This window comes from Oceanicoccus sp. KOV_DT_Chl (assembly GCF_900120175.1).
Taxonomy (GTDB): domain Bacteria; phylum Pseudomonadota; class Gammaproteobacteria; order Pseudomonadales; family Dasaniaceae; genus Oceanicoccus.
Window position 1 is genome coordinate 1 of record NZ_FQLF01000007.1, and the last position, 230,686, is coordinate 230,686.

Sequence of the window (230,686 nt, forward strand, 5' to 3'; positions counted from 1 at the left end):
ATTCATGCCGCCGATGCTACGGGCGAGCGGTTCTGAAACCCTCAGCCAACAAGCCTTGGCGGCTGCCAACATTCACATCTATACCAGCGTGTCGCTATTGATTTAGTCATGCAACAGCAACGCTGTCATGGTGCTTATGTGCTGGATAGGAACTCGGATCATGTCGACCTTTTCCAGGCCAAATTTGTGGTGCTTGCCACTGGCGGCGCCAGTAAAGCTTACCTTTATACAAGCAATCCCGATGGCGCCAGCGGTGACGGCATAGCGATGGCCTGGCGGGCCGGTTGTCGGGTCGCCAATATGGAATTCAATCAATTCCACCCTACTTGCCTGTATCACCCACAGGCAAAAATCATTTTTGATTACTGAAGCCATCCGCGGTGAAGGCGGCAAGCTATTACTGCCAAACGGCGAGCGATTTATGCACCGTTTTGATAAACGGGGCGAGTTAGCCCCGCGCGATATCGTAGCCCGCGCCATCGATCATGAGATGAAACGACTAGGTAGCGATTGTGTTTATCTCGATATTAGCCATAAATCGCCTGACTTTTTGCTACACCATTTCCCCACCGTTAAAGCTCGTTGTCTGGAGCTAGGTATCGATATTACTCGCGACCCCATCCCAGTGGTACCCGCTGCGCACTATACCTGCGGCGGGGTTATGGTAGACATTCATGGCCGCACCGATATCGACAATCTCTACGCTATTGGCGAAACCTCCTTCACCGGGCTGCATGGTGCCAACCGCATGGCCAGTAACTCACTCCTTGAATGTATGGTTTACGGCCGCTCAGCAGCCAACCATATCGTTGCGAACTTCGAGCAAGCCCCCGCGCCTCGCAGCGCTGCAGACTGGGATGAATCACAAGTCACCGACTCTGACGAAGATGTAGTCATCTCACACAACTGGGATGAGCTGCGTCGATTTATGTGGGATTACGTGGGAATTGTTCGCACGGACAAACGCCTGGAACGTGCTCTACGCCGCGCCGAGTTACTGCAGCAGGAAATTAACGAATACTATCGCAATTACAAAGTTTCTAACGATTTAATTGAGTTGCGAAACCTGGCAAAGGTAGCTGAATTGATCATCCGCTCCGCCATATCCAGAAAAGAAAGCCGCGCCTGCATTACACATTGGACTACCCGGAAACCCTAGCGACCTCCAGCGATACCATCCTGATCCCCACCACCTCTATTAAATAATAGTATCCCTATACACCGGGTAATGTCTGAGCATAACACGCAACTGCCGGAGTTGTTGTTTAGCTGCACTCTCAGGCCACAGTATCAAGCTGCATTTTGAGCCATCACCGATTGCACAAAAGTTCATCACCACCAAGCTGCGCCACACCGTTGCCTGATAAAGGTCAGCCAGTACCGTCTTGTCACCAGTAATAAGCTGCCAGCATTGATCACGATAAACCAACTGTCCTACTTTCTTTGTGCTAAAAAAGCTGCGCAGGCAAATACCTATAACTAAAAGTGAGACAGATAAAAACTGCAGCGAATCTAACGGCAAATAATAAAGCGACAGCAACACACTAAAACACAGCAGAAACAAATACATCAACAGATAGCGAGAGGGGTAAAAATGGAGAGTAAATGGAGCTACTTTCATCGGGCCATCCATAGCCTTAAACATTCTACTCAGGAGTTACCTGAGAGATTTAGATTTTATTAGCACTGCGAGCATATTCAATAATCAATTTGATAATCGCTGCATCATCCGGATCAGTGGGGACTTGCCGGCCCAGGCACCAGACAAATAAATCGTTATCTTCACCTTCAAGCAAATTAATATACCGACGTTTATCCTGATCATTTAAACCCCGAAATTGGTTTTCGACAAAAGGCACCAATATCAAATCCAACTCTAGCATTCCCCGGCGGCTAGCCCAGCGAATCCGTTTATAGTCATTCTCGTCAATCATTAAATTGCTCAATTCATTTATCCAAGCTGCGAATTATAACGACAAAGAACCCATGCGCCTATGGTCAATCTTGCTATCGCCCGGATAAAACTACTGACAGGTGTCCACTCAAGCCCTACTATTAGCGGTAAATATCAACGCATTTTTTGCCACAATAGATAATCGACATGAGCTCAAACCAACAACTTCTCTCTTTGTTAGATTCACTGGGGATGTCATTAGACCAACACCACCACTGTCACAGCAACAGTACTGACAGCGTATTGGCTGAGAATTTTATCAGCCCACTCACCCACTATGGGCTACTGGCAATAGCAGGCCCTGAAAGTAGTAAGTTTTTGCAGGGCCAAACCACCTGCGATGTCTCCAACGTTACTGACACTAGCAGCTGTAGCGGTGCCTTCTGCTCACCCAAAGGCCGCCTGCTTAGTAGCTTCCACTTAGCCAGAACCAGCCGGAGCGGCACTTGCTTCGAATGCATTATTCCATCGTGGAGAGTAGCAAAACCGTGCTCGGCAAATACATCGTTTTTTCCAAGGCCGAGCAGCAGATTGTCAGTGAAGAACACTTAATCATTGGTCTTTACGGGCCTGGCGCACGCAAAAATATTGCGCAATGTTTTGGCCAATCATTTAGCGATAAAAATCAGTGCCTGCAAACTGAACACGGGCTGGCGGTCCAGCTTGATGACGACGGCCTGATGTTTGAATGCTGGTTATCACTGGCGTCAGCTTTAGTGCTCTGGCCACAACTGAGCCAGGGTTTAGCCACTAAAGGCTCTCATCACTGGCAGAGGCTAACCATCCAACAAGGCATAGCCGACATCAGCAGCGAAACTGTCGACCTGTTTATTCCGCAAATGCTGAATTACCAAACCACAGGTGCAATCAGTTTTACCAAGGGCTGCTATACCGGCCAAGAGGTCGTCGCCCGCATGCAATACAAAGGTAAGCTCAAGCGACGCCTTTATCGCATTGGTTTTGACTATCCCAGCGACCAGACGCTACCAGCAGCGGCATCTGAACTCTATAGCGACGGTGAGCAAAGCATCGGTAATTTAGTGAATACGGTGGCAATAGGGCCAGGACAGTGCGAGGCTCTAGCCATCATCACCAATGATGCGGTCGAAAAAAATCAGGTGTTTGTCGGCGCTTCACGCCATCCCGTACAGATTCTTTCGCTACCTTATGCTATAACTTAATTCGATATTATTTTAGTAAGCAGCATCCGCTACCGATTGACTTAGGACTCTTCATGAACGAACAAATACTGCAAATCAAAAACGAGATTATTCAGGCCATAGAAAATGATCAGTTGACCCTGCCCACGCTGCCCGAAGTGGCGTTACAAGTTCGCGAAGCTGCCTCCGATGAAAACATCGACATCCAAAAATTATCCAATGTCATTACCAATGATGCGGCCCTGACGGCACGTATTATCAAAGTAGCCAATAGCCCGCTATTACGTGCGGCCCGTGAGATTGAAGACTTAAAAATGGCAGTCAGCCGTCTGGGCATCGATTACACCGCAAACTTAGCTACCGGCTTGGCCATGGAGCAAATGTTTCAAGCGACCTCGGACATCATTGATGAAAAAATGCGCGAAGTGTGGACCCGCAGCACCGAAGTTGCCGGTATCAGCCATGTACTCGCCCGTCACTACACCAAATTAAAGCCAGATCAAGCGACCTTGGGAGGACTAGTCCATAAAATAGGCGTACTGCCAGTACTGACCTATGCCGAAGACAATCGTAAATTATTAAAAGATGTCGCCCTACTGGATCAGCTGATTGAAGCGGCTTATCCAGAGATTGGCAGTAAAATATTAGCGGCTTGGGATTTTCCCGATGTATTGCGCTTGGTCCCCGAAGAGCACATTCACTTTGATCGCGTCGTCCCCACTGTGGATTATGCGGATGTCATTATGGTGGCCAACCTACAAAGCTACATTGGTACAGATCACCCGCTGACACAGATGGACTGGAGCAACATCTCAGCCTTTGAGCGCCTAGGCCTATCGCACGAAGTGAACGCCCATGAGGCGGAGGATTTGTCTGAAGACATGGAAGCGGCAATGGCATTTTTGCAATAACACCATTGGCACACAGTGCAACTACAATAAAAAGGGTCGAATCTTCGGCCCTTTTTATTGTTCGATAGATCGCCAGCTCAACCGCTTATACCTGCCAACTAATCGCACTACGGCCACTCTTCAGCAAAAAAACATTGGCCTGGGAAAAGTGCCTGCATCCTAAAAAACCACGATGGGCAGATAATGGTGATGGATGCGGTGCGGTTAATACCAGATGCTTTTCCTGATCTATAAAGCGCCCTTTACTTTGTGCGTGACTGCCCCAAAGCAGAAAAACCAAACCTTCGCGTCGCTCATTTAGCTGCGAAATGACCTGGTCAGTAAATTGCTCCCAGCCCCGCTTCTGGTGAGAGCCCGCTTGACCCGCCGCCACTGTCAATGTTGCATTTAGCAGCAGTACGCCCTGATCGGCCCACGTCTGTAAACAGCCATGGGAGGGCATGGGTAACTGCAAGTCTGCGGCTAACTCCTTAACGATATTACGCAGCGATGGCGGAATGCGTACACCCGCGGGTACTGAAAAGCTCAAACCGTGCGCCTGCTCAGGGCCATGGTAAGGATCCTGCCCCAGAATCACTAATTTAACATCGGTAAAACCGGTGCTGTTAAACGCGTTAAACCAATCCTTTTCAGCAGGGTAAATCGTTCTCCCTGCTGCTTTTTCCGCCAATAAGAACGCTTGCAACTGCTGCATGTAAGGTTGATTAAATTCTTGTTCCAGCACTGCTGCCCAAGATTCATCCAGCTGACATGAAGGTATTTTTTTAAAAGGCTTAATCATAAGCGTTGATCTGAATCATTAACTTTTCATCTGCTTTACGGGAGGATAAACTTACTCACATTGCGTCATAAATACCACTGGAAACCTTTAATGTCAGCACAAACGCCTTACCAAATCCTTGGCGAAGACGGTATCCGTCAATTAGCCGATGCCTTTTACGATGTCATGGACGAACAACCGCAAGCAGAGACCATCCGCCATATGCATGCGGCCAATCTGGACCTCATTAAACAAAAATTATGTGAATACCTTACCGGCTGGATGGGCGGCCCCCCGTATACTCGGAAAAATATGGCACTGTTTGCCTGACTGACCCACACAAACCTTATCCGATTGGCCCTGACGAAAGAGATCAGTGGCTACTGTGTATGGATAAAGCGCTGGAGCGCATCAATGCCAGCGAAGAACTCATTAACATGCTCAAAGATCCCATGTATCGAATCGCTGATACCATCCGCAACCGCGACACATCTGAACCCATTGAACAGGCTCCAAATCAAATCCCGCTAACTAACTTGTAATCTACAACGCTGCAGAGGTGGTCTGCCCCACCTCTTACAGTAAAATCTAATCAAGTAACTCTGCAAGCACAGCCAACACATCTTCATGGTGAGTTTTGGTTTTAAATTTATCCATTACTTTTAACAGCTTGCCGTTTTTGCCAATAATAAATGTGGTACGAATCAAGCCCATGAACTCTCTACCCATAAATTTCTTCATCCCCCAGCAACCATACTTTTCAGCGATGGCATGATCTTCATCAGACAATAAGGTGAAATTAAGATTTTGTTTATCAATGAATCTTGGCAAGCGCTCCACTGCATCAGGACTCACACCTAGCACGACAGTATCAAGTTTATCAAAAGCCTTTTTATTATCACGAATACCGCAGGCTTGAACCGTACAACCGGGTGTCATTGCTTTTGGGTAGAAATACAGCACAACATTTTTTTTACCTTTAAACTCTTTCAAACTAACTTTATTGCCGCCCTGATCCAATAAGGTAAATGCGGGGGCCAGATTGCCTACTTTAGGGTGCGCCACGGATGGACTCCTTCTCTTAATGATTAATCGTGTTAAAAATCAAATCACCAGCTACTTAGCTGGCATCATCGTCTTCGTCAGCATTTTCTACTATCTCATCACTGCCTAGTAAACCGGATGTCATAGTGTTAGGCAGTGATTTTTTTACTTTTGCGCCGAGGCTTTTCAATTTTTCAGCGCTGGTAACCAAGTTACCTCGACCACTACTGAGTTTTGACACGGCATCTTGCTGTGCCTTACCGGCTTTTTGAATATAGTCAGCGACCTTATCCAAATCACCTACAAACCCGACAAACTTGTCATACATCGCGCCGGCCTGCCGTGCAATTTCTTCGGCATTTTTGTTTTGCCGCTCATAACGCCAAATACTCTGGATAGTCCTAAGTGTCGCCAATAACGTGGTGGGGCCAACCACAATGATATTTTTTTCGTAAGCTTCGCGAAACATCGCCTGATCGTGTTCGAATGCTGCCATAAAAGCCGATTCGATCGGGATAAAAATCAGCACAAAGTCCAATGTGCGCAAGCCCTCAAGCCCTTCATAATTTTTAATGCTAAGGCCTTTGATATGCGCACGCACGGAGGCCACATGGTCTTTTAAGGCCTGCTGCCGATTGGACTCATCAGGGTCATTGCAATATCGCTCATAGTGAACAAGCGATACTTTGGAATCGATGATCAGGTCTTTGTTTTCTGGCAAGCGGATAATGACATCGGGCTGACTTCTACCCTGATCAGCCTTGAAACTGACTTGTGTGTCGTACTCCCGCCCTTTATGCAAACCCGACTCTTCCAGCACGCGCTCGAGAATGACCTCCCCCCAATTACCCTGCGCCTTGTTATCCCCTTTAAGGGCATTGGTCAGATTTAAGGCATCAGCGCTCATTTGCTGGTTCAGTTCTTTTAATTGATCCAGTTTGGCAGCTAGCGTTACCCGTTCTTTGCTGTCCTTATCATAGACATCTTCAACTTTGCTTTTAAAATCTTTGAGCTGCTCCCGCAGCGGGGTTAGTGCGGTATCCAATGTGGTCTTGCTGTGATGATTAAAGCGTTCGGTTTTCTCTTCAAAAATGCGATTGGCCAGCAATTCAAAGTCACGATTTAGTTGCTGACGCGTTTCCTCCAACGTTTTAAGGCTTTCAGCTGCTCGTACGCGTTGCTGTTCCAGCTCGGTTTGCAAAGATGCTTTGGTCGCCGCTTCCTGCCGTAGTTGTTGTTGTAAATCCGCAATCACCTGCTCACGTTGCTGCAGGTAACTTTCCGCTTTAGCAAGCTGTTCGCCCATCCCTTGCTGCTGCGTTTCCAGCACTAGTTTATGATTCTGGACTGCAACTAATTGCTGCTTAAGCTCAGCCAGCTCCCCCTCCAGCGCCTGCTGTTGCGGGGATTGCATATCGGCCTTGCTACGAAACAAAAAAGCACCCACAGCAAAGGCTATGATGGCGGTTAATGCAGCAATGATGATAAAAGAAGTTTCCACGCAAACAGCCTGTCTGTTATTTTTCGCCTATTGTATGCGTCCTTGGCAGAGACACCAAATACAAGATAAAATTTCTTTTCTCTACCGTAAGCAGCCGTTAGACTAGCGCCAAAGTAAATCTAATAGTGAACAATAATCCGGCTATATAATTGCTCAAAATGAATTAGATACCCATGCTCGAAAATTCATCAACCCTACTCGATCCCGAGATCGACAAAAATATTCGCCAGCTTTGTGAGCAGGGTTACCTGCATTTTGATCAAGGTGACACCAAAGCGGCTATCCGTACTTTTTATTCTGCCTGGACCCTGCTGCCCAAGCCTCAAACTGAGTGGGAGCAAGCTGGCTGGATATTGACCGCTTTAGGTGATGCCTATTTTGCCAAAGGGGATTTCAATAGCGGACGTGAAGCCCTTAGTTCAGCGCTACATTGCCCAAAAGCTGCAGGAAACCCGGTCATTCATTTGCGTCTTGGACAATGTGAATTTGAACTAGGCGCGCTCGATAACGCGCAGCAACAATTCGAACTGGTCAAACAAAATGGCGGTAATCAGTTATTTGCCCAAGTAGACCCAAAATATCTGCTAAAATAATGGCCAGCACTTTTTCAGTTACGCTTTTTATACTCTCGGAGTTGCTTGATGTTTATTGAAGTTAAAAAGAATCCACAGGTGTATGTCCAACATAAAGATATGGACAACCAGTATCTCGCCCCGGTAACCAGTAACTTTCGGATAAATTTGGGGTTTATTGCCGAGGTATCGACTTATACGATCAAAGAGGTAAAAGCCAAGAAAACCCTGGATGGTCTGGATTTCGAACTCCCCATCAATACCCGGGTTATTCACCTTGAAATGAGCTACACCCACTCCACCCACAAGGCTGGTATTGGTACTGCACATGAACATACGGTCAACGAGCGTTATTTTTATAAGCTGGTATTTTTGCCCGAAGCTGAAGATGAGTTTTTAAGAATTCGTAATATCATCGATCGCCAAACCCTGTCATAACTATCATCACTATTTAACAATCACTATAAAAAAACCGCATTCATAACGCGGTTTTTTATAGCAATGAATAGTTAAATCACTGCGATCTATTTATGGTGCCAAATAGGTTCTACTTCTGACATTCGCACAGGGAATATGTCTTTTCGTCTATCATCAAACCATTCTTTCAGAGCATCTGTTACCACCGGAAAAGCAATTTCATCCCACGGAATATCCTGCTCAGCAAACAACTGTACTTCAAGACTCTCCTGACCAGCAGCAAACGCTCCGCCGGCCAGATCAGCGCGAAAAAAGATATACACCTGATTGATATAGGGCAGGTCAAACAAACGATACAACACGGCGTTGACCGGCTTCGCACTCGCTTCTTCCCATGTTTCCCTCAACGCACCAGCTAATGTGGTTTCACCATTTTCCATAAAACCCGCTGGCACAGTCCAAAAACCTTTACGCGGCTCTATCGCCCGGCGACATAATAATACCTTGTCACCTTCCACCGGAATAGTTCCAACAATGATACGAGGATTTTGATAATGAATAGCTTCGCAGTTATCGCAGACATAACGTAAACGATCATCTCCTTCCGGAATTTTTTTGCTGACCGCATGTCCACAATCGCTGCAAAATTTCATTTCAATCCTTTTTAAAGTAATACGTTTTAACGCAACTCGCGATAAGCACCAGCATTAAATAATAGCGGCTGCTTATTAGTATTCACTTCCATGTCTGTCACTTCACCGACTATGATCACATGATCACCGCCAGGGTAACGTGCCCAGATATTACACTCAAAACTGGTCACTACACCGCGAACGATCGGGCTACCCGATTTGCCTATACGAAAATGCTCCGGGGCTAATACATGGTCGCCCTTTTTCGCATAGAGATTAGACAAACCCTGCTGATCGCTGGCTAAAATATTAACCGCAAATTTATCCGCCTTCTCAAACGCAGGAATACATTCCGAATTATTTTGCAGGCTCCAAAGTACCAATGCGGGATCCAGTGACACTGAAGCAAAAGAATTTACTGTCATACCAAATGGGGCATAGCCTTCAGGGTTAGTAGTGATAACACAGACACCGGTAGCAAAATTACCCAGCGCATTGCGGAACTCGCGACTATCAAGACTCATAAAGCGTCCTTAATGTTTAGTTTATATTCGGGGGTCAATACAGCCGGGCATTATACACCGACATCGACTAATTAAAATAAACCCACAGCTAATTCAACGCAGTGTAGTGCAGCACCTTGGGAAGATCATACCCTATATAGGCTAGACTAAAAGCTTGACTACTTCCAACGCTCAGCCGCCGCCGCATCAGAAATACGCGCATCAACCCAGTGTTCACCATTAGGGCCTAATTCTTTTTTCCAAAAGGGCGCCCGAGTCTTCAAATAATCCATAATAAACTCACAGGCGGCAAAAGCATCACCACGATGCATACTGCTCACCGCAACCAGCACAATTTGATCACCGGCTGCGAGCTTGCCCACCCGATGAATAACCCTTGCGCCGATAATTTTCCAACGGACTGCGGCTTGCTGAATAGTTTCATCAATACTACGCTCGGTCATACCGGCGTAATGCTCCAACTCCATCGTGGCTACTTGCTGGCCCTCATTGACATCACGAACCACGCCGACAAAACTGGCAACAGCACCGACCTGGCCATTTTGTTGTTGCAACAAATTTACCTCATGGCTTAAATCAAAGTCTTGCGGTTGCACACTGATATAACTATCCATACTTTTTAGCCGCCCGTCACTGGAGGGAAAAACGCAACTTCATCGTCATCACTTAGCACATGCCCCGTTTTTACTACTTGTTGATTGACCGCTTTAACGACATTATCAGCTAATAATACCTCTGCCCAATACGGTTCATTTGTTGTCACCAACTGTTGCAGTAAATCATCTATCGTCATTGTGGCAGAGCTAAGTGGCAAACTTAATTGATCAACCCCTAACTGCTCACGAATTCTGGCAAAAAATAAAATAGTTAACATGGCCATTTACCCCTGCGACAGAACTGATGACGCTTGCCACAAGCCCGACTTGCCACCAGACTTTTCTAACAAACTAATATTGCCGATAGTCATGCCCTTATCCACCGCCTTGCACATATCATAAATGGTTAATGCCGCCACTGAAGCCGCGGTTAATGCTTCCATCTCGACTCCTGTTTGACCTGCCAGTTTACAGCTAGCCTGAATGACCACCCGATTATTAGCCTCATCGGCTTGCAGCTCGACTTTAATGGACGACAACATCAAGGGGTGACACAAAGGAATTAGCTCTGAACATTTCTTGGCTGCCTGCACACCGGCAATTCTGGCAACGGCAAAGACATCCCCTTTTTTATGGCCGCCTTCAATAATCAGCCGCAACGTAGACGGTAGCATGGTAATGGTGGCTTCCGCCGTTGCTTGTCGCTGAGTCACGGCTTTATCAGTAACATCCACCATTTGTGCCTGACCGGCTTCATTCAGATGGGTTAGTTGGCTCATAGTCGTTTTCCTGAAAGTGATATTCGGCACGCCGTATTAAGCGATATTGTATAAAAGTCCAGCTCATCGTGCCCGCGGTTTTTGCAACACTTCCGTTGGCGCACAATAAGCTAAAATTAAAGCGACCAGACAGACCATCGCAGCGGCATAAAAAGTTAATTCGGCACTGATATCCCACACCCAGCCACTCAGAACGGCGCCCACAGCACCGCCAGCACCAAAACTCAGCCCGCTATACAAAGCCATGCCCTGCCCCTCCAAGCCGCCCTTAAAGGTTCTACGGACCATCTCTACAGCGAAAGCATGAAAACTCCCAAAGGTGGCAGCATGTAAACACTGGGAAACAATCAACACCGGCCAGCTATCGACAAACGCAGCAATTAATAACCAGCGAATCACCGAGAGCAATAAGCTAGCCAGCATAATGAGACGTAAACTAAAACGATTCAGCAAGCGATGCATAAAGATAAACACGACGACTTCTGCCAGGACACCCAATGACCACAGTAGTCCGGTAATACTGCGGCTGTATCCATGATCTTCCAAATACACGCTGAAAAACGTGTAATAAGGCCCATGCGATACCTGCAATAAAAAGCAGCTAACCAGGAAAGCAATAACCGCGGGCTGTTTCAGCACAGATGTTAACAATGGTGTGGACTGATGGTTGCTAGTCAGAGGCTTTTTTTCGTCTACCAATAAGCTACTTAGCCAAATCCCCAGTAGTAACAGCACAATAACCCAGGGCAAAACGGTGACGGCATACCAATCAAAGTAAAACCCCAGCAACGCCACCGCCACAATAAACCCAACAGAACCCCATAAGCGAATTTGGCTGTAGCGTTGATAGCGGCCATTTAAATGTGACAATGTTGCGACTTCGAATTGCGCCAGTACTGCATTCCAAAAAAAACTATAGCCCGCAATCACTAAGGCAAGCCACCAAAAACTTTGGTTAATAAAAATACCCAGAAAAATAATTAATGCGGCCAGCGAACCGCCGCGAATAATTGCCATACGACGGCCGGTCACATCAGCCAACCAGCCCCATAAATTAGGCGCAATAATTTTGGTGGCCATCATAATACCGGCTAGATAACCAATATCAGTAGCATTAAAACCCAGGTCCTGAAGATACAGCGGCCAGAACGGCAGCCACGCACCCAGCAAAGCAAAATAGAAAAAATAGAAACTGGACAGCCGCCAGTAAGGTACTGACGAGGAACTGCTAAACATTGTCAGTTAAAACCTAATCGATGCTCGCGGGAATAACCGGTGTTGCACATTGCACATCCGCATTTTGGCCGCGATGACGCAGAAAGTGATCCATCAAGATAATCGCCAACATGGCTTCGGCAATCGGTGTCGCTCTAATACCGACACAAGGGTCATGGCGACCCGTAGTGATCACGTCAGTTGAATTACCATCAACATCGATAGTCTCGCCGGGAATTAACATGCTCGAAGTCGGCTTCAAAGCCAAATGCACTACAATATCCTGACCACTGGAAATCCCTCCCAGGACACCACCAGCGTTATTAGATTTGAAACCCTGTGGCGTCAACTCATCGCGGTGCTCGCTACCAATCGCATCCACACAATCAAAGCCGGCACCTATTTCAACCCCTTTAACCGCATTAATCCCCATCATGGCATGGGCTATCTCCGCATCCAGGCGATCAAAGACAGGCTCGCCTAAGCCGGGTTTAACCCCTGTTGCCACCACAGTAATTTTAGCGCCCACAGAATCACCACTTTTGCGTAGCGCATTCATATACTCTTCCATCGCTGGGACTTTATCCTGATCGGGGCAGAAAAAAGGGTTGGTTTCAACCACACTCCAATCAACCGTCTCGGCCTTGATTGGCCCTAACTGTGAGAGATAACCGCGAATTTCAATTCCCTGCTGCGCTAAATATTTTTTCGCTATGGCTCCGGCCGCTACCCGCATTGCGGTTTCACGCGCGGAAGATCGGCCGCCGCCACGATAATCGCGAATTCCGTATTTATGCGCATAGGTGTAATCGGCATGCATAGGCCGAAAACGGTCCATAATTTTTGAGTAATCTTTGGAACGCTGGTCAGTGTTTTCTATCAATAAGCCAATCGAGGTGCCGGTGGTTTTACCTTCAAACACACCGGATAAAATTTGTACTTCATCAGCCTCGCGGCGTTGGGTAGTAAACCGGGAGGTACCTGGTTTTCTGCGATCAAGATCGCGCTGCAAATCCAGTTCCGAAATATCTAAACCCGGAGGGCAACCATCAACTATACAGCCTAATGCTTTGCCATGACTTTCGCCAAAGCTGGTGACAGTGAATAATTTGCCTATGGTATTGCCGGACATGTAAATACTCTCAAAATATAAATAAATTTTCAGGATTGGCGGCGATTATACGGCATATCAGCCCAAGGGTCAGAGCTTTAATACCGGCCTATCGCTATTGCCTGGCCTATTCGCTAAAAAACGATTGATACTGCAGCAGTTCATCTCTGGTCATCACGAAAACCCCATGACCACCACGTTCAAATTCTAACCAGGTAAACGCTACATCAGGGAAAGCCTGTTCTAACGCAATACAGCTATTACCCACCTCAACCACTAACAGCCCATCAGCACTTAAATACGCTGCGGCCTCTCGCAATATCTGGCGGCATAAATCCAGACCATCTTCACCTGATCCCAGCGCCATCGCAGGTTCGTGCTGATATTCTGCCGGCATTGCGGCCAAATCCTCTACATCCACATAGGGTGGATTGCTGACAATCAAATCGTAAACCTGACCACCCAACTGAGCAAAAACGTCAGACTGGATCGCCGTTACCCGATGATTAAGTTCGTAGCGACTAATATTACTCTCCGCAACTACAAGCGCATCCGCAGATAAATCAGCCAAATCAATGCTCGCTTCTTCAAAATAATGCGCGCAGGCAATACCTATACAACCGCTTCCGGTGCATAAATCCAAAATGCGATTAAGCGGCCTTCCCGACACCCAGGGCTCAAAACCCTGCTCCGTTAACTCTGCTATCGGCGAACGCGGAATCAACACTCGCTCATCAACGTTAAATGCCAGCCCGGCATACCATGCCACGCCGGTGATATATGGCACCGGAATACGCTCCTCTACACGCCGCTTAATCAACCCCAGCACCTGCTGACGTTCGATGAGCGTAAGCTGCGCATCCAGTAGATTCGCCTCGCTGCCCATGGGTACTGCTACGCTGTACAACACCAATTGCAGCGCCTCATCCAGGGCATTATCAGTACCGTGGCCATAATAGATTCCAGCTCGGGTAAATTCCGACACTGCCCAGCGAATATAATCGCGCAGCGTGGTTAATTGTTCAGTGAGTTCATTGGGTGAAGCCATAATGATTTTTTAGCCATATGAATACTGTGGCTAATATCCTCTGTAAATAGACTAAGTATATGATTAATAATATTTTAACCTGCCTATGATCCAATTAAATACCGTCCACGTACTTTATTTTAAATAGACTGATCTGGTACTATCGCTGCCTCACAGCCTGTCCTTCCAAGCTCAGCCTACTCAAAAGCGATTAAATTAACAGGAACTGCCGTGGCCCAACCTATCAAGCAAGACTCAATAGAAACCCCTGCGTCCACCATCGAGAAAATGGAACAATCCTTTGCCACTATTATTGATGGCGTAGGTGAAGACCTAACACGCGATGGTCTTTTAGACACGCCTAAGCGCGCAGCAAAGGCGATGCAGTTTTTAACGCGTGGCTATCAGCAAAGTGTAGAAGAAGTCGTCAACGGTGCGTTATTTGAATCAGACGCCAATGAAATGGTATTGGTTTCCAATATTGAGCTTTATTCGATGTGTGAACATCACATGCTGCCTTTCATCGGCAAATGTCATGTCGGCTATATCCCCAATGGCAAGGTGTTAGGCCTATCTAAAATTGCTCGCATTGTTGATGTATTTGCCCGGCGTCTACAGATACAGGAAAATCTCACTTCCCAAATAGCACAATCAATTATGGATATTACTGGCGCGGAAGGGGTGGGTGTCATTATTGAAGCGAAACATATGTGCATGATGATGCGCGGCGTGGAAAAACAGAATTCGCAAATGCGGACGTCATCACTCCTTGGTTCTTTTCGTAGTGATGAAAAAACGCGCCATGAGTTTTTAGCGCTGGTCAGACCGCGTTAGCTATGCCGGGTTATTTAACTGATTTCAGCTCAGCGCACTACTGTCATACAGCAAGTGCGCGGATAAATCCCCCAGCAAATCCACATACATTTCTCGACGACTAAACCGCCACTCCCCTGCAACCTTCTTAAACTCATCGCGATAGCGACCGCTAATAATTACCTGTAGCGGTAAATTTTCGGTAGCTTGTAGCACCGAATAATAGGCTCGTGATGTTGCCGTCAGACCATCCGCTGCAACTTCAATAATAACATTGGTGGTAACATGCTTGGTTTTTGGGTTAGCAGTATCAGCATAAAGCCGCGTTGATTGCTGATACATTTTTAATACTTCATCATAGCCTGCACGACGGCTGTTCATTGCCGGGGCTACAATTTCTGCATCACGAAATAATTCAGCAACCGTTTCCAACTCACCGGCATCAATCGCTTCTGCATAACGATAAATCAGATTTTCAATATGACGGCTATCATCCATAGCAGTATTCCTTCTTACATTATTATTCGGCGGGAAAATCCACTGCCAGTGTGGTCGCTTCCCAAGTAGCTAATTGTTCAAGCTGCGCCTCCAGTTTTTCACGATAACTCGCCAACACGCCGCCCCCAATAACAACTGTGGCGGCGGCGTCACCATCGTTGCCAACATCAAAAAAGTTTGCGCCGCGCGCACCGGGTCACCCGGTTGCTTGCCATCATAAGCGGCAATCATGTCAATCCGACTGGCTACCTGCTGCTGGTAATCAGCAATCGTGTTTTGTGTACGCTGCATCGATCGCCCGGACCAATCTGTACGAAACGCACCAGCCTGCACTGAACTGACAAAGATGTTAAAGGGCGCCACCTCTTTCCCTAGCGCTTCCATCATTCCTTCCATCGCGTATTTGGACGCGCTGTAATAACCGGTACCCGGATTCGCCATAATCCCGGCCTGTGAAGAATTATTAATAATACGACCACTGCGTTGCTTGCGCATATACGGCAACACTGCTTTAGTCAGCACAAGTGCACCGAAAAAATTGGCTTCGAACATTGCCCGCACTTGATCGTCCTCGCCCTCTTCAATCGCTCCTACATAACCATAACCCGCATTATTCACCAGCACATCGATTCGACCGAAATGTTCCAAAGTTGCTGCCACTGCCGCATGAATTTGTTGGCTATCCGTAACGTCTAACGCCACGGCAATGCTGCGCTGAGGATAACGTTGACAAATATCTTCTATCGCCGTGGTGTTTCTGGCCGTCACTACCACGCGAGCACCGGCCGCCAATGCCGCCAACACAATCTCACGACCAAAACCACTAGAGCACCCTGTCACCAACCATACCTGTTCACTAAGCTCCATATAGTCCCCCTTCAATTAAGCCAAACGCCATTGGTAGCTTGCAGCCCGCGCGACCAACTGCTGCTGCCGTTGTTCAAGAGTAAAAACAGGCTGACCAGCCCTTTCATTATTAAATTCGGTGATAGTCAACAAGCGCGACTTAACCCCTAAACTCTCACCGGCCTGATCATTGACAAACTCCGCCCAGCGAAGCGTTAAAATACCTTCAGTCATATCACTGGGATCTAACCAATTGGCTACACCTGGATCATGCAAAGCCAGCACGAACTGATAACTACCATCAGCATTTGCTATCGATTGCGCCTGATTTAAACAGCCATTGCGCTCAACAATTTCATTGCTGGTGCCCCACAAATTGGTAATTGGCGCAATAAAATACTCTGCTCCCCCCATGTCAATATCCAGCACAATAACGTGATCATGACTTGGCAATACAAAATGCCCCATTATATAAACCTGATTTCGCAACGCACCGTCAGTATCACGATCAATTGTAAAACTGAAATCATTAGGCGCTCTATTCATTGCCTGGTTATTCCAGCGGGTAGTATTGGTTGCCCACTTCTGCATATACTCGGATGCTAACTGGATATCCTGTTGACGGCTGCGAGGTTCACGCTCCGCTGCGCCTACACGCTCCACCCGGAGTTCGTTCGGGCGGTCCAGTTGCCAATCGGCAATGACATCGCGAATATAAAATTCATGGGCAGTGTGATCGGTCTGGATATGGTTAGGGCGACTACCCGCTTCATCAGCATCAACGGTAATAGTAAAAAAACCGTCAGCATCTACTACCAGATCTTTACCTGATAACAAACCGACGGTGCGCATATCTTTATCCCAAAGGGTAAAATAATTTTCCAGCAATCGCCGCTTGGCAACGCGGCCATGAATTTGATAACGATGATCACCACTGATCGGAATCACTCGATAAACGCTATCAGGATTATCAATACCCCAACGTGAACCGGGAATTTGTATCTCATCCAAAGCATGCGCTAATCGGGTGATAGTGATCACTTTAGGATAGAGCGGATCCTGATTAAGCGCCCATATCACTGCGGCAAACATCACTTCCTCAAACGCAGCGTCAAAACAGGAAGCTGCCACCGCCGATGGTTTGGCTAAATCCAGCCAATAGTCATGTACTTGCTGGCGTACCTTAATCAGCTCAGGTGTATTAAATAATTCCACCGCATAGCGCTCATGCTGGCGTTGCTGCTCTGTATTAATTGGATTATTAGCTACCGACATAGATAAACCTTTTATTATTTTTGCTGTTACCATATGCAGCCAATATTAAAACAGTTAACCGCGATTTCAATTGATAATAACAAGGTGACAAATTGTTAATGCCACAGTCTAATTCTGAATACCCTCAACCGAGCCAGTCCTGGTACTTACTGGCAATTTTATTTCTGGCATATACTTTATCCTTTATTGACCGACAGATTATTACGCTGTTAGTCGCGCCGATAAGAGCTGACCTTGGCATTAGTGATTTTGAATTTAGCCTACTGCACGGTTTTGCCTTCGCCATCTTTTTTGCTCTGCTAGGCCTGCCAATAGGGCGCATGGCAGATAAACATAACCGCCGCAATATTATCGCCGCAGGTATATTGGTATGGAGTGTTATGACAGCGCTATGCGGTCTGGCGAAAAATTTCAGCCATTTATTTATTGCCCGGATGGGCGTCGGCGTTGGTGAAGCAACCTTAATGCCATCTGCTTATTCCATGCTGAGTGACGCCTTTCCACCAGACAAGCTTACTAAAGCCATCGCTATTTTTAGTCTCGGCGGACCATTGGGAACCGGCATAGCGTTAATTTTAGGAGGCGCCATCATTAACCTGATTGCCGATGCGGGCGAACTATCATTATTTGGCTGGCTCACCCTTAAACCATGGCAAAGTGCTTTTTTGATTGTCGGCATTCCAGGTATTCTCGTTGCAGCTATCATGCTCTCAGTTATCGAACCCAAACGACAAGGATTACTCATCCAACAACAAGAAACTTCGCTTGAAATCCCCATTAAACAAGTACTACACTTTTTTTTACAACACAAAGCTACCTATGGCGTGTTATTTATAGTTACCGCTTTTATGACGGCATTAAATGCCGGCTACCTGATGTGGTATCCCACTTTTTTAGTTCGCAACTTTCAGCAGCCTATTGCTGAAGCGGGTCAAAGTTTTGGTTTGTTGTTTATGGTTTTTGGCACGGCAGGAATATTTGCGGGCAGCAATCTGGCGACGTTTTTCAATAACAAAGGCTATGAAGATGCCAACATGCGGGTGATGGCAATTGCTACCAGCCTGGCATTGATACCATTTGTACTAAGTCCGTTAATGCCAACCATTGCAGGCGCCATGATAATGATGGCAATGGCAATCACCGCGACTCAAATGCTGGCCGCAGTGTGCGTTGCCTCCATTCAATTAATAACCCCAACCAAATGCGAGGACAAGCATCAGCCATCTTTATTTTAGGTGTTAATTTAATTGGTTTTGGCTTGGGGCCCAGCATCATCGCTTTTTTTACTGACTTTATCTTTAGCGATGACTTTGCACTACCCTACTCAATGGCAATGACGGCATTATTAATCGTACCGCCGAGCATGATCGCTTTCTGGCGCTGTTTAGGTGCCTATCGATTACACTTGTCCGAGTCCAACCAATGGCGCTAGACAAGCGCTTTACTGAATACAATGCAAGTTATGATCACTGATCATGTTTAACAAAAAATTCAGCGGCAATGCCGGCAATTTCAACGGCCTGCTGTTCCATGTGAAAATGATGACTACCATCCAGCATTTGAATATTTAATTGTTTATAGCTGTGTGCATAATCAATAAAACCCTGGCTAGCCCCCAAGCCGGCACGTGCAATTAATAATAAATTGGGTATAACCAATGCATCAACTATCGCCTGATTATGTGCAGCAGTCATTTTAACAACCGAGGCGGTAGTTAACCGGGGATCCGTGGTCCAGCCATATCCACCATCAACGGTCTGGATACCTCGTTCGACTATAGGTCTTGCAGTAGACTCTGGCATCATCGCCGCTTTGGCGCGAGCACTCACAGCCTGATCAACAGACTCATACAACGGCATTTTTTTTGTTCGCGCTCGACGTTGCTCGCGTAAGAAACTGCCCATTTGCCTGGCCGTATCAACGGCTTTTACTGGCTCAGGTAAAACTGCATCTAACATCATTAATGAGTGAACACGCTCAGGCATTGCAGCAGTCAGTAACATCGACATAATAGCGCCGCGGGAGTGACCTAGCAGATGAAATTTTTGCCAGCCCATGGCATCAGCAATAGCCAAAATATCCAATAAATCATCCCATATATTGTAAGTGGCCTGTAGGGATTTATGATCGCTGCGGCCATGACCGGCCATATCCATCGCAATAATATGACATTGATCAAGCAACGGCGCCAGTCGATCAAAACTTGCCGCATTATCCAACCAGCCATGACAGGCAATCACTTTTATGGGTGCCGCTGGCTGCCACTCTTTAGCGGTCAGCTGGTAACCATTAACATGAAATTTTCGTTCGATTGCAGACATCAGTAACTGACATCAAAAGTGGGCGCATGACGCAACCATAGCAAATCACAACAACCTGGCAGTGGCGACTCACACCGCAATAACGCCATTGATGCCGGAGCCATTGCCGAACCTGCGTGGGGCGTGCTATCCACCAGCGTGCCAATCAATGCACTAACCAAGGGCTGATGACTTACCAGTAATAAATTTTTCACCGATGCCTTTTGTAAATGATCAATAACTGTAACAGGATGATTATCGGGCGTAATAAAATCCTGAACTATTTGCGGCACCTGATTAAAAGCTTGCATCACTCGCTCTGTCGTTTGCCGAGTGCGAAGATAGGGGCTAAGCCAAACCAAATCAGGGCAAAAATTCTCAGTCAAAAGACATTGTCCCGCTTGCCCTGCCTGCCAGAGACCATTCTCGGTTAATGGCCTCTGGGTATCACTGGGCGCGTTCATACTCGCTTCGCCGTGACGCATAATTAAAATATTCATAGTATCGTCAAACCTTTATTAGCCAACACGTATTAGCCAACACGGAGCCGCGAATTATTTGACTGCAAACTCTACATCGCGGCTTTGCTCCGCAAACATTAATCCACCAATAACTTCTTCAATCGATTTGGCGTTATAAATAATATCGTAAAGTCCATTCACCAACGGCATATAGATACTCAAGTCCTCAGCCTGCTGCTTAAGTAATTTGAGGGTATTAACGCCTTCTGCAACCTGACCCAGCTCAGCTACAATTTGTTCCAGATTTTTTCCCTGACCCAGCTCATAACCAACACGGTAATTACGACTCAAGGGGGACATACAGGTTGCGATTAAGTCCCCTACCCCGGACAAACCCAAAAACGTCATCGGATCAGCCCCTTTTTGCACAGCGAAGCGACTCATCTCTGCCAGGCTTCGGGTCATCAGCATACTGATCGTGTTCTGCCCCGTTCCCATCGCCGCGGCAAGGCCTGCGATAATGGCATAGACATTTTTTAATGCACCGCCTAACTCAACACCAAAAACATCGGTACTGGCATAAACACGAAAGGTACCGCTATGCAGTAATGATTGTACGGTTTCTTTTAACGCTTCATTTTTACTGGCAATGACTGTGGCAGTAATTTGATTAGCGGCAATCTCTTTAGCCAAGTTTGGCCCACTTAGAACGCCAATTCGGGCCTGTGAAATTTCTTCCGCTAACACCTGACTCATCAATTTAAAACCATCAGGCTCAATACCTTTGGTGGTACTCACCACAATAATATCGTTAGCCAGATGCGAACTCAGTTCGCGAGCAACCTGACGGGAAGAGTGGCTGGGTACCGCCATAAAAATAATATCGCAGCCAGCAACCGCAGCAATTAAATCATCGGTTGCATGCAATAAAGGATTCAAGGCATAGCCGGGTAAGTAATCAGAATTCACATGATCGCGATTGATTTCATCCGCACGCTTGGCATTACGCAACCACAGGTTAACCCGATGATTGTTATTGGCCATGATATTGGCAATGACAGTGCCGAAACTTCCGCCGCCTAAGACGGCTATCTGGTGGCGCTGGCTCATAAATATAGCCCTGATATTATTAATGGATTAAGGACTGAACTAGTGTAAAGGAGACTAGCACGATGAGCCACCACAAAACCACCTGCCCTACGGAGTAACCTAATACACCGCAGAACAGATAGTGGAGTACTCGCTTGTTAGTGACTTAATTCAAGCAATAACTTATTCAAGCGATGTACATAGGCTGCTGGGTCTTCAAGTTGACCACCTTCAGCAAGGGTTGATTGATCAAACAGGATTTCAACCAAATCGGCAAAACGATCTTCATCACTTTCATGATCCAACTTCTGCACCAGTGAATGCTCAGGGTTAAGCTCAAAAATCGGCTTACTCTCGGGTATTGATTGACCGGCTTGTTCCAGGATACGACGCATTTGTGCACCCATATCAGCTTCGCCAACCACCAGACACGCTGGCGAGTCAGTTAAACGATTGGTGACGCGCACCTCTTCAACTTTTGCTTCCAGGATTTTTTTAACCCGCTCAACCAAATCCTTGTTATCGGTTTCCAGTTTTTCCTTTTCTTTTTTATCCGCTTCGTCTTCCAGTGCGCCCAGATCCAAAGCTCCTTTACCTACATCCTGAAACTGCTTGCCGTCAAAGTCCATCAAGTGACCCATTAACCACTCATCAACACGATCAAACAAGACTAAAACTTCGATGCCTTTCTTACGGAATACCTCAAGGTGTGGGCTCTTATTACCCGTAGTAAAGTTTTCAGCAGCCACATAAAAGATTTTCTCCTGCCCTTCTTTCATGCGACTTACATAATCTTCCAACGACTGATCCTGCACCTCACTATTTGTGTGGGTAGAAGCAAAACGGAATAGCTTGGCAATCTTTTCTTTGTTGGAGAAGTCTTCCGAGGGGCCTTCTTTTAATACCTGACCAAACTCATTCCAGAACGATTGATACTGCTCTGGCTCATTTTTTGCCATTTTAGCCAGCATATCCAATACCCGCTTGGTCAGTGCTGATTTCATTGACTCAACAGCAGGGTCTTGTTGTAAAATTTCGCGAGAAACATTCAACGACAAGTCATTGGAATCGACGACACCTTTAATAAACCGCAGATATAAAGGCAAGAACTGCTCAGCGTCATCCATAATAAAAGTGCGCTGCACATACAATTTTAAACCGCGCGAAGCATCGCGATTCCACATATCAAAAGGCGCTTTTTTAGGCACGTATAGCAAGCTGTTATATTCCAACTTACCTTCAACTTTATTGTGGCTCCAGGTTAACGGCGCCTCAAAATCATGGGAAACATGCTTATAAAATTCGTTGTATTCATCATCAGACACCTCACTGCGCGAACGAGTCCACAATGCAGTGGCATCATTAATCGTTTCAAATTCTGGCTCTGTAGGTTTTTCAACAGCTTTTGGTTTACCTTCTTCGTCATACTCTGGCGTAATTTCTTTTTCCATCATTACCGGCAGTGAAATATGATCGGAATATTTTTTCACGACAGAGCGAATACGCCAACTGTCAGCGAAATCCAGGCTATCGTCACGCAGATGCAAAACGATAGTGGTACCACGGGTTTCTTTCTCAATAGGCTCTACACTAAAGTCTGCTTCACCGGTGGATTCCCAGTGCACACCTTCAGTTTTATCCAGGCCCGCACGGCGAGTCAGCACTTCAACGCGATCTGCAACAATAAAAGCTGAATAAAAACCTACACCAAACTGGCCAATTAATTGTGAATCTTTCTTCTGGTCGCCGCTCAGCTTGCTCATAAATTCGGCGGTACCCGACTTGGCGATGGTGCCTAAATGAGAGATCACATCATCTTTGGACATACCTACACCATTATCGGCAATGGTGATGGTCTTGGCGTCCTTATCAAAAGTGATGGTAATTTTTAACTCGGAGTCATTTTCATACAAACTACCGTCAGAAAGTGCTTCAAAACGTAATTTGTCAGCTGCGTCTGACGCATTGGAAATCAACTCCCGCAGGAATATCTCTTTGTTGCTGTATAGCGAATGGATCATTAACTGAAGCAGTTGCTTGGCTTCAGTTTGAAAGCCCATAGTTTCTTTCGCAGTGGCTGTGGTCATTAGTCTAGCTCCTACCATCGTACTTTTTAGTTCTGGGTTTGATGTTCATTAACACTCAGGCGCATTATGGCCAGAAGATTAACTGCATATGGGGGTTAACAACGAGAATTCAAGGGCATTTAGCCTAACAACTGCGTACAATACGCGGTCTTAGTGAATAACTGATAATCGCCGCAAAACTACTAGCCAATGCAATTCCAGCCACCTGAACAAAATTTCATCAAAGGCATTAGCCTTGGCATCATGACGGTGGCAATAGGCAGCTGCGTGGGCGCCATCGGTAAGCACCTCACCACCCTTGTTGATATTTCGGCCATTGTATTATTTCAGTATCTCATTTGTTTTCTGTTCACCTTGCCATGGATCATCAAGCACGGCCCTACAGCATTAACAACAGCCCACCCATGGCAGCATATTATTCGCGGCGTCAGTGGCTGCCTGTGCTTTTATACCTATTACGTCGCACTTAAATATATTCCGCTGGTTGACGCGTCATTACTTCGCAATACCGCACCATTAGTGGTGCCCTTAATTTTGTTTATAGGCTTTCATGCAGCTATCCCTAAAGTTCGCTGGCTACCCTTAATAATCGGATTTATTGGTATTGCCGTTATTTTACGCCCCGCTCAACAGGGTTTGAGCTTATGGCATTTAGTTGGATTCTCGTCTGGCGTTGGTTTGGCAATATCCATGGTATTTACCCGTGTACTGGCGCAGCATGAACCTGAGAGCCGTATTCTGTTTTATTATTTTTTCATCTCACTGTTATTTGTCGTACCTTTTTTTGCTTTTAACTACGCGCCGATACCAATGGCAGCTCTACCCTGGTTAATTCTGGTAGGAGTCGCCATGTATTTTACTTTTATTTTATATACCCGTGCCTACGCCTATGTAAACGCGTCGGTAGTGGCGCCAACCAGTTATTTCGCGGTGGTTTTTGCCGGTATTCTCGACTGGATTTTTTGGGATCACTTCCCCGATATCTGGACGTTAGTCGGCATCACGCTGGTAATACTAGGCGGTCTACTGCTACTCCGGCTAGGCGATAAATAAACGAGAGGACCCAATGAGCATCGAACACTTTCTAAAACAATTACAGCAACACCCGGATAGCATAGAATTTGATCAAACGATGAATGTTATTGGCCAGCATTTCGACTATTCACCCAGTCGCTTTACTAATGGCCCAACAGTAATCAATGAGGCCGGGACCAACGAAGGCTCCTGCAAAATATTCGCCTTTGCCCAACTGATGAATCTGGATCAGAGCAGCACTCTGGCCTGCTTTGGTAAATTCTATCGGGAAGAAGTATTACAACAACCAAACGCTGATAATCACGGTAATATCCGCGCATTTATGCAATATGGATGGGAAGGTATACATTTTCATACGACAGTACTCACGCCAGTCCAGGCTGCGTTTTAAACAAATTGTATACCCGACCTTACGACGACTACACTTTAGATCCATCTAAAGCTTTTTGACTGTACAAGAATCCAGCATGAGTACATATATTTATGCCACTCACAGAGGCTGTAATACCCAACAATCTAACGCCAAAGAAAACACTATACCCCCCTATATTTCATAGGGTATATTGAGCGACACGACTAGCAACAATAAAACTCTAGTCAAAGGCAGCTCATTCGGTGAATCACTCGCGCCTCCGCCACCTTATTTCTTAATCATGACATCAATGCTGAAGCCATATTAAATCAGCAAACAAAGGACCCGGTTAGCTCAGGCTGACCCTTAAAATATACGATAGGACAAATCATGTCGTTAATATTATCACTGCTGATAGCCGTAATGATCGGAGTCTACTCATCTGCGGCTATCGCCAATGAACTGCCACCCGAAACATGCCATTCCGCGCCCTTAAATTACCAAGTCGCTGCAGTAAACGCTGCCAAGCCCAACTTACACAAAAAATCCAAGCGGCTTTAGGTCGAGCTAAATTTTTAAAATAGTGTCAATCAGCTCTAACAAGATAGCTTAATCGAGATCACCACTTCACAAAGGATGTTTATCATGAAAGTACTTGGCAAGTTAACGATCAACACGACAATATTGATTGCGACGCTCTGCATAATCGCCTCCGCTCAGGCCGCACCTAAATTGGAAGAAGTCGCGGAACGCTCTTATCTCTATGGGCTGCAGCAGGCTATTTTCTATGGGCAACGCTGGATCTACACCCAGAACAACGTCAAAGACAACGAAATTTATTCCGGTATAAACCGGATTTTCTGGGTACGCAAGCAAATCACTCCCGACTTTCCGGTAGTGACACCGAATGCGACTACGCTGTATGGCTCAGGTTTTCTAGATTTAGAGGCAGGACCAGTCGTTATTGAAGTACCCGAAATTACTGATCGCTACTTTAGTGTCCAAGTGATGGACCAATATGGCATTTTTCGCATGATCGTGGGCTCACCTTTCAATGGCACCAGTGCGAGAAAATATATTCTGGTACCGCCCGGTTATGACAAGAACCTTCCTGCGAGTTTCCCTACTACCGATATCGTCCAATGGCAATCCAAGACCGCCTATATCGTAGTCCGCATGGCCGTTGAAACCGGCACGGATAAAGAAATTAAAACCATTAACCACCTTCAGGATCAAGTTACTACCACACCGTTAGCCCAATGGATCGCCAACGATTACAAGGGTTGGCACAGGCAGATACCAAAATACAACCTGGCAAATACATTATCCCCAAAGACTTGCCCGCCTATGCCATGGGGCAAGTGGACAAACAAACCGCTCAGCAATACTTCACACTGCTAAACATCATCCTCAACGACCCGACCATGACGCTATTACCCGACTCCGCACTGGAAGCTGAAATGTTAACGCAGCTTAAGGCCGTTAATATTGGCAAAGGTCTTAACTTTGATTGGTCAAAACTCTCCTCCAAACAACAAGCAGCGCTGGAAAACGGTTTCAAGGCTGGCTTTAACAGTGTACGCACCACCCTCAAAACCAATCTGATCAATATGAATGGCTGGGGCTCAGTTCGTAACGCCGGTGGCTTTGAAACACGCTGGATGGATCGCGCCGTTATTGCAGATGCCGCGTGGGCAGCACCAGATAAAAATATCTCCCATGCTGGTGCATTTCTATTCACTGATGCCGATGGCAATCCACTGAATGGCAAAAACAAGTACACAATGACTTTTGATATGAATGACCTGCCGCCGGTCACCCAATTCTGGTCAATCCCCCTGTACGACGCCAACGGTTACTTTGTCGCTAATGAAATCAATCGTTACACCATTAACAGCTTTATGCTGAAAGCCGGTGATTTGGTGGTCAAGGATGACAAGCTGGTTGTTTACATCCAGAAGGACAAGCCAACGGATCCCGATCAAGCCAAAAACTGGCTGCCAGCACCAGCTGATGGCATGCGTTTTACCGCTCGTTTTTACGGACCCTATACACCGTTAACCAACGGCAGCTACAACATGCCTAAAGCCATCAAAGTAAAGTAACCATAATCTGATAACAACTTATAGGTTTAACAATGAATCAAACACTCAGAGGATTACAATGAATATAGCAAATTCGTTCACCGCTATCCTGACAACAGCTGGTATAGCTTTATCGAGTTTCTCGATTGCCAATGCAGAGGTTAGCCAAAAAACACTTGACTCGATTTCTATTGCCGACAAACTCGAAACGCCCATCGGAAACCTTGAATTTTTTGATGGTGTCCCGACTGACGCCACTATAAATAAACTCTATGACAACCTCGATCGCTCACGGGGACTGGGCGTCTATCTTGATAATATGGGCGGTGTATCTATCAACGCCGTACTTGACGGTCTTAGCGCAGCGGGGGCCAATGCAAGTAATAAGGTTGCTTTGTTCGAGCAATTAATGGATTCGCAAACGCTGGTAGTGACCGCCAATACCTCGACGTTATACGCCTACGCAGGCACTGACCTCGGCAATGACGGGCCAACAGTTATTGAAGTCCCCCCTGGCATGCTGGGTTTCCTCGATGACGGTTGGCAGCGATTCGTCGGCAATATTGGCGTTACCGGCCCGGATAAAGGCAAAGGCGGAAAGTATTTGGTGCTCCCCCCGGCTATGACGGCAAAGTACCCAGTGGCTATTTTTTACTTAAACCTAAAACCCATCGTAACTTTCTGTTTCTGCGCGGCTCCATCAAAAAGGGGCTTGAACCTGCAGTGGCTAACATCAAGTCCGGGCTTAAAATTTATCCGCTGAAAGACGCAGCTAAACCCAAAGCCACTGAATTTATCAATGTCTCTGGGAAAGCTTTCAATACCGTTTTTCCCAATGACCTGGCTTATTTTGAAATTCTCAATGAAATGATTCAACGCGAACCACTGGATGCAATTGAGCCAGAAATGCGGGGGGCGATTGCCGCCATTGGTATCGTCAAAGGGCAGGCTTTTAAACCCGATGCGAGAATGAAACAACTGCTAATAGAGGCAGGCACACTAGGCAACGCCACCTCGCGCGCAATCACCGTGCAACCGCGCTTTGACGGTGTCGCCATCTACCCGATACTGACAGCGGTTGGACTATGGCCTACGCCAACAAAAACACCTCCTTCGAAGCAGACGGCGCGATGAATCTAAACGCAAGAACGCTGTTCTACTTTAACGCCGGTGGCGTGACGCCTGCAATGGCTGTGACTACGGCAGGAGCAGGCTCTGATTATGCATTGGCTTATCTTGATGCAAACAAAAAACCTTTCGATGGTGGCAAGACTTACAAACTCCATCTGCCGCCAAATGTTCCCGTTAACAATTTTTGGGCTGTAACTTTGTACGACACACAAACACGGTCACAGCTTCAAACCAGCCAACAGTTCCCAACCGTAGGCAGCCTCACGGAAGGCATGAAAAAAAACCAGGACGGCTCCTACGATGTATTTTTCGGACCCAAAGCGCCTGATGGAAAAACAGGTAATTGGCTAGCAACAATGCCCGGTAAGAGCTGGTTTATGATTCTAAGAATGTACGGCCCATTAGAACCATGGATCAATAAAAGCTGGCGGCCTAGTGAAATCGAACAGGTTAAATAGCCCAAGTGTTTAACGCATAACTTGTATAAACAAAAAAGGATGCCGAGGCATCCTTTTTTGTGCTATTTCAACAGTACTTACCAACCAGTGATCTCACTTAAGGCTTCACCGATATCTGCCAGACTGCGAACGGTCTTAACACCCGCATCTTGCAGCGCAGCGAACTTCTCATCAGCAGTACCTTTACCACCCGAGATAATCGCCCCGCGTGCCCCATACGCTTACCAGCAGGTGCAGTAACACCAGCAATGTAAGACACAACAGGCTTGGTTACGTTGGCTTTGATGTAAGCCGCTGCTTCTTCTTCAGCAGTACCACCGATTTCACCGATCATCACAATCGCTTCAGTCGCTGGATCGTTCTGGAACATTTCCAAAATATCGATAAAGTTAGAACCAGGAATTGGGTCGCCACCAATACCAACACAAGTAGACTGACCAAAACCGGCATCAGTCGTTTGCTTAACGGCTTCATAAGTCAAAGTACCAGAACGAGATACGATACCGACTTTGCCAGGCAAGTGAATGTGACCAGGCATAATACCGATTTTACATTCTCCAGGAGTGATAACACCTGGGCAGTTAGGTCCGATCAAACGCACACCTAGCTGATCGCACTTCACTTTACACTCCAGCATATCCAACGTTGGAATACCTTCAGTGATACATACGATCAATTTAATGCCGCCATTGGCCGCTTCTAAAATAGAATCTTTACAGAAAGGCGCAGGTACATAGATAACTGAGGCTTCAGCACCAGTCGCTGCAACAGCGTCAGCAACGGTGTTAAATACCGGCAGGCCTAAATGCTCTTGTCCACCTTTGCCTGGCGTAACACCACCAACCATTTTAGTACCATAAGCAATGGCTTGTTCTGAATGAAAAGTACCCTGAGAACCAGTAAAACCCTGACAGATGACTTTAGTATCTTTGTTAATTAGGATGCTCATTATTTGCCCTCCGCTGCTTTAACCACTGCATCGGCAGCTTCTTTCAAGCTGTTGGCAGCAATAATGTTCAAACCACTTTCAGCCAACAATTTTGAGCCCAGCTCAGCGTTGTTACCTTCCAGACGAACAACCACAGGGACTTCAACGCCCACTTCACCAACAGCACCGATGATACCCTCAGCGATTAGATCACAGCGGACAATACCACCGAAGATATTAACCAAAACGGCTTGTACAGTATCGTCAGACAGGATAATTTTAAACGCTTCTGATACGCGCTCTTTAGTGGCACCGCCACCCACATCCAGGAAGTTAGCAGGCTGGCCACCGTGTAACTTAACGATATCCATAGTACCCATCGCCAAGCCTGCACCGTTAACCATGCAGCCAATGTTGCCGTCTAGCGCAACATAGTTGAGCTCCCACTTAGCCGCTTGTGCTTCACGTGCATCTTCCTGCGAAGGATCGTGCATTTCTTTTAGCTTGGGCTGACGGTACATCGCATTGCTGTCAACGCCTAATTTAGCGTCCAGACAGTGCAAATTACCTTCGTCAGTAATGACCAGCGGGTTGATTTCAATCAACGCCAGATCCAGGTCCTGAAACAATTTGGCCAAGCCCATAAAGATAGTCACAAACTGTTTGATCTGAACGCCTTGCAGACCCAGTTTAAAAGCCAACTCGCGACCTTGATATGGCTGGGCGCCCGTCAATGGGTCGATTTCAGCTTTAAGAATTTTTTCAGGGGTCTCTTCCGCTACTTTTTCAATTTCCACACCACCTTCGGTAGATGCCATGAAAACAATACGGCGAGAAGAACGATCAACCACAGCACCCAGATACAATTCCTGATCGATGTCAGTACAAGACTCAACAAGAATTTTAGAAACTGGTTGGCCATTTTCGTCAGTCTGGTAGGTCACCAGATTTTTACCCAACCATTGTTGCGCAAAGGCTTTGATTTCGTCTTTGCTCGATACCAGCTTAACACCGCCCGCTTTACCGCGGCCGCCAGCGTGGACCTGAGCTTTAACTACCCACTTATCGCCGCCAATTTGATCAGCAGCTTGGGCTGCTTCCTCGGGTGTATCACAGGCATAGCCCTTTGACACAGGTAACCCATACTCAGCAAACAATTGTTTACCCTGATACTCGTGAAGGTTCATGTTGATTTACCATCTTGGTCTGTGAATTCAAGTTGGCTGCCGCACTAATAACAAGCGGCTAACCACTGTTTCGAATTAGGGCAAAAACCTGAAATTGCTTGAGAAGCTTAGCGCCCTAAATTCGGTGGCGTATTCTCCCGAATTTCACGCTCAACCGCAAATAAAAATGTAGAAGTTTCAGTAAATTAAGATTATAAGCCACAAAAGACAGCTGACATGGCCGCAAATGCAATACGGGGCGAACCATAATGACCCACCCCGCACTATTTCGATGCTCAAATGAAAAATGAACTGATTAAATTATAAGCACACTAGCGTTTTTTCTTATTAGGGATGTGAATGGCATGCCCCTCAACGGCCAGCGCAGCTTCATGTACAGCTTCGGACAATGTTGGATGACCAAACACAGTCAAGCCAATATCTTCAGCACTGGAGCCAAATTCCATAGCAATCACTACCTGCTGAACCAGATCTGCAGCGCTAGGGCCAATGATATGGCAACCGAGTATACGATCTGTCTCCGCATGCGCAATCATCTTCACAAAGCCATCACTATCGTTCGCTGCCAATGCACGACCACTGGCCACAAAAGGGAATACCCCGACTTTGTATTCAATGCCATCAGCTTTCAGCTGCTCTTCAGTTTGCCCTACCGCAGCAATTTCTGGATGGGTGTAAATAACACTGGGGATACAGTCATAATTCATTGCCGCTTTTTTACCGGCGATGCGCTCTGCAACCATCACCCCCTCTTCGGAACCTTTATGCGCTAACATCGGCCCTCGAACAATATCACCCACCGCAAAAACACCAGGCACTTCCGTTTCACAATGATCATTAACATAAATAAAACCGCGCTCAACCAAACGCACACCGCTATCCGCGGCCAGCAGGTTTTCACTCTGCGGACGTCGTCCGACCGCGACTACCAACTTATCAAACACTTCCTGCTTTTCACCATCCGCATCCTGATAGGTGACCGTGACCTTGCCGCCTTTTACTTCAGAAGCTGTGACTCTAGCCCCCAGACGAATATCCAATTTTTGTTTTTTGGTGAAAATACGCTGCGCTTCTTTTGCAACTTGTTGATCAACCGCTGGCAAAAATACGTCAAGCGCCTCAAGTACTACCACCTCCGCGCCTAAACGCGCCCATACACTGCCAAGCTCCAAACCAATCACGCCTGCACCAATAACACCCAGACGCTTAGGCACTTTTAAAAATTCCAATGCGCCCGTTGAATCTACAATCACATCCTGATCAATGGGAGCAGGCGGAATATCAATGGGCGCAGAACCTGCAGCAATAATAATATTCTCAGCGTCCAGTGTTGAAACGGAACCATCATCAGCAGTCACTTCTACTTTCTTACCTGCCAATACTTTACCAAAACCTTTGATTTCTTTAACACCATTAACCTTAAATAACTGGCCAATACCACCGGTCAACTGACCCACAATTTTATCCTTGCGGTCAATCATTTTCGCCACGTCCATGGATACACCTTTAGCAGCAATGCCATGAAATTTAAAATCATCTCTTGCTTCGGCAAATTTATGTGAGCTATCAAGTAAGGCTTTAGAAGGGATACAACCTACGTTTAAGCACGTACCACCCAAACCAGTCTTACCCAATTTATTAGTGCTCTTTTCAATACAGGCGACACTTAAACCAAGTTGAGCAGCGCGAATAGCCGCCACATAACCAGCGGGGCCAGAACCAATAACGACTACATCAAATTTTGACATGATAATTTCCTAATAAAATTTTGAAACAGCGCCTTGCGAAATTCACCCGGCGTAATATTTGCGATTGCAGGACTTACCCGAAGACCATTAAATTTCTAACAAAATTCGCGCGGGATCTTCCAGCAAATCTTTAATGGTTACCAAAAACTGCACCGCTTCTTTACCGTCAATAAGACGGTGATCATACGACAATGCCAAATACATCATCGGCAATATTTTCACTTCGCCATTCACCGCCATTGGCCGATCCTGGATTTTATGCATGCCCAGAATTGCTGTTTGTGGTGGATTAATAATTGGCGTAGACATCAGTGAACCAAACACGCCGCCATTGGTAATAGTAAACGTTCCGCCTTGCATATCATCAAGCGATAATTTGCCATCACGCGCACGCAGACCAAAATCGCGAATAGTATTCTCGACGGTTGCCAAGCCCATATTATCAACATCGCGTAATACAGGAACAACTAACCCCTTGTCAGATGAGACTGCCACACCCACATCCTGATAACCATGATAAACCACATCATCACCATCAATTGATGCATTCACTGCAGGGTAACGCTTTAACGCCTCACAGGCTGCTTTTACAAAAAACCCCATAAAGCCAAGACGGACACCATTATGGGTTTTTTCAAATAAATCTTTATATTGACTACGCAATGTCATTACCGGCTCCATATTGACCTCATTAAATGTGGTCAACATAGCGGTATTTTGGGTGGCATCTAACAACCGTTCAGCAATACGCTTACGCAAACGCGTCATAGGTACACGTTTTTCAATTTTTTCGCCGGCATCGAGCACAACCACCGGCGCAGCTACCACAGCTTTTGACACTGGCGCGACGACTGGGGCACTGGCCAAATGAGCCATCACATCTTCTTTGGTAACCAAGCCACCTTTACCGGTACCAACAACTGCCGCAGGCTCAACTTTATTTTCTTCGATCATCTTTCTTGCAGCTGGGCTAAGTTTTAAATCACTGGTAATTGGCTGAGGTTGAGCCGCAGTAACGGGCTGCTCAACAACAGCTGCCACAGTACCTGCCTCACCAGCGGCAAAAAGGCCTATCAACTCATTACTTAAAACCGTTTCGCCTTCGGCTTTAATAATTTCACTAATCACACCATCGGCTGGCGCGACAATCTCCAGCACAACTTTATCCGTTTCAATGTCAACAATCAGCTCATCGCGAGACACCGCCTCACCAGGCTTTTTGTGCCATGTCGCTACAGTGCCATCGGCAATGGACTCAGGAAATGCTGGCGCTTTAATATCAATGGTCATGTTCTTTCCTTTTATAAAATCTATCGCTAAAAATGTTATTGGACGCTAAAGCCTAGGGCATCGGCAATGACTTTTTCCTGTTGGGCGACATGCAATGCCATATAACCCGCTGCCGGCGAAGCTGATGCATCGCGGCCCGCATACTCCAAATATAAACTGGAATTATGGACATTAATGACTCGACGCATATGGTGCTGACTGGAGTACCAAGCGCCCTGATTCATCGGCTCTTCCTGACACCAGACAATCTCGGTTAAATTCGCATAAGGCGCTAACACGGCTTGCAACTCTTGTTCTGGAAATGGGTACAGCTGCTCCAGTCGAATAATTGCCACATGATTCATTTCCCGTTCACGACGTACTTCGCGTAAATCGTAATAAACTTTACCGCTGCACATGACGACTCGGGTTATTTGCTCTGCAGGTAACTCATCTGATTCAGGCAACACATTATAGAATTGACCATCAGCCAGATCCTCCAATGTGGAAACAGCATCTTTATGACGCAACAAACTTTTTGGTGACATCACGATTAATGGTTTGCGCAATGGCCGTAACGCTTGACGCCGCAACATATGAAACACCTGGGCCGGCGTTGTTGGCACGCAAACCTGAATATTATGCTCAGCACACAATTGTAAATAACGCTCTAACCGCGCCGACGAGTGCTCTGGACCCTGCCCTTCATATCCATGCGGCAACAACATAGTTAAACCACATAAACGCTGCCACTTATGCTCACCGCTGGCAATAAACTGATCGATAACCACTTGTGCACCATTAGCAAAATCACCAAACTGCGCCTCCCAAATCACTAACACATTCGGCATAGTGGTTGCGTAACCATATTCAAAAGCCAACACGGCTTCTTCTGACAGCAACGAGTCGTGAATAGTAAATCTGGGCTGACCTTCAGCAATATGTTGCAGCGGCACATAGATGCTTGCATCTTTTTGGTTGTGCAATACGGCGTGCCGGTGCGAGAACGTACCACGACCCACATCCTGCCCTGTTAAGCGGACCGGGTTGCCCGCATCAAGTATCGTGGCGTACGCTAATGTTTCAGCGTAACCCCAGTTGATCGGTGTTGCACCGGCGGTCATTTTATTGCGGTCTTCGTAAATTTTGGAAACCTGACGCTGAATAGGAAACCCTTCAGGAATGGTATTAATATTGGTGGCGATTTCCTGTAATTTCTTTAAATCAATGCGGGTATCAACGGTACAACTATTGTCATGACCAAGATACGGTGCCCAATCCACAAACAGTTTTTCATTCGGCTCATGGACTAAACACTTGGCAACATGAGCGCCGCTTTCTACTGCCTTGCGATAATTATCGATCAACTCACTATCAAACTCTTGCGTTACCACACCACCGGCAATCAAATGGTCGGCGTAAAGATCGCGAGTGGTACGCTGCACTTTAATTTGTTCATACATTAACGGCTGTGTACCGGATGGCTCATCCGCTTCATTGTGACCACGACGGCGGTAGCAAACCAGATCGATAACCACGTCTTTATTGAATTCCTGACGATAATCCACCGCCAACTGACTGACAAACAATACCGCTTCAGGATCATCTCCATTCACATGAAAGATCGGTGCCTGTACCATTTTTGCAATATCAGTACAGTATTCAGTAGAACGGGAATCTTCTCGTTTACTGGTAGTGAAGCCCACCTGATTATTGATCACCACATGAATAGTGCCACCGGTTTTGTAGGCACGAGTTTGTGACATTTGGAAAGTTTCCATGACCACACCTTGGCCAGCAAAAGCAGCATCACCGTGCAAAATAATTGGCACTACTTTTTTGCCAACAGGATCTTCGCGACGATCTTGCCTGGCCCGCACCGAGCCCTCAACTACTGGCGCGCCGATCTCCAAATGCGACGGGTTAAATGCCAATGCCAAATGCACTTCACCGCCCGGAGTGGAAACTGTTGATGAAAATCCTTGGTGGTATTTCACATCCGCCGAACCGGTATAGGCCGCTCGACCTTCAAACTCATCAAATAATTCAGAAGGGTTTTTACCCAACACATTGATCAACACATTGAGTCGGCCGCGGTGCGCCATGCTAATAACAATTTCTTTAGCCTTATAGGAACCGGTGCGCTGAATTAACTCATCCATCATTGGAATCAGACTTTCGCCACCTTCCAAACCAAAGCGCTTCACGCCTGGGTACTTTGAGCCTAACAATTTACCTAAGCCTTCTGCCGCAGTAAGACGCTCAAGCAAATGGATCCGAACATCTTTGCCATAGTTTGGTTTGGAGCGAACACTCTCCATGCGCTGCTGAATCCACTGCCGCTCTTCGGTTGCGACAATGTGCATAAACTCTGCGCCTACCGAGCCACAGTAAGTTTGATTGAGCGATTCGACAATTTCACTTAAGCTGGCCTGATCTTTACCAATGAATAAACTACCCGTCTGAAAATGGGTGTCCAGATCAGCCGCAGACAGCTGATGGTAATGCAAATCCAAATCCGGAACTGGCGGACGAACATGCAAATCCAATGGATCAAGGTCGGCTTGTTGGTGACCGCGCTGCCGATAAGCACTACACAATTGAATAACGCTAACCTGTTTACGCTCATGTTCAGTAACACTGCTGTCGCCGCCGAGTGACTGGTGTTTGATACGCGCTTTAGCGAGCTGGGCGAATTGATCACGCACAGTAGAATGCGGAATATCCTGACGGACATTACCATTGACCTGAGGTAGTTTTTCGAAGTAGGTGCGCCACTCTTCTGGCACATCATTAGGATTGAGCAAATAGGTTTCGTAGAGCTCTTCTACATAGGCGGCATTGCCACCGGAAATATGGGAGCTACCCCATAACACTTCCATTGAGCTTTCTTGCATTTTGTCAGCCTCGATAACACGTGCCACTGACAACGGGTTAATTCCCTGTCAGCAGACCTTTCGCGGGTAACGTAAAGGCCCATTAACGTGTTGGATATAGCAGTTAAATAAAAAGCACCGGTAAGGGCCAGTGCCATATCCGTATTTGAACTTTGTAATCATCTAAACAAAGTGTTATTCAAATAGACGGAAATCAGCATAAGTGTAGTTGAATCCTACACTTACGCTGCATTCCTAAATAAAAAACCAGGCTTTTGGCCGTTTTTTATTGCTTCTCGCCATCAGGGCAGATAGCGGGAAGTTGGGGGTTTAGCCTACGTGGCAGTGCTTAATAGCATATTGCGAATATGCCCGATTGCCTTGGTAGGGTTCAAGCCCTTAGGGCATACACTCACGCAGTTTTGAATGCCATGACAGCGAAAGACACTAAAGGGGTCATCCAGTTCGGCTAAGCGCTGCTCAGTGGCTGTATCACGACTGTCCGCCAAAAAGCGGTAAGCCTGCAATAAACCAGAGGGACCAATAAACCGATCGGGATTCCACCAGAACGACGGGCAAGCAGTAGAGCAACAGGCGCAGAGAATACACTCGTAAAGACCATCCAGCTTTTCGCGCTCTGCTGGAGACTGTAACCGCTCAATGGCGGGTGCTGGAGTATCATTGATCAGATAAGGCTTAACCTTTTCATATTGCTTGTAGAACAAGCTCATATCAACAACCAGGTCGCGGATCACTGGCAAGCCGGGCAATGGGCGCAGTACCAGTTGATTACCGCCCTTCATCGCTTCAGATAGCGGCATAATACAAGCCAAACCATTTTTGCCGTTGATGTTCATGCCATCTGAGCCACAAACACCTTCGCGACAAGAACGACGGTAAACTACAGTGGTATCCTGAGCCTTAATCAGCTCCAGCACATCCAATACCATCAGATCCTTACCACCGGTATCAACCTCGACGTCTTGCATGTAAGGCTCGGCATCGGTTTCCGGGTTATAACGATAAATACTTACTTTCAACATTATTTTCTATCCCCTTAACCTTAATAGGTACGCACTTTAGGCTGAAATGTGTCGACCGTTTTAGGCTTAAAGTTAACCGCACGCTTGCCTACGCTTTTATCGACCGGAAAGTAAATCGAATGGCATAACCAATTCTCGTCATCACGATCTTCAAAATCTTCACGGGCATGCGCACCACGACTTTCTTTGCGCTCTTCAGCAGCAATGGCCGTTGCTTCAGCAACCTCAAACAGGTTGTGCAATTCCAACGCTTCGATGCGTGCAGTATTGTATGCATTACTTTTATCTTCAAGGTAAGCATTTTCAATACGTGGGCGCAACTCAGCAAGCTTCTTAATACCTTCTTGCATAAAGTCACCTCGACGGAATACGCCAAAGTGATTCTGCATAATGTTTTGCAACTCTGCGCGCAACGCGGCAACACTTTCGCCACCCGTGGTATTATTCAACGCGGTTAAACGGGATGCGGCTGCTTCAATTTCTGCATCGGTAGCATCTTTCATTTCAATACCGGCACGTAATGACTTCTCAATATGCAATCCGGAAGCACGACCAAAGACCACCAAATCCAACAGTGAGTTACCACCCAAACGGTTGGCACCATGAACAGAAACACATGCCACTTCGCCGCAAGCATAAAGTCCGTTAATGACTTTATCGTTGCCTTCCGCATCGACCGTTAGCGCCTGACCATTAATATTAGTGGGAATACCACCCATCATATAATGACAAGTAGGAACTACTGGCACTGGCTCTTTAACAGGATCAGCGTGAGCAAAGGTACGTGACAGCTCACAAATGCCCGGCAAACGGCTTTCCAACACCTCTTCACCCAAATGATCGAGCTTCAAGTAAACGTGATCACCATTGGGCCCACAGCCACGACCTTCAATAATTTCCAGCGTCATCGAACGCGCTACCACATCGCGACCCGCCAAATCTTTTGCGTTTGGTGCATAACGCTCCATAAAACGCTCGCCATCTTTATTCACCAGATAGCCACCTTCACCACGACAACCTTCGGTTACCAGTACACCTGCACCCGCAATACCAGTGGGGTGAAACTGCCACATTTCTATATCCTGAACTGGCACACCGGCACGCAAGGCCATACCGATGCCGTCACCGGTGTTGATGTGAGCATTGGTGGTAGACGCATAAATACGCCCAGCGCCGCCAGTCGCTAAAACAGTCGCTTTCGATTTGATATGAACGACTTCACCGGTCTCAATACAAATAGCAATAACACCAGTGACATCACCGTCCTCGTTTTTAACCAGGTCTGTTGCATACCACTCGTTAAAGAAAACCGTTTCGTTCTTCAAATTGCCCTGATACAGGGTGTGCAATAAGGCATGGCCAGTACGGTCTGCTGCTGCACAAGTACGGGCCGCTTGACCGCCCTCACCAAAATTTTTCGACTGGCCACCAAAGGGGCGCTGATAAATACGACCCTCTTCAGTACGTGAAAACGGCAGACCCATGTGATCCAATTCAAACACCGCTTCAGGACCGACATTACACATATACTCAATCGCATCCTGGTCACCGATATAATCAGAACCTTTCACCGTGTCATACATATGCCAACGCCAATCGTCATTGGGGTCATCACTAGCGATTGCACAAGTAATACCACCTTGCGCAGATACCGTATGAGAACGTGTTGGGAATACTTTCGAGATAACTGCTGTTTTATAACCCGACTGGGACAATTGCAATGCCGCGCGCATACCTGCACCGCCACCGCCGACGATTACACCGTCAAAAGAAATAGTTCTAATAGTCATTCTTACTTAACCCCACAGAATCTGGATGCCCCAGACAACATATGTGAAAAGGACAATCGCGCTGGCGGCTTGAAAAGCCCAACGCAGCACATTAGCTTTAGCACCTACAGCAGGCCCTAATTTAATTGTCAAAACATGCTTAACCAGATAATCGGTAGAAACACACCACAAACCAATCCATGCATGGGCTGCTACAGACAGAATTGCCGCCACACTAAATACCTTCATCCAGGTTTGGTCAAACAAACCCTTCCAAGCTGCATAGTCTGGAGAACACCACAATAAAACCACAGCAATAACAATGGTGTATGCCAGCAAAATTACACCGGAAACTCGCTGTACCACCCAATCAGATAAACCACTACGGCCAAAATTTGTTACTTGCGTTACCATATCAGCGCCCCCACCATAATAATTAAGACAGCCGAAATGCCGAATACCATCTTGGCCATGGAAATGCCGCCTTCAAGTGTCTCACCAAACCCCATGTCCATGATCAAGTGTTTCACGCCAGCCACACTGTGATAGATCAACGCAGCGAGTACACCCCACACAATTAATTTGAAGAAAACCGAATCTCCCAGCGACATAACGGCATTAAAGCCCTCTTCGCTAGCCAGGGATTCGTCCAGGAGCCAAAGCAGAATGGCAGCACCAGCAACTAAAATCACACCGGAAATACGGTGAGTAATAGAAGCAAGCGCAGGTAATGGCAGATCAATAGTGCCAAGATCTAGATTTACAGGTCGTTTATCAGTCACGGTTTTATCACACTTGTCGGGCTGTCACTTTTATACTTTCAATAACAAGAAAAAAGCCACAGCAGTTAAGGTCAGAGAAACAGTTTGATTGCAGTCGCATAGCTGCCAAATCAATTGAGAAAGAGCAAAAACCCTATATCTACGAAAGACTTAGCAACGACTTTAAATTCGCGGCGAATTATAGGCACATAGATTAGGAAATACAAACGATACAACTAATACACCGATGCTAAATCCGATAAATCCGGCGACTCACTTTAAACTCCTAAGCGCGCCCCAAAACGAAGCCCTGTGCACCAAATTCAAGCCGCATAACAGGGACACACAATCACTTTACCGGCCCCCAATCCAAACTATTTCAAACGGGCCCAAATCCAATAGTCATTTACCCGGATTAGCTCTTAATTTACTGATCCCAAAGGGAAACTCACCATTGACAAATTGCGGCAAAACTCTATAGTTGGTGCCCTTCGGCTAGCAATTAACATAGAAAACGCTACAAAAAGCCCACTATGTACAACGCCAATATGCAGAACAAGTAGCAACCGCATAATCGCTACCCTCTCGATTTAAAAACTACGTTTAGGAGCACTACATGTCCGACAAGAAAGCGACTCTGACCATACCCGGCAAAGACGCCATAGACCTCCCGATTTACTCCGGCACTATCGGCCCCGATGTGGTTGATGTAGGCGCACTCACCGGACAGGGCATGTTTACGTATGACCCAGGCTTTGTATCCACAGCGGCCTGCGAATCCAAAATTACTTATATTGATGGCGGCAAAGGCGTGCTACTTCACGCTGGCTACCCCATCAAGCAACTCGCTGAAGAATCCGACTTCCTGGAAACCTGCTGGCTACTCTGGCACGGCGAATTACCCACCGCTGCCGAAAAAGAAGAATTCGTTAATCGCATCACCATCCATACCATGGTGCATGATCAAATGAACTCTTTCTTCAAAGGCTTCCGTCGTGATGCCCACCCAATGGCCATTCTCTGTGGCGTGGTTGGCGCACTATCTGCCTTCTACCACGACTCACTGGATATCAATAACGAAAAACATCGCAACATTTCCGCGATTAGACTGATCGCAAAAATGCCGACACTAGCAGCCATGGCTTTCAAGTATTCGACTGGCCAGCCTTTTGTTTACCCCCGCAATGACCTTAACTACGCTGAAAACTTTCTCAACATGATGTTTTCTACCCCTTGCGAAGAATACAAAATTAGCCCAACCCTATCTAAAGCCATGGATAAAATCTTTATCCTGCACGCTGACCACGAGCAAAACGCCTCAACGTCGACAGTACGCTTGGCAGGTTCAACCGGCACTAATCCCTTCGCCGCTATTGCTGCCGGTATTTCTGCTCTATGGGGCCCTTCTCATGGCGGCGCCAACGAAGCGGTATTAACCATGCTGGAAGAAATTGGGGACGTTTCACGTATTGATGAATTCGTTGCCAAAGCCAAAGACAAAAATGACCCATTCCGCTTAATGGGTTTTGGCCACCGCGTTTACAAAAACTTTGACCCACGCGCCAAAGTAATGAAAGAAACCGCCGATGAAGTGTTGGCTGAACTCGGCCTGGAAAATGATCCACTATTAGCGATCGCCAAGCGCCTGGAACAAATTGCACTTGAAGATGAATACTTCATCGAGAAAAAACTCTACCCCAACGTAGACTTCTACTCCGGCATCATCCTCAAAGCCATGGGTATTCCAACCAGTATGTTTACAGTTATTTTCGTACTGGGTCGCACCCCTGGCTGGATTGCGCACTGGAATGAAATGATTAGTAACCCGTATAAGATTGGCCGTCCGCGTCAGCTGTATACTGGACCTACTGAGCGGAATTTTGTAGAAATTAGCAAGCGATAGAAGACAACGCCTTTTATCTAAAAATCACTTACGCTTTGTTAATTACACCATGCAAACACATAAAACGGGCTTTATTTAAAGCCCGTTTTTTATATCTTTAAAATTTCTCATCAGCAAAAATAGCACCCCATAAAAACCCAGCCCCCACTCGACTACTCTAGACCCGCCTGGGCAAACCCTCAAAAAGAATCATCTACTTCCCAGTGAAAAATATCCCCCCCCAGCTAGAGAATCATTAGATATAACACCAAGCCAACACGATCAACCCAAGTACAAGTCATTTTACTCAATATACAGCCACAAAAAAGGCCCCGCATAGTTAATGCAGAGCCTTCTGGATTAAATCATCAATAACTCGATATCGATGATTTAAACATCCAACAACATTAGAAGTTATATTTTATTGTTGTACCAAAAGTTGCCGGAGCGCCATAGCTAACAATATATTTATTAAATAACGCCAGAGTAAAAGTTCCTGAGACATACTCTTTATCAAATATATTCTTACCCCAAACAGTCACTTCCCAAGGACCTGAAAATACATTCAGATTCGCATTCCAAATAGTACGAGATGGAATGTAGGCTTGATTTAACAAGTCAACCCACTGACGAGACTGATAATTACCATCCAAGCGAAAACTAACATCCCAATCGCCAACCATCGTATTGTAGTTTACACCCCAGTTATATTGCTGTTTAGACACCTTGGAAAGATCATTGCCACCAATGTCATCATTACCACAAAGCTCACCAGGATCTATATAGGAGTTAAAGTTACCACCAATAGATGACCCATCCGCATTTCTATCATCCTTAAGATGTTGCTCAGTACACTCAAAATGATAATACCGTTTTGCGGCATCATACTTCACACCATCTTTATATCTAGGATTGGTATACGCGGCACCAAAATCAATTTCCCAGCTATCATTAATAATAAACCGGCCGTCAATCTCCATACCATAGTTTTCAACATCACCAATATTTGCTTGAGCAGTATTGGCATTTGGGCTCTGGAAACCACCATCTGTAATTGGCGCCTGACCACCAACAAGATCCGTCCAATCAATAAGATAAACCGCGGCATTCAACTGTAAAAAACCATCTAATAGCGTATTTTTACTTCCAATTTCATAGGTCCAGTTTTCTTCAGCATTAAAAGTAGATTGCCGGCGAACAGAGGTATTATTAAAACCACCGGCTTTCAAGCCGTTAGCCGCATAAGCATAAATAAAATTATCTTCTGTGATACGCCAATCGATATTTACCTTGGGGGTAAAATAATAGAAATTACGCTGATCCTCTGAAGGAATACAGTTAGGGTTATCATTATCACTAGGCGCACAAACCGATGAATCAATCTCAATCAAGCCAGTAACTGAGCCAAAACCTGAAGCAGTTTCACCTGCGCGAATAGCCAGATCATCGCTAAAACGCTCAACCGACTTATCTTCTTTGGTATAACGCCCTTCCACCAAAATAGTGACATCCGAAGTAATATCATATTGAATTGAAGCAAAAGCTGACGTTATTTTATCATCGTAATGCGTCCAATTTCCTTTGTTACCACTCCAAACATTAGCAAAGATGTCATAAATACCCACCTTCTCAACCTGATTTAACGGAGATAAATAGTTCAACTCATTGATGGGCACATAACAAGCCTCAGTCGGATCCTGATCCTGATCTAGCAAGCGATCCGGAGTAGTACAAATAGGCGCATAGTTGGTGCGATCATATTGCTCATCATCAACTCGTGAATAAAAACCACCAAAATTAACTTGTAAAGCTTCACTAGCCGCCCACTCAAAACGCACTTCATGGGACTCAGTAAATAACTCGATAATTGGTCGTGAACTCACGCCATTAGTTTGCATATAAGCATCAGCTCGATCCGAACCATCATTATTCAAGTCAACAAGGTTCGAACCAAATAAAACATCCCTATCAGCTGGCCCCTGCTGAATACCATCGTGATTGATATAGCCATAGTTATATTTTGCAGACCATACATCATTAATATCCCAGGCAAAGCCCAAGGAATAGATTTCAGTTTGAGCCTTAAAACCAAAGCCCCTTGGATCACTCTGACCCAAAACACGCGGATCTTCAGCCGTTTGACCGGCCCCGTAACCCCAATCTAACACTGGATCGCCATTAGCATCGATGGAGCCCACCCACGCCCCCTGACCAGGATCCAGAGGAATACGCCCCCTCCACAAAGTATTACCCTTACTCAAAGAAAACGGTCCACCCTGATCATAAGAGAGTGTCGAAAGAGTCACTTCATTAAAGTTCATATCACTAAAGGGAGTCGCCTGGAATTTTGCCACTTCGCGAACACCATTAATAATATATACCGGCTGGCTCTCCCGCTTAAGGTCAGTATTGTAATAACCCAAGTCAACTTGCATGCCATCTGATGGCAACCAGGTTAGACCGAAGTTGTAGGTTAGATCCTCACGCCCACCAAGCATCCCATCTTTACCACCATCACTGAATCCAGCAGGGTCTATTGTCGCATTGGGGTGTGCATTTTTAGTATGACCATCATATTCACTACTACCGATGGTGAATCGCCCCAGTAAAACCCCTCAGCCAATGGGCCGGTTACTGAGTACTTAAAATCTTCCCTGCCGTCCTCACCCAGTGTTGTCGAAAAATACGCCTCAAGCTCTTCTTGCGGTTTTTTAGTGACATAGTTAATCGCGCCAGCAAATGCATTTCGGCCATAAAGAGAGTTTTGCGGCCCCTTTACAACCTCGATACGCTCCATATCAACCATGCCCATGTTCGCCATGCTTTGACGTGATAAATAAATACCATCAAGAAACACCGCGACGTTTTGAACCCGATCCTGCAAAAAACCCTGACGTAAGCCACGAATAGTTGGACTCTCCTGATAACCAGAACTAGATCCACCACTGTAGGTTAAGCCAACGGTGCCACCAGCAACATCTTCGAGATTGACAAAATCACGACGCTCCATCTGCTCCGCACTAAAAGGGGTGATTGCTAAAGGAACTTCTTGCAGTGATTCTGCCGATTTTCGGGCAGTAACGACAACCTCTTCAATTTGCGCATAGGTTGGCATAGCTATGAATCCTGATAAAACCAAACCCATAGATAAAATTTTATTGTTAGACATTAATCCACCCCAAATGGTACTAATTTTGTATTCAATATGAATGCACTTTATCCAGAATATAAACCAGGTATCGCGCACAAAAATTATTATTGTAAAAACCAAATGATTGGGACAGCCATTGCTAGCCGTCCCCTAATGATTACTGCGGCTCAAAAGTTAAATAATATTTGCCACTAACTGAATTATTTGAAATATAGGTAATTAACAAATCACCCCCAATTAGCTCAACAGAAACCCGGTAGGTTTGCGGGCCTGTTGCAGTAAGGGTACCCGCAGGAATCAAATCATTACTTGCACCAGATGACAAACAACTCTGGAACACACCACCAGAAGTGGATCCAAGACCTAAAGGATCTGTAAAGTTCTCGGTACAAACAACATTACTAATGACCAACGTATCGGCGGACACATTAGCAACCCAATCTGCCAGATAGTCCGCATTAACAGCATAATTACTTGCAGTAACCGCTGCAGCAACATGTATATCGATAGCACCGGTAAATACATTGCCATTAGTTGTTACAAGGCCACCAACCACATCCACTGCACCATCAGCTCTTGGGGCAAGAGTGTTCTCACTCTCAAAGGAGGTTAATACATAACAGGTACCTGCTGTACTTTCATAGCCACCACAATTTAACGATATACTCGCATCAAACGGGTAATCATCATCACCACCATTTGGAAAGTTTTGATCCACAGGGATTCCATTCGTTACAACGCCATTAGTCGCACCGTCACCGTCAATATCAGGATCACAAACATCCCCTAAATCATCGCCATCAAGATCGTCATTTTGGCCGTTAAAATTTGCAACAGCGATACAGTTATCTGAGATATCCGCTATGCCATCTTCATCCAGGTCAGCCAAGCAACCAAATACAACTTTATCCTGTTCTGAAACTGAATCATCAAAACATACACTGTTAATACCAGCGTCTCCATCGTCATAATCTATGCCGAGGTTAATGGCGTAGCTATCAGCAGCCAACAAGGCACAAAAGCCATCACCATCACTATCAACCGACCCATAAGTAAAATTGGTGCCTGAATCCAAATCACACATGTCACCGTTATTGCCAACACCGTCGCTATCAGAATCCGCCCACTCTGAGCTATCAAAAATAAATAGATCTTCGCCATCACAAAACGCATCGGCATCAGAATTAATTTGTTCGTTAATATTACTCGGGCAAGCATCTTCGCTATCAATTACCCCATCACCATCTGAGTCCAAGCCGGGTATAACAACCCTAAGTGATGAAATTGTTAAACTATTATCAACGACAGTATTCGGTGAAAGAGAACCAGCCTCCAGGATTAGAAGTTGCTTGATGTCGCCTATGCTGGTGCTAGCGCCAGGCACCAGTAAGTTATTAGGGTTTTGAGTTACCACCGCCCTTATATCAGCAATACCCTGTAGCGCAGTCAATGTCCTGCCAGGCGTTGAGCCATTAATATCGCCATCGGATAGATCGGCCGCCAAATCAATGAGCAATTGCCTGGAGTTAGTGCTGCCACCCTGATCACCAAGATCAACGATTATGGCGGAAAAGGCCTCTAATGCGACTCGGTAGTTAAATGTATCAATCTGACCGGCACTACCATCAAAAATTGGCGATGTAGTGAAAATATCCAAATCGTCGCCAAGCAAGCCAAAGCCGAAACTGGCCTTAAGAGAAGTAACTGCGCGATCGATAGCACTACTAGCGCCCTCACCGTCTCCAAGCAGCTCTTCAATTGTCACATCGCCATCGTTATTGGCATCAGCAATCTCAACAGCGATATCCAAAGCAAAGGTCGTTAACGGCGTTGCAAAAACCTGACTACCTGAAACAAATACATCAGCGGGTACAATGGTTCTGAGAGGAGATATCAGCGGCGCACTACCTGATGTTAAGTCAGTACCACCACTCACCTCCATAAGGAAAGCACTATCCAATCTGCGTGAATTGATAGTGATACCTGAAAGCCGGGCCTGATCAGTGGTTGTACCGGAAGCAATCAAGTCACCCTTCAACTCTGGATGGGAAGTATCTATTAGGTATATGTCAACCAATGCATCTGCTAAAGGCCCCTTAACAGCCGCCCATTAATAACTACCTCATCAGGATCCTCTTGAATAGGGTCAGCACTATCGCTTGACCCCCCACTACAGGCCGACAAAATGGAAACCATCATCGACACAATTAGGCCAAGAAGCACTCTACGGAGATTGAACATGACTACCCACCATATTACTTATAATTTGAATTATTCGACCAAGTTAACATAATGTTATAACAATTAACATAAGGAGCCGATATTTTATTTAATACTACCCACAGGCACTATTTTGCCCTCTATTACCACAAAATTGCGACAAGCCAACAAGGCAAAAATAAACACAAAATAGAGACACGCGTCACATAAAATGAGCGCTAAAAGAACCTGCAAGAACGCAAACAAATCGCAAATGAACGAGTGAGCAAACACGTCGGAAGGCCTGACGATCCTGGCAGCGGGCGCTGCCCCAAATATCACTTAAGCATGCGAGTAAATGCCCCAACCTCAGCTTAGGGAATGCCAACGCCTATAGAGGCATAATCGCTACAGGGACACGAGCTGCATACAAGCAGCGTGATCGGAACGTTTTAACTTACGATGGATGGACTGCTTTTTTAACTGCCTTCCTATATTCCGAAGGCGTAACAGAGGAATATCTCTTAAACATCAAATTAAACGACGACTTTGAATTAAAACCCGAATCAAGAGCAATATCTAATAGCGACTGGTTACTAAACTCGGCAAGCGACATCAAACGTTTAGCTTCTTTAACTCTTGCACGATTAATATATTCTGAAAAACTAATACCATAATGATCGTTAATAATTTCTGACAAGTATCTTGGTGAGGTACCCAAATCAAGAGCCAGCTGCTTTACTGTTATTGCAGGGTTAAGAAATGGCTTGAACTCGAGCACATAAGCTTCGAGCTTCGCCGCCCTCCCCTATCAGCATTAATACCACTTAAAACATCCTTATCTTTAATATCAATTAAAAGCTTAGCCTCATCGTCATCAAAGTCAGGAATGTTTCCAGACGACTTCAAGCCAATAAATACAAAAAAACCAAACAACACACTTGTCACAAATGCAAATATAAAATCAAATATGTAGGTGACATCCGCATCTACATAGGTTGCAACAACAATTCGGATAGTCTGAAATAAAACAATAGCTGAAATGATGTGGACCGCCCTATACAACCCTACAACCACCTGCGGCAAGGCAGTAGCACGATTGACTTCGGTCAACTTACGGTAATTATTCAGCCTACTATAGCAGGCGAACACATAGGCAATCAGGACAATACAGCTGGCCAAACCAATTTCAGCAATACCGATATAGCCTAAATACTTAAGTGTAAATATTAAAACAAAAGGTAATAAATGCGCGAGATGCCTAAGCCTGTATTTAAACCCCTGCTGCAGTAATTCCTGAATAGTAAAAAAAAACAAAAAACCATAAAGAAAGTTAAATGTGACACTATAATCGACTAACTCAGGCGCTATAACATCCCTCATACCTCTCATACCAGCATGTATGGCATTACAGAAAAAGAAGGCAGCCAAAGCATAACTACGCTTTAAAGAAAGTACGAACAACCCCAGTAAAAGACTGAAGCCAGACAAAAGAAATAGAAATAAGTAAACGGGTATAAACGACATTTATAATTATTTGGACATTAGTTGAATGAAGATTCTTACATGAATTCCATCAATTAGCAGTAAGTACTATTACCGGCCATACAATCAAGAACACTATTAAGACAGCCGTCACACTGCCATCACGGCAATATTGTGACGGAAAAACACCAAGCAAAACGCCTATAAATTGACACCAAGCCAGCCCAAATAAATTAATTATCATAAAAGCGTCCAGCATCGCGATCTTGGTCGATTCATATCTATCAAATGATAATAATGTGTCGCTACAAAGACCCATAAATAACAGAAACAGAATGGGGCCCAATAATAAATTTGGAGATTCAAGCAATGAAAAAGTTTTCCATATCACCGTGGATCGCTGCTGCGGCCACCATCATCTTCAGTACAAACAGCCATGCATTATGGCCGGACACGACTGGCGTCGGCGTTTGTAATTTTTCAAACCCGTATGCAGGCACGAGCGACTGTATCGTTTACTCAGGGGACAACTGGGACGCTACGACAGCGGCAAATGATTGCGCCACTTTATTTTCAGCTAGCTATACCTACTCTTTCTCCCTTGGAGGCACTTGCAACCTGCCCAATGAGGCCGCCGTATGTGTTGAAGATAGCGCAACAGCTGACGAAAAAATAAACATCAACTCTGAAGATCTTAATAAAGACGAATCCCAATGTAATACATTGTCTGGCGTATGCGCCGCCATCATTAAGGGCGACTACTATCCAACACCCGGAGGAATATGTGATACGGAACCAGAACCTACTCCCTGCGAAGAATTGGGCCTTGAAACTGAAGCCTGCGTAGCTCTGGAAGACACAAGCGAGGTGGACGTTACCGAGGACACTGACTACATAAGCTTTATGCCGCTAGGCAACAGAGGCGACTCAAACTTTATTTTTATTCCTGGCGCTTCGATATTACCGGAAGCCTATGCACCTTTAGCTCAGGAGCTCGCAAAGAATGGTATTCATACCACCATCCTTGTAAACCAAGACCCCGCCCCCATCCAGGCTATTATGAATTTACCTGAAAATGGCGCAGTACAAAACTGGCTTATTGGCGGACATAGCCTTGGCGGTGTTGCAGCTTCAAAATACATCCTTGATAATCCTGGTACCATTTCCGGCCTTGCACTACTGGCCAGCTTTCCTGATGTGGTAGACGACCTTAGCTCAGAAGCCATCCAGGTTGTGTCTGTTTATGCAGAAAATGACTTATTGGCAACCCCAGCAGAAGTAACCGGTGCAGCCGCTCAACTTCCTGCCGGTAAAACAATTTTTGCCGAAGTTCGCGGCGGTAACCATGCTAACTTTGGGCACTATGGGGACCAAGGAGGAGACGGTGTCGCAGATATTCCGAAATACAAGCAACTTGAACTTACCTCCGCTTCAATTAGACACCTTGCAGCACGTGTAGCAGCCAACTCAACAAACACATTGCATCCATACGCATTCCTGATGGATAAGATGACCAATATAACAGGCTGTAAATGGACTCAGCATAACGCTGCAAGCTACACCATGGGCCAAATATTGAATGATACCGCTGTTGAGTATACCGACTCTTTAAGTAGCTTTGTGTCTTCTCAGCCAACTCTAACCCCAGGCGGCTCAACACAGTTTCAGGTGAAAAGCTATATTGGACAAAGCGGAAACGCAACTGACTTAGATCTTCCACCAATTGTTGACGGCAGCATTCAATGCAAAGGGATCACTCAGGATCGAGTTATTGATGAACTTCAAATACAACCTTTCAAAGAGCAAGGCCAATGTAAAGACATGCACATGTTTACCGCCTATTATGCAACGTTTTTACTAGGTGACGATGCAAACTTCCTGTCATGGACGTTCAACTTTACAGACGACCTTCAGTTTTCAACAGGCCCTGACTTCATCATTGATCCCACGGCAGTCCCAACAGTTGACATAGACGATGCCACCCGAACGGTAACAATCACAGCACCCGCATTCTTTGCGGAGAACAACCCTGAACTTTACGGCGCTGCAGCAGGACGACAGTACTGCAAGACGCTAAGTTTTGAAAAAATGTTCATGCTATTAAGATACCTGTCTAATAACTAGCATCTATAAAAAACCACAACAAACCGCCAGAATGGATCAGCAACTGGCGGTTTTTTTATCCCATATTTTTAGCCATTTTATCAAGCTAGAACTAACAATCATTCAACAGCTTGCAGCAGGATATTTTCCAGAAACAAAAAAGAAGGAGGGGTACTGGATAAGAAATAAATACTGATAATATTTAGCCCTGCAAGGAAGGAGGATGGACAGCCCCTATTTGATGAGAAAATCACTTTCCGGATATTACATACACTCTATTCTTAGCCACTTAGAAAAGAACACTGCATAGCATAACAACCCCACTCTATCGCATTAGTTGCAACAATATCTCTTCAACTAACTATACTAATTTTCGCACCCAAAATTTATAGCATGCACCAAACATGCCTGGGTTTCTTTGTTCGAAATGATGCCAATTTTCCAGCGAAGTAGCATTGGGATCTGAAGGAAAAGCGCGCAAATATTCAGCCTTTTTAGCAGGAGGCACATCAAGCAGCCCAAGAAATTCTAATTGATACTTTTCAAGCAGTGCTTTGACTTCTAATAGATCATATTGAAATTCATTTTCATGAAAAATCAAATCCCTTACATCAGACGTACTCCAAAAAGCAGAACCCGGTGATGATATTTTTTTTACCGGGTGCTGATCATCAAGACTAAAAACAGCCTCCCGGCACGCCCTCATGCCCTCAAGAGTAGATGAAAAACCTTCTGACTTTATGAACTGCCAACTATCCCTGACTGCTTCTCGCGCAAACTTACTATAGAGACCTAGCATAAGAAAACCGTTAGGTTTAACAACCGAAAGTAAATTTTGAAGCCCAAGGTCAGGATCGCTGACATGATGCAAAACACCGAAGCACTCCACGTAATCAAACTGCCTATTAAATTTTGAAAGCTCAAGGATATTGTAATTGATAAATTCAATCGCCCTGTTTCCTTCCTCACCAGCCTTACGGACAGCGTAAGCCAGGCTCGATGCCGACAAATCAATAGCCGTAATCGAGCTATGATTAAATCTTTTTTCGCACAAATCAGCCTGCAAACCTGTTCCACAACCAGCGATTAATATTGACGGTTTTGATACATTGACATCCCCTACTATCTCAACATGAGGGAAATGAACTTTTAAAAACTTTTTAACTGACACCTGGTTATATTCGGTAACTGTCTTCCACCGTGGAAAAGGTAACTCTTCGTACTGCTCTTTTACCGCCTTGGTGACCTCATCATCAATATCGTCAAGCGCGCCAATCTCTTGCTTAATTCGAATTTCCTCTAATGGATCCAAGACCTGATCCTTAACAAGAGAAACCCAATGAACCTCTTCGTCCGCCCCGAGCAATTTGACTAGCTCCATAGAAAAATCATACTTAAATAAAGGCTGGTAAGAAGCCAACAATGCAACCACCACCCAATCAACAGTTCCTTCCGACAACCCTCCCTTAATTTTTTGCTCCAGCCGAACTAATGCCTCACGCTCTCTTATTGATTCTCCATAGATATACTCATTAATAAAATTCTGCTCTGTTAACGCAGAAATAAATAACGTCATATCAGCAAGATCAGCCGAGCCTTTATCATCAACATACAGCAACAAGGATCGCCGCAATGATGTCAACACTGTTTCAAGCAAACGATTCGGCACAGCGGTGCTCTTAATCAATGAAAGAAATAATGGATCAGATAAAACCACACCAAATTTCTTGCTTTCAAAAATCTGCCTTACTAACTCTTCCTCTTTTGAAGCAGAGGCCATAGCATCGAAAACAGGCCTAAAGCCAGGCTTCTGGATTATTTGTGCTACTGCACCTACAGCTAACGGGCGATGATTTATATACTTTGTCTTAAAGCACTGCAGGTACATTTCTTCTAACTGAGGTATATAACGATCAAACTGAATACTTTCAATAACCGTTGAAAACAGGCTATAACTTTGGGCATGATCCGGCATGAAATGCATAGCCTTATGCAAGCATGCAAGCGTTTCTGATACCTTACCATTAGCAAAATATATGTTTGCCATACCAAAATACGGCAAGCCATTCTCAGGGTCTATCTTTTGCGCCAGTGTAAATGCATTCATTGCACCGTTGATATCCCCTGAACGAGCAAGGGAATTACCTATCTCATATTGCTTGGTGGATTTTGCTGACTTCTTCTTTTTCTGGATGCTTTTTCTTTTATTCATTGTTTAATCACAGCTCAATTTTTATCAAAAAAATACTCACAGGACTGCTTCTACTGCGAAAAAGCCTGCAATAAAGGCTGAATGTGATTAGCAAAAGGCTTCCACCCCTCAACTGCACCCTTATAGATAGGAGACCTTACTTGCAAAGAGCTATTTGTTCTGACATCACGCAACGACAAATGCGGTGTCAAACAAGCACTTTCAAACTTAAGGCCACAGAAGTTTAATAGCGCCCTAACCTCCTCCTCAGTATTTTCTATTAGCGCTTCATACTCGACATCATAAATTTTATAGGGTAATACGTTATGCCAATGTTTCATCAAGTTATTATACAAGGCATAGAAAGCTGCTAATTCCTCGAGATTATTGCTATAGGGGTAATGACCTGCAAAGCTTGTTTTATAAATAGAAAAACAAGTATCTACAGGGTTACGAGCCACATGGATAAATTTTGAATTAGGTAGAATGATTTTGATTAAACCAAGCCACATAAAATTATTCGGCATTTTGTCAACAATATATATTTCTGCTGGATTTTTGTTATACGCCCTGGACTTATCAATATAAAGATTCCCCAAGGCCTTAATAGTCTCTGCATCAAGCTCCCGAACCCCCTCACATATAGGCTTTCCTGAGAGCTTTTCAATACCGCTTACAACACTTCCCATTACACCCATTTCACCGCCAGAACACACATCAGAATGACACGACAATATTTGCTCTACCAACGTTGAACCTGACCGGGGTAAACCGACAATAAAAATGGGGCCAATGCCCGCCTCCCCCGCCCCTTGTCTCTGTGAAATAAAGTCAGTAGTAAAAGTCTGCGCTATCCGCCCAAACAGCGCTTCATGCGCAGCAACACTATAATCAGGCGACATACTGCGAAGCATATTGTTAGCATCACTAAAATACGAAAAGGCTTTATCGTACTCTTTTACATCGCTAAAAACTTTGCCGAGCGCAAACCCTAACAAATAGCGATCAGGCGCTTTAAACGCATCACTGTTATACAACTGTTCCATTACCGAAACCTGCTCGCCAATTTCTTCATGACGGCGAATATTGGCTAACAAATAATAACAAGCAGCAAATTGCGGATTTATGTCCAGGGCACGTTCTGCATATTCTTTCGCCTCTACAAACTGACCTAACGATTGCAAATTTACCGCAATCATATAGCACGCTTGCGCACTTCCAGGGTCGATCAAATAAGCTTTCTGGAAACAACGCAGCGAATCTTCAGTAAATTGGTAGGCAAAAAACTTTTGTCCTAATGCTTCCAGTGCCTCCTTATTACCTTCTTCCAATGCTTCGACTTGCTCAAGATAAAAAAACATCTCGTCGACATTCGCTAACTCGTAGGCAATTTCTGCAACTTTTAGTCGACTATTAATATGCTTCGTATCTAGCTCAGCTGTTTTCTTCATATACACCAAAGCATTAGCCAAATCACCCAGCATGATACAACAATGGCCCGCCTGATAATGAACCTGGGCATTCTCAGGCTTCTCGTGTAGAACTTGCTTGATCAGACGGAGAGCCTCATCGTACCGCTTCGCAGACATCATTGACCCAATCATCTGTTCTTTCATTCTAAATCCTCACGTCTTTCCCAACGAATAATATCTTTAAAAAAATAACCACCAACCAACCTAAAAGTAAATCCAGAGAAGAAGCACAGATGCGCCACCCACCCCATTGCTGTTGTATATAGGCAAAACTATAACTGAATTGCTCTAACGGTACTCACAAACCTCACCAATACGTATTCTAAATATTCCTCCTGACACTTCAACGTGTAAAGATCTAGAATATTTCTCAGTATTTGTCCCGACTCATTGTCGGTGGGGGGTATTTTTCATCGCTATCACTTGCCTCGCTACCAAACTTCCCAAAAGTGCATTCACAGCTGATAAATAACTAAGTTATCAGCAAAATACCGCCAGCCTATAAACATAATGGTTAAAGCGAAAAAACATCTCCGGATAACACCATGTAATTGTTAGCAGCCTCATGACAGCCAACCATGATAGCTCAAAAATTTGCGACAACTTTATCGTCCTGGTTTGAAATTTTGATATAACTCAACGGAAGCACCAACCTGGAATAAAGAAAATATTTCCTGGAAAACACTTCGGCACTATTACGGCAAACCAAGCGCATAGAAAAAGGAAAAACCGATTTAACTATTGAAGCAGCTGACAAACCCTCACTCAGCGTAGCGGGAAGGAATAAATCGAGACCATGATAATAGCCAGCACATTATTATTCTTGAGTACCTTCTCTTTAATATCATGACTCATAACAAACCACTTATAGGCACAAAACCCAGACAAAAAAAACGCGAGCCCAAGGCTCGCGTTTCTCGATTAACAACCCGAAGGTCGCAATCAATTAAGCACGCTTACGACCGATACCAGCCAAACCAACAAGAGCTGAACCGAACAACCATGCAGCTGCAGGTACTGGTACTTCAGATACTGGACCACCAACAGCCTGGAAGTTGAAGGAGTATACATTTGCTACTGCGCTACCTGGCTCAGGAGAAGTAACAGTGAAGTTAGTTGAACCTGGGCCTGCATCGTTAGTAGTTGCATAAACTTGCTCAAGCATGAAAGTAGTACATGCGCCAAACACGTCACCTGGGTTATTAGTACAGCTACGGTTAGAAACAGTCAAAGCACCAGTGATCATGCTTAATGACCAGTCTGCAGTGTAATCAAAGTTTGTTACGTTAGTAACTGAACTGATTGCAACAGAACCAGACAATACGAAAGTATCCAAGTCAAGCTGTAGTGAACCTGAATCAGGAGAGCCGCCCAAGCTACCAGGAACTGGCTGGAACTGGTTCGCTACAAATGAATCAGTCAGGATGAATGGAACGTAGTCCGCTTGAGCGGCAACAGATGCACCTACTAATGCTGTGGCTAATGCTAATTTTTTCATAATACTATCCTCGAGGGTTTACTCGAAGGGTGACCGGCTATCTTGATCGCTTCCTTGTAAACTAACTTCCATTATTACTGGATTAAGACCCTTGGCTTTCCGTCCCCACCTCACGATGAGTTTGGCTTTTTCCGTCTTGTTTTATTGTTTAAGGTTTTATTATTAAGCGACATAACTTTCGTCGCACCGTCTTTCTAAGACATGAATTAATAGTCAATATTGGTGCCAATAAATAATTTATTTTTAAATATCAATAGGTTACAGGCAAACCTATCAATAATCGGACTGCTAAAGAACGACATGTAATGACTTATGTCAAAAATATCGTCGTCCATAAACATAATGACCTATCAATAGGACATAACCACTGCAAATTAGTACCCACCAAATGTTACACCCGTATCAAAAAAAGTACCGACACCCCCTCACAAGGAACATTACACTTAGGAAGCAAAATTTATTGATAACAATGCAATATACTGATTATCCAAATAATTATCAGCATATAATATGAAATATTTTTTCACCCCTGCCTGCTAAATTTACCCTGCCTACCGGTTTAAATTACTGCCCCAAAAAATACACTAAACTATTGATTTATATAACTTAAAAATAAAAATAACCCGCCTTATAGCGCCGAATTCAGTTCAAGTAATTACACCAGTCATTCAAAAACCGATATTAACTTCCTATGCCCAAGCGTCAACCTGTATATATGATACTAACTCTGGACAGTAATCAGTCAATATTCCCGTAAATCATAAGCAAACCCAGCAGTGTTAAATAATCCGACACATTCGACAGGTCGGCATTAATTTTCGCACTATCTTGGCGCAAAAATTACGAGACGACAATGCGAACTACCACGGAAATCTATATGCCGCTGATTTATATAGGTTTTTTTAAATTAGAAAGGAAATCTATTCCAGCAATAATTTACACCCTGACTACAGTAGCACCAGCTCAACGTTTACTACTCGCACCCGATCCCATAGATTTGCCATTTTCGCTCGTGTTTAGCCTCTTTCTGGTCTATACAAAAAGACACAATAAATTTTCAACACGCCCTGCCCCCCCACCATATAGGAGAAAGCAATGAAAGCATCTGACCTTTTCGTAAAGGCTCTAGAAGCAGAAGGAGTTGAATACATCTTTGGTATTCCTGGCGAAGAAAACCTGGACATGCTTGAGTCGTTACGCCATTCATCAATCAAGCTAATCCTGACTCGTCATGAACAAGCCGCCGGCTTTATGGCGGCAACTTATGGCCGTTTGACAGGAAAAGCCGGTGTCTGCATGTCTACACTGGGACCAGGGCGACAAATTTCGTTACCGCTGCAGCGTATGCACAACTAGGTGCTATGCCGATGCTAATGATTACCGGACAAAAACCGGTCAAATCAAGCAAGCAAGGCCAGTTCCAAATTGTCGATGTGGTCGACATGATGGGACCACTGACCAAATTTACCCACCAGATCGTCAGTAGCGACAATATTCCCTCCAAAGTACGTGAAGCGTTTCGGCTTGCTGAAGAAGAGCGCCCTGGCGCTACACATCTGGAATTACCCGAAGACATTGCTGATGAAGACAGCAATACCGCGCTGGTTAATATCAGCACACATCGCCGCCCAATTGCCGAAGAAAAAGGTGTGCGCCACGCCGTAGAAATGATTGAAAAATCTATTCAGCCGTTAATTCTGGTTGGCGCTGGCGCCAACAGAAAATTACCAAGCAAGATGCTCACGGAATTTGTTGCTAAAACCGGCATCCCCTTTGTCACTACTCAAATGGGTAAAGGTGTTATCGATGAAACCAGTGAACTGTTTTTAGGTAACACGACCTTGTCAGACGGTGACTTCGTCCATCGCGCGATTAATGCAGCAGATTTGATTATCAATGTGGGGCACGATGTGGTTGAAAAACCGCCGTTCTTTATGCATGAACTCAGCAAAGTGATTCATGTGAATTTTAATTCCGCCCAAGTCGACCCCGTCTATTTCCCGCAAGTCGAAGTGTTAGGTGATATTGCTAATAGCATCTGGCAGATGAAAGAGCGCATCACCGCGCAACAGCACTGGAACTTTAATTACTTCATGGAAGTAAAATCACATATGGATGCCCACATCCTGGAAGGCGCTGATGACGACCGCTGGCCCGTTTACCCACAACGTCTGGTGGCTGATGTTCGAGCAGCCATGCCCGATGACGGCATCATCGCTTTGGATAATGGTGTCTATAAAATATGGTTTGCCCGTAACTATCGCGCCAAAAAACCCAATACCGTGCTACTGGATAACGCGCTGGCGACTATGGGGGCCGGCTTGCCTTCAGCCATGGCCGCGCATCTAGTCTCTCCAAATAAAGCGGTTACCGCTATCTGTGGTGATGGCGGCTTTATGATGAATTCTCAGGAAATGGAAACTGCGGTGCGTTTAAACATGCACCTCACCATCATCATTCTGCGTGATGATGCTTACGGTATGATCAAGTGGAAACAGGCCAATATGAACTTTGATAACTACGGTCTGGACTACGGCAACCCCGATTTTGTTAAGTATGCAGAAAGCTATGGCGCAAAAGGCTACCGCATAGAAAAAACAGAAGATTTATTGCCATTGCTTAAGGCCTGCCAAGCTGAACATGGCGTGCATTTAATTGATGTCCCTGTTGATTATTCTGAGAATGATCGCATTCTCAATGACGAGATCAGAGAACTTAGTAAGCGCATTTAAGCGACCACTCATTTAAAAACGGGACATCATTATGTTACAAACGCAATACCCCTACTACTTAGCCAACAAGGCAGTACAGGCCAATAATGATCTTGATGTGACTGATAAATATACGGGTGAAGTGGCGACTCAGGTAGCAATGGCTGATGCCGCCACCATTGATCAAGCAATTGCTGCCGCAGTAGATGCCACCGAAGCGATGGCCAAATTTCCTCCTTACGAACGTCAAAATGTGCTTAACCATTGCGTTAAACGTTTTGAAGAACGCTTTGAAGAAATGGCAATGGCACTGTGTATAGAGGCCGGCAAGCCGATCAAGGACGCCAGGGGTGAAGTATCGCGCCTGATTGATACCTTCAAAATTGCCGCCGAAGAAGCCGTTCGTATTGGCGGTGAAGTACTCAACCTTGAAATCGCCCCCAGAGCCAAAGGCTATCAAGGTATGTACAAGCGCGTACCTATTGGTCCCTGTTCTTTTATTTCTCCTTTTAACTTTCCGCTAAACCTGGCCGCTCATAAGGTCGCCCCTGCAATTGCTGCCGGCTGCCCCTTCGTGCTGAAACCAGCAAGTCGTACGCCGATTGGCGCTTTAATGATCGGCGAAATACTGGCAGAAACCAATTTACCGATTGGTGCATTTTCAATTTTACCCTGTCATCGCGATGGCGCCGATTTGTTCACCGTTGATGATCGCTTTAAATTATTAAGCTTTACGGGTTCACCGGATGTAGGCTGGGATTTAAAAGCCAGAGCTGGCAAAAAACCGGTGGTATTAGAGCTGGGAGGCAATGCCGCCTGTATTGTCGACCACGATACGGACCTGGATGACGCCGTGGAGCGAATTATTTTTGGTTCATTTTATCAATCGGGGCAAAGCTGTATCGGTGTGCAACGGATCATGATTCACAGCTCACTGTACGATGAATTCAAGCAACGCTTTGTCAAAGCCACCAAAGCATTGGTAATGGGCGACCCCAAAGATGAAACCACCTTTATCGGGCCAATGATTTCAGAAAGCGAGGCGAGACGACTCGATAGCTGGGTGCAGGAAGCAAGCGCCCAGGGAGCCACTATTCTTTGCGGCGGCCAGCGAGACGGCGCCATGCTGGAAGCGACGGTATTGGAAAACGTGCCATCAGATTGCAACATCAATACCAAAGAAGCGTTTGGCCCAGTCGTTGTACTATCGGTATTTGATGAATTTGATCAGGCACTTGCTGCCGTGAATGATAGTGATTTTGGTCTTCAAGCTGGAATTTTCACCCGTGACATCTACAAAGCCTATAAAGCCTGGGACACACTTGATGTAGGTGGTGTTGTCATCGGCGACGTTCCCTCCTGGCGGGTCGATAATATGCCCTACGGCGGCGTTAAAGACAGCGGCGTTGGCCGCGAAGGCATCCGCTATGCCATTGAAGATATGACGGAGATTCGTCTGATGGTGCTGCGCACACCACAATGAAAAAATGTCATCTTTAAACAAAAAAAGAGAAGCCAATGGCTTCTCTTTTTTTATCTGTACAGTAAACGATGTAACTCGAATAAAGCCATCAGCCCTGATGCGTTTTCAACGCTGTTACATTTTCGGGTAGAACTGGATCCGTATTTCCCCTGACAACATCAGCTGAAGGCTTGGCGATGAAAAAACCTTGTGCATAATCAATACCGTAGCTTTTAAGCAAATCATAGGTTTCCTGATCACCAACATATTCTGCCACCACTTTTTTACCACAGGCCTTGGCAATGTCCACCATCGATTTAACCAGAGCGCGATCAATTTTATCTTCCAATATCCGCTCAACAAACTCACCTTCAATTTTCACATATTCTACCGGCATATTTTTCAAATACGAAAACGAACTAAAGCCGGAACCAAAATCATCCACTGCAAACTGGAAGCCATAAGACTGCAAGCGAACCATTTTCTGCGAAGCATTATAGATATTACCCACTGCGGCCCGCTCGGTTAGTTCAAACACTACTTGAGAGGCATCTATATCATATTCATTAAATGTTCTAACGACACGATTTACAAAATCAGGGTCTACCAACAGCTGCCCCGAAAGGTTGACATAAAACCGAACTCGGCGACCTTCATTATTCAACGCTTCCAACGCCTTCATACTGTGCCTGATTACCCAGTAGTCGATTTCGGTAGCTAATCCAAAGCGTTCGGCTACTGGAATAAATAAGTTAGGCGGTACCAATTCACCCTCTTCGCCTATCATCCGCAGCAGCGCCTCATAACTAGGGATACCGCCTTCTTCTACTCCGACAATAGGCTGGTAATGCAGCACAAATTTATCATTAGCCAACGCTTCAGCAATACGATGTGACCAACCAATATCCAATTTATTTTCATCATTGGCTTGCGCCTCATACAAATGAAAACGATTTCGGCCTTGCGATTTGGCGTTATAACAAGCCATATCTGCGTTAGAGAAAGCCTCTTCAGCACTTTGCTTATCTGCTTCTATCAAGGCCGCACCCACTGAGCAATAAATATTAAACGTCTTACCTTGCTCGATAAACAAAAAATCATACATAGATTTAACGATAGAGTTAGCAATTTCAATTGCGCCCGACTTATCAACTGATTTAGCCAATACCGCAAATTCATCACCACCTAATCGACAAACCACATCATCCGTCCGCATACGCTTTTTTAACAGCTCAGCAATTTGTACCAGCAAGCGATCGCCAGATGCATGACCTAACGTGTCATTAACATATTTAAATTGATCCAAATCGATAAAGAATAACGCGCTTTTATCCTTTTCTTTAACAACTCGCTGCTTCTCTTGCTCTAATAAATTATTAAAACTACGCTTATTTATTAAACCGGTTAAGGCATCGTAATCTGCCAATCGGCGTAACTCTGCATCGCGGCCTTTAATCGCATTAATCGTGGCATTTAACGCATTGCTAATTGCGACGATTTCTTCATCGCCATTTTTACTGACCCAAACATCAGTATCACCTTGAGCCAGACGATTTAATGGTTCACGTAAATCAAGTAGTGGTTTTAGCGCATTGGTAGTTAACTGACGACCAATCACAGCTGCTATACAAAACAATATTGCGAAGAAAAAACTGCCCTTGATAATATTGTCCACCAAATGACTTTGGTGTGAACTAAAATCAAGACCCATATCAATATAGCCGATGACTTCCACGCTCTCAGCAGCAGAGTCATCCATATCAAAATCCAGCATTTCATCCGCGCGCATTGACACAATCGAGACCGGCGCAATCATTCGCATCAACGAATGCTGCACAGTAATCACATTGCTTATAGCGCGGCCATTTTTTAGCTCGGTACGGGTAAAATCATCAAAGACACTCTTATTAAAGACAGGCACATCAAGGTCAGCTGAAGAGGATGCAATATATTCAGCCAGCACACCAACGCCATCAGCTTTATAAAACTTTAAATAGGATACTTCCGAATAATTATTAATGTAATTTTCTATTGCAGTAAATTCATTGATATCTTGTGACACATAAAGCGGAGTACTGAGTTCGTCCAGTTTATTCATCCATTGCCCAGCTTGCTGTTCAAAAGTATTTTGAATGGCATTGCTGGAAATGATCCAGAATCCGGTTACCGCCATGATATACACCAGCACCCCCAACTTAACAACAACAATTGGAAGCGGCGCACCAAACTACCTGATTTCTTTCGTCCATGCCTACGTGTCAACAGCTCTGACTGTCGTAATCGGCTGCCAAATTGCGCCCACTTCATTTCAATACAGCCAACTAAATCCTGTAGGCTTTCTTTAACTTGAAGTCGCAATTTTTCTGACATTATTTGTAATTTCTTATACGTCACTTTCATTCAATCCGTTTAATTGCCCCGGCATCTACAGGGCTAAATTTAGCTGTTCCACAGCTCGTTGATTTATTTCGATTACTGCTTTTTCTAATAATCTAAATGAAGGCCCGGTTGTCGATAGCTGTACAATAGCCTGCTGAGCAATATCGTCTGGATCTGCACCCACGTACATTAAACCGCCATACTTCAGTAACTGCTGATTAAAGAGTGCGACCTGCTTGCCCTGCTTGACACTGATACTCATGAAGTCCTTCATCGTGCGACGACTTAAAATGCGATGATCCGGCAATAGCCAATAGCCCTGCACCTCTTCATTTAACTGCTTTAATTCATACAGCATTTCTTTATCATTGGCGGCCTCTCGGTGTAAAACCTCAATATCAAAACGCTGCCCAGCCAATTTAATCTGTGCAATAGTCTGTTCATTTTGCGGGCCGGTAATAATGCCGACATGAGTCAAGTTTGGCGCTAACGTTTTCCATGTCGAAAACAATTGATCCGCATCAGGCACCATACTCACACCTGAAAACCCTGCCTCCAACAAGCCTTCCTGCTGATGATTAAAGACTTGCGCAAATACTCGATGTCTATCCTCAAGGTCTACTGCCCAACGGGCGGCTGCAGCACCAATTAGCAACACTTGCTGATGCTTTGAGTTTTTCAAGCGATTAATTTCTGACGCTTGGGGCGCTGGGGAAGACAGCTCAAAGACTTCACTTTCGCCTGCAAACCTCTGGGCGACCGCATTGGCAATTTGCTGGTAATTTTCATTGCCCTTAATCAACACTATGGCCAACGATTGTGGCTTTGGCTGCTGAGTCGGCACCACGCTTTGCGGCAGCGGCTCCGAAGTTGGCGAGACTTTAACCGGCGGCTTTACCATTACCACCACCTCATTCGTACTAACGGAATCAGTAGCGGTCTTCATGGGCTCATCACGCACCTCAATCGCACTACAACCCTGCAACAATACCAGCAGCAACGCACCTAATTGCAACGATCGTTTAGACCATACCCCTGCATTATACCCAGCTTGTACAAGCAACTCTCAGCACCCCGAAACAACAATTAATTGACTAATCAGGCCGGAATTATAGCCAATAAACTGTCGGAACTGTGATGCGAATCACGGTAATAATAAGGGTCCGATATACGAATAATTTATAAATAAATCAATAAATTAAATAAAAAGTCATTAGCGTATTTAGATACACCGCGATGCGACAAGGAGTTGTCAAACTCAAATAAATGACGACCAATTCAAAGTTTTTGCCAGTAAAATGGCGTATCTTCCAAAGACTAACAACATCAGCATATTGACCTATACTCAACTCTCATTGATCAGCCAAGGACACACCAGTGAAACTGCTAGCCACACTGCCGCTCCCACTAATACGCACAACACTCCTGCTGAGCAGCCTGCTTTTAGCGCTCACTACTCATGCTCTGGAACTCGGTGAGATATCCATCAAATCCAATCTAGGGGAACCCCTGAATGCTCAACTGCCTATTCGCAAGCATGAGGATTTTGGTCCAGCTGAATTATTGATCAACCAGGCACCGGCTGATATTTACAATCAAATGGGCGTTGACCGCAGCGCGCTGTATCAGGAACTGCGGTTTGATGTGAACGAGCTAGGGCTGCTAACGATATCCTCACCCCAGCCCATTAAAGAACCCTATTTAAATTTCATCCTGCAGTTTCGTTGGGCCGACGGTGAATTGTACCGGGAATTCAATTTGTTACTGGATCCACCGGCGCCATAAGCCAGCAGTATCAGGCCTTCTCCACGGCTTTCGCCAGATGATCTATCTGGCCGTCCTCACTCCCTAACAACACATCATTGTAATGACGCTGACCGCGGTGATGCTGGAAATCACGATCAAAATTCAGCAACACACTGATCCGGTATTCATGACTCCCTAGTGCAGGTGGTGGCGCGCAATGCATAACATCACTGTAGTGCAAGCTCACATCTCCCGCCTTCGCCGCAACCGTCACACCAGTTGGCGCTGCATTATCGTTGGCATCCATAAAACCAAAGCTAGCCTTATGCGAGCCCGGTAAAAACTTTAATGCCCCGGCTGCTGGTGTTGCGTCATATAAATAAATACTGCAGATAATCTTCGGGCACATCACCGCATGACCTCCCAATCCGCAATCGCGATGCCAGGGTAAATCCGATAAGCCCGCCACCATAGCGGGATTTTTGTAGACAACCGTAACCCCGTCCACTTCATCAGGGCTCATCGCTTTTAACTCCGGCAACATCGCTTCGATTTTTTTGACTTGGGGATGTTGATACAAACGGTTAAACTCAGCCAACACCGCAGCGTGAATCACCCGGGTCAAGACAGCATCGCCCCTTTGATTTTTCCCCCACCAGGAAGTGTTATCCCCCTCTTTCGCCATCGATTTCAATTTTTCTGCACCCGACCGAAACAGAGTTAACTCCTGCTCTGAAAACACATTTTTCAACAGCACATAACCTGTTGCGTCCAGAAAATCTCTTATCGGTACCGTATCATCCGTTAAAGGAAATACCGCCGCAGGATCTATCACCACTCCCCTGCTAGACGTAATCGGCAGACTCGCGTCATATAAAGGCCTACCGTGAAACATCGCACGTATTGCCGGCTCCCACCGGATGAAATTCATCGGGTCACCTCGCACTACCGTAATACTATTGCCATACACCAAACCGGGGCCGACTCTAAATCATGTACCAAGCCCTGCCAGCTACTGGCCTCGATCTCAATAATGGTTTCCGCCTCTGTGCCTGCAACAATAGCAATACTCTCGCTGCCAGGCATATAACTATAAGCGTGATCAGAATCCTTTAAGATAAAACCAATACTGGGTAATTCTCGTGCTGCCATCGCAGCGAGTACACCGTTACCTGAAGCTAATCGACCGGGTAAATCCCGCAAATGGAATTCATGGAAGTCAATTTCAGGAAAATCATTCATGGTTTCTTACCTATCAAATAGTTTTGTTTGGCAAACAACATATGCGGATAACAATTAACTACAGCCAATTGAAAACGGATTCGTTACTATAGCGTCCTTACTTGTATTGCTGCAATTTGTCTGCGGACACCATAACCATCAAAACACTATAAAGCGATTATGAAAATACAATTATTACTCACCGGTAATGAACTTATGTCGGGACATACCGTGGACTCCAACTCGGCTATGATCGCAGAATTATTGGCCAACAAAACCTATAACATTCACCGTAAAGTCACGATCAGCGATGATATCAATGGCTTGGTAACAGAGATGGATCTTATCAGCCAACAAGCCGACGTGCTTATAGTCAATGGCGGTTTGGGACCAACTGTTGACGACCTGACGGCTCAAGCACTGTCGCTGCTAGTCAAGCAGCCCATCGAAGTAAATCGCACCGCAGCAAACCATCTGCAACAGTGGTGTGATCGACGCAAACTGCCGATGAATGATGCCAACCTGAAACAAGCACAACTCCCCAAGGGCGTCGAAATCATTCCCAACCCCACCGGCAGTGCCGTCGGTTTTTGCATCAATCACAACGACTGCTTGATCATTTGCACGCCGGGTGTACCCAGTGAATTACGCTTAATGATGGAACAAACCATCGTCGAACTCATTTGCCAGCGCTTTCCCAATGACGAATATATTTCAACGATCCGCCTCCAGACTTTTGGGCTAGGTGAATCCAGCTTGCAGCAATTAGTGAATAAAGAACTGACTGACTGGCCCGCCGAAGTGGAACTGGGATTTAGAGCGGGCCTACCCTTATTGGAAGTAAAACTCAGCATTCATAATACCGCGCACCAAGCCTTGCAAAAAAAGTGCTACCAGCAATTACAAGAAAAAATTGGTGACTATATTATTGGTGAAAACAACTGCACACTAGCGTCAGCAGTGATTGATTTACTCAACAGAAGACAACAAAAAATTACCACCGCCGAATCCTGTACTGGTGGTTTAATTGCCGCATCAATCACTGAAATAGCCGGGGCATCTGCGGTGTTTGAAGCCGGCTTTGTCACCTATTCCAACAGTATGAAGCAGCAACTAATCGGAGTTGACCCCGCAATATTGTTAGCGCATGGCGCGGTCAGCGAACCCGTAGTACTGGCAATGGCTGCCGGCGCTATTAGCCGCAGCGGCGCTGATTATGCCATCGCAGTTTCTGGTATTGCCGGACCAGACGGCGGTAGCGATGACAAACCCGTCGGAACTGTTTGGATGGCTTGGGGGGCTAAGGGCAACCTGCAAAGTCGGCGTTTACAATTTAACGCTTCACGACAATGGTTCCAGCAAATAGTCACCGCTACTACGCTGGACTTAATCCGCCGGGAATTATCAGGCATAGAAACCACCCCGCGGTATTTTCAAAAAAAGAAGTAATAGCCTTGAAGGCTAGATTGGCAGGAATACTGACAAGGTACTTTTCAAAACGGTATTTATAGTGCGATTATCACGATCGGCAATAATTTTCGCCATTAAATCCTGCGTTTGAATGAGTTTACCGTACAAGCGATCAAAACTCGTGTTATCCAATACACCGTTGCGTCGGTTACTAATAATAAACGCCCTGCCAGCGGTGTTCTTTTTATGCTTCAGTTTCCAGGCCATAACCTCGATATTTCTGGCACTGTTATAAAGCACCTGCGCATCCAACTCGTCCGTCAGAAAAAAGTCATCGTTGTAATTATACGAATGCCGCAACATGCCTGTTAAACCCACCATCAGTGCAAATACCCGATCGCCCTCAAAACGGGAATCAAACGCTAAACTCATCGCCGATATCTCTTCTGCAAACTGCAACTCGGCAAAACGTAAATGGCCAGATTGCTGAAACAACATCTGCTCTCGCTGCTTTACCGTCATAGCCACATTTTTCGCCAGCTCGGATGGGTTTCGCTTATACAGTTTTTGTAGCAGTCTAATTAAAACCTGCTGATTTTCTTGCCACACCATGTCCGTCACCATATCAATATCGGACTTGGCTAATTGCTTGATATGAAAACCCTGGGTACTACAACCCTGCAAGAATACAACTAACAACACGGATAACAAATAACGGTAGTTACGACACAACAACTTCATGTATTAACCCGCATCAGCCTCTGGATCTTTTAGTTTGATAGCATAGAAAAATAAGGGGACTAACACCAAACCGGCGAACCAGTAAGTATAACTGGGCTCTATAGAATAAATAAAACCGCCTAGCAACGGACCAATCACATACCCCATGCCTGGTGCCGAGGCTGACAAACCTGCCAACGCGCCTTGCTCGTCATGATTCACCGTCATAGTGGCCGTGACGTTATAGCCGGGTGATGCCATCCCCATGCCCATTCCAAATAGACCCATACCCACCATCAACCAGAATAATGCTGCGGTATTTGCAAGTAATAAATAACCAGCAATCACCAGGGGTAAACCTACCCGAAACAACCTCATAGGGTGAACATTCCAGCGCTGTACAATCACTAACTGTGAAAATAACATCGCCGATGAACACACCACCATTGCCAAGGCAAACTGCTGTACCGCCTGTTTGGATTCCAACTGCAATACATCCTGAAAATAAAACCCCAGAGTTTGCTGCACCATACCCATCATCGTATACAGCACTAAGCCGATACCTAAATAAACACGGTAACGTTTATCGAAATAGCGCAGCCTGGGCAGCTCCCGCCTCTTCGAAATATCCAAACCACTATCGGGCAATAAACGCCACACCAAAATAGCCGCCACAAAGGTAAGAAAAGCTTGTAAATACAGTGGCGCTAAATAACTAATTGCCACCAGTGTACCCAACGCGGGCCCAACCATAGTGCCTATTTGGCTCGCCGCAGACATCTTCCCCATGCCTTTGGTACGCTTCTGCAAGCTAGTCACATCGATCATATAAGCCGACGCCGCCGGATGCGTTGCGGACATTACCAGCACCAATAAAATCCGCGTCACCATTAACATGAGATAAAGCCCAAAGCCCGCCAGCACCCCATTCAAACCCAATTGCGCACTGCCATTAAATGCCAGTGTCCCCAGTGTATAGCCCAGCAACCCAATGATAATGATCGGCTTACGGCCAACCCGGTCACTGCGCCGCCCCCAATAAGGCGCAGCTATAAAAAAAGTAAGCGACGCTATGGAGGTCAATGAAGTAATGGCTAGCTCTTTCAGCGCAAAAGCACCAAAAAATGGAAGATTGACGACCAACTGGTCCAATGCCAGTTCCCGTCCCAGCATCGGAATAACCGCAAACACCACTGTCTGGCCCATACCAGTAGCCATAATGGCAAAATACAGAGCAAATAATTGTTTTTGAGAAACTTTAACAGGCGTTTGCATTAGGACGGCAGTTCAATAAGACTATGTGGGAATGTTAGCAACAACAGTAACGAGCAAGCAGTGATTTAGCAAGGCGCGTTACTTGTCAGCGGCTCAGCTTACTAAACTGATTAGATAATAATTTTGTGGCCACCAAATGAACTATCGGCTATCACTACTCAAAGAGAACACACCATGAACCACACCTCGCTCAGTGAGCGACTTCTGATAAAAATTGAACAGGCGGGAAATAAACTGCCTCACCCCACTCTATTATTTATTTATCTGTGTGGTTTTATTATTGCCCTCTCCGCAATAACTGCGGCAATGGATATACACGCCATACATCCGGTTAGTGGCGACACCATCACCGTAAGCAGCCTACTCAGCCGTGATGGTCTACATCTCATATTAACTAAAAGCGTTAGCAACTTTACCCAATTTGCACCCGTAGGCTCGGTGTTAGTCGCTATTATGGGCATCGGTGTCGCTGAGCGTTCGGGATTAATCGCTGCAGTGCTGACCGCCACAGTATTAAAGGCACCCAGACAATTATTGAGTTTCTTTATTGTATTTAGCGGTGTGCTATCAAGCCTGGCAATGGATACTGGCTATGTGGTGCTCATACCTTTAGCCGCGCTGGTTTTTCAAGCTGCTGGACGTCACCCAATTGCCGGTATTGCCGCAGCATTTGCTGGCGTATCCGGAGGCTTTAGCGCCAATCTTTTAATCGGCCCGGTGGATGCAATTCTGGGCGGAATCTCAGCAGAAGCTGCATCATTGGTCAAACCCGGTTACGAAGTTAGTGCCGCCGCCAATTATTATTTTATTATTGTGTCAACATTACTCATCAGCGTAGTAGGTACATGGATCACAGAAAAAATTGTGATCCCCCGCTTGGGTGAAACGACTGCAAACATTACCGAAGCCGTAAGAACCACTCTGAATCCTGCAGAAAAAAAGGCGTTGCAAAGCGTAGGTCTATTTTCAGTTGTTTGCATTGCCCTATTATTAGCCACTCTTATACCGGAACAAGGGTTACTGCGTGCGGATAACGGCAGCATTTTAAACTCGCCTTTTATCAAAGGCATTGTGGTTCTCATTGCTATTTATGCTGCCATCGCTGGCTTACTGTACGGCAAAGTCAGTGGTAATTTTACTCGACAAGATGATTTTATTGACGGTATGGAAACCAGTATCAGCATGATGGCAAGCTACATTGTGCTGATGTTTTTTGCGGCGCAATTTGTTAGTTATTTTAACTGGAGTCAACTGGGTGCTATTAGTGCAATTAATGGCGCGCAATTTTTGCAGTCGATGAATTTGAGTGCGCCCACCCTAATGGTGAGCTTCGTTATTATGTCGGCGTTAATCAACTGCTTAATTGGCAGCTCATCCGCCAAGTGGGCATTGTTTGCCCCCATCTTTGTCCCGATGTTTTTATTATTGGGCATTAGCCCTGAAGCCACTCAAGTCGCTTACCGGATCGGTGATAGCTCGACCAATATCATTACGCCACTGATGCCGTATTTTGGGGTGGTCGTCGCTTTTGTACAGCGTTACGACAAAGAAGCTGGGATAGGCACTATCATTGCAACCATGCTGCCTTACTCGATAGCCTTCCTGGTCAGCTGGTCAGCCCTATTGGTATTGTGGATTTTGCTGGATTGGCCACTGGGACCGGGGCGGGAATATTTTTATAACTGCTTACTTAATAACCAACAAAAAATAACTATGTCAGTCGAGTATTGCACTCGCTTCTGTCCGGGATAAATCTAAAACACACCAGATAAGTTGAAGTCATCCCCGACGCCGATCTGGAATGACGAATAAAAAATTGAGTCTCCGTCTTATCTCGACACGTTTCGTGCTATTAGTGAAGGCTGAAACTCTAAAACTGCTAATTTATCCCGGACAGAAGTGAGCCCAATATTCGACAGATAGCCAACAAGCTCTCTATTTTTTGTCTTCAACTTCAGCCGTCATTGCAGTAATACCAATATGACGAACATCTTTTCCTTTCACTAAATAAATAACATGCTCGGCAATGTTCCGGGCATGGTCACCTACTCGTTCCAAAGCACGCAAGGTCCACAACACATTAATCATCTGACTAATCGAGCGCGGATCTTCCATCATAAAAGTAATAATACTGCGTACAGCACTCCCATACTCTTCATCAACTAACTTATCTTCTTTCGCTACTGCCAGTGCCATATCGGGGTCAAATCGGGCAAAAGCATCAAGGGCATCACGCACCATGTAACCGACATGATTACCGATATGACGAATTTCTTTATAACCGCGCGGCGATTCTCCAGTTTCAATTAGCTGTAACGCCTGGGTAGCAATTTTTCCAGCCTCATCACCAATCCGCTCCAAATCAATTACGGCTTTACTGATAGCGATCACTAATCTCAAATCACTTGCAGCGGGTTGACGGCGCGCTAGAATGCGTGTGCACTCCTCATCAATGGATCGCTCCATATAGTTAATTTTTTTATCGTCTAATTTAACCAACTCAGCTTTCGGCGCATCGGCATCTATTAAAGATGAAATAGCTTCGCGTACCTGTTTTTCAACCATACCACCCATTTCCAATAAATGGGTTTTAATTTCATCCAGCTCATTATTAAACTGCTGGGAGATATGATGTCCGTGGGTATCTTTATCAATCATAATAAAATCCTGTGGGGTTCCAGAATTAACACACTAAGCCGCTTAACCATATCGACCAGTAATATAATCTTCTGTTTGCTTTTTATTTGGGTTAGTGAATAGTTTATCCGTCGTATCAAACTCAATCAGCTTGCCCATATACAAAAACGCTGTGTAATCTGAAACTCGCGCCGCCTGCTGCATATTGTGAGTAACGATCACAATGGTGTATTTGGATTTTAGCTCATTTATCAGCTCTTCGATTTTTAATGTTGAAATCGGGTCCAGTGCTGACGCAGGCTCATCCAATAACAGTACTTCTGGCTCAATCGCAATAGTGCGAGCAATTACCAAGCGCTGCTGCTGACCGCCCGACATACCTAGAGCGCTATCGTGTAAACGGTCTTTGACTTCGTCCCATAACGCTGCCTGGCGCAAGGATTTTTCAACCACCTCATCCAGTACGCGCTTTTTATTCACACCCTGAATTCGCAAACCATAAGCCACGTTTTCATAAATCGACTTGGGAAAAGGGTTTGGTTTCTGGAATACCATGCCGATACGACGGCGTAATGAGGCCACATCGATACCACGCTGATAGATATCATCCTGATCCAACAAAATTTTCCCGGTGATTTCGCAGCCATCAACCAAGTCATTCATTCGGTTAAAGCAGCGTAGCAAGGTAGACTTACCGCATCCACTAGGCCCAATAAATGCAGTTACACGCTGCTGGGGTATCGATAAATTAATATCGTAGAGCGCCTGCTTTTTCCCTTCATAAAACAGGTTTAGATCATGCACAGACAAGCTAACTTCTTCATCAGCCATAGTATATTGCTGCGCAGAGCGACCGATACCGTCCATATTTATTGCATGTGATTTCACGTTTAAACTCTCACTATTCATTAATATTTTTTCAACACTATGTATTGAAAATACTTGGGCACTTTACATTTCCAGCGATTTATATTTCTCACGCAGATGATTACGTAAAGCAACCGCGCTAAAGTTCAGCAGGGCAATAATCACGACCAGTAATAAAGCCGTGGCATAAACTAATGGTCTGGCTGCTTCAACATTAGGACTTTGAAAGCCCACATCATAGATATGAAACCCCAGGTGCATAAACTTTTGATCCAAATGCATATAAGGATAATTACCATCAACCGGTAGTGACGGTGCCAGTTTGACCACACCCACCAACATCAATGGCGCTACCTCACCGGCTGCACGAGCAACCGCCAAAATCAAACCCGTCATCATGGCAGGGCTAGCCATTGGCAACACTACACGCCACAATGTTTCCGCTTTAGTTGCACCTAGCGCCAAACTGCCTTCTCGCAAGGCTTTAGGAATCCGTGACAAACCTTCTTCTGTTGCCACAATAACTACTGGCAATGTCAACAACGCCAAGGTTAATGAAGCCCATAATAAACCTGGAGTACCAAAAGTCGGTGCTGGCAACGCCGCAGGGAAAAGCGCCTTATCAATTTCAGCGCCGAGAAAATAAATGAAGAAACCCAAGCCGAATACCCCATAAACAATCGATGGCACCCCTGCCAAATTGTTTACGGCAATTCTAATAATACGGGTCATCAAACCTTGTCTGGCATACTCTCGCAAATATACGGCTGCAACCACACCAAACGGGGTCACCATCACCGACATTAACAACACCATCATTACGGTACCAAAAATGGCGGGGAAAATACCACCTTCAGTATTAGCCTCTCGGGGTTCATCACTTAGAAACTCCCAAAACTTTTCGAGATAGGCAACAGACTTCTGTAGCACATTCATGCCATTGGGTTGATAAGCATGCACGACTACCGCTAACGGAATTTCTACCTCCGCACCACTCATGGTCTCAGCAATAAAACTGTCGCGATTAATTTGCTGATAGAGTGTCACCAACTGCTCTTGTAATACCGCATAGCGCTGATCCAACTCCGCTCGGGTGGTAGCAATATCTGCCTGCGCTAATGCCTTATCTGCAGCACTGATATTGTTTTTTAACTCCAGACTACGACCAGCTAAACGCAAACGTTCAATCTGATAGTTAATGGCGCCAATATCACCTTTTTCTATAGTTTCAATGTCATTATGAATCTGTAGTGCGCGTTGAATACGGGTTTGAAATTCAGCCCAGGTATTTTCAGTGACAACAATATTTCCAGATTCTTTTACCGTTTTAAGGTAACCGTAAAAATTACCCCATTCACGGCGCTCTATGGCCATAATATCTTCAGGGTAGGTTTTATCGCTGACAAAATCCTCTATAATCCAGGCAAAATCCATACCTGAAACATCGCGATTACCCTGCTTGATTAAGCTGCGGGTAATAAACAGACTATCGCTATCAAGATTAACTCCCGCTGATTTCAGCTGTTCAAGCGAGACCTGTTCACTTTCAACCACTTCGCCAATAATCGTTTTTACTGGCTGACCTGGTAATGCGTATTGTGCCTGCAGTACATCACTAGGCCAAAAATGGCCAAAACCCCGTACCGCCAGCAGCAACAGCAAGCCCACAACAGCGACTACACTAATACTAACCGCAGCAGCATTTAACCAAATGAACGGATCGCCATTGCGCAACCATTGTTTAGCTGATTGCGGCTTCACTGATAACCTTGTTTGTTCAACTATTGTCATAAAATTACACTATTTAATAACTTAACCTGAATTCAATCAGGCTATGTTTAATATGAGCTATCACTTGCAGCTCATGCTAATAAATCAACGCGCAACGGTGGTTACAGGGAACCGTACTTCTTACGCAAGCGCTGGCGTACAACTTCTGCCACGGTATTGACTGCAAAAGTAAATAAAAACAGTACGAAAGCCGCCAGGAATAACACCCGAAAATGTGAGCTATCGACTTCTGTTTCACCAATTTCAACAGCGATATTAGCTGCCAGAGTTCGCATGCCTTCAAAAATATTGGCGTCCATCACCGGTGTATTGCCTGTAGCCATTAATACAATCATAGTTTCGCCTACCGCACGCCCCATCCCAATCATTAAAGCAGAAAATATGCCTGGACTGGCCGTAGGTATAATTACTCCAATTAAGGTCTGCCATGGTGTTGCGCCTAACGCGAGTGAACCATAACTCAAAGACTTTGGTACTGAGAAAATCGCATCTTCTGCGATAGAAAAAATAGTTGGCACCACCGCAAACCCCATTGCAACTCCAACCACCATCGCATTACGCTGATCATAAGAAATACCGAGGTCATGAGTTAGCCAGGCGCGCATATCGCCATGAAAAAACCATACTTCCAATATTCCGCTGGCAGCGACACAGCCCCAGCAGATAAAAATGACAACAGGGATTAATAAAATAGGATGCCAGCCATCAGGCACGCTGAGTCGAATTTTATTAGGCAATCGACTCCAGGCAAATCCAAACATCAGCACGCCGATGGGCATCATTAAGAAAATACTAAAAACACCGGGTAAATTTCTTTCCATAAAAGGAGCCAGCCATAAGCCTGCTAAAAACCCTAAAATTACAGTAGGCAGCGCCTCCATTAACTCCACTAACGGCTTAACTTTTCTGCGTACAGTCGGCGCCATGAAATATGCAGTGTAGATTGCACCACACAAGGCTAATGGGGTAGCAATTAGCATGGCATAAAATGCCGCCTTTAACGTACCAAATGCTAGCGGGGTAAAACTGTATTTCGCCTCAAAATCAGTATTGGACGCCGAAGACTGCCAGATGTAATCAGGTTCAGGGTAACTCTCGTACCAGACTTTTTCCCACAGTGCTTGCCAGGAAACCTCCGGGTGCTCATTATATAAATCCCAATAGGTAAACTCACCACTCTGAGTTCGGCTTAGCAGTGCATCAGCTCTTGGTGCCAATGCTAGTTGCTGAATGTTAGTGGTATTCGCAGCAACACTTTTGGCTAATAAATGACGACCAGAGGTCGTATGGTAGATACTCACTTCATTGTTTTGGTCTAACGTGACAAATCCTTTGCGACGATGCTCCACCACTAATTGTTTAATAGCAGTATCACTTTGCTGGAATTGTCTAATGTTTCTCAACCGTGGTGTTTTACCCGGCTGACGCACCATAAAAGTTTGTACTACTTCTCCTTGATCACTAGCTACAAGCAGTGAAATATCGCCCAATAAAAACCGGACATCGGTAACTCTGTCACCATCAAAAAAGCGGCCGGCATCAATCACTTCTTCATCAGCTAAACTGATGACCCGATAATCACCAGACTTGCTAATCAAATATAACCAACGCTGATCAGGTCCCACTAGCAGCCAATCAATATTAATATCCACTTCCGGTAAATTCAGGCGTTCTTCCCTCAGCACCACTTCCTCAGTCAAAAAGTCTTCCTCTTTGATCTGCCGAACGCCTTGTAGCTGACGATTAATTTTTGCAATTAGCAACATTTCATCGTCGGTATCACGAACGACCAGCTGGGTTATAGTGCCCTCTCCCAGAGATATGGGTACCTCGCCATACGGGTATTCCAAAATGGGTGAAATCAAGCGCTGATCATTCGGGTAACTAATCTTGTATTTTGGCGCAGCCAACACCACTTGGTTATTTGCAGCGACAGCAAACAGTGGCTGCTGTTCCGAGTTCAGCGCAAAGCTGGTAATAGCCCCCTCTACAGGTAGCTGGAACTGTTTAATCGTAGCGCCATCCTCAGCAAAGAAAAACTGCACCTGGCCGCCACGATCCAGCTGCATGGCAACCTCGGCCTGTTCTTCCATCGCCAAATAGAGGACATCACCATTAGCTGCTACAGAATAGGTTTGCAGGGGCTCTAAACTGGCCGACTTAAACAGCGGCACAATTTCGTAAAGCAAATAGAAGAAAATCAGCAGGATTGCGACTAATACCCCCATACCACCGGCGGTAATAGTGAAATTAGTTAGGCTATCTTTAGCTTGGCGCCAGCCACCCAGGCGCTCCTGAGTCAAGCTAGTTCGTTGTTTTGTGCTCATAGATGGGGAAACCGTATCAATCATCGCTGGGATTATATGAATCAATTATGACACTTATGTTACAGCGAAAAACTAAATCCCATTCAATTCAGTTGGCCGGACTTTAGTGATAAATGCCCGTACATAAAAAAGCCACGGTCAGGGACCGTGGCGATAATCAGAGCGCAACAAAAGACCCTGAAATGACCTGAATTTGGGTCAGCTAACGTTATAGACCCAATTTTTTCAATTGAATCTCAACGACTTTAGCGGGTAATGGAATATAGCCATCCTTTACAACAACTTCCTGCCCGGCTTTGGACATCACTAACTTGATAAATTCACGCTCTAAAGGGCTTAAAGGTTTGTTAGGTGCTTTATTGACGTAAACATATAAGTAACGTGACAAAGGGTATTCACCTTTTACCGCGTTTTCAGGGGTTGCATCAATTAAGTTACCACCCGCCTTTTCACTTAAAGCTACTGCTCTCACACTGGATGTTTTATAGCCGATACCTGAGTAACCGATACCATTAATCGAAGTAGCTACCGACTGCACCACTGATGCTGAGCCTGGCTGCTCATTCACAGTGTTTTTGAAATCACCTTTACAGAGCGCATTTTCCTTAAAGTATCCATAGGTTCCTGACACAGAATTGCGACCAAACAACTGAATATCGCGATTAGCCCATGCGTCAGTCAATCCCGCTTTACCCCAGGTATTGATATTGCTAGATCCGCCACACTTTAAGGTAGAAGAGAAAATCGCATCGACCTCAGCCATCGCCAACCCCTTAATAGGGTTATCTTTATGCACATACACCGCCAGCGCATCGATCGCTACTGGAACCGCTGTTGGCTTATAGCCATACTTTTCTTCAAAGGCCGCCAATTCTTTATCTTTCATCTTGCGGCTCATTGGGCCCAGATTAGAAGTACCTTCGGTCAACGCTGGTGGTGCAGTAGAAGAACCCGCCGCCTGAATCTGAATATTCACATTGGGGTAGAAACGCTTGTAGCTTTCAGCCCACAAGGTCATCAAGTTAGCCAACGTATCAGAACCAACACTTGATAGGTTGCCAGAGACGCCACTGGCTTTAGTATAATCCGGTAGATCTGCGTCTACCGTAGCATGGGCACCCATGACACTGACTGAACTCAGCGCTAATGCAAAGGCTAGTTTTTTTATAGGGTTATACAGTTTCATCCGACTCTCCAAAGAGTTATTTATAAGCGAGTACACAAAATGTTTGTGACACTTTTAAGTTACAGGGGCTACTTTAAGAATCTTTTGTTACAGTAATATGACGATAAAGAAAATTTTCTGACTTCAGTAAAATAACATCAAGCGCAGAGAGAGACGAAAAGACAATTAGCAGATGGGCCCGTATTTACCGACAGCGAAATCAGGCGGATTCAGAGCAATCAAGCACTCGCAGCTCAGGGAACAGGCAGCAAAAAGTACTACCCTCGCCCACCGTACTCGATATTTTTAGTTCCGCCTGATGACGCAACAAGATATGTTTCACAATCGCTAAACCAAGGCCGGTCCCGCCAGTCTCAATCGAACGGCTATTGTCTACCCGATAAAAGCGTTCGGTTAAGCGGTGTAAATGATGCGCCTCAATACCACCACCATCATCAACAACCTCCAAACAAGCACCTTGAAGACTTCGATACCAGCGTACGTTAATATGGCCTCCATCGTGAGTGTACTTGGCCGCATTCATAATTAAATTAGCAAATGCACTATGAATTTCATCACTGCTGCCCTGTAACTGAAGACTATCATCACACTCGATTGTAATATGGCGCTCAGTTGTGACTGCCGCCAATACCTCTTCTCTAATTGCCTCGATTATCGGGCGGATAAAAATTGGCGGCTGTTCCTGCGCCTCAGGTACAGACTCCAATCGGGACAATGTAATCAAATCATGGATTAAGGTTTCCATTCGCTGAGACTGGCTAAGCATTTGCTGAATCACCCGTCGCCAACGTAGATCATCTGATAACAACTGCTCAGCGTCAGCATCGGCCAGAGTCTGCAAATAACCATTAATAACCGTTAGCGGGGTACGTAATTCATGAGAGACATTAGCGACAAAATCTTTACGCATTTGCTGTAAGCGATCTGTTTCAGTGACATCCCGGGCAAAAAGCAAGCGACTACCCTGACCAAAGTAAGTGATATTGATTAACAGCTTAAAATGATTGTTATACGGCGAGGTTAACAATAACGGCTGCACATAATCGTTGCCGTCAAAATAACGAATAAAATCAGGGGTACGAATTAAATTTACTAACTGCTGCTTGGTATCTTCAGGAAAACGCAAGCCCAGAAACTTTTCTGCCGCAGCATTACTCCATTCAATATTGCCACGTGTATCAATTAACACCGCACCGTCTTCTAACGATGCAAAAGAGTCCTGTAAGTAACTTACCGCAGCTTTTAAGCGTTCATGCTCTTCTTTAGCTCGTCGCTGTAATTGATAAATACCATCAAAAACCTCGCCCCATAGCCCTGTACTTTCGGGCGGCGCCAGATCAATACTTTGATCAAGCCACTTCTGAATTCGTCTTAATTGATAAAAAGTCCACGCTATATAAACCAGAGTGGTCAGCAATACAGCGGGGAGCAGCAGGGAGAAAGGCCAGCCAATCAAAGCAGCTAATACAAGCAGCAATAGTAAATTGCGACATTCGATTTTCCAATCGACAGTATGCATGGTTCAGTTCACCAATAAACAGCCACTAATTAGCAGGCGCGGCTTTGTGTGCGGGTGACAATATTGTAGGCGGTTTTGCCATGGCAAAACACAGTAATGAAGAACAATTTTAGCTAGCTGTAGAAAAACGGTAGCCGGTGCCTCTAACCGTTTGTACCAAGTCGCCGTAATCGGCCTTATCTGTCATCAACGCTTTGCGTAAGCGGCGAATATGTACATCAACGGTACGCTCTTCAACGTATACATTACCACCCCACACCTGATCGAGTAACTGGCCACGACTATAGGCCCGTTCCTGATGCGTCATAAAGAACTTTAATAATTTAAACTCGGTGGGACCAATACTTATCGGCGCTTGATCAATAAATACGCGGTGACTCGAAGGGTCCAATTTTAAACCTGAAACTTCAATGGCATCCTCCTCCTCGATAGCACCCGCTCGACGCAATACTGCCTTAATCCGCGATAACATCTCTCTTGGCGCAAAGGGCTTGGTGATATAATCATCAGCGCCGACATCCAAACCTTGAATCTTATTATCTTCTTCGGTTTTTGCTGTCAGCATAATGACAGGCAGGCGGCTGGTCATTTCATCTTTACGCAAACGCCGCAGCAACTCTACCCCGGACCCTCCCGGCAGCATCCAATCCAGTAACACCAGGTCTGGTGGATTATCAATAATTTGTACGTGAGCCTGCTGAATATCACCGGCCTCCGAACAATCAAAGCCCGCCATCTCCAGCGACATACGTATCATTTCCCTGATGGCGGCTTCATCATCTACGATCAGAATTGTCTTACCTTCCATTTAAATACCTGTAGCTGTTCTCTCAATAGCTGATGATTAAAGCCAAAGTTTATGACAGCAATATGACAAAGCTAAGCAAAAATCGCAATTCTGTGGCTATTTAATGACTTATTTATGACGAATAGACCAGTAAAACTGCTGGCTTTAATACTTTACCCGCTACATTCAAGTATAATGACGGCCGTTCAATCCTGCTGATATCTCCAAACCACACACATGAAATCGTCAACATCCACTAGCCAAGAATTATTCTCCTACCGCAAATACTGGGCGGAGTGCTTTGGCCCTGCACCTTTTCTGCCCATGAGTCGGGCAGAGATGGATACACTGGGCTGGGATAGTTGCGACATTATCATCGTCACCGGCGACGCCTATGTGGATCACCCCAGCTTTGGCATGGCCGTTATAGGTCGCGTATTGGAAGCGCAGGGCTTTCGCGTAGGAATTATTGCGCAACCGGACTGGCGCTCGAAAGATGCCTTTATGACGCTGGGCAAACCCAATCTTTTTTACGGTGTCGCCGCTGGCAACATGGATTCCATGATCAACCGCTACACCGCTGATCGCAAATTGCGTCACGACGATGCTTACTCCCCCAATGATGAAGGCGGCAAGCGACCTGACCGCGCCGTGGTTGCCTACTCCCAGCGCTGTAAAGAAGCTTACAAAGGCGTACCCATCATTATCGGATCCATCGAAGCCAGTTTGCGTCGAATTGCCCACTACGATTACTGGAGCGATAAAGTAAAACGCTCCGTGTTGATGGACTCCAAAGCCGATTTACTGGTTTACGGCAACGCCGAACGCGCTATTGTCGAAGCAGCTCATCGCTTGGCTGCCGGTGAGCCGATTGGGCAAATACGCGATATTCGGGGCAGCGCCTTCGTCCGCAAGGGTATTCCTGCTGGCTGGACGGTGATTGATTCAACCCAAATTGATAGTCCGGGGAAGGTAGAAAAACATCTCAACCCTTACGAAGTTAGTGACTCCGGCGGCAGTAAAGATTGCGCCATTGAAGATAAAGCAAGCGATAAGAATAGCGATATTCAAACCGTGACCATCATCGACCCGCTCAGCGCGCGAAAAAATAAACTCGACCGCAGCAAAACGGTGATTCGACTGCCTTCCTACGAAACCGTAAAGAATGATCCTGTTTACTACGCCCACGCCTCCCGCGTTTTACACCTGGAAACTAATCCGGGTAATGCCAGAGCACTGGTGCAACGACACGGTGAACGCGAAGTGTGGTTAAACCCACCACCGATTCCGCTCGAAACTGACGAACTGGATAATGTGTTTGACCTGCCCTATCAGCGCGTCCCTCACCCCAGTTACGGTGATGCACGTATTCCTGCTTATGAGATGATTCGCACCTCGGTGAATATCATGCGCGGCTGTTTTGGTGGCTGTACGTTCTGTTCCATTACCGAGCATGAAGGCCGCATTATTCAAAGCCGCTCCAAAGAATCTATTCTGCGGGAAGTTGAAAACATTCGCGATAAAACCCCCGGCTTTACCGGCATAGTGTCAGATCTCGGCGGCCCTACTGCCAATATGTGGCGGTTGAATTGTAAAAGTAAAACGATAGAGGAGAGCTGTCGTCGCCTGTCCTGTGTTTACCCTGGTATCTGTAGCAACCTTGATACCGACCAAATGCCATTGGTGGACTTATATCGTGAAACCCGCGCCCTACCGGGCATTAAAAAAGTATTAATTGCTTCCGGCTTGCGCTATGACCTTGCGGTAGAAACCCCGGAGTACGTGCAAGAACTCGTCACCCACCACGTCGGCGGCTATTTAAAAATAGCCCCCGAACATACCGAGGGTGGGCCGCTATCAAAAATGATGAAACCCGGCATCGGTACTTACGAGCGCTTTAAGAATATGTTTGAAAAATATTCCAAGCTGGCGGGCAAAAAACAATATTTAATTCCCTACTTTATCGCCGCCCACCCGGGCACCAGCGATGAAGACATGATGAATCTGGCGCTGTGGCTAAAGAATAACGGCTTTCGGGCTGATCAAGTTCAAGCGTTCTACCCTTCCCCAATGGCCAGCGCCACTGCGATGTATTACTCGGAAAGGAACCCACTGAAGAAAGTCGGGCGCAATAGCGAAATGGTTAAAACCCCACGCGGCCTCAAACATCGCCGTTTACATAAAGCATTTTTGCGTTATCACGATGCAGATAATTGGCCAGCAATCAGGGAAGCGTTATTAAAAATGGGCCGCAAAGACTTAATTGGCCCCGGCAAAAAGCATTTGGTTCCCGCTCGTCAACCGCGCACCTGGGTAGCACCTGCTGGTCAAAAAATGTTGACCCAGCACACCGGTTTACCGCCGCGTTCCGATGGCAGCAATACCAAACGTAAACTGGCAGGCGGTTCCAAAACCCGGAAAAACAGGGCTGTTCGTTCCCGTAGTCGATCACGCTAAGCCAAGTTGAATTTAAATCAGTGGAGATGATGGCGCTAATAACAAGGTTATTGCACCTGAAAGGTTTTGCTGACAACTATCTCGTGGCGATAAATTACGCTAATCACCCATTCTCCAGCCACTAACTCATAAGGCTTTGCCAATAGATAAAAGGCACCGTTCTGGTAGCTGCCATCGGCTTTTATGCGCGCATGACTGTGCTTGGTAAAACCTTTGGACTGGTGACCTAAATAATCGTTAGTGGAAGGATGTTTAATCTGAATGGTAACCGGCACCCATTCCGTATCCACGGTATTGTCGCGAATAATAAAATTAAAACCAAACAACTGGTCTTGCTTTAACGGTACCGTGGCGGTCTGTTTCACCAAGCGGGAACTCACCACACTGGCATAACCTGCGGTGGTATCAGCTTTGAACTGGCTCTCTGATTTTTCTAATAATTGATAAATCCCAAAATCTTTAATTTGCAACGTTATCGGGAATACGATCTGCGCATCTATTGCGGCTTGCGCAGTGCCAATAGACAGCAAACACAGTAATAGTGTTAGAATCCGACGCAATACTAAACTACTGGCAAACCGCATTATTTTTCCTGATGCTTGATAAACCAGCACTGATGAATCTTCTTCGAACGGTGAAAATCTTTATCAAGAGACCAGTCAGATTTATTCTCGACACAGTAATCCGTTAATTGATCATTAGCGAGGCTGAATTTACGCTGGTTATTAGAGAAGATTAACAAGCCGTCGCGAGTTAATAACTTCATCGCATCATGGATTAAGGCCACATGATCACGCTGTATATCGAGAGTGGCATCCATTTTCTTGGAATTTGAAAACGTCGGCGGATCCAATAAGATCAAATCATAGCGATTGTCACAGGTTTTTACCCATTCCAGCACATCAGCCCGTATCATCCTGTGCTTGGTTTCACTAAAGCCATTTAACGCCATATTCTTACTGGCCCACTCCAGATAGGTACTGGAAAGATCAACACTATCAGTGAAGGTAGCGCCACCCATTGCCGCGTGCACACTCGCTGTAGCGGTATAACAAAAGAGATTTAAAAAACGATTGCCCTTAGCCAACTCCGCTATTTTTAAACGCACCGGCCGGTGATCTAGAAACAACCCTGTATCCAGATAGTCTTTCATATTCACCAGCAGTTTAGCCTGCCCTTCCCTTACCTCAAAAAAGTCGCCACTACTGTCTTGCTTTTGATATTGCTTCGCTCCTTTTTGTCGGGTGCGTTGCTTTAGTACCACATATTTTTCAGCGACATCCAATGCCTGCGGAATCGCCGACATCACCTCGCGCAACCGCTGTTCAGCAACGGCGGGATCAACACTAGCCGGTGCGCTGTATTCAGCAACATGCACCCAACCTTCATAATAATCTACCGCAACCGCGTATTCCGGCATATCCGCATCGTACAAACGATAGCAACTGACATTGTTATTTTTTGCCCATTTTTGTAACTGCTTGCGGTTTTTCCTTAAGCGATTGGCAAACATTTGCGCGCCATCCGACAATGGCTGAGGCACCGACGACTTCTCATCGCGCTCCGTTAATGCTCGACGATCTTCGACAAAGTATTCCGGCTGTACATCAAAGCTAAGTAATTTACTGGCAATCGCGCCATTAAAAAGCTGGTACTGTTTTTTATTTTTCAGCCCCATTTTTTTACCCAGCTCCGGGTTGCCGGTAAACACGCCCGCCTGCCAACCGACGAATTCTTTTTTCAGGGTTTGACCGAGATTGCGATACAAATGCAATAACGAAGACTCATCACCTAAACGCTCGCCATACGGTGGGTTGCAAATAACCAAACCGGAATCAATTTCAACATGGGTGGGTTTGGCAAAATCTGCCAATTCCTTGCGCAACACTCGAACTTTACCGTTCAAACCTGCGGCATCGATATTTTGCTGGGCGATATCAATAGCTTTAGGGCTTGCATCATAACCGCGGATTTCCGGCCATTGACGCTGGAGGGCGGCTTCTTTTAACGCCCTGGCTTCTTGTAATTCTGCATCCCAATATTTTGATTGATGGCCCAACCAACCATTAAAACCCCAGTAGCTGCGTAAAATACCCGGCGCAATATTGGCCGACATCATCGCGCCTTCAATGAGTAGCGTACCGGAACCACACATTGGGTCCAAAAGCGCGCCACCTCTGGCCGCTATACCTGACCAATTGGCCCGCATTAAAATCGCTGCCGCGAGGTTTTCCTTTAACGGCGCCGCCCCACCCTCTTGCCGATAACCACGACGGTGTAAGCTCTCTCCCGACAAATCCAGACTAGTAACTAATACACCCTTGGCAACACGAATATTGACGCGAATACCAGGGTGATCTTTATTTACATCCGGACGACGTTCAAACCGCTCGGTAAAATAATCAGCGATAGCGTCTTTGGCTTTTAAGGCGGCGAAATGAGGGTGCTTTAGACCCGGCATGGCGCCGGAGAAATCAATCGCAAAACTACCGTCAACAGCCAGGTGCTGCTCCCACGGCAGCGCTTTAACCGCTGCATACAAGTCATCGGTGTTACGACACTCATCTTGACTCAGTGGCATTAAAATACGGTTCGCCAATCGCGACCATAAACAACTGCGGTAAGCAATGCTCAACGGCCCGTCAAAATAAACCCCAGCCACAGTTTCTTTTACCTTGCTGGCCCCTAAAGAGCGTAATTCTTCCAACAACAGCGTCTCTAAACCTTTGGGACATGTGGCAAAGTACGCATAAGCGCTAACAGCTGGGTGGGACATATAAAGGAAACCTATCGAGTGTGGCTTAGATTATATAGTGCTAAACAACCCCGCTTTGAAGAATTTCAGGGAATAGCTCACATTTTAATCAAAGCTAAGTCTTTGTTTTTAATGATTAATCTAAAGCCGCCTGAGAAATTTATATCACTCGACTTGAATAGGAAAAATCAGTGGTCGACAGCCTTACAATGATTTGCTTAGATAAGGTTGTCAGCGCTGGCGAATTCTACCAAGTCCAGCCTGCAACCACTAACAATAATCTCTTACACAGGAACCAATTAAAATTATAAAGCTCTACCCATAAGCCATTGCTCGTCGCATAGACGATAAACCAGTGGTGTGAAACATGTTGTGTTAACGATAAATATCAAGAATGAGGCGTATTCTATGAGAAGACAAAAACGTGATATGGCAGAACGAGCATTTTCCAAAGGTTACCAGGCTGGCTCACATGGCCGCCACAAAGATACCTGCCCCCACGATAATGGCGATGTTCGCCAACAATGGATGACCGGCTGGCGTGAAGGCCGCACCGATCAATGGGATGGTCTCACCGGAGTCTCCGGTATTCATAAGATGGATATCCATTAATTCATCCATCAAACTTTTAACTTATTCTTTCTAATGTAGATAAAAAATGGCCCTTATATAGGGCCATTTTTTTATGGGCTAACTAAATCTTAAGTGAGGTAAACACACGTTTTAGTCGATTAACCTGCTCACCACTGGCTTTCAAATTGTCGCCAATGACATCGGTAGAGCGACGCCCGGTAACTGCCCAGCGCAAAGTTTCGGGTAAATCCTCATAAGCCGATGCGCCAGCATCCCGTGCCAAAGAAACTAACTTTTCTAAATCCACTTCAGTCATTTGCTGTTTCATAACAGACACCTCACTTGTTATTTGTAACTAACAATAGGAGTACTACGTCACAGAAACCAGTGACTATTGACCGCTTTAAAACGGTAAAAATGCGGGATAAAAATGTTCATAGCGTTTGATCACTGACTTACTGCTGCCAATGCTTGAGTATTTTTCAAACACTACTTGAGATACTGCTGAGATTTGCTATATTGCTGACTGTCTAAGGAATAGACAAAAACATTTAACTTTATAAGGATATAATTATGTTGAACTCTGTAATTTCTCACACCCGCTTAACGCCCTTTCATAACCGCATCCTCTACACAGCCTTATTTGCTATCAGCAGTCAGTACACTGCGGCAGCGGTATTACCCGGCGACTTATTAATCACTGAAGTAATGGCCAACCCTGCTGCTGTCAGCGACGCCAACGGAGAATGGTTTGAAGTTTGGAACACCCGCAATCACAGCATCGATCTCAATGGTTTAACTGTGCGCGATGAAGGCAGTAATAACTTCACTGTCGATGAACCACTGCTAGTTGCCGCCGGTGCTTTTTTTGTTTTTGCCAAAAATGGCGACAGCGCCAGCAATGGTGGTTTGAATGCTGATTACAGTTATAGCAATTTCACTCTGGCCAATAGCAGTGATGCCATCATCATCGAGTTCGCTGGCAACCTGATCGACAATCTTAGTTACAACGATAGCGCTTTATTCGGAGCCGCCGGCAATAGTGCCGAGCGTATTGGCGGTGCTTTTATGCTTACACCCTTTGAATTTAGTTACGGTGACGGTGATATTGGCACTCCAGGTAGCGCCGGCAGTGACATCCCTGTTTCAACAGTTCCGCTGCCCTCGGCGGCGTGGCTAATGGCATCAGCATTAGCAGGGCTGATTTTTCGGCGTAAACCGCTAGCGTCATCAAACTAAGCCGTTATCATTTCAGTCCCGCGTCCATTCGCGGGACTTTATTTAGTCGTAAAGCACTAAACTGCCAACCGCTAGTGCGTTCTCAGTTCGATCTCTGTAAAATGCTGCCACCTTAAACCCTGCTACAGAGAGCTCAAGCGCGTTGAAAACCCAATTCCTCGGTAAAACCCTGTCCGGCCCCTTCACCATTCCATCTGGCATCGTCACCTGTTCCGCTCCTATCATTCAGGCTTTTTTTGACTCCATACCTGAAGTGGGCGTATTAACTACCAAAAGCATTGGCCCCACACCTCGCGCCGGTTACCGTGAACCCGTATTGAGTCAATATGCACCAGGCTGCTTTGTAAATGCAGTAGGATTGACTAATCCCGGTGCTGAAAAAGCTGCCGAAATGATGGCCGAACTGGTTATTCCCGAAGATCGCTTTTTACTGATTTCTATTTTTGGTGGCAGTGTTGAAGAGTATGTCAGCGTCGCCAAAATCATGGCCCCCTACGCCGACGGCTTGGAACTGAATCTATCCTGCCCCCACGCCAAGGGTTACGGTATGGCGATGGGTCAGGACCCAGCATTAGTTCAAGAGATTACCGCTGCAGTTAAAGCCGCCGTGAATATTCCAGTAGTGCCTAAACTAACCCCTAACGTACCCAACATTGGAGAGATCGCACAAGCCGCTGTCGCTGGCGGTGCCGATGCGATTTGTGCCATCAATACCGTTGGGCCAGGCAACCATCTCAGTTATGGCGAGAACGTATTAAGCAATGGTATGGGCGGTATGTCCGGCAAGGGCGTATTACCACTGGCACTTAAATGTGTAAATGAAATCACCAACGCTGTTGACTGTCCAGTGATTGCTTGTGGCGGTATAAGCAGCGCCGATAACGTACGCGCCTTTGAAACATTGGGCGCCAATATATTCGGTATTGGCTCTGCACTAGTCGGTATGACTACTGCTCAAATAGGTCAGTATTTTAAAACACTGACCAATGACCTGACCTCCGCTAAAAGCAATAAAGCCGAAGCGTTGATTCGTTATGATATCGATATGGATTTTCAACCTCTGACATTAGTCAGCAATGAAAAAGTCTGTGACGATATTGCAATCCTGACCTTCGATAAAAAGGTCGGCGTTCAAGCCGGAGAGTTTATTTTCCTGTGGATTCCCGGCTTAGGTGAAAAACCCTTCTCCGCTTTGACCGATGATCCTTTTTCTCTGGTCATTATTAACCTGGGGAGTTTACCGACGCCATGATGAGTCTTGAGCCTGGGACTGACGCCTATGTTCGGGGCCCCACGGTATTCCTGTTAGCCCACCGGAAGACGCCAAGATCATCACCGTCAGTGGCGGCACTGGCTTAGCTGCCGTTTATCAAATTGCCAGGGATCTAGGCGGCGAGAAAAATACGGCAAGCCGCGCTGAAATGTTCATCGGTGCACGTACCGAGGAACGCCTGTACTTTTTAGATGAGTGTGCCGCTATCGCTGATTGCCACATCGCAACTGATGATGGCAGCCGCGGCTACAAGGGTTTTGTCAGCGAAATGCTGCGCGAGCGCTTACAGACAATGTCGCAACAGGAGTTGGATAGTTTGTGTTTCTATAACTGCGGTCCCGAGCCGATGGTACACGCCGCCGTTGCCGTACAAAAAGAGTTTTGCCGCGACGACCAAATTCATAACGCCATTGATTATATGACTAAATGTGGTGTTGGTATTTGCGGTGCTTGCAACGCCCCGGATGGTCGCCGCTTATGCGTAGATGGCCCGTTTTTATCTAATAGCCCAAATTAATGCATATGTTAAAAATTGGGGACTATAAACTGAAGTAATAAAGATTGTTCTATTCGAATCAGCTATGACCCATCTTATCTGCCGCAATTTAGATCGATGCTACTTATTATTTTTTAACTATTAAAAAGCAATGACAGTTAGAACCGGCATCAGCCATTAGTTTGAGAACGGTACTTTACGCTAAAACACGCTAAAACACGCTAAAACACGCTAAAAAGTTAATCTGTAGTATATTTCCTACCGCACAATATAAAACAGTCTTGACTGTTTTATATTGTTGTTTAATAATGCCTTTATAAAAACTAATAAAAATAATAAGGCAAATACTCTCATGCTGAAAACAGCTTAGGCTTGGAAGTCATAGAGAATATTTTACCGAATGCGAGACTGGATAATACTAACAATGAGAATGATTTAATTAAAAGGTCTAGCGGTATATTTTGTAGTTTATCAAAGCGCCAATAGTTAGGCTTTATTAATCTGTTCAACGGCAACTTCCACCAAGAATCTGCCGACGTATATAATTTAGTGATAATTTGAGACGGTGACAACTTTAAAATTAAGCGGCGTTATTTAGTAAACACGCAAGGAACATAAAAGTTTCGGTAGACATTGTCCTTTGTCAGGCATTAACTCTATTCAGATTAATATAAACCCCTCTGGTTGCCGACAAAAAAATGCACCATTTTATTATAAATAAAGAAGCACCAAAATATCGACCAAACGCAACATAGCAGTAAAATATTACTATTATCATGCATAATGACTCTTTCTACTGGCAGTGACAATTTGAAATATGAAGAAAAAAAAAGGAAAAAAATCAACCTATAAATTTATCGACGCTAGTGATTATGACTTATCTTCTCGCGCGATTGCGAATGATTACATTTCTATCTCTCCGCCCTGTTTTAATGACGATGAATTATCCCAACTGATTGAACTTGCTGACAAACACTCACGACCTTCTGACATTCTGGGCGGAGCAGTGAGCAGTGATGCTTTAAGAAGAAGATCCCACAGTTACTGGTTGGCAGAAGAAGGTAATGAGTGGGTTTATGATAAAGTCTGGAAGGTTGCAGCACATGCCAATAAAAAGACGCAATATAAAATTGATTCACTAGAGTTGGCGCAAATTGCTTATTATGATGAGCGCGTAAAGGGTTTTTTGATTGGCACAGTGATGTCACGCCTCAGATGATGCGGCGTAAAATTAGTATTTCAATTCCGCTTAACGACCCTTCAGAGTATGAAGGTGGAGAACTGCAATTTAATGCAGGTGGCTTGCTGCTTACTCCTGATCAAGAAAAAGGTAAAGCTCTGATGTTTCCCAGTTGGATGATGCACCGAGTTACACCAGTCACTTTAGGTAGAAGATACAGCATGGTTGTATGGATACACGGACCTAATTGGAGTTAATGTTAGTCAAGGTTTAAGCATTTTTCATTGAGAGTAATTGCCTATAGTTGACATAAGCTTATTAGCGCGTGAAATTTAGCGTTAGTGATAAAAATGGGAGCATTCAATCCAGTAGCTGCCATACCATTTCGATCACACTCTCTCAATCTGCATGAATTTCCCACGATTATCAAACTGAATGCGAAAACTGCCACTTATACCTTTGTGGGTGACAAACCGCTGCAAAATATTTGCGGGGAACTGAACACTGCGATGGCAACGACTGAAAGTAACCACCACCGCGTCTGGAAATTGATATTGCTTCAAAAACTCATCGGCACTGATGGTTAAATCGATAATCAGGGTTTGCATACTTTGGTAACTGTCATTGCGGCCTATTTACAATACTTCACCGTATTTGCTGCTTTGGGCCATATCTAGCAACTCTCTTATGGCAACTGAGAACATAGCAAATTCGTGAGTTTCACTAGCATGCAATTCTGCCAACATTGCCCGCCATCTTTCAACTAATAAATGCTGTTGTTGCATCCACCGGTTAATACAAGCTTCGACATTACCATCGGCTTCCATGTGCCGCATCGCACCTTCGGTTAAATTTCGCAACTGCCATTCCAAATCATCCCGATAGGATTCTCTCGCCATCGCCTGCCAAAAATTGTCTATTTTTAACTCAGCAATTAATTGCGCAAACCAATCCAGCTCCAAGCGCTCAGACAGCCCAAAAAATAATTCTGCCACCTTCCCGGTGCTAGCACTCAATCCTTTCGACACTTCAATGATATTCAGGAACGGATGCTGTTCACGAACACTGGCAATACACTGTGCTAATTCCTCGGGCATACCCGACTCAATACCTTGCTGATAACGACGTTCAAAATCCAGCTTTGAGTCGCCTGATAAAATATCAGCCAGTGACCGCCTTAACTGAGTGACTTCAGCTTTAAAACCTGCCACCTCCGTTGCGGGTTCTATCAACCCCCTGCGATTACGGATAAACCAGCGGCTAGCGCGACGCACCAGGCGCATCAATTCAGCCATCAAACTCATTTGATGCTCAGAACTTATCCGGTAATCCAGCGTCTCTATCTGCTGCCAAAAAAAAGGCATATCAAAGACATCACGGGCGGTCATATACGCCCGCACAATTTCATTACTACCAACACCGGTGGACTCAGCCACCCTATCGACATAAGTAATCCCCATGTGATTAACCATGTCGTTTGCGATTTGAGTAGCGACAATCTCTCTACGCAAACGGTGATTGTGAATAAGCCCGTTGAAATCAGCTCGTAAACGTTGCGGGAAAGCAGTCTCTACCGCAACCGCCATATAGCTATCATCGGGTATCGACGTGGCCACCAACTCTTCTTTTAACTGTGATTTAACGTAGGAAATAAGCACAGATAACTCCGGCCGGGTTAACCCTTTCCCCATCAACCGACGTTCATTCAATACGTCATCCTGCGGAATAAATTCCAGCTGCCGATTCAATTTACCACTCGCTTCCATCGATTGAATTAAGCGAGCATATTCACCTGATCGTAGTAAGGCTTCCCGCTCAGCAAGGCTCAAGGCCTGCGTCTGGCGATAATTATTCTCAAGCACCAAAGAAGATATACTGTCGGTCATTTGCTCCAGTAACTCATTGCGCTGTTTATAGGTCATGTCATCACTGGCAACGACACCGTTAAGTAAAATTTTGATATTAACTTCATGATCAGAACAATCAACTCCCGCCGCATTATCGATAAAGTCGGTATTAGAACGCCCACCATGCAAACCAAATTCAATTCTTCCCAACTGGGTGACACCTAAATTACCCCCCTCACCAATGACCCTGCAGCGCAGCTCATTGCCGTTAACGCGCAGCACATCATTGGCCTTATCACCGACATCGGCTTGAGATTCAGTACTGGCTTTAACATAAGTTCCAATACCGCCATTCCACAATAAATCAATAGGCGCTTTGAGGATGGCATGAATCAATGCATTGGGAGTGAGTTTATCGGCCGTTATATCAAACCGTAGCTTCATCTCTTTAGTAACCGTTACAGACTTGGCCGCACGCTTAAAAATACCTCCGCCAGCAGAGATTAATTGCTGGTTATAATCATCCCAACTGGATCGAGGCAGATCAAACAGCCGCTGACGCTCGACAAAACTAGCGGCCGCATCCGGGTTGGGATCGATAAAGATGTGCATATGATTGAACGCGCAAACCAATTGAATGTGGTTAGATAGCAACATACCATTACCAAAAACATCACCGGCCATATCACCCACACCGACTACGGTAAAATCTGACTGCTGTACATTAATACCCAGCTCGCGAAAATGCCGCTGCACGGAGACCCACGCCCCCTTGGCGGTAATCCCCATTTTCTTATGGTCATAGCCTGCACTGCCACCCGAGGCAAAAGCATCCCCTAACCAAAAACCATGTTTAAGTGAGAGTTCATTGGCAATATCAGAAAACGTTGCGGTACCTTTATCTGCAGCTACCACTAAATAAGTATCATCTTCATCTTTTCTAATCACCTCACTCGGTGGCACAACTTTGCCGTCGACCAGATTGTCTGTTAAGTCCAGCAAGGCTTGAATAAATATCTTGTAGCAACGAATCCCTTCTTGCTGAATAGCTTCACGATCACTATCGACAGGCAATTTTTTAGGCACAAAACCACCCTTGGCCCCCATCGGTACAATCACAGCATTTTTAACTTGCTGGGCTTTGACCAACCCTAATACTTCAGTACGAAAATCTTCTTGCCGGTCTGACCAACGCAACCCACCCCGGGCGACTTTACCGCCACGCAGGTGCACACCCTCAACCGAAGGGGAGTAAACAAATATCTCGTACATAGGTACAGGTAGCGGCATTTCAGGAATCTGCGCCGGTGCCAACTTAAAGGAAAAATAATTTTTTAATTGACCGTCCTCATTATTTTGAAAATAGTTGGTACGAAGCGTTGCATTAATTAAGGCTAGATATTGACGGATAACCCGGTCTTCACTGAGATTTTCAACCCCCTCCAGTGCATCTACGATGGCCTTATTCACAGCCACCTCCTGTTGCTGCCGCTGTTTCGCAGTCAGTTTCGACGCGACAGCGAAACGGGTATGAAATAATTTAACGATGTTACTGCTGATACCAAAATGATTGCACAGTGTTTCGGCAATGTAATCACCACTTAGATCAAACTTAATTTGTTTCATATAACGTGCATAAGCACGTAGCATCGCAATATCCCGCCATCCTAGCTGCGCACCAAGAATTAACTTATTAAACGCATCACTCTCGGCATCACCATGCCAAATTCGCAAAAAAGCCTGCTGAAATACCTCTTGAGTTTTGGTGAAATCAAGCGTGGCGTCCAATCGATAGGTGAGTGAAAACTCATGCACCCATATCTGACGGCCGCTAGCGGGTTTAATACCATAGGGATGCTCACTTTCCACACGCAAGCCCAAGTGCTCCAGTATTGGCATGACATCTGATAATGACAACGGCGCATCAAGATGGTACAGGCGAAAACGAACCTTATTGTCCTGTTCTCCCAGCTTGCGATAAAAACTCATCTCGATCTGATTTATATCCTGCAAGCTGGCAATTTTATTGATATCGTCAATGGCGGCACGAGGCACAAAATCATCACGATAGCCTGGCCCGAACGCTTTGCCGTATTCAGTAAATAACTTTGTGCCCTGCTCTTCACCAAAATCTTCAGCCAAATAATTTTTAAGATGCTCTTCCCACGACATGGTCAATTGCACCACCTCCTTTTCTAACTGTTGAATATCAACATCGATGTGAATAGCAGGGTCGACTCGCAAGACAAAATGCGTACGCGCCAACACAGACTCAGAGAAATAAGTGGTAAATTCTGCTTCCTTGGCACCAAAGACCTGACAGAGTAATGCCTCTATGGATTCACGCAAATGGGTACGATAAATATCGCGTGGGGTGTAAACCAAACAATTAACAAATTTTCGATAATTATCCCGACGTACGAACAAACGTACCTGCCGCCGCTCCTGAATTTGATTAACTGCCATCGTCGTTGTAAATAATTCATCGATAGAACTTTGAAATAATTCATCGCGGGGGAAGACATCCAATACCCGTTCCAAATCTTTACCCGTATGGTCTTTTAAATCCAAACCGGATTGATCTAACACCGCTGCCACCTTGCCACGGATTATCGGGATTGCCGTTGGTGTCAGCGTATACACCGCCGAGGTATACATACCAAGAAAACGGTGTTTACCTATTAATCGTCCCGCCTGATCATAGCGCCGGATCATCACGTAATCGGGGTATACCGAGCGATGCACACGCGAGCGCCGTGAAGATTTCGCAAATAAAATAACTGAGGATAATACCTGCTGTGTATCTGATTGCTGTGTTAACACGCGACTAAATTCTTCTACCCCTAATGACTGCCGCTTTCGCAATAAACCCAAAGCCGAATTCTTGACTCTTATCGCCTGTCCGGTTTCTTCATCTATCCCTAATTCCTCGTAACCCAGAAAAGTAAAATGCCCCGCGCACATCCACGCTATAAAAGCCTGAATTTCTTCTTGATCGGGGTTGTTAGAGAGCTGTGCCACTTCGCGAATGGCATCTTCAGCTCGCGCAGTCATCTCACTGAAGTCATTTACTACAATACTTACTTCAGCCAATATCGCCGCTAATACATCGGCAATATTTTTTAATTCGCGCTCATCGGTACAGCGCCCTATTTCAAAATAAAGCAGCGCCTCTTCCCCCATAGAACATCCTGCTGGTGGTTTGATCACTGAACGGGATGCAAGTAATTCCTGCAGGGTTCCATCGGCGTTGCGTACTAAAGAAAAAATAGTGCTATGAATGGTGTGAATAGTCAGGTTACGCCGGTTAAGTTCACCGCGAACAGAATCAGTTATAAACGGCATATTTCTGGTAAGTATTGCCACTACCGTATGGCTAGACTGCCAACCATGTTGCTGATAGACCGGATTAAAAACACGCACTTTGGGGCTAGTGAGCTGGTGCTGTTGAATAAATGCCCAGCTGCCAAGAGTAGCGCCGTAAATATCAGATATTTCACGGCCTTTAAAATCTATAGCGGAATACCCCGAATAACACTGCTCAGCAAACGCACTAACCACAGCGGCAGTATCCGCCGCCAAATTATCGTTGATTTCCTCACGTAATTGGGCCAAAAGCCGATCCATGCCCTGATTTAACAATTTTGCTGCGTCCACCATCGTTGGCCACCTCAACTTTAAATTCAGAATACTTTAAAAAAAGCTTAGTTGAAGCTACCGAATTTGTTAGAAATTTGTACAATGGCCCGCGTGCTTGGAACTTGTTTCGATATTTCTGTCAAAGTGTTCCGAAAACGCCTATAAACCCCTAACAAAACCTTTATCTCGTAATAAGAGCCAAATTGAAGCCAATGAGTGAACAAAATTCCATCAACACCTTGAAAAGCTGGTTACAAAGCCAAATCATCGGTCAACATGATTTAGTCGAACGATTACTGATCGCCCTACTTGCCGACGGTCACCTACTGGTTGAAGGCGCTCCGGGACTTGCCAAAACCAAAGCGATCAAAACACTGGCCGATGGCATCGAGGGTGATTTTCACCGTATACAATTCACCCCTGATTTATTACCCGGCGACGTTACCGGCACAGATATTTTCCGACCTGAAGATGGCAGCTTTCAGTTTCAGCACGGTCCAATTTTCCATAATCTAGTGCTAGCTGATGAAATCAACCGGGCTCCTGCCAAAGTACAATCGGCTCTATTAGAAGCCATGGCCGAGCGGCAGGTCAGTGTCGGCAAAAGTACTTATCCGCTACCTGAATTATTTTTGGTGATGGCAACCCAAAACCCGATTGAGCAGGAAGGCACCTACCCCTTGCCTGAAGCGCAACTTGACCGTTTTTTAATGCATGTACGTGTCGATTACCCTGCGGTTGAAGCTGAACGACAAATCCTGCAGCTTGTGCGTAACGAATCCATCAAAACAGCACAACCTATCGCCCCCCGGTTGCAGTAACACAAGCCACATTATTTTCTGCCAGGCAACAAATTTTAACCTTGCACACAGCCCCATCGATTGAGGAATATATCGTGCAGTTGGTCATGGCCACTCGTAACCCAGGTAATTACAGTAACGATTTGGCAGCATGGATTGAATTTGGTGCCAGCCCGCGCGGTACGATCGCACTCGATAGTTGTTCCCGCGCCCATGCCTGGTTAAATGGTCGTGATTTTGTCAGTCCCGATGATGTCCAGGCCATTGCCGCAGATGTATTGCGCCACCGCTTGTTATTAAGTTTTGAAGCGGAAGCCAATGGCATCACTGCTGACCATGTGATTGAAGAATTACTACGGCAGGTTCCCGTTGCCTGATTGCCGAACATCATATTAGCGCATCGATATCATGGCTGAATCTACTAATTACAACTATAAACTTGAACAGACACTGACTGGTGCCTATATCGCACTGGATGAATTAATTGGCTGTCGCTTCACTGCAAAAGATTTAAAACTGCAACAACGGCGCAAAGCACTCAGTTTATTAGCCGGTCCCAATAAAACCAATTTTCGCGGTCGCGGCTTGGATTTTGCGGAAGTACGCGCCTATCAACCTGGCGATGATATTCGTACCATTGATTGGCGCGTTACTGCGCGCAGTGGCCAAGCCTATACCAAATTATTTGAAGAAGAGCGGGAACGCCCTTCGCTGGTAGTGGTAGATCAGCGACAAGCCATGTTTTTTGGTAGCCAAACCTGTTTTAAATCGGTCACCGCCTGTTACCTCGGCGCACTCATGGTCTGGGCAGGTTTGCAAAATAATGACCGTGTTGGTGGTTTGGTTTTTACTGATCATGCCCATCAGGAAATAAAACCAAGACGAAGTCGCCAATCCGCCTTGTCGTTGATTCATTTAATGCAGCAATACAACCAAATGCTCAACCGGGATACCGGCCTGGATACCGAACCAGCCGTTAGTCTGGAAGAATCACTGGTAGAACTACGCCGTATCGCCAAACCCGGTAGCGCCATTTATATCATCAGCGACTTTGCCGGCTTTGACCAAGGCAATGCCGCTAAACAACTCTATCAATTGTCCCGGCACTGCGAAGTCACCGCCTTATATATTTATGACCCGCTGGAACAACAACTACCGCCGCCTGGACAATACACTGTCACCGATGGCCAGCAACGCAGCGTTATTCATACTGGTGGTACCCAACTTCGCCAGCGCTATGCTGACGACTTCGCGCAGCGGCAACAACAATTACAGCAGCAGTTGGGCAAGCTGGGGATTCCGATGATTGAAATCGGCACAGAGCAAGCGCCCTTGCAACGGTTGCTGCAATATTATGGCGTAGCAGGCAAACACTCTGCGGGAGGCCGCCGTGCCTGAGCAAGACCCTTTAGCCCAACTCAGAGATATTCATTTACCAGAAGCTATTAGCGCCTGGCCGCCGGCTCCTGGCTGGTGGATTTTGGCCTTGCTGCTATTAATTTTGGTGTCGCTTGCAAGTTATTTTATTTTCAAGCGTATTCAGGCCAACCGCTATCGTCGACTGGCAAAGAAACAATTGCTAGCTTTGCAGCAATACTCGCTGCAACCACAACAATATTTACAGCAATTAAATGCCTTACTAAAACAAACCGCGATGACAGCACACTCTGTTACGGCCACCGATATTGCACAACTCAGTGGCAAACCCTGGCTAGAATTTTTGGACCAGAGCGCTAACACTGATCAGTTTCAACACGGTGCCGGTAAAGTGTTAGCCGATGGGCCTTACGCACCAACTACTGATGCCAATCCGGAACAGCTTCAACAATTAGCACTGCGCTGGATTAAACAACACAACTTTAATAAACAGGGAGGACAAAGCTAAGATGTTAAGTTTTGAATTTCCCTGGATATTTTATGCGCTACCTCTGCCGGTGCTCGCATACTGGTTGTTACCTAAAGTCCAGCAACAGCAAGCTGCCGTTCGTGTCCCCTTTTATCAGCAACTGGCGGGCTTAGAGCACCAAACCAACAGTAATTTACAGCAGCGAAAACTACGCGTAGCTTCGTTGATTGTCATCTGGAGCTGCTTGGTGGCCGCCGCCTCTGGACCCAATTGGATTGGCGACCCGATTAGCCTACCCGCCAGCGGTCGCGATTTATTACTGGCTGTCGATTTATCCGGCAGTATGAAAATTGAGGACATGCAAGTTCGCGGTGAACAAGCGCCAAGAATTGTAGCGGTTAAAGCAGTACTCAACGATTTTATCGAACGGCGTAAGGCGATCGTTTAGGTCTAGTGTTATTTGGATCACAGGCCTATGTGCAAGCGCCACTTACCTTTGACCGCACCACGGTACAACGATTTTTAAAAGAATCACAAATTGGTTTTGCTGGCGAACAAAACACCGCTATCGGTGACGCTATTGGCTTATCCGTGAAACGACTAAGGGATAGACCGGGCGACCGACATGTAATGATTTTATTAACCGACGGACAAAATAATGGTGGCGAAGTCAAACCCATCCCTGCCGCTAAATTAGCCGCCGATAATGATATTGTCATTTATACCGTGGGCGTGGGTGCTGACGAAATGGTCATGCCCGGTATCTTTGGCAGCAGCTTTGGATCACGACGGGTAAATCCATCCGCCGATTTGGATGAAAAAACCTTAAAAGAAATTGCCACATTAACCGGCGGCCAATATTTTCGCGCCAGAAGCCCTGAACAATTGATGCAAATTTATCATCTATTGGACGAACTCGAACCAGTGGAAGATAAACAACAAACATTCCGCCACAAAAATCATTATTTTATTGGCCTCTGGGATTAGCAATAATACTCAGCGCGCTGATTGCACTGACCTTTCTACCTTGGGTTTATTGGTTTAGCTTGTTGTCACCCAAGCAAGCAGTGGAGCCAAAAATATGACTCTGCCATTTCTGGAACAATTTCACTTCTTACGACCACTGTGGTTGCTGGCCATCATTCCGGCTTGCATACTCGCCTATTTTTTCTGGCAACAAAAAAGCAGCGCCGTCAATTGGCGTGGCGCCATCAGCCAACAATTGCTCTCGTATTTGGTTGATGGCGGTTCCAGCCGGATTAGCCGCTGGCCCTGGGTTATTTTATTACTGGCATGGGTCATTAGCGCTATCGCACTGGCCGGCCCAACCTGGCAAAAGTTGCCACAACCTATTCATCAACGCCAGGACGCCTTAGTCATCGTATTGGATTTATCGCTGTCGATGTTGGCTGAAGACATTAAACCGTCACGGCTGATTCGTGCTCGCCATAAAATTCTGGATATTCTAGAACAGCGCAATGAAGGTTTAACCGCACTCATCGCCTACTCCGGTGATGCCCATATCGTTTCGCCGCTGACCGATGACAATCCCACCATTGCCAATTTAACGCCCGCTTTGTCGCCTGGCATGATGCCGGTTTTTGGCTCAAACCCTGTGGCAGCACTGCGATTAGCCAAACAGTTATTTAAAAACGCAGGCGTCAGTACTGGACGTGTGTTGCTCATAACTGACGGCATTACTAATAATGATCTGGATGAATTGGATAACCATTTATCACAGGCGGGAATAAGATTATCAATTATGGGCGTTGCCACTACCGACGGCGCCCCCATCCCTGCTAGCGACGGTTTTCTAAAAGATAACAGCGGCAATATTATTGTGCCGCAACTCTTACGCCAGCCACTAGAACAACTCGCCAAGCGCAATGGCGGCCGCTATACCGATGTCAGTCTCGCTGATAATGACATCCAATTTTTATTGCCAGCAAATACTAGTGAGACGGATGAAACCACCATCTTAACCGAGCGCGAATTTGATCAATGGCATGATCGTGGTCCACTGCTGGCCATCTTGTTACTGCCAATCGCATTGTTCGCGTTTCGTCGTGGCTGGTTATTGACGCTGCCGCTCTTGCTATTACTTGACCCACAAAGCAGTGTGGCGGATGAGCAAGCAGCATCACTGCCCGAACAATTACAACAACAATGGCAAAACTTATGGCTGCGACCAGACCAACAAGCCGCCAAAAGTCTCGCTGCAGGTGACCCCAAAACGGCCGCACAACAATTTGAAAATCCACAGTGGCAAGGAAGTGCTCTTTATCAAGCAGGAGACTTTACACAAGCAGCGAAGAGCTTTGCCAAAAACAGTAGCGCAAATGATCACTACAATCGAGGCAATGCATTAGCTAAAGCCGGTCAGTTGGATGAAGCCATTACTGCTTATGAGAAAGCCTTAGAGCAACAACCTGAAATGGAAGATGCGATTGCGAATAAAGCGCTGTTAGAACAATTAAAAGAGCAGCAAGAGCAACAACAAAAAGACCAGCAACAATCGGATGAAGATAACTCTGAGCAGGAGCAGTCAGACCAGCAGTCCGAGCAACAATCCCCCGATCAATCTTCAGAACAACAGTCTGGTGAAGATTCGGAACAACAAGATCAATCACAAGATGGCCAGCAACAAGAAGATAACTCACAACCATCCCCTGACAGCAACAGTGACAATCAACAACAGGCTGACTCCGAATCACAATCCGCGGATGAAAAAAATGATGAGCAAGAGCAAAACAAACAGCAGCAGTCCGAGTCAACAGATAGCAAGGAACAGCAAGAAAAACAACAAGCGCAACAAGCTCAAGCTGAGCCGCAGGAATTAGATCCGGAAGAAAAACAAAAACAACAAGCTATGGAACAGTGGTTACGGAAAATTCCCGATGACCCTTCTGGACTGTTGCGCCGTAAATTTAATTATGAATATCGCCTACGCCAACAACAGGGCGACACTGAGAGAGATCAACCACAGTGGTAACAATACGCACCTTCAACGCTTTCGTTATTTTCAGTTTGGTATTACTCTGCCAACCGCTATTGGCCGACCCCATTGCGAAAATCGACCGCAGCGTGATTGCCGTTGACGACACCTTGAGCTTAACCATTCGAGTCGATAAAGCAGGCTCTTTTGCTAGCGGCCCCGATTTATCACCACTGGAAAATGACTTCCATATTTTGGGTAATAGCCAAAGCAGCCGGCACATGATTCGCAACGGCCAATCAGAATCCTGGACCGAATGGGCAATAACTCTGATGCCTAAACGGCAGGGGCAGTTAGTGATTCCCCCGCTCACTATTGATGGCGAGAAAACACAAGCTATTGTTATCAACGTCCAACCCAGTGTGCCCCATTCAGCCAGCAATATGCAGCCGATCTTTCTGGAATCGGAAATTAGTGCTGATACTGTCTACGTTCAACAACAACTGATTTTCACCCTGCGGATTTTTCAGTCCATCCAACTAGACAATATGAATATAAGCGAGCCGGAATTTGACAATGCCGCCATTGAAAAACTCGCACAAAATTCTTTTCAACGACGCATTCAAAATACCCCCTATCGCGTGCATGAATTACGTTATGCCATCTTTCCACAGCAAAGCGGCGAACTTATCATTCCAGAACTAGTTTTTACCGCTAACGAAACTATTGGGCGGCGTTCAGTATTTAGCCTACCGGGGCAAGGCAAAGCGATGCGCAAAATGACGCAACAGCATCGCGTCAGCGTCAAGCAACCGCCGAGCAATTATAAAGGCCAGCAATGGTTACCTGCCGACTCCATCAAACTGGTTGAGACCTGGAGCAGTAGCCCCGGCAATATTCGCGTAGGTGACTCTATTACCCGCACCCTGACTATCAATGCCGAAGGTTTATTGGGCTCGCAACTACCACCATTCAAGTTTGAGTCCATTGAAGGCGCTAAACTCTATCCCGATCAAGGCAACACCGAAACTACTGCTACCGATAATGGCGTTATTGCTACTCGCTCGGACAGCGTTGCTATCATCCCAACAAGGGAAGGCAAGCTACAACTGCCGGAAGTCAGCCTCAGCTGGTGGGACAGCAAAGCGCAAAAGACCCGTATTGCGACAATACCCGCCAGCACTCTAAACGTAAAACCATCGCTGGAATCAGCGACCAGCTCGTCTACCCCGCTAGCTGTCAATCATAGCCAACCCGCAAGCAATATCACCGCTCCCGTCGTCATGCACGGCGACACCCATTTATGGCAAACCGTATCAGCAGTATTAGCCAGCGGCTGGCTACTAACACTATTACTGTGGTGGTATATGCAGCGAGGCAATAAGCCAGCAATAGAAATAGAGACGCGCTCTTCAGAGCCCGAGTCTGAAAAAAAAGCCTTTAAACACTTGACTCAAGTTTGTCGGGCTAACGATATCAGCAAGGTGCGCGCGGCCATGGTGAGCTGGGCAAATCAATATTGGCCAGAACAATCAATCCAAAGTTTGCAGGATATTATTGATACATCCGGGCATGCATCATTATCGAATGTGCTTATGCAGTTGGATAACCAGCTCTATGGCAGCAATAAAGGCAGCTCCGATTGGAATGGTGAAGGCTTGTTATCAGTATTAAAACTGGTAAAGGAAAAAGATCGATCCAAGACTAATACCAGGGAGACATTGCCTCCACTGTACAAAAATTAGCGTAAATTTATAAACCATATTAGCAACTGCAATCATTGATATTCTGTTAATCTCTAAAAAAATCTCTAGCAAGAGCCTCAGCTAATATGATCAAATATCATCACTTCCAATAGCATGCTATATTCAAACGACTGCTTTGACTATGACTAACCCAATACACCTATGGTTTATCAACAATCGACAAAAACCTGCTTTCGCCGTATCTTACAATACCGGCTCATTACCATATTACTAATTTTGACGTATTCATTACCTGCTTACCCAACCGAAAAACCATACCGTATACTAGCCTCTCCATTCCCTATTAACTTACCACCTTATGCATGGCTTGATAAATGCTCCAATGAATATATTGGCTCTATACCTGCCCTGTTAACTAAAGCAGCAGAAAACAGCAAGCTCGATATTGAAATTTACCACGTGGACAAGTTCCATCCCAGCCTCATTAAAGCCATGCAAAAAAGCTTAGATGATCAAACTTTTGATGCAGTTATGTTTCGAGAAGCCAATGATGGTGCCTGGGGGAAATTTAGTAAAACAGATACCTATTTAACTCAAATGCGACTATCAATTGTTGCCCATAAAAATAATAATATTAAAATATTTTCTGAAAAAAATTTAATAGAGTTAGAACCAATAATATTAAAGTCACGCCCATACCCGGAACTAATTCAAAAACTAAACGCCTTGCGAAAAAAGATAACAATTGTCGACAATACTTATGATGCCTTACAACTGATAACTGAAAATTCATCTCGTGTTTTTTATATTAACAACTATTATGCGCGCAGAAAGTTTTTACTTTACCCTGAATTAGCCAAAGAGTTAGACGTCATCAATATTGAAAATCGACAATACGACTCACTGACCTATTTGTATGCCAGCCCCGGAAAAAAGCATAAGCGGTTTAAACAGATGGACGCACAACTATTGAAACTACATCAATCCGGATATTCAAAATTCATAACTGACCAGTATTTCAAAAGATGGTTTCAATCTAAAGATTGCAATGGCGAGGCGATTCAAGAAAGTTCGTATCTAGTTAAGACAATAACGGTAGAAGAATTATTGGAGGGCAAGCTGTAAATTAATCCTACCTAGCCAATGACAAGGACCGGATGAACTAACTGACAGTGAGCATTATAAGCGCCACCCTTCTCCAATTAAGCGGAAGTATGCAATCCACACTCACGACCATCTTCAACTTTAGTCGGATCGAAATAATGGCGACAGCTGGGTAACTCATGTTCTTCCATATAATCTTGTAACTGCTGTTCAGTCCAATAGAAAAACGGGGCGACTTTTAAAATACCGCGGTTATCATAACTGAGAATATCCAGACTTTTTCTGAACTCGGTTTCTTCCCGTCGAATACCGCTAATCCATACTTCGGGCTGCAAGTCATCCAATGCTTTTTGAAATGGCTCCAGTTTCACTTGTCGCGTAAATTCAAGATGCACTTCAGGGTCATCATCAGGGTGCGGAATCCCGCCCATAATGGCGTTGCGGCGCTCAGCAGTCCATTGCGGAATATAAATCTGCATATTGGGCTTTAGCGTTTCCATAATCGTTTCGGCAACGCGGTAGGTGTCTGGCACGTTGTAACCGCTATCGACCCAGACTACCGGGGTCGTTGGATCAGAGCGGGTTATGAGATGTACCATTGCAGCTGCATTAGGCGCGAAGCTGGTCGTTGCGATCACTTTTTTGCCAAGACTATTGGCCCAATCAATTATTTCTGCAGCACTTTTATCGCGCAGTTGTTGATTTAAATTTTCCAGATCCAAACTCATGGTTATTCCACATTATGCTGACTTTTGCGTTGCTCTAATACCGATTCGATTGCAGCACTTTAGCTAGCTCCTTGATATCGGGGCGGCGACTATAAAGTAAAAGTATAACAAAATCAAACACTTATAACATAATGACATAAGCATATAACTTTACGGCACGCCACTACAACTGATCGCTATTGACTCCCCGCCAAAACATGAGACAGATGTAACTTGACTTGCCTTGTAGTCAGTCTTAGCTTGGCATGCAATAAAAACAGCCGCCCAACTTTTACCAATAGGAAATAATAATGTCCATCTATGAACCTCTGGAACAACTGCAAGACAACCGTCGAGTATTGCAACTACGTAGTCCTGTAGACCTAAAACCCTCCGGTACCTTGATTTGCGCCAGTCAGGAAGATGTCAGCAAGGCGGTGGCTACGGCTCGCAGTAAGCAAAAAGAATGGGCCGCATTAAGCTTTGATCAACGCGGCGATTACATGCAAAAAATGCTACAAGTGGTGCTGGATAAGCAGCAAACAATTGTCGATACAGTAATCAGTGAGACCGGTAAGGCGACAGGTGACGCTTTCAATATGGAAGTGTTTGCAGCCTGCGACTCACTCAGTTTTTACTCCAAAAACGCCAAAAAAATGCTGAAGACTGAAAAGAAAAAAGTCCATGGCGTGCTCGGCTTAGCCAAGAAAGTCAAAATTGTTTACAAACCTCGCGGCGTAGTTGCCATTATCGTACCCTGGAACGGCCCTTTTATTTTGGCGATCAACCCTGCCGTCCAAGCTTTGATGGCAGGTAACACGGTAGTAATCAAAGGCTCCGAAGTCACCCCCTATTCCACCAAACTGGTTGAGGAGTTATTTCAGGAGGCAGGCCTACCCGAAGGCGTGCTACAAGTGTTGTTGGGTGATGGTCAAACCGGCGCTGATTTGGTTACTGCTGGAGTGGATAAAGTGTCCTTCACCGGCAGCGTCGCCACCGGCCGCAAAGTTGCCGAATCCTGTGGCCGCCAGTTAATTCCCTGCACACTGGAACTGGGCGGTAACGATGCCATGATCGTCTGCAAGGATGCCAATATTAAACGCGCTGCTGCCGGTGCATTAATTGGCTCATGTATGAACAGCGGTCATTATTGTTGCGGCACCGAACGTATTTACGTCGAAGAAGAAGTCTACGATGAGTTTTTGGCTACCGTTACCGCACTGGCGAAAGAATTAAAACAAGGCCCCCAGCATGGGATGGCTGAGGATGTAGGTGCGGTCTTCTGGGACAAACAAATGGCCATTATCGAAGACCATGTCGCTGACGCTATAGCCAATGGCGCTAAAACTGTGGTTGGAGGCAAACGAAATACCCAATTAGAGGGCCTTTATTTTGAACCCACGGTGATGATCGATGTAAAACATGATATGAAGATTATGCAGGAGGAAACCTTCGGCCCTATTCTCTGTATTCAAAAAGTTAAAAACTATGAGGAAGCCATTCTCTTGGCTAACGACTCACCTTATGGACTTAATGGTAATGTCTGGAGTAAAGACAGCAATAAGGCTTTTGATATTGCCAGCCGAATCGACACTGGATCAGTATGCTTAAATGATATGGCCATTACTTATGGCACCGCCGAAGCGCCGTTTGGTGGCGTCAAAAACTCTGGTGTGGGCCAGGTAAATGGCGAAACCGGGATGAAGGGTTACTGCCATGCAATGCCAATTGTCATTGATCGCTTTGGCAAAGCCGATAACTTAGCTGCAGGCTATCCATACAGCGCTGAGAAAATTGAGGGGATGAAGAAATTTATGAACTTTTTATGGCGTAACCCTATTGGTCGCTTTTTATTAGGCTAGCGTACCCAATTTATCGAACATTAAAAAAGGGCTGATCAAAGCCCTTTTTTAATGTTTATTGGAAAGCAACGATTCAAATTGCTGAGTCATCTCGGGCGATAAAACAGTGATATCGCTTGGCTGAACAGCTAAAAACATAAGTTCCTCCAATCGGTAATCGACTAAATAGTTATTCAATATATCACTAAATTTTCTTTTAAATTTTGTACAACATAGTTGTCAGAATTAACCGCTGCCATAGAAAATAAAACCAAATCTGGATTAAGAGTCGGACCGAGTGGAAAAGTGTAAAGCTTCTCTCTCACCGACAATGGCATGTAATTCACTACGGCTAAAGGAATAACGGCGGCATCAACCTCACCACTAATAACGCTGAACAAGGTTCTGTCATTCCACAAACGTTCCACCAAGCTCACTTTAGCAAAGTCAGCACCCAGCTGTTGTTTTATCAGAGACAAGCCAGCCATCGAAACTAAAGACAACTCATTGACCAGCGTTAATTTTTTAGCTACCAGCTCATCAACATTTTTTATCGGATTTTTTGCATTACTCACCAATATAGGCTGCACTTTAGCAGTTGACCTGACTAACGGCTGATACTGACATTTATCAATAAAAAAAGCCGCGAAGTGACTGGGGGAAAAGACAATATCAAACTGCTGATGGCAGACTGCGCGTAAAAAATCCTCATAACTACCACCAACGTAAATCTTGATATCAACAGCCAGATCGCGCTCAAGAAGCGTCTTAAGTTGCTCTGCCTGCGTTTGTATACTGTCAGGATTTAGATAAGGATAATAAGCAATTGTCAATGAGGCCTTTTCAGCAGCAACAACACTATGCAGAGAAAAACAGAAAAAAATTGTAGCAATTAGCCTGATCATTAAGCATCCATCCAGTCAAAATCCTTGTTGGATATTAACGGCTGACGCGCCAATCAGGTATAGGTGTAAACCCTTATGCTTGCTCCGGCGTTATATCACCAAACACATTGGTCTGATTACGCCCGTGCTCTTTGGAACGGTACAAGGCCCGGTCTGAATTGACTAGCCAATCGGTAGGGTAGCGGGTCTGTTCATCAAGCACAGCGATTCCCAAGCTAATCGTAAATTGTACTGTTTGCCCTTGCGACTCAACGATATTATTAGCTATAGCCTCGCGCAGACGCTCACAGTAAATCATCGCACCATCCAGGGCGGTATCCGGTAATACTATGGCAAACTCTTCGCCACCATATCGCCCAAGAATATCGACTTCTCTGGAGTTCTCCAGCATTAACCGGGATACCGCACGTATCGCATCATCACCAACCTGGTGCCCATAGGTATCGTTAATATTTTTAAAATGGTCAATATCAAACATGACCAAACAGGTAGGATGATTACTTCGTTTACTGCGGGAAAACTCTTCGTTCATCCGTTCTTCCCAGTAACCACGGTTCCACAGTGCCGTCAACTTATCGGTACGGCTTAAGCGCAATAACTCATCCTTGGCCAGCTCTAATTTAGAACGGTTAACAGCACTATCAGTAACGTCATAAACAATAATCCCGACTTTTTCGACCTGATCCGTAGCCGAGTGTAGCGGAACAAACGTTGTATTTTGAAACATGGTCCGTGTTTCATAATGAATCGGGAGCTTAAGATCAAAATCGAAAACATTATCCCGCTGCTCCCACGTGGTATAAACCGGGATGCCTAATTCAAAAACGGTATTAACGCGACGCTTGAACCATTCGTCTTCCAGATAAGGAAATAGATCAAACACATTAGCACCAATAGCATCTTCAGGGCTAATGCCGCTGTGTACCTGCATAAATCGATTAAAGATCTCTATATCAAAACCCTTATCAAGCACCACAATTCCCACATCGGTGCTTTGAATAATATCCAGCAGCCAGTGCAAATCTTGAAAGTCAGAAGTAACCATTAAAAAAGCGCGCCCTAATCGATTAAGAAATTGACTTGCCGGAACAGCGAGGACAATGATGCCTCATGTAACAAGATAATCAAATCGCAGGTGATGGTATAGCCCTCAAAAGCATAGTTTAACTCGATCGCCAGCGTTTTTTCCCAGGGGAATTTAGCTTTGGCAAGAATATCTTTGACTGACGTGTGCTGCCCTAATAGCGAGGGGTGCTTAAGTAAAACATCAATATCCAATTGCGAACAAATGCCCTGAATACATGAGCCGTTGAGCAATGATGCCATTTCAAGTACCAGCTCTACTTGCTGGTGATCATCTTCAAGCTTTTGATAGCCCATTAGCTCAGAAAGTTCAGCCATGCTGGTATCAGTGAAAATCAATAAGGCTTCACCACTGATGCCACTACCAAAAAAGGCTGGGTAACTGCGGTGACTCGCTCACCATCCTCAATAGCCCCCAGCGCCATCATGATATCTGCTGATTCTAATAAATGGACTTTAGGGATAGGGATAGTAACGAACGTCGAGAAACTACGGGCGATCTTGTCTGCAGCAGCGCCTACGGCAATATTAGATATTTCTTGAATCCCGTCTCGAATATCTTCATTAAATTCAGCACTCACCATTTACTATCTGCCAAGGTTAATTGGGTAATATAAACCACCGTGCCTGGAACACCTTATCACTACCAACCTACCCTAGCGTATCCCTCCGGCACTAGACAACCAAGTTGTTGTTTTTATTAAAATTCAGTCAATAGCTAGAGTGTAGACCAGAATGTCATTTCAGCCATCAATAATGCGGAGGCCTTTCTTCTACCACATCTTTCTCCATCTCATTACTGATAGTCTCTAGCTGGTTTTTTTGACTTTTACATAACTCATGCAGGTTTTCGATTTGCTGCTGTTGCCGGGTAACAACATCATTGAGTGCTTGCAAAGTATCCTCCTGAAAGGCTAACTGGCTTTGTAAATCCACCAACTGCTCTTGCAGCCAAGCGATATCGTTAATTGCGGGCATAGTATGTACCTGAAAATTATTTTCCCCAGCCATGAATTGACCAATCAATAAGTCTTGGGGCCATAGATGTTGCTCATTATAATACCCGCGTCTATAAACCAACAGGATTAGCTTATGAACCGCGTGGTCTACTCCACCGATCAGGGACGCCACTGTCCAAAATGTAATCAACCCCTCGCTAAATGTCGCTGCAAAGATAGCAACCAGGCGATTCCAGAGGGAGACGGTATTGTCCGCCTCCAGCGCGAAACCAAAGGCCGAAAGGGCAAAGGCGTGACCCTGGTGACGGGTTTACTGTTAGCGCCACCGGCGCTAAAAAAGTTAGCGACTGAACTCAAGCAACACTGCAGTACCGGCGGCTCGGTCAAAAATGGGGTCATTGAAATACAAGGCGATCAGAGGCAGGTTTTGGAACAGCTTTTGCAAAGGAAAGGGTATACCGTCAAAATTTCTGGCGGTTAGTGCTTGTTACCCTGCTATTGCCTAGAGATACGACTTACCCGCTATGGACAATCTAACTATTATCAGCACAGCGATTACCTTTTTATTGGGAATGGCTTTAGGCGGTTGGGCTATGTTCTCCAATATGAAGGACAAGCTTCAACAGCAGCAGCAAGCCTCCAGCAGCCGCCGTATTGGTATTCTTGAACAAGTCGCCCAACATGTCGGTAAAGTAAGTCACGTCTACAGCAAATACTCTTCACTGGTCAGTGAAATAGGGCCCAAAACCCAGCATATGTCTCCGAAGCAAGAGAAAGAACTGGCGGACTTGAGCACGCAACTGGTCAATGTCTACGAGGAAGTCGCGATCGCAGAGTCCAAGCTTTTACTATTGGGCGAACAAAAATTACAAAAAGCCTTGAAGCTGTATACCGCCAAAATGGCACAATTTCGCAAACAGGTATTCCCTGGTCGCTATACCAACCCCGAGGATGCTAGCCAAATAAAGCAAGAAGTCGCGCAAATGCGTGAGCAATTCTACGATATCCTTAGCCAGCGCTACGATCAAAAACCGTAAGCTGGCAAGCCAATTGGCCGCCCAACCCAAGCAAGCTTCCAACAATCGCTATAGCCCCGAACTTTAATAGCTGAAAAATCTAATAATGGCGAAATAATGCCACTCCATAATCCGCTAGCACTTCTACACTTATTGTAAATCAGTCACATCTTGATTAACTCTGGCTGTCATTGATTTTGCTTTTATGTCGTAGCAGGAGTTACATAATGGATCGAAGAACTATAAATTTTGAAGAAATATTAGCGCGGGCCGCCACCCAGCACATCACTGCCCAAGAGCTGGATTTATTAGTCGCCAAAACCCGTGAGTTAAGCAAGGTCAGGGAGCGGGAGTTAAAACACTTGCAGCAATTACTGGATCAACTTGAAGCACATTTAGATCCACACTAGGTACCCGCAAGTTAAAGCAGAAAAAATTATAGGCAAAAAAAAGCGGCCTTTTAGGCCGCCATTGGATAATTAAGCTCGCTGTAATTAATCCGCTTCCACCATATCAAAATCAAATTTACTAATACCACAATCAGGGCACTCCCAATCTTCAGGCACATCGTCCCACTTGGTGCCAGGTACAATACCGTCATCGGGCAGACCTTCAGCTTCATCATAGATAAAGCCACAGATCACACATTCCCACTTTTTAAAATCGCTCATTATTTAAACTCCAGATAAACCTTGTCTTTAATTGCAGTATTTTTGTTTCACAGTATGGTTGAAAATCAAACTTGCTGAACCACCGGCAAATGCCGCTTTAATATCGACTTTATAACATTGTTCAGGTTCGAGTAAGCCCTGTTAATAGAACGGTAATACATTTTCCCGCGTGCCAGCATGTGCAAGAGCACAGCTAGCTTCAGCGGCCTGACTTAAAAATGCTCGTCTGCTAACGCCATGGTAGTTTCGCTTCCGTACTCAGCAGCCTTAATGAAGGCTGCCGCTCTGGGCATAATTTGCTCTCCATAAAAACGCGCGGTAATGATTTTACCGCTGTAAAAAGCCTCATCTTGCTGTAACTGTTGCTGAGCAATCAAAGCGCCTTTAGCAAGCAACCAACCACCGACAATAATACCAGCAGCCATCAGAAAATTGACCGCCACTGCAGCGGGTAATTGCGGATTATCGCCTTGATGCTGAATGACCCAATCCGCTACTTCTTCAAGTGCATTCGCCCCTTCCAATAAAGAGGCAGCCAAGGTCTGCATACTCTGATCCTGAATCGCTAGCTCCGCCTGCGTTGTTCTAATATCAGTAGCCAACTGCTTTAATTCGGCACCATTATCACGAATCAATTTGCGGCCGATAAAATCATTGGCCTGAATACCTGTAGTACCTTCATAGATGGTAGTGATACGAGTGTCACGCATATATTGCGCAGCGCCAGTTTCTTCTATAAAGCCCATGCCTCCATGAATTTGCACACCTAAGGACGTCACCTCTTGAGACACTTCGGTTGACCATGCTTTCGCTAACGGCGTTAACAGTTCGCCTCTAGCGATGGCCTGTTTTCGCTGACTTTTATCCTCGCCGTGATGACCCACATCAAAGCAAGCACTAGCCACATAACATAAAGCCCGCGAGGCTTCCGTCAACGAACGCATCGTCATCAACATCCGGCGAATATCCGGGTGGCGAATGATGGTTCCCTTGGTTTCGTCACCTGCCGCCTGTCCCTGCACTCGCTCTTTTGCGTAAGACACTGCATGCTGATAAGCGCGATCTGAAAGCGCCACCCCTTGCACGCCTACATTCAGACGAGCATGGTTCATCATGGTAAACATATAGACGAGACCTTTATTTTCTTCGCCGACCAAATAACCGACAGCGCCACCATTATCACCAAAACTCATCACACAGGTCGGGCTGGCATGGATGCCCATTTTATGTTCAACCGATACCGCATAAGCATCGTTACGCTCACCTAAAGAGCCATCTGCATTGACTAAAAACTTGGGCACCACAAACAGGGAAATGCCTTTCACTCCTTCAGGCGCATCCGGGGTGCGGGCCAATACCAAATGTACAACATTGTCAGTCATCTGGTGATCACCCCAGGTGATAAAGATTTTGGTACCGCTGATAAGGTAGTGATCACTCTCAGGAACGGCTCTACTGCGTACAGCAGCCAAATCAGAACCCGCTTGTGGCTCAGTCAGATTCATCGTGCCGGTCCATTCACCTGAGATCATCTTCTCCAGATACACCGCTTTTAACTCGTCACTGGCATGGGACTCAATCGCGCCAATAGCTCCCTGCCCCAACATCGGACAAAGGGCAAAACTGACATTGGCCGCACTCCACATTTCCATCGTCGCCATGCCAACGCTTTCTGGTAACCCCATGCCACCGAATTCAGGGTTACACGGTAACGCCACCCAGCCTCCTTCTACAAACTGCTGATACGCTGCAGCGAACCCCGTTGTTTCCTGTACCGCATTATTCTCACATCTGGCGCCGTTTAAATCGCCAAAGGTATTTAAGGGTGCCAATACGCCACTGGCAAATTTACCGGCCTCATCGAGCACCGCAGCGATCACATCTTCACTGCTGTCCTCAAAGCGAGGTAATTGACACAGCTGCGGCAAGCCCGCAAGTTCATTGAGAACAAAATTCATCTCTTTGATAGGGGCAATATAATCTGACATCTAGGGCTTTCTCCAAGCGTTAGGCAAAAGGGTCAATTATTTCAAAATTACGGGCCTGTCATCAATCCGGGAATTGATAAGTTTTGTATTGATCACGTAAATCTTTTTTGCTGAGTTTGCCGGTAGCTGTATGTGCCAGCTCTTCGACAAACAGGCAGTCAGTTGGTATCCACCAGCTAGCCACTTTACCCTGAAACCACTCCAGCATTTGTTCGCGGCTTAATTCGGCACCGGCTTTTTTAATCACCAACAGTAATGGCCGCTCAGTCCATTTCGGGTGCGGCATGCCAATAACTGCCGCTTCTTCTACTGCGGGGTGATCTACCGCTACATTCTCCAGATCGATAGAGCTAATCCACTCTCCACCTGACTTAATAACATCCTTGCTGCGATCAGTAATCTGCATATAACCGTCCGCATCAATGGTCGCTACATCACCGGTATCAAACCAACCGTCGACATCGTGAGCGTCGCTGTTATCCAATTTAAAATAACTTTTACAAATCCACGGGCCACGAACTTTCAAACTACCGAATGCCACGCCATCCCAGGGTAATTCCCGATTCTCGTCATCGACAATTTTCATCTCCACACCGTAGATACAACGACCAGCTTTGACTCGCATATGGGCATATTCTTCCTCGCCCAACGCTTCACGGTCCAGCTGAGGGTTTACCGTACCGAGCGGACTCATTTCAGTCATCCCCCAGGCCGCATGCACATAGACATCATGCTTATCTTCAAACTCTTCCATGATCGACAAGGGACAAGCGGCCCCACCAACGACCAACCGTTTTAATGGTTTGATGGTTTCACCGGAATCCCGTAGATAGTTCAATAAAGCCAACCAAATTGTGGGTACGCCGGCAGTAAAGCTAACGTTTTCTTCATTGATAAGCTGAGTGAGCACCTGACCATCAATCATTTTTGGCCCGGAAACACAATTTTGGAACCGCTCAATACCGCGCCATAGGGAATGCCCCAGGCATTAACGTGAAACATGGGCACTATCGGCATCACCGCCAATTTACCGCTTACTCCCATCGCATCCGGCAATGAACCTGCATAGGCATGCAGCACCGCCGAGCGGTGAGAGTAAAGCACGCCTTTCGGGTTTCCGGTGGTACCTGAGGTATAACACAATACTGATGCCGTATTTTCATCCAGTGCAGGCCAATTAAACTCATCTGTTTGCTGCGCCAATAAATCCTCATAGCAATAGACATTGTCTAATGTGGTCGCTGGCATATGCGCAGCGTCGGTAAGTACCACAATACCTTTGACGGTTGGCATTTTGTCCTTTAACGCGTCAAGTAAGGGCAGAAACAAAGTATCAATAAAAATAAACTGATCTTCAGCATGATTGATAATAAATTCAATTTGTTCAGGAAATAAACGCGGGTTAATCGTGTGGCAAATCATGCCGGAACAACTCACCCCGTAGTACAACTCAAAATGCCGGTAATCATTCCATGCCAAAGTACCAATACAATCACCAGGCTTGGCACCCAACTGTTGCAAAACATTGGCTAATTGGCGAGTCCGTTTGAAAGCATCGGTAAAGGTATAACGATGACGTGGATTATCCAGCGTGACCGATACAATTTCAGAGTGGGGATTTACCTTTTCGGCATATTGCATCAACGATGTAATAGTCAACGCTGAATCCATCATTAGACCTTGCATTACTTACTCCTGGTTATTTGGTTTTATAGATTTTGTCTGCCCCGAACAGCTAACAGCCTACTGCCACGTCCCAGCCAGAGTAAAAAAACAGCCGGCTATTATAGGTAACGCAGTCGATCACTACATTTCATTTAACTATAGTGCGTATTTGCCATCATGATAAACCCAGCTTGGCGCTACACATCCCCCGCCATTTCCTCCACAATAGCCGCTGACAATATTCTGTGCCATGACAACGATAATAAAGCGTTAATGAATCCTAGCCAATCAGTTACAGACCACCACGAATTGCTATTAGTCGGGGGCGGCCACAGCCATTTAGCAGTAATCAAAATGCTGGCTATGCAGCCAATCCCCGGGCTTCAGGTTACCGTCATTAGTAAAGATATTCATACCCCCTACTCCGGCATGATGCCGGGAATGATTGCCGGTCACTACAGTTTTGATCAAGCCCATATCGATCTTCGCCAACTCTGCCAATATGCTGGCATACGCTTGATTCAAGCCGAGGTTAGCCAGATTGACTCGCAACAGCAACGCGTTTATTGCGGCAATCGTGCCCCCCTGCGCTACGACTATCTATCGATCAATATCGGCTCACAGCCAGCGCTGGCATCGATTGCCGGAGCTGACAAATGTGGTATCCCAGTCAAACCCATCGCTACATTCCTGAATTATTGGCAGCATATTCTGGCGCAACATCAAGCCGCCGATAGCACACCGCAATCCGTTGCTATTATCGGCGGGGGTGCCGCCAGCGTCGAAGTGGCGCTGGCTTGTCAGTATCAGCTGCAGCAGCAAGCTAACCCTGCGCGCACCACCATTCACCTCTATTGTGGTACGCGCCAGTTATTACCAGGCCACAATAAACAAGTACAAGCGTATATGACTAAGCGCTTAGCCGAGCGCGGCATTGAGCTACATTTAAAAAAGCAGGTACTCAGCAGCCGTGAAGAGGACCAACAAACCCGCTTGCAATTTGGCGATCACAGCGAGGCCAACTTCGATCACGTGATCTGGGCTATTCATGCTGGCAGCCCGAACTGGCTGGCAAAAACCGGCCTGGCCTGCAATGAACAAGGCTTTCTGTTAGTTAACCACTATCTACAGAGCAGCTCCCATGCCAATGTATTCGCCGCCGGTGATATTGCTCATTTCTCCCCACAACCTCTGGCAAAAAGTGGCGTTTATGCGGTACGCGCAGGACAATTACTGAGTGAAAACCTGCGTCGCATCATTACCGCTAAACCCCTGAAAAAATTTAAGCCCCAGCGACGTTTTCTCAGCTTGTTAATGACCGGAGATCAGCAAGCCATCGCCTCAAAAGGCGTATTCAGTATCGCCGGAAAATGGGTCTGGCGCTGGAAACACCGTATTGATAGCCGCTTTATGGCGATGTACCAAATACCTCAACAAGCAGCACCAAAAATAAACCATTCATTGCCAACACCCGAACAGTCAATGCGCTGTGGCGGTTGCGGTGCCAAGATTGGCAGCTCAATTCTGAACCGGGTAATGGCGCAACTGGATGTTTTTAAGCACCCCGATGTGCCAGTCGCCTTAAACCAACCCGATGATGCCGCGGTTATCAATGTACCGTCAGACAAACAGTGGCTACAAACCGTCGATTATTTTCGCGCTTTTATTGATGACCCCTATTTATTGGGACGCATTGCAAGCAACCATTGCCTCAGCGATATCTATGCCATGGGTGGCACGCCGCATTCCGCCCTCGCCATTGCTACAGTGCCCTACGCTAGTGACGAGTTAGTCGAAGACATGCTGCTGCAATTAATGGCTGGCGCGGTGGAGAGCTTAAATCAACAACAGACCGCATTAATCGGTGGCCATAGCAACGAAGGGGCTGAGCTGAGTTTTGGTCTTAGCGTCAACGGCACCATCGATCCACAGCAATTATTGACCAAAGGGCAATTACAGCAAGGGCAGGCACTGATCCTCAGTAAACCATTAGGCACTGGCGTGCTACTGGCAGCTAACATGCACGCTCAGGCGCAAGGTCGCTGGATAGAAGAAGCCATTAAGCACATGCTGATAAGCAATCAACACGCGTCGATTATTTTTAGCGATCATGGTGCCAGTGCCTGCACCGATATCACCGGCTTTGGCTTAATCGGTCATTTAGTTGAAATGCTAAAAGCAGGCCAGCATCACGCCAGCATACAACTCGAACAACTGCCCATCTTAAACGGTGCCACCGAGTGTGCAGCTAATGGTTATTTGAGCAGCTTGCATGCTGACAACCTGAAAGCGGCAAGCCTGATCAGCAATGCTACCGCATTCCAAAACCACCAGTATTATCCCTTGTTGTTTGATCCGCAAACCGCTGGTGGATTACTGGCTGCCGTGCCAGTGCAACAAGCCACCGTTTGCCTCGAAAAATTACAGCAAAGCGATTGCCAATCGGCTCGAATTATCGGGTATATTAGTGCGCGCAATGAACACACCTTACCTTCAATCACCTTAACTTGAGAAAGAACTGTTACGACTATGAAAATAATTATCGCTCTACTACTGTCTTTTATCACCCTCAGCGCCACTGCCCAGCCTTTGGTTTTTACCGCGATCCCGGATGCCGATGAAACGCGACTGAAAGCGCGCTTCACTCAGGTTGCCGATTACCTGGCCAAAGAACTCGGTATTGAAGTACAGTATATTCCAGTTAAATCTTACGCCGCAGCCGTCACCGCCTTTCGTAACAATCAAGTACAGCTGGCCTGGTTTGGCGGCTTAAGTGGCGTACAAGCGCGGTTACTAAGCCCCGGCGCCGAAGCCATTGCCCAAGGCGAAGAAGACCAGCATTTCAAATCGTATTTTATTGCCCATAGCAGCACCGGTTTAAAAAGTGGCGAAGTGCTTCCTGCCGCAATCAAAGATATGAGCTTTACCTTTGGTTCTAAAAGCTCAACCTCGGGTCGATTAATGCCAGAATATTTCATCCGTCAGCAATTCAAAAAAAGTCCTGAACAGTTATTTGATCGCGTTGGTTTTTCCGGTAACCACTCACGCACTATTGCGTTGGTGCAAAGCGGTAGCTATCAATTAGGCGCCCTGAATTATCAAGTGTGGGAACAGGAATTATCGGAAGGAAAAATTGATTTGGAAAAAGTCAGCATCATCTGGACCACACCGGAATACGCCGATTACCAGTGGACAGTCCGTGGTGATGTAGAAAAGCACTGGGGCCAGGCTTCAAAGAAAAACTAAAACAAGCCTTGCTCAATATGCAACAGCCGGAATTACTTGCAGCCTTCCCTCGCAGTGCTTTTGTTCCCGCCAGTAATAGCGACTACCAAGGCATTGCTGATACCGCCCGTGACATCGGACTATTAAAATAATCCATGCCCGCTACTACTGCTACTGCAAACACCAAGCCGATAGCAGATTGGCAACAAGTACAGATCGGCTATGGCGAGCACACGGTTTTAGAGGCACTGGATTTTCAATGGCTACCAGGCCAGCGCATTGCTTTGCTGGGTAAAAGTGGTGCCGGCAAATCCAGTTTTTTAAAACAGCTTTATCAACAGCTCAGCAGTCAGCCTGCAGCGCAGAAGATTGGCTGGATTCCACAACAATTAGGCTTGGTCGATAAACTGTCGAGTTTCCATAATGTTTATATCGGCCAACTCGATCAACACTCAGTAGTTCGCAACTTACTTAATTTGTTATGGCCACAGCGCCAACCAAAAAAAGTCATTGCGGATTTATTAGAGCGATTCGAATTAGATCACACGCTGTTTACTCCGGTGGCACAATTGTCAGGTGGCCAACAACAACGCATTGCCATCGCCCGCGCGCTTTACGCCGGTCCGGATATTATTCTGGCCGACGAGCCGGTTGCCAATCTCGATGGACCAATGGCCAACACTGTCATCAACCAGCTAATACAACATAGCCACAGCAGTATTATCGCGCTGCACGATACCGAACTCGCACTGGCGTTTGCAACGCGCATCATTGGCATTAAAGATGGCCATATAGTTCTCGACCAAGCCACTGACACTCTCAGCGCAGCACAGCTGGATCAACTCTATGAGGGTTAGAGCACACACCGCTAACTCCTCAACCCACCACTATAGTGCCCCCGCCGGCTTGCGCAGCTTTGCCATACTGTTAATCAGCGGACTGTTTTGTTTAGCGTTGGCAGATATTGAAATCACCCACCGTAGCCCCATGCTGGAACTTAACCGCATGTTGAGCGGCCTACTTTCTCCGCAACTACTGCCGTGGCCTGAATTATTTGATGCACTTTTTCAAACCTTAAGTTACGCCGTGCTGGCGGTTAGCAGCGCCGCTGTCTGCGGCTTTCTGCTCAGTTTTTTATATCAACGCACCATCATCCGAATAAGCTGCACATTCATTCGCTCAGTGCATGAATTATTTTGGGGCTTAGTCTTTATTCAACTTTTTGGCATTCATCCACTCACTGGTTTTTTAGCGATTGCCATTCCTTACAGCGGTATCTTTGCCAAAGTGTTTGCCGAAATACGCGAAGAGCATCAAAGCCTCTGCCAGCTGCCGCCCCATAGCGATAGTGTCAGTCGATTTTTTTATGGCCACTGGCCACAATTAGTGCCGCACTTCGCCAGTTACATCCGCTATCGAATGGAGTGCGGTCTGCGCTCCAGTACGATTCTCGGTTTTATCGGCTTACCCACGCTGGGCTTTCATTTGGAAACCGCTTTTATGCAAGGCATGTACAGTCAAACCGCAGGCCTATTACTACTATTCTACGGCCTGATCGCCACTCTGCCGTTCTGGCTCCGTTTTAAAGCATTACCTTTTTATTGTCTGCTAGCCCTGTGGTATTTATGGCCACAACACGCCATGTACGGTGCATCTTTAGCGGTTTTTTTTGCTGACATCACCCCGGCCCCGTTTACCAATGGCGCTAACACATCGCCAACATTGCTACCCTGGCTCACTGCGATCACTACCCAAGAGCTACTACCGGGCGTAATCAACACACTGGTACTAAGTCAAGTTGCTTTATTATTTACTGCCTTGTTAGCCATGGTTTTATTCCCGTTGGTCAGCCAGCGTTTTTTTGCCCTACCTATACGACTAACGGGCCACGGCCTACTCATTTTTTTACGGTCGACGCCGGAGCTGATCATTGCCTTCGCGCTATTAATACTACTGGGGCCGTCAATGTTACCCGCCATTATTGCGCTAGCAATTCACAACGGTGCCATAATCGCCAATCTAGTGGGTCGGCAAACTGATCAAATTCAACTACGACTGGATGCCAGCAAAGGTTTCCATCGCTATAGCTTTGAAATATTACCCAGAATCTACGGCCCTTTCCTCGCGCTGCTCTGCTATCGCTGGGAAGTTATCTTAAGAGAATCAGCCATCCTCGGTATTTTGGGTATTCACACGCTGGGGTTTTTTATCGACAGCGCTTTTGAACGGTTTGCGTTAGATGTCGCCCTGCTATTAATTATCGTCAGCGCCCTATTAAATATTTGCGTCGATCAAGGTTCACGATTGCTACGGCATCGCCTGCATTTACCGGATAATCTACAATCGCAAACCACTTATGCCGCCAAATAGAGAATGGCTATGGAACTCATAGCCACAAATAGTTTCATATCAGCGACTAAACCCAGTAGCATCGCACTGGTTATCAAAGCACAAAACTAACAGGAGCATACCGTGAACAACAACCAATACGACTACGACCTATTTGTTATCGGCGCCGGTTCCGGCGGCGTTCGCGCCAGTCGCATGGCCGCGGCTTTTGGAGCAAAAGTCGCCGTCGCGGAAGATCGCTATATGGGCGGCACCTGTGTCAACGTCGGCTGTGTTCCTAAAAAACTTTATGTATACGCCTCACAGTTCTCAAATGCGTTTAAAGATGCTCGCGGTTTTGGCTGGGACAGCAATACTCCACAGTTTGAATGGGCAACCTTGCGGGATAATAAAATTACCGAAATCTCACGCTTGAACAGTGTTTATGATTCCATGCTGGGTAATGCCGGGGTTGAAGTCATTAACGGCCGCGCCCGCTTTATCGACAATCACACGGTAGACGTTAACGGCAAGCAATTTACTGCCGAACGTATTTTATTAGCGACTGGCACCTGGCCTTTTATTCCAAATTTTCCTGGCAGTGAATATGCGATTAGCTCGAATGAAATATTCGATTTAAAAACTTTTCCTAAGCGATTGTTAGTCGTCGGCGGCGGTTATATCGCCGTAGAATTTGCCGGTATCTTTAACGGCTTAGGCGCCCAAACTACGCAACTGTATCGCGGGCCATTATTCCTGCGCGGTTTTGATGAAGACATTAGACACTTTGCCGCCAAAGAAATCGCCGCCTCTGGTGTAGATTTGCGTTTCAATAGCAATATCGCTGCTATCGAAAAACTGGCTGATGACAGTTTACGCGCCATACTTGAAGACGGCAGCAGCATTGATTGCGATGCCATCCTTTATGCCACTGGCCGCAAACCGCATATTCAGGATGTCGGTTTTGATCGCGTCAATGTGGCACTCAATGACGACGGCACCATCAAAGTCAACGACGAGTTTCAAACCAGTGAAGCCAGTATTTATGCATTGGGCGATATCACCGGAGGCATGGAACTCACGCCGGTAGCACTGGCCGAAGGCATGGCGCTGGCAAAAACGTTATACAACAACGAGCCGACGCAGGTCGATTACGACACCATTGCAACTGCCGTTTTTTGCCAACCAAATATCGGGACCTGTGGCTTAAGCGAACAGCAGGCGACAGAAAAATATACTGATATCGCAGTGTACGAATCCAACTTTCGGGCAATGAAACACACGATTGGCGGCCGCTCTGAACGCACCTATATGAAATTAATTGTCGACAAAAAAACTGATCGGGTCGTCGGTATTCATATGGTCGGAGAAGATGCCGGCGAAATTATTCAGGGCATGGCGATAGCAATGAAAGCGGGCGCCACCAAAGCCATTTTCGATAGCACTATCGGCATTCATCCTACCGCTGCAGAAGAATTTGTCACCATGCGCACCGCACGAGCTTCCTAAGCCCGACAGAAAAATGCGGCACTATTACCCGTTTTGCTCAATCACAGCTGATTAATCTTTAGTTAAGATAGCGTTGAAATTAATAATAACAACGCTATCAGACTTGCCTCCTCGATCAAGGTCGGTAGCAAAAACTCAGAAGGGACCTTGGGTTATGGAAATGTCGATCAGAAAAGCGGATTTAACTCCCGAACATGCCACCGAACAACAAACCTATCATCTCACAGGAGATCAGCAATGCTATATAGAGCTCTGGCAACAATTAATGCTGTGCTCAAAAAAACTGGAACAGGAAATCAGCAACCGTTTTCGCAAACAATTCAAACAAAGCCTGATTCGTTACGAGCTGCTATCTCAACTCGATGAAGGCAAGTGGCTAGCTATTGGCAAAGTCGCGCAGCAATTAATTTCTTCCAACGGTAACATCACCAAATTAGTAGACCGTATGTATTCAGAAGAATTATTAATTCGTCGCCGCAATCAACACGATAAGCGTATTATTGAAATTGGCCTTTCAGAAAAAGGGCAACAATTACTAATAGAAATGAACCGCGCGCATGGCGAATGGACCCAATCATTATTATCTTCCAGGGTCGCTGATAAAGAAGCCAGACAGTTACTGGAACTTTGGCAGCGCGCCAATCAGGCCGGCTAATTAATCTGCAGTGGCGGTATTAAAGCGCCGCCGATAATCACGCGGCGATAACTGGCAATGCCTTTTAAACAAACGCCTAAAAGCGCTTTCATCACTGTATCCACAGCGCACTACTATTTCACCGAATTTAAGCTGGGTAGTTTCCAGTAAAGTTTTGCATTTTTCGACCCGCAGTTTTTGCGTAAAAGATTGCGGTGATTCGCCCAGGTTTTTTTGAAAACGTCGGATTAAGGTGCGCGGGCTAACCGCGGCAAAATCAGCGACCTGTTCAATACTAAATTCCTGATTTAAATTTGCTCTGATCCAACCTTCAGCCTTGGCCACCACTTTGTCATCATTTTCAATCAGCGACAAAATCGCATAGGGTGCCTGCGAGCGCCGCTGATTATCAACCATCATGTACTTGGCCGCCAAGCGCGCAAAATGTTTGCCGCCAAAGCGCTCGATCACTGCCAGGCAGACATCCTGATACGAGGTGGTGGCAGCACCGCAGACAATATTCTCCGCCACTGTACAAATGGCATCGGGATCAAAGCGCACCTCGGGATAACGTTCGACAAAATATTTAGCCAGCCACCAGGCCGTGGTTGCCGGCTGGCCATCCAACAAGCCCGCTTCAGCTAACAGAAAACTGCCACTGCAACTGGTCGCAATTAAATTCTGATCTGGGCCGTGTTGTCGCAGCCAAGGTAGAATAACCTGCCAACGCGGTATTGCAGCCTCTAGCTCAGAGCGCGTAGCGATAGTAAACGCCGAAATATACACGATATCGCTGCTGGAGATATCCGCCACGGAGCCATCAACTGCCACTTGGTAGCCATTTGAGCACACCATCGGCAGGCCGTCTAATGACACAACGCGCAATTTGAACAACGGCTCCGGGCTGTCATTAATCCGTTCGGCAATACGATTGGCAATGGCAAATAAATCTACTACGCCCATCACCGACGTTCCACTGGTGTGTGGCAATGCCAGTACTGTGATTTGATGTGACACCTTCAATCCTCTCTCGTTTAAATCCAAACCCGGTATAAACCCACCTGTATAGCAACACCAAGGTCGTATACGACAAAATTAAAGCCAGTTACGCCAAGCCGCCAGAGGCACACTTATTATGTCTTATTTAACTTTATAAATGTCATTTACGCCACTGCAATGCCACTTTTTATTTTTGTAGGCTAAGCCTCACCATTAATAGAGGAGCATGGAAATGACCAAAGTAACCCGCCGACAGCTAACCCACCTATTAACCGGCGGGCTGATTTTGGCCAGCCTACCTGCCTTAACCGCTTGCCAGGGCTTTACCCCGCAGCCGTTTATTACCGGCCGCACCATCACTCCACCCCAGGGCTGCACGGAACTGTTAGCACGTGATCAACGAGGTGATTGCTAATGGCCAACAAAGACCCAGAATTGCTCAATAACTTAAAGCAGATTTTCTACCTGGTTAAAAACCACTTCCAACAAACCCCGGATCAACAGGAACACTGGCAAATGCCGCCGGCAAATTACACCGGGCAACAGCGAATAGCAGATGACTGCGATGGCTTTTGTCTCGCCTGCCGCACACTGCTGCGGCAACGAAATATTCCTAATCGACTGGTGTACTGCGAGATAGATGGTGGTGGCCATTTAGTGGTGGAGGTTAACGGCTGGATTTTGGACAACCGGCAAAAAACGGTAGTCCCTAATACACTGCTCACGGAGTATCGCTGGTTGCGTATTTCCGGGTTTGAAGCCCGCGATTCCTGGAGAGAAATATTGCTATAAATGTAATTTGTGATTATTAATGTCGGAATAATTTACATTTTATTAATGAGCAATTCATGCTAGTAAAATAAAACCTATAAAAAACGAGGACATACAATAATGGCGCTAATTTTGCTTACTATTCCAACAATAAGTAACACCTAAAACATAAACAGGATAGCAACATGGACGCCCTAGCAAGAATTCTCATTTTACTACCAGCCACCATACTCTCATTGCAGCTTCAAGCGGGCATGATTACCCTTGATCAGTGGAACAGCACCGAGCTACAAGCCTCTGGTGATGCTATCAATATGTCCTGGACAGATGGCGGTCACACACTGAGCATCCAATGGCTTAACGGTGCCAGCCCTGATCTGGTTAGCCCGGGAGGTGTTGATAAAATTGGTTTTAATTATGATGGCACACTCACGTTTGCTGCTGGAACCGCAGGCTGGGGCGTTGCTCCCGGCGGTTCTAACATTGCTGATTTCGGTACTTTTAATGTTCGTTATAGAGAACCCGGTTCCAGCGACGGCCTGATCGCTGCGATTGAGTTAACCTTTGTTGAACAACTTTTTGATGCCAACTTCTTTACCAATAGTGATGGTAATACCGCCGTCGCCCACGTTCGCTATGATAACGATTGTTCCGGGTTTGTAGGTGATGGCGGACCAGCAACCGCTGCGGGCTCAAACGCCAGTTGCGGCGGCCCTATAACAGTCCCTGAGCCTAGTTCTTTAGCCTTGCTAGCATTAGGGCTAATCTCTTTGGCTTATTCTAGAAAAGTATTCAATAGTTAAACTGGTGCTGTGCACAATAAAACGCCTCTATTGAGGCGTTTTATTTGCTTGCTATTAAGTCACTCGAACTTACCTATTACAATAAACCCTATCGAAAATATCACTATCCATAAGACTTTAGTGCATTAGATAGGCTCGCATTGCAATTCCTGAGACAGCTTACATGATCATTATTCTTTAATGCTCGATAGTCCTTCATATTTTAACCTCTGCCAATACTCTATTGATGACATCATTTCGATCAGAAAAAGCTCAACATGCACACAGAAACGCCTACTCTAAAGCCAAACAATCACCGCGCCACACACCACTCCAACACCTGCTGATAATCTCCAGTATAAACCACACGTTGTTGTTTTTTACTGAGCTGATATTCATACATGGGGTCGTAATACTCGACCAACAACGTGCGAATCCACGCTTCGTGGGCTGTGACATCACCCGATACTTGTTGCTGGTCTATGGCCGCACTCATCACGGCGGACAATTGTTGGTAGCGCTCGGAACCCAAACGTTTTTTAATGCGAAATAAACTGGCTAATAAATATTGTCGATAATGTTCAAAACCATCATCCGCCGCTGCCGCCTGATGTTCCGCTAGCATATCAATCACATACTCCTGCAGGATATGCTGCACTCTAAATTCAACCGGCATATCAACTACAACAATTGAGGCATGCTCCATCGCCAGCCAAAGATTGTGAGGTAAACTGGTTGGGCCCACCATGCGGCTTTCATCTTCAAAAAACCAATGCGAAAAATCTTCTTGCCGCTGCCGCTTTTTCAATAATTCTATTGCCAGACAATTTTCAAACGTCGCCTGTGCGGGAGGCTCCTGTACCCGCCGTCCAAAGCTGGAGCCGCGATGATGAGCGAGGCCTTCCAGATCGATGCCGTATTCCAGCGCATTGATTAATGGCGTTTTGGCAGAGCCTGTTTTACCGCCGACAATAATCATGGGGGTGTGCGCTGCCCGGTCAATCTCGTCCAGCAGCACATGCCGCAACGCTTTATAGCCGCCAGCAATCAAGGGGACATTAATTCCCGCCTCGGCCATCCACTGCCGGGATAAATTAGAGCGCATACCGCCGCGCCAACAATACACATGGACATCGGCATGGCTGTTGGCAAACTGGCACCAACGCGTAATGCGCTCCGCTTTGGTTTCACCGCTAACCAGCTGGTGACCTAATTTAATTGCCTGATCTTGCCCTTGCTGCTTATAACAGGTACCGACCTGGTGACGCTCATCATCACGCAATATCGGCTCATTGAATGATGTGGGGAACGCACCTTTGGCAAACTCCAACTCGGCGCGCACATCGAGAAACGGCGTGTCATTTAAAAACAACTGACGAAAGTATTCGCGGTCCGACTCTACTGTGCTCATTTAATGGCTTCTTGTGGCGTTAGTTGAACGCATCTGGCAGCGAAATAACACTGCTCTGCGTTACTCATGGTTATTGTTATCTGCTTGGCACCCATGCTAAAGGCGCCTATTATCTGCGCTATTCACGCAAATGTGAATGCTGCAAAAACAACAAAGCCCGGCTCAACCGGCTTTGAGAAAACACGCACTAATAAACTTATAATGGTTCTGCGTTGCTCTCACCCCAAAAAGCGCGCATGCCACACACGTCACCCTCATCATTAAACTTAAACACGTCGATAATATTAACCCGCACACCGGCTGATTTATTCAGCACATAAAAAGGAAATGCCGCCTCATTGGCGGAAATTCGAACCTGACCAGTCAATACCGGGTCCAACTCAAACTCCACCACCCCTTTGTAAAACGCACGCACAGCGTCCTTACCGACATGTGGCTCACTACCTACTGGATCCTCTACCACGGCATCATCGGAATAAAGCGCCATAACAGCCTCCAAATCCTGATCGGCTAATGCTTTTAAATAGGCGGCTGGCGCTGCTGCCATTTTATCTTGCTTACTCATGTTGACTCCTTGGTTAGACGCTACCGAGAGCGATCGACTGATTAACGATTATAGTGATTCGAACAGGGATAAAAGTTACTATTTATTTACTTTAGCCCACTGCCTAAGTTGATTAGAATCATTGCCGCTGCGATTACGACAATCACAACAATGCCCACAACTCATCCGCAGCCATAACCACGAAATAGTATTATGACGCAACGCCCAGTATGGCTCTTCAGTATGGACTCCGACCAATTTTGGGCGGCACCCGCCACCACCGGCGGACTCAAATCCTATTACCGACAATACGGTCAACGCTGGCAGCAAACCCGGATTGAACTGGTGCACTTTCGCAATGACGAGTCTATTGCACAATGGCAGCAACAGTGGTTGCAACAAGGCCTGGCCATTGCTCAACAGGCTATCGCTCTAGGTCAACAGCCGGTCGCTGGCTTTAGTTTTTATACCTGGAATGCTGCTGAATTTTTAGCGCTGATTCGGTTTTTAAAACAAAGCTGCCCCGAACTACTAATCATCGCTGGCGGCCCCCATGTGCAACAAGCCGAAGATTACCTGTTCGATGACCCCATTGACCTCATCTCTTTGGGTGAAGGCGAAGCCAGCTTTCAGGAATTACTCGATTGTGATGGCCGCGAGCAATGGCACCTCATTGCCGGTCTAGCGTATTTGGATAAGGATGGCCAGCTACATAAAACCAGTAAACGCGAAAGGACCATTTCATTGGATGAACTACCCTCAGCCCTGGACGTCATGCCACTGACAGACGCACAGGGGGAACCGCTTTACGAATCCTACTCCTACGAAACCAGTCGCGGCTGCCCATTTAAATGTGCTTTTTGTGAATGGGGCACCGGTGCGATCGGCGGCAAGATGTATCAATTTTCTATGGCCCGAATTCGCAAGGACTGGGAACTAATTATCGGCGCCGGGGTAAAAGATATCTGGTTAGCGGATTCCAATTTTGGCGCACTAAAAGAAGACCAGGCGAAAGCAGAATTAATTTGTGAACTAAAAGAAAAAACCGGCCTACCCTCAAGCTTCGCGACTAGCTGGTCAAAAAAACACAGCCCGCGCGTGCAGGAAATCGCACTACTGCTAAATCGTAATGGCCTGCTACCCCACTACCAACTAGCGCTGCAAACGCTGACACCTAAAGCGCTGGAATTAAGTAACCGCAAAAACATGGCCTCCAATAAATACGAGCCCATCGCCAAAGAGATGGCCAAAGCTGGCGTGCCGATTGCCGCCGAGTTAATCTGGGGCTTACCGGGAGATAACCTCAAGGACTACGAGCGCAATCTGGATAGTCTGTTAGCAACCTTTCCCAACATCAATATTTTTGGCTACACCTTATTACCCGGCACCGAATTCTACGAAAAACGCGCAGAGTATCAAATAGATGCCATCCCGGTTGCCGGCTACGGTAAGGCCAAAGGTGAATACGTGGTTGGCTGCCACACCTTTGATCGCAACGAAGGTATCGAAGGGTATTTTCTGATAAGCGCCCATATTATTTTAAATCACGGCCATGTTATGCCGCTGACCGTTCGCTATCTCGCTCTGGAAGGCAGCGTGCCAGTATCACCATTATTGCGCAGTATTTTACGCGCCTTAATCAAAGGCTTTGAAGATCAGTTAGTTGATTTTGATTTAAGCGACCGCATGGAAGTTTACGAACATCGCGCACCATTATATTTGGCGATGCTGCGACAACCCGCGCACTGCTTTAGTATTATCGAAGCCACGATTTTTGATTGGCTATCCAGCCACCAGGCTTCGGCACCACTTATCGACGCAGTGAGTAAAACGCTGCAACTTGATCACGCTTTCTGCCCCCGTTACGGCGCCAGACAGTTTTATGATATTGAAGTGGATTTTGACGGCAAAGCCATTTCTCAAACACTGAATGAAATGGACCTCCCTAATAAAAAAATGTTCTCGCAGCCACGGCATACGCTCAATATAACCAGTCCGGGTGGCGTAGGCGATTTTATGAAAGACCCTGACGGTGGCAGCTGGGTGAAAGGGGAATTTGTTGAAGAACAGGCAATTAAACTCGATGAAGTGGTGCCGGTACAAATACCATGATGCTGCACTTTTAAATCGACGCAGATAAGGCGATTACGACACCTAGAATACTCAATCCAATAATAATTAGTATACTAATCGCTGCCACTTTACCGCTATCCAAAGAAAATTTTTTCATTATTACCTCCTTAGCTAACAGTTTTTTGACTGGAGCTGACGATTATAGATACAGGGAGATCACCTCCTACTCTTTTATTTAGTGCCAGCTTATCAATTAATTATGCCAATCGACTAGAGCTGCTGAAAACTTAACCACGCCAGTATCGATGCCACGATGTCATAAAACCAGCGCTTGATCGCCAGCCACCATTCTGGCTGCTGACTTAGTTCCCAGTCTTCATTGGCTTGATCCAGGGTATAAGCTTGCAGCGCGTGAAAATCCTGTTCATCAAGCACGTCACTAAATCCAACCATACCCATTTTACTCATGGCGCCGTCCATTACGATCTGGCGGAAGTTATCGTAGAATACCGTGGGCAAGCGGCGCAAATCTGGAACCTGGCCGTTGCTGACCATTTCCTGACCATGACAAATACCACAGTAAGTCCAGTACAGCTCGGCACCCCGGTTCAGAATTTCTTTATCATCAGTAATGCGGGCAGGCGGCTGCACTCTTGGTGCCGGCTCCGGTAATGGCGGCAATTGATGCTGACCACTAATTTTAAAACCCAATATGCGCCCTTTCGCTGGTTGCCGACCTTGCTCAACACCACCCGCCAAGCCCAAAGCGCCCCCCCAACCTGCAGGAATCGCTACATATTGTTCGCCATCGACACTGTAAGTCACTGGCGAACCGATAGTGCCCACCTGGGTATCAAAGCTCCACAATTCTTTGCCATTGTTTACATCCATCGCGATAAAACGTTTATCGCCAGTACCTTGAAATAATAAATCACCCGCAGTCGCCAATAGGCCACTATTCCATGGCTGTGGCCGTGGAATTTTCCACTGCGCTTTTTGGCTCACGGGATCCCAGGCAATGACTTCACCCGCAACAATTTTTGGCACAATCGCTTGTGCCAATAAATCATTATTTAACAAGCCCTGGTCAAGATTAGAACCGGTATTAAAATGCCCCCATTGATGCACATACTCTTCTACTTCTTCATACTTGAACATGCCAGTAATTGCAGGGATATAAATCAAACCGGTATTGGGGTGATAAGTCATTGGCTGCCAGTTATGGGCACCCACTGACGAAGGCGTAATATAAACGGGGCCCTGACTATAGTCAGCATTTTCTGTTTCCACAGGACGGCCTGTTTCCATATCATAGTAAGCAGCCCAATTCACTTTAGTATACGGCTCCGCTGACAGTAGTTTGCCGTTACTGCGATCAATGATAAAAAAGAAACCGTTTTTGGGGGCATGCCAAATAACTTTTTTACGTTCACCCTGCCATTGCATAGCCCCTAACATGATGTGCTGGGTGGCGGTGTAGTCCCAGGTTTCTGCGGGAGTTTCCTGATAATGCCAGAGGTAATCACCGTTATCGGGATTTAAAGCGACAATAGAAGATAAAAATAAATTATCGCCACCACCGGGGCTGCGGATTCTTCGATTCCAGGGCGAGCCGTTACCTACACCGATATACAGCTGGTCCAGCTCAGGGTCGTAGACAATCGAATCCCAGACAGTTCCGCCACCGCCGTGTTGCCAAAACTCCCCGCTCCAGGTTTTGGCAGCCATCTCCTGAGTAGCATCACCGGCATTTTCTTCCGACGTTGCTGGCACCGTGTAAAAACGCCAAAGCTGCTCACCGTTATTCACATCATAAGCGGTGACATATCCTCGCGCGCCATACTCTGCACCGCCGTTACCGATAAAGACTTTGCCTTTGGCCGCGCGAGGCGCACCAGTAATACTGTAAGCATGTTTGCTGAGGTCAGCAGTAACGACATCCCATATTTTTTTCCCTGTAGTGGCATCCAGTGCGACCAGGCGCGCATCTAAAGTACCGAAAAACACTTTACCTTCATACAGTGCAACGCCACGATTAACCACACCACAACACGCTTTTTTTGTCCATTCCTTTGGCACTTGCGGATCAAACTTCCAAATCAATTCACCGGTTTTAGCATCCAGCGCATAAACCATACTCCAGCTGCCACTTACGTACATAATACCGTCAACAATTAATGGGGTAGCTTCCAGGCCACGACCATAATCGGTATCAAAACTCCAAGCCAAACCTAGCTGCTCAATATTCGTGGTATTAATCTGATTCAACTCACTGAAGCGTTGCTCCAGATAGTCCTTACCGTAACTTAACCAATTATTATCACTCTGATTAGCAATACTCTCGGTAGTAACAACCTGAGTACTTTGTTGAATAGTTTGCTCTGCCGGTATCGCCTGCACAATCAAACTGACGAATAACAATGCCAGCGAAATAAAACGACAAAATAAATGAGTAGTCACAAACAGCCTCTATATAGGTAAAATCATTGATCGGTATACTAGTGATATCAATGTCTGCAAACAATGACCAAAAGTTACCACTTTAATGACAAATAGGGTAACCGGGAGAGAAAAAATATCGACCTAAAAAAGTCCCCAAGCATAGAATTAGACTACCACTAAAAATTTTCAGGATTGATACCCTGAAAATTTTGGTAGAAAGACTGAATATCTTGCATATCCTGTTCAACATTACCGGTGGGAACAAAGGCAGGACCGAAGCCAACTTTTTTATTTGCGGCATCGATAAACCCTAACACTATAGGCAGCTCGCTATTCAATGCAATATGATAAAAACCCGTGCGCCAACGCTCAACTTTACTTCGCGTCCCTTCTGGCGGCACAATAACAATTAAATTATCAACACTCTGAAAATAATTTACCATCTGTTCAACAACATTATTTTTTTTACTGCGATCAATGGGAATCCCACCCAACCAAATCATTAGACGTTTGAATGGCTGCATAAAAATATCATCTTTGCCCATCCAATGTGCGTCCAGACGAAGACTAAAACACACTAATAGCAGTAAAGCGAAGTCCCAGTTACTAGTATGAGGGGCCGCAGCCAGTACATATTTAGGCTGGCTAGGTTTATCACCACTAACCCGCCATCCGATTAATTTTAAAATAACAATAGAGACACCCGAAAGATTGTGCTGATTACCGGGGTGAGAAACATCGTTGTTTTTAGTTCTGTAATATTCGATGCCATAATAAAATCAGTGCAGCTGATATTTTTGTTGTATCAAAATTATAACAGTGTTTGAGCTATCGTCACCCTCATTTTGCTATTTCTCTGGTTCCTGACTGCCTAAGCAAAAAAATAGCAATTATCGGGTGGTCATTTTTTGTTTCAGGGATTACTGTATCCGGAATGAAATCCCTACAGCACAACAAGCTAGAAACGCAGCAACGCCACTATCAACTGGTGGCCAATGCCTTGCGCTTTATCGACCAGCACCAGGGCGAACAGCCAGAACTAGCCGCTATTGCCAAGCACTGTGCGATTAGCGAATACCACTTCCAACGAGTCTTTACAGAATGGGCCGGCGTCAGTCCAAAACAGTTCTTGCAATATCTCACCCGGGAACAGGCCCGGAGTAGATTACTGGATGGTGCCAGTCTATTGAAAGCAGCTGGCGATAGCGGCCTGTCCTCGAGCAGCCGCCTGCACGATCTTTTTGTTAGCCTGGATGCCGTAACGCCGGGCGAAATAAAAAACGGTGGCAATGGCATAACATTTATCTACGGAGTACATCCCAGCCCCTTTGGTTTGTGTTTTATCGCACTGACTGAGCGCGGCATTCATCGGCTGGATTTTATTGAACAACCTCAAGACATAGAATATTTGTTAGAGGCGTTACAGCGCCAGTGGCCGTTAGCGATATTAGAAGAAAACCAAGCCAGCTCAGCAATTGTAGTGACACAGGTTTTTTCAAAATCGCCACGACCGTTATCCTCACCGCTGAAACTATGGGTTAATGGTACCCAGTTTCAATTCAAGGTTTGGGAAGCTTTGCTGAGAATTCCATCGGGTGCTGTCGCTAGCTATGCCGAGGTTGCCAAGGCGATCAACCAACCTACTGCGGCCAGAGCGGTCGGCAGTGCTGTCGGAAAAAACCCCATAGCATTACTGATTCCCTGCCACCGGGTGATCCAGGGAATGGGGGAATTAGGTCACTACCGCTGGAACCCTATTCGCAAAAAAGCGATGCTAGGCTGGGAAGCTAGCCTTAAAGTTGACGAGTGTTAATTAATCAAATCGCCCAACATGCTCATGGTTTTGGCTAATAATGAAGGTTCGCCCCGGTATATCTCTTTGTAGTAACTCAGCTCTTGCGCTTCGGGATCAATATCACAATAGATATGAGCATCTAGCCACTCGTGGACTGTGCCAACATCGACATCCAATACAACTTTATAGCTATTACGATCGTAATTATACCGAGTAGACAGTGGTAGAATTTCACTGCGCAACAAACTGTTACCCAATTTAGATTGCGCCTCATAAACACAAGCATCATAAGCATCCATCAACGCAAAAGGTGTTCTGCTAAAGTCACGATGTAAAAAAACGGCGTCAGCACCGGTCACATCTAAATTACGATCACCACTTAAATAATTACTGACTGAAGCGACCAGTACCACGGCTGCCAACAATAGCAAACTGTACAGTAGCGGCTGCTTACTACTTTGATAAAGTTTATTGAAAATTGACGGTGAAGTATTTTCACTACTGATAGCCATCGACTCATAATCTCAAACGTTAAACGTTACGTCGCCGCCAATATAATTGGCTGAGCAGACATTGATCAAGAAGTGTGGTTTATAGTGCTACCACTTCCTTCGGTAACCGTTCGACCCTAAGCTATATCAGCTGGGCACTGGTTTTGCGTCCTCGGGTTGCCCCGAGTTTGCCATTTCGAGAAGCCGTAAGAGACGGGCTTCATATTGCAAGTTGGCATACAATGCCTTAAAACTTCGCTAGTTTCGCCATTTAACGCAATCGGGTCAATAAGTAATAGTACTAAGCGGGCAAGACCGACAAGGCATCGATCCGGTACTTAAATCCCCATACCGCGGTGATCCAAGCATTGCAGCCCCCTCAAGGCCACTCGCTGACAAAGTCCCTAGGGTCTAATTCACGCAATGGTTTATAGTTGCCATCTACACTGCCCAAATATACAAAGCCGACCAATTCCTCTGTTGTTGCAATTCCTAACCCGTCTTTAACGATGTCATCATAAGCATTATCACCGGTCCGCCATACACCTGCATATCCTTGTGCATGCGCCGCCAGCAATAGGCTATGGGCCGCACAACCCGCAGATATCAGCTGCTCTACCGCAGGTACCTTGGGGTGCGCCTTTATGGCCGCGATAACAATAATAATCAGGGGCGCTCGCAACGGTTTCGCAGCCAGTTTAACCATTTCTTCTGCTGACAGTGGCGCCTCCCCCGCAGCCCGCCTTCTAGCCTGAGTAGCTGTTACTAATAACTCTCCTAGCGAGTTACGCGCCTCACCGCGCAGGGTTAAAAAACGCCAGGGTCTAAGCCAGGAGTGGTCTGGTGCACGAAAAGCGGCTTTAAACATCGACGCTAACTCAGCGCCCTCAGGGGCTGGCTCGGTTAACCTTGGTGCTGAATTGCGACCATGTAATAGCGTTAGTGCATCCATATTTTAACTCTCGACAATTTTGCCGTGCATATTAGTGTTTATAGCGTATTGCAACAAGTCGGCAGTGCGTAGTAACTAGAATTTGTTAGTACCAACAGCAACTTAATTTAGAAGAAATCGTAAGTACTATTGCCTATTGCAAGCTGCTTTAAGGTAATTATTCTGGCGTCTAGCAGACCATTAGCTAAACTAAGAAGATTGATTAGCTACCAGCAAGTATAAGATGCAAATATTTTCATTGGCGCTGGGCCAAGCCCTCATAACAAGAGCAGTAACAAACCTGTGAAAAAAACCATTGTCCGGCCCGGCCGCACTATTCAGGAAAACAAAAAAACACCCATTCCAGTATCTGGTTTAAAGGTGGGGATGTATGTTTCCGAATTAGACCGCCCTTGGTTAGAAACGCCTTTTATTTTACAGGGTTTTAAAATTACCAGTTTGGAAGAAATTGAGACTATCGCAGAACATTGCGAATTTGTTTACGTCGAGGGCTATGAAGACACTTGGGCCGCTGCCGAGGAGCGGACTAGTAGTGTAAAAAGCAGCAAAACTAAAGTGAAACCTTACACCACTTCGGCGACTAACAAACAAGAGTTTTCTCGCGCAAGCGCCGCCCACTCTACCGCAACCCAATTAACGCGTTCCTTTATGGACGATGTCAGGCTCGGCCAAGGTATCAATATTAAAGACGTTAAATCCAGCGTCTCGGAATGTGTATCGAGTATCATGCGCAATCCGGATGCCATGATGTGGATGTCCAAAATTCGAAAAAAAGATGAGTACACCTCGGAACACTCCGTCAATGTCGGCTTGCTGGCAATTACCTTTGGTCGCCATTTAGGCGCAAGTGAAGAAGACCTCAACAAACTGGGGCTTGCCGGGATGCTGCATGACGTTGGAAAAATGCGTACGCCTAACGAAGTACTCAACAAAGAGGGCCAGCTAACCAACGAAGAATTCGACATCATGAAGTTTCACGCCCAACATGGTCGAGATATTCTGATTGCCCATAAAGATGTTTACCACGGCGCGGTGGATGTCGCCTACAGCCATCACGAAGCGCTGGACGGCACTGGCTATCCGCGCAAAATCAAAGCTGCAGGGATCACTGACTTTACCCGTATCGTGACACTTTGTGATGTTTACGACGCTATAACCAGCGAACGGGTTTACAAGAAAGGCCGTTCATCGTTGGAAGCACTGAAAATACTGTATCAAAACAAGGGCACTAAATACGATGAAAAACTGGTCGGTGAATTTATTAGCTGTATTGGCTTATATCCGCCCGGCAGTATTGTTGAGCTGCAAAACGGTCAGGTCGGTATTGTTATCAGTACTAACTACCGCAACCGCCACTTACCAAAAGTGTTATTACTGCGCGATGAAAGTAAAATGCCTGTACCTGAGAAGGTCATCAATCTGGAACGGTTTGCCCAATCCAATGAACTGGGCAACATGATTAAAACGGTTATTCCCAATGGCTCCCATGGGATCCGCATCGAGAGCTATATTCAGAAAGGTTTAACGATTGACTAATTTCACAGTCATTTATCGCTAACACTTATCTCTTAAAAATTATTTTAGCAGCCGGTCAAAACACACCCAGTTTACTCAAGGTTTGGGTCAACCATACCGTCAGCAACTGCTGCGACCATATCCGTTACCGGATGATATTGAAAATCAAAATATGGATAAAAAGGAAATTTATTTAAGGTGGTGATTAGCATGTCTTCGCTATCGACGGAAAAAACAATCCAGTACTGGCGATGATCTTGCGTAACGTGAAATTGCTGAATAATACCCTGTGCCATTAATTGCTGGGTATATTCATTTTCCAAACGCCCTTTCGCCAAATATTCCTCTTTAGGTACTGGTCGCAAACTCATCGTCAGCATGAATAACATTATTTATGCTTCCGCCATTAACAGCGCCAATAATTGAGCAAACTTTGTATACACCCAGCTTTGCAACTCAACCCACCAACCAGACTGCTCACGTAATTCTTTTTGCTCGTGAGCGCGCGCAATCAAATAAGCATGGACATATTCGACAGTTTCATCATTTAACACATCATCAAAGCGAGGCATACCCGCTTTTTCCATCATCCCGTGCAGCACAACCTGATTAAAATTCTGATGCCATACCGCCGGCAAATAACGTAAGTCTGGTACCGAACCGTCACTTACTGCATTAACACCATGACAGCGTGCACAGTACTTATTATATAAAGCCATACCTTGCTGTAATTGTTGTTCGCTGACAGGCATTTTTGCTGGCGGCTCTGGTACCGGTTGTGGTTTCGCAATAGCGGGTAACTTTTTTTCACCCCCTAATTTATACGTCACTACGCGACCATTGATATTGGCTACGTCATGCTCAATACCTAAAATCATGCTCAAGCCGCCACCGCGACCGACTAGCACTGACACATATTGTTCGCCATCTACACTATAAGCCACTGGCGCAGCCATGATCCCGTTTTGTACAGGTGCTGACCATAATTGCTCACCATTGACCGCATCATACGCAAAAAACTGACCTTCATTATTGCCCTGAAAAACTAGCTGCCCCGCAGTAGCCAAGGTACCGCCATTACCCAGCGTCGGGTATGGTACTCGCCACGCTTCTTGCTGTTTAATGGGATCCCATGCTAACAAAAAGCCTTTGGGGACATTTTTAATCAATGCTTGATTCAGTAAGTGAGCACCAGGCGGACCCGCCGTGCTGTAACCTACATTCCAGTGTCGCGGACTATAGACAAAATCCTTTTCCGTTTGAAATTCGGTGCCAAAATCCATAGCGGGAATATACATCAACCCGGTCTGCAAACTGTAGGACATGGAATGCCAGTTATGCCCGCCCAAACCTGTGGGAAACACAAGCACTTTCTCACCATCAAGATAACGCGCCTCAATATTTTCGATAGGCCGCCCGGTTTCCATATTATATTCGCTGGCCCAACTCACTTTGACATAAGGTTCAGCAGATAATAATTCGCCTGTTATGCGATCAATAATATAAAAAAATCCAGCCTTGGGAGCTTGCATGATGACCTTGCGCGGCTGACCATGCCAATCAATATCCAACAACACCATTTGCTGAGTCGCAGTGTAATCCCAACTCTCACCATTAACCTGCTGATAGTGCCAAACGTATTCACCCGTATCGGGATTTAACGCAACAATTGATGTTAAAAATAAATTATCGCCGCCGCCCGGGCTGCGAATTTGTTGATTGTGTGGTGCGCCATTACCCACGCCGAGATACAGTAAATTCAATTCGGGATCAAAGGCGATAGAATCCCAAACGGTACCGCCGCCACCCATTTTCCACCATTCGCCTGTCCAGGTTTTTGCTGCCAATGCCATTTGCTCATTTTCAAAACCATCGGCGGGGTTGCCCGGGATAGTATAAAACCGCCAGACTTGCTCACCCGTTTCAGCAGAGTAGGCAGTTACATAACCCCTAACACCGTACTCGGAACCGCCGTTACCTATCACGACTTTACCATTAACGATACGAGGGGCACCGGTAATACTGTAAGGTTTGGCGGGGTCAGTAGTTTGCACTTGCCACTCCAGCAAACCACTGTCGGCATTGATAGCAATCAAGCGGCCATCAAGTGTGCCCATAAATATTTTATCTTGCCAAATCGCAACGCCACGATTAACTACACCGCAACAATATTTAAACGATGTTTCTCTTGGAACATGCGGATCATATTTCCACAGCATTTCACCGCTTTTAGCATCCAGCGCATACACGACATTCCACGCAGCTGAAAAATACATCACCCCATCAGCTACGATTGGGGTTGCTTGCAACCCGGAAGCATCATCAGTTTCAAAAAACCAACCCAAACCCAGCTGATCAACGTTGCTTCGATTTATTTTTTGCAAGGGGCTATAACGCATTTCGCGATAACTGCGACCATGACTTAACCAGTTAGCCGATTCCGCTTCTGCGCTGGCATTATCCAAACGCTGATCAGTGACCGGTACAGCCAATACCAATGAAGACACAAAGGCTAACACCGCAAGTAAATTTATTTTGAGTAACACCACTAAACCTCTATATAAAATTATTGTTAACTAACGAAATGCAGTCATTTAATTAGTCGATCACGCACCCAAAAGAATATTCATAAAGCCCTGATCCTCAGGGATGGCATCCACCATATCGACCCACTCCCGTAACTGCTGCTCTGTACAGGGCACTAGCTGATGCGCTATATGATCGATAATATGAATGGGTAAATGCAAGGTCATCAACATATCCAATAACCGATGCGCACTAGAACCGGATTTGCGTAAACCATAGGGCCAAAACTCAATAATAATACTCAAACCCTGCCCCGATTGACTGAGTATTGGCAGCAAACCAGCAATGACTTTTGACTCTGCACCCTGCGTATCAATTTTTAACAAATCGACAGTTTTGGCTTTTCCTTGCAGGTAATCACTGCCATTCAGCAATTGAATATCGCAGCAATCGCGCTGCTCTCCAGCATCGTAAATTTGGTGATCACCGAAATTGGTTTTATTAAGAAATAATTGTCCTGCTGAATGCTTATCAGCTAGACCAGCATTCACGGCATCCACAAAATCGACGCCATTAGCGCTAATATTTTTTAGTAATAATCGAAAATTATTGGGTTCGGGTTCAAATGCGCCGACATATCCTTGTGGGCCGACTTTATTTGCGGCCAATACCGTGTAGTAGCCAAGATTAGCACCGACATCAATAAAACAATCGCCGGCATTTAAACGCTCCAGTATTAGCTGCGTTTCAAAAGCTTCCCAAATACCCGTGTCAGCAATCGCCTTGGAGACATGCAAATCACCATCGCCATGGACCCAAAGCTCAACTGGCTTATCCAGACCACTAATCTGTAATGGACATTTTCTATCACTGTTCACTACAACGACTCGCTATTTTGACGCAGCTTTAAAATCAGCCTTAGCCTGCTTTAATCTTTCCGGCGTAACTTTTTCACCGGTTTCATAAAATATTTTTTGGCTAATGGTAACGTCACGAATCACACCTTTAAAAATATTCTTTAGCATTAATTTTTCCAGCAAGTCACCAAAAAATCCCATTCCCATGGTATAGCGCATGGTGTTTTTCAATACGGCGGTATTCTCATCAGCACCAGGTAGAATTTGGTAACGAAAAAAAGCGTCTTTAAAGGGCGGCGGCGCCCCCTTTTCACCGCGATGCAACCGTATCAAAAAACCTTGGCCCTCTTCCCATTCAATCACCGTTTCATCAATACCCTTGGTCTCAGTCTGATACACCATTCGGCTGGCACCCACACCCTGTTTTTGCTCAGTAGTGATCTCGGTTTTAACTAAGCCCGGCACATAGTTATGCGCCAGCGATAAATCCTGCAATTTTTTCCAGGCCTCTACCACTGACAGCTTTACCACAACCTCGCTAGATACTTCTTTACTCATGAGACACTCCGAACACACATTATTATTAGCCAACACCAGCACCAACACCAAACCCAGTGCGAATATTGATCGTTTTATTAGGGTAGACATAAAGACTGCTGACCAAACTATTGAACGAACAATTAAGGGATGGAATTATGCCAGCTTAGGCCTGCGAGGGCATTACCGATTGATTACTGATCGTGGCTGGAGAGACTTGCACAGGGATTAGTGCTGACTAAAATCTGCAGCGTACTTTTGAATCCATTCTGCAGCGGCTTCATCACCATCCATCCATCGTCCTTCGCGCTCAAACACCATGTTTTTATAGTGCTCTATCTGACAGACCTGCTGCACCATTCGCGCTTTAAAGGCTTCTTCCTGATCTGTAAATTGCAGACCAATTTCGAAATGCTCACCACATTGGCGGCACCACATGACTTCAGCATTACCATAGTAAGGAGGGGAAACAGAGGGGATTGCTACGTTCACCATGCTGCCAACAGCCACCTGCGTAGCGACTTCGCAAGACAAGCCGCCTTGACTGACTGAAGTCATACTACAACCCGACGAAGCGGCGGTAACCGTCACAGCGATTGGGATATCTGTTGGGTGCCGAACAAAACGCCTCATGGCGATTCCTTTATCCGAACGTAGGCCCCTAAATTACCCCTAAATCACCACAGATGTAAATACACAATCGACGTAAAAATCACCTGTTATTTCAACAGATCGGCATAGGGCGACGGCGCGTCAAGATCAATAGCGCCAAGATAGCCTGGCACCTTTATTTTACTGGCAGTAAATTCAATATTCTCACTACTCATGACATTGTGGTCAAATTTATAGATGGGTAATGCCTCACCTTTTACCGCCAAGTCATCATAGGTGGCTGCCCTGTCTTTAGTCGTTTCATTTAACTGGAAGTACTGCTTCATAGTGGCGGCGCCGTGCTTATTGGCCAACATTTTATTCACAATATGCGGTGCAATAACCGTCGCCGAAGCGTTGTTACCACCAAAGCCTTTGGAGTTTAGAATTGCCGCGTCCATACCTTCCCGCCCCACTTCCACGTGGGCGCTACTGAAGGCCAGATTACTGTCATACACATCAGCCGCAATATGATCAATCGTCGCAATACCGGGAATAATGCCATCGGCCCAGGTGCCCAATGTCGCCATTAATTGATCCCCTGCCGAAACCCCCAAAGAGTGCCCTACATAAGCCTTAACTGCTGCCACCGGCCATTTTTCAATCCCAAAGATTTTGGCCATTTCATTTAATATGTGAGATTCGCTGACCCGGTTTTGCGGGGTGCTGGTACCGTGCGCATGCATATAGCTGCGCTGCCGCAAAGACGCTTCACCCAACAATGCACGCACTGATGCAGCGGCCTTCGCTATGGTCAGATAGTTACCCACTCCCGGCGAAGAGATCGATTTTTTATGGCCATCTGCATTTACAAATACATCGGTTACCGCACCATAAACAGTGGCCCCTAACTCCACCGCTAAGGCGTCATCCATCAACACAATGTACTGGGACGATTCAGCAATAGTAAAACCGCAGTTATCACTAAATGGACGCGCCGCGCGACGAAAATCTGCTTGCGTTAAACCTTTACCCGCATCCAGCGCCAGCAAGGCCTGATCAGTTGCCAGTGCACCCATCGCAGCATAGCCATCCATCACATCCGATAATACTGGCGCCTCGCTATTACCCACGACGACGACTCTCGCCACACCGGTTTTAATATCGTTTACCGCCTGTCGCAGATTATATAAAAATGAGGCACAGGCACCGACGTAAGTACCAGTATTACCCATACTGCCCAGGACATAAGCATTGATAAAATCTGCTGACATTTCTGCCAAGCCAAAAGGACAGTGTTTGGACGTCGTGCGCTTGTCGTTATAGCGCGCACCTAACATACCCCCATGGCCATCAGCATCGAGCTGCCCCATCGCGCTACCGGCATAGACACTCACCTGATCAGGGGCTACATGCTGGCACACGACCTCCCATGGCACCCCCATAGACTGCACGGCGTCTGAGGCGCCGTACACTGCCATTTGCAAGCCCCGCGGATGACTGCGCGCCGGGTACAACGCGCCAGGGTCGAACCCGGTTGGTAGCTGCCCCGCAGCCTGCACACTGGCAGTACGGGTTGTGGGCATCATAAATTCCAGGTCGCCAGTCACATCGACCCGGGCTGTGTTATTGGCTAAAGCCGTTACTGTCCAATTAGGAGGAATAATCTCAGGTAAATTGCGCGCTTTAGTCACGAAACTGGCGGTCTGGTCACCCACTGCTGTCGCGGAAATACGCTTGTTCATCCTGACTTTATCGGTTTCAAACCAATCTGCCTCAATGCGACGGATTAAAGTGTGATCGAGCATAAACTGTCGCTGATCGGCGCTAATCGCACCATTTATCCGCATTTTCATTACACTGGCGAGACTCGCAAAAGTGCGATCCGCTTGTTGTTGATTGAGCGCATCGATTATCAAGCGGCGGTAACCATGATGAAAAGAACTTCTGCCGGCACCGTTAATGCCGCCAAAACCAGTAATTACGGGGATATGAGCCATCTGCATTCCATTTTAATAAATCGTATGGATGCCATTCTACGCGTAATCCAATAGCACAAATAAAATGATATAGACATATAATGTAAATATTGAGCCAAACGTTTATTTAAGGGTCACACTCAACATGCTCCAGCACATCACTTTGCTTGCACTCCCTCCTCACTCGCCAGCAGCATCAGCTTGCCCTTGGAAATTCTCAATGCTGCCAATGAGGTCGCCCGCAGTAAGGATCGCCGCCTGCCCAAACTCAACATTCAAATTGTCAGCGAGACATTGGGCAGCGTGATTACCGCTGGTGGCCTGTCCATAAACGCCAACGCCACCCCGGCAATGATCGAACAAACCGATTTATTAATTCTACCGTCACTGTGGCGCAACCCGATGACCACTCTCAAACAATACCCGCAATTACTGCCATGGCTGTCGAGACTGGCAATACAACAAAGTATTATCTGTGCGGTGGGTACCAGCAGTTATTTTTTAGCCGCAGCCGGTTTACTGGAGCAAAAAGCAGCAACAACCCACTGGTATTACTGCGACCATTTTGCTAAACGCTACCCCACAGTGAAATTAAAACGCCAACATCTGATTACCCAAGCCGACAATCTTTATTGTGCCGGCAGCGTTAACTCTATCGCGGATTTAATGGTGCATCTAATTGAACGGTTTTATGGCCACAGTATTGCCAGACAAGTGGAAGGCCAATTTTCTCCTGAAATCCGTAAACCGTTTGCCGACCACGCGTACGCGCTGCCAGAAAGCAGTCCACATCAGGATGAAACTATTATCGAGGCACAGGAATGGCTGCGTAAAAACTTTCAGCAAACCGTTAAATTTGAACAACTTGCACAACGGCTAAATATCAGCAGCCGCAGCCTCAACCGGCGCTTCAAACAAGCACTGGGCATCACCGCTAATGAGTATTTACACAAGTACCGCATCGACAATGCCAAAGAATTATTGCGTACCAGCAATATTACTATTAGTGAAGTCGCAGCCCAGTCGGGTTTTCAGGACGGCAGTTATTTTTGCGCACGCTTTAAACAAGCAATGGGACAAACACCACTGGCCTACCGCAAAGCGGTACGGGGAAAATTGTTTAAACTGATATAAAAAAGCCGCTGACAAGCGGCTGGGAATTATAATTTATCGGATCTTCACTATGAATTCAGTTTTTTAAAATCCGGCGTTCTTTTTTCAATAAAAGCCATCACTGCTTCAATATTTTCCGGTGAGCCCGCCTGTTTTTCCATACCCGCAGCCTCTATGGCAAATGCTGCATCAATACCCGCTTTATGTGCTTGCTTAAGCGTTTTTTTAGTTTCACGCAATGCATTGACCGGCCACTGCGCAATCTCTTCGGCTTTGGCCATCGCATTAAAAAGCAGCTCATCATCAGCAAAAACGCCATTAACCATGCCAAGCTGCTCCGCTTTTTCTGCATCAATCCATTCTGCAGTATAAAATAATTCCGCCGCTTTACGTGAGCCGATAGCTGCCTGTAACACATAGCTACTGGCAAACTCAGGCACTAATCCCAAGTTCACAAATGGTAAGCGCATGCGCAAGCTCTCACCCACATATAGCACATCAGCATGAAATAACATGGTGGCACCACCACCCACCGCAATGCCAGTGGCCGCGGCAACCAAAGGCTTATCAAAAGCCGCTATCATTCGCGCGCATTTATCAAAGGGATGATCACCACCGGCAGCAGAAAAATCATTCAAGTCGACACCGGATGAAAAATTATCACCAGCCCCGGTTATCACCACGACATTAATATCATCATTCGTTTGCGCATCACTGAATGCCTGATAGAGTTCCTCCCACAGGGCAATATTTAATGCATTCTTTTTTTCCGGACGATTTAAGGTTAATAATAAAATCCCGTCTTTTTCAGCTTGCAGCAGTACATCACTCATATCTTCACCCGATTATTCTGTTAACGATTGGTTTCACTTTATTGAACAAAGTGCACTACCGTATCTAGATCTGCGCGCCCGACGCGACATTTGTTAGCTGCATGCCCGATATCTTCATAACCAAATGAAATACCGAATAACAATTTATTCTCTGGCGCAACACCAGCGATTTCACGGATCGCATCAGCATTAAAACTCAATGCTGTTTGCGGACAACTGGCCAAGCCATGGGCTGTCATACTCAGCATTAGGTTTTGCGCATACATACCCAAGTCCGCAGCTTCTCGAATACCAAAGGGCTCAGGCAAAAACAAAAAGGCCACATGAGGAGCGCCAAAGAAATTAAAGTTTTGAATAAACGCGTCATTGCGCCGCGCTTTATCTTCACGGGCAATTCCCATAGCGCTGTATAGCTGCATCGCAGCGTCATACTGACGTTCTTTATAAACCCCTTCATATTTACCCTGGTAATCAAAGTCCATACTAAAATCACCGCTAGCGATGGAGTCGGTTAATGTTTGCGACGCTTTATCTCTGGCCTCACCACTTAATACATACACTTGCCAAGGTTGCGTATTGCAATTAGAAGGCGCGTGTTGGGCCAAACTAAATACTTTATCAAGTAAATCCTGTGGTACTGCGTCCTGTTTAAAACCACGCGTAGATCGTCGGCTCTCGACAATTTGCGTAAAAATCTGTACTGCTGTTTCTGACATTATTGTTTCCTGCTTGATCGTGTAGACCACTATTTCCGAACGAATTACTGACGACTCACCGCACTCTAAGCTGTGCTAACTAACAACTAAAGACGCGTGTAAAACTACTCAGCTTGCGCCACTGCCCCTGCTGCGACCAGGGCTTCAACATCAAGGCCCAATGCCGCCAATATCGCCGTAGTATCATTACCAACAGCGACTGGCGCTCCCTGGATAGCAGCGGGCGTACCACTAAAGCGGGGTGCAGGTGCTGATTGCAACACACCTCCCACTTCAACAAAGTTTTTTCTAGCCACGTTATGCGGATGCTGAGTTGCCTCTGGTACGGTTAATACCGGCCCGTAACAAACATCAGTACCTTCCAACAGCGCATCCCACTCCGCGCGGGTTTTGGTTTTAAACATGGCGGCGACTTTGGATTTATTTGCCTTCCAGGTGGTTTTATCAAATTGCGCCATAAAATCACCGGGGTCCAAATCAATACCCGTTAGCTCGATGAGCAAGCGATAAAATTGTGGTTCAATGGAACCAATTGAAATATACAAGCCATCCGCAGTCTCATAGGTATCATAATAATGTGCGCCACCATCGGTCATATTATTCTGACGCTGATAATCCCACATGCCCATGGAATGAAAACCATGGATAAAACTCATTAATGAAATTGTGCCATCAGTTATAGCAGTATCAATCACCTGCCCTTTACCACCATTTTTAATATGGATGTAAGCAGCCAGCACACCCATCACTAAATACATGGAACCGCCGCCGAAATCGCCCAATAAATTAAGGGGCGGAATAGGACCACCGTCCTCGCGACCGATGGTATCCAAGGCGCCAGTAATGGCGATGTAATTTATATCATGGCCCGCCGCCTGCGATAACGGACCATCCTGCCCCCAACCGGTCATGCGACCATAGACCAGCTTGTCATTGCGGGCATGACAAACCTCTGGACCTAAACCCAATTTTTCCATGACGCCTGGGCGAAAACCTTCAATTAATATATCTGCAGTCTCAATTAATTTGAGCACTGCCGCCACCCCTTCCGGTTTTTTCAAATCAACGGCAACCGATTTACGGCCGCGGTTCATTACATCCGCAGGGCTTGCACCCATGACATTACCACCGCTGGCGCGATCAACCCGGATCACTTCTGCGCCCATATCAGACAACAACATACAAGCAAAAGGGCCTGGACCAATACCCGCCATCTCAACTACACGTACACCTGCCAATGGACCTGAAGACATAATGAACACTCCGTTTAAAACTGATTAAATTTCTATTGGTAGCAAAATATCCCCGCTTATACGCAGAGAAGAGATACCGCTATTATCGCCCCGCACACACTTTTAAATCACTAATGATTTGCGGCCAAACACCGGGACTTGATGCATAGGGCGCATAAATACTCAGCCGGTCGGTAAACTCACCGTATTTCGCATACACTTTTGCCGCCACATCTTTAGGCTCCGCACAAACTGCAAAATGATTAAGGAAATCGTCGTCTATCAAATCGGCCAGTTCATCCCAGCGTCCCTGCTTGGTCATTTTATTTAATTCCAGCTGCAAGTCACCATAACCCACCGCTTCCATTGGCGGCCGATAAGCTGGTGTTGAACCATAAAATGCCAACAAACCACGCATAGCGGCGTCGGCAGCTTTGTATTCTTCTTCAGTCGCACCGGTCACAATCATTGATGCCACCTGAATAATAAAATCATCTTCGCTGCGCCCGGCTTTCGCTAAACCCTTACGCACCGCGGGTAATTGCTCGTCCAACACAAATGGCAACGTATTAAACGGATGGACGATTAATCCATCTGCCACTTCACCAGCCACCTGAGTCATTAGCGGTCCCATCGCGCCCAATAGTATTGGCGGCTTACCATAAGGGTTAGGTCCGGCGTTAAACATCGGCGTCATCAAGGTATGGGTAAAAAACTCACCGCGAAAATTTAGCTCAGCGCCATCCTGCCAACAATCAAAAAACGCTTTTACTGCCAAAATATATTCGCGCATTCGAGCGGCAGGACGATCAAAAGGCACACCAAACCGCTTTTCATTGTGAGCTTTAATCTGTGGGCCAATACCCAAAATAAATTTACCTTTGGAAAATTTTTGCAAATCCCAGGCCTGATAAGCGATGTGGGAAGGATTGCGCGGCAACGCCACCGCAATACCCGTAGCAATCCCCAAATCCGGACAGTGCTCGGAGGCAATAACCAATGGCAGGAAGGGATCGGTGTTGCCTTCCAATGAATAAATGCCGTCATAGCCGTCAGCTTGTAAGCGCTTGGCTTCAACCGCAGCGTTATCCAAAGTCGCGTAAAAAGGACCGTCTATTTGCATACTTAACTCTCTTATCAGTGTTGAACAGCCGTTAGTTAGAACCATCGATATGATTCACTCACGTCGACGCAGAACCAATAATTATGGTGGCCCTATCTTTTAACTATGCGATCGTATTGTCAATGACATAAAATTTCCGTATAAATGACAATTCAGGTCTATCAGCAACCCAGCCTCCCGATTCACAATAACAGCAGCCAAACCCTAGATATGCACAATGCCAGCCGCGAGCAACAAAAACTGCTTACCCAGAATAAAATTTTGGCTGCAGCCATTGCTGTGTTTGCCGAAACTGGCTTTGATGCCGCGTCATTAGGTGCAATAGCCAAACTTAGCGGGGTTAAAAAGGCACTGGTTCAATACCATTTTGAGACCAAAGAGAAGCTATGGCAGGCCGCTATCGATCAATTATGGGGACAATTACGCGAGACACTGCCGGTCTATATTGATCAAGCCGACACCACAGCTTATGGCACCGAACAATCCATGCGGCTGATATTTAAACAAATTATCCGTTTTGCCAAAGATCACCCAGCCTGGGTCGGCATTATGTTTCGTGAAGCCTCAACCCCGGGACCACGATTGGAATGGATGGTAGAAAAATATCTACACAAAGATTTTAATGATGGCACGCGTTTTATCGAATTTGCCCAGCAGCAGGGATTATTACCGCAGGCATCGGCATTGCACCTATTACATATTATCTCGGGTGCACTCACTTATGCATTATTCGTTGCGCCGTTAACTGAAAAAGTAACCGGTGTTGATATGACCACCGAGCAATCGCTGGATACGTTAGTCGATACTCTGATGCTGTTATTGCACAACCAACAAATAGCTATAAATTAATAGCTAAGCACTTAGGGTACTAAAAAATCTCTCACCAACTGATTAAATTCGTTAGGCTTTTCCACATGTAGATAGTGACTAGCTTGAGCGACTATTTTCAACTCGGCATGTGGAAACAATTGCAGCATAGTAGGAAGGTGCTTGTCCTGAATGTATGCCGAAAGCTCGCCCTTGATAAATAAAGTGGGGCCAGAAAACGGCTGGTCTGATTCGTTACCGAGACACAACTGAGGATAACAAGCCTGCACTGCGTCAATATTCAACCGCCATGCAAATTGACCTTGCTCATTGCGATACAAACTCTTGAGGAGAAAAAGACGCACCATTTCTTCTTCAATATAGTGACTTAAGATTTCCTCAGCTTGCCGTCGCGACGTGAGTGAAGCTAGATCAACAGCCTGTAAACCGGCAAATACGTCACTATGGCCACCACCCGGATATGTCACTGGAGCAATATCTGCCACAATCAACCGATTGACCAATGCTGGATAATTTAAAGCGAGCTGCATCGCCACTTTACCACCCAGAGAATGGCCCAGGATCGCAGTTGAAGTGATATCGTGCTGCTGCAAAAAGAATGCAACATCCATCGCCATCGCCGCCAATGACATTTCATCTGATTGCGCCGAGCGCCCGTGATTACGTAAATCCAGCTTGTAGACAGTAAAATTATCCTGCAGAGCCCTGCCCACCCCGGACAAGTTATCCCCCATACCGAACAAACCGTGTAACAAAACCAGCGTTGGTGAGGGCTTTTGCTCGCCACTATTGATCACTGTGCCATGTAGCTGCAAACCTGAACTCAAAATCTTTCCTCTATATCAATCTGGTAGCTTCAAATTCACTGCTACGGTTGTTAGAATCTTCGAACTTTAAAACGAAGGATAAAATCTGTGCGTATTATACTGGTTGCCGCTGCGAGTCTCACCCTTATTCTATTAGCTGCCTGTAGCAGCTCTGGCGGTTACAACCCCACCGTCTTTGCTTTTGAATACGACCAGCCCAGCAGCACCGATAAACCCTATAAAAAGTCATATTGGCGCCAGTCAGTCTGGGCGCCCCACCACCATCACACCTGGTAAAAGGTGATCGCAAAGTTAAAGGAATGGTAAAAGACTATTTAAAAAGTAACGGCTATAAAATTTTACCTAACTACCATTTTGAAAACGCCTGGCAGCAAGCAAGCCGGACCTACGGTGATGTTTACGACCCCAGTACCGGTAAAATTAATGTCAATGCCTGGCGCGGCGCCATGATTACTACCGGTGAGTTACTCCGCGAGCAAACCGATGCCGACATTATCATCTTTGCCGATGTGATTGAGCACGATGTGCAACACAGCGGCAGCATGCAGCATTATGCCCGCTGGTATGGCGTCACCCGCAAACCGGCCCTGCAAGGAGCTGGCAGCGGTGTCCCTATCGGGTTTGATTGGACCCAGCAAATTAAAGGGGCGTCAATAATGGTGACGATTTACGATGTCAATCTTAAGCGTATTTTTACCAGCCGTGGTGGTATTGACACACTGCAGGCAGTAGATATGAAAAGTGCCAATCCCAGTTTTATTCGGCGTAAAAACTTATTAAAGTCTGATAACAATATAGAAGAAGGAATCGAGATAGCATTCCATCCTTTCATTCCGATGAAAAACTACCCTGGCAACAAAGACTAAACTAAATAGCTCAGCTAAATACAGCTAATCCACGCTCAATACACCAAAATGCCGACAACCCGCCGATACTATAAACAGTAGCCCACCAGGCGGGTTCACCCCACTCGGTAAAGCGACGTCGTCCCCACCGCATCAACAGCAACACCGCCAGCACAAATATTAGCTGGCCAATTTCGATACCGAGATTAAAACTAAATAAAGCCAGCGGAATATCTCCCGACGGCAAACCCACTTCTTGCAAAGCGCCCGCAAAGCCCATACCGTGGAGCAAACCAAAACCAATAGCAACTAACCAGCTATGATTCGCAATCCAACCCGGATGAACGGCAGCGTTATGCGTGCGTTTAGACAACTCTAATGCCAATACCCAAATACTGAGCGCAATCGAAAATTCTACCAACGATACCGGGTAATCAAAAAAACCCAGTACCACCATCGACAGGGTGATACTGTGGCCAACAGTGAACGAGGTTATTGTCCAAATTAGCAGGCGTGTACTGGGCACCAGTAATAGCAAGGCCAGTACAAACAACAGGTGGTCTATACCGGTCCAGATATGCTCAACGCCAAGTACCGCATAAACCTGAATGACTTCTATTGAACCCTGATCAGCAGGCACCACAAAACTTGAGTTATCGGCATTTAATAATTGCTGAACCTTGCGTCCATCTAACCAGTCAATTTTAATAAGCGCCGCGGTTGCTGTTGCTGCCATACCAGTGACAGCCACCGGTTGTCCAATCAGACTGCCACTGCAGCTGACCTGCCAACGCCATATTCTGGCAGTCCCCTGTTCTTTTGCTTCAGGTTGATTTACCACCACACAACTATCGGGTAATTGTGGCTGTAAACTTTGTCCAGCACTGGTCGCTAATGGCGTTTTCCAGAATACCGCATAAGTATTTGTAGATTGCTCAGTCAAATGTAATAACGATGGCGCTAATTTATGCGCAGCAGCTGGCATTGCAGCTAACAGTAACAATATAAATAGCCAGTGCATAAATTGGCTCAAAGACGGAACTCGACGACGATTATTGCGCATTAATCATTGCCTCCATCACCGTAGGCTGAACCACTTCATAATCACTGCGTAATTGCTGTAACAATGCATCCAGGGCTTGCTGCTCTTGCTCACGACGCCATTGCGAAATTAACTGTTTTTCTGCCTCGGGCAAGGTTTTTAACTGCGCGGGCCGATACTGTGTAATCAATACCAAGTGTTCACCGAAACTCGATGTTAGTGGCCCCTGCCAACGCGTATCATCAGTCAACTTTATTGCAAGCTGAAATAATGCCTCGGCAAAACTCACCCCAAAATAACGGGCGACTTGATTAACGTTGAGAAAATTAAAATCAAAGCCATGCAAGAAAGGATCGCTCAAGGAATCAAGTTGCTGCGAGTCATTCAGGGTACTCACATCTTGTAATAATTGGTGCGCATATCTTTTGGGATCTGCGTGCGTATCACGACTCACAAATATATGCTGAAACTTCACCAGCGCTGGTTTCATTAGTTGTGCTTGCTGCTGTTGATAGAGTTGTTCTAATAGCTGCGCAGAAGGTTGCATATTACGTACCGGCGCAAATGCTGACATTTCCATACGCTGAATTAATCGCCGCCGCACCACCACATCATTTATATGCAGCTGCATTGACAGCGCCATTTTTAATAACTCTCGCTCGTCATGCTCAACAGCACTGGCCTGTTCTGAATTAAGAAACTGCATATTTTTAATCAAACGCTGCCGTACCACTGTATCGGTCAAGTGCCATTCATGCTTAATCGCCTGCTGAAATAAAATCTCCCGATCTATTTCATTGTTGATCAACTGCTGCACTTGTTTTTCGGAAGGTACTCTGCCAGTGGTACGCAACCATTGCCCACGGAGCTCGGCAATTTTTTCTGTAGAGGGCGCATATATAATGGTGCGCGGCGTGGTTTGCAACTGCTGCTGAATGATGAAAAGGAGCCAGCCGATGATTAAAAAATGCAGCCACGGCTGACGAATAAAAGAGAGCATGAAGTGATTTAACCCAGCGCGAAAAATAAGAACATCATAAGCAATATATGCTTAAGCTTAATCATGCGGCGCATTGTACCAAATAGGTGAAGTCCATGCGCGCTCTTGGATAACCGGCCTATGCTCCTCTGAACAACAAGCCTCCAATCCGTCCGTGATAGTTTTAGGGTTGCTGCAATCAACACCATTGCCGGCACAAATTTTCTGACTCCAACGGCAAGTGGGGTTTTCTACCACCCGCGCGTAGTACCAGGCATTTTCTTCAGCGTTAAACGCAGGATCCTGCCATACAGTACAAAGCTGTTGATAACCGCTACCGCGGGTCTCACAGCTGGACAAATTCACGGCAGCGCCATTGTCCGGGTTGCCTGCCACTTCATAAATCGCCTCTTGCGAGACCCCTTTCGCATCAACCCAACCTTTGATAATTTGAATGCGCTGTAACGGTGTACCTGAACCATTAATATCACCAGGGTCTTTGCTGGCCTGCACGGCAAAGCGCGGAGCTGCCATTTGAGCATTCGCGGCTAGTGTTAAATCACCACCCATCGGCACCCCACCGGCGTAACCCTGCTCAACAAAGTCAGCCTGCTCACACAAATTCTGTGGATAGTCCCAGCCGCCAAAAAAACGAACGGTCATACGCGGGCCACTGGTACCAAAGGCCTCTCTTCTGCGCATTGCAGCAAATAACGAATCACGGGTGTTTTGTTCTGCCCACAACACCGCCAAACCACCAGGGTTAAATTCCAGCGCATCAGGTAAGACATTAACGCTTTCACTCGCAGGCTCACCGGCACCACCGTGACCTAGAAAATTATCTTCAGCGGTGGCGCCAGGTGCGCCCAGATGCGTATCAGTGCTACCAATAAAGCCCCATTTAAATGGATTAACTCCAAGTTTTTGTTGGTAGCGTAAACCATCGCGTAATACTTCACGTAAAAAATCGCCTTCCGGCCTCGGTATTTCTCTCTGTGATTCAAAACTTTGGCCGCTGAAATTATTATAAGGTAATTGCTCAAACGCACAGAGCTCATCTTCAGGCACACCGGCGTAGGCACCAAAAAAACATTCAGAGCTGCCTTTGTGCTGCATAACTTCTACCAACGTTTCAAAGCGAGCTGTTTGCCTAGCATCAGTGGCGGTGATCGGTTGATCGCCACGCATACCGGTAAACATAGAACCGTCACTCAGGTTAGAATTATGCGGTATTACAATAACATCACAACCGGTCCCGGCATCAATACATTGCTCATCCAGGCTATCCCATAGTTGATGAGCCGCAGGCGTTTCTACCGAATTAATCGGTAAGCTGGGGACAGCGTCGTTGCGAAAAATCACATTGCGATGGCGGTTTTGCGCACCGTCTGATGAGCTACTAACGCCCGTCCATTCAAAGGCAACGAAAGAGGTAAATTCACAATTTTCGCTTTGATCATAAGCATCTGTTGCCGCTTGCTGCATTTCCTGCCACGGCATCGAGGCTGCCTGAATACAAATCTGACCATCATCGCCACAAAAACCCAAGCGGGTTTTCATCGACATAGCGGTGGCATTAAACAAGTAATATCCAACACGGGGAAAATTACGATAAATCATACATTGCCAGGAACCATAACCGTCCAATCCAGGCGTATTACAAATACTGACCTCCCCCATTAATTCAGCATGGTCGGTCACCATAGCAAAGTCCAAAGGTCGCGCTAATTGTAAATAGCGCAGGGGCTGGCCATCATCCGACCATGGCTGTATGCCAATTTTCTCTCCTTTGGCAAACTGGTATGCCTGTGCAGGTGTGGTGCGGGTATCCTGGGTGCTGGCGTCTAACGAATATTTAGTGTGTACATGCGTGTCACCAAAAAAGGCACGCCGCAATGGCGTTCTATCGGTACAGGGCACATGCAAAGCAGAAGAACCAAGCAACGAATGGCTATCATCAGTGACCGCAGCCTGCGTAGTAGCTACCAGCAAGCAACAAGCGGCAACTATACCGGCCAGATTTAAACACTTTTTAGACATTGAGACAGGCTCCACTATTATGTCAATGGGTGGCTATTCTCAGGGACCACCAAGTTAGCGCCTTATTATGCTATCCACAGAAAGTAAACACTAATTACAGCAGGGTAATAATTATTACGCATAACAAAGGCTTGCATCCATTACAGGCTAAGCACAAAATCTAGTACATGACAGCAAGTACCAGTATCGATAATAACTAAGCTATAAGCCATTATGTATTCAGCTATTCAACAGCAACAAATGCTTGCCGCCGCACATGGCTCTATCCACCACGGCTTAACGATGGGGACCCGACTGGAAGTCAATCTGCAACAGTACGACACCGTATTACATCAGCCCTGCGCAACCTTTGTGACATTAAAAATTGATAGTCTGCTTAAAGGTTGCATAGGTTCTATTCAGACCGAGCAATCCTTGATAGAAAATCTTAGTGAAAATGCTTACTGTGCGGCATTTGAAGACAATCGCTTTCCTGCCCTTACCCATGACGAGTTAAGTTTATTAGAAATAGAAATAGCCTTATTGGGAGATTTAGAACAATTACCCTGCGCCACAGCAGCGGAGCTAGTAGCACAGTTACGTCCCGGCGCTGATGGATTAGTGCTAACTGACGGCGATCTCAGCGCAACTTTTTTACCCAGTATCTGGCAGCAGGTAAATCATCCCGAGCACTTTGTTCGCGAGCTTAGCTTAAAGGCAGGCATTGATTATCACCACTGGAATCCTGACATTATGGCAGAGCGATATAGCGTGGTGACTATTCAAAACAAAAGTAAGCCATTAAGCATGATTAAGTTTTAGTGGGTTTAGAAGGCACCCCGTTTTACCTGCTTATCCCTGCTCGACAACTATAAAATATTTCTACCCTTTGCCTGAAATAATCGACTTCTTGTGTTTAAACCCTCTAGACACCTGCCAATAAAAAGCTGCCGGTATAAGCACTAGCGATAACATAACCGCAGTGACCATCCCACCAACCATCGGTCCAGCTATACGCTGCATCATCTCTGAACCCACACCGTCACTAACCATAATCGGCAACAAGCCGATCACTGTTGCCAGCACTGTCATCATAATTGGCCGCACTCGCAAGCCAGCACCGTCCATAATGGCGTCCTTCAAATGATCATCAGTCAACTCATCACCACTTTGCAAACGCAAATTCCAGGCTTGATGTAAATACGCTAACATTAATACCCCAATTTCTACCGCTACTCCTGCCAGCGCAATAAACCCAACCATGACCGCTACCGAAAACTGGTACTGCTGCCACCATATAAACCACAAACTACCAACCACCGACAAAGGCAGTGTTAATAAAATAATCCACACATCGCTCCAGCGACGAAAATTTAAATATAGCAACAATACAATCGTAGCGATGACCAACGGAATTACCCATAAGAAGGTTTGTTTCGCCCGCTCCAGATATTCATACTGACCAGCCCATGTCAGCGAATAACCCGCAGGAAGATCCAATTGCTCAGCGACCACTTGTTTCGCCTCGGCCACATAGGACCCCAAATCCCGCCCCTCAATATCAATATAACTCCAACCATTGAGCCGTGCATTTTCCGTCTTTATCACCGGCGGCCCAGAATCTATAGTGACAGTGGCAACATCCGCTAAAGCAATATGATGGCCGGCAACGGTTACGATTGGTAATAATTTAAGTTGTTCAGCGGAATCCCGGTAGCGCTGTGGATAACGTAAATTAACTGGGAACCGCTCCACTCCCTCAACCGTTTCGCTGACATTACTGCCACCAATCGCGGTACTAACCACCGCCTGTACATCAGCGATATTTAATCCATAGCGCGCCGCTTGCCGTCGATTAATATCCACATTAATGTAGCGACCGCCATCTGTGCGTTCAGAATAAACCGATTCGGTACCCGCCACTTGCGGTAATATTCGCTCTAACTGCTTACCTATTTTTTCAATCTGAGTCATATCCGGCCCGGCCACCTTGATACCTAATGGCGTTTTAATACCCGTGGCTAACATATCGATACGGGTTTTTATCGGCATAACCCAACTGTTAGACACGCCGGGTAATTGCAGCAAGCTGTCTAATTCCCGCTGCAACTTCAACTTGGTCATCCCGTCGCGCCACTGCTCTTTAGGTTCAAATTGAATAACCGTTTCTATCATCGTCAATGGTGCCGGATCAGTGGCGGTCTCTGCTCGCCCCACTTTACCAAATACCGATTTCACCTCCGGCACTGTGGCAATTAATTTATCGGTTTGTTGCAATAACTGTCTGGCTTTACCAATAGATATCGCTGCATAAGTGGTGGGCATATACATTAAATCGCCTTCGTCCAAAGGCGGCATAAACTCACTGCCAATTTTTTGCAGTGGCAACCATACGGTAGCCATCATTAACGCACCTAGCAACAAGGTGGTTTTTGGATAGGTCAGTACGGCCCTGAGCAAAGGCTGATAACCACTCACTAGCAAACGATTTAATGGATTGCGTTGCTCTGGCGTAATATTGCCACGGATGCAATACCCCATTAACACCGGCACCAAAGTGATTGCCAGAATTGCCGCCGCCGCCATTGCATAGGTTTTGGTATACGCCAGCGGCGAAAATAATTTTCCTTCCTGCGCTTGCAAGGCGAAAACCGGCACAAAGCTGACCGCTATGATAAGTAATGAAAAGAATAAAGGTCTACCGACTTCGACCGCTGCATCATTAATTATTTGCCAGCGATTGCTATCTGTTAGTGGCGTTTTTTCACTATGTTTATGCACGTTTTCTATCATTACAATAGCGCCATCCACCATCGCACCGATGGCAATGGCAATGCCTCCAAGCGACATGATGTTTGCGTTTATCCCTGCCAATACATAATCAGGTAGGCGCAGATAACCGCCATCGGCAGACTGATAATAACCACCAAAGATGAACGAAAATGAAACAAAAATAGCGCGCATATTATGGTTACTACCAGTAATTCCTGCGCTATTTTTTCGTAGAGATTACTCACCGCTGATGAAATCAACTGGGTGCGATCATAGACTTCAACGATTTCCACTCCCGTCGGTAATCCGGGCTTCAATTGCTGAATTTTTTGTTTGATGGCAGCAATCGTACGCTGTGCATTTTCGCCATAACGCATGACTACGATACCGCCAACAACTTCACCTTCACCATTGAGTTCAGCAATTCCACGACGCATCTGTGGCCCTTCACTGACTTGTGCGATATCGCCTAGCAGTATCGGTGTGCCGCCCTCATTTAAACCTAATGGTACCTGCTCAATATCACTGATGGATTGAAGATAACCGCTAGCTCTTACCATATACTCCGCTTCTGCCATCTCAATCACCGAAGCACCTACTTCCTGATTAGCACGCTGAATTGAAGCATGAATATGACTCAGCGGCATATTGAAAGCACGTAAGCGGTTAGGATCGACCACCACTTGATACTGTTTTACCATGCCGCCAATGGTGGCAATTTCTGATACCCCGGCAACGGTTTGTAATTCAAATTTTAAAAACCAATCCTGCAAGCTGCGCAACTCTTGCAAACCATGTTGACCACTACGATCAACCAACGCATATTGGTACACCCAACCGACACCTGTTGCATCAGGCCCTAGTACGGGCTTTGCCGCCGTCGGCAATTTAGGTGTGACCTGACTGAGATATTCCAGCACTCGCGAACGCGCCCAATAAATATCAGTCTCTTCCTCAAAAATAATATAAATATAAGAGTCACCAAAAAAAGAAAAACCTCTGACAGTTTGCGCCTTCGGCACCGCCAGCATGGCTGTGGTTAATGGATAGGTCACCTGATCTTCCACCACCTGCGGGGCCTGTCCTGGATAAGAGGTTTTAATAATCACTTGTACATCCGATAAATCCGGAATCGCATCGATAGCAATATTTTTTACTGCATAGCCGCCTGCCAATAAAACAATTAATGCCAGCAGTATCACCACGACACGATAGCGTATTGAGCTGCTAATAATTAACTCAATCATGGCTATCACCTGACTCTTTGCTAGTGCTTATGCCATCATCGATACGGTCGAACTCAGCTGCCACATTGGATTCAGAATCAATTAAAAATTGCGCAGCAATTACCACGCTATCCTGCGCTGTAACCCCCTTGATTATTTCAACCCGATCACCGGCATGTTGACCGACAACCACGACAACTGAACGGAATTTTCCGGCACCCATTGATTTAACCACTCTCTGCGAGTGACCATCAGCAATTAAAGCCGACCGGGGAATATGTAAAACCGAAGTGTCGTTGCGGGTATCAATCGATAAGTTGGCAAACATATTAGGCTTTAAACGACCGTCATCATTTTTTACCTGCACCCGTATTTGCAAGGTACGAGCATCACTGTTTAACACCGGATAAATATAATCAACGACGCCCTGCCACTGCTCTCCTGGATAACTATCAACCGCAATGCTAACGTTTTGACCTTGTTGCAACCAGGTTGCCTGACGTTCGAATACCTCGGCAATAACCCATAACCGCTGCACAGAAGCTACCGCCATAATTTCATTAGCCGGCTCTATATACATGCCATGACGTACGTTTAGCGCATTAACAATGCCATTATGTTCAGCAAAAACACCAATACGCTCTTTTGCCTGCCCCGAGCTTGCTACTTGCTCAATTTGTTGAGCTTGCATACCCATTAATCGCAAGCGCTGCTTGGCCGAGCGGATCAGCTGCTCGCCACCATTACCCATAGCCAGCAACAGATCTTTTTGCGCATTAAATAAAGTCGGTGAATATAGTTCAAATAGTAACTCTCCCTTGCTAACGGGATCACCCTCGGCGCTCACATTGAGAGTTTCAATCCAGCCATCAACGCGCACATGTATATGATGCAACAGGTCTTCATCGAACCGCACATAACCCACCGTATTTAGCGTTTGCTGCAAGGGAGAAAATTCAACGCCGGTGGTTTTGACGCCAAGATTGTTAACTACCGCAGCTGAGACTGTCACATCAACAGAATCATTACCTCCACGCGCTGACTGCCCTGCATAAACCGGCACCAAGTCCATGCCCATTGGCGATTTTCCTGGTTTATCTCGACGGTAGTTCGGATCCATTGGCGCCACCCAGTACAAAGGGGCAGAATCTAATGCTGCTAACGCAGGTTGAGAGGTTTGGCTGTTCGCCCCCAACCAAAATGCGCCAGCCAGCAACGCCGCAACTATCAGTAAACGAAACAGATTGAATAGTGTCATAAAAATTCTCTTTATCTATCTATTACCGGCGTCGTAGAAACCACGCACAATCATCAGCACCGACATAAAAATGTCGATACGCAGCAAAAAAAAGAGAAGGATTAAATCTGAAAGGTACAGTTCAACAAGTGAATGCGTGGCAGACCAGAAACTTGCGCTAGCTGCCATCGAGGGTAATAACTCAGCGGCGGTGCACGAGCTGAAACAGGATTGCTATTTGCGAGAATAAGCGCAGCAACTGCTTCAGCCTGAATTTTGTCTCCAGCCTCCAATTTAACAGCTGCAGCCATTAGCGCGACCGGAGCATCACAACACTCAAAGTCTATCAGCTGATCATCACAGCAAGGCATATCAGCATGATGACTTGCGACCGCTAATTCGGCAGGGTCTGTCTTAGCCAAATCCACAGCAGCAAATGCGCCGCAGCTGAACACGGTGAGCAACAACCAGCTCAGTAGTACAGCGCCAGCCATTCGACGTTTTGAATAAGGATTAATAAGCATGAAAATCCTGTAGCGAATATGAGTCGTTTTTATACCGCTGTCAGTCTGCTCGGTCAACGTAAAGATGACCAGACAGTAATTTAAGACGGTTGACTTATTAAGACGTTCGTCTTAAATTATTGATATGAACACACTCTCTCAGACCACAGCAGCCAATACGCCAGCAGCACCTTCAGACTTCAGTGCCACCGCTATTGAATTAATAACTGCCGCTGAACGCCTGCTCGCCGAAAAAGGCCTGGGAGCGGTATCGACTCGTGAAATAGCCCGAGCAGCAGGTCAAAAAAATCACTCCGCGCTTAATTATCACTTTGGCTGCAGAGAGGGTCTAATTAACGCAATTCTCGATTATCGAATGACACCGCTCAATCTTGAGCGCCAGCAGCTACTGGACACCCTCAGTTCGGAGCAGCGCGACGCTAATTTATATTGTCTGGTCGAAGCCCTTGTCACGCCCTTTGCCAACGAATTAACAAAACCGATCCGGGAAAGTTATTATTTGAGTTTGTTAGCACAATTGATGAGTCAACGGGAATGGCAGTTGCTATTCACTCAGCACCAACATCGATCCTCCGCCGCCATTGCGATAGGCGCTAAATTAATCGAGCTGTTAACGCCGGTGTTAGGCGCAGAAATTGCGATGGAACGAATAAGGCTGCTCGGTCTGCACCTCCTTAATACCATTACTGAATGGGATGCCATGCGTCGCCGAGGGGAGTTGGTAATGGATGACGCCAACCTAGAGTGGCGGGTAAAAAATCTAATCACCTATCTAACCGGTGCTCTCACCGCGAATGTTGAGGCCAGCAAAATATGAACAGTAGTATCTTAGGGTTAATTGTTGTTGGCGTGTTCAGCGCCGCCTTTGCTATCGAGTGGTTTGGTGGCCGTATCCAACGCGGTCCCCGTCCTGCACGTGACGCCGCTTTTACGGCGATGGGAATTCTGTTTCAAGGGACAATTTCCGGCGCCCTGATCGGCTCGCTAGCAGGCTATATGGTCATTCAACTGTGGGGAGACCTGGCCGGCAGCCTTAGTCATATCGCATTTTGGAAAGCGTTTCTATTTATCTTTTTGGTTGAAGAATTATTGCACTATTGGATTCACCGCTCGGCTCATGAGTGGCGCTGGTTATGGAAGATTCACCGCACCCATCACAGCGCCCAACAATTAAATGTCGGCGTTGTTTATCGTTACAATATCTTTTGGGTGATGCTTTTACCCCAAACCTGGATGGGCGCATTCGCCACCTATTTCGGTCAGGGCGAAGCCTTTGTAGTAGCCGTACTCATAACCTTTTTTACTAATATTCTTACTCACAGCAATTATCGCTGGGACCTGTGGTTGCGCAGCAAAACCCCTTGGGCAACACCAGCCTGGTGGCTTATCGAACGCGTTATTACTTTGCCTGACACCCATCATGCGCATCACGCCTACGGTAAAAGCGCCCATCCCAACGGTAACTATGCGGTGACATTATTTATTTACGATATAATTTTTGGCACCGCCAAAATCCCCAATAGTCGACAAACCCAATACGGATTACCCATTTCAGCCAGACTACACTGGGCAGAGGAATTATTTTGGCCAGCCATAAAAAAACCGCTATTACCCAAGCCAGCTAAAACGGACTAGTGCTACTTCCATAAAAAAACCGCAGCTGTTGCTGCGGTTTTTTTATGTCAAATGTTCGGCAGTAATCGTGTCTAACGAAAACTTTCATTAATGTTGGCTAGCACTTTTCCACCTGGACATAAATCTGCTTCCGTTAATGAACGCAGCGGCTTATTCGAGCTGGCAATCGTGTCATGTAACTCTTGCGAGTTAGGATCCATATATAACAACCCCGTCAAAATCTGGTCTTTGGCTTTATAGTCTTTAATTAAGGCCAACGCTGAACGGCGATTATTAATGTCCAGTTTCTCATCCGCTTTATGTAAATGTACTACCGCGCCATCATGCAAAGTAACTTCCTGAGAAGTACCCGGATTATACGCCGTGGTAATTTCTTCTTTCATTGGCACAAAATCCACTGTACCTGTTGCCGCAAGGTGATCACGTACGTGTTCGTAACCCTTGGTTGAACCCGGGTTGTTATTGAACGTCACACAGGGTGAAATTACATCAATAAATGCAAACCCCTGATGGGAAATTGCCGCTTTGATTAATGGTACCAGTTGCGCTTTATCACCAGAGAAACTACGCGCCACGAAAGTCGCACCTAACTGTAAAGCCACACTGGCCAAATCAATCGGCTCAAACGGATTAGGCTCACCTTTTTTACTCATAGAACCGACATCAGAGGTTGCCGAATCCTGACCTTTGGTGAGCCCATAGCAGCCGTTATTTTCAACGATATACATCATATTCAAATTACGACGTACTGCATGGGTAAATTGGCCCATACCGATTGACGCCGTATCACCATCTCCTGAAACACCAATATAAGTCAGGTCACGGTTAGCCATATTAGCGCCAGTGGCAACTGATGGCATCCGCCCATGTACCGAATTAAATCCGTGTGAATTACCCAAAAAATAGGTCGGCGTTTTTGATGAACAGCCAATACCAGACATCTTTGCAACCTTATGCGGCGGTATCGACAATTGAAAAATTGCATCAACAATCGCAGCACTGATCGAATCGTGCCCACAACCGGCACACAGGGTTGAAATTGCACCCTCGTAATTCTTTTTAGTAAACCCTAAATCGTTAACTGGTAACTCAGGGTGACGAAAATTTGGTTTTATATAACTCATGTCATCACACCCTTAGTGATTATCTTTGTTGACTTTCTGACGGATAGGCGTGACTTTTGCCTCAGTCATATGGTCATTGATTTTCTGTTGAATAAATCGCGCCGTGATCGGCATGCCGTCATAACTCAGAATTTTATTCAAATGCTTGGGATCGATGTCACAATCATTCACCAATAGAGAACGCATTTGTGCGTCGCGGTTTTGCTCAACAACAAACACTGTTTCGTGACTGGCAATAAAATCTTCCACGTCCTGATTAAAAGGGAAGGCACGAATACGACAGGTATCTACTGCCATACCCTCTTCCGCCAAATAATCTGCAGCTTCCAGCGTCGCATCCATACTGGTTCCAAAGTGAAGCACACCAATTTTACTACCGCCTTGCGCTAAAATAATTTCGGCCTGCGGCACCAACGCTTTGGCTGTTTCCCACTTGAGCAGCAAGCGCTCCATATTTTTTACATACTCGGCACCGTCCTCCGTATACACCGCGTACTCATCACGCGATGTACCACGGGTAAAGAACGAACCTTTTGTAGGGTGAGTTCCCGGATAAGTACGGTAAGGAATACCATCACCATCCACATCCAGATAACGACCAAATTTACCAGCCATTTCTTCCAGATCCTGCTCACTGAATACTTTGCCGCGGTTATAAGCGCGGTTATCATCCCACTCTAATGGATCGGACATATTATCATTCATGCCCAAATCCAGGTCAGTCAACATAATCACCGGCGTCTGTAAATGCTCAGCCAAATCAAAAGCATCGGCAGTCATATCAAAACATTCTTTTGGCGTTGAGGGGAATACCAATACGTGCTTGGTATCACCGTGTGAAGCATAGGCACAAGCCATAACGTCGGACTGCTGAGTCCGTGTCGGCATCCCTGTTGACGGGCCGGTACGCTGCACATCGATCAACACCGTTGGGATTTCAGCAAAATACGCCAAGCCCAAAAACTCACTCATCAAAGATATTCCCGGGCCGCTGGTAGCGGTAAATGCCCGAGCCCCATTCCAACTAGCACCGATAACCATACCAATCGCGGCCAACTCATCTTCCGCCTGCACGATGGCGTAATTCTTTTTACCCGAACCAGGGTCGATCCTTAAACGCTTACAGTATTTTTCGAAACCTTCAACAACGGAAGTAGAAGGTGTAATCGGATACCAACCGGCCATAGTTGCGCCGCCATAAACTGCGCCTAAACCACAGGCAGTATTCCCATCGATTAAAATCTTATCACCCAGATTATCGCGACGCTCAAGTCGCACACCTAAAGGACAGCTAAAATGTGCTTGCGCGTATTGAAACCCTAATTCCATGGCATGTACGTTTGGCGCAATCAGCTTCTCTTTACCTTTAAACTGATCGGCTAGCAAACCGGTCAATGCGTCAAATTCAATATTAATCAAAGCTGCTAATGCGCCGACATAAATAACGTTTTTAAACAGCTGACGCTGTCGGGCATCTTTATATTCTTCCAGGCAAATTTTAGTTAATGGCAAACCGATAAAGGTAATATCATTGCGCAACAAACGTAAATCCAAGACCTTGGTATTGTCGTAAATAAAATAACCGCCGGGTGAAACCTCCTGAATATCTTTGGCCATACTTTGCGGATTAACACAGACCATAATATCGATACCGCCGCGACGACCGGTATAGCCTTTATCGCTGACCCGAACTTCGTACCATGTGGGTAAACCTTGAATATTCGAAGGAAATATATTTTTGGGGCTAACTGATAAACCCATACGGAAAACCGCTTTGGCAAACATATTGTTAGCACTAGCAGAACCGGTACCGTTGACATTGGCAAATTTGATTACCAGATCATTGACGGAAGTGATGTTGTTAACTGTTGTCATAATACTACCCGCCCGCCTTAATTACTGTTAGCCGTAACTTCGTCGGCATAATTACCGGCTTTAGTTACTTCATACATAAACTTCTGCATATCCCAAGCTGCAGTAGGACAGCGTTCGGCACACAAACCACAATGCAAGCAGACATTCTCATCCTTTACCATAATGCGCTTGGTGGGTAGCGCATCCGTTGAAATATATAAATCCTGTGACAAATTATTAGCTGGCGCACTTAAGCGAGTACGCAACTCGGCTTCATCTTCAGCCGGAGCAGTAAAGGTAATACAGTCAGTCGGACAAATATCAACGCAGGCATCACACTCAATACATTTAGCTTCGGTAAACACCGTTTGCGCATCACAATTCAGGCAACGTTGTGCTTCAGCAAAACCTATCGCGGTATCAAAGCCCAGCTCAACTTCCATTTTACGATCAGTTAATGACAGCTGAACTTCGGCATGAGGTACGGCATAGCGCACATCATCGACCACGCTGCTGTCATAGCTCCATTCGTGAATACCCATTTTTTGGCTAACTAAATTAGTCCCCGGGGCCAAACGCTCACTAACACTTTTACCGTTGAGAAATAGATCGATAGAAACTGCCGCCTGATGGCCATGAGCAACAGCGGTAATAACATTTTCCGGACCGAATGCAGCGTCACCACCAAAAAAGACTTTAGGGTTTTTAGATTGGAATGTTTGCGTATCAACTACTGGCATATCCCACTTACCAAACTCCACGCCTAAATCACGCTCAATCCACGGGAAAGCATTGTCCTGGCCAATAGCGATACAAACATCATCACATTCAATCAGTACTGGCGCTTCACCGAGGCTCACCAGCGAACGCTTGCCACTGTCATCATATTCGGCGCGCACCTTGTCGAACTTCATGCCAACTAATTTGCCATTATCAACAACAAACTCCAGTGGCACATGATTTTCAAACATTGGAATGCCTTCGCGTTCGGCATCTTCAATTTCCCAAGGGGAGGCTTTCATTTCAGAACGCGGGCTGCGCACTACGACTTTAACGTCCTGGGCACCTAAGCGGAGTGAAGTACGGCAGCAATCCATGGCGGTATTACCACCACCTAATACAATAACTTTTTTGCCAATCGCTTCACGGTGCTCAAACGCCACACTGGACAACCAATCGATACCAATATGAATATTGTCTGCACCTTCTTCACGACCCGTGATGGTCAAATCGCGACCTCGGGGGGCACCGGTACCGATAAAGACCGCATCATAATTTTTATCTAAAATTGTTTTTAAACTGTCGACATAGTGATTGTATTGAGTCACTACGCCCATATCAGTAATGTAATTAACTTCCTGATCCAGCACTTGCACTGGCAGCCGGAATGAAGGGATCTGGCTACGCATGAAACCGCCACCGGCGGGCTGGTCATCATAAAGGTCAATCGAGTAGCCCAGTGGCATTAAATCTCTGGCCACGGTTAATGACGCTGGTCCGCCGCCAATCAAGGCAACACGCTTGCCGTTTTTCTGCTCGGGAATAACCGGCATCAACGCATTAACGTCATCGTCATTTTTATTATCTGCCGCTACCCGCTTTAACCGACAAATCGCCACCGGTTGTTCTTCTACTCGACCACGTCGACAAGCTGGCTCACAAGGGCGGTCACAGGTGCGACCTAGTACACCGGGGAAAACGTTAGATTCCCAGTTCACCATATAAGCATCGGTATAACGCCCGGCTGCAATTAAGCGGATATACTCTGGAACAGGGGTATGCGCCGGACAAGCGTACTGACAATCCACGACTTTATGAAAGTACTCCGGATCTTTAATATCTGTTGGTTTCAAAACTGCCTTCCCGATTTAAATTTAATGTAATAAGCTAATTGCCGGAGTGTTTATCACCCTCTTTTCCCTGCTTCGTTCTAGCGCCGAATTACAGACAAATAAGCCTGCCAATTAAAGCATAAGCCACTAACAATATCAGTAGCTATGGTTTATTTTATTGGGCAAAAGTACAGTTTTTATTGCTATCGAGAACTACTGAACAACGCTGAGCAAGCATTAATTTAAATTTAGTAAAGCGTTGTTATAGGTAATTTGACTACAGATTTATCCCTACCATGAACAAGGTCTTGTCTTCACCAAAATTTCCACCAGGGACCCTGCAGTTCTTTCTCGCAACTATTGAGTTGTGATTGGTAGCGCGCAGCCCGCGCCGAGACTTTTTTTGCCACGCCTTTTAGCCATGGCTTTTTATTATAAGTACGCCGATTAAAGCCACCATGACCTTCGTGGTAAGCCAGATAAAGGTGGTAAGTATCATCTGGCTTGATATTGCATTTCTTCCGACTGACGCTGTTATACCAACCAATAAAATCAATAGCGTCAGCAAAGTCATCCCGATCCGCGCCATAATTACCGCTGCTCTTGATATACCAATCCCAGGTATCATCTTTCGCTTGTGAGTAACCATAGGAATCTGAAGGCCTGGGACCAGGAATAAACCCTAAAATTTTGGTGCGCGGTGGTTTTGCTTTCTGTTGGAACCGGGACTCTTGATACATGATTGCCATCATCGTGGGAATAGGTAAATACCAATTACTGCGCGCGTCTTCAGCCTCATCATACCAATCATCTTTTTCCCGAAAGATTTCACAGATATTACTTTGGTTTTTGGGTGGGGAGACGGTGCAGCCAACCAGAAAGAGTAGCGGTAACAATAACAGCAGCAGATATTGTTTTTTATTCATAACACCACTTCTAGTTGATCGCTGATATTTGTCCAGTAAAAATCAAAGTGCCTGATATTTTTTCAGCAATATTAAAAATCCGGCCTCATCAATGACATCGACACCGAGTTCTTGCGCCTTGGCTAATTTTGAACCTGCACCAGGCCCCGCCACCACACAATCAGTCTTTTTTGACACGCTACCCGCAACTTTAGCACCCAAATGCTGCAATTTCTCTTTGGCTTCACTGCGCCCCATTTGCTCCAAACTCCCGGTCACCACATAAGTCATGCCAGCTAATGGCAATTGATCCGCAGATTTAACGACGACGTCGGGCCAGCGAATGCCTGCAGCCTGTAATGCCGTCAATAATTGTTGACTGTGCTCGCCCTGAAAAAAATCAAACACATGCTTTGCCACAATAGGCCCGACATCATCAACTGCCAGTAACGCTTCTCTATCAGCCTGCACAATAGCTGGCAAGGACCCAAAATGTTTCGCCAAGCACGCGGCAGTAGCCTCACCCACTTCGCGAATACCTAAAGCAAATAAAAATTTAGCCAAGGTTGTCGCCTTACTTTGTTCGAGTGCCGCCACTAAATTTTCAGCAGATTTTTGGCCCATGCGCTCCAAGCCAATCAACCGCTCTACCGTTAAGTGATACAAATCAGCGACAGAGCCAATAAGATTCTCATCGACTAACTGTTCAACCAATTTATCGCCAAGACCATCAACATCCATAGCTTTGCGAGAGGCAAAATGTTTAATCGCTTCTTTTTGTTGGGCGGCGCACACCAATGCGCCAACACAACGGGTGACGGCCTCACCCTCAATACGTTCGACAGGGGAATCACACACTGGGCACTGCTCTGGAAACACAATCTCGCGGGCATCATCAGGACGCCGCTCTAGCACCACCTTCGCCACCTGCGGTATCACATCACCGGCCCGGCGCACCACGACAGTATCGTTAATTTTGACACCCAGCCGCTCAATTTCATCGCGATTATGTAACGTCGCATTGCTCACGGTAACGCCACCCACAAATACGGGCTCCAATCTCGCCACCGGCGTAATCGCACCAGTGCGGCCCACCTGGAAATCCACACCCAACAAACGAGTAATTTCTTCCTCCGCAGGAAATTTATGGGCGATTGCCCAACGCGGGCCTTTAGCGGTAAATCCTAACTCGGCCTGCAGTTCCAGCTCATCCACTTTATAAACGATGCCATCAATGTCGTAAGCCAGATCCTTACGCTTAGCGAGCAAGTAATCGTGATACTGCAAACACTCATCGATCGTCGCAACCACACGCATTTCGGAGTTGATACGAAAACCCCATTGTTGCAGTTGCTGCAAAATAGCACTGTGTTCGATCGGCAGCTTGCCACCATCCACTAATCCTACGCTGTAGCAACACATTTCTAGCGGCCGCTGCGCAGTTAAACGCGAATCCAATTGCCGCAAGCTACCGGCGGCAGCATTGCGCGGGTTTACAAAGAGTTTTTCATTATTAGCGCGAGCCCGTTCATTCAGCGCATCAAACCCCTTCTTCGGCATATAAATTTCGCCGCGGACTTCCAGCACATCAGGCCAACCCTCACCTAATAAGGTCAGCGGGATCGATTGAATAGTACGTACATTGTGGGTAATGTCTTCGCCAACCGAGCCGTCTCCGCGAGTAGCGCCCGCTCCAGCTTGCCATTGCGATAGAGCAAGCTAACGGCTGCGCCATCTAATTTGGGCTCACAAACCAAATGAAAACTTTCGTCCTCACCCAAGCGATCCAATAAGCGCTTACCAAATTCCTTTAACTCCTGCTCATTAAATACATTATCCAAAGACAACATGGGTACTTCATGACGCACTTGCTTGAAACCGGCCAAGGGTTCGGCACCTACCCGTTGGGTTGGTGAGTCCGCAGTAATTAATTCAGGATGTTCAGTCTCTATTGCTTGCAGCTCACGCATCAAGCGATCGTATTCCGCATCAGGTACAGAGGGATCGTCGAGGGCGTAATAACGATAGTTATGCTGATTAATAGTGGCGCGTAACTGTGCTAGCTGCAGGGATAATTCAGGGATTGATGTCATGACTTTGAACAACTACGACGGAGATTAGAGAAGCGGTTTAAATAAACCACGCATTAAACATGCGTCAGCTGACGGCGCTGATGTTCCTGCAAGCGTTGGCGACAATGCTCGAGTGTTTGATTAGTCATAGCACTACGCGACTCATCCAGTAACACACCATTCAAATTGGTCACCAGACACTGCGCGGTTTCAACCATACATTCAAACGCTTTGATGGGATCTTTAGGCCCAGGCACACTCATAAAAAAGCAGACACCGGGAGTAGTAAAATCTTCTATGGTGTCAAGATCAAAAAAACCTGGCTCGACACTATTGGCCATACTGAATTGAACCGCGCCATTGCCGCCTTTTTCTTCGTGGCGATGAAAAATATTCATATCACCAAAGCGCAAATCGCAGGCCAATAAGATATGAAGTAAATCTGGACCTTTAAAGGCTTCTTTTTTAGCAATGACATTAATCACCACCACTTCTTCAGGATTAGTTTCGACGCGGGAAGATTTGCTTACCGCTTTTGTCTCTGCTTCACGCTTTAGCTGGGCAATGTCCTGAGGCTTATCTTTTGTTGTGGGCTGCTCTTCCTTTGCCGCCATTGCGGCTACGGCGACATCGATAGGATCAGGTATTTCATCAGGCAAGTCATTGGCATTATCAATGACAGATTCAGCTGCGGTCAATTCATCCGCAACTGACTCCATTAGCATCGGCACGGATTGCTCCAGGTCCAACTCTTCATTGCCACCGCGACGGCCGACAATGCGAGCACCACCCGCAGGCAATTCGCCAGTACCGATATCATCATCACTGGCACCAGCGGAGTTCAGGAATTGTTTATTTAAAGCCATGCGAATTCTACCGCGACGCTCATTGCGCATGCGGCGATAGCCATCAATCAGCACTGCTAAAATAAGCAGCACACCAACAATGAGCATCCAGTCGCGAACACCGAGTTCCATTGTAGCCTTAATACCTTTGTGAATGAGTCAAAAAATGCAGCACAATAGCTGCGTTAATCATAGCCAAACTAATTAACTATAAAGGTATAAGTTAGCACCAGTTTAGCGCATTGCAACTCTGTTCAAACCGCTGAGCGAATACGTCAGAAGCCAGCACTGCCTGCAGCCAACCCATCCCTCTACTATTAGTACCCGTTATATCGCCGCAAGTTCCGCAGCCTCATCAACATCCACCGTCACCAGACGAGAAACGCCAGGTTCATGCATGGTCACGCCGAGCAATTGATCGGCCATTTCCATCGCAATTTTATTGTGGGTGATGTAGATAAACTGTACCTGCTTGGACATTTCTTTTACCAGACGGGCATAACGCCCCACATTGGCATCGTCCAATGGTGCATCAACCTCATCCAGCATACAGAACGGCGCTGGGTTCAAACGGAATATAGAAAATACCAGGGCGATAGCCGTCAGGGCTTTTTCGCCACCAGACAATAAATGAATGGTGCTGTTACGCTTGCCTGGTGGCCGTGCCATGATAGCAATACCAGTATCCAATAAATCATCACCGGTCATTTCCAGATAAGCTGTACCACCGCCAAATACTTTCGGGAACAACTCTTGCAAACTGCTATTCACCTGATCGAAGGTATCTTTAAAACGCTGGCGAGTTTCTTTATCAATTTTATGGATAGCATTTTCCAAAGTCTGCAAAGCTTCTTCCAGATCAGCATTCTGCGCGTCTAAATAAGTCTTACGTTCTGACTGGGATTTATACTCATCAATTGCCGCTAAATTAATGGGCCCCAAGCGCGCGATACGCCGCCCAATACTTTCCAGATTCTCATGCCACAATTTTTCTTCTGCATCTTCAGGCAGATTAGCCAGCACGTTATCCAGCTCATATTGGGTTTCAATCAACTGTTCTTCCAGGGTGCGACGACGAACTTGTAAACCCTGCACTTCTACACGGCCGCGCTCCAATTCGGAACGAACGGTTTGCGCACGAGCTTCAATCCCGCTGCGCTTGCTTTCAGCCTCACGTAAACCATGCTCAATTTCATCAACCTTGCGTCTGGCCTCAGTTAACTCCTCTTCGATTTGCAAACGCTGCTCTAGCTGTGTTTCCAGCTCCAGTTTTAATTCTTCCACCGGGTCATCAGAACCACTAATACCTTCCAACAAGGTGGTGCGCCGCTCTTCTAACTGCTCGACCTGATAACGGGTACGCTCGATATTTTGACTCATCGAATCCAATTGCGCCCGCAGCGATTGATAGCGCATCGCTAATTGGTGGGCTGAGTCTTTATCATGGCGGGCTGCTTGACGGGCATTATCCAGCACCGTACGACACTGGTCGCGTTGTGCCAGTAACGTTTCGCGCTGACTGGAATCCTGCTCCATAGACTCAATCGCTTCCGACAAAATCATCCGTGCTTCGCCCAGACTTTCCTGCTCCATCTGAAACTGTTCACGGCTTTCAGCGATTTCACCGCTGATGCGTTCGCGGCGTGAACTGATCTGCTCGATGTTAACTTGCTTGGCACTCAGCGCTGAACGCAGCTCTGAATGCTTATTGTTCTGCGACTGCGCTTCACGCTGCAATTGTTCGCGACTGGTTTCCAGAACCTTTAATTTCTCACGGCCTGCTGCCAATTGGCTATCAAGCGACTCAACGCTTTGCTCGGCATCAACCATGCTGGCGGTCAGTGTTTCTAACTCCTGCTGCCGCTGTAATACACCGGCCTGCTCATCAGAGTCTTTAGCAACTCGCAACCAGTTGGAACCAATCCATAAACCATCCGCGGTGACTACTGACTCATGGGCAGCGAGCTGACTGCGCAACGCTAACGCGGCCGTTAAATCTGCCGCCACATAAATTCCCGCCAACAGCGATTGTGCCTGCTGACCACTCTCCAGTTTACTGGCTAAGGTGTCTGCCAAGGAACCTTCATTGAGCGCAGGTGTATTGGCATCTAATAGCGTAATGCTGCCGTGCTCGAGATTAGCTGCCAACGCAGCAACAGCATCCAAACCATCGACACAGACAGCTTGCAGATGCTCACCTAAAACCGTTTCAACGGCGGTTTCCCAACCACTAGCTACTTTTAAATTTTCAGCCAAACGGGCCTGGCTATCCAGACCACTGGATTTTAACCAATCACTGATCGCACCCTGCTGCCGACCTAGCGCCGCCTGCTGCAAAGCTTCTAACGACGCATGCCGACCGCGCATACTTTGCAGCTGGTTGCGCGACTTATCCAACTCGGCACCCAGCTCAACATTGCCATCGCGCAATTGCTGAATCTCATCGGTCTGCTGTTCTAACTTTAACTGCTGCTCTTCACGCTGCATGTCGGCTTCAGCCAACTGCTCGTTTAGCAACTCAATTTCTTCTTCAACCGGGCCGGCGCTTAAACCTGACTTTTCCTCTTCCAGTTTTTCAATACGTTGCTGGATGCGACTCAGCGCCTGTTCAAGATGTTGAATGCGGGATTGCTGAACCTCTGCTTTCTGCCGTGGCTCCAACGCTTTCTGATTGAAATCATCCCACTGCTGCTGCCAGGCTTGCATCGACTCTTCAGCGTCAAGCAATGCCGCTGCGGTTTCTTCTTCGGAACTCTGTGCCAATTCCAGCTCTGGCTGAATCTCTTCAACTTCAGCCGACCAGCGCTCCTGCTTCTCGGTATCGGTAACTAGATGCTGTTTTGACTCTTGATAGTTGCGCTCGGTTTGCGCCAAATCGTCCTTCAATTGGCGGCTGCGTTCCTGCTGATGTTGAATATTCTGTTCAGTACGGGAGATTTCAGCGCCAATACCATAGTAACGGGCTTGTACTTCGTTGAAGCGATCCATGGTATCGGTATGAACGTCGCGAAACTTTTCGATATCAGCATCAACGGCGCGCTGTTCGGCAATCACCCCTTCCAGCTTAACTTCCAAGTCACGGATGGAGGTTTCGTAGACTTTGACCTGACCGTCCAGGGACTTCCATTGCAAGGCCTGTAATTGCGCCTTTAACAATCGCTCCTCTTTTTTCAACTCCGTATAGCGCTCAGCCGCTTGTGCCTGCCGCTGCAAATGCTGTAGCTGGCGTTCAAGCTCATCGCGCAAGTCAGTTAAGCGCTCAAGGTTTTCCAGTGTGCGACGCATGCGGTTTTCGGTTTCACGACGGCGCTCTTTGTATTTGGAAATACCGGCGGCTTCTTCAATAAAAACCCGCAGCTCTTCTGGCTTGGATTCAATCAAGCGGGAAATCATACCCTGCTCGATAATGGCGTAACTGCGCGGCCCTAAACCGGTACCTAGGAAAATATCAGTAATATCCCGGCGACGGCACTTGGTGCCATTGAGGTAGTATTCGGAAATGGCTTCGCGGGTGACTTTGCGGCGGATAGCGATTTCCGCAAAGCGGGCATATTCACCGCCGACCTTGCCATCGGTGTTATCAAAAACCAATTCAATGGAGGCCTGCCCCACCGGCTGACGATTAACCGAGCCGTTAAAAATAACGTCGGTCATATTCTCGCCACGCAGGTTTTTAGCCGAGCTTTCACCCATCACCCAACGTACAGCATCGATAATATTAGACTTACCACAACCATTCGGGCCGACAACACAGCCCAGATTTGATGGAAATGACACAGTGGTTGGATCGACGAAGGATTTAAACCCCGCCAGCTTGATACTTTTTAATCGCATTATACTTTAACTTTTACTTTATGTTATCGGCGTAACTTGTTGTATTTATTATAATTACTATTTCAAAATACGGTCGATTTATTACGCCACCAATTCCCCAGTAAACGGCGCTTAGTGTATAGCTTTTGCCGCAGCAGGACTACGTTGAAATGGGGCTTTTTCGGATTTTTTTACACCTTGATGACAGCGGCAGGCTATTGCACTTGCTCGCTGATCTGCAGACTGATGGGTCCGGCTTGCTGCGCGGTTTGTACGGGACCAAATACGCCCTCCCAATCACCGGGGCCGCGATTAGCGATACCGTTTTTGGAAATACGGGCAATGACTTCCACCTGCTCAAAGCTGGAAAGATTTAAACCCGGCGCCATCGCCATAGAATCATCCAGAGTAACTATGGCTGGCAAATCTACCACCCGCAAACGCGCCACCGCCAACGGCATTCTCGGCCCCGCTACGGCGCGAGCAAAAACGAAGACTGCAGAATCGGGATCAACCGCCACTTGTTCAGCTATGGAAACCTGTAATTGTAAACTGACCGCTATTGCTCCGCCTTCTGCAGCCGGAGCCGGGGCCTCATCTAATACCACGCCACTTTCAGCCAACAGCGATTTAGCCTGCTCGATACCGGCAGTGATCATTTGTCGATTGGGTGATACCGGCCCCAGCATCGGTAATAATTGCTGCCAATAGCCAATAGCCTGCTGGTATTCGCCCGCTTCAAAACTGGCGATCCCTAACATGCCCAGTACCGTAGGCTGCTGTGGGTTCAGCTGCAATGCTTTATCAGATATCGCCTGCACTTTGGGCGTCAATTGACGATTGGAAGACAAATACAGTGACTGCGCATATTGTGCCAGCACCGCCGGGTCTTCAGGGTACACCTGCGCCAGCCGCTGATAAGCGTCGGTAGCAGCAGGATAATTGGCCAACTCCATTTGGGTGCGACCAATCATCATTAAGTAATGGGGGTTTTCAGGGCGTTGCAATAAGCGCGCGTCCAGTTGTTTTAACAACTGCTGCTCAATGGCTTTAACCTCTTCACCGGCAGCGGCTTTATGTCTGAGTGTTTTTAAGGTGTCGGTAATTTCCCAATCCGCTTTAGCACCCGTTTGCTGATACACACCCCAGCCAATCAGCGGCAACATCAACGCCAACATGACTGGCAACTTCCACGATGGCCGCTGAATAGACGTCACACCGCCCCCTGGGCTGGTGACCTCTTCCAATAGCCGCCGCTCTAATTCCGTTTTTAATTGCAGAAACTCTTTTTCGGTAATATCACGGTTATCACAATCAGCTTCCAGCTCAGCCAAGCGCTGCTTAAAGACACTGATATTAATGCCTTCACGGCTAGACTGCTGCGCGCTGCGATTCATCATCAGCGGTGACAATACAAATAGCGCCGCCACTAACACCAATACTATGGCGACTATAAAAAACTCAGGCATTCGATTGATCCTTGGACTGAGCCGATGTCACCGTACTCGTTGATAATATCTGTTGTAATTGCTGCCGCTCGGTGCCATCCAAACCAACATCCTGACCATCCTGTTCGGTACCATCCACCGACGCCGCCTGCCTCTGCCGACGAAAAACGACGATGATAATGACTAAGCCCAAAATAAGAAAAACCGCTGGCGCCATCCACAGCAATGCAGTCTCTGGATTAAAACGGGGCCGATACAGAATAAATTCACCATAGCGTGCCACCATAAAATCTACAATTTGTTGATCCGATTGCCCATCCTGCAATAAGCGATAAAGTTCGCGCCGTAAATCTTCAGCAATAGGTGAGTTGGAACCGGATAAGTTTTGATTTTGACACTTGGGGCAACGCAGCTCATCGATAAATTGCTGGTAGCGCTCCCGCGTCACTTCATTGTCAAATTCATAAGTCTCTACCACCGCTTGTGTGTAACAAGAGCTCAACAAAATTAACAGCAATAACAATCTCATCCTGCGACTCCAGGTTGTAAACGCGGGTCAGCTTTGCGCTCAGCTTCGAGCTGGGTAATCAATGGCTTGAACTTTTCTTGCCAAACCGATTCGTTTAACGGGCCCTGATAACGCATCCGAACAAAACCGCGATGATCAATAACATAGGTCTCAGGTGCGCCGGTCACCCCCATGTCCAAACCTAAACGGCCGGCCGGATCAAAAATATTAAATTGATAGGGGTTTCCCTTTTCCGCCAACCAACGCTGGGCAGCATCTGCCTGATCTTTATAATTGACGCCGTAAATTTTGATATTTCGCTCAGTCGACAAAATATTTAAATAACCATGCTCAATATGGCAAGAAGGACACCAGGTCGCCCACACATTGATCAATGCAATGGAACCCAATAAATCGGTTTGGGTTAATTGTGTTTGCGGCTGCTCTAATTGTGATAAAGCAAAACTGGGAAAGGGTTTATTCACCAGTGCAGACGGCAGATTTTGAGGACTATATTCCCCCTGATCGATGCGGTTGATCATCATATAAAAAAATGCAGCTACCAGCACAAATGCAATCAGCGGGATAAATAATTTCAAGCGATTCATTATTATTATCAGTCTCAGGCTTTTTTCGGACTGGCATTAAAAGCTGCGCTTTTAATCAACTGTTCATTTTCTTCTTCGCTCACGCTAGCACTTGCACGCAGACGATAACGTTTATCTACAGCAGCTAACGCGCCACCCAATGTCATTAAAATAGCACCCAACCACATCCAGCGCACAAAGGGTTTGTAATGCACTCGCACTGCCCAGGCGCCACCACCCAAAGGCTCACCCAGAGCGACATACAAATCACGAAACAGACCATTATCAATAGCCGCCTCGGTCATTACCTGACCTTGCTGGGCGTTATAAGTACGTTTTTGTGGATGCAAAGTGGCAATGGTTTTACCTTTTTCGGTAACGGTAATAACACCTTCATCACCGCGATAATTAGGCCCTTCAATCGTACGGGTACCCTGAAACTGGAACTGATAACCCGCCAACGCCAACTCATCCCCGGGCAACATCCGTAAATCGCGCTCCACAGAATACTGGCTGGTGAGACAAACACCTAACACCGTACAGGCAAAACCCAGATGAGCAATCAGCATGCCGTAATACGCTAACTGTAAACGTTTGAGCCCAGCCATAATTGACTGCGAGTGACGCAATTTATCTTTCAGGTTGGCGAGGCTGGAAAATAACAACCAAGCGGCAAAACACACCGCCAAAGCAGCGGCAATATTATATTCAGCGCCATAGAAAAACGGAAAGGCAATACCCACTAGCACACTCACCACAGCAGCAATCATTAATTTGGATTGCAGATAATCCACTTTGGTTTTTTTCCAGCGGGTAGTGGGACCAATCCCCATAAAAAGAATCAGAATCGCCATCAGTGGTACAAACACTGAATTAAAATACGGCGGGCCAACTGAATACTTGCCATAACCCAAACCATCCATCAGCAGTGGAAATAAAGTACCGAATAATACTGTCAGCATGGCAGCAAGTAGCACCACATTATTCACCAGCAATAACATTTCCCGCGACAACCAATCATAGTGACTCTTGCTGGCTACCGTAGGCGCACGCAGGGCATAAAGGGTTAATGAACTACCAACCACCAGAATTAAAAAGGCCAAAATAAATAAACCTCTTTCGGGATCTGCTGCAAAGGAATGTACAGACGTCAGCACCCCCGACCGCACTAAAAATGTACCTAATAAACTGAGTGAGAACGCAATGATGGCGAGCAATACTGTCCAGCTTTTAAACACCCCACGCTTTTCGGTGACCGCCAAGGAGTGAATCAATGCGGTGCCCACTATCCACGGCATAAATGAGGCATTCTCCACCGGGTCCCAGAACCACCAGCCGCCCCAACCCAATTCGTAATACGCCCACCAACTCCCCAGGCCAATCCCCAAAGTTAAAAATGCCCAGGCGATATTAGTCCAGGGACGTGACCATTTAGCCCATGCCGCATCCAACCGCCCACTACTCAAGGCAGCAATCGCAAAAGCAAACGCCACGGAAAAACCAACGTAGCCAAAATATAAAACCGGCGGATGAATCACCAAACCGAAATCCTGTAACAACGGATTGAGGTCACTGCCCTCCATCGGTGAATTAGGTAAATGCCGCTCAAAGGGATTGGATGTGAGCAAAGAAAATAACAGGAACCCGACCGAGATCATGCCCATCACCGACAGCACCCTGGCTAACATATCCAGTGGTAACTCGCGACTGAATATGGCGACGGCCAAACTCCAAATCGATAATATTAATACCCACAGCAGTAATGAACCTTCATGATTACCCCATACCGCACTGAGCTTATAAAACCACGGCAACTGCGTATTGGAATGACTGGCCACTACCACTACTGAAAAATCATCCTGTAAGAACAAATAACTTAATACCACGAACGCGATAGCGATGAAGGTAAATTGCCCGACTGCCAGCGAGCGACTCAAAGCCATTAAATAATTATTTTTACTAACAGCTCCCCATAATGGGACCGCGGCTTGGAGTAACGCTAAAGCCAGCGCCAGAATTAATGCGAAATGTCCGTACTCAGGAATCATTGATCATACCCCTGGTATGTTGCAGCAGGATTGCCTTTGGTTTTCACTGCACCCTCTTCGCCACCGCTAGCGGCAGCACTGTCCAGCGCTGACTGCACTTCCGGAGGCATATAATTTTCGTCGTGTTTGGCGAGTACTTCAGTTGCCTGAAACACGCCATCTTCATCAAGCTGGCCGGAAGCGACGACACCTTGCCCCTCAGCAAATAAATCAGGCAGAATCCCGGTATAGACCACCGGCACATTGGCTTGATAATCAGTAACGATAAAATCCACCCGTAAACTTTGGCTATCACGCTTGATACTGCCTTCCAGCACCATACCACCGGCGCGAATATTTTTACCAACAGGTGCTTTACCGGCAACAATATCAGCCGGCGGATAAAATAAATTGATATTCTCCCGCAGTGCAAAAGTCGCTAATGCTACTGCTACAGCAGCACCAAAGATAATAAACAACACTACGATTAATCGCTGTTTTCTGTGGGGATGCATTGGCACGTTAAGGATTCTCACTACTGATGGTGGAGGGCTGACTGTAGTGGCGTTTTGTTCTCGTCGCAGCAACATCGCCTGCTCAATCATAAACCGGCGTTTTTTTCGCAGCGGGCTAACCGCTAACACCAACAACACCACAAAGGTAATAGCATAAACCGACCAAACAAAAACCCCGTGTCCTTCCATAACCATAAAGGCGGAAAAATCATCAAACTTAAACGTCACTTAAACCGCACCTCTCTCCGCATTTCTCTCTACACTTCCCGCAGAACTTCTCACAATCTCTTTTACCCATTTAGTATTGCGTTCACGCTGTAAAATTTCAGTACGGGTATAGAGCAACAACAACACGGCATAAATACAATAAAAGGCAGCGATCATAATTAGCAGCGGCTGTAGCATATCTGGGTGCATAGTAGATTCTTTAGTCAATTTTAAAGTGGCCGGCTGGTGCAAACTATTCCACCACTCTACTGACCAATAAATGATTGGAATGTTCACACTGCCAACCAAACTTAATACTGCACAGGCTTTATTGGCAGAAATATTATCTTCAAAAGCCTCATAGAGGGCGATCACCCCCAAGTAAAGAAAAAACAAAATCAGCATGGAGGTCAAGCGCGCATCCCACACCCAATAGGTGCCCCAGGTTGGCTTGCCCCATAAAGCGCCACTGCATAAAGAAATCAGGGTCATGCCAGCACCAATCGGCGCCGCACACTTCATCACCACTTCAGCCAGCTTCATTTTCCAGATCAGACTAATTGCCCCGGCAGTAGCCATAAGCATATAGCCCACCAGTGCAATCGCTGAGGAGGGCACATGTACATAGATAATCCGGTAGCTATTACCTTGCTTATAATCAGTAGGGGCAAACGCGAGACCCCATACAGCTCCTAGCAGTAATAAGCTGATAGCAAGCAAAGACAGCCAAGGTAACCATTGACCGCTAATTTGATAAAACCAGCGGGGCGAACCCATTTTATGGAAGAAAGTCCACATTGTATTTTTACAGCACCCAGCCCAGAGAATGGCGTAATTTATTTGGCGGCCATTATACAAGAAAGCACTCTTTCCGGTAGTCACTCAGAGGATAACTGTGGTTAAACAACAGTAAAGTTTGCTTGATTTGCATCAAAGTCAGAGTTGTAGTGACAGGGTAAGCTGTTTCAACTCATTATCAAAAACCAGCAACAGCGATGATACGTCCAGTACAGGAGAAAACTGATGAACGAACAAGCGATTGACGATGCCACCACCATGAAACATGTAGCCGTTGTGATCGGCTGCCTGCTAGCCATTACCGCAGGACTTATTACGGCTGTGGCGATTATTACCAGCTAAATATCGGCTAGTTATCAACACTGATGCGAACACTGGCAGCAATAGCTAGTGGTGCCAGTGTGACAGCCAGCGCCAGCAACGCACCCAATATAGCCAATTGCGGTAAATACGCCATGCCTTCCAGTGCTGTTTTTACTGTACTGACCCCAAAGATCAGCACAGGAATATAGAGCGGCAATATTATTAATGACAATAATAATCCACCTTTGCGTAAACCTACCGTAAGCGCAGCACCGATAGCGCCAATAAAGCTCAAAACTGCCGTCCCGACACACAAACTCATCATCAGTGGCAGCATCCCCAGTGCGGGCATTTGTAACAGCACCGCTAGCAGCGGCGAAAGCAAGGTCAAAGGCAGGCCTGTCAGCATCCAGTGCGCAAGGGTTTTAGCCAATACTTGTAAATATAGCGACACCGGGCTGAGTAACATTTGCTCTAAACTGCCATCGTCGTAATCGCTGCGAAACATCGTGTCACTGGCCAGCAAACAGGCCAGCAGTGCCACCACCCATAGAATGCCTGGCGCCAATAGCGCTAGCTGCTTAGGGTCGGGGCTGATACCCAATGGAAACAATGAGCAAACAATCAGAAAAAAAGCCAGCGGATTGAAAAAATCACTACGGCGGCGCAAAGCCAACAGCAAGTCCCGCCTTAAAGTCGCGAGAAAGGCACCAAACAATGAGACGGGTATCGGTGACGGCATACTCACTGCCCCCCCAAGCGCACGTTATGTACCGGACAATTCATATTGAGTTCATGATGAGTGGTTAAAATCACTGCTCCACCATCAGCCACAAAACGCTCAATCCAGGACTCGAGCTCTGTTACCCCTTGCTTATCGATGGCAGTAAACGGTTCATCCAAAATCCATAATTGGCGCCGGCCAATAAATAAACGCGCCAGACCCACCCGCCGCTGCTGACCCGCTGACAAGGTGTAGCAAGGCGAGTCCTCATAACCAAACAAACCTACCTTAGCCAACGCCGAATCAATCGATGACGGTAAACTCGCTGCCGTCATCCCGGTTAAGGCCGCCTGCCACTGGAGGTTTTCTCTGGGAGTTAAAGCCGCTTTCACCCCGGTACTATGCCCAAGATAGAGTAATTCAGAATAGTAGTCAGCCCGCCGCCGGTCCAGATCTGCCCCCCGCCACAACAACTGACCGGCGAATCTCGAAGACAAGCCTGATAACACCCGCAACAAGGTGGTTTTACCGCTGCCATTGGGCCTTCTACCCGATAAATCGCACCTGACTCAACCGTTAGATTTAACGCTGAAACCAGCGTTCGACCGTCACGCTCGCAGCTAAGCTCTTTTGTTTGTAAAAGGAGGGGCACTGAATCCTAGCCTTTAGAAATTATTGTCATTGAATTACAGCCAAGCCTGAGAGCAGAAATCTATCCAAGTTTTTAGCATAATTGCCGATAGACTATTAATGAAGCCAACAAACACTCTCACGGTCTTGTTGCCAGCAATCCAAACGTCGAAACACGTTTTGGCTGTCATCCTGTTATAAGGGCGCTATTATATACACAATCGGGCGGCGTACCCTATGACCAGTATGTCTTTGGCGCCGCTAATACAGCAAATACTTCCACAGTTAGCGCCTGCTGCTTATTCAACATCGAGTACCGCAGCGGCAGCGCAATCCGTAGAAGCACTGCTTACCCAATTGGCGGCAGCAATGACACCCTCTGTAGATTCATTAATTAATCAGCTAATACCATTAAAAGCGAGCAGCGGCAGCCCGCTTATTGCTGCTGCCGCGACCAATAGCAGTGTTATTGAGGCGGTGGTGCTTGCCAGCACTCAACTCAGTGCCGCTAGTGGCAAGCCTAACAACAATGGGGAGCCGCAATTTAAAGTCGCGGTAGAAACGGGTAAGCAACAACTGGAATTGACCACCCGTGTCCCCATACCCGTCGGCACCCGCATCACTTTGTCTATTGCTCAAAACAACTTGGCCAATATCATTAGTATTGGCAATCAAAATAACGCTAACACTACAACGACGGGGCTCAGCAACAGCAATCAACCACTGGTTAATGAACCCACTAAAGGCATGTTAGCTCGCAGCACTATTGCAAACACCACTAACAACTCCCTAACAACCAACAACACACCCGCCCAACAAAATCGCGCCACCATTGAGCAGGGCTTGCGACAAGTCCTACCAAAGCAACAAACGCTAAAATTATTGCTGCCATTACTGCAGCAATTAACCAGCAACCCACTGACCCCACTACCTAAAGAGATTCAATCACAACTCAGCATCTTGCTAAAACAGTTTCCCACAGCACAACAACTGCAACAGCCGCAAAACTTGAAACAAAGCATGCACAATAGCGGTGTATTTTTGGAAGCGAAACTTATCCAAAAATTAGTTCAGCAGATATCGCCGAACACCACAAACACTAAAACACTAAATTCGAGCGCCAATACTGCAGCCATCAACCAGGATATTAAAGCATTATTATTACGCTTACTTCCTGCTATAGATAAAGCACAAGCTGATAATAATCCACGTGCAGCAACTACTAACCCAAACCCTGCAAACACCGCTAGCACACTACTACCACCACTACCAAATTCCAGCACTATTCCTGCTACTAGTGAAGAGGCAAAAGCACCACCAATTATTCCCATCACGCCCGAACTACCATTAACCCAACTGACTAACAGCGATAATACTGCGAATAGCAAAAACCAGAATTTAGACGTGGTGTTACGACAACTGAGTAATCAATTATTAGCTGGTTTAGCGCGCACACAAATGAATCAGCTCGAAACCCTCAGCGCCCGTCAAGCCAACACTCCCGATGCACCTGCACCAGCTAATAGCTGGACACTGGAAATACCTATCGTCCACGGCAAAAATATTGATAATTTACAGCTGCGTATTGACCAACACCTTATCGATGAAGAGGCCGAAGAAAAAAAACAACGGGGACAACAATCATGGACTGTGATGCTGGCTTTCGACCTCCACAGTCTGGGGAAAATGAGCGTACAACTTAATATTGTGGGTATGTCAGTGGCGGCAATAGTGTGGTCACAACTGGAAGCCACTCACCAAACGGTAAAACAGGAAATCGGTGAACTAAGAAAGAATCTGGAAAAAGTTGGAGTAAACGTTAAAAAAGTTGACTGTCAATTAGGCGATCCACCAAAAACAACACAGCCACTTTATCGACAACTGGTAGATATACATACATGAGCGATTCAGAAGACAAGCAAAAGCGTGCAGTATCACTTCAATATGATGGCCGCAATGCGCCTACAGTCACTGCTGCAGGTGCTGACGAATTAGCTGAGCAAATTATTGAAATCGCCCGTCAGCATGGTATTCCATTGTTTGAAAATGAAGCGCTATTACAACTGCTATCGGAGATTGGTATTGGCGAAGAAATTCCCGAGACATTGTATTTATGTATCGCTCAGGTCATCGCCTTTGCTTATAAAATACAAGGGAAATTTCCCGAAGGCTGGGAGCCCGACAACCAAAACCCCGCACCCTTATTATTGCAGTAGCTGCCTATCCTGACTACGACTATAGATTGAGCCAAAAAAAAAGAGCTGCAAGCAGCTCTTTTTAAAACACCAAACACGTCCAAACATTAATGCGATTCAGCCGCACGATTTTTCAGTAGCGATAATAAACTCGCTTCAGCTTCCGGCATCCCATAGCGCTCAACCAACTGCTCTACTCCATCGCCACCTTCAGCCCAGGAAGAAGTGAGGTTATACGGCATTGTCTCACCGTTATACATATCAAACTGCTGCTGCTTTTCAGTGACCTTTTTCAATTTTTTCTCGGTATGAATTAAGCGTTGACCAACACCCATTGCCGCACGATTAACGACATCCAGCTCATGCTGTAATTGTTTTATAGTCTGTTCAGATTGTTGTTGCGATAATTGCTGGCGCTGATTTAATTGCTGCGTGTAGACCACTGCACTAATAGCAATGACAAAGCATCCAACTAAAGCAACCCAAACTAAAGTCATCCTTTAGAACTCATCTATTTCTGACCATTCACGATCAGTGAGTAATTTATCCAGCTCAACCAAAATAAGCAGCTGATTATTTTTGTTACATACACCTTGAATAAATCTAGCACTGTCGTCATTCCCCACATTGGGTGCAGTTTCAATTTCAGATTGACGCAAATACACCACCTCGGCCACCGCATCAACCAGAATTCCCACGACATGATTATCCGCTTCGATAATGACAATACGGGTTTGATCTGTAATTTCAGCACTGGGCAGTGCAAAACGATGACGGGTATCAATAACAGTAACCACATTACCGCGCAGATTAATAATACCCAGGACATAAGCGGGGGCACCTGGCACGGCAGCAATCTCCGTGTGGCGCAACACTTCCTGCACCTGCATTACATTGATACCGTAGGTTTCCCCGTCAAGACGGAAGGTTACCCACTGAAGCATTGGATCATCTGTATTTTTTGCCGTATTCGTGGCCATACCTAAACACCTTTAACAATGCTGCCCTTTAGATCCAAGGAGCTGCGTCAAAAAATAATCACTCACGTCACATTACTATAGAACAAAGCACTATCTATGCCAGCATTATCCCCAGAAGAATGTGGTGGAAAGTACTTATTTATTGTTATTGGCCTCTTCAAACATCGCTGCCAACTGGCTCACATCGACCAATGAACACATATGCTCCACTACCGTACCCGCCAACCAGGGCCGCTTACTGCGCTCAGTGCGCCAGCGAACATCCTCCGGCTCCAACGTAATCGCATTAGAGACCGAATCTACCGCCAACGCCCAGTCCATATCGTTAATAGAAATGGCGTAGGCAAAATTATCCGCCATATGCTCAGCATACCGTTCAGGCATAACGACTTTTGCAGTATTGATAATTCTTAAGTTGCCATTTTTGACCGGTAATAGCCCCATCATCCAGTCAATCTGGCCGAATATAAACGTCAGTTTTTCCTGCATCGGAATAATTGTACCCAATTCAACCAAGGGCACCGCTAAAGTAAGCCCCCCACCGAAACAATAAGCACTCAAAGCGCTGCTGCGCCCAAATTGGCCGGCCATTCTCCCAGCGGGTAGTCACTAATTCAGCAGCGGGCTCAAGCTCAGCGTTATTGGCTACTGTTGCTTCTGCCTGCTCTTCAGGTTCAACCCTGACCTCAGTTACCTCTGGAGCCGGGACAGCAGGAGGGTCTTTGGCCTTACCTCGGTAGCTACTTTCACCTCAGGCACTTTTTCTGTAGATTTTCTAAGATCTACCGGGGCTGGCGCAGCTGGAGTTTCAACTGTTTTTAGTGATAAAGGCTTGATGACTAATGCAGATGGTTCTGCATAAGGCTTAAGTTCGGATGGTTGGCTATCAGCGCGCCATGTCTGGGGTCTTGAGCTACTACCTGCGCTGCTAAAACTGCGGACTGCTGTTCGGGAGCTAATCAAGGCGACATTACTGGCAGCCATGCTCGCGCTATTGACCTGTTGGTTATTATCGACGGAGTCTATTTGCGTCTCCGGCTTTTCAGTAACATTGGTCAACAACAAATCCAGATAGTCCTGAACGGATTCAGGGCCATCGGCGGGGTTATTGTTGTCGGGAGGATTGCCGCCCATACTAAAACTACTCACTGGCGATAATTAAGCTCGTAGCCGCTCCTGTTGTTGCAACAGTAACAGCTTTAATAATGCGGTGTATGCAACCACGCCCCGTGCCTCAGGGTCAAATTTTGAAGGTACCTGACCTTCTCGGCTGGCATCACGAAAACGGGTATCCACCGGGATCATCGACGCCCAAATATTATCCGGATAGCTATTGCGCATGGTCCGCAAGGCCTTTTGCGAGGCCTGTGTGCGCCGATCAAACATCGTCGGCACAATCAAATAGTTTAACTCTTTCTTCAGCGACCGCGTCACCATCATAATAGTACGAATCATTCGTTCCAGACCTTTCAGCGCCAGAAATTCAGTTTGTACAGGCACCAACAATCGCTCACTGGCTGCAAGCGCATTGATCATCAACGCCCCTAAAACCGGCGGGCTATCAATCAACACATAATCATAGGTATCCACACCAGCGCCAAGGCTTTAGCGACTTTCAAACCCATGCCTTCTGCTGAGGCTCGTCTCTCCACCGTAGCCAAGGCCATGCTCGAAGGTATCAAGGTGAGATTATCTACACCGGTGGTGAGCAACAGCGACTCGATTTCAGCGACTTCTATGTCGGTGGCGGCAAAAAGATTAAAGCTGCTTTTCTGCAAACTGTCAGGGTCATAACCAAAGTAACTGGTCATTGAGCCATGCGGATCCAAATCCAGCAACAGTACACGCTGACCCTGCTCAGCCAGAAGACCACCGAGCGCAACAGCGGTGGTGGTTTTACCGACCCCACCTTTTTGATTTGCTACTGCCCATACCCGCATGCGACCTTTACCCCAACGTCAATTTGTCGTAATTATATGCTTCTTTTTGCTAGATCTAGCAATTATCCTGCCACTGACTCGCTACGGAATCAATTAGCACTTTCCGCAGCAGAATCATTGGTAAACAACAAGCCGCCATCCTCTAATTCAATAGTTTTAATACCTTGCATAGGGTCAGCCTGACTCTCGGCTTTGATATCATTAGCTGTCTCCGGCTCTTCATCACCAAAGGTGTCTACACCGGGGATGAGTATCTCTATTCGGCCAGCTTCAGCACTATCGTTCACCGGATTCAATAACTGCTCGGTACTTGTTAATTGACGCAGCTCAGGCCGTAATTCGCCAGTTTTGGAAATCATCAACACCACGCGACGATTAGCATTTCGACCCTCTGCGGTGGCGTTATCCGCGATGGGTTGATGCTCGCCATAGCCAATAGCCGCTAATCGACCGGGCTGCAATTGCTCTTCAACAAATAACTGAACGACAGCCGCAGCTCTTGCCGTCGACAATTCCCAATTAGAAGGAAACTGGACGGTATTTATCGGCACATTATCAGTAAAACCTTCCACCCTGATCGGGCTGGATTGATCACGCAAAATGTCAGCAATGCTGCCTAATAATTCTAGTGCGTCATTACTCAATTTCGCATCACCGGAGGCAAACAATAATGAAGACTTGAGCTCAACCTCCAACCACTCTTCATTGCCGCGCAGGGTAATCATCTGTTGTTTAATTAGGTCGGCAAAATCTTCATCAATACGCGAATTTATTTGCTCAAACTCCGTCGGCATCACACCTTTTTCCCGTTCCTCGCCACTACCCTCACCTTCCTGATCACCCGCTTTATCCAGTATCGCGCTCGATTCTAATTCAATGAGGTTTTTGGGATTGGATTTAGCAATTTCACCAATCTGAAAAGGGTCCAGTGTACGCTGGGGGTTAATCAATTCAGGACTGGTAAACGCTTCGCTGAGTGTTTCCGACAACACTTTATATTTGCCGTCATTAACTTGAGAGATGGAATACATCACCACAAAAAAAGCGAATAACAACGTAATAAAATCTGCATAGGAAACCAGCCAACGTTCGTGGTTAACCGGTTCATCTATAATGCGACGGCGGGCCATTCGGCTCCTCTCCCAAGTCGTCGGCCTGCCCTAGTAGGCCGAACAGTAAATTACTAGCGATGCAAAAAGCCATTGAGTTTAAGTTCGATCGCCCTGGGGTTTTCCCCTTCGGCAATGGAGATAATGCCTTCGATAATTAAATCGCGAAAATCAGCCTCACGTCTGGCCAGGTTGCGCAATTTACTGGCAATAGGCAGCAGTAATAAATTGGCGAAACCAACCCCATAAATCGTTGCCACAAAAGCGATTGCAATACCTGAACCTAACATGGCGGGATCAGATAAATTACTCATCACCTGTATCAACCCCATGACCGCACCGATAATACCGATAGTTGGCGAATAGCCACCCATACTTTCATAAAATCTCGATGCATCCAGGTCACGCTGTTCCAACAACATAGATTCAACTTCCATAATGCTACGAATGCTTTCTGGCTCACTACCATCCACCAATAACTGCAAACCTTTACGCGCAAAAAAATCAACTTCAGTTTCGGCAATACTCTCTAAGCCCAGCAAACCTTCCTTGCGAGCAGCGATCGCCCAACGCACCACTTTGTCGACGCCTTTATTAAAAGCAAGATTAGGAGGAGAAAATACCCAGCGCAGGCGGCTTATTGCTAATTTCAATCCAGACAACGGTGTTTGCAACATTGCGGCACCGGTAGTGCCTCCGATAACAATCACTGCTGCGGGAACATTCACTAACGCGGCCAAGGTGCCGCCTTCGAGATAATTACCACCAAGAATGGCAGCAAAGCCAATAATGACGCCAAATATACTGAGAATATCCATTGGCTATGGCCTAACCGATTTCAGTCAGGCGCACACCTACCTGCTGAAGAGGAAGAATTTCATCGGCAAGATTCGCCCGTGCGATGGCCATGGGCATGCCATAGATAACAGAAGTAGCCTCATCCTGAGCCCACACGGTAGCACCTTTTTGCTTTAATAACTTCGCGCCTTCACAGCCATCAGAACCCATTCCGGTAAGCACTACGGCCAGCACTTTGCTGTCGTAAGCATTAGCTGCTGAGCCAAATGTAATATCAACACAAGGTTTATAATTCAAGCGCTCATCGCCTGGTAATACTTTGACCTTACCGCCTTTTACTACCATCAGCTGCTTTCCGCCTGGCGCCAATAACGCAACACCCGGTTGCAAACTATCGCCATCCTTGGCTTCTTTCACTTTAATTCTACACAGTGAATCCAAACGCTCGGCAAAGGCCGATGTAAAGGTAGAAGGCATATGCTGAATAAGTACAATTGGCAGAGAAAAATTTGCCGGCAACTTTGTTAGCACGTTTTGCAATGCAACTGGCCCACCTGTAGAGGTGCCAATGGCTAATAAGCTATAACTTTTATTACTGCGTCGAGGTGCCGGTGAAGTCGCGGGCTTGGTAGGTACTGGTTGAGCAGGTGCTGGCGCGGAGGCTCTGGTAGTAGGGGCAGGTGCTACTGAAGCTGATTTTGCCGCAGAATCCGGCGCACTTGCACTAACGCCAAGGGCACTCTGCTGACGCATTCTGCCGCCTTTTCCTGCCTGCGCGACAGTTAATATCCGCTCCGCTAATTTCTTTTTTAGTACAGTAGAATTTTTTGAAATTTCTTCAAAGTTTTTCGGTAAGTAATCAACAGCACCCGCCTCCAGCGAGTCCAGTGTTACTCTAGCACCTTCATAGGTCAATGAGGAAAACATTAGAATCGGCGTTGGACACTGACTCATGATTTGCTTAACGGCAGTGATACCGTCCATCACGGGCATTTCGTAATCCATAGTGATGACGTCTGGCTTTAATTTTAAAGCCATCTCTACGCCTTCTCGACCATTACTCGCCGCGCCAACAACTTTTAAACCTTCAAAGCCATTGATCATTTCACTCAAGCGACGACGAAAAAATCCAGAGTCATCAACTACCAAGACGGAAACCGTCATCCATTACCTCGTACTTCACATCTAACATTAACTAGCAAATGGTTGGCACATAACAGCGCCTTACCAAAAATATTACCCTGCATAGCGTTTGAGCATACTAGGCACATCAAGAATCAATGCAATTCGACCATCACCAGTAATCGTTGCCCCGGCCATTCCCGGTGTACCTTGCAACATTTTTCCCAGCGGTTTAATAACAACTTCTTCCTGACCTATTAGCTGATCCACAACAAAACCAACGCGCTGAGTACCCACTGAGACAATCACTACATGAGCACTTTCTTCTGGTTCAACACCACCATAATTGCCATTAACCAACCACTTTTTTAAATAAAATAATGGTAGCGCCTTATCGCGCACAGTCACCACTTCCTGACCATCAACAACATTGGTACGAGTCAGATCCATATGGAAAATTTCATTCACACTCACCAATGGAAAAGCAAAAGTTTGCTCACCTAACATCACCATTAAAGTGGGCATAATAGCTAACGTCAGCGGCACTTTAATTTCTAAACGGGTACCTTCCCCCACTTTAGAACGAATTTCTACGCTGCCATTAAGCTGTGTGATTTTGGTTTTCACCACATCCATACCAACCCCGCGACCCGATACATCTGAAATCTCGGTTTTGGTAGAAAAGCCGGCATGAAAATAATATTAAAACATTCGGTATCACTTAAACGAGCAGCGGCGTCCTCATCAAACAAGCCTTTTTCGATGGCTTTATTTCGCAACATATCCGGATCCATACCGCCGCCGTCATCAGTAATTGACAACAAGATATGGTCACCCTCTTGCTCAGCCGCGAGGATAATTTTACCTATTCTAGGTTTACCCGCTTTCTCTCGTACATCAGGCATTTCTATACCGTGGTCAACCGAGTTGCGCACCAGGTGAACCAGAGGATCAGCTAACGCTTCAACCAGGTTTTTATCCAGATCGGTTTCTTCACCCAGCATTTCCAGCGAAATTTCTTTCTTCAAACTGCGAGCCAAATCCCGTACTACTCGAGGAAAACGACCAAACACTTTTTTGATGGGTTGCATCCGCGTTTCATAACTGCAGTTTGCAAATCAGCCGTCACCACATCTAAATTAGATACGGCTTTAGTCATTACTTCATCACCACTCTTGGCACCTAAGCGCACCAATCGATTACGGACCAATACCAGCTCGCCCACCATGTTCATGATGTCGTCAAGACGCTGGGTATCTACCCGCACCGTGGCCTCAGCGGCAGGACTTTCTTTAGCTGCCGGGGGCTTAGCTGCTGGAGGTGCTTTAGCTGGCGGCGCAGAGGGTTTCTTTTCTTCTGCAGCGGCCGGCTTTGGTGTTGGGGGCGGAGGTGGTGGGGGCGGAGGCGGCGCACTGGCCGGGGGGGTTGAGTATCACCACCGATATCGGTAGGCCCTTGTCCTTCTCCATGTAGCTGGTCTAGTAAAGCCTCAAACTCATCATCATTGATAACATCATCGCCGCCTGCAGCAGCTGGCGCCGGTTTATTGTCAGCAGCAGGTTTAGCGGTACTAGCTCCTGGCGCACCGGAGCCATGTAATTCGTTCAGTAATGCTTCGAATTCATCTTCCGTTATTTCATCATTATTTGAACTAGCGGCGGCCGGAGGTGGTGTAGGCTGCGACGCTGTCGCCCCGCTGTGCTGCCCTTTACCATGAATATTATCCAGTAACGCCTCAAATTCATCATCGCTAATTTCATCGGAGTCACTGCTGGCTGCAGGGGTTGCTGCCGCAGCCGGAGCCTCTGCAGGATCTGCGATCGCATTGAGGAACTGTTCAAACTCGGCATCAGTGATGTCACCGCCTGGCTCTGGCTCTGCAGCTGGCACTTCTTCAGCTGCATCTACTGGCGCTTCAGCCGTACCTGCAGCATCTTCTGCAACGACTAATGCACCTAAACGTTCCAGCAATTCCGGATCTGCTGGCGAGGGCGCATTACCGCCTTGCACTTCTGCAAACATTTCATTAACGGCATCCAGCGCTTGCAGCACCACATCCATTAACTCAGGCGTAACGCTACGCTTACCGGTACGTAAAAAATCAAATAGATTTTCAGTGATGTGACAGCAATCCACCAGTGCAGTGAGCTGCAGAAAACCCGCACCACCCTTAACGGTATGAAATCCACGGAATATAGCATTGAGTAAACCGACATCATCAGGACGTTGTTCCAGGTCGACCAACTGTTCAGACAATTGCTCCAGAATTTCACCGGCCTCAACCAGAAAATCCTGCAGTATTTCTTCGTCTTCACCGAACATTAATTACTCCCCAGTAACCACTCGCAATGCTAGCTAACAAACGTCTTAGTCGAATCGTCTAAAAACCCAGGCTCGATAACAAATCATCCACATCATCCTGTCCTGACACCACATCATTGCGCTGTTCCGCATTAATCTGTGGCCCCTCTGCAGTTACATCTTTACTTTCAGCTGACACATCTTCCGTTTTGGCAACTTCGGCTTTCCTAACAATTCCGGTTAATTCTTCTACTTGCCCAGCCACTCGCATCAACTCGACCAGACGCTCCTCAACCTCCTGTACCAAGCTAATAACTTTTTTGATCACCTGGCCAGTTAAGTCCTGAAAATCCTGCGCCAACAGAATCGTATTCAACTTGTCACTAAGCTGAGTCGATGAATCTGTTGAGAATGCTAAATATTCATCAATACGCCGGTATAAATCCCGAAACTCTTCAGGGTCCATCTCGCGACGCAGTAAACGCCCCCAATCCTCGCGTAAAGCCACAGCCTTATCGCCAATTGCAGACGCCAGCGGAATCCCCTCCTCCACCATGTCCATAGTCTTATCGGCAGAACTCTGCGTAAGATTAATGACATAATCGAGACGATCCTGGGCATTGGTCATTTTTGACTCGACATCACCCGCGGCATCACTCTCGCTAGTATTTGGAATCTCAGGTGCGCCAATATCGAAATTAACGATGGCCTCATGTAAACCACGAGTTAATTTACCTACTTCGCGGTAAATATTACGGTCGCGAGCCTCATTGAGGTCCTCTATCGCACTAGAAGCACCGGTGAAGTCCCCGGCCTCTAAGCGATCGACTAGCGTGCGGGCCCGGCCTTTCAGCTCATCCCACACCCCGTCGAGTTCGGTGCCTTTGTCTTTTCCCAACATGGAATTGTTTTACCTTGCGTCAGTGACTTAGCGGTTACGGCTGTTACCCAGCCTGACTAACCCTGAACCCGCTCGAAAATCTTATCGATCTTTTCTTTTAATACGGCTGCGGTAAATGGCTTCACTACATAGCCGTTAACGCCTGCTTGAGCAGCTTCAACAATTTGATCGCGCTTGGCTTCAGCAGTTACCATCAAAATAGGCATGTTCTTCAATCGCTCATCAGCACGAACCGCTTTCAATAAATCGATACCGGTCATGCCCGGCATATTCCAGTCAGTGACCAGAAAATCAAAATTGCCATTTTGCAGCATCGGCAATGCAGTGACACCGTCATCTGCTTCCGATGTATTGGTAAAACCCAAATCACGCAATAGGTTTTTGATAATTCGCCGCATTGTTGAAAAATCGTCAACAATGAGAATTTTCATATCTTTGTTCAAAGCTACCTCCAGAGAATTTCAGGCTTTGACGTATAAAGTGACGTACCTATCCAGTCTAGCCCCTGCTGTGGGGGTATCCAGTAGATAACGGCTTTTATAGCAATTTTTATCGAGATTTTCATAGAAAAATTATGTATTTATCTCATTAAGTTAAAGCTTATCGGCCAATGGCAAAAAAACTGTATAGATTGCGCTCAGCGGCAAGCGAGAATGGTTTACTCAGAAGGCGGGTTAGATTGCCAGTCGACCAACCGACTTCGCAATCGCAAGGCGGCCTGACTATGGATTTGGCTAACACGGGATTCACTCACCCCCAACACCAAGCCTATTTCTTTGAGGTTCAATTCTTCATCGTAGTACAAAGCTAACACCAACCGCTCACGCTCCGGTAAGGTAGCAATAGCTGCCGCCAAACCCCTGCGTAAAGCGTCACTTTGGATACCGTCCAACGGATCTGCTGCGGAGCTGGGTAGTTGCTCTTCAGGACGATCATCACCACTGATTAACTCGTCATAACTAAACAACTTACTCGAGGCTGAATCTTTAATAATGCTGTAGTACTCATCCAGCTCTACGCCTAACTCAGCTGCCACCTCATTATCACTGGCATCACGACCAAAACGCGATTCAACAGTACGAATAGCCTCCGAAACCCGACGCGAATTTCGGTGCACCGACCGCGGTGCCCAATCACCACGCCTGACATCATCAATCATGGCACCACGAATACGAATCCCGGCATAGGTTTCGAAGCTGGCTCCTTTGGACACGTCGTAATTGCGAGCAGCTTCCATCAAACCAATCAATCCAGCCTGCACCAGATCTTCAACCAAAACACTAGAGGGCATTCTCGCCAACAGATGATGAGCGATTCGTTTGACCAGTGGTGCGTAGCGCTCCACCATGTCTTCCATCGATGGTTTATCGACGTCGTTATACATTGCCACCCCTTCAGACAAGGACATTATTGATGTCCTGCTGCACCCTCTACCAAACGCTCGACAAAAAACTCGAGATGCCCGCGCGGAGTAGAAGGCAACGGCCAAAGATCCACTTTTTCAGCCAGTTGTTTATATGCCAGAGCAGCCTTGCTACGGGGAGAAAGTTCGACAACTGGCTTTTGGCGCTGAACCGCCTTACGTACCGCTTCATCGAAAGGAATATTGCCAACGTACTGTAAGGTCACATCGAGAAAACGGTCAGTCACTTGCGTCAGCTTATTAAAAAGATTGCGCCCCTCTTGGGTAGTGCGCGTCATATTGGCAACCACTCGAAAGCGATCAACGCCGTAATCCTTGTTCAGTAATTTAATCAGCGCATAGGCATCGGTAATGGATGATGGTTCATCGCAAACCACCACTAAAATTTCCTGGGAAGCACGAACAAAACTTACCACCGAATCGGAAATACCGGCAGCGGTGTCAATCACCAGCACATCAATCTGATTACTAATTTCACTGAAGGCATGAATTAAACCCGCATGCTCCATTGCCCCCAACATGGTCATGCGCTGAGTGCCTGATGACGCCGGAATAATTCTAATGCCACCCGGCCCAGTCAACATAATGTCATTGAGGGAGCAATGACCCGCCAGCACATCTTCAAGATTTTGCTTGGGCCGCAAGCCTAATAGCACATCTATATTCGCCAAACCTAAATCCGCATCCATCAAAGCAACGCGGCGACCCATCCCAGCCAAACACACACTCAAGTTGATGGAGACATTGGTTTTGCCAACTCCCCCTTTGCCGCCGGTAACTGCAATAACTTGAACGGGATGAGAACTCATTTGTTGGATATGCTCCTATGATTACAGCTGCGGTTTTTCATTTTGATATTATTTTGTTAGCTGGTTTTTTTGTAGCCAGCACACAGTCCGAATTTATAACGTAAAGGCTCAGCCTATCGGTATTGCTAGAAGTAAAAAACTGTTTAACCATAACTACTTCAGCCACCAACTTAACAACTTACTTCATCTAGCCATGAGTCAGCAAGTAGTATAAATACTTAACTCCTTAACAGCCATCAAAAACAGCGGAATGATGATAACAGAGCATTAGATCATGGCCAGAGGCTAACCTTTCGCGCCACCACATACTAAACGGCTATTGCAACAACCGTTTAATAGCTCAAAAACTCTCAGAACTCCAGCTTTCCACTCACTCAACAACAACTACCCATTCGCACTCAAACGCTGTGCCGAAACTTTAGTGTGCCCTAAACCCGCCAATTCCTCGGCCATTGTTTCATCATCGGTAGTCACCTGCTTGGCTAGCTCGATGGCGGTACGCACCAACTGATTTGACACTCCGCAACTGATATCATCAGGAATCGCCTGCCCGGCAGTGCTATACGCCACCGTTAGTGATTGTTCAACCGCTAAACTAATCGCCTCACCCAAACTGGCAGCCTCATCCAGCTTGGTTAGTACGCAGTGATCAAGGCTATCAGTTTTGTAAGTATGGTATGCCGCTCTGATGACCTCAACCTGACTAGTAGTGGGCAATACCAATACCGTCCGTAAACGGCCACCCAGTTCATTGAGCGTATGCATTTGTTTACGTAAGCGCGGGTCCTGTCTATTTAATCCAGCAGTATCCACTAGCACCAGTTTCTTATGCCGCAACGAATGCAGCACCCGCTCCAGACTATTATTCTTATCGACTATCTTTACTGGCAGATTCAAAATCCGCCCAAACGTCCGCAACTGTTCATGTGCTGCAATGCGCATGGTATCAGTCGTTACCAAGGCAACATTTTCAGCACCATGCTTCAATACATAACGGGCAGCGAGCTTACCAATAGTAGTGGTTTTACCGGCACCGGTCGGACCGACAAAGGCAAATACCCCGCCCTGATCGACCAAATCATTACTTTCAACCTGTAATTGCTGGCACAGATCGGCCATCATCGCCTGCCACACCTGCACCGATTGCACAGCATTCCCAGTCTGCAATTGGGCTTTTGCCAATAAGCTGTCAGCCAGCGACGCACTAATACCCATGCGCTTTAGTCGTTTCCAGATTCCTGCACGCTCAGGCTGCTGCTGACTGTAGTTACCCCAAGCCATGGTAGATAGCTGCTGCTCAAGCAAATCACGCATTGCCTGAAGCTCAAACCGCATCTGAATTAACTCTTCATCGCGCACCGGGACTGCTGACATATCCGCTGCGGCTGGCGCTACCGACTCAGGGGTTACTGCTTGCAGCTCCACTTTATCGACATCCAGCTCCAGCCGCGCAGCTAATTGCTGTTCCGCATAGGACTGCAGACCAGCATCGGCTAGCGCGGCTTCCTTTACTGCCGCAGGATTAACCGCTGCCTCTATCTGCTGACGATTCTTTTCTGCCATCGCTGCCGCCAGCGCCTTCGCTCTTTCTTTGGCTTGATGTTGCATCAAGTCCAGTCCCAGCTCTAACTTGCTCGGCGGGCGCTGGCGCGACTCCGCATCGGCAGCAGCCTGACTGGCACGCATTGCTTGCTCAAAGGGATTATCACTCACCGAATGCGAACTTTCTGGCTCAGGGATATCGGCAGGATCAATCGCCGTCAACAACTCCACCCCATCCGGCACCCGCTTATTCGAGAGAATCACTGCTTCCGGCCCCATCTCTTCGCGGACCATTTCCAGTGCCAAACGCATATTGGCTGCAACGAAACGTTTTACTTGCATGACTCAAACCTCGTAGCCAGTTATTGGCGTGTTATTAAACTGCTCTCACTATTGAGATGACTAACCCACAGTACTTTCAATGGTGATCTGCTTGTCATCCGGAATCTCACCGTAAGACAGCACCTGCATGTCCACCGAGCTATACCTGATAAATTTGACCATCACCGCGCGCAGTGGCGCCGATACCAGTAACACTGCTGGCTTACCGGCCAACTCCTGGCGCTGGGTGGCATCGCGCAGCGCCACTTGAATCTTCTCAGCCAAGCCCGGCTCCAACACAATATCGTCAGTAATGCCATTTTGCTGGGAGTTTTGTAATGACTTAAGCAATAACTGTTCCATTGCTGGATCCAGCGCTATTGCCGGTAATACATCCTCATTACCGTAGATACTCTGGATAATAGTACGCCGCAGCGCCACCCTGACCGCTCCGGTTAAGGCGACGATATCTTGACTCTTATGGGCATTGGCAGAAACCGCTTCGGCGATGGTGCGCAGATCCCTAATCGGTACCTGCTCCATCAATAAGTTTTTCAACACAGCCAGCATCACATTCATGGATACGGTGTCAGGCACCAGGTTCTCAACCAATTTAGGCGCATGCTTGGCCAACATATCCAGCATTTGCTGAACTTCATCGTGCCCCAATAATTCATGAGTATGTTTTAACAGCAACTGATTGATGTGGGTTGCCACTACGGTGCTGGCATCCACAACGGTATAGCCCAGAGTTTGCGCCTGATCTTTCATACCGGGGTCTATCCATAATGCCTCTAATCCAAAGGCAGGATCAGTAGTAGGGATGCCATCAATCTTGCCAAACACCTGCCCCGGATTAATCGCCAGGTCGCGATCAGGATAGATCTCGGCGCCGCCAGCAGTCACACCGGTCAATGTAATGCGATAGGCCGTTGGCATCAGGTCAAGATTGTCACGGATGTGCACGGAAGGAATCAAAAAACCAATATCCTGAGACAGTTTTTTGCGGATGCCTTTTATCCGGCTCAGCAGCTCACCGCCCTGCGCTTTATCAACCATAGGGATCAAGCGGTACCCTACTTCCAAACCAATGGCATCCACTGGCTGCACATCATCCCAACCAATTTCAGGCACTTTGGGCACCTGCTGTTGCTGTTGCTCCTGCACTTGCTGCGCCTGCTCAACAGCTACCCGCTCTACTTCCACCTTTTCTTTGCGCTGGCTAATCATGTACGCCGCACCACCGGTAATGGCCGCCAGCGTTAAAAACGCGACATGCGGCATACCGGGAATCACCCCCATAAAACCAACAATCGCTGACGTTACCGCCAACGCTTTAGGCGATTCAAACATCTGGCTGTTGATCTGCTCGCCCATATCTTTCGAGCTACTGACCCTTGTGACCATGATCGCCGCGGATGTTGATAACAACAGCCCAGGAATTTGTGCTACTAAGCCGTCGCCAATAGTCAGCAAGGAATAGACCTCCATCGCTCTGGCAAATTCCAGCTCATGCTGCACCATACCAATAGCCAAGCCACCTATAATATTAATAAACAAAATCATAATACCGGCGACAGCATCACCGCGAACAAACTTGCTAGCACCATCCATGGAACCGTAAAAATCTGCTTCGCTAGCAATTTCTACTCGACGTGCTTTGGCATCTTCCTGATTGATCAAACCAGAATTTAAATCCGCATCAATCGCCATTTGCTTACCCGGCATGGCATCCAAGGTAAAACGCGCACTGACCTCCGCAATACGACCAGCACCTTTGGTAACGACCACAAAATTGATAATCACCAGAATCAGGAACACCACCAAACCAACCGCGTAATTACCGCCTATCACCACTTCCCCGAAAGACTGGATGACCTTACCCGCCGCATCACCACCCTGATGGCCTTCAAGCAATACCACTCGAGTTGAGGCAACATTCAATGCTAAACGCAGTAAAGTGGAGACCAATAACACGGTTGGAAACACGGCAAAATCCAGTGGGCGCAACGCATAGGCGGCCACCAAAATAACCACAATGGCAATTGCGATATTAAAAGAGAAAAACACATCCAATAAAAAAGGAGGGATCGGCAGTGTCATCATACCGAGAATGGTAAGCAGTAAAACCGGTACGCCCAGGTTACCTTGCGCAAGGTTTAACAGGCCGGTCGACTGATTCTTTTGAGTAAGACTGTCAGTGGCGTTCATGAATAATGCTTGTCTACTTCAGCAGGAGGCAGCCGCCTCTTTGCTAGCCAATGAAAATGCCGCTGCCACACCAAAATATTGGCGCCCAGCGCAGTTAGTAGAGCTACTGCAAGAATCCTTCCGCTTTTGACAAACCAAGGAAAAATATTTCTCTGGGGGATAGGTGGCCGTTTTTAACCTCACTAGCTTCCACTACATCGTCACTGGATGTGCGAGATATTTAATGCTCAGGCTGAGGCACGCCATCACTGTCGTACAAGGCATCCCTTGGTAATTCAATCTCTGCCAATGGTTTTGGACGTCTGCCCTCGCCTTTGTTATGAGTTCGTAATTGGAAGATGTAAGCCAGTACCTGCGCCACCGCCAGGTACAAATTGCCCGGAATTTCCTCATCGATCTCAGTGGTAAAGTAAATTGCCCGCGCTAAGGGTGGCGAAGGCAGAATCATAACGTCATGGGCGTTGGCGATTTCCCGTATCTTTATTGCCATAAAATCCACGCCCTTGGCTACAACAATTGGCGCCCCGCCAGCCTCCACATCATATTTCAGTGCCACCGAGAAATGCTCGGGGTTGGTAATTACAACATCAGCCTCAGGTACCGCCGACATCATCCGGCGCTGTGCGAGTTGGCGCTGCATCTGTCGCACGCGACCTTTCACCTCCGGCTTGCCTTCGGTGTCTTTCATTTCATCTTTGACTTCCTGCAAGGTCATTTTCATTTTCTTGCCATGATCAAAAATCTGATACGGCACATCAATGGCGACAACAAAAATCATCGAGGCACTTACCACCAATACTGACCAGGCAATGATCGTTAGCATGTGATCGATTGCCGGTTCCAAGCTCGACTTCGACAAACCGAGCAAGTCCGCTTGAAAAAACACCATCATCATAAAAGCGGCAGAAGCCACCAGTAACACTTTTGCAATAGATTTTACTAATTCAACTATAGAGTTTAGGGAAAATCCGCTGTATCCCCTTGATCGGATCCATGCGACTAAATTTGGGGACTAACGCCTTACCACTAAATAAAAAGCCACCCAATGCCGTAGGTCCAACCAAAGCGGCCACCACCACCACTGAGAAAAATGGCAGTAATGACATCACACTAGCGTAAGCAGTATTCGTCAATTGAGCCATCATCAAATTAGTATCGAAAGCAACTTCCCGACTCATACTAAAATTAAATTTCATTACACCTTTTATCGCGTTAACCACATCGCCACCCAGAGTGATGATGCCAATCACCCCCGCCAGCAACACCAGCATAGTGGTTAATTCTTTCGATCGGGGAACCTGACCCTCTTCGCGCGCCTTGCTTAACTTTTTCGGCGTCGCCTCTTCGGTTTTTTCCTGTCCGTTTTCGTTTTCTGCCACGGCGATCTCGCAAGGTCATAGGAACAAACACCGTCAAAACTACGGCATTCATAGGTAATAACACAGTAAGAGCAAGACTTATGCCGAAAAACGGCTTGCAGACAGATAAAACTAGGGAGTCACCAGAAAGGCCATCATATCCAGAGCCTCACGGGTAAAACGATCGAAGAGCGGCACGTAACTACCGAGAAGCAACCAGATAATACATAAGCCAATAATAAGCATTGAAGGAAAACCCAAAGCAAAAATATTCAGCTGTGGTGCTGCGCGCGTCACAATACCCAGGGAATAGTTAATAATCATTAGAGAGGCAATCGCAGGTAACGCTAACAACATCGCACTGGAAAACATCCAGGTCGCACGCCCCGCCAAGGTCCACAACATATTATCATTGATAAAACCTGCACCCACTGGCAACGCATAAAAACTTTCCGTCAGTACTTCTATCATCGCCAAGTGACCATTAAGCGATACAAATAATAAGGTCACCAACATCAAATGAAATTGGCTGAGCACCGTTACCGTCACCCCATTGGTGGGGTCAACCATGGATGCAAAACCCAAAGCCATGTGCATCGCAATAATTTGACCGCCGACAACAAAAAGTTGCAATAGCAACTGCATGACAAAACCCATCGCAATACCGATCAGCAACTGCTGCACTATTAGCACCATTGTTGCCACTGACAAAGCATCTATCACCGGCATTTCAGGTAAATTAGGCGCTAGCACCATAGTCAACAAGAAGGCGATTACTATGCGCGTGCGAGCGGGAATGAGCTGAGTGCCAAAAATAGGGGCAGCTAATAACATCGCACCGATGCGAAAGAAAGGCAACATGACTGAGCCAACCCAACCACTAATCAGTGCAGTATCAATTTCAAACATGACAAGACTGCTTACCACAGGTACCAGCCATCAACTCACCTCAACCAATCAGGTTCGGCAAGCTGGTCACCAAACGAGTGGTAAAATCGATTAATTCGCTCAGAATAAACGAACCGGCAATAATTAACATACCAATAGTGGTGAGCAGGCGCGGTAAAAAACTTAATGTTTGCTCGTTAATTTGAGTCGCCGCTTGAAAAACACTAATCACCAACCCCACTAACAAACTGGGCACCACCATAATGCACACGATCAAAATAACCAACGATAACGCTTCGCGAAACAAATCCACTACCACTTCAGGTGTCATCACAAACCTCCTTTATGGATTCCTGGTCAGTAACCATAACTAGCTGCCAAAGTACCAATAATCATTGCCCAGCCATCCACCAATACAAACAGCATAATTTTAAATGGCAGCGAAATAATAATGGGCGACAACATCATCATACCCATTGCCATCAATACCGACGCAACAATTAAATCGAGCACCAAAAAAGGGATGAATAATACAAACCCCATCTGAAACGCCGTTTTTAATTCACTGGTCAGAAAGGCTGGAGCCAGCACAAAAAACGGCGTGTCCTGAGGGGTTTGTACATCGGTTGTATTAGAAATACGCATAAACAAATCCAAATCTGTTTCCCGGGTTTGCGACAGCATAAATGTGTGAAACGGCGCTGATGCCAGCTCCACCGCCTCCAGAGACGTTATTTCTTCCGTCATATAAGGCTGTAAAGCCTGCTCATTCACTTGCTCGAACACTGGCATCATAATGAAGATGGTCAGAAACAACGACAACCCCAAAATAATTTGATTAGAGGGCGTACTCTGCAAACCTATCGCCTGTCGCAAAATAGCAAACACAATAATCACCCGGGTAAATGCTGTCATCATCATTAAAAAAGCGGGCAACAGTGTTAGCACTGTCATGATCGCGAGGATCTGCAGCGTGACTGTATATTCCTGACCACCACTGGCGTTGGTCGTCACAGTCATCGCCGGAATACCTGGTACAGCACTCGTTGCAACTTGAGTCACTGACTGCAGCGAACTATTGGTTTGTGCCAATAGCGATACCGGAAAGATCAGCAATATTAATAGCAACCAATTTGATAATTGTTTTTTCAATGACTGATTCACGACAGCTTACCTGCACTATCATTGCTGCTACCTACCTGCTGCTCAGTGGCTGGATGCAATAATTTTCTAATGGTTTTGGCAAAATCTCCTGTATTTGGTTGCGTATTGGACGCAGGCGTTATCACCGCTTGTTCAAATGTTTGCAGATGATTGACTCTACCGGGGGCCACTCCCAACAAAATTTGTTGGCCAGCAACATCGACTAAAATAATTTTTTCACGAGTGCCCACTGACAATGCTGAAACGACTCGCATGGTTTGCCCGGTAAAGGCAGGGATAGCACCGAGGCGACGCATCAACCAGGCCACCAAAAATATAATGGCAACGACAAATAGCAAACCGCCAACAACTTTAATCGGATCAGCGGTAACTAAACCAGAACCAACAGCCGTCGATTTTTTTGCGTTATTGGCAGCATTGCTAGCAAGCAGAGATGGATACAAGGACGATTTTTTGAGATCAGGGTCGGCAGCTACTGCTGGTACCGAATCGGCAACCACACCCTCTGCTGATTTCACATTATCGGAAACGGACATAGCTGAAGGTTCATCAGCAGCCAGCTGGGTGCTTAGCACACTCAATAATAATGCCGTTAACCACTGTCGGCATAACATAGTAATTACCGTAACTTCTTAATGCGTTCTGACGGACTAATAACATCCGTCATCCGAATGCCGAATTTTTCATTGACCACAACTACCTCACCATGAGCAATCAACGTGCCGTTAACCAACACATCCAAAGGCTCACCCGCCAAACGATCCAATTCAATCACCGAACCCTGATTTAATTGCAATAAATTACGGATACTAATCTCGGTATTCCCCACTTCCATTGAAATTTTGATCGGGATATCCATAATGACATCGAGGTCCGGCGCACCTTCAACCGCCGCGGCAGAGGATGCACTAAATTCCGTCATCGGTGCTTTTTTGACGTCAGGTTCAGCATTGGCCTGCTCCAACATCGCATCAATATCATCCTGCCCGTCATCGCCCTGCTCTGACATTGCCGCAGCCCATTCATCGGCCATCTCGTCCTGGTTCACATCATTATCATCATCACTCATACTACTTCTCCGCAGATATTACTGCCGATTGATCACGGCTTTATACAACAGCCAATTGAAAGTTATTTACGCGGTATCCGGCCCAAAATTTGCAGCGCCAAATTACCTTTGGACTGCCCTAACTTTGAATGTAACAACGGCACACCATTCGCCGTTACCACTATTTTTTCAGGAATTTCTACGGGAATCACATCACCGACCTGCAAATCCATTAGATCCCTTACAGTCAATTCTTTTTCTGCAATACAACAGTCAATATCCACCGTTGCACTCATAATATCTTCACGCAATGACGTTACCCAACGGTCATCAACATCATCAACATCGGTCTGTAATCCTGCATCCAACGTTTCACGAATAGGCTCAATCATCGAGTACGGTAAGGTAATATGCATATCGCCACCTCCGCCATCTAACTCGACATGAAAGGTGCTCACTACGACAACTTCGCTGGGGCTAACTATATTAGCCATAGAAGGATTGACTTCCGCATTCACAAACTCAAATTCGATCGGCAGTATCGCCTTCCACGCCTCTTTCAAATCAACAAAAGCCTCGCGCAATACCATTTCTACAACACGCAACTCTGTGGGAGTAAATTCCCGACCTTCAATTTTAGCGTGCCGGCCATCACCACCAAAAAAGTTATCCACTAACTTAAAAACCAATTTGGCATCAAGAATTACCAAACCGGTGCCACGCAATGGGCGCATTTTGATCATGTTCAAACTAGTAGGTACATACAGCGTGTGTACATACTCGCCAAACTTTTGTATTTGAATACCACCCACAGCGACATCGGCAGTACGACGCAATAAATTGAATAAACTGATACGGGTGTAGCGAGCAAAGCGTTCGTTAATCATCTCCAATGTAGGCATGCGACCACGGACGATTCGATCCTGACTCGTCAGGTCATACGATTGCGCACTGCCATCCTCTACATCGGTCTCGGTATCGACATCACCTTCGTCGACACCGTGTAACAGCGCATCAATTTCATCTTGAGATAATAGATCTTGCACTTAGTTTGCTAACCTCTCGCCACTGCTACTGCATGACAAAGTTGGTAAATAGAACTTCTTCAATGCCGGTTTTACCCAGTTCCTGCTCCATAATGCCTTGCATCGCTTCCAGTACTTTTTGCCTCAACAGCTCTTTACCTTCTGCGGTTTGCAATTCCTGATAAACCTCACCACCCAATAACATAACCAAGCGGTTTTTAATTAGCGGCGAATGAATTTGCATGGCATTAAACACATCCATATCTCTGGTCAACACCGTCACTTCCACCTGTAAATATCGCTGCCGTCCTTTATCCGGGTAATTAACGATAAAAGCCGGTTTGATTGGGAAGTACATCGCCGGTGACGGTTTATTGTCAACTACGGCCTCCGCCACCTCTTCGTCAACCTCAAGCTCTTCACTGTCACTGGTATCAAAGAACCCCAGCATATAGAGCGTGCCACCCACGGTCGCAACCACCACCAACAGCGCTGCTACAATGATAATAATGAGCTTTACCTTAGGGTTTAACGGCTTCTTTTCTTTAACCCCAGCCCCTTCTTCGTTGTTTTCCTGATCTTCGTTATCTTCAGCCATGCCAAACTTCCGTCGCTAACGTGCGCCTAAACTCACTGGCAGCAAAACCTGTGCCAGCACCCATAAAATCAATAAATTAAATAAAAACAAAAAGTTATCTGAACAAAATAGCAGCGACTTGCTTTTGTCGCCTACCGCTAGAAGTGTAGCCTAGCGCACCCGCTTCAATAAGACTGCAGCTATAAAAAAGCCCTATAAAGGCAATTCGGTCTTATCAACTAATCGCCGCAGCACAAAGCTGGAATGCACACCAGTAACCCCTTCCAGAGTAGTGAGCTGCCCCAGCAAAAACTTTTCATAGTGCTGCATATCACGCACCATCACCTTCAATAAAAAGTCGGCACTCTGGCCAGTGACAATACTGCATTCAACCACTTCCGGAAACTCGGACACTTTTTCCTCAAAACGGGCAAATCGATCTGGAGTGTGGCGATCCATGGCAATACTCACCATTGCAGTTAGGTTCAAGCCCAGCGCTTCCGGGTTCAACAGCGTGACATGGCGGTCAATAATACCGGACTGCTCCAGCCGCTTTACCCGCCGCGAGCAAGGGGTAGGACTCAAACCTACTTGCTCGGCCAGCTCCAGATTACTAATCCGACCATTACGCTGCATCAGACTGAGAATATGTTTGTCGATACGGTCCAACTTGACTGTCATGCCACACCCTCACGCTAACAAATTAAAATTATATAGACAATTAATCTACAAAATATCACATTGTTAGATAATTAACTCTAGAAAATATTCATTATCTATAAAACTTGCACACATTCACTACCGCACCTTACTTATAATCATCACTCAACCGCAGGCTGGTTAATGCCTCACAAGGGCTACCGGATACCCGCTTCACAAGAGCGCCGCAGCCTGCGGTTGAATTTTTTACTCATCACCCGATAGCGAGCAAAAAAACATGAACCGCTTTGACCACCGTAAATACCAGCCCTTCCCCGCCATCCATAAGCCGGATAGACGCTGGCCCAACCAGGTCATCCAACAGGCACCGGACTGGTGCAGTGTCGATTTGCGCGACGGAAATCAGGCGCTGATCGAGCCCATGAGCCCCAGCCAAAAACTGGAAATGTTCCAGTTGCTGGTCGCAGTAGGGTTTAAACAGATTGAGGTGGGCTTCCCCGCTGCCTCGCAAACAGACTTCGATTTCGTCCGCACGATCATTGAACAACAGCTGGTTCCCTACGATGTCACTATCCAGGTGCTAACTCAGGCGAGACAGGAATTAATTGAACGCAGCTTTGAATCGCTGGCTGGAGCCAAGCGTGCCATCGTGCATTTGTATAATTCCACTTCAACAGTGCAGCGCGAACACGTTTTTAAATTGGATCGAACGGCCATCAAGGCCATTGCCGTGCAAGGCGCACAATGGGTTAAACAATGCGCCGACCAACACCCTGCCACCGAATGGCAATTCCAGTATTCGCCGGAAAGCTTTACCGGCACCGAACTGGAATACGCTGTCGAAGTGTGTGATGCCGTCAATGCAGTGTGGCAGCCGACTAAAGAACGGCCAGTAATCATCAATCTGCCCGCCACGGTTGAAGTCGCCACTCCCAATGTCTATGCCGACCAAATTGAGTGGATGTGCGATCACATCGCCAACCGAGAAGCAGTCATTATCAGCCTGCACACCCACAACGATAGAGGTTGCGGTGTTGCCGCAGCAGAGCTTGGTGTAATGGCCGGCGCTGATCGCGTGGAAGGGACTTTGCTTGGTAATGGTGAACGCACCGGCAATATGGATATCATCACGATGGCAATGAACTTATACAGTCAAGGTATCGATCCTCAATTGGATCTTGCCAATATGGACCAAATCATTCAGGTGGTCACCCACTGCACCCAATTACCCATTCACCCGCGTCACCCCTATGCGGGCGAGTTAGTGTTCACCGCATTTTCCGGTAGCCATCAGGATGCAATCAAAAAATGCCTGCAGCAATATCAACCCGAGGATCATTGGCAAGTGGCTTATTTACCGATTGACCCAGCAGATTTAGGCCGGGATTATCAGGAAGTCATTCGCATCAATAGCCAGTCAGGCAAAGGCGGTATAGCTTATGTGTTAGAGCAAGACTATGGCTTGCAATTACCACGCTGGTTACAAGTAGATTTCAGCCGCCATATCCAGCACCACGCCGAACAAACGGCGGAGAAGTTTCTGCGGATGCAATTTACCAAATCTTCCAACAAACCTACGTTAATCAGCAGCAGCCCTTAACACTGCTTAGCTATCAGTTAAAACGCCAGGATCATCAGGATCAAATGACCGCCAACATGACTATCGGCGGCATTAGCACGGTGATAAGCGGCCAGGGGCAAGGCGCACTGGATGCGTTAATCATCGGTTTAAATAAACAACTAGCCACCAATATATTTTTGGTGGACTACAACGAGCACACGCTAGGCTGTAATGAACAAGCCAATGCTGTTGCCTACATTCAGCTGAATATAGGTGGCCAGCGTGTCTGCGGCGTGGGCATTAGTAACGATATTGTCGAGGCAAGCTTTTATGGCGTGTTAAGTACTTTGAATCGTGCTGATTTTGCCGGACAGTTGTTAGCACAAGTTGAGAGTGCGTAATTAGTCGCAAAAAAGTTAAGTCTCTAACTTATCTCGACACGTTACGTACTATTAGTGAAGACTGAAACTCTAAAACCGGTAATTTATCCCGAACAACAGTACGTCTGCGCGGGAAAGATGTGCTAAAGGATCTCGATTTTTGGCCACGTAGCTACCACGGCCAATATAATCTGAAATCTTCATTAAAGTGCCAAAAGCGAACCTATGAAAAAAATATACATTAGAATGGACGTTATTTTTTGGAGGTTAGACTATCACTGCCCAATTATTTATAAAATAAACCCACCACCTTATTCCATGGACAGTTCTACTGAGAACGCGGACTATAAGAGTTAGCGTCGATGGAAACATTAGCGGTCGAACTGAAATGTAGCATCTTATTAGTAGTAGATGTTTACTGAAAGCTGTTCCTTTGAGCCAGATGGTTCATACCGGAACTTAAATTTTGACACGTAAAGGGTTTTGACTAAATCAAGCTGTTCAAAAATTCAATTTGGCATTATGTAGATTGGTTTTTACTAATGTGCGTATCAGCTCTGCCAATTGCCTGTAAAAACTACGATTGGGAGAATTTATTCGCCATGCCAGAACATGAGTGCGATAAAGTTGCAACTTCTCCACCTTTCTGATGCTCAGGCCTTGTAGTTGGTGCACTTCAGAATTGATATAAAGCGCAGGTAGAAAAGTTATTCCCATCCTCATCATTACCATTTGACGCAAGGCGTCCAGACTGGTGCCCTCGTAATCTCTGGCAATAGTAGCGCCCAACTCCCTACACAGAAACTCTATTTGGTGATAGCTACTATATTGTTCCTCTAACGTCAGTATATTCTGCCCGCCGAGATGGTGGGTTTGATTTGTTTTAACTTAGCCAGTTGATGATCCTCAGGAAGAATGAGTTGAAGCGGCTCATGAAATAGCACCTCAGTCGTAAAGCGAGCGTTGTCGAAAGGCAGAGGAATCAGTACCAAGTCCAGTCGACCCTCCAATAGGTCGATTTCTAATGTCTTTGGCATATTTTCCCTGACATAGAGTTTCAGTGAGGAGTAGGCATCCTGTAGACCGGGCAAAATATGAGGTAGCAGGTAGGGGCCAACGGTAGGGGATACTCCGACACGGAATGTGCCTCCTGGCCCGCGATTGATCATCGCCGCTTGATTAACCAATCCACGCATCTCCTCAATGACTTGCCTGGCATTAGCCAGCAAATCCCTACCTGCAGGCGTTAAGCTAGCCCCCCTGCGACTGCGCTCAATCAAGGTTAGATTTAAGGTTTTTTCCAGGCTATAGATTTGAGCTGTCAGGGTCGGCTGACTGATATTCAGGCGCTCTGCAGCACCGCGGAAAGTCGTGGATTCTGCCAAGCAGACAAAGTATTCCAGCTGTTTAATTGTGGGGGTTGCCAGTGCCATTTTAATGCCTGCTGCAAGAGAGATTATTCATGCGTGATAGATATATGCTATCAATAAAATTGAATAATTTCTATTGAGCTATCACAGCTTGCTCTGCAAAGTAGACGATATCCAGATTTAAAGAAGATGAGGGAGCGGCCATGGATAAAATGGCCAGAGGCGTTCAGAAGTTCCTGCGACAAGACTTTGCAGGTAAAGATCGCTTTGGTGTGCTGTTAGCGTGCTGGAGGTAAAGCATTATCAACCCATTGCCCAGCACTAATGTGCCCGAGTAATTTATTTAATACGTGTGTTAGACGAATGGCAAACAATAACTGATCATAATTTACTCAATCACTTTTTACTTTGGAGGCTTCACGTGGCCCAATCAATACTTGTAGTTGCAGACGAACAAGACAATTTATCGATCGAAAAAGCTCACAGTATTGCCTCTTCTCTAGACGTCAAATTAGAAGTCGTAAGCTTCCTGAGTGATCTGGATACCGTAGACGAATTGCAACGCAAGCAGGCTATCGAAACAGCTAAACAAACTCTGGACCAAGCCACTTCCAACATCTTTGGTGAACACGCACAAGTAACTTGCAATGTAATAGTTACTAATGACGTTGTGGATTGGATAATGAACGCTTGTAAGCAAAAGAAATTTGACTTTGTAGTAAAAACGGGGCATCGAACAGAAAGCCTTTTCCACACCCCGATGGATTGGCATCTGATGCGAAAACTTCCATGCCCCATCCTTTTAGCCAGCAACCGTAAATGGAAGAGTAAACAAGTTATAGTGGCAGCCGTTGATCTGTCAAAGGAAGATAAGCAGACAACAGATTATAATAACATTGTATTGAAGTGGGCTGTCCTTTTGTCCGATGTGTTTAATTGTGAAGCGCATATAGTCTATAGCATTCCGATTGCAAAGCCCCTATTAGAATTTGATGTTGTGGATAAAAGTGAAGTTAAAAAAAGAAAGCAACCCGAAGCAGAAAAACGCCTATCATCGCTAATGACGAATTCTGATTTAGGTGATGCTCATACTCATATCACTGCGGGCCCTCCGGATAAAACCATCCCTCATCTTGCTAATGAATTAAAAGCTGATTTAGTCATCATGGGCTGTGTTGGGCGAAAAGGACTGAAAGGTTTTCTATTCGGTAATGCCGCAGAAAATACCTTGCATAATTTGCGCACCGACATCCTCATTTGTAGAAGTCGTCGAGCCAAAATTAGAACATGAATTTTAGCGTCATGACTTGCGAGCATTTATGAACACCCATAAAAAGCGCCTCCCCGAGGGCTTGGCGGGTCAAACACCCCCGCCGGCCATTTTAACATCAATAACTAAGCCGGCCTTTAGCAATGCATATCACTAAATGGGCAATATTACTTTCTATTTTCTGGTTGTTGCTTTCAGGCATGATAGAACCTTTATTGCTGAGCTTTGGTGCAGTATCAGTCGCTGTCGTACTTTTAATTTTGAAACGTATGGATGAAGTCGATCAAGAGCGGCAACAAATCGGTACTGGCCTTCGGCTTATTCGCTATCTTCCATGGCTAATAGTGCAAATTATCCGATCTAGCGTACAAGTAACAAAACTTATTTGGAGTTCATCAGGCAGTGTCTCGCCGAGCTTAGCAATAATTAATGTAAAAAATATCCCCCTAAGCAGTCGCACACTATATGCAAATTCAATAACGTTGACTCCCGGTACATTAAGCGTGGATTTAGTAGGTGATGAGCTAACTGTTCATGCACTACAAAAATCGTCCATTGACGAGTTAGAGAGGGGAAAGATGGAAAAGAAAATTACAGCTATCTGGAAAGAAAATGACTAGCGTTTATGCAGGCGTGTGTGTTGCTATTTTGGTCGTTATGGCTTTGGCCCTAGCAAGAGCCTTTAGTGCGCCAACGGTTTATGACCGCATACTTGGTGTCAATATGTTTGGCACAAAAACAGTGTTGTTTATCGCAGTTGTTGGTTATTTGATGGGGCGCCCAGATTTTCTTGATATTGCCATTGTTTATGCGCTGATCAACTTTATAGGAATGGTCGCGGTACTTCGATTTTTAGAGCACACCGCACCGCTTGAGTAACAATTTTATTACAATGGATAGGTATGTTTATCTTAGATATTGCTAGTGCTATCTTGCTAATTACAGGCGCGTTTTTTGGATTGAGTGGGGCGAGAGGCGTTTTCAAGTTCCCTGATTTCTTTACGCGCGTGCACGCTGCAAGCGTTACAGACTCTATTGCCGCTATATTGATTATCGGCGGATTACTGCTGCAAACGTCTTTCGACTTAAACACTGCCAAGCTTTTTTTCATTCTGGTCTTTTTAATGATTACTAGTCCAACCGCATCCCATGCACTGGCTATGTCAGCCCGCCATGGAGGCTTACTAACATTGGCCGAAGTGAAAGAAAAACAACAGGAGTAACCGAGTTAATGGGCGAGTTGATTAATTTAGTGCTGCTAGCAATGCTCGCACTTACCGCTTTGCGGATTATATTCTTAAAAGATTTATTTGCCGTGGTCATGCTGTTTGGCATCTATAGTTTTTTGTCGGCATTGATATTCGTAAATCTTGATGCCGTTGACGTCGCCTTTACAGAGGCGTCAGTTGGTGCCGGCATATCGACTGTCTTAATGCTGGGGACTCTGACGCTAACGGGCCAAAAAGAAAAACAAAATTCACACTCTTCGGTTTTACCGCTGTTGGTTGTATGTATCACCGGCGCAGCGCTGATATATGGCACTCTAGACATGCCTCCTTTTGGCCACCCGAACAACCCCGCGCATGAACATGTTGCCCCTCGCTATATTGAAGATTCGCCAAAAGAAGTTGGGCTACCCAATATGGTGACCTCCGTATTAGCCAGTTACCGGGGCTTTGATACGCTGGGTGAAACGGTTGTTGTGTTTGCTGCTCTAGTTGGTGTCCTCGCATTGCTGGGGGTTCGCAGAGAAGAAGAAAATGACCTATTTGAACCGGTCTTCAAAAGCCATTTCGTACTACACGTTATCGCCAAACTTATCATTCCACTGATAATTCTTTTCGCGCTCTATGTACAGTTTCATGGTGATTTTGGTCCGGGTGGTGGCTTCCAGGCAGGAGTGATTGCAGCTGCAGCGTTTATTTTATACGCCCTTGTTTTTAGTTTACCCAATGCATTCGCCGTCATTGGCCCTAAGTTTTTGCAGTTTATGGCATCTTTTGGTGTTTTACTTTATGCCAGCGTTGGTTTTTACAGCATGTACAAAGGTGGGCAGTTTCTTGATTACAACAAGCTCGCAGTAGATCCTATCGCGGGTCAACACTACGGCATTATCATTATTGAGCTTGGGGTTGGCATTACGGTATTTGCTGTCATGCTGAATATTTTCTATGCCTTTAGTAGCCAAGTAGAGAGGTCAAGCGCTCAGTGAACTTTATTCTTGATTACTACAACTACTGGATCGTCGTATTTTTGATGATGACCGGTTTTTACATTGTTATATCTGCTAGCAATCTTGTTAAAACAATTGTTGGCCTGAATATCTTTCAAACGTCCGTATTCATGCTTTATATCTCAATGGGCAAAGTGAGTGGTGGTACAGCCCCCATTGTCGTAGAAGGCGCCACCCAATATTCAAACCCTCTGCCGCATGTACTCATACTTACCGCAATTGTTGTGGGTGTGGCGACAACGGCGGTGGGGCTTTCACTTATTATTAGGATCAAACGCGCTTATGGCACTGTTGACGAAAATGAATTTGAAAACAAGGATGACGCCATCTGATGCTTGATCAAAACTTGGCTGTACTGCCTATTATTCTGCCCTTAATTGCAGCACCTATAACACTCATTCTAGGCCGCTCATTACTTGCATGGGGCTTCGCTACATTTATAAGTGCATGGGCCTGCGTTTTTTCCTGGCAGTTATTATCAGCAGCTCTAGCGAATGGCGTACTCAGTTATGCGGTTGGCGGCTGGCCTCCACCATGGGGGATCGAAATACGTGTCGACGCCGCCAATGCTTTTGTATTGTTAGCCGTGTCCGCACTTTCAACGCTGGTATTGCTCTATTCAAAAGACAGTATTGAAAAAGAAATCGACTCATCCAGGCACTCCTTGTATTACACGGCACATTTGCTTTGTCTTGCAGGCCTATCCGGGATTTTGTTGACAGGCGATGCCTTTAATCTTTTTGTTTTCCTGGAGATCTCTTCACTGGCAACCTATACCTTAGTTAGCTTGGGTCCTGATCGTCGTTGTTTAACAGCGGCATTTCGTTACCTGGTGATGGGGACCATTGGTGCCACCTTTATTTTGATTGGTGTGGGCATGCTCTACATGATGACCGGCACCCTGAATATGCTCGACCTGGCGAGCAGAATCGACACCCAGGAAAGCAACCGCACTATCAACACTGGCTTGGCGTTTATCATGGTTGGCGTCAGTATTAAGCTTGCTTTATTCCCGTTACACATGTGGCTACCCTCTGCTTACACCCACGCACCGTCTGCCGTGACGGCATTTTTAGCAAGTACAGCTACCAAGGTAGCTGTATATGTGATGATTCGTTTTATCTTCACGGTATTCGGGGTGAATCATGTTTTCGAAGAAATGAGGATGGATTTGATTTTGATGGCGTTGGCTGTCGTTGCTATTTTCAAATGCTCATATATGGCAGCCGTGCAAAGTAACATTAAAACTTTGCTTGCCTATAGTAGTCTCGCTCAAATTGGTTACATGATTCTCGGCCTCAGCCTGGTCAGCGTAACAGGCCTGTTAGCAAGCCTTATTCATATATTCAATCACGCACTAATGAAAGGCGCTTTGTTTATGGCCGTGGGTGCGGTTTTTTATCGCGTGGGCTCCGTCGATATAAAAGCATTCAGGGGATTGGGGAAGCAGATGCCGCTCACCATGGCAGCATTTACGATTGCTGGCCTCAGTATTATTGGTGTACCACTTACCGTTGGCTTTGTGAGTAAATGGTATTTGGTAAGCGCCGCTCTAGAGCAAAATAACTGGATTTTAGCGGCTTTAGTTCTGGCTGGCTCTCTGTTAGCTATAGTCTATATCGGCCGGGTTCTGGAAGCCGCCTATTTTCAAAAATTACCTGAATCCCAAGACCCGGCCAAGGTCAAAGAGGTACCCTGGCTGATGCTTGCCCCAATGTGGTTGTTAGTGTTGGCAAATATTTATTTTGGTGTTGATACCAGCCTGACGACTGAAGCTGCTAGTGGCGCAGCTGAATGGCTTTTCCAGAACAGCGAAATAGCAACGGGCAAGCTGGAGGTGTCTCAATGAATCTGTGGCACGGAGTAGAACCTTCACAGCTGATTAGTCTCTCCATTTTAGTGCCCTTGGTTGGCGCATTACTTGTTGTCGCTACCGGTAAAATACCGAACCTGAGAGAAGCCGTAACGTTAACAACGGCAACTATTTTGTTCAGTATTGTACTGGCCATCACCGACTACACCTTTCAGGGTGTTGAGTTGCGTTTAGAGCTTGTTGAGTTATTTCCAGGGCTTGGTATTAGCTTTGTCGTGGAGCCCCTTGGCGTACTTTTCGCTTTAGTAGCAAGCTTTTTGTGGATTGTTACCAGCATCTACGCTGTTGGTTACATGCGGGGTCACAACGAAGAGAACCAAACACGCTTTTTCTGTTGCTTTGCGCTTGCGATAAGTTCCGTTATGGCAATTTCTTTCTCAGGCAACTTGCTTACATTGTTCATATTCTATGAAGTACTGACGCTTTCGACTTACCCACTTGTTACGCACGCAGGGAACGACGCGGCTAAACAAGGCGGTCGAACGTATCTAGGTATATTACTCAGCACATCGATCGCTTTTTTACTCTTTGCGGTGCTGGGCACCTATAGCCTCGCGGGCACCCTGGATTTCCGTGCTGGTGGTATTTTTGATGACTCCCACAGCAACGTCGTACTAAGCGCTCTACTTGTTCTATTCTGCTATGGCATTGGTAAGGCTGCATTAATGCCATTTCACCGCTGGTTACCTGCCGCAATGGTTGCGCCGACGCCTGTGAGCGCGCTATTACATGCGGTAGCAGTGGTAAAGGCGGGGGTGTTTAGTCTCTTGAAAGTCGTTATCTATATTTTTGGCCTGGATGAACTTAAAGACCTCGCCACAACAGATATCATGCTTTATATCGGAGCTACAACGATACTGCTGTCATCCTGTATAGCAATGACCAAAGATAACCTAAAAGCGCGTCTAGCGTACTCTACGATTAGTCAGTTGAGCTATATTGTCGTCGGTGCACTCTTGGCGTCATCCATTGCCAGTGCCGGTGCGGCACTGCACATCGCAACACATGCTGTGGGAAAAATCACTCTGTTCTTTTGTGCCGGTGCCATTATGGTTGCCAGCCATAAAAAAAATATCAGCGATATGGTTGGCCTGGGTAGGCAGATGCCGATCACTATGGCAGCTTTTGCGATCGGCGCGATTAGTATCATTGGCTTACCACCGATGGCTGGAACCTGGAGCAAATGGTATCTCACGATTGGTGCCTTAGAAGCTGATAAATTATTAATTGTTGCAGTCTTAATGATCAGCTCACTGCTGAATATTGCTTATCTTCTACCCATTCCTGTCAAAGCGTTTTTCAATACCCAGGCCGGCGAATCGAAATCCTGGACATGGGCTGACACCCAAGAGGCACCACTGCCAATGTTAATTGCCATTAGCGTAACGTCTATGTGTTGTATTGCGTTATTTTTCTATCCACAGCCCTTGATCGACTTAATCAATCTGATCCCAGGCGTTTCGACCCATGTCGAGATTACTAACCCGTTAAAGGGAGAAAGCTAAATGGATAAACAGCATGAACCCAGTGGCTTCTTCGACAAACCAGAAAACATTAGCAAAATGCTAAAGGTTTTCTACGTAATCTGTGGCCTATTGGTTGTCGCCGACTTTATTGTGCATCGCCATATTTACCACGACTGGGAAAATATCCCGGCATTTTATGCCATTTATGGTTTTGTAGGCTGCGTTGTTTTGGTTTTAATCGCCAAGGAAATGCGCAAAGTGTTAATGCGTGGGGAAGATTACTACGATGAATAGTGTCATACCATTTCTTCCACTAATGCTCGGAGCTTTTGCCGCGATTCTGTTACGGGGCTGGTTACGCAATATATTAATGCTGGCTGCCCCGATCGTGGGGGCACTAAATTTAATGGGCTTAGAGCACGGTGTTTTCTGGTCACTTGAATTTATGGGGTATGCACTAGAGCCTGTGCGCGTTGACAAGCTTAGTATGATGTTCGGCTATCTGTTTCATCTCGCTTCATTTATAGCTATTGTTTATGCGCTGCATGTTAAAGACACTATCCAACACGTCGCTGGTCTTGCTTATGCTGCGAGCGCGGTAGGCGCAGTATTTGCCGGCGATTTGCTGACACTATTTGTATTCTGGGAACTGCTTGCGCTGACGTCTGTCTTTCTTATTTGGGCTCGCCGAACCGACCGAGCGTATGCTTCAGGTATTCGTTACCTGATCTTTCAAATTTTATCTGGTGTTTTACTACTCGCGGGGCTTTTAATTTTCGTACAGGTAAATAACAGCCTGTTGTTTAATCAAATTTCCTTGCAGCATGATGGCCTTGCACAAATAGGCGCTTGGTTAATCTTCTTTGCCTTCGGTATCAAATGTGCGTTCCCATTTATGCACAACTGGTTAACCGATTCTTACCCTGAAGCGACGCCGACCGGTACCGTTTTCCTGGCTTCATTTACCACTAAGGTTGCGGTGTACGCTTTTGCCCGAGGTTTCCCAGGCGAAGAAATTCTTGTTTGGATTGGCGTTACTATGGCGTGTTTCCCAATCTTTTTTGCGGTTATCGAAAACGATCTTCGTCGAGTGTTAGCCTACAGCTTGATTAACCAGATTGGCTTCATGATAGTCGGTATTGGTATTGGCACTGCCATTGCTTTAAATGGTGCTGTTGCTCACGCCTTTAATGACGTTATTTTTAAAGGCTTGCTGATGATGACAATGGGCTCGGTATTGCACATGACAGGCAAGATAAATGGCTCCGAGCTGGGTGGCTTATACAAGAGCATGCCCAAAACCACCATACTCTGTATCGTGGGTGCAGCGTCTATTTCTGCTTTCCCACTGTTCAGCGGCTTTGTCTCGAAATCCATGATCATGGCCGCAGCGGTTGCAGAAGGTTATGACGTAGTTTGGTTATTGTTACTCTTTGCTGCTGCGGGCGTGTTCCACCACGCCGGAATCAAAATCCCCTACTTTGCCTTCTTTGCCCATGACTCTGGTATTCGTACTTCAGAGCCTCCCAAGAACATGCTCATCGCCATGACCTTAGCTGCGGTCGCGTGCGTCGTATTAGGTACGTTTCCCGCGCAAACAGTTTACGCACTGTTACCTTGGGAGCATAGCTATCAACCTTATGATGTGACCCACGTTTTAACACAACTTCAATTGCTGTTCTTCTCAGCGCTAGCCTTTGTGTGGCTAAACCTACGCAATATGTATCCACCTGAGTTGCCATCGACTAATCTTGATGCTGACTGGTTCTATCGTAAGCTAGCGCCTACCTTTGTAAAAAGACTGGCGTGTACAATCTACGGAGCCTATGAGAACCTGGAGAGCTCTGTGATTATTTCGATCAAGAAAATGATCCAGAATTCATATGATGCTGAGTCAGGCAAACCAAAAGGATACTTTGCACGACTGTGGCCGATAGAAACCATGGTCGTTTGGGTGGCGGCATTACTAGCGATCTATTTGATGCTTTATTACATGCTTGATCTAGTTTAAAGATAGGCAGTAGTTCAATAGGAACTATTATCCACCTATTGAGATATTATATGGCCAAAGGAATAAAGCAGAAACTATATAGTACAGTCGCTTGAGGTCGAGCCGCTATTGGGGAGTGCTGTTAGGTGACATCAAATATCTCTAGTGGCTCAAGTTCTACCAAAATCTCAGTTTATTAAGCTTACATGCAAACTAAATGGCCGCTATAATTCCAAAAGCTGCCACCACACCTAACGTTTTTACTATGTCCCAGTTCGGCAGTCCAGTGCCAGGAACGGCCATGACCAGAATTAAAAACGGATACCGAAGTAGCCTTAAGATAAAGCAGTTAGTTATTAATTTTTACGCTTAATACTAACTAGACCAATCATCGCCGAACCAAATAGCCAGATTGCTGCTGGAACTGGAACCATAGCAGGTTGAGTATGTGACCAGATTACAAATACATACTTATCTTCGTAGGTTGTATCCCATGCAGCATAAGCGCTGTGATCACCCACACCGTTGCCAATAGCTGAGACACCATGAAGAGCAAGCAGAGAAAAAAAGTGACCATCATACGGATTATAAACCGTAAGTAACCCGCAATAGAATTCATCGTCACAACCCAATAATGAATCATCAGTTCTATCCCAAGCACCGATAAACAGCTGATCAACTAGAGCCTGAGAAGCGAGCATAGCTTCATCGAATGTGTGGAATGTAAAATCGGTGACCTGATCACACCCATTAAAGATGTCAATACACGATCCTTCCGACAGCCTAATGCTATAAAACGAATTATTAACTTCAATTCCCTCTGCGCCATAAATCTGGCCATTACTGTCAGTCAAGATAGTAACGGCCGCATTAGATATAAGAGGTAAGATTAGAAAGCCTAATATGGCTAAAATTTTATTCTGCATGATGAAGCGTCCTTACTATTTTTATTAAGATACATTCTTACGTACTTGAAGCTGTTGAGTCAAACGGGTTATGTAAAATACTCCGGCAGTTACTGGCAAATGATGTCGTACTACCAATAATGGGGACGTATCAACTGTCGGTTAAGGGTCAACAACTGCCGAAGCAACCATTTAGCTTACATGTAAACTAAATGACCGCTATAATTCCAAAAGCTGCCATCACATCTAACTATTTCACTATATCCTGCCTCGGTAGTTAAGTGCCTGACCGCAAAGGATCATAAAAACGCCGCTGAAATTGCATTAAGATAATCACCATAACATCCGCAAATTATCGACGAGATAAGCTTTTCTCTCACAAAAGCCTATCAATGAGACCCTGCCAACCCGATTGTTAACGCTAGGAAAATGCAGGTGGCAAACGGTCTATCAATGACATTCCCCCTTTCTTTAAGCTTAACGTCGATGATCATGACAGACCCAAGCACATCGAATTACCCGCTGATTTATAAGATTACATCTCGCTGTTAACTGTCTTGTTGCGCTGCTGTAAGAATGGCTTTGCGAATCCTCGGGTAGGACCCACATCTGCATAGATTGCCCGACATGGCATTGTCTATGTCATCATCAGACGGTGCTGGGTTGTTAGCAAGCAGTGCCGTGGCCGCCATAATTTGTCCTGATTGACAGTACCCACACTGTGACACTTCTTCTTGTATCCATGCTTGTTGAACGGGGTGCAAGGTATCACCATCACTCAAGCCTTCAATGGTTACCACTGTACGATCTGCGATTGAAGAAATGGGAAGGGAGCAGCTGCGCACAGGAATGCCTTCAACATGAACGGTACAAGCGCCACATTGACCAATTCCACATCCATATTTTGAGCCTGTTAATTTAAATATGTCGCGGATAACCCAAAGCAAAGGCATTTCATCGGGGACTTCGGCGCGGACAACTTGGCCATTTAGCGTAAACTCAATCATGATAGTACCGGGGCTCCAGCCGCTAAGGGGGCTTGTGCAAAACTGGTTTGATAGTGCTTGAATTCAGAATTTTGCATTATCGGCAAAGAACGTATTCTCATGCCGGTTGCCTGAAAAATCGCATTAGTGAGTGCGGGTGCAACACCCGGCACTGCAGGTTCGCCCATTCCACCGGGCCGTTGTTTGGGGCTGTCCAACAAAATGGTTTCAATAGTCGGCGTTTCGTTCATTCGCATGCGTTTATAGTTATTAAAATTATCCTGCTGTGCGACGCCATCTACAAAAGTGACTTGCTCAAACAACGCGGAAGAAAGTCCATCGATGATAGAACTTTCCACTTGGGCAATAACATTGTTGGGGTGAATGACCTGACCGCAATCAACAGCACAGACGACGCGTTTTACTATTAAGGTATGGTTTTCATTAACCTCAACTTCAATAGCGTGAGCGACCACGCTGCCATGAGATTCAGTGACGGCAAAACCAATATTGGTTAAACCTTTAACGCGCGTCTCAACGGCTTTCAGTACGGCTAGATGGCGCGGCTGATTGTTTAAGCTTTTTAAACGAACAGCCAACGGTGAGTGATTAGCTGCAGCTGCCAATTCGTCGATAAAACTTTCCATAAAAAAAACATTCCAGGATTTGCTAACGCTACGCCAGGCGCCGGCCGGTATATGTGAATCGACCGGGATATAGCTAACCTTTAAATTCTCGATAGCATACATACTTGGGTTAACGGTACTCACCATCGAGCTGTCCTTGCGTGCATCGCCGCCCCTTGGGTTAGGTGTGCGCTTATAAAGGCTAGCCACTACGGATTGCATCACCAGCGAAAAATCAATGGCCGTAAGTTTCCCGCTTGAATCTATAGCGCCTTGAATTTTGCACAGTCCAGCGGGGCGATACATATCATGAAGAACATCCTGCTCCCTTGACCACATCAACTTAACCGGACGACCGGGAAAACGCATAGCGGCCGAAACCGCTTGCTCAACGAAATCCAGCTCGGATCGACGGCCAAAGCCACCGCCTAAAAACGTGGTATGGACCATCACCTTTGATGGGTCGATGCCAGTAATTTCAGCGCCCACATCACGCGCCATAGAATGTGCCTGAGTCGGCGCCCAAATGGTTAAGCTATCATTTTCAAACAATGCCGTCGCATTCATCGGTTCCATGCAGACATGAGCAAGATAGGGAACATCATAACTGGCGGTAACAACGGATTGCGATGCGCTCTGTGCGTTTTTTAGAGCGGCATTAACATCGCCATCTTGTCTGAATATCACAAGGTCGGGGTCATTCAGTTTCTCACGATATTCCTGATATAAGGTGTCGCTGTTGACGGTGCCATCAACGGGAGGCTTGGAAATAACCTTGATTCGTTTCGCTGCCTCCAGCGCAATCCAGCTGTTATCTGCCACTACGGCAACAGCCATTTCTATACCAGGCTTGCCGACAGGAAAAATTGCTTGAATACCGTTGCGATCAGTTAACGCTTCTGCTGAAAAGGATTCGATTTCGCTACCGGCAATAGGGCCGTGCATGACAGCGCCATAGAGCATATCAGGGAGTTGTATATCGAGTCCGTAAGTGGCTTTGCCGGTGACTTTGAGAGGCTCGTCAATGCGCGGAGGATTGGTACCAATCAGACGAAAATCTGCTGGTGATTTTAGTATTGGATTACCGGGTGGCTTTTCTTTTGCGGCCGCTTCAGCCAGTTCACCATAACTGAGCTGTTCACCAGTCGAGGGATTGATAACATAGCCTTTGCGCGTGTCCAATTGCTCTTTTGGTACATGCCAGCGTTTGGCTGCTGCGCTAATAAGCATTTGCCGGGCGCTAGCCCCAGCTGGCCTTAATGTATCCCAGGCATCAACGGTACTTGAGCTACCAATAGTGATTGATAAGCCCATGGCGTGAAACACTTCACGAACAAGCCAGGTGCCGGCACCTTTAGCAACGCTTGCGTCAGGGTCGCCAAAAGGCTGACCACCTTTCATCATGCCAAAGTTAAAGTAATCGCGATCTACCGGAGTAAATTCAAAAGTGATTGATTGCCAGTCCGCATCGAGTTCCTCCGCTAACAGTATAGCCAAAGTATTGATGATACCTTGGCCCATTTCAGCACGATGAATGCCGATAGTCACTTCGCCATCCGGGGAGATTTTTAACCACGCGTTAAAAGTAACGGCTTGTTTGCCCGTGTTAGCAAATTTTTCTGTCGCACTACCATCATCAAGTTGATGACTTGCATAGGTAATACCCAAGGCAAGACCGCCGCCAGTTGCTAACCCTGCAATAAGAAAAGAGCGTCGTGAAATCATCGATTGATGCTACCAGTTAAGGCTTCAATTGAATAGGCAATGTCTTGTGCCGCTAAAGTAAAGATTTGCCAAGCACTAATACGCCAACTTAAAGCTGAGGCTGCGCCCGCTCAATAATTGCTTTGCAGTCAACACCATTGGGTAAGGTGCCATAATTTAATCCGGATTCATGCAAACCCAGGCTGCCACTGATACGTGAAGCAATAAATCCTTCCGCCACAAACTGATTTCCGTTTTTCAGTAACACACTGGCTTGCAAACCTAGCGCCAGCTTCTCGACTATCGCGCGCGAGCGATATTCCAGAGTAGATACATCCACAAAATCATCTTTTAAATTATTTAAAAATTTGTCAAAACGATTATCCAAACCAGAGGCACTGGCAAGTTCAGCCAGAAAAGCGTCAATCACTTTCGACTCTTTTTTCATTGCCCGCAACACATCCAGACATTGCACATTACCGGAGCCTTCCCAAATTGCATTAACCGGCGCCTCACGATAAATACGCGGCATAATATTTTCTTCTACATACCCCACGCCACCTAAACACTCCATGGCTTCATAGGCGTGATTCGGGGCGCGCTTACAAATCCAGTATTTACCAATAGCGGTGGCTACACGGGCGAATAAATGCTGTTGTTCATCCGCAGGATTATCTAATGCGTTACCGACACGCATTGACATGGCCAACGCAGCTTCCGATTCAATCGCAAGATCAGCCAACACATTTTGCATCAACACTTGCTGGTGCAAGTTTTTACCAAAGACATTTCGACCACCGGTATGGTGCAATGCTTGCGCGGTCGCGGCGCGCATCAACGCGCTGGACCCCACCATGCAATCGAAACGGGTCATCGATACCATTTCTATAATCGTCGCAACACCACGACCTTCCTGCCCAACCATTTGCGCATAAGCACCACGGAATTCTACTTCCGCAGAGGCATTTGAAATATTGCCCATTTTATTTTTCAAACGCTGCACATATAGCTGATTTTTGCTGCCATCAGGGCGCCAGCGCGGCAATAAAAAGCACGACAACCCCTGCTCCGTTTTCGCCAATACCAAAAACGCATCACACATCGGCGCCGAGCAAAACCATTTATGGCCCACCAATTGATAAGCCTCACCAGGACCGGTTTTATTGGCCTCTATTGGCTGCGCACTCGTGGTATTGGCACGTACATCGGAGCCACCCTGCTTCTCCGTCATAGCCATACCGATAGTCACACCCTGTTTTTCAAACCAGGGAATATTACGTTCGTCATAATGGCGTGCCGTAATCCTGGGCAGCCAATCTTTAGCTAAACCCGGTGTGGTTTTAATCGCCGGCACTGCCGCGAACGTCATGGTTAACGGGCAGCCCGATCCCGAGTCAGCCTGATTGTGCATATACTCCATTGCAGCACGAGCAACATGGGCACCTTTAGCATTACTATTCAAGGAATTTTCTGCGAAGCGATCAGTCGTCCACGGCAAAGAATGCAGCCCAGCTTCAATGGCAGTGCGCATTAGCTGATGGTAGGCCGGATGAAATTTAACAAGATCAATTCGATGACCAAAGCGATCATGCGAATGAAATTCCGGTTTAAACTGGTTAGCTAGAAAACCGGCCTCAATGAGTTCATGCCCAACATGTTGACCATACTGACGCACTTCATCTTGAGCAAAATCACCATTAAATGCCCTCATCCAATGCTGCAGCGCAACATCCGAATCATACGCATTGTAATTTTCCAAAGGTGCAGGCTGGTTAAACACCTCATGCGTTTCACCTAAAGTGGAAGCCGAAAAATGTGATGTGTTTTCCGTAGCCATACAGGTACCTATTTATGCTCTGTCATCACTATACAGCTGCCGTTAGTCACAATTACCGTCAGCTAGCGGCAACACTTTTACACAATAAACAATTAAAAAATGATTGCCCGGTAACACGGAGCGAACCAATAATATAGGTTAAACCAATAGTGCCATCGAATGCGACCAAGGCATATTCCCACTGCATGGATAAACCGTTAGGCACAGCATAAATTACCGCTGACACGGCGGTCAGGCGCACCAAGCCCTGCCAAAAAATAACCGGGTAGCGATTAACCATATCTTTTGATGCCCACATTAAACATGCGGCCGCCATCATTAAAAACATGCCCAAGGTCATTAATGCAACAAATTGTCCTGGTTGCGGATCCATTATGGCTCCGGCCCACGTTGCTGCGCCGACTAAAAAATCCAATGCGCCCGTCCAAAATACAAATTTTTGTAACATGATCAAACTCCCGTATTGTTATTGTAGTTTTAAAAAATTTAATTAAACGTAGCCATTTTCCCGAAACCATTGTGTCGCATCGGTTATCGCTGTTTCCAATGGTGTTTGCGGCAAACCTAATTCATTTATCGCTTTCGATGGATCAACAAAAATTTCATTCATCGCGTATACCGAGGATTTATAGGTCGTTTTTGGTGCCTTGCCGGTAACGGCTGACCATGCATCCATTAGTCGCCCTACAACGCGCATCATAGTGGGTGACAATTCTTTGGTGGCCACATCAGCAACGCCGGCAATCCTGCCCACTAGCCGTGCCAAATCCCGCTGGGTTAAATTGCCATCTTTATTGGCCAGCATATAACTTTCACCGACGCGACCTTTTTCCATTGCCAATAAATGCCCTCTGGCAACGTCGCGTACATCAACGGCACAAATCCCACCGGGAAAATAATATTTCATTTCGCCTTTTAGAATAGCAATAATTAAACCACCGGTCGGTGTTGGCATTCTGTCACCGGGACCAAAAGGTAACCCGGGGCACACTAACACTGCCGGCAAGCCCTCCCCTACTAAGCCCTTGACCATTTGATGGCTCATAAATTTGGAGTAAACATACTCGTTGCCATCCCACACATTAAACGGTGTTTCCTCGGTAATCAGTTCACCGTTTTTAGCCATCCCCAGCGCAGCAATGCTGCTGGTATAAACCACTTTTTTTACTCCGGCGGTCATCGCCGCCTTTAATATTGCCTGCGCGCCTTCCACATTCACTTTGTAATGCAGGTGCGGGTCTTTGGTCCAAATCGCATAAACGGCCGCTAAATGATACAAACCCTCTACGCCTTCAACACAGTGCGAAAGTGATTCAGGGTTAAGCAAATTCCCTTCTACAATTTCGACATCCATGCCATTTAACGGCGATCGATCTTCTCCCGGCATGACCATCACCCGCACGTCATCGCCCTGCTCCAGGCACATGCGCGTCACATGGTTACCGATAAAGCCGGTTGCACCCGTAATTAATACTTTCATGAGAATTCCTTGCAGACAAAAACATCCTGCACGAGCACTCTACGCCCTGACCACAGCAATGTTTATCGTTATTATTAGTGGCGCTAACTATTCCACAGCCATAGCGTTGAAACAAGTGTCACAAGGGATTGTTACCTGCCGGTAATTTACTGAAGTGAGCCGAAAATCATTCCGCCATCACTCTTGCCAACCGCTCGGGACGTCGCCATACACCACCAAATAATCGCAGACAATAACTTACCGCCAGCACCAGGATCATCGCTACAAACCCCCACCAACTGACAATCGGCTCGACCTGATAAACCCGGATCATCAAATACTGTGCCAGCAACATTAACCAGTGCAAACCAATCGATACGATCATTAACCAGCGGGTATCACCAGCGCCGCGCAACGCGCCACCGACTACCAACGAATTGGCATCGGCGACTACATAACTGGCCAGCCCCACCATCATTAATATGGAGAGTTGTCGAATCTCAGGGAAAAAATCATCCGGTGTAGCAAATACATTAACCAGCGGTTCGCTAAAAAAGATAAACACTAACGCGAGCAAACCGGAATAAGTCCAGACAATAATAAAACCGGCAGTAATCACTTTGTTCGCCTGCCTCAAATCACCGGCACCGACAAAATGCCCCATCTGAGTCATTACCGCAATGCTGACACCCATCATAGGAATGAACGACAAAATATCCCAATTAAACACAATCGCAATAGCAGCGCCTTCAACTACCCCGTACGATTGAAACAGCAGCAGGAATATATTAAACGTACCGAAAGTCAATAACGTCTCCAGCCCGGACGGTATTCCCAGCCGTAAATAGCGTCGTAGAATTCCCCTATCCAAACGTAACGAATCGGCAATTGAAAAACGCTCACGAATGGCAGGCCGACAATAAAATTTTAGAAATAAAACAGTAGTCACCAATGAAGCAATCAATGTCGCCAATCCCGCACCGACAATACCCATTGCTGGAAAACCGAAAACCCCAAACACCAACACATAAGTCAGCGGAATATTGATGAGTACACCAAGCACATCGCAAATCATCACCACCCGGGTTTGGCCAATACCGGCAAAAAATGACGCCAGAGCTACCTTGGTCAGAGAAAAAATTGCACTGGCCATCAGGACTAAATAATAGCTGCGTTCCAACTCAACTTGCTGCGCCGTATGACCAAAGGAGCCGAATAAATCACTAACGAACCAGGTAATTAAACCCACAAAAGGTAAACTCATCAGCGCCAGCCACCAGCCCTGCGTCACCACCAACGAGCACTTATGTTTCACTCCGGCGCCGTTGTATTGAGCGACTAGCGCATTGCCATAAGCGATCACCCCCGTAAACAAACAAAGGCTGGCAAACGAAGCCATGCCGCCGGCCATAGACGCGGCGATGTGCACCGCGCTTAACTTGGCCATAAATAAGCGGTCGGTAAAAATCATTAACGCAAAAGTACCCTGCGATACCATCATCGGTAGCGCCAATCGCAACAACTGCTGCAAGGTAGTTAAAGACAATAAACGTTGAGGCATAAAAAAAGACGACTCTGAAAAAAGAAACAGAAACAAAAAGGGCTACCGAAGCAGCCCTTGATCACTTGCTTGTTACAACGCGGGGCATCACCCCAAAGACTTCTCACCGGAAGCCACCGATTGAAAGATCAGGGTATTAATCGTCATCGGGCCAACACCACCGGGGACGGGTGTATACGCTGCACAGCGATCGATAACCCCCGCTAACTCAATGTCACCCACTCCGCCAGGGTGATAACCGGCATCCACGACTACCGCGCCATCTTTAATCCATTCACTCTTGATAAACTCGGGCTTACCCACGGCACCAACGACAATATCGGCTTGCTTAATCAAGGCTTCGAGGTTTTTAGTACGGGAGTGACAAGTCGTTACAGTCGCATTGGCTTCCAGCAGCATCGCAGACATCGGCTTGCCCAAAATAGGACTGCGCCCACGACTACCGCGTGCTTACCCTCAATTTCAATCTTGTAGTGTTCTAAAATGCGCATAATCCCTTTGGGTGTCGCACAGCCATAGGCCTCCTCGCCCATTGCCATCCGCCCATAACCCAGACAAGTCACACCATCCACATCCTTTTCCAAGGCTATCGCATCAAAACAAGCACGCTCATCAACCTGCGCCGGTACCGGGTGCTGGAGCAAAATCCCATGCACATCCGGGTTGTTATTTAATTCGTCGATTTTGGCCAGTAATTGCTCAGTGGTGGTTTTATCGTCCATCTCCACCGCCAGCGACTCCATACCAATACGCCGACAGGCATTGCCCTTCATCTTTACATAGGTCGCTGAGGCGGGGTCTGCCCCACCAGAATAGTCGCCAAAATCGGCGTTTTACCAGCAGATTTTTCCTTCAATGCGGCAACCCGCTCACTGAGTTGCTGTTCCCATTGCGCGGCCAGCGCTTTGCCATCGAGTACTAATGCAGACATGCTTGCTATATTCCTGATTTACGTAGAAAAAAGAGCCGCTATTCTCTCACACCGACCGCCACAGGCAAATATAGAAATGATCTTAATAGAGGCTGATTTAGCGTTGACGAAACAATTTTTGCTGAGTAGAATGCGCCCCTCGTTTGGTAGACAGCTTTAGCCAGTGCCATTAACGATTTCGGGGTATAGCGCAGTCTGGTAGCGCGCCTGCTTTGGGAGCAGGATGTCGGGAGTTCGAATCTCTCTACCCGACCAAATTTCTAATTTGAATGGCCGCACCATCTTCATTCAAAGGTAACAAGCTTAATGGTGGGCGTAGCTCAGTTGGTAGAGCGCCGGATTGTGATTCCGGTGGTCGTGGGTTCAATCCCCATCGTTCACCCCATTTTTCTTCGGAAAGAGTAAAAAGGCTTACAGCCAACACTGTAAGCCTTTTTAGTTTCTGACTTAGCTAGTCAGAATAAGCTATATAGAACGTCCGCCTTTCAAGCAGATGGTCAGCTCGATTTTGGCCTCATTAGCGGTTGGTCAAAATTAAGATATAATCCGCTACTTTATTATGCGCCCGTAGCTCAGCTGGGTGTAACGAACGATTTTAGCGAAGTAAAACTTCGCGTGAGTGAAACGCCGTAAATCTATGATTTGGGGCCGGTCCCGAAGGGGAGCATCCGCCTTCTAAGCGGATGGTCACAGGTTCGACAAATTGCACAGCAATTTGAACTACCGCAGGCGCCCCAACGGGGCCAATTATGCCAAAGCAAAATTGGCGTTTATCCTGTCGGTGAGGTAAAAGTGCTCACTGAAAGTGTGCAGCATTAAAAAGTTTATGCGCCCGTAGCTCAGCTGGGTGTAACGAACGATTTTAGCGAAGTAAAACTTCGCGTGAGTGAAACGCCGTAAATCTATGATTTGGGCCGGTCCCGAAGGGGAGCATCCGCCTTCTAAGCGGATGGTCACAGGTTCGACAAATTGCACAGCAATTTGAACTACCGCAGGCGCCCCAACGGGGCCAATTATGCCAAAGCAAAATTGGCGTTTATCCTGTCGGTGAGGTAAAAGTGCTCACTGAAAGTGTGCAGCATTAAAAAGTTTATGCGCCCGTAGCTCAGCTGGATAGAGCATCCGCCTTCTAAGCGGATGGTCACAGGTTCGAATCCTGTCGGGCGCACCAATTACAAAGGCTACCTATCCAGGTGGCCTTTTTAATCGGTGGGTTCGGCGGTGAGAACCTGTTGTTCGACAAATTATGCCCAAGGCGTAATTTGAACGCCCTGCTCTTCAGGGCGCCCGCAGGGTGATTCGAGCCCCTAGGCTTGAATCATCACAAAATGCATCGCATTTTGAACAAGGAGCGAAGCGACGATGCCCCGAAGGGGTTAAAGCAGCCCTTAGGTTGTTTTAATTAATCCTGTCGGGCGCGCCAAATACAAAGGGTCTATTCAGACTTAATGTGAACTATACGCACCTCACAACGGCTTGCGCCATTGTATTCCATCCAAACTCAGTCTCTATCCACACTAAGCGATTAGAAAAATATTGCATCTGGACCCCATAGAGATATGATACACATGTCTCACAAGGCTGTATGAGGCTTAGGATAAAAAAACAAAAAGAATATTGCTGCCATCATCAGAACTGAAATAGTCAACATTTTTTAGATAAGCCCTAAAAAAATAAACTCAGGTTTATCTCATTAAATAAGGCAGAAAAGACCTCTTGCTGGGTAGCATATTCGTAATTGATAGAAAATTACAACACAAGGGATAATCTATGAAAAATCTTCGCCAAATTATTAAGATAAATAAATATATCTTCACAACTACCAAAACACGATCACTAGTATTTAGCGTTTCCGCTCTATTATTCATGCCCCCAGTCTTTAGCGAAACAATTTACCTTGAGCAAGACTGCACCACTCTGCCCAATGAAATCTGCTTCAACAACGCCACAGCGTTATCAAACTGGTTATGGCAAGATAACAACTCGCGTGATCCTAGCTCTTCTAACCCAGTTACTGTATATGTAGGAGAAGGAACCTTTCAAGGATCTATTGCTTGCCCTCCTATCTAGTAACCCCACTAGCAAATGAGCCTTCACAACCGAATGGGCATGTCACATTTAAAGGCACTGGGAGGCATTTT

General features: G+C 46.3%; 209 protein-coding genes, 3 tRNA genes, 10 pseudogenes and 2 riboswitches (1 of these 224 cut by a window edge). Of the genes and pseudogenes, 82 read left to right on the forward strand and 140 right to left on the reverse strand.

The window, feature by feature from the left end:
• Positions 1–1,206, forward strand: a pseudogene (gene nadB / locus UNITIG_RS25250) (L-aspartate oxidase); the annotation flags it as partial.
• Here nadB and UNITIG_RS21245 read toward each other — a convergent pair.
• Positions 1,199–1,621 (reverse strand): hypothetical protein, encoded by a 423-nt coding sequence (locus UNITIG_RS21245; RefSeq protein WP_145999254.1) that lies wholly within the window; start codon positions 1,619–1,621, stop codon positions 1,199–1,201. The pseudogene nadB and the gene UNITIG_RS21245 overlap by 8 nt on opposite strands.
• Positions 1,622–1,670: 49 nt before the next feature.
• Entirely contained in the window at positions 1,671–1,946 is a 276-nt protein-coding gene (locus UNITIG_RS21250; protein WP_369809238.1) for a succinate dehydrogenase assembly factor 2, read from the reverse strand.
• A 463-nt stretch (positions 1,947–2,409) separates the two neighbouring features.
• Between UNITIG_RS21250 and UNITIG_RS21255 the strand changes: the two genes are divergently transcribed.
• Both UNITIG_RS21255 and UNITIG_RS21260 read left to right on the forward strand, forming a co-directional pair.
• The gene (locus tag UNITIG_RS21255) at positions 2,410–3,135 is read left to right on the forward strand and encodes a folate-binding protein YgfZ (protein WP_101760354.1); all 726 of its coding nucleotides are present in this window, start codon (positions 2,410–2,412) and stop codon (positions 3,133–3,135) included.
• Positions 3,136–3,188: 53 nt separating this feature from the next.
• Positions 3,189–4,025 (forward strand): HDOD domain-containing protein, encoded by an 837-nt coding sequence (locus UNITIG_RS21260; protein ID WP_101760355.1) that lies wholly within the window; start codon positions 3,189–3,191, stop codon positions 4,023–4,025.
• Positions 4,026–4,110: 85 nt separating this feature from the next.
• Here UNITIG_RS21260 and ung read toward each other — a convergent pair whose 3' ends face one another.
• On the reverse strand, positions 4,111–4,806 hold the full coding sequence (gene ung, locus UNITIG_RS21265; protein WP_101760356.1) for a uracil-DNA glycosylase: 696 nt from the start codon (positions 4,804–4,806) through the stop codon (positions 4,111–4,113).
• A gap of 90 nt (positions 4,807–4,896) precedes the next feature.
• Here ung and UNITIG_RS25255 point away from each other — a divergent pair, with 90 nt between their 5' ends.
• Together UNITIG_RS25255 and UNITIG_RS25260 are read left to right on the forward strand one after the other, a co-directional pair.
• Positions 4,897–5,115 (forward strand): hypothetical protein, encoded by a 219-nt coding sequence (locus tag UNITIG_RS25255; RefSeq protein ID WP_255399748.1) that lies wholly within the window; start codon positions 4,897–4,899, stop codon positions 5,113–5,115.
• On the forward strand, positions 5,112–5,327 hold the full coding sequence (locus tag UNITIG_RS25260; RefSeq protein WP_255399786.1) for a hypothetical protein: 216 nt from the start codon (positions 5,112–5,114) through the stop codon (positions 5,325–5,327). Before UNITIG_RS25255 ends, UNITIG_RS25260 begins: the two co-directional genes overlap by 4 nt.
• Before the next feature lie 46 nt (positions 5,328–5,373).
• Here the strand turns inward: UNITIG_RS25260 and bcp are convergent, their stop codons facing one another.
• Positions 5,374–5,850, reverse strand: coding sequence for a thioredoxin-dependent thiol peroxidase (bcp, locus tag UNITIG_RS21275; RefSeq protein ID WP_101760357.1), 477 nt, complete (start codon positions 5,848–5,850; stop codon positions 5,374–5,376).
• A gap of 55 nt (positions 5,851–5,905) precedes the next feature.
• The gene (gene rmuC, locus UNITIG_RS21280; protein ID WP_235015562.1) at positions 5,906–7,330 is read right to left on the reverse strand and encodes a DNA recombination protein RmuC; all 1,425 of its coding nucleotides are present in this window, start codon (positions 7,328–7,330) and stop codon (positions 5,906–5,908) included.
• A 173-nt stretch (positions 7,331–7,503) separates the two neighbouring features.
• Between rmuC and UNITIG_RS21285 the strand changes: the two genes are divergently transcribed.
• On the forward strand, positions 7,504–7,923 hold the full coding sequence (locus tag UNITIG_RS21285; protein ID WP_101760358.1) for a tol-pal system YbgF family protein: 420 nt from the start codon (positions 7,504–7,506) through the stop codon (positions 7,921–7,923).
• Positions 7,924–7,971: 48 nt separating this feature from the next.
• Positions 7,972–8,340 carry a hypothetical protein gene (locus tag UNITIG_RS21290; protein WP_101760359.1) on the forward strand — a complete coding sequence of 123 codons (369 nt, stop codon included), beginning with the start codon at positions 7,972–7,974 and terminating at the stop codon, positions 8,338–8,340.
• Positions 8,341–8,426: 86 nt separating this feature from the next.
• On the opposite strand, the gene UNITIG_RS21295 is transcribed toward UNITIG_RS21290, so the two are convergent.
• The 8 genes from UNITIG_RS21295 to prmB all read right to left on the reverse strand — a co-directional run bounded on the left by UNITIG_RS21295 (position 8,427) and on the right by prmB (position 14,224).
• Positions 8,427–8,972: an NUDIX hydrolase gene (locus UNITIG_RS21295; protein WP_101760360.1), complete on the reverse strand. Its 546-nt coding sequence runs from the start codon at positions 8,970–8,972 to the stop codon at positions 8,427–8,429.
• A 26-nt stretch (positions 8,973–8,998) separates the two neighbouring features.
• Entirely contained in the window at positions 8,999–9,475 is a 477-nt protein-coding gene (locus tag UNITIG_RS21300; protein ID WP_101760361.1) for a flavin reductase family protein, read from the reverse strand.
• A gap of 158 nt (positions 9,476–9,633) precedes the next feature.
• Entirely contained in the window at positions 9,634–10,089 is a 456-nt protein-coding gene (gene moaE, locus UNITIG_RS21305) for a molybdopterin synthase catalytic subunit MoaE (RefSeq protein WP_101760362.1), read from the reverse strand.
• 5 nt (positions 10,090–10,094) lie between these two features.
• Positions 10,095–10,349 (reverse strand): molybdopterin converting factor subunit 1, encoded by a 255-nt coding sequence (gene moaD / locus UNITIG_RS21310; protein ID WP_101760610.1) that lies wholly within the window; start codon positions 10,347–10,349, stop codon positions 10,095–10,097.
• Between the two features lie 6 nt (positions 10,350–10,355).
• Positions 10,356–10,850, reverse strand: a complete 495-nt coding sequence (moaC, locus tag UNITIG_RS21315) for a cyclic pyranopterin monophosphate synthase MoaC (protein ID WP_101760363.1) — start codon at positions 10,848–10,850, stop codon at positions 10,356–10,358.
• 63 nt (positions 10,851–10,913) lie between these two features.
• Positions 10,914–12,086, reverse strand: a complete 1,173-nt coding sequence (locus UNITIG_RS21320) for an MFS transporter (RefSeq protein WP_101760364.1) — start codon at positions 12,084–12,086, stop codon at positions 10,914–10,916.
• 13 nt (positions 12,087–12,099) lie between these two features.
• Complete coding sequence (aroC, locus tag UNITIG_RS21325; RefSeq protein ID WP_101760365.1) at positions 12,100–13,197, reverse strand: chorismate synthase; 1,098 nt, start codon at positions 13,195–13,197, stop codon at positions 12,100–12,102.
• Positions 13,198–13,303: 106 nt separating this feature from the next.
• The gene (gene prmB / locus UNITIG_RS21330) at positions 13,304–14,224 is read right to left on the reverse strand and encodes a 50S ribosomal protein L3 N(5)-glutamine methyltransferase (protein ID WP_101760366.1); all 921 of its coding nucleotides are present in this window, start codon (positions 14,222–14,224) and stop codon (positions 13,304–13,306) included.
• Between the two features lie 267 nt (positions 14,225–14,491).
• Here prmB and folE point away from each other — a divergent pair, with 267 nt between their 5' ends.
• Positions 14,492–15,037, forward strand: a complete 546-nt coding sequence (gene folE, locus UNITIG_RS21335) for a GTP cyclohydrolase I FolE (protein WP_200821416.1) — start codon at positions 14,492–14,494, stop codon at positions 15,035–15,037.
• Positions 15,038–15,061: 24 nt separating this feature from the next.
• Here folE and UNITIG_RS21340 read toward each other — a convergent pair whose 3' ends face one another.
• The 3 genes from UNITIG_RS21340 to UNITIG_RS21350 all read right to left on the reverse strand — a co-directional run bounded on the left by UNITIG_RS21340 (position 15,062) and on the right by UNITIG_RS21350 (position 17,635).
• Positions 15,062–15,514 (reverse strand): nuclear transport factor 2 family protein, encoded by a 453-nt coding sequence (locus tag UNITIG_RS21340; RefSeq protein WP_101760368.1) that lies wholly within the window; start codon positions 15,512–15,514, stop codon positions 15,062–15,064.
• 69 nt (positions 15,515–15,583) lie between these two features.
• Positions 15,584–16,381, reverse strand: a complete 798-nt coding sequence (locus UNITIG_RS21345) for an oxidoreductase (protein ID WP_200821409.1) — start codon at positions 16,379–16,381, stop codon at positions 15,584–15,586.
• Positions 16,382–16,396: 15 nt separating this feature from the next.
• Positions 16,397–17,635, reverse strand: a complete 1,239-nt coding sequence (locus tag UNITIG_RS21350) for a hypothetical protein (RefSeq protein ID WP_101760369.1) — start codon at positions 17,633–17,635, stop codon at positions 16,397–16,399.
• Between the two features lie 98 nt (positions 17,636–17,733).
• Here UNITIG_RS21350 and UNITIG_RS21355 point away from each other — a divergent pair, with 98 nt between their 5' ends.
• Both UNITIG_RS21355 and UNITIG_RS21360 read left to right on the forward strand, forming a co-directional pair.
• Entirely contained in the window at positions 17,734–18,870 is a 1,137-nt protein-coding gene (locus UNITIG_RS21355) for an MFS transporter (protein ID WP_101760370.1), read from the forward strand.
• Entirely contained in the window at positions 18,837–19,067 is a 231-nt protein-coding gene (locus tag UNITIG_RS21360; RefSeq protein WP_101760371.1) for a hypothetical protein, read from the forward strand. Before UNITIG_RS21355 ends, UNITIG_RS21360 begins: the two co-directional genes overlap by 34 nt.
• Positions 19,068–19,101: 34 nt before the next feature.
• Here the strand turns inward: UNITIG_RS21360 and UNITIG_RS21365 are convergent, their stop codons facing one another.
• From UNITIG_RS21365 to htpG, 4 genes are all read right to left on the reverse strand, one after another.
• A complete protein-coding gene (locus tag UNITIG_RS21365) occupies positions 19,102–19,956 on the reverse strand; it encodes an alpha/beta fold hydrolase (protein ID WP_101760372.1) in 855 nt (284 codons plus the stop codon).
• Entirely contained in the window at positions 19,956–20,435 is a 480-nt protein-coding gene (gene sixA, locus UNITIG_RS21370) for a phosphohistidine phosphatase SixA (protein ID WP_101760373.1), read from the reverse strand. The genes UNITIG_RS21365 and sixA overlap by 1 nt, the downstream gene beginning before the upstream one ends.
• A 54-nt stretch (positions 20,436–20,489) precedes the next feature.
• Positions 20,490–21,506 (reverse strand): NAD(P)H-dependent glycerol-3-phosphate dehydrogenase, encoded by a 1,017-nt coding sequence (locus tag UNITIG_RS21375; protein ID WP_101760374.1) that lies wholly within the window; start codon positions 21,504–21,506, stop codon positions 20,490–20,492.
• A gap of 137 nt (positions 21,507–21,643) precedes the next feature.
• A complete protein-coding gene (gene htpG, locus UNITIG_RS21380) occupies positions 21,644–23,572 on the reverse strand; it encodes a molecular chaperone HtpG (RefSeq protein ID WP_101760375.1) in 1,929 nt (642 codons plus the stop codon).
• 189 nt (positions 23,573–23,761) lie between these two features.
• Here htpG and UNITIG_RS21385 point away from each other — a divergent pair, with 189 nt between their 5' ends.
• The 8 genes from UNITIG_RS21385 (at position 23,762) to UNITIG_RS24755 (ending at position 28,632) form a co-directional block, all read left to right on the forward strand.
• On the forward strand, positions 23,762–24,625 hold the full coding sequence (locus UNITIG_RS21385) for a DMT family transporter (RefSeq protein WP_101760376.1): 864 nt from the start codon (positions 23,762–23,764) through the stop codon (positions 24,623–24,625).
• A 13-nt stretch (positions 24,626–24,638) separates the two neighbouring features.
• Entirely contained in the window at positions 24,639–24,998 is a 360-nt protein-coding gene (locus UNITIG_RS21390; RefSeq protein WP_101760377.1) for a HopJ type III effector protein, read from the forward strand.
• A gap of 351 nt (positions 24,999–25,349) precedes the next feature.
• Entirely contained in the window at positions 25,350–25,520 is a 171-nt protein-coding gene (locus tag UNITIG_RS23200) for a hypothetical protein (RefSeq protein WP_159931254.1), read from the forward strand.
• 84 nt (positions 25,521–25,604) lie between these two features.
• Positions 25,605–26,360 carry a DUF1254 domain-containing protein gene (locus tag UNITIG_RS24735; RefSeq protein WP_235015563.1) on the forward strand — a complete coding sequence of 252 codons (756 nt, stop codon included), beginning with the start codon at positions 25,605–25,607 and terminating at the stop codon, positions 26,358–26,360.
• Between the two features lie 395 nt (positions 26,361–26,755).
• The gene (locus tag UNITIG_RS24740) at positions 26,756–27,064 is read left to right on the forward strand and encodes a DUF1214 domain-containing protein (RefSeq protein ID WP_369809250.1); all 309 of its coding nucleotides are present in this window, start codon (positions 26,756–26,758) and stop codon (positions 27,062–27,064) included.
• A gap of 58 nt (positions 27,065–27,122) precedes the next feature.
• The gene (locus tag UNITIG_RS24745) at positions 27,123–27,806 is read left to right on the forward strand and encodes a DUF1254 domain-containing protein (RefSeq protein ID WP_235015564.1); all 684 of its coding nucleotides are present in this window, start codon (positions 27,123–27,125) and stop codon (positions 27,804–27,806) included.
• Positions 27,767–28,177, forward strand: coding sequence for a hypothetical protein (locus UNITIG_RS24750; protein WP_235015565.1), 411 nt, complete (start codon positions 27,767–27,769; stop codon positions 28,175–28,177). Before UNITIG_RS24745 ends, UNITIG_RS24750 begins: the two co-directional genes overlap by 40 nt.
• Entirely contained in the window at positions 28,129–28,632 is a 504-nt protein-coding gene (locus UNITIG_RS24755) for a DUF1214 domain-containing protein (RefSeq protein ID WP_235015566.1), read from the forward strand. Before UNITIG_RS24750 ends, UNITIG_RS24755 begins: the two co-directional genes overlap by 49 nt.
• A gap of 77 nt (positions 28,633–28,709) precedes the next feature.
• Here UNITIG_RS24755 and sucD read toward each other — a convergent pair.
• The 9 genes and pseudogenes from sucD to sdhC all read right to left on the reverse strand — a co-directional run bounded on the left by sucD (position 28,710) and on the right by sdhC (position 40,234).
• Positions 28,710–29,581 (reverse strand): annotated as a pseudogene (gene sucD, locus UNITIG_RS21405) (succinate--CoA ligase subunit alpha).
• On the reverse strand, positions 29,581–30,747 hold the full coding sequence (gene sucC, locus UNITIG_RS21410) for an ADP-forming succinate--CoA ligase subunit beta (protein WP_101760378.1): 1,167 nt from the start codon (positions 30,745–30,747) through the stop codon (positions 29,581–29,583). Before sucC ends, sucD begins: the two are co-directional and overlap by 1 nt.
• Positions 30,748–31,058: 311 nt before the next feature.
• Complete coding sequence (lpdA, locus tag UNITIG_RS21415; RefSeq protein ID WP_200821417.1) at positions 31,059–32,498, reverse strand: dihydrolipoyl dehydrogenase; 1,440 nt, start codon at positions 32,496–32,498, stop codon at positions 31,059–31,061.
• A gap of 84 nt (positions 32,499–32,582) precedes the next feature.
• On the reverse strand, positions 32,583–33,785 hold the full coding sequence (gene odhB / locus UNITIG_RS21420) for a 2-oxoglutarate dehydrogenase complex dihydrolipoyllysine-residue succinyltransferase (protein ID WP_101760380.1): 1,203 nt from the start codon (positions 33,783–33,785) through the stop codon (positions 32,583–32,585).
• 35 nt (positions 33,786–33,820) lie between these two features.
• Positions 33,821–36,661 carry a 2-oxoglutarate dehydrogenase E1 component gene (locus tag UNITIG_RS21425; RefSeq protein WP_101760611.1) on the reverse strand — a complete coding sequence of 947 codons (2,841 nt, stop codon included), beginning with the start codon at positions 36,659–36,661 and terminating at the stop codon, positions 33,821–33,823.
• 314 nt (positions 36,662–36,975) lie between these two features.
• Positions 36,976–37,683, reverse strand: coding sequence for a succinate dehydrogenase iron-sulfur subunit (locus tag UNITIG_RS21430; RefSeq protein WP_101760381.1), 708 nt, complete (start codon positions 37,681–37,683; stop codon positions 36,976–36,978).
• A gap of 20 nt (positions 37,684–37,703) precedes the next feature.
• A complete protein-coding gene (sdhA, locus tag UNITIG_RS21435; RefSeq protein WP_200821411.1) occupies positions 37,704–39,473 on the reverse strand; it encodes a succinate dehydrogenase flavoprotein subunit in 1,770 nt (589 codons plus the stop codon).
• A gap of 6 nt (positions 39,474–39,479) precedes the next feature.
• Positions 39,480–39,866, reverse strand: coding sequence for a succinate dehydrogenase, hydrophobic membrane anchor protein (gene sdhD, locus UNITIG_RS21440; protein ID WP_101760382.1), 387 nt, complete (start codon positions 39,864–39,866; stop codon positions 39,480–39,482).
• Positions 39,860–40,234, reverse strand: a complete 375-nt coding sequence (gene sdhC / locus UNITIG_RS21445) for a succinate dehydrogenase, cytochrome b556 subunit (RefSeq protein ID WP_101760383.1) — start codon at positions 40,232–40,234, stop codon at positions 39,860–39,862. Before sdhC ends, sdhD begins: the two co-directional genes overlap by 7 nt.
• Positions 40,235–40,829: 595 nt before the next feature.
• Between sdhC and gltA the strand changes: the two genes are divergently transcribed.
• Positions 40,830–42,116, forward strand: coding sequence for a citrate synthase (gene gltA, locus UNITIG_RS21450; RefSeq protein WP_101760384.1), 1,287 nt, complete (start codon positions 40,830–40,832; stop codon positions 42,114–42,116).
• A 386-nt stretch (positions 42,117–42,502) separates the two neighbouring features.
• Here the strand turns inward: gltA and UNITIG_RS21455 are convergent, their stop codons facing one another.
• The 5 genes from UNITIG_RS21455 to UNITIG_RS21475 all read right to left on the reverse strand — a co-directional run bounded on the left by UNITIG_RS21455 (position 42,503) and on the right by UNITIG_RS21475 (position 48,972).
• Positions 42,503–44,593, reverse strand: coding sequence for a TonB-dependent receptor domain-containing protein (locus tag UNITIG_RS21455; protein ID WP_101760385.1), 2,091 nt, complete (start codon positions 44,591–44,593; stop codon positions 42,503–42,505).
• A gap of 35 nt (positions 44,594–44,628) precedes the next feature.
• Positions 44,629–45,264 (reverse strand): TonB-dependent receptor, encoded by a 636-nt coding sequence (locus tag UNITIG_RS21460; protein WP_145999255.1) that lies wholly within the window; start codon positions 45,262–45,264, stop codon positions 44,629–44,631.
• Positions 45,265–45,403: 139 nt separating this feature from the next.
• Complete coding sequence (locus UNITIG_RS21465) at positions 45,404–47,323, reverse strand: hypothetical protein (protein WP_101760387.1); 1,920 nt, start codon at positions 47,321–47,323, stop codon at positions 45,404–45,406.
• A gap of 579 nt (positions 47,324–47,902) precedes the next feature.
• A complete protein-coding gene (locus UNITIG_RS25820; protein WP_101760388.1) occupies positions 47,903–48,226 on the reverse strand; it encodes a helix-turn-helix domain-containing protein in 324 nt (107 codons plus the stop codon).
• On the reverse strand, positions 48,190–48,972 hold the full coding sequence (locus UNITIG_RS21475) for a hypothetical protein (RefSeq protein WP_145999256.1): 783 nt from the start codon (positions 48,970–48,972) through the stop codon (positions 48,190–48,192). Before UNITIG_RS21475 ends, UNITIG_RS25820 begins: the two co-directional genes overlap by 37 nt.
• A 327-nt stretch (positions 48,973–49,299) precedes the next feature.
• Between UNITIG_RS21475 and UNITIG_RS21485 the strand changes: the two genes are divergently transcribed.
• A complete protein-coding gene (locus tag UNITIG_RS21485; RefSeq protein ID WP_101760391.1) occupies positions 49,300–51,054 on the forward strand; it encodes an alpha/beta hydrolase in 1,755 nt (584 codons plus the stop codon).
• Between the two features lie 340 nt (positions 51,055–51,394).
• Here UNITIG_RS21485 and UNITIG_RS21490 read toward each other — a convergent pair whose 3' ends face one another.
• The 3 genes from UNITIG_RS21490 to UNITIG_RS23805 form a co-directional block, all read right to left on the reverse strand.
• Complete coding sequence (locus UNITIG_RS21490) at positions 51,395–53,245, reverse strand: methyltransferase domain-containing protein (protein ID WP_101760392.1); 1,851 nt, start codon at positions 53,243–53,245, stop codon at positions 51,395–51,397.
• A gap of 50 nt (positions 53,246–53,295) precedes the next feature.
• Positions 53,296–54,840, reverse strand: a complete 1,545-nt coding sequence (locus UNITIG_RS21495) for a sulfotransferase (RefSeq protein ID WP_101760393.1) — start codon at positions 54,838–54,840, stop codon at positions 53,296–53,298.
• 802 nt (positions 54,841–55,642) lie between these two features.
• On the reverse strand, positions 55,643–56,194 hold the full coding sequence (locus tag UNITIG_RS23805; protein ID WP_200821412.1) for a VPLPA-CTERM sorting domain-containing protein: 552 nt from the start codon (positions 56,192–56,194) through the stop codon (positions 55,643–55,645).
• Between the two features lie 25 nt (positions 56,195–56,219).
• A riboswitch (cyclic di-GMP riboswitch) is annotated at positions 56,220–56,330 on the reverse strand.
• A 959-nt stretch (positions 56,331–57,289) separates the two neighbouring features.
• Between UNITIG_RS23805 and UNITIG_RS21505 the strand changes: the two are divergent.
• A pseudogene (locus UNITIG_RS21505) lies at positions 57,290–58,926 on the forward strand (acetolactate synthase large subunit).
• 31 nt (positions 58,927–58,957) lie between these two features.
• Positions 58,958–60,388, forward strand: coding sequence for an aldehyde dehydrogenase family protein (locus UNITIG_RS21510; RefSeq protein ID WP_101760394.1), 1,431 nt, complete (start codon positions 58,958–58,960; stop codon positions 60,386–60,388).
• Positions 60,389–60,476: 88 nt separating this feature from the next.
• Here the strand turns inward: UNITIG_RS21510 and UNITIG_RS21515 are convergent, their stop codons facing one another.
• Positions 60,477–62,540 carry a bifunctional diguanylate cyclase/phosphodiesterase gene (locus UNITIG_RS21515; protein WP_101760395.1) on the reverse strand — a complete coding sequence of 688 codons (2,064 nt, stop codon included), beginning with the start codon at positions 62,538–62,540 and terminating at the stop codon, positions 60,477–60,479.
• A gap of 252 nt (positions 62,541–62,792) precedes the next feature.
• Positions 62,793–63,809 carry a hypothetical protein gene (locus tag UNITIG_RS21520; RefSeq protein ID WP_145999257.1) on the reverse strand — a complete coding sequence of 339 codons (1,017 nt, stop codon included), beginning with the start codon at positions 63,807–63,809 and terminating at the stop codon, positions 62,793–62,795.
• A 314-nt stretch (positions 63,810–64,123) separates the two neighbouring features.
• Between UNITIG_RS21520 and UNITIG_RS21525 the strand changes: the two genes are divergently transcribed.
• Positions 64,124–64,531 (forward strand): FimV family protein, encoded by a 408-nt coding sequence (locus UNITIG_RS21525; RefSeq protein ID WP_101760397.1) that lies wholly within the window; start codon positions 64,124–64,126, stop codon positions 64,529–64,531.
• Between the two features lie 10 nt (positions 64,532–64,541).
• On the opposite strand, the gene UNITIG_RS21530 is transcribed toward UNITIG_RS21525, so the two are convergent.
• Both UNITIG_RS21530 and UNITIG_RS21535 read right to left on the reverse strand, forming a co-directional pair.
• Positions 64,542–65,423 (reverse strand): phytanoyl-CoA dioxygenase family protein, encoded by an 882-nt coding sequence (locus UNITIG_RS21530; protein ID WP_101760398.1) that lies wholly within the window; start codon positions 65,421–65,423, stop codon positions 64,542–64,544.
• A gap of 14 nt (positions 65,424–65,437) precedes the next feature.
• Positions 65,438–65,734, reverse strand: a complete 297-nt coding sequence (locus UNITIG_RS21535) for a hypothetical protein (RefSeq protein ID WP_101760399.1) — start codon at positions 65,732–65,734, stop codon at positions 65,438–65,440.
• Positions 65,735–65,893: 159 nt separating this feature from the next.
• Here UNITIG_RS21535 and UNITIG_RS21540 point away from each other — a divergent pair, with 159 nt between their 5' ends.
• Entirely contained in the window at positions 65,894–67,162 is a 1,269-nt protein-coding gene (locus UNITIG_RS21540; protein WP_101760400.1) for a CinA family nicotinamide mononucleotide deamidase-related protein, read from the forward strand.
• A gap of 12 nt (positions 67,163–67,174) precedes the next feature.
• Here UNITIG_RS21540 and UNITIG_RS21545 read toward each other — a convergent pair whose 3' ends face one another.
• Together UNITIG_RS21545 and UNITIG_RS21550 are read right to left on the reverse strand one after the other, a co-directional pair.
• The gene (locus tag UNITIG_RS21545; RefSeq protein ID WP_101760401.1) at positions 67,175–67,864 is read right to left on the reverse strand and encodes a hypothetical protein; all 690 of its coding nucleotides are present in this window, start codon (positions 67,862–67,864) and stop codon (positions 67,175–67,177) included.
• Between the two features lie 3 nt (positions 67,865–67,867).
• Positions 67,868–69,118 carry an MFS transporter gene (locus UNITIG_RS21550; RefSeq protein ID WP_101760402.1) on the reverse strand — a complete coding sequence of 417 codons (1,251 nt, stop codon included), beginning with the start codon at positions 69,116–69,118 and terminating at the stop codon, positions 67,868–67,870.
• A 174-nt stretch (positions 69,119–69,292) separates the two neighbouring features.
• Between UNITIG_RS21550 and UNITIG_RS21555 the strand changes: the two genes are divergently transcribed.
• Positions 69,293–70,870: an AbgT family transporter gene (locus tag UNITIG_RS21555; RefSeq protein WP_101760403.1), complete on the forward strand. Its 1,578-nt coding sequence runs from the start codon at positions 69,293–69,295 to the stop codon at positions 70,868–70,870.
• A gap of 183 nt (positions 70,871–71,053) precedes the next feature.
• On the opposite strand, the gene phoU is transcribed toward UNITIG_RS21555, so the two are convergent.
• The 7 genes from phoU to phoB all read right to left on the reverse strand — a co-directional run bounded on the left by phoU (position 71,054) and on the right by phoB (position 80,253).
• Positions 71,054–71,776 (reverse strand): phosphate signaling complex protein PhoU, encoded by a 723-nt coding sequence (gene phoU / locus UNITIG_RS21560; protein WP_101760404.1) that lies wholly within the window; start codon positions 71,774–71,776, stop codon positions 71,054–71,056.
• A gap of 42 nt (positions 71,777–71,818) precedes the next feature.
• The gene (gene pstB, locus UNITIG_RS21565; protein WP_235015589.1) at positions 71,819–72,586 is read right to left on the reverse strand and encodes a phosphate ABC transporter ATP-binding protein PstB; all 768 of its coding nucleotides are present in this window, start codon (positions 72,584–72,586) and stop codon (positions 71,819–71,821) included.
• Between the two features lie 120 nt (positions 72,587–72,706).
• Positions 72,707–74,413, reverse strand: a complete 1,707-nt coding sequence (gene pstA / locus UNITIG_RS21570) for a phosphate ABC transporter permease PstA (protein ID WP_101760406.1) — start codon at positions 74,411–74,413, stop codon at positions 72,707–72,709.
• Positions 74,414–74,514: 101 nt separating this feature from the next.
• Positions 74,515–76,740 (reverse strand): ABC transporter permease subunit, encoded by a 2,226-nt coding sequence (locus tag UNITIG_RS21575; protein ID WP_200821413.1) that lies wholly within the window; start codon positions 76,738–76,740, stop codon positions 74,515–74,517.
• A 208-nt stretch (positions 76,741–76,948) separates the two neighbouring features.
• On the reverse strand, positions 76,949–77,926 hold the full coding sequence (locus tag UNITIG_RS21580; protein WP_101760408.1) for a PstS family phosphate ABC transporter substrate-binding protein: 978 nt from the start codon (positions 77,924–77,926) through the stop codon (positions 76,949–76,951).
• 199 nt (positions 77,927–78,125) lie between these two features.
• Positions 78,126–79,445 (reverse strand): phosphate regulon sensor histidine kinase PhoR, encoded by a 1,320-nt coding sequence (gene phoR / locus UNITIG_RS21585; protein WP_101760409.1) that lies wholly within the window; start codon positions 79,443–79,445, stop codon positions 78,126–78,128.
• 109 nt (positions 79,446–79,554) lie between these two features.
• Positions 79,555–80,253 (reverse strand): phosphate regulon transcriptional regulator PhoB, encoded by a 699-nt coding sequence (gene phoB / locus UNITIG_RS21590; RefSeq protein WP_101760410.1) that lies wholly within the window; start codon positions 80,251–80,253, stop codon positions 79,555–79,557.
• 216 nt (positions 80,254–80,469) lie between these two features.
• On the opposite strand from phoB, the gene UNITIG_RS21595 reads away from it, so the two are divergent.
• Positions 80,470–82,689 carry a YgiQ family radical SAM protein gene (locus UNITIG_RS21595; protein WP_101760411.1) on the forward strand — a complete coding sequence of 740 codons (2,220 nt, stop codon included), beginning with the start codon at positions 80,470–80,472 and terminating at the stop codon, positions 82,687–82,689.
• A gap of 47 nt (positions 82,690–82,736) precedes the next feature.
• Here the strand turns inward: UNITIG_RS21595 and UNITIG_RS21600 are convergent, their stop codons facing one another.
• Together UNITIG_RS21600 and rlmKL are read right to left on the reverse strand one after the other, a co-directional pair.
• Positions 82,737–83,273, reverse strand: a complete 537-nt coding sequence (locus UNITIG_RS21600; protein ID WP_101760412.1) for a DUF3859 domain-containing protein — start codon at positions 83,271–83,273, stop codon at positions 82,737–82,739.
• Complete coding sequence (gene rlmKL, locus UNITIG_RS21605) at positions 83,273–85,465, reverse strand: bifunctional 23S rRNA (guanine(2069)-N(7))-methyltransferase RlmK/23S rRNA (guanine(2445)-N(2))-methyltransferase RlmL (protein WP_101760413.1); 2,193 nt, start codon at positions 85,463–85,465, stop codon at positions 83,273–83,275. Before rlmKL ends, UNITIG_RS21600 begins: the two co-directional genes overlap by 1 nt.
• A gap of 387 nt (positions 85,466–85,852) precedes the next feature.
• Here rlmKL and rmf point away from each other — a divergent pair, with 387 nt between their 5' ends.
• Positions 85,853–86,056, forward strand: coding sequence for a ribosome modulation factor (gene rmf / locus UNITIG_RS21610; protein WP_101760414.1), 204 nt, complete (start codon positions 85,853–85,855; stop codon positions 86,054–86,056).
• A gap of 82 nt (positions 86,057–86,138) precedes the next feature.
• Here the strand turns inward: rmf and UNITIG_RS21615 are convergent, their stop codons facing one another.
• Positions 86,139–86,345 carry a hypothetical protein gene (locus UNITIG_RS21615; protein ID WP_101760415.1) on the reverse strand — a complete coding sequence of 69 codons (207 nt, stop codon included), beginning with the start codon at positions 86,343–86,345 and terminating at the stop codon, positions 86,139–86,141.
• 245 nt (positions 86,346–86,590) lie between these two features.
• On the opposite strand from UNITIG_RS21615, the gene UNITIG_RS21620 reads away from it, so the two are divergent.
• The 5 genes from UNITIG_RS21620 (at position 86,591) to UNITIG_RS25830 (ending at position 90,462) form a co-directional block, all read left to right on the forward strand.
• Positions 86,591–87,256: a lamin tail domain-containing protein gene (locus tag UNITIG_RS21620; protein ID WP_101760416.1), complete on the forward strand. Its 666-nt coding sequence runs from the start codon at positions 86,591–86,593 to the stop codon at positions 87,254–87,256.
• A gap of 142 nt (positions 87,257–87,398) precedes the next feature.
• Positions 87,399–88,508: a tRNA-dihydrouridine synthase gene (locus tag UNITIG_RS21625; RefSeq protein ID WP_369809240.1), complete on the forward strand. Its 1,110-nt coding sequence runs from the start codon at positions 87,399–87,401 to the stop codon at positions 88,506–88,508.
• 121 nt (positions 88,509–88,629) lie between these two features.
• Positions 88,630–89,046: a hypothetical protein gene (locus tag UNITIG_RS25825; RefSeq protein WP_369809251.1), complete on the forward strand. Its 417-nt coding sequence runs from the start codon at positions 88,630–88,632 to the stop codon at positions 89,044–89,046.
• 796 nt (positions 89,047–89,842) lie between these two features.
• Positions 89,843–90,244 (forward strand): hypothetical protein, encoded by a 402-nt coding sequence (locus UNITIG_RS21630; protein ID WP_101760417.1) that lies wholly within the window; start codon positions 89,843–89,845, stop codon positions 90,242–90,244.
• Positions 90,244–90,462 carry a 2OG-Fe(II) oxygenase gene (locus UNITIG_RS25830; RefSeq protein WP_369809252.1) on the forward strand — a complete coding sequence of 73 codons (219 nt, stop codon included), beginning with the start codon at positions 90,244–90,246 and terminating at the stop codon, positions 90,460–90,462. Before UNITIG_RS21630 ends, UNITIG_RS25830 begins: the two co-directional genes overlap by 1 nt.
• Positions 90,463–90,594: 132 nt before the next feature.
• Here UNITIG_RS25830 and UNITIG_RS21640 read toward each other — a convergent pair whose 3' ends face one another.
• Entirely contained in the window at positions 90,595–90,813 is a 219-nt protein-coding gene (locus UNITIG_RS21640; RefSeq protein ID WP_101760419.1) for a DUF2835 family protein, read from the reverse strand.
• Positions 90,814–90,840: 27 nt separating this feature from the next.
• On the reverse strand, positions 90,841–95,712 hold the full coding sequence (locus UNITIG_RS21645) for an NAD-glutamate dehydrogenase (protein WP_101760420.1): 4,872 nt from the start codon (positions 95,710–95,712) through the stop codon (positions 90,841–90,843).
• Between the two features lie 191 nt (positions 95,713–95,903).
• Here UNITIG_RS21645 and UNITIG_RS25835 point away from each other — a divergent pair.
• The 8 genes and pseudogenes from UNITIG_RS25835 (at position 95,904) to UNITIG_RS21680 (ending at position 104,103) form a co-directional block, all read left to right on the forward strand.
• A pseudogene (locus UNITIG_RS25835) lies at positions 95,904–96,868 on the forward strand (AAA family ATPase).
• A 31-nt stretch (positions 96,869–96,899) separates the two neighbouring features.
• Entirely contained in the window at positions 96,900–97,889 is a 990-nt protein-coding gene (locus UNITIG_RS21655; RefSeq protein WP_101760421.1) for a DUF58 domain-containing protein, read from the forward strand.
• Positions 97,882–98,376, forward strand: coding sequence for a DUF4381 domain-containing protein (locus tag UNITIG_RS21660; protein WP_159931255.1), 495 nt, complete (start codon positions 97,882–97,884; stop codon positions 98,374–98,376). Before UNITIG_RS21655 ends, UNITIG_RS21660 begins: the two co-directional genes overlap by 8 nt.
• Position 98,377: 1 nt before the next feature.
• The gene (locus UNITIG_RS25840; RefSeq protein WP_369809241.1) at positions 98,378–98,785 is read left to right on the forward strand and encodes a hypothetical protein; all 408 of its coding nucleotides are present in this window, start codon (positions 98,378–98,380) and stop codon (positions 98,783–98,785) included.
• Positions 98,786–98,790: 5 nt separating this feature from the next.
• A complete protein-coding gene (locus UNITIG_RS25845) occupies positions 98,791–99,324 on the forward strand; it encodes a VWA domain-containing protein (protein ID WP_369809242.1) in 534 nt (177 codons plus the stop codon).
• A 94-nt stretch (positions 99,325–99,418) separates the two neighbouring features.
• On the forward strand, positions 99,419–101,329 hold the full coding sequence (locus tag UNITIG_RS21670; protein WP_101760423.1) for a VWA domain-containing protein: 1,911 nt from the start codon (positions 99,419–99,421) through the stop codon (positions 101,327–101,329).
• On the forward strand, positions 101,323–103,017 hold the full coding sequence (locus UNITIG_RS21675; protein ID WP_101760424.1) for a BatD family protein: 1,695 nt from the start codon (positions 101,323–101,325) through the stop codon (positions 103,015–103,017). Before UNITIG_RS21670 ends, UNITIG_RS21675 begins: the two co-directional genes overlap by 7 nt.
• A gap of 237 nt (positions 103,018–103,254) precedes the next feature.
• Positions 103,255–104,103: a hypothetical protein gene (locus UNITIG_RS21680; protein ID WP_145999258.1), complete on the forward strand. Its 849-nt coding sequence runs from the start codon at positions 103,255–103,257 to the stop codon at positions 104,101–104,103.
• Positions 104,104–104,180: 77 nt separating this feature from the next.
• Here the strand turns inward: UNITIG_RS21680 and UNITIG_RS21685 are convergent, their stop codons facing one another.
• Positions 104,181–104,810 carry a phosphoadenosine phosphosulfate reductase family protein gene (locus UNITIG_RS21685; RefSeq protein ID WP_101760426.1) on the reverse strand — a complete coding sequence of 210 codons (630 nt, stop codon included), beginning with the start codon at positions 104,808–104,810 and terminating at the stop codon, positions 104,181–104,183.
• Positions 104,811–105,100: 290 nt separating this feature from the next.
• On the opposite strand from UNITIG_RS21685, the gene UNITIG_RS21690 reads away from it, so the two are divergent.
• The gene (locus tag UNITIG_RS21690) at positions 105,101–106,651 is read left to right on the forward strand and encodes an aldehyde dehydrogenase family protein (protein WP_101760427.1); all 1,551 of its coding nucleotides are present in this window, start codon (positions 105,101–105,103) and stop codon (positions 106,649–106,651) included.
• A gap of 173 nt (positions 106,652–106,824) precedes the next feature.
• Here the strand turns inward: UNITIG_RS21690 and UNITIG_RS21695 are convergent, their stop codons facing one another.
• The 5 genes from UNITIG_RS21695 to UNITIG_RS21715 form a co-directional block, all read right to left on the reverse strand.
• Entirely contained in the window at positions 106,825–107,535 is a 711-nt protein-coding gene (locus UNITIG_RS21695; RefSeq protein WP_101760428.1) for a phosphate/phosphite/phosphonate ABC transporter substrate-binding protein, read from the reverse strand.
• 73 nt (positions 107,536–107,608) lie between these two features.
• The gene (locus UNITIG_RS21700; protein ID WP_101760429.1) at positions 107,609–108,580 is read right to left on the reverse strand and encodes a diguanylate cyclase; all 972 of its coding nucleotides are present in this window, start codon (positions 108,578–108,580) and stop codon (positions 107,609–107,611) included.
• A 14-nt stretch (positions 108,581–108,594) separates the two neighbouring features.
• Positions 108,595–108,936, reverse strand: coding sequence for a hypothetical protein (locus UNITIG_RS21705; RefSeq protein ID WP_145999259.1), 342 nt, complete (start codon positions 108,934–108,936; stop codon positions 108,595–108,597).
• Between the two features lie 17 nt (positions 108,937–108,953).
• On the reverse strand, positions 108,954–109,202 hold the full coding sequence (locus UNITIG_RS21710; RefSeq protein WP_101760431.1) for a hypothetical protein: 249 nt from the start codon (positions 109,200–109,202) through the stop codon (positions 108,954–108,956).
• 166 nt (positions 109,203–109,368) lie between these two features.
• Positions 109,369–109,596, reverse strand: coding sequence for a SlyX family protein (locus tag UNITIG_RS21715; RefSeq protein ID WP_159931256.1), 228 nt, complete (start codon positions 109,594–109,596; stop codon positions 109,369–109,371).
• A gap of 114 nt (positions 109,597–109,710) precedes the next feature.
• On the opposite strand from UNITIG_RS21715, the gene UNITIG_RS21720 reads away from it, so the two are divergent.
• From UNITIG_RS21720 to UNITIG_RS21730, 3 genes are all read left to right on the forward strand, one after another.
• A complete protein-coding gene (locus tag UNITIG_RS21720; protein ID WP_101760433.1) occupies positions 109,711–110,058 on the forward strand; it encodes a translation initiation factor Sui1 in 348 nt (115 codons plus the stop codon).
• 43 nt (positions 110,059–110,101) lie between these two features.
• Positions 110,102–110,614, forward strand: coding sequence for a hypothetical protein (locus UNITIG_RS21725; protein WP_101760434.1), 513 nt, complete (start codon positions 110,102–110,104; stop codon positions 110,612–110,614).
• A gap of 206 nt (positions 110,615–110,820) precedes the next feature.
• Complete coding sequence (locus tag UNITIG_RS21730; protein WP_101760435.1) at positions 110,821–111,003, forward strand: hypothetical protein; 183 nt, start codon at positions 110,821–110,823, stop codon at positions 111,001–111,003.
• Positions 111,004–111,087: 84 nt separating this feature from the next.
• Here UNITIG_RS21730 and UNITIG_RS21735 read toward each other — a convergent pair whose 3' ends face one another.
• The 4 genes from UNITIG_RS21735 to UNITIG_RS25855 all read right to left on the reverse strand — a co-directional run bounded on the left by UNITIG_RS21735 (position 111,088) and on the right by UNITIG_RS25855 (position 114,938).
• Positions 111,088–111,264: a rubredoxin gene (locus tag UNITIG_RS21735; RefSeq protein WP_101760436.1), complete on the reverse strand. Its 177-nt coding sequence runs from the start codon at positions 111,262–111,264 to the stop codon at positions 111,088–111,090.
• Positions 111,265–111,476: 212 nt separating this feature from the next.
• The gene (locus UNITIG_RS21740) at positions 111,477–113,252 is read right to left on the reverse strand and encodes an acyl-CoA dehydrogenase (RefSeq protein WP_101760437.1); all 1,776 of its coding nucleotides are present in this window, start codon (positions 113,250–113,252) and stop codon (positions 111,477–111,479) included.
• 61 nt (positions 113,253–113,313) lie between these two features.
• Positions 113,314–114,177, reverse strand: coding sequence for an AMP-binding protein (locus UNITIG_RS25850; protein ID WP_369809243.1), 864 nt, complete (start codon positions 114,175–114,177; stop codon positions 113,314–113,316).
• Entirely contained in the window at positions 114,174–114,938 is a 765-nt protein-coding gene (locus UNITIG_RS25855; RefSeq protein WP_369809244.1) for an AMP-binding protein, read from the reverse strand. The genes UNITIG_RS25850 and UNITIG_RS25855 overlap by 4 nt, the downstream gene beginning before the upstream one ends.
• Positions 114,939–115,094: 156 nt before the next feature.
• On the opposite strand from UNITIG_RS25855, the gene selD reads away from it, so the two are divergent.
• From selD to UNITIG_RS21775, 6 genes are all read left to right on the forward strand, one after another.
• The gene (selD, locus tag UNITIG_RS21750) at positions 115,095–117,428 is read left to right on the forward strand and encodes a selenide, water dikinase SelD (protein ID WP_101760438.1); all 2,334 of its coding nucleotides are present in this window, start codon (positions 115,095–115,097) and stop codon (positions 117,426–117,428) included.
• Positions 117,429–117,446: 18 nt separating this feature from the next.
• A complete protein-coding gene (locus tag UNITIG_RS21755; RefSeq protein WP_235015569.1) occupies positions 117,447–118,163 on the forward strand; it encodes a putative selenate ABC transporter substrate-binding protein in 717 nt (238 codons plus the stop codon).
• 134 nt (positions 118,164–118,297) lie between these two features.
• Complete coding sequence (locus tag UNITIG_RS21760) at positions 118,298–118,999, forward strand: ATP-binding cassette domain-containing protein (protein WP_101760439.1); 702 nt, start codon at positions 118,298–118,300, stop codon at positions 118,997–118,999.
• Positions 118,989–120,512, forward strand: coding sequence for an ABC transporter permease (locus tag UNITIG_RS21765; protein ID WP_101760440.1), 1,524 nt, complete (start codon positions 118,989–118,991; stop codon positions 120,510–120,512). The genes UNITIG_RS21760 and UNITIG_RS21765 overlap by 11 nt, the downstream gene beginning before the upstream one ends.
• Before the next feature lie 102 nt (positions 120,513–120,614).
• Positions 120,615–121,979, forward strand: a complete 1,365-nt coding sequence (gene gorA / locus UNITIG_RS21770; protein WP_101760441.1) for a glutathione-disulfide reductase — start codon at positions 120,615–120,617, stop codon at positions 121,977–121,979.
• Positions 121,980–122,133: 154 nt separating this feature from the next.
• Complete coding sequence (locus UNITIG_RS21775; RefSeq protein ID WP_101760442.1) at positions 122,134–122,634, forward strand: MarR family winged helix-turn-helix transcriptional regulator; 501 nt, start codon at positions 122,134–122,136, stop codon at positions 122,632–122,634.
• Here the strand turns inward: UNITIG_RS21775 and UNITIG_RS21780 are convergent, their stop codons facing one another.
• Positions 122,635–123,630: a GlxA family transcriptional regulator gene (locus tag UNITIG_RS21780; RefSeq protein ID WP_145999261.1), complete on the reverse strand. Its 996-nt coding sequence runs from the start codon at positions 123,628–123,630 to the stop codon at positions 122,635–122,637.
• 214 nt (positions 123,631–123,844) lie between these two features.
• On the opposite strand from UNITIG_RS21780, the gene UNITIG_RS21785 reads away from it, so the two are divergent.
• The 3 genes from UNITIG_RS21785 to UNITIG_RS21795 all read left to right on the forward strand — a co-directional run bounded on the left by UNITIG_RS21785 (position 123,845) and on the right by UNITIG_RS21795 (position 125,186).
• The gene (locus tag UNITIG_RS21785; RefSeq protein WP_101760444.1) at positions 123,845–124,027 is read left to right on the forward strand and encodes a hypothetical protein; all 183 of its coding nucleotides are present in this window, start codon (positions 123,845–123,847) and stop codon (positions 124,025–124,027) included.
• Entirely contained in the window at positions 124,027–124,404 is a 378-nt protein-coding gene (locus UNITIG_RS21790; RefSeq protein ID WP_101760445.1) for a transglutaminase-like cysteine peptidase, read from the forward strand. The genes UNITIG_RS21785 and UNITIG_RS21790 overlap by 1 nt, the downstream gene beginning before the upstream one ends.
• A gap of 164 nt (positions 124,405–124,568) precedes the next feature.
• Positions 124,569–125,186, forward strand: coding sequence for a PEP-CTERM sorting domain-containing protein (locus UNITIG_RS21795; protein WP_101760446.1), 618 nt, complete (start codon positions 124,569–124,571; stop codon positions 125,184–125,186).
• Between the two features lie 292 nt (positions 125,187–125,478).
• On the opposite strand, the gene mnmH is transcribed toward UNITIG_RS21795, so the two are convergent.
• Together mnmH and UNITIG_RS21805 are read right to left on the reverse strand one after the other, a co-directional pair.
• Positions 125,479–126,576 (reverse strand): tRNA 2-selenouridine(34) synthase MnmH, encoded by a 1,098-nt coding sequence (mnmH, locus tag UNITIG_RS21800; RefSeq protein WP_101760447.1) that lies wholly within the window; start codon positions 126,574–126,576, stop codon positions 125,479–125,481.
• Positions 126,577–126,772: 196 nt separating this feature from the next.
• A complete protein-coding gene (locus UNITIG_RS21805; RefSeq protein ID WP_101760448.1) occupies positions 126,773–127,141 on the reverse strand; it encodes a nuclear transport factor 2 family protein in 369 nt (122 codons plus the stop codon).
• 222 nt (positions 127,142–127,363) lie between these two features.
• On the opposite strand from UNITIG_RS21805, the gene UNITIG_RS21810 reads away from it, so the two are divergent.
• Positions 127,364–129,232: a radical SAM protein gene (locus tag UNITIG_RS21810; protein WP_159931257.1), complete on the forward strand. Its 1,869-nt coding sequence runs from the start codon at positions 127,364–127,366 to the stop codon at positions 129,230–129,232.
• 231 nt (positions 129,233–129,463) lie between these two features.
• Here UNITIG_RS21810 and UNITIG_RS21815 read toward each other — a convergent pair whose 3' ends face one another.
• Positions 129,464–131,653, reverse strand: a complete 2,190-nt coding sequence (locus tag UNITIG_RS21815; RefSeq protein ID WP_235015570.1) for a PQQ-dependent dehydrogenase, methanol/ethanol family — start codon at positions 131,651–131,653, stop codon at positions 129,464–129,466.
• 158 nt (positions 131,654–131,811) lie between these two features.
• Entirely contained in the window at positions 131,812–132,402 is a 591-nt protein-coding gene (locus UNITIG_RS21820; RefSeq protein ID WP_369809253.1) for a lysophospholipid acyltransferase family protein, read from the reverse strand.
• A gap of 167 nt (positions 132,403–132,569) precedes the next feature.
• On the opposite strand from UNITIG_RS21820, the gene UNITIG_RS21825 reads away from it, so the two are divergent.
• Complete coding sequence (locus UNITIG_RS21825) at positions 132,570–133,448, forward strand: bifunctional transcriptional activator/DNA repair enzyme AdaA (RefSeq protein ID WP_101760450.1); 879 nt, start codon at positions 132,570–132,572, stop codon at positions 133,446–133,448.
• On the opposite strand, the gene UNITIG_RS21830 is transcribed toward UNITIG_RS21825, so the two are convergent.
• Positions 133,445–133,942 carry a hypothetical protein gene (locus tag UNITIG_RS21830; protein ID WP_101760451.1) on the reverse strand — a complete coding sequence of 166 codons (498 nt, stop codon included), beginning with the start codon at positions 133,940–133,942 and terminating at the stop codon, positions 133,445–133,447. The two genes, UNITIG_RS21825 and UNITIG_RS21830, sit on opposite strands and share 4 nt — an antisense overlap.
• Before the next feature lie 98 nt (positions 133,943–134,040).
• Positions 134,041–134,124: riboswitch (cyclic di-GMP riboswitch) on the reverse strand.
• Between the two features lie 176 nt (positions 134,125–134,300).
• A complete protein-coding gene (locus tag UNITIG_RS21835) occupies positions 134,301–134,873 on the reverse strand; it encodes a nitroreductase family protein (RefSeq protein ID WP_101760452.1) in 573 nt (190 codons plus the stop codon).
• A 282-nt stretch (positions 134,874–135,155) separates the two neighbouring features.
• Between UNITIG_RS21835 and UNITIG_RS21840 the strand changes: the two genes are divergently transcribed.
• Positions 135,156–136,409: an HD-GYP domain-containing protein gene (locus UNITIG_RS21840; RefSeq protein ID WP_101760453.1), complete on the forward strand. Its 1,254-nt coding sequence runs from the start codon at positions 135,156–135,158 to the stop codon at positions 136,407–136,409.
• A gap of 71 nt (positions 136,410–136,480) precedes the next feature.
• Here the strand turns inward: UNITIG_RS21840 and UNITIG_RS21845 are convergent, their stop codons facing one another.
• From UNITIG_RS21845 to UNITIG_RS21870, 6 genes are all read right to left on the reverse strand, one after another.
• On the reverse strand, positions 136,481–136,777 hold the full coding sequence (locus UNITIG_RS21845; RefSeq protein ID WP_101760454.1) for a muconolactone Delta-isomerase family protein: 297 nt from the start codon (positions 136,775–136,777) through the stop codon (positions 136,481–136,483).
• Positions 136,778–136,780: 3 nt separating this feature from the next.
• Entirely contained in the window at positions 136,781–138,934 is a 2,154-nt protein-coding gene (locus UNITIG_RS21850) for a PQQ-dependent dehydrogenase, methanol/ethanol family (protein ID WP_101760455.1), read from the reverse strand.
• A gap of 60 nt (positions 138,935–138,994) precedes the next feature.
• A complete protein-coding gene (locus tag UNITIG_RS21855; protein ID WP_101760456.1) occupies positions 138,995–139,792 on the reverse strand; it encodes an FkbM family methyltransferase in 798 nt (265 codons plus the stop codon).
• A 12-nt stretch (positions 139,793–139,804) separates the two neighbouring features.
• The gene (locus UNITIG_RS21860; protein ID WP_101760457.1) at positions 139,805–140,419 is read right to left on the reverse strand and encodes an SRPBCC family protein; all 615 of its coding nucleotides are present in this window, start codon (positions 140,417–140,419) and stop codon (positions 139,805–139,807) included.
• A 117-nt stretch (positions 140,420–140,536) separates the two neighbouring features.
• The gene (locus UNITIG_RS21865; RefSeq protein WP_101760458.1) at positions 140,537–140,941 is read right to left on the reverse strand and encodes a PilZ domain-containing protein; all 405 of its coding nucleotides are present in this window, start codon (positions 140,939–140,941) and stop codon (positions 140,537–140,539) included.
• Positions 140,942–141,027: 86 nt separating this feature from the next.
• Positions 141,028–142,899, reverse strand: a complete 1,872-nt coding sequence (locus UNITIG_RS21870; protein ID WP_101760459.1) for a beta-ketoacyl synthase — start codon at positions 142,897–142,899, stop codon at positions 141,028–141,030.
• A 180-nt stretch (positions 142,900–143,079) separates the two neighbouring features.
• Between UNITIG_RS21870 and UNITIG_RS21875 the strand changes: the two genes are divergently transcribed.
• Complete coding sequence (locus UNITIG_RS21875) at positions 143,080–144,012, forward strand: GlxA family transcriptional regulator (RefSeq protein ID WP_235015571.1); 933 nt, start codon at positions 143,080–143,082, stop codon at positions 144,010–144,012.
• A gap of 47 nt (positions 144,013–144,059) precedes the next feature.
• On the opposite strand, the gene UNITIG_RS21880 is transcribed toward UNITIG_RS21875, so the two are convergent.
• From UNITIG_RS21880 to UNITIG_RS21895, 4 genes are all read right to left on the reverse strand, one after another.
• Positions 144,060–144,824 (reverse strand): enoyl-CoA hydratase-related protein, encoded by a 765-nt coding sequence (locus tag UNITIG_RS21880; RefSeq protein WP_101760461.1) that lies wholly within the window; start codon positions 144,822–144,824, stop codon positions 144,060–144,062.
• Between the two features lie 38 nt (positions 144,825–144,862).
• Positions 144,863–145,540, reverse strand: a complete 678-nt coding sequence (locus UNITIG_RS21885) for a nitroreductase (protein ID WP_101760462.1) — start codon at positions 145,538–145,540, stop codon at positions 144,863–144,865.
• A gap of 104 nt (positions 145,541–145,644) precedes the next feature.
• Positions 145,645–146,793, reverse strand: a complete 1,149-nt coding sequence (locus tag UNITIG_RS21890) for a CaiB/BaiF CoA-transferase family protein (protein WP_101760463.1) — start codon at positions 146,791–146,793, stop codon at positions 145,645–145,647.
• 82 nt (positions 146,794–146,875) lie between these two features.
• The gene (locus UNITIG_RS21895; RefSeq protein ID WP_101760464.1) at positions 146,876–147,895 is read right to left on the reverse strand and encodes a TIGR03617 family F420-dependent LLM class oxidoreductase; all 1,020 of its coding nucleotides are present in this window, start codon (positions 147,893–147,895) and stop codon (positions 146,876–146,878) included.
• 144 nt (positions 147,896–148,039) lie between these two features.
• Here UNITIG_RS21895 and UNITIG_RS21900 point away from each other — a divergent pair, with 144 nt between their 5' ends.
• A complete protein-coding gene (locus UNITIG_RS21900; RefSeq protein WP_101760465.1) occupies positions 148,040–148,744 on the forward strand; it encodes a TetR/AcrR family transcriptional regulator in 705 nt (234 codons plus the stop codon).
• A gap of 11 nt (positions 148,745–148,755) precedes the next feature.
• On the opposite strand, the gene UNITIG_RS21905 is transcribed toward UNITIG_RS21900, so the two are convergent.
• Positions 148,756–149,550: an alpha/beta fold hydrolase gene (locus UNITIG_RS21905; RefSeq protein ID WP_235015572.1), complete on the reverse strand. Its 795-nt coding sequence runs from the start codon at positions 149,548–149,550 to the stop codon at positions 148,756–148,758.
• A gap of 87 nt (positions 149,551–149,637) precedes the next feature.
• Here UNITIG_RS21905 and UNITIG_RS22985 point away from each other — a divergent pair, with 87 nt between their 5' ends.
• Complete coding sequence (locus tag UNITIG_RS22985; RefSeq protein WP_145999262.1) at positions 149,638–149,826, forward strand: hypothetical protein; 189 nt, start codon at positions 149,638–149,640, stop codon at positions 149,824–149,826.
• Between the two features lie 23 nt (positions 149,827–149,849).
• Positions 149,850–150,416 (forward strand): hypothetical protein, encoded by a 567-nt coding sequence (locus UNITIG_RS21910; protein WP_145999263.1) that lies wholly within the window; start codon positions 149,850–149,852, stop codon positions 150,414–150,416.
• A 10-nt stretch (positions 150,417–150,426) separates the two neighbouring features.
• Here UNITIG_RS21910 and UNITIG_RS21915 read toward each other — a convergent pair whose 3' ends face one another.
• From UNITIG_RS21915 to UNITIG_RS21925, 3 genes are read right to left on the reverse strand one after another with little or no spacing between them, the layout of a single operon-like run.
• Positions 150,427–151,458 (reverse strand): HupE/UreJ family protein, encoded by a 1,032-nt coding sequence (locus UNITIG_RS21915; RefSeq protein ID WP_235015573.1) that lies wholly within the window; start codon positions 151,456–151,458, stop codon positions 150,427–150,429.
• On the reverse strand, positions 151,448–152,437 hold the full coding sequence (locus tag UNITIG_RS21920; protein ID WP_101760467.1) for a peptidylprolyl isomerase: 990 nt from the start codon (positions 152,435–152,437) through the stop codon (positions 151,448–151,450). The genes UNITIG_RS21915 and UNITIG_RS21920 overlap by 11 nt, the downstream gene beginning before the upstream one ends.
• A 57-nt stretch (positions 152,438–152,494) precedes the next feature.
• Positions 152,495–154,456 (reverse strand): DUF3604 domain-containing protein, encoded by a 1,962-nt coding sequence (locus UNITIG_RS21925; RefSeq protein ID WP_101760468.1) that lies wholly within the window; start codon positions 154,454–154,456, stop codon positions 152,495–152,497.
• Positions 154,457–154,669: 213 nt separating this feature from the next.
• Between UNITIG_RS21925 and amrA the strand changes: the two genes are divergently transcribed.
• Positions 154,670–155,257 carry an AmmeMemoRadiSam system protein A gene (gene amrA / locus UNITIG_RS21930; protein ID WP_101760469.1) on the forward strand — a complete coding sequence of 196 codons (588 nt, stop codon included), beginning with the start codon at positions 154,670–154,672 and terminating at the stop codon, positions 155,255–155,257.
• 60 nt (positions 155,258–155,317) lie between these two features.
• On the opposite strand, the pseudogene UNITIG_RS21935 reads toward amrA, so the two are convergent.
• The 3 genes and pseudogenes from UNITIG_RS21935 to UNITIG_RS21945 all read right to left on the reverse strand — a co-directional run bounded on the left by UNITIG_RS21935 (position 155,318) and on the right by UNITIG_RS21945 (position 160,194).
• Positions 155,318–158,454: pseudogene (locus UNITIG_RS21935) on the reverse strand (efflux RND transporter permease subunit).
• Complete coding sequence (locus UNITIG_RS21940; protein WP_101760470.1) at positions 158,447–159,691, reverse strand: efflux RND transporter periplasmic adaptor subunit; 1,245 nt, start codon at positions 159,689–159,691, stop codon at positions 158,447–158,449. Before UNITIG_RS21940 ends, UNITIG_RS21935 begins: the two are co-directional and overlap by 8 nt.
• Before the next feature lie 101 nt (positions 159,692–159,792).
• Positions 159,793–160,194, reverse strand: coding sequence for a hypothetical protein (locus tag UNITIG_RS21945; RefSeq protein ID WP_101760471.1), 402 nt, complete (start codon positions 160,192–160,194; stop codon positions 159,793–159,795).
• Between the two features lie 124 nt (positions 160,195–160,318).
• Here UNITIG_RS21945 and UNITIG_RS21950 point away from each other — a divergent pair, with 124 nt between their 5' ends.
• Both UNITIG_RS21950 and UNITIG_RS21955 read left to right on the forward strand, forming a co-directional pair.
• Complete coding sequence (locus UNITIG_RS21950; RefSeq protein WP_101760472.1) at positions 160,319–161,011, forward strand: TetR/AcrR family transcriptional regulator; 693 nt, start codon at positions 160,319–160,321, stop codon at positions 161,009–161,011.
• Complete coding sequence (locus UNITIG_RS21955; protein WP_101760473.1) at positions 161,008–161,829, forward strand: sterol desaturase family protein; 822 nt, start codon at positions 161,008–161,010, stop codon at positions 161,827–161,829. The genes UNITIG_RS21950 and UNITIG_RS21955 overlap by 4 nt, the downstream gene beginning before the upstream one ends.
• A gap of 71 nt (positions 161,830–161,900) precedes the next feature.
• Here the strand turns inward: UNITIG_RS21955 and UNITIG_RS21960 are convergent, their stop codons facing one another.
• The 16 genes and pseudogenes from UNITIG_RS21960 to ccmA all read right to left on the reverse strand — a co-directional run bounded on the left by UNITIG_RS21960 (position 161,901) and on the right by ccmA (position 181,888).
• Positions 161,901–162,953, reverse strand: a complete 1,053-nt coding sequence (locus UNITIG_RS21960; RefSeq protein WP_101760474.1) for a 2-oxoacid:ferredoxin oxidoreductase subunit beta — start codon at positions 162,951–162,953, stop codon at positions 161,901–161,903.
• A 12-nt stretch (positions 162,954–162,965) separates the two neighbouring features.
• Complete coding sequence (locus UNITIG_RS21965; protein WP_101760475.1) at positions 162,966–164,828, reverse strand: 2-oxoacid:acceptor oxidoreductase subunit alpha; 1,863 nt, start codon at positions 164,826–164,828, stop codon at positions 162,966–162,968.
• A gap of 17 nt (positions 164,829–164,845) precedes the next feature.
• Positions 164,846–166,660, reverse strand: coding sequence for an FAD-dependent oxidoreductase (locus UNITIG_RS21970; RefSeq protein WP_101760476.1), 1,815 nt, complete (start codon positions 166,658–166,660; stop codon positions 164,846–164,848).
• Between the two features lie 293 nt (positions 166,661–166,953).
• Positions 166,954–167,565: a transglycosylase SLT domain-containing protein gene (locus UNITIG_RS21975; RefSeq protein ID WP_101760477.1), complete on the reverse strand. Its 612-nt coding sequence runs from the start codon at positions 167,563–167,565 to the stop codon at positions 166,954–166,956.
• A gap of 42 nt (positions 167,566–167,607) precedes the next feature.
• Positions 167,608–169,637, reverse strand: a pseudogene (gene ligA / locus UNITIG_RS21980) (NAD-dependent DNA ligase LigA).
• A 53-nt stretch (positions 169,638–169,690) separates the two neighbouring features.
• On the reverse strand, positions 169,691–170,593 hold the full coding sequence (gene zipA / locus UNITIG_RS21985; protein ID WP_101760478.1) for a cell division protein ZipA: 903 nt from the start codon (positions 170,591–170,593) through the stop codon (positions 169,691–169,693).
• 195 nt (positions 170,594–170,788) lie between these two features.
• Positions 170,789–174,295, reverse strand: a complete 3,507-nt coding sequence (gene smc, locus UNITIG_RS21990; RefSeq protein WP_101760479.1) for a chromosome segregation protein SMC — start codon at positions 174,293–174,295, stop codon at positions 170,789–170,791.
• Positions 174,296–174,489: 194 nt separating this feature from the next.
• Positions 174,490–175,743 (reverse strand): c-type cytochrome biogenesis protein CcmI, encoded by a 1,254-nt coding sequence (gene ccmI, locus UNITIG_RS21995; RefSeq protein WP_101760480.1) that lies wholly within the window; start codon positions 175,741–175,743, stop codon positions 174,490–174,492.
• Complete coding sequence (locus UNITIG_RS22000; RefSeq protein WP_101760481.1) at positions 175,736–176,251, reverse strand: cytochrome c-type biogenesis protein; 516 nt, start codon at positions 176,249–176,251, stop codon at positions 175,736–175,738. Before UNITIG_RS22000 ends, ccmI begins: the two co-directional genes overlap by 8 nt.
• The gene (locus tag UNITIG_RS22005; RefSeq protein WP_101760482.1) at positions 176,248–176,838 is read right to left on the reverse strand and encodes a DsbE family thiol:disulfide interchange protein; all 591 of its coding nucleotides are present in this window, start codon (positions 176,836–176,838) and stop codon (positions 176,248–176,250) included. The genes UNITIG_RS22000 and UNITIG_RS22005 overlap by 4 nt, the downstream gene beginning before the upstream one ends.
• A 14-nt stretch (positions 176,839–176,852) precedes the next feature.
• A complete protein-coding gene (locus UNITIG_RS22010) occupies positions 176,853–178,865 on the reverse strand; it encodes a heme lyase CcmF/NrfE family subunit (RefSeq protein WP_101760483.1) in 2,013 nt (670 codons plus the stop codon).
• Positions 178,862–179,359, reverse strand: coding sequence for a cytochrome c maturation protein CcmE (ccmE, locus tag UNITIG_RS22015; protein WP_200821423.1), 498 nt, complete (start codon positions 179,357–179,359; stop codon positions 178,862–178,864). The genes UNITIG_RS22010 and ccmE overlap by 4 nt, the downstream gene beginning before the upstream one ends.
• Positions 179,360–179,425: 66 nt before the next feature.
• Positions 179,426–179,554 (reverse strand): annotated as a pseudogene (gene ccmD, locus UNITIG_RS25265) (heme exporter protein CcmD); the annotation flags it as partial.
• A 33-nt stretch (positions 179,555–179,587) separates the two neighbouring features.
• The gene (locus UNITIG_RS22020; RefSeq protein WP_101760485.1) at positions 179,588–180,364 is read right to left on the reverse strand and encodes a heme ABC transporter permease; all 777 of its coding nucleotides are present in this window, start codon (positions 180,362–180,364) and stop codon (positions 179,588–179,590) included.
• Between the two features lie 349 nt (positions 180,365–180,713).
• Positions 180,714–181,409, reverse strand: a complete 696-nt coding sequence (gene ccmB, locus UNITIG_RS22025; RefSeq protein WP_101760486.1) for a heme exporter protein CcmB — start codon at positions 181,407–181,409, stop codon at positions 180,714–180,716.
• 2 nt (positions 181,410–181,411) lie between these two features.
• Positions 181,412–181,888 carry a heme ABC exporter ATP-binding protein CcmA gene (gene ccmA, locus UNITIG_RS22030; protein ID WP_235015574.1) on the reverse strand — a complete coding sequence of 159 codons (477 nt, stop codon included), beginning with the start codon at positions 181,886–181,888 and terminating at the stop codon, positions 181,412–181,414.
• A 370-nt stretch (positions 181,889–182,258) separates the two neighbouring features.
• Between ccmA and UNITIG_RS22035 the strand changes: the two genes are divergently transcribed.
• On the forward strand, positions 182,259–183,923 hold the full coding sequence (locus UNITIG_RS22035) for a flagellar hook-length control protein FliK (protein ID WP_101760487.1): 1,665 nt from the start codon (positions 182,259–182,261) through the stop codon (positions 183,921–183,923).
• A complete protein-coding gene (locus UNITIG_RS22040) occupies positions 183,920–184,237 on the forward strand; it encodes an EscU/YscU/HrcU family type III secretion system export apparatus switch protein (RefSeq protein WP_101760488.1) in 318 nt (105 codons plus the stop codon). Before UNITIG_RS22035 ends, UNITIG_RS22040 begins: the two co-directional genes overlap by 4 nt.
• A gap of 86 nt (positions 184,238–184,323) precedes the next feature.
• On the opposite strand, the gene UNITIG_RS22045 is transcribed toward UNITIG_RS22040, so the two are convergent.
• The 16 genes and pseudogenes from UNITIG_RS22045 to flhA all read right to left on the reverse strand — a co-directional run bounded on the left by UNITIG_RS22045 (position 184,324) and on the right by flhA (position 199,673).
• Positions 184,324–184,713 carry a DUF2802 domain-containing protein gene (locus UNITIG_RS22045; protein ID WP_101760489.1) on the reverse strand — a complete coding sequence of 130 codons (390 nt, stop codon included), beginning with the start codon at positions 184,711–184,713 and terminating at the stop codon, positions 184,324–184,326.
• A 3-nt stretch (positions 184,714–184,716) separates the two neighbouring features.
• Positions 184,717–185,196: a chemotaxis protein CheW gene (locus tag UNITIG_RS22050; protein WP_101760490.1), complete on the reverse strand. Its 480-nt coding sequence runs from the start codon at positions 185,194–185,196 to the stop codon at positions 184,717–184,719.
• Positions 185,197–185,331: 135 nt separating this feature from the next.
• A complete protein-coding gene (locus UNITIG_RS22055; RefSeq protein WP_101760491.1) occupies positions 185,332–185,787 on the reverse strand; it encodes a chemotaxis protein CheW in 456 nt (151 codons plus the stop codon).
• A gap of 99 nt (positions 185,788–185,886) precedes the next feature.
• Positions 185,887–186,330, reverse strand: coding sequence for a hypothetical protein (locus UNITIG_RS22060; RefSeq protein WP_145999264.1), 444 nt, complete (start codon positions 186,328–186,330; stop codon positions 185,887–185,889).
• Positions 186,331–186,354: 24 nt separating this feature from the next.
• A complete protein-coding gene (locus UNITIG_RS25860; protein ID WP_369809245.1) occupies positions 186,355–186,786 on the reverse strand; it encodes a ParA family protein in 432 nt (143 codons plus the stop codon).
• A complete protein-coding gene (locus UNITIG_RS25865) occupies positions 186,762–187,136 on the reverse strand; it encodes a ParA family protein (protein ID WP_369809246.1) in 375 nt (124 codons plus the stop codon). Before UNITIG_RS25865 ends, UNITIG_RS25860 begins: the two co-directional genes overlap by 25 nt.
• A gap of 89 nt (positions 187,137–187,225) precedes the next feature.
• Entirely contained in the window at positions 187,226–188,266 is a 1,041-nt protein-coding gene (gene motD / locus UNITIG_RS22070; RefSeq protein WP_101760493.1) for a flagellar motor protein MotD, read from the reverse strand.
• Between the two features lie 53 nt (positions 188,267–188,319).
• The gene (locus UNITIG_RS22075; protein WP_101760494.1) at positions 188,320–189,063 is read right to left on the reverse strand and encodes a flagellar motor protein; all 744 of its coding nucleotides are present in this window, start codon (positions 189,061–189,063) and stop codon (positions 188,320–188,322) included.
• A gap of 10 nt (positions 189,064–189,073) precedes the next feature.
• Positions 189,074–190,207: a chemotaxis response regulator protein-glutamate methylesterase gene (locus tag UNITIG_RS22080; protein ID WP_101760495.1), complete on the reverse strand. Its 1,134-nt coding sequence runs from the start codon at positions 190,205–190,207 to the stop codon at positions 189,074–189,076.
• Positions 190,208–190,279: 72 nt separating this feature from the next.
• A pseudogene (locus UNITIG_RS25270) lies at positions 190,280–192,487 on the reverse strand (chemotaxis protein CheA).
• Between the two features lie 58 nt (positions 192,488–192,545).
• Complete coding sequence (locus tag UNITIG_RS22090) at positions 192,546–193,367, reverse strand: protein phosphatase CheZ (RefSeq protein ID WP_101760496.1); 822 nt, start codon at positions 193,365–193,367, stop codon at positions 192,546–192,548.
• Positions 193,368–193,423: 56 nt separating this feature from the next.
• Positions 193,424–193,810, reverse strand: coding sequence for a chemotaxis response regulator CheY (cheY, locus tag UNITIG_RS22095; protein WP_200821414.1), 387 nt, complete (start codon positions 193,808–193,810; stop codon positions 193,424–193,426).
• Positions 193,811–194,025: 215 nt separating this feature from the next.
• The gene (locus UNITIG_RS22100; protein ID WP_101760617.1) at positions 194,026–194,751 is read right to left on the reverse strand and encodes an RNA polymerase sigma factor FliA; all 726 of its coding nucleotides are present in this window, start codon (positions 194,749–194,751) and stop codon (positions 194,026–194,028) included.
• Positions 194,752–194,774: 23 nt separating this feature from the next.
• Positions 194,775–195,599, reverse strand: a complete 825-nt coding sequence (locus tag UNITIG_RS22105; protein ID WP_101760497.1) for a MinD/ParA family protein — start codon at positions 195,597–195,599, stop codon at positions 194,775–194,777.
• Positions 195,600–195,983: 384 nt separating this feature from the next.
• Positions 195,984–197,483: a flagellar biosynthesis protein FlhF gene (flhF, locus tag UNITIG_RS22110; RefSeq protein WP_101760498.1), complete on the reverse strand. Its 1,500-nt coding sequence runs from the start codon at positions 197,481–197,483 to the stop codon at positions 195,984–195,986.
• A gap of 60 nt (positions 197,484–197,543) precedes the next feature.
• Entirely contained in the window at positions 197,544–199,673 is a 2,130-nt protein-coding gene (flhA, locus tag UNITIG_RS22115; RefSeq protein ID WP_101760499.1) for a flagellar biosynthesis protein FlhA, read from the reverse strand.
• Between flhA and UNITIG_RS25275 the strand changes: the two genes are divergently transcribed.
• The gene (locus UNITIG_RS25275) at positions 199,672–199,803 is read left to right on the forward strand and encodes a hypothetical protein (RefSeq protein WP_255399767.1); all 132 of its coding nucleotides are present in this window, start codon (positions 199,672–199,674) and stop codon (positions 199,801–199,803) included. The two genes, flhA and UNITIG_RS25275, sit on opposite strands and share 2 nt — an antisense overlap.
• A gap of 90 nt (positions 199,804–199,893) precedes the next feature.
• Here UNITIG_RS25275 and flhB read toward each other — a convergent pair.
• The 9 genes and pseudogenes from flhB to UNITIG_RS22160 form a co-directional block, all read right to left on the reverse strand.
• Positions 199,894–201,052, reverse strand: a pseudogene (gene flhB / locus UNITIG_RS22120) (flagellar biosynthesis protein FlhB).
• A gap of 111 nt (positions 201,053–201,163) precedes the next feature.
• Positions 201,164–201,940, reverse strand: coding sequence for a flagellar biosynthetic protein FliR (fliR, locus tag UNITIG_RS22125; RefSeq protein ID WP_101760500.1), 777 nt, complete (start codon positions 201,938–201,940; stop codon positions 201,164–201,166).
• Positions 201,941–201,980: 40 nt separating this feature from the next.
• On the reverse strand, positions 201,981–202,250 hold the full coding sequence (gene fliQ / locus UNITIG_RS22130) for a flagellar biosynthesis protein FliQ (RefSeq protein WP_101760501.1): 270 nt from the start codon (positions 202,248–202,250) through the stop codon (positions 201,981–201,983).
• Between the two features lie 26 nt (positions 202,251–202,276).
• A complete protein-coding gene (gene fliP, locus UNITIG_RS22135) occupies positions 202,277–203,071 on the reverse strand; it encodes a flagellar type III secretion system pore protein FliP (protein WP_200821425.1) in 795 nt (264 codons plus the stop codon).
• A gap of 8 nt (positions 203,072–203,079) precedes the next feature.
• Positions 203,080–203,697, reverse strand: coding sequence for a flagellar biosynthetic protein FliO (gene fliO / locus UNITIG_RS22140; protein WP_101760502.1), 618 nt, complete (start codon positions 203,695–203,697; stop codon positions 203,080–203,082).
• A gap of 5 nt (positions 203,698–203,702) precedes the next feature.
• Positions 203,703–204,152, reverse strand: coding sequence for a flagellar motor switch protein FliN (gene fliN / locus UNITIG_RS22145; RefSeq protein WP_101760503.1), 450 nt, complete (start codon positions 204,150–204,152; stop codon positions 203,703–203,705).
• A 62-nt stretch (positions 204,153–204,214) separates the two neighbouring features.
• Positions 204,215–205,177 carry a flagellar motor switch protein FliM gene (gene fliM, locus UNITIG_RS22150; RefSeq protein ID WP_101760504.1) on the reverse strand — a complete coding sequence of 321 codons (963 nt, stop codon included), beginning with the start codon at positions 205,175–205,177 and terminating at the stop codon, positions 204,215–204,217.
• Positions 205,178–205,202: 25 nt separating this feature from the next.
• On the reverse strand, positions 205,203–205,754 hold the full coding sequence (locus UNITIG_RS22155) for a flagellar basal body-associated FliL family protein (RefSeq protein ID WP_101760505.1): 552 nt from the start codon (positions 205,752–205,754) through the stop codon (positions 205,203–205,205).
• A 192-nt stretch (positions 205,755–205,946) separates the two neighbouring features.
• Positions 205,947–206,414, reverse strand: coding sequence for an Lrp/AsnC family transcriptional regulator (locus UNITIG_RS22160; RefSeq protein WP_101760506.1), 468 nt, complete (start codon positions 206,412–206,414; stop codon positions 205,947–205,949).
• Between the two features lie 256 nt (positions 206,415–206,670).
• Here UNITIG_RS22160 and UNITIG_RS22165 point away from each other — a divergent pair, with 256 nt between their 5' ends.
• The gene (locus UNITIG_RS22165) at positions 206,671–207,993 is read left to right on the forward strand and encodes a 2-isopropylmalate synthase (RefSeq protein WP_369809247.1); all 1,323 of its coding nucleotides are present in this window, start codon (positions 206,671–206,673) and stop codon (positions 207,991–207,993) included.
• Positions 207,954–208,355 carry an alpha-isopropylmalate synthase regulatory domain-containing protein gene (locus UNITIG_RS25870; RefSeq protein ID WP_369809254.1) on the forward strand — a complete coding sequence of 134 codons (402 nt, stop codon included), beginning with the start codon at positions 207,954–207,956 and terminating at the stop codon, positions 208,353–208,355. The genes UNITIG_RS22165 and UNITIG_RS25870 overlap by 40 nt, the downstream gene beginning before the upstream one ends.
• A 480-nt stretch (positions 208,356–208,835) precedes the next feature.
• Here UNITIG_RS25870 and UNITIG_RS25875 read toward each other — a convergent pair whose 3' ends face one another.
• Both UNITIG_RS25875 and UNITIG_RS22175 read right to left on the reverse strand, forming a co-directional pair.
• The gene (locus UNITIG_RS25875) at positions 208,836–209,183 is read right to left on the reverse strand and encodes a LysR substrate-binding domain-containing protein (protein ID WP_101760507.1); all 348 of its coding nucleotides are present in this window, start codon (positions 209,181–209,183) and stop codon (positions 208,836–208,838) included.
• Complete coding sequence (locus UNITIG_RS22175; RefSeq protein WP_101760508.1) at positions 209,177–209,767, reverse strand: LysR family transcriptional regulator; 591 nt, start codon at positions 209,765–209,767, stop codon at positions 209,177–209,179. Before UNITIG_RS22175 ends, UNITIG_RS25875 begins: the two co-directional genes overlap by 7 nt.
• Before the next feature lie 358 nt (positions 209,768–210,125).
• Between UNITIG_RS22175 and UNITIG_RS22180 the strand changes: the two genes are divergently transcribed.
• From UNITIG_RS22180 to UNITIG_RS22225, 10 genes are all read left to right on the forward strand, one after another.
• Complete coding sequence (locus UNITIG_RS22180) at positions 210,126–210,995, forward strand: universal stress protein (protein WP_101760509.1); 870 nt, start codon at positions 210,126–210,128, stop codon at positions 210,993–210,995.
• A 122-nt stretch (positions 210,996–211,117) separates the two neighbouring features.
• Positions 211,118–211,594: a Na+/H+ antiporter subunit E gene (locus UNITIG_RS22185; RefSeq protein WP_101760510.1), complete on the forward strand. Its 477-nt coding sequence runs from the start codon at positions 211,118–211,120 to the stop codon at positions 211,592–211,594.
• Positions 211,587–211,853: a monovalent cation/H+ antiporter complex subunit F gene (locus UNITIG_RS22190; protein WP_101760511.1), complete on the forward strand. Its 267-nt coding sequence runs from the start codon at positions 211,587–211,589 to the stop codon at positions 211,851–211,853. Before UNITIG_RS22185 ends, UNITIG_RS22190 begins: the two co-directional genes overlap by 8 nt.
• 23 nt (positions 211,854–211,876) lie before the next feature.
• Complete coding sequence (gene mnhG, locus UNITIG_RS22195; RefSeq protein ID WP_101760512.1) at positions 211,877–212,197, forward strand: monovalent cation/H(+) antiporter subunit G; 321 nt, start codon at positions 211,877–211,879, stop codon at positions 212,195–212,197.
• Between the two features lie 8 nt (positions 212,198–212,205).
• On the forward strand, positions 212,206–213,186 hold the full coding sequence (locus UNITIG_RS22200) for a DUF4040 domain-containing protein (RefSeq protein ID WP_101760513.1): 981 nt from the start codon (positions 212,206–212,208) through the stop codon (positions 213,184–213,186).
• The gene (locus UNITIG_RS22205; protein ID WP_101760514.1) at positions 213,183–213,539 is read left to right on the forward strand and encodes a cation:proton antiporter subunit C; all 357 of its coding nucleotides are present in this window, start codon (positions 213,183–213,185) and stop codon (positions 213,537–213,539) included. The genes UNITIG_RS22200 and UNITIG_RS22205 overlap by 4 nt, the downstream gene beginning before the upstream one ends.
• Positions 213,539–215,056 carry a monovalent cation/H+ antiporter subunit D family protein gene (locus UNITIG_RS22210; RefSeq protein WP_101760515.1) on the forward strand — a complete coding sequence of 506 codons (1,518 nt, stop codon included), beginning with the start codon at positions 213,539–213,541 and terminating at the stop codon, positions 215,054–215,056. The genes UNITIG_RS22205 and UNITIG_RS22210 overlap by 1 nt, the downstream gene beginning before the upstream one ends.
• Positions 215,053–216,585 carry a monovalent cation/H+ antiporter subunit D family protein gene (locus tag UNITIG_RS22215; protein ID WP_101760516.1) on the forward strand — a complete coding sequence of 511 codons (1,533 nt, stop codon included), beginning with the start codon at positions 215,053–215,055 and terminating at the stop codon, positions 216,583–216,585. Before UNITIG_RS22210 ends, UNITIG_RS22215 begins: the two co-directional genes overlap by 4 nt.
• The gene (locus UNITIG_RS22220; RefSeq protein WP_101760517.1) at positions 216,586–216,840 is read left to right on the forward strand and encodes a hypothetical protein; all 255 of its coding nucleotides are present in this window, start codon (positions 216,586–216,588) and stop codon (positions 216,838–216,840) included. It begins immediately after the preceding gene.
• Positions 216,833–218,557, forward strand: coding sequence for a Na(+)/H(+) antiporter subunit D (locus tag UNITIG_RS22225; protein ID WP_101760518.1), 1,725 nt, complete (start codon positions 216,833–216,835; stop codon positions 218,555–218,557). Before UNITIG_RS22220 ends, UNITIG_RS22225 begins: the two co-directional genes overlap by 8 nt.
• Positions 218,558–218,892: 335 nt before the next feature.
• On the opposite strand, the gene UNITIG_RS22230 is transcribed toward UNITIG_RS22225, so the two are convergent.
• From UNITIG_RS22230 to folD, 8 genes and pseudogenes are all read right to left on the reverse strand, one after another.
• Positions 218,893–219,462 (reverse strand): hypothetical protein, encoded by a 570-nt coding sequence (locus UNITIG_RS22230; protein WP_101760519.1) that lies wholly within the window; start codon positions 219,460–219,462, stop codon positions 218,893–218,895.
• A 527-nt stretch (positions 219,463–219,989) separates the two neighbouring features.
• A complete protein-coding gene (locus UNITIG_RS22235) occupies positions 219,990–220,448 on the reverse strand; it encodes a (2Fe-2S)-binding protein (RefSeq protein ID WP_101760520.1) in 459 nt (152 codons plus the stop codon).
• Entirely contained in the window at positions 220,445–222,778 is a 2,334-nt protein-coding gene (locus UNITIG_RS22240; protein WP_101760521.1) for a xanthine dehydrogenase family protein molybdopterin-binding subunit, read from the reverse strand. The genes UNITIG_RS22235 and UNITIG_RS22240 overlap by 4 nt, the downstream gene beginning before the upstream one ends.
• 88 nt (positions 222,779–222,866) lie before the next feature.
• The gene (locus UNITIG_RS22245) at positions 222,867–224,594 is read right to left on the reverse strand and encodes an acyl-CoA dehydrogenase family protein (RefSeq protein ID WP_101760522.1); all 1,728 of its coding nucleotides are present in this window, start codon (positions 224,592–224,594) and stop codon (positions 222,867–222,869) included.
• 58 nt (positions 224,595–224,652) lie between these two features.
• The gene (locus UNITIG_RS22250; RefSeq protein ID WP_101760523.1) at positions 224,653–225,042 is read right to left on the reverse strand and encodes a hypothetical protein; all 390 of its coding nucleotides are present in this window, start codon (positions 225,040–225,042) and stop codon (positions 224,653–224,655) included.
• Positions 225,043–225,084: 42 nt separating this feature from the next.
• On the reverse strand, positions 225,085–226,074 hold the full coding sequence (locus UNITIG_RS22255) for an SDR family oxidoreductase (RefSeq protein ID WP_101760524.1): 990 nt from the start codon (positions 226,072–226,074) through the stop codon (positions 225,085–225,087).
• A 166-nt stretch (positions 226,075–226,240) separates the two neighbouring features.
• The gene (locus tag UNITIG_RS22260; protein ID WP_235015578.1) at positions 226,241–227,614 is read right to left on the reverse strand and encodes an MATE family efflux transporter; all 1,374 of its coding nucleotides are present in this window, start codon (positions 227,612–227,614) and stop codon (positions 226,241–226,243) included.
• 87 nt (positions 227,615–227,701) lie between these two features.
• A pseudogene (folD, locus tag UNITIG_RS22265) lies at positions 227,702–228,545 on the reverse strand (bifunctional methylenetetrahydrofolate dehydrogenase/methenyltetrahydrofolate cyclohydrolase FolD).
• Between the two features lie 179 nt (positions 228,546–228,724).
• On the opposite strand from folD, the gene UNITIG_RS22270 reads away from it, so the two are divergent.
• The 4 genes from UNITIG_RS22270 to UNITIG_RS22285 all read left to right on the forward strand — a co-directional run.
• Positions 228,725–228,800: transfer RNA gene (locus UNITIG_RS22270), tRNA-Pro, on the forward strand.
• A gap of 54 nt (positions 228,801–228,854) precedes the next feature.
• A tRNA-His gene (locus UNITIG_RS22275) sits at positions 228,855–228,930 on the forward strand.
• 709 nt (positions 228,931–229,639) lie between these two features.
• Positions 229,640–229,716, forward strand: a tRNA-Arg gene (locus UNITIG_RS22280).
• Between the two features lie 883 nt (positions 229,717–230,599).
• Positions 230,600–230,686 carry the 5' end (the start) of a hypothetical protein gene (locus tag UNITIG_RS22285; protein ID WP_101760525.1) on the forward strand. 906 nt of this gene lie beyond the right edge of the window, so 87 of the gene's 993 nt are visible here — the first part of the coding sequence; the start codon lies at positions 230,600–230,602; the stop codon falls past the right edge of the window.

Excerpts from the sequence above, each read along its gene's own strand:
- UNITIG_RS21245 (WP_145999254.1), bottom strand. The coding sequence starts at position 1,621 with ATGAAAGTAGCTCCATTTACTCTCCATTTTTACCCCTCTCGCTATCTG.
- UNITIG_RS21255 (WP_101760354.1), top strand. The coding sequence starts at position 2,410 with ATGCATTATTCCATCGTGGAGAGTAGCAAAACCGTGCTCGGCAAATAC.
- UNITIG_RS21260 (WP_101760355.1), top strand. The coding sequence starts at position 3,189 with ATGAACGAACAAATACTGCAAATCAAAAACGAGATTATTCAGGCCATA.
- ung (WP_101760356.1), bottom strand. The coding sequence starts at position 4,806 with ATGATTAAGCCTTTTAAAAAAATACCTTCATGTCAGCTGGATGAATCT.
- UNITIG_RS25255 (WP_255399748.1), top strand. The coding sequence starts at position 4,897 with ATGTCAGCACAAACGCCTTACCAAATCCTTGGCGAAGACGGTATCCGT.
- UNITIG_RS21285 (WP_101760358.1), top strand. The coding sequence starts at position 7,504 with ATGCTCGAAAATTCATCAACCCTACTCGATCCCGAGATCGACAAAAAT.
- UNITIG_RS21290 (WP_101760359.1), top strand. The coding sequence starts at position 7,972 with ATGTTTATTGAAGTTAAAAAGAATCCACAGGTGTATGTCCAACATAAA.
- UNITIG_RS21295 (WP_101760360.1), bottom strand. The coding sequence starts at position 8,972 with ATGAAATTTTGCAGCGATTGTGGACATGCGGTCAGCAAAAAAATTCCG.
- UNITIG_RS21300 (WP_101760361.1), bottom strand. The coding sequence starts at position 9,475 with ATGAGTCTTGATAGTCGCGAGTTCCGCAATGCGCTGGGTAATTTTGCT.
- moaE (WP_101760362.1), bottom strand. The coding sequence starts at position 10,089 with ATGGATAGTTATATCAGTGTGCAACCGCAAGACTTTGATTTAAGCCAT.
- moaD (WP_101760610.1), bottom strand. The coding sequence starts at position 10,349 with ATGTTAACTATTTTATTTTTTGCCAGAATTCGTGAGCAGTTAGGGGTT.
- moaC (WP_101760363.1), bottom strand. The coding sequence starts at position 10,850 with ATGAGCCAACTAACCCATCTGAATGAAGCCGGTCAGGCACAAATGGTG.
- UNITIG_RS21320 (WP_101760364.1), bottom strand. The coding sequence starts at position 12,086 with ATGTTTAGCAGTTCCTCGTCAGTACCTTACTGGCGGCTGTCCAGTTTC.
- aroC (WP_101760365.1), bottom strand. The coding sequence starts at position 13,197 with ATGTCCGGCAATACCATAGGCAAATTATTCACTGTCACCAGCTTTGGC.
- prmB (WP_101760366.1), bottom strand. The coding sequence starts at position 14,224 with ATGGCTTCACCCAATGAACTCACTGAACAATTAACCACGCTGCGCGAT.
- folE (WP_200821416.1), top strand. The coding sequence starts at position 14,492 with ATGGAACAATCCTTTGCCACTATTATTGATGGCGTAGGTGAAGACCTA.
- UNITIG_RS21340 (WP_101760368.1), bottom strand. The coding sequence starts at position 15,514 with ATGGATGATAGCCGTCATATTGAAAATCTGATTTATCGTTATGCAGAA.
- UNITIG_RS21345 (WP_200821409.1), bottom strand. The coding sequence starts at position 16,381 with ATGGAGCTTAGTGAACAGGTATGGTTGGTGACAGGGTGCTCTAGTGGT.
- UNITIG_RS21350 (WP_101760369.1), bottom strand. The coding sequence starts at position 17,635 with ATGTCGGTAGCTAATAATCCAATTAATACAGAGCAGCAACGCCAGCAT.
- UNITIG_RS21355 (WP_101760370.1), top strand. The coding sequence starts at position 17,734 with ATGCCACAGTCTAATTCTGAATACCCTCAACCGAGCCAGTCCTGGTAC.
- UNITIG_RS21360 (WP_101760371.1), top strand. The coding sequence starts at position 18,837 with ATGCGAGGACAAGCATCAGCCATCTTTATTTTAGGTGTTAATTTAATT.
- UNITIG_RS21365 (WP_101760372.1), bottom strand. The coding sequence starts at position 19,956 with ATGTCTGCAATCGAACGAAAATTTCATGTTAATGGTTACCAGCTGACC.
- sixA (WP_101760373.1), bottom strand. The coding sequence starts at position 20,435 with ATGAATATTTTAATTATGCGTCACGGCGAAGCGAGTATGAACGCGCCC.
- UNITIG_RS21375 (WP_101760374.1), bottom strand. The coding sequence starts at position 21,506 with ATGAGCCAGCGCCACCAGATAGCCGTCTTAGGCGGCGGAAGTTTCGGC.
- htpG (WP_101760375.1), bottom strand. The coding sequence starts at position 23,572 with ATGACCACAGCCACTGCGAAAGAAACTATGGGCTTTCAAACTGAAGCC.
- UNITIG_RS21385 (WP_101760376.1), top strand. The coding sequence starts at position 23,762 with ATGCAATTCCAGCCACCTGAACAAAATTTCATCAAAGGCATTAGCCTT.
- UNITIG_RS21390 (WP_101760377.1), top strand. The coding sequence starts at position 24,639 with ATGAGCATCGAACACTTTCTAAAACAATTACAGCAACACCCGGATAGC.
- UNITIG_RS23200 (WP_159931254.1), top strand. The coding sequence starts at position 25,350 with ATGTCGTTAATATTATCACTGCTGATAGCCGTAATGATCGGAGTCTAC.
- UNITIG_RS24735 (WP_235015563.1), top strand. The coding sequence starts at position 25,605 with ATGAAAGTACTTGGCAAGTTAACGATCAACACGACAATATTGATTGCG.
- UNITIG_RS24740 (WP_369809250.1), top strand. The coding sequence starts at position 26,756 with ATGAATGACCTGCCGCCGGTCACCCAATTCTGGTCAATCCCCCTGTAC.
- UNITIG_RS24745 (WP_235015564.1), top strand. The coding sequence starts at position 27,123 with ATGAATATAGCAAATTCGTTCACCGCTATCCTGACAACAGCTGGTATA.
- UNITIG_RS24755 (WP_235015566.1), top strand. The coding sequence starts at position 28,129 with ATGGCCTACGCCAACAAAAACACCTCCTTCGAAGCAGACGGCGCGATG.
- sucC (WP_101760378.1), bottom strand. The coding sequence starts at position 30,747 with ATGAACCTTCACGAGTATCAGGGTAAACAATTGTTTGCTGAGTATGGG.
- odhB (WP_101760380.1), bottom strand. The coding sequence starts at position 33,785 with ATGACCATTGATATTAAAGCGCCAGCATTTCCTGAGTCCATTGCCGAT.
- UNITIG_RS21425 (WP_101760611.1), bottom strand. The coding sequence starts at position 36,661 with ATGCAAGAAAGCTCAATGGAAGTGTTATGGGGTAGCTCCCATATTTCC.
- UNITIG_RS21430 (WP_101760381.1), bottom strand. The coding sequence starts at position 37,683 with ATGTTGAAAGTAAGTATTTATCGTTATAACCCGGAAACCGATGCCGAG.
- sdhA (WP_200821411.1), bottom strand. The coding sequence starts at position 39,473 with ATGACTATTAGAACTATTTCTTTTGACGGTGTAATCGTCGGCGGTGGC.
- sdhD (WP_101760382.1), bottom strand. The coding sequence starts at position 39,866 with ATGGTAACGCAAGTAACAAATTTTGGCCGTAGTGGTTTATCTGATTGG.
- gltA (WP_101760384.1), top strand. The coding sequence starts at position 40,830 with ATGTCCGACAAGAAAGCGACTCTGACCATACCCGGCAAAGACGCCATA.
- UNITIG_RS21455 (WP_101760385.1), bottom strand. The coding sequence starts at position 44,593 with ATGCTTGGTGGGCGTGAGGATCTAACCTACAACTTCGGTCTAACCTGG.
- UNITIG_RS21460 (WP_145999255.1), bottom strand. The coding sequence starts at position 45,264 with ATGTCTAACAATAAAATTTTATCTATGGGTTTGGTTTTATCAGGATTC.
- UNITIG_RS21475 (WP_145999256.1), bottom strand. The coding sequence starts at position 48,972 with ATGTCGTTTATACCCGTTTACTTATTTCTATTTCTTTTGTCTGGCTTC.
- UNITIG_RS21485 (WP_101760391.1), top strand. The coding sequence starts at position 49,300 with ATGAAAAAGTTTTCCATATCACCGTGGATCGCTGCTGCGGCCACCATC.
- UNITIG_RS21490 (WP_101760392.1), bottom strand. The coding sequence starts at position 53,245 with ATGAATAAAAGAAAAAGCATCCAGAAAAAGAAGAAGTCAGCAAAATCC.
- UNITIG_RS21495 (WP_101760393.1), bottom strand. The coding sequence starts at position 54,840 with ATGAAAGAACAGATGATTGGGTCAATGATGTCTGCGAAGCGGTACGAT.
- UNITIG_RS23805 (WP_200821412.1), bottom strand. The coding sequence starts at position 56,194 with ATGAAAAAATTAGCATTAGCCACAGCATTAGTAGGTGCATCTGTTGCC.
- UNITIG_RS21510 (WP_101760394.1), top strand. The coding sequence starts at position 58,958 with ATGTTACAAACGCAATACCCCTACTACTTAGCCAACAAGGCAGTACAG.
- UNITIG_RS21515 (WP_101760395.1), bottom strand. The coding sequence starts at position 62,540 with ATGGCGGTAACCGGATTCTGGATCATTTCCAGCAATGCCATTCAAAAT.
- UNITIG_RS21530 (WP_101760398.1), bottom strand. The coding sequence starts at position 65,423 with ATGAATTTCATCCGGTGGGAGCCGGCAATACGTGCGATGTTTCACGGT.
- UNITIG_RS21535 (WP_101760399.1), bottom strand. The coding sequence starts at position 65,734 with ATGAATGATTTTCCTGAAATTGACTTCCATGAATTCCATTTGCGGGAT.
- UNITIG_RS21540 (WP_101760400.1), top strand. The coding sequence starts at position 65,894 with ATGAAAATACAATTATTACTCACCGGTAATGAACTTATGTCGGGACAT.
- UNITIG_RS21545 (WP_101760401.1), bottom strand. The coding sequence starts at position 67,864 with ATGAAGTTGTTGTGTCGTAACTACCGTTATTTGTTATCCGTGTTGTTA.
- UNITIG_RS21550 (WP_101760402.1), bottom strand. The coding sequence starts at position 69,118 with ATGCAAACGCCTGTTAAAGTTTCTCAAAAACAATTATTTGCTCTGTAT.
- UNITIG_RS21555 (WP_101760403.1), top strand. The coding sequence starts at position 69,293 with ATGAACCACACCTCGCTCAGTGAGCGACTTCTGATAAAAATTGAACAG.
- phoU (WP_101760404.1), bottom strand. The coding sequence starts at position 71,776 with ATGATTGATAAAGATACCCACGGACATCATATCTCCCAGCAGTTTAAT.
- pstB (WP_235015589.1), bottom strand. The coding sequence starts at position 72,586 with ATGGCTGATGAAGAAGTTAGCTTGTCTGTGCATGATCTAAACCTGTTT.
- pstA (WP_101760406.1), bottom strand. The coding sequence starts at position 74,413 with ATGACAATAGTTGAACAAACAAGGTTATCAGTGAAGCCGCAATCAGCT.
- UNITIG_RS21575 (WP_200821413.1), bottom strand. The coding sequence starts at position 76,740 with ATGAGCACAAAACAACGAACTAGCTTGACTCAGGAGCGCCTGGGTGGC.
- UNITIG_RS21580 (WP_101760408.1), bottom strand. The coding sequence starts at position 77,926 with ATGAAACTGTATAACCCTATAAAAAAACTAGCCTTTGCATTAGCGCTG.
- phoR (WP_101760409.1), bottom strand. The coding sequence starts at position 79,445 with ATGCATACTGTCGATTGGAAAATCGAATGTCGCAATTTACTATTGCTG.
- phoB (WP_101760410.1), bottom strand. The coding sequence starts at position 80,253 with ATGGAAGGTAAGACAATTCTGATCGTAGATGATGAAGCCGCCATCAGG.
- UNITIG_RS21595 (WP_101760411.1), top strand. The coding sequence starts at position 80,470 with ATGAAATCGTCAACATCCACTAGCCAAGAATTATTCTCCTACCGCAAA.
- UNITIG_RS21600 (WP_101760412.1), bottom strand. The coding sequence starts at position 83,273 with ATGCGGTTTGCCAGTAGTTTAGTATTGCGTCGGATTCTAACACTATTA.
- rlmKL (WP_101760413.1), bottom strand. The coding sequence starts at position 85,465 with ATGTCCCACCCAGCTGTTAGCGCTTATGCGTACTTTGCCACATGTCCC.
- rmf (WP_101760414.1), top strand. The coding sequence starts at position 85,853 with ATGAGAAGACAAAAACGTGATATGGCAGAACGAGCATTTTCCAAAGGT.
- UNITIG_RS21615 (WP_101760415.1), bottom strand. The coding sequence starts at position 86,345 with ATGAAACAGCAAATGACTGAAGTGGATTTAGAAAAGTTAGTTTCTTTG.
- UNITIG_RS21620 (WP_101760416.1), top strand. The coding sequence starts at position 86,591 with ATGTTGAACTCTGTAATTTCTCACACCCGCTTAACGCCCTTTCATAAC.
- UNITIG_RS21630 (WP_101760417.1), top strand. The coding sequence starts at position 89,843 with ATGAAGAAAAAAAAAGGAAAAAAATCAACCTATAAATTTATCGACGCT.
- UNITIG_RS25830 (WP_369809252.1), top strand. The coding sequence starts at position 90,244 with ATGCGGCGTAAAATTAGTATTTCAATTCCGCTTAACGACCCTTCAGAG.
- UNITIG_RS21640 (WP_101760419.1), bottom strand. The coding sequence starts at position 90,813 with ATGCAAACCCTGATTATCGATTTAACCATCAGTGCCGATGAGTTTTTG.
- UNITIG_RS21645 (WP_101760420.1), bottom strand. The coding sequence starts at position 95,712 with ATGGTGGACGCAGCAAAATTGTTAAATCAGGGCATGGATCGGCTTTTG.
- UNITIG_RS21655 (WP_101760421.1), top strand. The coding sequence starts at position 96,900 with ATGGCTGAATCTACTAATTACAACTATAAACTTGAACAGACACTGACT.
- UNITIG_RS25840 (WP_369809241.1), top strand. The coding sequence starts at position 98,378 with ATGTTAAGTTTTGAATTTCCCTGGATATTTTATGCGCTACCTCTGCCG.
- UNITIG_RS21670 (WP_101760423.1), top strand. The coding sequence starts at position 99,419 with ATGACTCTGCCATTTCTGGAACAATTTCACTTCTTACGACCACTGTGG.
- UNITIG_RS21685 (WP_101760426.1), bottom strand. The coding sequence starts at position 104,810 with ATGAGTTTGGATCTGGAAAATTTAAATCAACAACTGCGCGATAAAAGT.
- UNITIG_RS21690 (WP_101760427.1), top strand. The coding sequence starts at position 105,101 with ATGTCCATCTATGAACCTCTGGAACAACTGCAAGACAACCGTCGAGTA.
- UNITIG_RS21695 (WP_101760428.1), bottom strand. The coding sequence starts at position 107,535 with ATGATCAGGCTAATTGCTACAATTTTTTTCTGTTTTTCTCTGCATAGT.
- UNITIG_RS21700 (WP_101760429.1), bottom strand. The coding sequence starts at position 108,580 with ATGGTTACTTCTGACTTTCAAGATTTGCACTGGCTGCTGGATATTATT.
- UNITIG_RS21705 (WP_145999259.1), bottom strand. The coding sequence starts at position 108,936 with ATGGCTGAACTTTCTGAGCTAATGGGCTATCAAAAGCTTGAAGATGAT.
- UNITIG_RS21710 (WP_101760431.1), bottom strand. The coding sequence starts at position 109,202 with ATGGTGAGTGCTGAATTTAATGAAGATATTCGAGACGGGATTCAAGAA.
- UNITIG_RS21715 (WP_159931256.1), bottom strand. The coding sequence starts at position 109,596 with ATGCCCGCAATTAACGATATCGCTTGGCTGCAAGAGCAGTTGGTGGAT.
- UNITIG_RS21720 (WP_101760433.1), top strand. The coding sequence starts at position 109,711 with ATGAACCGCGTGGTCTACTCCACCGATCAGGGACGCCACTGTCCAAAA.
- UNITIG_RS21725 (WP_101760434.1), top strand. The coding sequence starts at position 110,102 with ATGGACAATCTAACTATTATCAGCACAGCGATTACCTTTTTATTGGGA.
- UNITIG_RS21730 (WP_101760435.1), top strand. The coding sequence starts at position 110,821 with ATGGATCGAAGAACTATAAATTTTGAAGAAATATTAGCGCGGGCCGCC.
- UNITIG_RS21735 (WP_101760436.1), bottom strand. The coding sequence starts at position 111,264 with ATGAGCGATTTTAAAAAGTGGGAATGTGTGATCTGTGGCTTTATCTAT.
- UNITIG_RS21740 (WP_101760437.1), bottom strand. The coding sequence starts at position 113,252 with ATGTCAGATTATATTGCCCCTATCAAAGAGATGAATTTTGTTCTCAAT.
- UNITIG_RS25850 (WP_369809243.1), bottom strand. The coding sequence starts at position 114,177 with ATGATTGATGGTCAGGTGCTCACTCAGCTTATCAATGAAGAAAACGTT.
- UNITIG_RS25855 (WP_369809244.1), bottom strand. The coding sequence starts at position 114,938 with ATGCAAGGTCTAATGATGGATTCAGCGTTGACTATTACATCGTTGATG.
- selD (WP_101760438.1), top strand. The coding sequence starts at position 115,095 with ATGATAAACCCAGCTTGGCGCTACACATCCCCCGCCATTTCCTCCACA.
- UNITIG_RS21755 (WP_235015569.1), top strand. The coding sequence starts at position 117,447 with ATGAAAATAATTATCGCTCTACTACTGTCTTTTATCACCCTCAGCGCC.
- UNITIG_RS21760 (WP_101760439.1), top strand. The coding sequence starts at position 118,298 with ATGCCCGCTACTACTGCTACTGCAAACACCAAGCCGATAGCAGATTGG.
- UNITIG_RS21765 (WP_101760440.1), top strand. The coding sequence starts at position 118,989 with ATGAGGGTTAGAGCACACACCGCTAACTCCTCAACCCACCACTATAGT.
- UNITIG_RS21775 (WP_101760442.1), top strand. The coding sequence starts at position 122,134 with ATGGAAATGTCGATCAGAAAAGCGGATTTAACTCCCGAACATGCCACC.
- UNITIG_RS21785 (WP_101760444.1), top strand. The coding sequence starts at position 123,845 with ATGACCAAAGTAACCCGCCGACAGCTAACCCACCTATTAACCGGCGGG.
- UNITIG_RS21790 (WP_101760445.1), top strand. The coding sequence starts at position 124,027 with ATGGCCAACAAAGACCCAGAATTGCTCAATAACTTAAAGCAGATTTTC.
- UNITIG_RS21795 (WP_101760446.1), top strand. The coding sequence starts at position 124,569 with ATGGACGCCCTAGCAAGAATTCTCATTTTACTACCAGCCACCATACTC.
- mnmH (WP_101760447.1), bottom strand. The coding sequence starts at position 126,576 with ATGAGCACAGTAGAGTCGGACCGCGAATACTTTCGTCAGTTGTTTTTA.
- UNITIG_RS21805 (WP_101760448.1), bottom strand. The coding sequence starts at position 127,141 with ATGAGTAAGCAAGATAAAATGGCAGCAGCGCCAGCCGCCTATTTAAAA.
- UNITIG_RS21810 (WP_159931257.1), top strand. The coding sequence starts at position 127,364 with ATGGACTCCGACCAATTTTGGGCGGCACCCGCCACCACCGGCGGACTC.
- UNITIG_RS21825 (WP_101760450.1), top strand. The coding sequence starts at position 132,570 with ATGAAATCCCTACAGCACAACAAGCTAGAAACGCAGCAACGCCACTAT.
- UNITIG_RS21830 (WP_101760451.1), bottom strand. The coding sequence starts at position 133,942 with ATGGCTATCAGTAGTGAAAATACTTCACCGTCAATTTTCAATAAACTT.
- UNITIG_RS21835 (WP_101760452.1), bottom strand. The coding sequence starts at position 134,873 with ATGGATGCACTAACGCTATTACATGGTCGCAATTCAGCACCAAGGTTA.
- UNITIG_RS21845 (WP_101760454.1), bottom strand. The coding sequence starts at position 136,777 with ATGTTATTCATGCTGACGATGAGTTTGCGACCAGTACCTAAAGAGGAA.
- UNITIG_RS21860 (WP_101760457.1), bottom strand. The coding sequence starts at position 140,419 with ATGTCTACCCTAATAAAACGATCAATATTCGCACTGGGTTTGGTGTTG.
- UNITIG_RS21865 (WP_101760458.1), bottom strand. The coding sequence starts at position 140,941 with ATGAGGCGTTTTGTTCGGCACCCAACAGATATCCCAATCGCTGTGACG.
- UNITIG_RS21870 (WP_101760459.1), bottom strand. The coding sequence starts at position 142,899 with ATGGCTCATATCCCCGTAATTACTGGTTTTGGCGGCATTAACGGTGCC.
- UNITIG_RS21880 (WP_101760461.1), bottom strand. The coding sequence starts at position 144,824 with ATGAGTGATGTACTGCTGCAAGCTGAAAAAGACGGGATTTTATTATTA.
- UNITIG_RS21885 (WP_101760462.1), bottom strand. The coding sequence starts at position 145,540 with ATGTCAGAAACAGCAGTACAGATTTTTACGCAAATTGTCGAGAGCCGA.
- UNITIG_RS21890 (WP_101760463.1), bottom strand. The coding sequence starts at position 146,793 with ATGTCTTCAGGTCCATTGGCAGGTGTACGTGTAGTTGAGATGGCGGGT.
- UNITIG_RS21895 (WP_101760464.1), bottom strand. The coding sequence starts at position 147,895 with ATGCAAATAGACGGTCCTTTTTACGCGACTTTGGATAACGCTGCGGTT.
- UNITIG_RS21900 (WP_101760465.1), top strand. The coding sequence starts at position 148,040 with ATGACAATTCAGGTCTATCAGCAACCCAGCCTCCCGATTCACAATAAC.
- UNITIG_RS21910 (WP_145999263.1), top strand. The coding sequence starts at position 149,850 with ATGGTAAAAGACTATTTAAAAAGTAACGGCTATAAAATTTTACCTAAC.
- UNITIG_RS21915 (WP_235015573.1), bottom strand. The coding sequence starts at position 151,458 with ATGCGCAATAATCGTCGTCGAGTTCCGTCTTTGAGCCAATTTATGCAC.
- UNITIG_RS21920 (WP_101760467.1), bottom strand. The coding sequence starts at position 152,437 with ATGCTCTCTTTTATTCGTCAGCCGTGGCTGCATTTTTTAATCATCGGC.
- UNITIG_RS21925 (WP_101760468.1), bottom strand. The coding sequence starts at position 154,456 with ATGTCTAAAAAGTGTTTAAATCTGGCCGGTATAGTTGCCGCTTGTTGC.
- amrA (WP_101760469.1), top strand. The coding sequence starts at position 154,670 with ATGTATTCAGCTATTCAACAGCAACAAATGCTTGCCGCCGCACATGGC.
- UNITIG_RS21940 (WP_101760470.1), bottom strand. The coding sequence starts at position 159,691 with ATGACACTATTCAATCTGTTTCGTTTACTGATAGTTGCGGCGTTGCTG.
- UNITIG_RS21945 (WP_101760471.1), bottom strand. The coding sequence starts at position 160,194 with ATGCTTATTAATCCTTATTCAAAACGTCGAATGGCTGGCGCTGTACTA.
- UNITIG_RS21950 (WP_101760472.1), top strand. The coding sequence starts at position 160,319 with ATGAACACACTCTCTCAGACCACAGCAGCCAATACGCCAGCAGCACCT.
- UNITIG_RS21955 (WP_101760473.1), top strand. The coding sequence starts at position 161,008 with ATGAACAGTAGTATCTTAGGGTTAATTGTTGTTGGCGTGTTCAGCGCC.
- UNITIG_RS21960 (WP_101760474.1), bottom strand. The coding sequence starts at position 162,953 with ATGAGTTATATAAAACCAAATTTTCGTCACCCTGAGTTACCAGTTAAC.
- UNITIG_RS21965 (WP_101760475.1), bottom strand. The coding sequence starts at position 164,828 with ATGACAACAGTTAACAACATCACTTCCGTCAATGATCTGGTAATCAAA.
- UNITIG_RS21975 (WP_101760477.1), bottom strand. The coding sequence starts at position 167,565 with ATGAATAAAAAACAATATCTGCTGCTGTTATTGTTACCGCTACTCTTT.
- zipA (WP_101760478.1), bottom strand. The coding sequence starts at position 170,593 with ATGGAACTCGGTGTTCGCGACTGGATGCTCATTGTTGGTGTGCTGCTT.
- smc (WP_101760479.1), bottom strand. The coding sequence starts at position 174,295 with ATGCGATTAAAAAGTATCAAGCTGGCGGGGTTTAAATCCTTCGTCGAT.
- ccmI (WP_101760480.1), bottom strand. The coding sequence starts at position 175,743 with ATGCCTGAGTTTTTTATAGTCGCCATAGTATTGGTGTTAGTGGCGGCG.
- UNITIG_RS22000 (WP_101760481.1), bottom strand. The coding sequence starts at position 176,251 with ATGAGATTGTTATTGCTGTTAATTTTGTTGAGCTCTTGTTACACACAA.
- UNITIG_RS22005 (WP_101760482.1), bottom strand. The coding sequence starts at position 176,838 with ATGAATCGCTTGAAATTATTTATCCCGCTGATTGCATTTGTGCTGGTA.
- UNITIG_RS22010 (WP_101760483.1), bottom strand. The coding sequence starts at position 178,865 with ATGATTCCTGAGTACGGACATTTCGCATTAATTCTGGCGCTGGCTTTA.
- ccmE (WP_200821423.1), bottom strand. The coding sequence starts at position 179,359 with ATGCATCCCCACAGAAAACAGCGATTAATCGTAGTGTTGTTTATTATC.
- UNITIG_RS22020 (WP_101760485.1), bottom strand. The coding sequence starts at position 180,364 with ATGTGGACTTTCTTCCATAAAATGGGTTCGCCCCGCTGGTTTTATCAA.
- ccmB (WP_101760486.1), bottom strand. The coding sequence starts at position 181,409 with ATGCCGTCACCGATACCCGTCTCATTGTTTGGTGCCTTTCTCGCGACT.
- UNITIG_RS22035 (WP_101760487.1), top strand. The coding sequence starts at position 182,259 with ATGACCAGTATGTCTTTGGCGCCGCTAATACAGCAAATACTTCCACAG.
- UNITIG_RS22040 (WP_101760488.1), top strand. The coding sequence starts at position 183,920 with ATGAGCGATTCAGAAGACAAGCAAAAGCGTGCAGTATCACTTCAATAT.
- UNITIG_RS22045 (WP_101760489.1), bottom strand. The coding sequence starts at position 184,713 with ATGACTTTAGTTTGGGTTGCTTTAGTTGGATGCTTTGTCATTGCTATT.
- UNITIG_RS22050 (WP_101760490.1), bottom strand. The coding sequence starts at position 185,196 with ATGGCCACGAATACGGCAAAAAATACAGATGATCCAATGCTTCAGTGG.
- UNITIG_RS22055 (WP_101760491.1), bottom strand. The coding sequence starts at position 185,787 with ATGGCCGGCCAATTTGGGCGCAGCAGCGCTTTGAGTGCTTATTGTTTC.
- UNITIG_RS22060 (WP_145999264.1), bottom strand. The coding sequence starts at position 186,330 with ATGGGCGGCAATCCTCCCGACAACAATAACCCCGCCGATGGCCCTGAA.
- UNITIG_RS25865 (WP_369809246.1), bottom strand. The coding sequence starts at position 187,136 with ATGCGGGTATGGGCAGTAGCAAATCAAAAAGGTGGGGTCGGTAAAACC.
- motD (WP_101760493.1), bottom strand. The coding sequence starts at position 188,266 with ATGGCCCGCCGTCGCATTATAGATGAACCGGTTAACCACGAACGTTGG.
- UNITIG_RS22075 (WP_101760494.1), bottom strand. The coding sequence starts at position 189,063 with ATGGATATTCTCAGTATATTTGGCGTCATTATTGGCTTTGCTGCCATT.
- UNITIG_RS22080 (WP_101760495.1), bottom strand. The coding sequence starts at position 190,207 with ATGACGGTTTCCGTCTTGGTAGTTGATGACTCTGGATTTTTTCGTCGT.
- UNITIG_RS22090 (WP_101760496.1), bottom strand. The coding sequence starts at position 193,367 with ATGTTGGGAAAAGACAAAGGCACCGAACTCGACGGGGTGTGGGATGAG.
- UNITIG_RS22100 (WP_101760617.1), bottom strand. The coding sequence starts at position 194,751 with ATGTATAACGACGTCGATAAACCATCGATGGAAGACATGGTGGAGCGC.
- UNITIG_RS22105 (WP_101760497.1), bottom strand. The coding sequence starts at position 195,599 with ATGAGTTCTCATCCCGTTCAAGTTATTGCAGTTACCGGCGGCAAAGGG.
- flhF (WP_101760498.1), bottom strand. The coding sequence starts at position 197,483 with ATGCAAGTAAAACGTTTCGTTGCAGCCAATATGCGTTTGGCACTGGAA.
- UNITIG_RS25275 (WP_255399767.1), top strand. The coding sequence starts at position 199,672 with ATGAATAATGCTTGTCTACTTCAGCAGGAGGCAGCCGCCTCTTTGCTA.
- flhA (WP_101760499.1), bottom strand. The coding sequence starts at position 199,673 with ATGAACGCCACTGACAGTCTTACTCAAAAGAATCAGTCGACCGGCCTG.
- fliR (WP_101760500.1), bottom strand. The coding sequence starts at position 201,940 with ATGTTTGAAATTGATACTGCACTGATTAGTGGTTGGGTTGGCTCAGTC.
- fliQ (WP_101760501.1), bottom strand. The coding sequence starts at position 202,250 with ATGACACCTGAAGTGGTAGTGGATTTGTTTCGCGAAGCGTTATCGTTG.
- fliO (WP_101760502.1), bottom strand. The coding sequence starts at position 203,697 with ATGTTATGCCGACAGTGGTTAACGGCATTATTATTGAGTGTGCTAAGC.
- fliN (WP_101760503.1), bottom strand. The coding sequence starts at position 204,152 with ATGAGTGATGATGATAATGATGTGAACCAGGACGAGATGGCCGATGAA.
- UNITIG_RS22155 (WP_101760505.1), bottom strand. The coding sequence starts at position 205,754 with ATGGCTGAAGATAACGAAGATCAGGAAAACAACGAAGAAGGGGCTGGG.
- UNITIG_RS22160 (WP_101760506.1), bottom strand. The coding sequence starts at position 206,414 with ATGACAGTCAAGTTGGACCGTATCGACAAACATATTCTCAGTCTGATG.
- UNITIG_RS22165 (WP_369809247.1), top strand. The coding sequence starts at position 206,671 with ATGAACCGCTTTGACCACCGTAAATACCAGCCCTTCCCCGCCATCCAT.
- UNITIG_RS22175 (WP_101760508.1), bottom strand. The coding sequence starts at position 209,767 with ATGGCACTGGCAACCCCCACAATTAAACAGCTGGAATACTTTGTCTGC.
- UNITIG_RS22185 (WP_101760510.1), top strand. The coding sequence starts at position 211,118 with ATGCATATCACTAAATGGGCAATATTACTTTCTATTTTCTGGTTGTTG.
- UNITIG_RS22190 (WP_101760511.1), top strand. The coding sequence starts at position 211,587 with ATGACTAGCGTTTATGCAGGCGTGTGTGTTGCTATTTTGGTCGTTATG.
- mnhG (WP_101760512.1), top strand. The coding sequence starts at position 211,877 with ATGTTTATCTTAGATATTGCTAGTGCTATCTTGCTAATTACAGGCGCG.
- UNITIG_RS22200 (WP_101760513.1), top strand. The coding sequence starts at position 212,206 with ATGGGCGAGTTGATTAATTTAGTGCTGCTAGCAATGCTCGCACTTACC.
- UNITIG_RS22210 (WP_101760515.1), top strand. The coding sequence starts at position 213,539 with ATGCTTGATCAAAACTTGGCTGTACTGCCTATTATTCTGCCCTTAATT.
- UNITIG_RS22215 (WP_101760516.1), top strand. The coding sequence starts at position 215,053 with ATGAATCTGTGGCACGGAGTAGAACCTTCACAGCTGATTAGTCTCTCC.
- UNITIG_RS22220 (WP_101760517.1), top strand. The coding sequence starts at position 216,586 with ATGGATAAACAGCATGAACCCAGTGGCTTCTTCGACAAACCAGAAAAC.
- UNITIG_RS22225 (WP_101760518.1), top strand. The coding sequence starts at position 216,833 with ATGAATAGTGTCATACCATTTCTTCCACTAATGCTCGGAGCTTTTGCC.
- UNITIG_RS22230 (WP_101760519.1), bottom strand. The coding sequence starts at position 219,462 with ATGCAGAATAAAATTTTAGCCATATTAGGCTTTCTAATCTTACCTCTT.
- UNITIG_RS22235 (WP_101760520.1), bottom strand. The coding sequence starts at position 220,448 with ATGATTGAGTTTACGCTAAATGGCCAAGTTGTCCGCGCCGAAGTCCCC.
- UNITIG_RS22240 (WP_101760521.1), bottom strand. The coding sequence starts at position 222,778 with ATGATTTCACGACGCTCTTTTCTTATTGCAGGGTTAGCAACTGGCGGC.
- UNITIG_RS22245 (WP_101760522.1), bottom strand. The coding sequence starts at position 224,594 with ATGGCTACGGAAAACACATCACATTTTTCGGCTTCCACTTTAGGTGAA.
- UNITIG_RS22250 (WP_101760523.1), bottom strand. The coding sequence starts at position 225,042 with ATGTTACAAAAATTTGTATTTTGGACGGGCGCATTGGATTTTTTAGTC.
- UNITIG_RS22255 (WP_101760524.1), bottom strand. The coding sequence starts at position 226,074 with ATGAAAGTATTAATTACGGGTGCAACCGGCTTTATCGGTAACCATGTG.
- UNITIG_RS22260 (WP_235015578.1), bottom strand. The coding sequence starts at position 227,614 with ATGCCTCAACGTTTATTGTCTTTAACTACCTTGCAGCAGTTGTTGCGA.